General features: G+C 45.2%; 206 protein-coding genes, 11 pseudogenes and 2 riboswitches (1 of these 219 running past the window's edge). Of the genes and pseudogenes, 89 read left to right on the top strand and 128 right to left on the bottom strand.

What is annotated here, in order from left to right; genetic code table 11:
- Positions 1 to 234 precede the first annotated feature (234 nt).
- From QF049_RS06655 to QF049_RS06645, 3 genes are all read left to right on the top strand, one after another.
- Entirely contained in the window at positions 235 to 480 is a 246-nt protein-coding gene (locus QF049_RS06655; protein WP_307535855.1) for a hypothetical protein, read from the top strand.
- 146 nt (positions 481 to 626) lie between these two features.
- Entirely contained in the window at positions 627 to 1,022 is a 396-nt protein-coding gene (locus QF049_RS06650) for a VOC family protein (protein WP_307535853.1), read from the top strand.
- Between the two features lie 29 nt (positions 1,023 to 1,051).
- On the top strand, positions 1,052 to 1,585 hold the full coding sequence (locus tag QF049_RS06645) for a DinB family protein (RefSeq protein WP_307535851.1): 534 nt from the start codon (positions 1,052 to 1,054) through the stop codon (positions 1,583 to 1,585).
- 82 nt (positions 1,586 to 1,667) lie between these two features.
- Here the strand turns inward: QF049_RS06645 and QF049_RS06640 are convergent, their stop codons facing one another.
- A complete protein-coding gene (locus QF049_RS06640) occupies positions 1,668 to 2,267 on the bottom strand; it encodes an alpha-L-fucosidase (RefSeq protein ID WP_307535849.1) in 600 nt (199 codons plus the stop codon).
- Between the two features lie 499 nt (positions 2,268 to 2,766).
- Here QF049_RS06640 and QF049_RS06635 point away from each other — a divergent pair, with 499 nt between their 5' ends.
- Entirely contained in the window at positions 2,767 to 3,423 is a 657-nt protein-coding gene (locus QF049_RS06635; RefSeq protein WP_307535847.1) for a DJ-1/PfpI family protein, read from the top strand.
- A gap of 423 nt (positions 3,424 to 3,846) precedes the next feature.
- Here the strand turns inward: QF049_RS06635 and QF049_RS06630 are convergent, their stop codons facing one another.
- Positions 3,847 to 4,731, bottom strand: coding sequence for a LysR family transcriptional regulator (locus QF049_RS06630; RefSeq protein ID WP_124115050.1), 885 nt, complete (start codon positions 4,729 to 4,731; stop codon positions 3,847 to 3,849).
- A 142-nt stretch (positions 4,732 to 4,873) separates the two neighbouring features.
- On the opposite strand from QF049_RS06630, the gene QF049_RS06625 reads away from it, so the two are divergent.
- The 5 genes from QF049_RS06625 to QF049_RS06605 all read left to right on the top strand — a co-directional run bounded on the left by QF049_RS06625 (position 4,874) and on the right by QF049_RS06605 (position 9,033).
- Positions 4,874 to 5,413: a prolyl-tRNA synthetase associated domain-containing protein gene (locus QF049_RS06625; protein ID WP_124115051.1), complete on the top strand. Its 540-nt coding sequence runs from the start codon at positions 4,874 to 4,876 to the stop codon at positions 5,411 to 5,413.
- Positions 5,414 to 5,434: 21 nt separating this feature from the next.
- A complete protein-coding gene (locus QF049_RS06620; protein ID WP_124115052.1) occupies positions 5,435 to 6,355 on the top strand; it encodes a DMT family transporter in 921 nt (306 codons plus the stop codon).
- A gap of 260 nt (positions 6,356 to 6,615) precedes the next feature.
- Positions 6,616 to 7,107 (top strand): MarR family winged helix-turn-helix transcriptional regulator, encoded by a 492-nt coding sequence (locus QF049_RS06615; protein ID WP_307535844.1) that lies wholly within the window; start codon positions 6,616 to 6,618, stop codon positions 7,105 to 7,107.
- Between the two features lie 173 nt (positions 7,108 to 7,280).
- Positions 7,281 to 8,099: an SDR family oxidoreductase gene (locus QF049_RS06610; protein ID WP_307535842.1), complete on the top strand. Its 819-nt coding sequence runs from the start codon at positions 7,281 to 7,283 to the stop codon at positions 8,097 to 8,099.
- A gap of 445 nt (positions 8,100 to 8,544) precedes the next feature.
- Entirely contained in the window at positions 8,545 to 9,033 is a 489-nt protein-coding gene (locus QF049_RS06605) for an NUDIX hydrolase (RefSeq protein ID WP_307535841.1), read from the top strand.
- Positions 9,034 to 9,139: 106 nt separating this feature from the next.
- On the opposite strand, the gene QF049_RS06600 is transcribed toward QF049_RS06605, so the two are convergent.
- Positions 9,140 to 10,500, bottom strand: a protein-coding gene (locus tag QF049_RS06600; RefSeq protein WP_307535838.1) for an IS3 family transposase whose coding sequence is annotated in 2 segments (ribosomal slippage) — positions 9,140 to 10,044 and positions 10,044 to 10,500 — 1,362 coding nt in all. Because the reading frame shifts where the segments join, the coding sequence is not laid out codon by codon here.
- A gap of 193 nt (positions 10,501 to 10,693) precedes the next feature.
- On the opposite strand from QF049_RS06600, the gene QF049_RS06595 reads away from it, so the two are divergent.
- From QF049_RS06595 to QF049_RS06540, 12 genes are all read left to right on the top strand, one after another.
- Positions 10,694 to 11,230 (top strand): P-loop nucleotide/nucleoside kinase family protein, encoded by a 537-nt coding sequence (locus tag QF049_RS06595; RefSeq protein WP_307535836.1) that lies wholly within the window; start codon positions 10,694 to 10,696, stop codon positions 11,228 to 11,230.
- 182 nt (positions 11,231 to 11,412) lie between these two features.
- Positions 11,413 to 12,090: a hypothetical protein gene (locus QF049_RS06590; protein ID WP_223199714.1), complete on the top strand. Its 678-nt coding sequence runs from the start codon at positions 11,413 to 11,415 to the stop codon at positions 12,088 to 12,090.
- Positions 12,091 to 13,285: 1,195 nt separating this feature from the next.
- Positions 13,286 to 14,422 carry a GntR family transcriptional regulator gene (locus QF049_RS06585; protein WP_307535834.1) on the top strand — a complete coding sequence of 379 codons (1,137 nt, stop codon included), beginning with the start codon at positions 13,286 to 13,288 and terminating at the stop codon, positions 14,420 to 14,422.
- A gap of 171 nt (positions 14,423 to 14,593) precedes the next feature.
- On the top strand, positions 14,594 to 16,813 hold the full coding sequence (locus QF049_RS06580; protein WP_307535832.1) for a hypothetical protein: 2,220 nt from the start codon (positions 14,594 to 14,596) through the stop codon (positions 16,811 to 16,813).
- A 27-nt stretch (positions 16,814 to 16,840) separates the two neighbouring features.
- Complete coding sequence (locus QF049_RS06575) at positions 16,841 to 19,915, top strand: alpha-mannosidase (protein WP_307535830.1); 3,075 nt, start codon at positions 16,841 to 16,843, stop codon at positions 19,913 to 19,915.
- A 25-nt stretch (positions 19,916 to 19,940) separates the two neighbouring features.
- Complete coding sequence (locus QF049_RS06570; protein WP_307535829.1) at positions 19,941 to 20,372, top strand: hypothetical protein; 432 nt, start codon at positions 19,941 to 19,943, stop codon at positions 20,370 to 20,372.
- Positions 20,335 to 20,856, top strand: coding sequence for an ABC transporter permease subunit (locus QF049_RS06565; RefSeq protein ID WP_307535827.1), 522 nt, complete (start codon positions 20,335 to 20,337; stop codon positions 20,854 to 20,856). The genes QF049_RS06570 and QF049_RS06565 overlap by 38 nt, the downstream gene beginning before the upstream one ends.
- 12 nt (positions 20,857 to 20,868) lie before the next feature.
- Positions 20,869 to 21,765 (top strand): carbohydrate ABC transporter permease, encoded by an 897-nt coding sequence (locus QF049_RS06560; RefSeq protein ID WP_062326281.1) that lies wholly within the window; start codon positions 20,869 to 20,871, stop codon positions 21,763 to 21,765.
- An 80-nt stretch (positions 21,766 to 21,845) separates the two neighbouring features.
- Complete coding sequence (locus QF049_RS06555; protein WP_307535823.1) at positions 21,846 to 23,501, top strand: extracellular solute-binding protein; 1,656 nt, start codon at positions 21,846 to 21,848, stop codon at positions 23,499 to 23,501.
- A gap of 44 nt (positions 23,502 to 23,545) precedes the next feature.
- The gene (locus QF049_RS06550; RefSeq protein WP_307535820.1) at positions 23,546 to 25,552 is read left to right on the top strand and encodes a glutaminase family protein; all 2,007 of its coding nucleotides are present in this window, start codon (positions 23,546 to 23,548) and stop codon (positions 25,550 to 25,552) included.
- A gap of 24 nt (positions 25,553 to 25,576) precedes the next feature.
- Complete coding sequence (locus tag QF049_RS06545) at positions 25,577 to 28,858, top strand: glycosyl hydrolase (RefSeq protein ID WP_307535817.1); 3,282 nt, start codon at positions 25,577 to 25,579, stop codon at positions 28,856 to 28,858.
- Between the two features lie 212 nt (positions 28,859 to 29,070).
- On the top strand, positions 29,071 to 31,107 hold the full coding sequence (locus QF049_RS06540) for a GxGYxYP domain-containing protein (protein ID WP_307535815.1): 2,037 nt from the start codon (positions 29,071 to 29,073) through the stop codon (positions 31,105 to 31,107).
- 238 nt (positions 31,108 to 31,345) lie between these two features.
- Here QF049_RS06540 and QF049_RS06535 read toward each other — a convergent pair.
- A pseudogene (locus tag QF049_RS06535) lies at positions 31,346 to 31,435 on the bottom strand (putative holin-like toxin); the annotation flags it as partial.
- A gap of 25 nt (positions 31,436 to 31,460) precedes the next feature.
- Positions 31,461 to 32,420, bottom strand: coding sequence for a carotenoid biosynthesis protein (locus QF049_RS06530; RefSeq protein ID WP_307535813.1), 960 nt, complete (start codon positions 32,418 to 32,420; stop codon positions 31,461 to 31,463).
- A gap of 154 nt (positions 32,421 to 32,574) precedes the next feature.
- Here QF049_RS06530 and QF049_RS06525 point away from each other — a divergent pair, with 154 nt between their 5' ends.
- The 7 genes from QF049_RS06525 (at position 32,575) to QF049_RS06495 (ending at position 38,223) form a co-directional block, all read left to right on the top strand.
- Entirely contained in the window at positions 32,575 to 33,144 is a 570-nt protein-coding gene (locus QF049_RS06525) for a TetR/AcrR family transcriptional regulator (protein WP_307535811.1), read from the top strand.
- 44 nt (positions 33,145 to 33,188) lie between these two features.
- Positions 33,189 to 33,590 carry a hypothetical protein gene (locus tag QF049_RS06520; protein ID WP_307535809.1) on the top strand — a complete coding sequence of 134 codons (402 nt, stop codon included), beginning with the start codon at positions 33,189 to 33,191 and terminating at the stop codon, positions 33,588 to 33,590.
- A 64-nt stretch (positions 33,591 to 33,654) separates the two neighbouring features.
- Positions 33,655 to 34,437 carry an Ig-like domain-containing protein gene (locus QF049_RS06515; RefSeq protein ID WP_307535807.1) on the top strand — a complete coding sequence of 261 codons (783 nt, stop codon included), beginning with the start codon at positions 33,655 to 33,657 and terminating at the stop codon, positions 34,435 to 34,437.
- The gene (locus QF049_RS06510) at positions 34,416 to 34,622 is read left to right on the top strand and encodes a glycoside hydrolase family protein (protein ID WP_307535805.1); all 207 of its coding nucleotides are present in this window, start codon (positions 34,416 to 34,418) and stop codon (positions 34,620 to 34,622) included. The genes QF049_RS06515 and QF049_RS06510 overlap by 22 nt, the downstream gene beginning before the upstream one ends.
- Before the next feature lie 593 nt (positions 34,623 to 35,215).
- Entirely contained in the window at positions 35,216 to 36,436 is a 1,221-nt protein-coding gene (locus QF049_RS06505; RefSeq protein ID WP_307535803.1) for a stalk domain-containing protein, read from the top strand.
- A gap of 810 nt (positions 36,437 to 37,246) precedes the next feature.
- Positions 37,247 to 37,540 (top strand): RNA polymerase sigma factor, encoded by a 294-nt coding sequence (locus tag QF049_RS06500; RefSeq protein WP_307535801.1) that lies wholly within the window; start codon positions 37,247 to 37,249, stop codon positions 37,538 to 37,540.
- A complete protein-coding gene (locus QF049_RS06495; protein ID WP_307535799.1) occupies positions 37,537 to 38,223 on the top strand; it encodes a zf-HC2 domain-containing protein in 687 nt (228 codons plus the stop codon). The genes QF049_RS06500 and QF049_RS06495 overlap by 4 nt, the downstream gene beginning before the upstream one ends.
- 258 nt (positions 38,224 to 38,481) lie before the next feature.
- Here the strand turns inward: QF049_RS06495 and QF049_RS06490 are convergent, their stop codons facing one another.
- From QF049_RS06490 to QF049_RS06480, 3 genes and pseudogenes are all read right to left on the bottom strand, one after another.
- Positions 38,482 to 39,024, bottom strand: coding sequence for a hypothetical protein (locus QF049_RS06490; RefSeq protein WP_307535797.1), 543 nt, complete (start codon positions 39,022 to 39,024; stop codon positions 38,482 to 38,484).
- Between the two features lie 297 nt (positions 39,025 to 39,321).
- Positions 39,322 to 39,562 (bottom strand): annotated as a pseudogene (locus tag QF049_RS06485) (FAD-dependent oxidoreductase); the annotation flags it as partial.
- A 34-nt stretch (positions 39,563 to 39,596) separates the two neighbouring features.
- Positions 39,597 to 40,484 carry an NAD-dependent epimerase/dehydratase family protein gene (locus QF049_RS06480; RefSeq protein ID WP_307535795.1) on the bottom strand — a complete coding sequence of 296 codons (888 nt, stop codon included), beginning with the start codon at positions 40,482 to 40,484 and terminating at the stop codon, positions 39,597 to 39,599.
- Between the two features lie 1,085 nt (positions 40,485 to 41,569).
- On the opposite strand from QF049_RS06480, the gene QF049_RS06475 reads away from it, so the two are divergent.
- The 3 genes from QF049_RS06475 (at position 41,570) to QF049_RS06465 (ending at position 43,532) form a co-directional block, all read left to right on the top strand.
- Entirely contained in the window at positions 41,570 to 41,767 is a 198-nt protein-coding gene (locus QF049_RS06475) for a hypothetical protein (RefSeq protein WP_307535793.1), read from the top strand.
- Between the two features lie 344 nt (positions 41,768 to 42,111).
- Complete coding sequence (locus QF049_RS06470) at positions 42,112 to 42,996, top strand: aminoglycoside phosphotransferase family protein (protein WP_307535790.1); 885 nt, start codon at positions 42,112 to 42,114, stop codon at positions 42,994 to 42,996.
- A gap of 410 nt (positions 42,997 to 43,406) precedes the next feature.
- Positions 43,407 to 43,532 carry a YjcZ family sporulation protein gene (locus QF049_RS06465; protein WP_307535788.1) on the top strand — a complete coding sequence of 42 codons (126 nt, stop codon included), beginning with the start codon at positions 43,407 to 43,409 and terminating at the stop codon, positions 43,530 to 43,532.
- A 403-nt stretch (positions 43,533 to 43,935) separates the two neighbouring features.
- Here the strand turns inward: QF049_RS06465 and QF049_RS06460 are convergent, their stop codons facing one another.
- Complete coding sequence (locus tag QF049_RS06460; protein WP_210108339.1) at positions 43,936 to 44,481, bottom strand: TetR/AcrR family transcriptional regulator; 546 nt, start codon at positions 44,479 to 44,481, stop codon at positions 43,936 to 43,938.
- 179 nt (positions 44,482 to 44,660) lie between these two features.
- On the opposite strand from QF049_RS06460, the gene QF049_RS06455 reads away from it, so the two are divergent.
- The 19 genes and pseudogenes from QF049_RS06455 (at position 44,661) to QF049_RS06365 (ending at position 61,663) form a co-directional block, all read left to right on the top strand.
- A complete protein-coding gene (locus tag QF049_RS06455) occupies positions 44,661 to 45,572 on the top strand; it encodes an alpha/beta hydrolase (RefSeq protein ID WP_210108340.1) in 912 nt (303 codons plus the stop codon).
- Positions 45,573 to 46,337: 765 nt separating this feature from the next.
- Positions 46,338 to 46,682 (top strand): hypothetical protein, encoded by a 345-nt coding sequence (locus tag QF049_RS06450; protein ID WP_307535784.1) that lies wholly within the window; start codon positions 46,338 to 46,340, stop codon positions 46,680 to 46,682.
- Positions 46,654 to 46,878: a hypothetical protein gene (locus QF049_RS06445; RefSeq protein ID WP_307535782.1), complete on the top strand. Its 225-nt coding sequence runs from the start codon at positions 46,654 to 46,656 to the stop codon at positions 46,876 to 46,878. The genes QF049_RS06450 and QF049_RS06445 overlap by 29 nt, the downstream gene beginning before the upstream one ends.
- A gap of 81 nt (positions 46,879 to 46,959) precedes the next feature.
- Positions 46,960 to 47,796, top strand: a complete 837-nt coding sequence (locus QF049_RS06440; protein ID WP_307535780.1) for an RNA polymerase sigma factor — start codon at positions 46,960 to 46,962, stop codon at positions 47,794 to 47,796.
- Positions 47,797 to 47,821: 25 nt separating this feature from the next.
- Positions 47,822 to 48,937, top strand: a complete 1,116-nt coding sequence (locus tag QF049_RS06435) for a YcdB/YcdC domain-containing protein (protein ID WP_307535778.1) — start codon at positions 47,822 to 47,824, stop codon at positions 48,935 to 48,937.
- A gap of 37 nt (positions 48,938 to 48,974) precedes the next feature.
- Positions 48,975 to 49,192, top strand: a pseudogene (locus tag QF049_RS06430) (thioredoxin domain-containing protein); the annotation flags it as partial.
- Between the two features lie 164 nt (positions 49,193 to 49,356).
- Positions 49,357 to 49,818, top strand: a complete 462-nt coding sequence (locus QF049_RS06425; protein ID WP_307535776.1) for a hypothetical protein — start codon at positions 49,357 to 49,359, stop codon at positions 49,816 to 49,818.
- A 620-nt stretch (positions 49,819 to 50,438) separates the two neighbouring features.
- A pseudogene (locus QF049_RS06420) lies at positions 50,439 to 50,818 on the top strand (DUF3888 domain-containing protein).
- Between the two features lie 570 nt (positions 50,819 to 51,388).
- Entirely contained in the window at positions 51,389 to 52,147 is a 759-nt protein-coding gene (aiiA, locus tag QF049_RS06415; RefSeq protein ID WP_307535772.1) for a quorum-quenching N-acyl homoserine lactonase AiiA, read from the top strand.
- Between the two features lie 13 nt (positions 52,148 to 52,160).
- On the top strand, positions 52,161 to 53,483 hold the full coding sequence (locus QF049_RS06410; protein ID WP_307535770.1) for an MFS transporter: 1,323 nt from the start codon (positions 52,161 to 52,163) through the stop codon (positions 53,481 to 53,483).
- 45 nt (positions 53,484 to 53,528) lie between these two features.
- Positions 53,529 to 54,917, top strand: a complete 1,389-nt coding sequence (locus QF049_RS06405) for an amidase (protein ID WP_307535769.1) — start codon at positions 53,529 to 53,531, stop codon at positions 54,915 to 54,917.
- Between the two features lie 29 nt (positions 54,918 to 54,946).
- Complete coding sequence (locus tag QF049_RS06400; protein WP_307535766.1) at positions 54,947 to 55,138, top strand: hypothetical protein; 192 nt, start codon at positions 54,947 to 54,949, stop codon at positions 55,136 to 55,138.
- A 152-nt stretch (positions 55,139 to 55,290) separates the two neighbouring features.
- Positions 55,291 to 55,908 carry a TetR/AcrR family transcriptional regulator gene (locus QF049_RS06395; RefSeq protein WP_307535764.1) on the top strand — a complete coding sequence of 206 codons (618 nt, stop codon included), beginning with the start codon at positions 55,291 to 55,293 and terminating at the stop codon, positions 55,906 to 55,908.
- An 83-nt stretch (positions 55,909 to 55,991) separates the two neighbouring features.
- Positions 55,992 to 56,531 (top strand): annotated as a pseudogene (locus tag QF049_RS06390) (serine hydrolase); the annotation flags it as partial.
- A 720-nt stretch (positions 56,532 to 57,251) separates the two neighbouring features.
- Positions 57,252 to 58,208 (top strand): hypothetical protein, encoded by a 957-nt coding sequence (locus tag QF049_RS06385; RefSeq protein ID WP_373428218.1) that lies wholly within the window; start codon positions 57,252 to 57,254, stop codon positions 58,206 to 58,208.
- Positions 58,209 to 58,543: 335 nt separating this feature from the next.
- Positions 58,544 to 59,392, top strand: a pseudogene (locus QF049_RS06380) (AraC family transcriptional regulator).
- 170 nt (positions 59,393 to 59,562) lie between these two features.
- Positions 59,563 to 60,282: a VOC family protein gene (locus QF049_RS06375; RefSeq protein ID WP_307535762.1), complete on the top strand. Its 720-nt coding sequence runs from the start codon at positions 59,563 to 59,565 to the stop codon at positions 60,280 to 60,282.
- A gap of 486 nt (positions 60,283 to 60,768) precedes the next feature.
- Positions 60,769 to 61,242 (top strand): MerR family transcriptional regulator, encoded by a 474-nt coding sequence (locus tag QF049_RS06370; protein WP_307535760.1) that lies wholly within the window; start codon positions 60,769 to 60,771, stop codon positions 61,240 to 61,242.
- Positions 61,226 to 61,663, top strand: coding sequence for a hypothetical protein (locus QF049_RS06365; RefSeq protein WP_307535758.1), 438 nt, complete (start codon positions 61,226 to 61,228; stop codon positions 61,661 to 61,663). Before QF049_RS06370 ends, QF049_RS06365 begins: the two co-directional genes overlap by 17 nt.
- Before the next feature lie 1,021 nt (positions 61,664 to 62,684).
- Here QF049_RS06365 and QF049_RS06360 read toward each other — a convergent pair.
- From QF049_RS06360 to QF049_RS06335, 6 genes are all read right to left on the bottom strand, one after another.
- The gene (locus QF049_RS06360; protein WP_307535756.1) at positions 62,685 to 63,083 is read right to left on the bottom strand and encodes an RDD family protein; all 399 of its coding nucleotides are present in this window, start codon (positions 63,081 to 63,083) and stop codon (positions 62,685 to 62,687) included.
- 313 nt (positions 63,084 to 63,396) lie between these two features.
- The gene (locus QF049_RS06355; protein ID WP_307535754.1) at positions 63,397 to 63,834 is read right to left on the bottom strand and encodes a hypothetical protein; all 438 of its coding nucleotides are present in this window, start codon (positions 63,832 to 63,834) and stop codon (positions 63,397 to 63,399) included.
- A gap of 186 nt (positions 63,835 to 64,020) precedes the next feature.
- Positions 64,021 to 64,347, bottom strand: a complete 327-nt coding sequence (locus tag QF049_RS06350; protein ID WP_307535751.1) for a TroA family protein — start codon at positions 64,345 to 64,347, stop codon at positions 64,021 to 64,023.
- A gap of 80 nt (positions 64,348 to 64,427) precedes the next feature.
- The gene (locus tag QF049_RS06345) at positions 64,428 to 64,829 is read right to left on the bottom strand and encodes an ATP-binding cassette domain-containing protein (protein ID WP_307535749.1); all 402 of its coding nucleotides are present in this window, start codon (positions 64,827 to 64,829) and stop codon (positions 64,428 to 64,430) included.
- A gap of 5 nt (positions 64,830 to 64,834) precedes the next feature.
- The gene (locus QF049_RS06340; protein WP_307535747.1) at positions 64,835 to 65,368 is read right to left on the bottom strand and encodes an ABC transporter transmembrane domain-containing protein; all 534 of its coding nucleotides are present in this window, start codon (positions 65,366 to 65,368) and stop codon (positions 64,835 to 64,837) included.
- Positions 65,322 to 65,684: an ABC transporter transmembrane domain-containing protein gene (locus tag QF049_RS06335; RefSeq protein ID WP_307543121.1), complete on the bottom strand. Its 363-nt coding sequence runs from the start codon at positions 65,682 to 65,684 to the stop codon at positions 65,322 to 65,324. The genes QF049_RS06340 and QF049_RS06335 overlap by 47 nt, the downstream gene beginning before the upstream one ends.
- Before the next feature lie 295 nt (positions 65,685 to 65,979).
- Between QF049_RS06335 and QF049_RS06330 the strand changes: the two genes are divergently transcribed.
- Entirely contained in the window at positions 65,980 to 66,537 is a 558-nt protein-coding gene (locus QF049_RS06330) for a helix-turn-helix domain-containing protein (RefSeq protein WP_307535746.1), read from the top strand.
- 54 nt (positions 66,538 to 66,591) lie between these two features.
- The gene (locus QF049_RS06325; protein ID WP_307535744.1) at positions 66,592 to 67,065 is read left to right on the top strand and encodes a YbaK/EbsC family protein; all 474 of its coding nucleotides are present in this window, start codon (positions 66,592 to 66,594) and stop codon (positions 67,063 to 67,065) included.
- 152 nt (positions 67,066 to 67,217) lie between these two features.
- Here QF049_RS06325 and QF049_RS06320 read toward each other — a convergent pair whose 3' ends face one another.
- The 10 genes from QF049_RS06320 to QF049_RS06275 all read right to left on the bottom strand — a co-directional run bounded on the left by QF049_RS06320 (position 67,218) and on the right by QF049_RS06275 (position 83,931).
- Positions 67,218 to 69,725 (bottom strand): WG repeat-containing protein, encoded by a 2,508-nt coding sequence (locus tag QF049_RS06320; protein WP_307535742.1) that lies wholly within the window; start codon positions 69,723 to 69,725, stop codon positions 67,218 to 67,220.
- Between the two features lie 174 nt (positions 69,726 to 69,899).
- Entirely contained in the window at positions 69,900 to 71,315 is a 1,416-nt protein-coding gene (locus QF049_RS06315; protein WP_307535740.1) for a hypothetical protein, read from the bottom strand.
- 13 nt (positions 71,316 to 71,328) lie between these two features.
- The gene (locus QF049_RS06310) at positions 71,329 to 71,871 is read right to left on the bottom strand and encodes a sigma-70 family RNA polymerase sigma factor (protein WP_091019415.1); all 543 of its coding nucleotides are present in this window, start codon (positions 71,869 to 71,871) and stop codon (positions 71,329 to 71,331) included.
- 218 nt (positions 71,872 to 72,089) lie between these two features.
- Positions 72,090 to 72,368, bottom strand: coding sequence for a hypothetical protein (locus QF049_RS06305; protein WP_307535737.1), 279 nt, complete (start codon positions 72,366 to 72,368; stop codon positions 72,090 to 72,092).
- Positions 72,355 to 74,187 carry a hypothetical protein gene (locus QF049_RS06300; RefSeq protein ID WP_307535735.1) on the bottom strand — a complete coding sequence of 611 codons (1,833 nt, stop codon included), beginning with the start codon at positions 74,185 to 74,187 and terminating at the stop codon, positions 72,355 to 72,357. Before QF049_RS06300 ends, QF049_RS06305 begins: the two co-directional genes overlap by 14 nt.
- Before the next feature lie 4 nt (positions 74,188 to 74,191).
- Positions 74,192 to 77,749: a DUF4132 domain-containing protein gene (locus QF049_RS06295; protein ID WP_307535732.1), complete on the bottom strand. Its 3,558-nt coding sequence runs from the start codon at positions 77,747 to 77,749 to the stop codon at positions 74,192 to 74,194.
- A gap of 19 nt (positions 77,750 to 77,768) precedes the next feature.
- Positions 77,769 to 78,992, bottom strand: coding sequence for a VWA domain-containing protein (locus tag QF049_RS06290; protein ID WP_307535730.1), 1,224 nt, complete (start codon positions 78,990 to 78,992; stop codon positions 77,769 to 77,771).
- Positions 78,977 to 81,445: a DUF5682 family protein gene (locus QF049_RS06285; RefSeq protein WP_307535727.1), complete on the bottom strand. Its 2,469-nt coding sequence runs from the start codon at positions 81,443 to 81,445 to the stop codon at positions 78,977 to 78,979. The genes QF049_RS06290 and QF049_RS06285 overlap by 16 nt, the downstream gene beginning before the upstream one ends.
- Positions 81,433 to 82,533, bottom strand: a complete 1,101-nt coding sequence (locus tag QF049_RS06280) for an ATP-binding protein (RefSeq protein ID WP_307535724.1) — start codon at positions 82,531 to 82,533, stop codon at positions 81,433 to 81,435. Before QF049_RS06280 ends, QF049_RS06285 begins: the two co-directional genes overlap by 13 nt.
- Before the next feature lie 420 nt (positions 82,534 to 82,953).
- Positions 82,954 to 83,931, bottom strand: a complete 978-nt coding sequence (locus QF049_RS06275; protein ID WP_307535721.1) for an aldo/keto reductase — start codon at positions 83,929 to 83,931, stop codon at positions 82,954 to 82,956.
- 190 nt (positions 83,932 to 84,121) lie between these two features.
- Between QF049_RS06275 and QF049_RS06270 the strand changes: the two genes are divergently transcribed.
- The 4 genes from QF049_RS06270 to QF049_RS06255 all read left to right on the top strand — a co-directional run bounded on the left by QF049_RS06270 (position 84,122) and on the right by QF049_RS06255 (position 87,580).
- Positions 84,122 to 85,321, top strand: a complete 1,200-nt coding sequence (locus QF049_RS06270) for a cytochrome P450 family protein (RefSeq protein WP_307535719.1) — start codon at positions 84,122 to 84,124, stop codon at positions 85,319 to 85,321.
- Between the two features lie 40 nt (positions 85,322 to 85,361).
- Complete coding sequence (locus tag QF049_RS06265) at positions 85,362 to 85,709, top strand: ribosomal protein L7/L12 (RefSeq protein WP_307535717.1); 348 nt, start codon at positions 85,362 to 85,364, stop codon at positions 85,707 to 85,709.
- A gap of 170 nt (positions 85,710 to 85,879) precedes the next feature.
- The gene (locus tag QF049_RS06260) at positions 85,880 to 86,164 is read left to right on the top strand and encodes an ArsR/SmtB family transcription factor (RefSeq protein WP_036613842.1); all 285 of its coding nucleotides are present in this window, start codon (positions 85,880 to 85,882) and stop codon (positions 86,162 to 86,164) included.
- 231 nt (positions 86,165 to 86,395) lie between these two features.
- Positions 86,396 to 87,580, top strand: coding sequence for an MFS transporter (locus tag QF049_RS06255; protein ID WP_307535715.1), 1,185 nt, complete (start codon positions 86,396 to 86,398; stop codon positions 87,578 to 87,580).
- A gap of 109 nt (positions 87,581 to 87,689) precedes the next feature.
- Here the strand turns inward: QF049_RS06255 and QF049_RS06250 are convergent, their stop codons facing one another.
- The 9 genes from QF049_RS06250 to QF049_RS06210 form a co-directional block, all read right to left on the bottom strand.
- Positions 87,690 to 88,445 (bottom strand): SDR family NAD(P)-dependent oxidoreductase, encoded by a 756-nt coding sequence (locus tag QF049_RS06250; RefSeq protein WP_076250445.1) that lies wholly within the window; start codon positions 88,443 to 88,445, stop codon positions 87,690 to 87,692.
- 323 nt (positions 88,446 to 88,768) lie between these two features.
- Positions 88,769 to 90,496, bottom strand: coding sequence for a ubiquinone-dependent pyruvate dehydrogenase (gene poxB, locus QF049_RS06245; RefSeq protein ID WP_307535713.1), 1,728 nt, complete (start codon positions 90,494 to 90,496; stop codon positions 88,769 to 88,771).
- A 256-nt stretch (positions 90,497 to 90,752) separates the two neighbouring features.
- A complete protein-coding gene (locus tag QF049_RS06240) occupies positions 90,753 to 91,514 on the bottom strand; it encodes an SDR family NAD(P)-dependent oxidoreductase (protein ID WP_307535711.1) in 762 nt (253 codons plus the stop codon).
- A gap of 151 nt (positions 91,515 to 91,665) precedes the next feature.
- The gene (locus tag QF049_RS06235) at positions 91,666 to 91,971 is read right to left on the bottom strand and encodes a Dabb family protein (RefSeq protein ID WP_076317704.1); all 306 of its coding nucleotides are present in this window, start codon (positions 91,969 to 91,971) and stop codon (positions 91,666 to 91,668) included.
- A gap of 148 nt (positions 91,972 to 92,119) precedes the next feature.
- On the bottom strand, positions 92,120 to 92,371 hold the full coding sequence (locus QF049_RS06230) for a type B 50S ribosomal protein L31 (protein ID WP_062834756.1): 252 nt from the start codon (positions 92,369 to 92,371) through the stop codon (positions 92,120 to 92,122).
- Between the two features lie 144 nt (positions 92,372 to 92,515).
- Entirely contained in the window at positions 92,516 to 92,764 is a 249-nt protein-coding gene (locus QF049_RS06225; protein WP_017688214.1) for an HPr family phosphocarrier protein, read from the bottom strand.
- Between the two features lie 183 nt (positions 92,765 to 92,947).
- Entirely contained in the window at positions 92,948 to 94,015 is a 1,068-nt protein-coding gene (locus tag QF049_RS06220; RefSeq protein WP_307535707.1) for an NAD(P)-dependent alcohol dehydrogenase, read from the bottom strand.
- Between the two features lie 81 nt (positions 94,016 to 94,096).
- Positions 94,097 to 96,244 carry an alpha-glucuronidase family glycosyl hydrolase gene (locus QF049_RS06215; RefSeq protein WP_307535705.1) on the bottom strand — a complete coding sequence of 716 codons (2,148 nt, stop codon included), beginning with the start codon at positions 96,242 to 96,244 and terminating at the stop codon, positions 94,097 to 94,099.
- A complete protein-coding gene (locus tag QF049_RS06210; protein ID WP_307535703.1) occupies positions 96,241 to 98,430 on the bottom strand; it encodes a glycoside hydrolase family 52 protein in 2,190 nt (729 codons plus the stop codon). Before QF049_RS06210 ends, QF049_RS06215 begins: the two co-directional genes overlap by 4 nt.
- A 221-nt stretch (positions 98,431 to 98,651) precedes the next feature.
- On the opposite strand from QF049_RS06210, the gene QF049_RS06205 reads away from it, so the two are divergent.
- Complete coding sequence (locus QF049_RS06205) at positions 98,652 to 99,563, top strand: AraC family transcriptional regulator (protein ID WP_307535701.1); 912 nt, start codon at positions 98,652 to 98,654, stop codon at positions 99,561 to 99,563.
- A gap of 30 nt (positions 99,564 to 99,593) precedes the next feature.
- On the opposite strand, the gene QF049_RS06200 is transcribed toward QF049_RS06205, so the two are convergent.
- Positions 99,594 to 100,982, bottom strand: a complete 1,389-nt coding sequence (locus QF049_RS06200; protein WP_307535699.1) for an aldehyde dehydrogenase — start codon at positions 100,980 to 100,982, stop codon at positions 99,594 to 99,596.
- 90 nt (positions 100,983 to 101,072) lie between these two features.
- Positions 101,073 to 101,375 (bottom strand): ArsR/SmtB family transcription factor, encoded by a 303-nt coding sequence (locus tag QF049_RS06195; RefSeq protein ID WP_307535698.1) that lies wholly within the window; start codon positions 101,373 to 101,375, stop codon positions 101,073 to 101,075.
- Between the two features lie 273 nt (positions 101,376 to 101,648).
- Here QF049_RS06195 and QF049_RS06190 point away from each other — a divergent pair, with 273 nt between their 5' ends.
- The 5 genes from QF049_RS06190 (at position 101,649) to QF049_RS06170 (ending at position 105,725) form a co-directional block, all read left to right on the top strand.
- On the top strand, positions 101,649 to 102,326 hold the full coding sequence (locus tag QF049_RS06190) for a GntR family transcriptional regulator (protein ID WP_307543119.1): 678 nt from the start codon (positions 101,649 to 101,651) through the stop codon (positions 102,324 to 102,326).
- Positions 102,327 to 102,366: 40 nt separating this feature from the next.
- Entirely contained in the window at positions 102,367 to 103,434 is a 1,068-nt protein-coding gene (uxuA, locus tag QF049_RS06185) for a mannonate dehydratase (RefSeq protein ID WP_307535696.1), read from the top strand.
- A complete protein-coding gene (locus tag QF049_RS06180; RefSeq protein WP_124115137.1) occupies positions 103,431 to 104,294 on the top strand; it encodes an SDR family oxidoreductase in 864 nt (287 codons plus the stop codon). The genes uxuA and QF049_RS06180 overlap by 4 nt, the downstream gene beginning before the upstream one ends.
- A gap of 304 nt (positions 104,295 to 104,598) precedes the next feature.
- The gene (locus tag QF049_RS06175) at positions 104,599 to 105,327 is read left to right on the top strand and encodes a DUF421 domain-containing protein (RefSeq protein ID WP_307535691.1); all 729 of its coding nucleotides are present in this window, start codon (positions 104,599 to 104,601) and stop codon (positions 105,325 to 105,327) included.
- Positions 105,328 to 105,353: 26 nt separating this feature from the next.
- Positions 105,354 to 105,725 carry a DUF4363 family protein gene (locus QF049_RS06170; protein WP_307535689.1) on the top strand — a complete coding sequence of 124 codons (372 nt, stop codon included), beginning with the start codon at positions 105,354 to 105,356 and terminating at the stop codon, positions 105,723 to 105,725.
- 101 nt (positions 105,726 to 105,826) lie between these two features.
- Here QF049_RS06170 and QF049_RS06165 read toward each other — a convergent pair whose 3' ends face one another.
- The 7 genes from QF049_RS06165 to QF049_RS06135 form a co-directional block, all read right to left on the bottom strand.
- The gene (locus QF049_RS06165) at positions 105,827 to 106,528 is read right to left on the bottom strand and encodes a M50 family metallopeptidase (protein ID WP_307543117.1); all 702 of its coding nucleotides are present in this window, start codon (positions 106,526 to 106,528) and stop codon (positions 105,827 to 105,829) included.
- Between the two features lie 43 nt (positions 106,529 to 106,571).
- Positions 106,572 to 107,054: a hypothetical protein gene (locus QF049_RS06160; protein ID WP_091019451.1), complete on the bottom strand. Its 483-nt coding sequence runs from the start codon at positions 107,052 to 107,054 to the stop codon at positions 106,572 to 106,574.
- Between the two features lie 164 nt (positions 107,055 to 107,218).
- Positions 107,219 to 108,334, bottom strand: a complete 1,116-nt coding sequence (locus tag QF049_RS06155) for a metal ABC transporter solute-binding protein, Zn/Mn family (protein WP_307535687.1) — start codon at positions 108,332 to 108,334, stop codon at positions 107,219 to 107,221.
- Entirely contained in the window at positions 108,321 to 109,214 is an 894-nt protein-coding gene (locus QF049_RS06150; RefSeq protein WP_307535685.1) for a metal ABC transporter permease, read from the bottom strand. Before QF049_RS06150 ends, QF049_RS06155 begins: the two co-directional genes overlap by 14 nt.
- On the bottom strand, positions 109,160 to 109,867 hold the full coding sequence (locus QF049_RS06145; protein ID WP_307535683.1) for a metal ABC transporter ATP-binding protein: 708 nt from the start codon (positions 109,865 to 109,867) through the stop codon (positions 109,160 to 109,162). The genes QF049_RS06150 and QF049_RS06145 overlap by 55 nt, the downstream gene beginning before the upstream one ends.
- A gap of 50 nt (positions 109,868 to 109,917) precedes the next feature.
- Entirely contained in the window at positions 109,918 to 110,067 is a 150-nt protein-coding gene (gene rpmG / locus QF049_RS06140; RefSeq protein WP_036613813.1) for a 50S ribosomal protein L33, read from the bottom strand.
- A 70-nt stretch (positions 110,068 to 110,137) separates the two neighbouring features.
- A complete protein-coding gene (locus QF049_RS06135) occupies positions 110,138 to 111,337 on the bottom strand; it encodes a GTP-binding protein (RefSeq protein WP_307535680.1) in 1,200 nt (399 codons plus the stop codon).
- A gap of 223 nt (positions 111,338 to 111,560) precedes the next feature.
- Between QF049_RS06135 and QF049_RS06130 the strand changes: the two genes are divergently transcribed.
- Entirely contained in the window at positions 111,561 to 112,595 is a 1,035-nt protein-coding gene (locus QF049_RS06130; protein ID WP_307535678.1) for a permease, read from the top strand.
- An 82-nt stretch (positions 112,596 to 112,677) separates the two neighbouring features.
- Positions 112,678 to 113,661 carry a TIGR03943 family putative permease subunit gene (locus QF049_RS06125; RefSeq protein ID WP_307535676.1) on the top strand — a complete coding sequence of 328 codons (984 nt, stop codon included), beginning with the start codon at positions 112,678 to 112,680 and terminating at the stop codon, positions 113,659 to 113,661.
- A gap of 119 nt (positions 113,662 to 113,780) precedes the next feature.
- Here the strand turns inward: QF049_RS06125 and QF049_RS06120 are convergent, their stop codons facing one another.
- The 6 genes from QF049_RS06120 to QF049_RS06095 form a co-directional block, all read right to left on the bottom strand.
- Positions 113,781 to 115,082: a pyrimidine-nucleoside phosphorylase gene (locus tag QF049_RS06120; protein WP_036613808.1), complete on the bottom strand. Its 1,302-nt coding sequence runs from the start codon at positions 115,080 to 115,082 to the stop codon at positions 113,781 to 113,783.
- A gap of 244 nt (positions 115,083 to 115,326) precedes the next feature.
- Positions 115,327 to 116,034 carry a purine-nucleoside phosphorylase gene (deoD, locus tag QF049_RS06115; RefSeq protein WP_017688193.1) on the bottom strand — a complete coding sequence of 236 codons (708 nt, stop codon included), beginning with the start codon at positions 116,032 to 116,034 and terminating at the stop codon, positions 115,327 to 115,329.
- Between the two features lie 100 nt (positions 116,035 to 116,134).
- Entirely contained in the window at positions 116,135 to 117,313 is a 1,179-nt protein-coding gene (deoB, locus tag QF049_RS06110; RefSeq protein WP_124115150.1) for a phosphopentomutase, read from the bottom strand.
- 31 nt (positions 117,314 to 117,344) lie between these two features.
- Positions 117,345 to 118,532: a NupC/NupG family nucleoside CNT transporter gene (locus tag QF049_RS06105; protein ID WP_307535672.1), complete on the bottom strand. Its 1,188-nt coding sequence runs from the start codon at positions 118,530 to 118,532 to the stop codon at positions 117,345 to 117,347.
- A 229-nt stretch (positions 118,533 to 118,761) separates the two neighbouring features.
- Complete coding sequence (deoC, locus tag QF049_RS06100; protein ID WP_307543115.1) at positions 118,762 to 119,412, bottom strand: deoxyribose-phosphate aldolase; 651 nt, start codon at positions 119,410 to 119,412, stop codon at positions 118,762 to 118,764.
- 225 nt (positions 119,413 to 119,637) lie between these two features.
- Positions 119,638 to 120,576, bottom strand: a complete 939-nt coding sequence (locus QF049_RS06095) for a DNA-binding transcriptional repressor DeoR (protein WP_062836066.1) — start codon at positions 120,574 to 120,576, stop codon at positions 119,638 to 119,640.
- A 236-nt stretch (positions 120,577 to 120,812) separates the two neighbouring features.
- Here QF049_RS06095 and QF049_RS06090 point away from each other — a divergent pair, with 236 nt between their 5' ends.
- Complete coding sequence (locus tag QF049_RS06090; RefSeq protein ID WP_307535670.1) at positions 120,813 to 121,439, top strand: FMN-dependent NADH-azoreductase; 627 nt, start codon at positions 120,813 to 120,815, stop codon at positions 121,437 to 121,439.
- Between the two features lie 160 nt (positions 121,440 to 121,599).
- Here the strand turns inward: QF049_RS06090 and QF049_RS06085 are convergent, their stop codons facing one another.
- The 5 genes from QF049_RS06085 to QF049_RS06065 form a co-directional block, all read right to left on the bottom strand.
- Positions 121,600 to 121,950 (bottom strand): hypothetical protein, encoded by a 351-nt coding sequence (locus tag QF049_RS06085; RefSeq protein WP_036613800.1) that lies wholly within the window; start codon positions 121,948 to 121,950, stop codon positions 121,600 to 121,602.
- An 85-nt stretch (positions 121,951 to 122,035) separates the two neighbouring features.
- On the bottom strand, positions 122,036 to 122,239 hold the full coding sequence (locus QF049_RS06080) for a hypothetical protein (protein WP_307535668.1): 204 nt from the start codon (positions 122,237 to 122,239) through the stop codon (positions 122,036 to 122,038).
- 151 nt (positions 122,240 to 122,390) lie between these two features.
- Positions 122,391 to 123,053 carry a class II aldolase/adducin family protein gene (locus QF049_RS06075; protein WP_307535666.1) on the bottom strand — a complete coding sequence of 221 codons (663 nt, stop codon included), beginning with the start codon at positions 123,051 to 123,053 and terminating at the stop codon, positions 122,391 to 122,393.
- A 69-nt stretch (positions 123,054 to 123,122) separates the two neighbouring features.
- Entirely contained in the window at positions 123,123 to 124,613 is a 1,491-nt protein-coding gene (locus QF049_RS06070) for a rhamnulokinase (RefSeq protein WP_307535664.1), read from the bottom strand.
- Between the two features lie 124 nt (positions 124,614 to 124,737).
- Complete coding sequence (locus QF049_RS06065) at positions 124,738 to 126,528, bottom strand: L-fucose isomerase (RefSeq protein WP_307543112.1); 1,791 nt, start codon at positions 126,526 to 126,528, stop codon at positions 124,738 to 124,740.
- A gap of 413 nt (positions 126,529 to 126,941) precedes the next feature.
- Between QF049_RS06065 and QF049_RS06060 the strand changes: the two genes are divergently transcribed.
- Positions 126,942 to 127,958: a LacI family DNA-binding transcriptional regulator gene (locus QF049_RS06060; RefSeq protein WP_307535662.1), complete on the top strand. Its 1,017-nt coding sequence runs from the start codon at positions 126,942 to 126,944 to the stop codon at positions 127,956 to 127,958.
- Between the two features lie 229 nt (positions 127,959 to 128,187).
- On the opposite strand, the gene QF049_RS06055 is transcribed toward QF049_RS06060, so the two are convergent.
- Genes QF049_RS06055 through QF049_RS06045 form a run of 3 tightly spaced genes read right to left on the bottom strand, consistent with a single transcriptional unit; the run spans position 128,188 to position 130,875 of the window.
- A complete protein-coding gene (locus QF049_RS06055; protein ID WP_307535660.1) occupies positions 128,188 to 129,081 on the bottom strand; it encodes an NAD-dependent epimerase/dehydratase family protein in 894 nt (297 codons plus the stop codon).
- Positions 129,082 to 129,093: 12 nt separating this feature from the next.
- A complete protein-coding gene (locus QF049_RS06050; RefSeq protein WP_307535658.1) occupies positions 129,094 to 129,864 on the bottom strand; it encodes a class I SAM-dependent methyltransferase in 771 nt (256 codons plus the stop codon).
- A 30-nt stretch (positions 129,865 to 129,894) separates the two neighbouring features.
- On the bottom strand, positions 129,895 to 130,875 hold the full coding sequence (locus QF049_RS06045) for a Gfo/Idh/MocA family protein (RefSeq protein WP_124115168.1): 981 nt from the start codon (positions 130,873 to 130,875) through the stop codon (positions 129,895 to 129,897).
- Between the two features lie 189 nt (positions 130,876 to 131,064).
- Between QF049_RS06045 and QF049_RS06040 the strand changes: the two genes are divergently transcribed.
- A complete protein-coding gene (locus tag QF049_RS06040; protein WP_307535655.1) occupies positions 131,065 to 131,649 on the top strand; it encodes a bifunctional transcriptional activator/DNA repair enzyme AdaA in 585 nt (194 codons plus the stop codon).
- Complete coding sequence (locus QF049_RS06035; protein WP_307535653.1) at positions 131,646 to 132,464, top strand: SPL family radical SAM protein; 819 nt, start codon at positions 131,646 to 131,648, stop codon at positions 132,462 to 132,464. The genes QF049_RS06040 and QF049_RS06035 overlap by 4 nt, the downstream gene beginning before the upstream one ends.
- Before the next feature lie 167 nt (positions 132,465 to 132,631).
- On the opposite strand, the gene QF049_RS06030 is transcribed toward QF049_RS06035, so the two are convergent.
- The 6 genes from QF049_RS06030 to paiA form a co-directional block, all read right to left on the bottom strand.
- Complete coding sequence (locus QF049_RS06030) at positions 132,632 to 133,738, bottom strand: Gfo/Idh/MocA family protein (protein ID WP_307535651.1); 1,107 nt, start codon at positions 133,736 to 133,738, stop codon at positions 132,632 to 132,634.
- 96 nt (positions 133,739 to 133,834) lie between these two features.
- On the bottom strand, positions 133,835 to 134,560 hold the full coding sequence (locus QF049_RS06025; protein ID WP_307535649.1) for a ThuA domain-containing protein: 726 nt from the start codon (positions 134,558 to 134,560) through the stop codon (positions 133,835 to 133,837).
- A gap of 70 nt (positions 134,561 to 134,630) precedes the next feature.
- Positions 134,631 to 135,803, bottom strand: a complete 1,173-nt coding sequence (locus tag QF049_RS06020; RefSeq protein ID WP_036613779.1) for a Gfo/Idh/MocA family protein — start codon at positions 135,801 to 135,803, stop codon at positions 134,631 to 134,633.
- 54 nt (positions 135,804 to 135,857) lie between these two features.
- Positions 135,858 to 136,907 carry a LacI family DNA-binding transcriptional regulator gene (locus QF049_RS06015; RefSeq protein WP_307535646.1) on the bottom strand — a complete coding sequence of 350 codons (1,050 nt, stop codon included), beginning with the start codon at positions 136,905 to 136,907 and terminating at the stop codon, positions 135,858 to 135,860.
- A gap of 506 nt (positions 136,908 to 137,413) precedes the next feature.
- Positions 137,414 to 138,496 carry a class II fructose-bisphosphatase gene (gene glpX, locus QF049_RS06010; RefSeq protein ID WP_036613775.1) on the bottom strand — a complete coding sequence of 361 codons (1,083 nt, stop codon included), beginning with the start codon at positions 138,494 to 138,496 and terminating at the stop codon, positions 137,414 to 137,416.
- 690 nt (positions 138,497 to 139,186) lie between these two features.
- Positions 139,187 to 139,705, bottom strand: a complete 519-nt coding sequence (gene paiA / locus QF049_RS06005; protein ID WP_307535644.1) for a spermidine/spermine N(1)-acetyltransferase — start codon at positions 139,703 to 139,705, stop codon at positions 139,187 to 139,189.
- Between the two features lie 123 nt (positions 139,706 to 139,828).
- Here paiA and QF049_RS06000 point away from each other — a divergent pair, with 123 nt between their 5' ends.
- The gene (locus tag QF049_RS06000) at positions 139,829 to 140,473 is read left to right on the top strand and encodes a YczE/YyaS/YitT family protein (RefSeq protein ID WP_307535642.1); all 645 of its coding nucleotides are present in this window, start codon (positions 139,829 to 139,831) and stop codon (positions 140,471 to 140,473) included.
- 82 nt (positions 140,474 to 140,555) lie between these two features.
- Here QF049_RS06000 and QF049_RS05995 read toward each other — a convergent pair whose 3' ends face one another.
- The 20 genes from QF049_RS05995 to QF049_RS05900 all read right to left on the bottom strand — a co-directional run bounded on the left by QF049_RS05995 (position 140,556) and on the right by QF049_RS05900 (position 167,612).
- A complete protein-coding gene (locus QF049_RS05995; protein ID WP_307535640.1) occupies positions 140,556 to 143,135 on the bottom strand; it encodes a X2-like carbohydrate binding domain-containing protein in 2,580 nt (859 codons plus the stop codon).
- Positions 143,136 to 143,497: 362 nt separating this feature from the next.
- A complete protein-coding gene (locus QF049_RS05990) occupies positions 143,498 to 144,016 on the bottom strand; it encodes a (2Fe-2S)-binding protein (protein ID WP_124115177.1) in 519 nt (172 codons plus the stop codon).
- Complete coding sequence (locus QF049_RS05985) at positions 144,013 to 146,484, bottom strand: molybdopterin cofactor-binding domain-containing protein (protein WP_307535637.1); 2,472 nt, start codon at positions 146,482 to 146,484, stop codon at positions 144,013 to 144,015. The genes QF049_RS05990 and QF049_RS05985 overlap by 4 nt, the downstream gene beginning before the upstream one ends.
- 33 nt (positions 146,485 to 146,517) lie before the next feature.
- Complete coding sequence (locus QF049_RS05980) at positions 146,518 to 147,432, bottom strand: FAD binding domain-containing protein (protein ID WP_307535635.1); 915 nt, start codon at positions 147,430 to 147,432, stop codon at positions 146,518 to 146,520.
- A complete protein-coding gene (locus QF049_RS05975) occupies positions 147,380 to 147,592 on the bottom strand; it encodes a hypothetical protein (protein WP_307535633.1) in 213 nt (70 codons plus the stop codon). Before QF049_RS05975 ends, QF049_RS05980 begins: the two co-directional genes overlap by 53 nt.
- A 129-nt stretch (positions 147,593 to 147,721) precedes the next feature.
- A complete protein-coding gene (locus QF049_RS05970) occupies positions 147,722 to 148,363 on the bottom strand; it encodes a nucleotidyltransferase family protein (protein WP_307535631.1) in 642 nt (213 codons plus the stop codon).
- Positions 148,335 to 149,627 carry an XdhC family protein gene (locus QF049_RS05965; protein ID WP_307535629.1) on the bottom strand — a complete coding sequence of 431 codons (1,293 nt, stop codon included), beginning with the start codon at positions 149,625 to 149,627 and terminating at the stop codon, positions 148,335 to 148,337. The genes QF049_RS05970 and QF049_RS05965 overlap by 29 nt, the downstream gene beginning before the upstream one ends.
- A 30-nt stretch (positions 149,628 to 149,657) precedes the next feature.
- Positions 149,658 to 150,980: a 5'-deoxyadenosine deaminase gene (locus QF049_RS05960; RefSeq protein ID WP_307535627.1), complete on the bottom strand. Its 1,323-nt coding sequence runs from the start codon at positions 150,978 to 150,980 to the stop codon at positions 149,658 to 149,660.
- A 95-nt stretch (positions 150,981 to 151,075) separates the two neighbouring features.
- Positions 151,076 to 152,671: a gamma-glutamyltransferase gene (ggt, locus tag QF049_RS05955; RefSeq protein WP_307535624.1), complete on the bottom strand. Its 1,596-nt coding sequence runs from the start codon at positions 152,669 to 152,671 to the stop codon at positions 151,076 to 151,078.
- A complete protein-coding gene (locus QF049_RS05950) occupies positions 152,665 to 153,906 on the bottom strand; it encodes a pyridoxal-phosphate-dependent aminotransferase family protein (RefSeq protein WP_307535622.1) in 1,242 nt (413 codons plus the stop codon). The genes ggt and QF049_RS05950 overlap by 7 nt, the downstream gene beginning before the upstream one ends.
- Before the next feature lie 6 nt (positions 153,907 to 153,912).
- Complete coding sequence (locus QF049_RS05945; protein WP_307535620.1) at positions 153,913 to 155,220, bottom strand: Zn-dependent hydrolase; 1,308 nt, start codon at positions 155,218 to 155,220, stop codon at positions 153,913 to 153,915.
- Complete coding sequence (allB, locus tag QF049_RS05940; protein WP_307535618.1) at positions 155,217 to 156,620, bottom strand: allantoinase AllB; 1,404 nt, start codon at positions 156,618 to 156,620, stop codon at positions 155,217 to 155,219. Before allB ends, QF049_RS05945 begins: the two co-directional genes overlap by 4 nt.
- A gap of 43 nt (positions 156,621 to 156,663) precedes the next feature.
- Positions 156,664 to 157,041 carry a hydroxyisourate hydrolase gene (gene uraH, locus QF049_RS05935; protein ID WP_307535616.1) on the bottom strand — a complete coding sequence of 126 codons (378 nt, stop codon included), beginning with the start codon at positions 157,039 to 157,041 and terminating at the stop codon, positions 156,664 to 156,666.
- Entirely contained in the window at positions 157,041 to 158,546 is a 1,506-nt protein-coding gene (pucL, locus tag QF049_RS05930) for a factor-independent urate hydroxylase (protein WP_307535613.1), read from the bottom strand. Before pucL ends, uraH begins: the two co-directional genes overlap by 1 nt.
- 239 nt (positions 158,547 to 158,785) lie before the next feature.
- Positions 158,786 to 160,408, bottom strand: a complete 1,623-nt coding sequence (locus QF049_RS05925) for a PucR family transcriptional regulator (protein ID WP_307535611.1) — start codon at positions 160,406 to 160,408, stop codon at positions 158,786 to 158,788.
- A 309-nt stretch (positions 160,409 to 160,717) separates the two neighbouring features.
- Entirely contained in the window at positions 160,718 to 163,462 is a 2,745-nt protein-coding gene (locus tag QF049_RS05920) for a CHASE3 domain-containing protein (RefSeq protein ID WP_307535609.1), read from the bottom strand.
- 176 nt (positions 163,463 to 163,638) lie between these two features.
- Positions 163,639 to 165,027 carry a class II fumarate hydratase gene (gene fumC, locus QF049_RS05915; protein WP_307535607.1) on the bottom strand — a complete coding sequence of 463 codons (1,389 nt, stop codon included), beginning with the start codon at positions 165,025 to 165,027 and terminating at the stop codon, positions 163,639 to 163,641.
- A 132-nt stretch (positions 165,028 to 165,159) separates the two neighbouring features.
- Positions 165,160 to 166,170, bottom strand: coding sequence for an aldose 1-epimerase (locus QF049_RS05910; protein ID WP_307535605.1), 1,011 nt, complete (start codon positions 166,168 to 166,170; stop codon positions 165,160 to 165,162).
- Between the two features lie 179 nt (positions 166,171 to 166,349).
- On the bottom strand, positions 166,350 to 167,159 hold the full coding sequence (locus tag QF049_RS05905) for an MBL fold metallo-hydrolase (RefSeq protein ID WP_036673769.1): 810 nt from the start codon (positions 167,157 to 167,159) through the stop codon (positions 166,350 to 166,352).
- Positions 167,160 to 167,339: 180 nt separating this feature from the next.
- Positions 167,340 to 167,612, bottom strand: a complete 273-nt coding sequence (locus QF049_RS05900; protein ID WP_047843332.1) for a hypothetical protein — start codon at positions 167,610 to 167,612, stop codon at positions 167,340 to 167,342.
- Between the two features lie 210 nt (positions 167,613 to 167,822).
- Between QF049_RS05900 and QF049_RS05895 the strand changes: the two are divergent.
- The 4 genes and pseudogenes from QF049_RS05895 to QF049_RS05880 all read left to right on the top strand — a co-directional run bounded on the left by QF049_RS05895 (position 167,823) and on the right by QF049_RS05880 (position 172,148).
- Positions 167,823 to 169,056, top strand: a pseudogene (locus QF049_RS05895) (aminopeptidase).
- A 91-nt stretch (positions 169,057 to 169,147) separates the two neighbouring features.
- Positions 169,148 to 170,380, top strand: a complete 1,233-nt coding sequence (locus QF049_RS05890; RefSeq protein WP_307535601.1) for an aminopeptidase — start codon at positions 169,148 to 169,150, stop codon at positions 170,378 to 170,380.
- 246 nt (positions 170,381 to 170,626) lie between these two features.
- Positions 170,627 to 171,217 (top strand): RNA polymerase sigma factor, encoded by a 591-nt coding sequence (locus QF049_RS05885; protein ID WP_074095416.1) that lies wholly within the window; start codon positions 170,627 to 170,629, stop codon positions 171,215 to 171,217.
- Positions 171,195 to 172,148, top strand: coding sequence for a hypothetical protein (locus tag QF049_RS05880; RefSeq protein WP_307535599.1), 954 nt, complete (start codon positions 171,195 to 171,197; stop codon positions 172,146 to 172,148). Before QF049_RS05885 ends, QF049_RS05880 begins: the two co-directional genes overlap by 23 nt.
- A gap of 2 nt (positions 172,149 to 172,150) precedes the next feature.
- Here the strand turns inward: QF049_RS05880 and QF049_RS05875 are convergent, their stop codons facing one another.
- Positions 172,151 to 172,660 (bottom strand): hypothetical protein, encoded by a 510-nt coding sequence (locus QF049_RS05875; protein ID WP_307535598.1) that lies wholly within the window; start codon positions 172,658 to 172,660, stop codon positions 172,151 to 172,153.
- Positions 172,661 to 172,894: 234 nt separating this feature from the next.
- Here QF049_RS05875 and QF049_RS05870 point away from each other — a divergent pair, with 234 nt between their 5' ends.
- Positions 172,895 to 173,545 (top strand): hypothetical protein, encoded by a 651-nt coding sequence (locus QF049_RS05870; protein ID WP_307535596.1) that lies wholly within the window; start codon positions 172,895 to 172,897, stop codon positions 173,543 to 173,545.
- Positions 173,546 to 173,614: 69 nt separating this feature from the next.
- Here the strand turns inward: QF049_RS05870 and QF049_RS05865 are convergent, their stop codons facing one another.
- From QF049_RS05865 to QF049_RS05765, 21 genes and pseudogenes are all read right to left on the bottom strand, one after another.
- Positions 173,615 to 174,931, bottom strand: coding sequence for a hemolysin family protein (locus tag QF049_RS05865; RefSeq protein ID WP_076250316.1), 1,317 nt, complete (start codon positions 174,929 to 174,931; stop codon positions 173,615 to 173,617).
- Between the two features lie 370 nt (positions 174,932 to 175,301).
- On the bottom strand, positions 175,302 to 176,885 hold the full coding sequence (locus QF049_RS05860) for a sigma-70 family RNA polymerase sigma factor (RefSeq protein ID WP_307535593.1): 1,584 nt from the start codon (positions 176,883 to 176,885) through the stop codon (positions 175,302 to 175,304).
- A 221-nt stretch (positions 176,886 to 177,106) separates the two neighbouring features.
- Positions 177,107 to 177,565: a spore coat protein GerQ gene (gene gerQ / locus QF049_RS05855; RefSeq protein ID WP_036613981.1), complete on the bottom strand. Its 459-nt coding sequence runs from the start codon at positions 177,563 to 177,565 to the stop codon at positions 177,107 to 177,109.
- Positions 177,566 to 177,640: 75 nt separating this feature from the next.
- Entirely contained in the window at positions 177,641 to 178,063 is a 423-nt protein-coding gene (locus QF049_RS05850; RefSeq protein WP_307411605.1) for a cell wall hydrolase, read from the bottom strand.
- A 160-nt stretch (positions 178,064 to 178,223) separates the two neighbouring features.
- Positions 178,224 to 179,909 carry a hypothetical protein gene (locus QF049_RS05845; RefSeq protein WP_307535591.1) on the bottom strand — a complete coding sequence of 562 codons (1,686 nt, stop codon included), beginning with the start codon at positions 179,907 to 179,909 and terminating at the stop codon, positions 178,224 to 178,226.
- A 204-nt stretch (positions 179,910 to 180,113) separates the two neighbouring features.
- Positions 180,114 to 180,863 carry a glucose 1-dehydrogenase gene (locus QF049_RS05840; RefSeq protein WP_076250310.1) on the bottom strand — a complete coding sequence of 250 codons (750 nt, stop codon included), beginning with the start codon at positions 180,861 to 180,863 and terminating at the stop codon, positions 180,114 to 180,116.
- A 147-nt stretch (positions 180,864 to 181,010) separates the two neighbouring features.
- Entirely contained in the window at positions 181,011 to 181,403 is a 393-nt protein-coding gene (locus QF049_RS05835; protein ID WP_017688132.1) for a DUF2500 domain-containing protein, read from the bottom strand.
- Positions 181,404 to 181,610: 207 nt separating this feature from the next.
- Positions 181,611 to 182,123 (bottom strand): hypothetical protein, encoded by a 513-nt coding sequence (locus QF049_RS05830; protein ID WP_307535589.1) that lies wholly within the window; start codon positions 182,121 to 182,123, stop codon positions 181,611 to 181,613.
- A 308-nt stretch (positions 182,124 to 182,431) separates the two neighbouring features.
- The gene (locus tag QF049_RS05825; RefSeq protein WP_307535587.1) at positions 182,432 to 183,562 is read right to left on the bottom strand and encodes a collagen-like protein; all 1,131 of its coding nucleotides are present in this window, start codon (positions 183,560 to 183,562) and stop codon (positions 182,432 to 182,434) included.
- A gap of 316 nt (positions 183,563 to 183,878) precedes the next feature.
- Positions 183,879 to 184,472 (bottom strand): C39 family peptidase, encoded by a 594-nt coding sequence (locus QF049_RS05820; RefSeq protein ID WP_307535585.1) that lies wholly within the window; start codon positions 184,470 to 184,472, stop codon positions 183,879 to 183,881.
- Positions 184,473 to 184,515: 43 nt separating this feature from the next.
- Entirely contained in the window at positions 184,516 to 185,058 is a 543-nt protein-coding gene (locus QF049_RS05815; RefSeq protein ID WP_307535583.1) for a GNAT family N-acetyltransferase, read from the bottom strand.
- Positions 185,059 to 185,102: 44 nt separating this feature from the next.
- Complete coding sequence (locus QF049_RS05810) at positions 185,103 to 185,597, bottom strand: AAA family ATPase (protein WP_307535582.1); 495 nt, start codon at positions 185,595 to 185,597, stop codon at positions 185,103 to 185,105.
- A 141-nt stretch (positions 185,598 to 185,738) separates the two neighbouring features.
- Positions 185,739 to 186,484: pseudogene (locus QF049_RS05805) on the bottom strand (class I SAM-dependent methyltransferase).
- Between the two features lie 35 nt (positions 186,485 to 186,519).
- Positions 186,520 to 186,942, bottom strand: coding sequence for an NUDIX hydrolase (locus QF049_RS05800; protein WP_307535580.1), 423 nt, complete (start codon positions 186,940 to 186,942; stop codon positions 186,520 to 186,522).
- A gap of 84 nt (positions 186,943 to 187,026) precedes the next feature.
- Positions 187,027 to 188,097, bottom strand: a complete 1,071-nt coding sequence (locus QF049_RS05795; protein WP_307535579.1) for a CHAP domain-containing protein — start codon at positions 188,095 to 188,097, stop codon at positions 187,027 to 187,029.
- Between the two features lie 132 nt (positions 188,098 to 188,229).
- Positions 188,230 to 188,655 carry an NUDIX hydrolase gene (locus tag QF049_RS05790; RefSeq protein WP_307535577.1) on the bottom strand — a complete coding sequence of 142 codons (426 nt, stop codon included), beginning with the start codon at positions 188,653 to 188,655 and terminating at the stop codon, positions 188,230 to 188,232.
- A 58-nt stretch (positions 188,656 to 188,713) separates the two neighbouring features.
- Entirely contained in the window at positions 188,714 to 189,493 is a 780-nt protein-coding gene (locus QF049_RS05785; RefSeq protein WP_307535575.1) for a phosphotransferase family protein, read from the bottom strand.
- Positions 189,494 to 189,554: 61 nt separating this feature from the next.
- Entirely contained in the window at positions 189,555 to 191,348 is a 1,794-nt protein-coding gene (locus QF049_RS05780) for a serine hydrolase domain-containing protein (RefSeq protein WP_307535573.1), read from the bottom strand.
- A 20-nt stretch (positions 191,349 to 191,368) separates the two neighbouring features.
- A pseudogene (locus QF049_RS31340) lies at positions 191,369 to 191,668 on the bottom strand (class I SAM-dependent methyltransferase); the annotation flags it as partial.
- Positions 191,669 to 192,363: 695 nt separating this feature from the next.
- Complete coding sequence (locus QF049_RS05770) at positions 192,364 to 192,573, bottom strand: hypothetical protein (protein ID WP_124115211.1); 210 nt, start codon at positions 192,571 to 192,573, stop codon at positions 192,364 to 192,366.
- A 148-nt stretch (positions 192,574 to 192,721) separates the two neighbouring features.
- Positions 192,722 to 193,999, bottom strand: coding sequence for a WD40/YVTN/BNR-like repeat-containing protein (locus tag QF049_RS05765; RefSeq protein WP_307535569.1), 1,278 nt, complete (start codon positions 193,997 to 193,999; stop codon positions 192,722 to 192,724).
- Positions 194,000 to 194,287: 288 nt separating this feature from the next.
- Here QF049_RS05765 and QF049_RS05760 point away from each other — a divergent pair, with 288 nt between their 5' ends.
- Entirely contained in the window at positions 194,288 to 195,217 is a 930-nt protein-coding gene (locus QF049_RS05760; RefSeq protein ID WP_076217081.1) for an L-lactate dehydrogenase, read from the top strand.
- 278 nt (positions 195,218 to 195,495) lie between these two features.
- On the opposite strand, the pseudogene QF049_RS05755 reads toward QF049_RS05760, so the two are convergent.
- The 5 genes and pseudogenes from QF049_RS05755 to QF049_RS05735 all read right to left on the bottom strand — a co-directional run bounded on the left by QF049_RS05755 (position 195,496) and on the right by QF049_RS05735 (position 201,849).
- Positions 195,496 to 196,357, bottom strand: a pseudogene (locus QF049_RS05755) (tyrosine-type recombinase/integrase).
- A gap of 153 nt (positions 196,358 to 196,510) precedes the next feature.
- A complete protein-coding gene (locus tag QF049_RS05750) occupies positions 196,511 to 197,590 on the bottom strand; it encodes a hypothetical protein (protein ID WP_307535564.1) in 1,080 nt (359 codons plus the stop codon).
- A gap of 259 nt (positions 197,591 to 197,849) precedes the next feature.
- Positions 197,850 to 199,287, bottom strand: a pseudogene (gene bcaP, locus QF049_RS05745) (branched-chain amino acid transporter BcaP).
- Between the two features lie 523 nt (positions 199,288 to 199,810).
- Entirely contained in the window at positions 199,811 to 201,187 is a 1,377-nt protein-coding gene (locus QF049_RS05740; protein ID WP_307535562.1) for an amidohydrolase family protein, read from the bottom strand.
- Positions 201,188 to 201,297: 110 nt separating this feature from the next.
- The gene (locus tag QF049_RS05735; protein ID WP_124115216.1) at positions 201,298 to 201,849 is read right to left on the bottom strand and encodes a CGNR zinc finger domain-containing protein; all 552 of its coding nucleotides are present in this window, start codon (positions 201,847 to 201,849) and stop codon (positions 201,298 to 201,300) included.
- Positions 201,850 to 201,991: 142 nt separating this feature from the next.
- Between QF049_RS05735 and QF049_RS05730 the strand changes: the two genes are divergently transcribed.
- The 7 genes from QF049_RS05730 (at position 201,992) to QF049_RS05700 (ending at position 207,913) form a co-directional block, all read left to right on the top strand.
- Positions 201,992 to 202,492: a DinB family protein gene (locus QF049_RS05730; protein ID WP_307535560.1), complete on the top strand. Its 501-nt coding sequence runs from the start codon at positions 201,992 to 201,994 to the stop codon at positions 202,490 to 202,492.
- Positions 202,493 to 202,575: 83 nt separating this feature from the next.
- Positions 202,576 to 202,729: riboswitch (FMN riboswitch) on the top strand.
- Between the two features lie 144 nt (positions 202,730 to 202,873).
- Positions 202,874 to 203,854, top strand: a complete 981-nt coding sequence (locus tag QF049_RS05725; RefSeq protein ID WP_307535558.1) for a DMT family transporter — start codon at positions 202,874 to 202,876, stop codon at positions 203,852 to 203,854.
- A gap of 199 nt (positions 203,855 to 204,053) precedes the next feature.
- Complete coding sequence (locus QF049_RS05720) at positions 204,054 to 205,550, top strand: amidase (RefSeq protein WP_307543109.1); 1,497 nt, start codon at positions 204,054 to 204,056, stop codon at positions 205,548 to 205,550.
- A gap of 213 nt (positions 205,551 to 205,763) precedes the next feature.
- Complete coding sequence (locus QF049_RS05715; RefSeq protein WP_307535556.1) at positions 205,764 to 206,276, top strand: DUF3231 family protein; 513 nt, start codon at positions 205,764 to 205,766, stop codon at positions 206,274 to 206,276.
- A 174-nt stretch (positions 206,277 to 206,450) separates the two neighbouring features.
- Complete coding sequence (locus QF049_RS05710) at positions 206,451 to 207,290, top strand: manganese catalase (RefSeq protein WP_307535554.1); 840 nt, start codon at positions 206,451 to 206,453, stop codon at positions 207,288 to 207,290.
- A 106-nt stretch (positions 207,291 to 207,396) separates the two neighbouring features.
- Positions 207,397 to 207,588, top strand: a complete 192-nt coding sequence (locus QF049_RS05705; protein ID WP_124115221.1) for a spore coat protein — start codon at positions 207,397 to 207,399, stop codon at positions 207,586 to 207,588.
- A gap of 13 nt (positions 207,589 to 207,601) precedes the next feature.
- On the top strand, positions 207,602 to 207,913 hold the full coding sequence (locus QF049_RS05700; RefSeq protein ID WP_307535551.1) for a spore coat protein: 312 nt from the start codon (positions 207,602 to 207,604) through the stop codon (positions 207,911 to 207,913).
- Between the two features lie 78 nt (positions 207,914 to 207,991).
- On the opposite strand, the gene QF049_RS05695 is transcribed toward QF049_RS05700, so the two are convergent.
- From QF049_RS05695 to QF049_RS05685, 3 genes are read right to left on the bottom strand one after another with little or no spacing between them, the layout of a single operon-like run.
- The gene (locus QF049_RS05695; protein ID WP_307535548.1) at positions 207,992 to 209,098 is read right to left on the bottom strand and encodes a GerAB/ArcD/ProY family transporter; all 1,107 of its coding nucleotides are present in this window, start codon (positions 209,096 to 209,098) and stop codon (positions 207,992 to 207,994) included.
- Positions 209,099 to 209,118: 20 nt separating this feature from the next.
- The gene (locus QF049_RS05690; protein ID WP_307535546.1) at positions 209,119 to 210,327 is read right to left on the bottom strand and encodes a Ger(x)C family spore germination protein; all 1,209 of its coding nucleotides are present in this window, start codon (positions 210,325 to 210,327) and stop codon (positions 209,119 to 209,121) included.
- Positions 210,328 to 210,339: 12 nt separating this feature from the next.
- Positions 210,340 to 211,938 carry a spore germination protein gene (locus tag QF049_RS05685; RefSeq protein ID WP_373428217.1) on the bottom strand — a complete coding sequence of 533 codons (1,599 nt, stop codon included), beginning with the start codon at positions 211,936 to 211,938 and terminating at the stop codon, positions 210,340 to 210,342.
- Between the two features lie 132 nt (positions 211,939 to 212,070).
- Between QF049_RS05685 and QF049_RS05680 the strand changes: the two genes are divergently transcribed.
- Complete coding sequence (locus QF049_RS05680; RefSeq protein WP_307543105.1) at positions 212,071 to 212,703, top strand: LysE family transporter; 633 nt, start codon at positions 212,071 to 212,073, stop codon at positions 212,701 to 212,703.
- Here QF049_RS05680 and QF049_RS05675 read toward each other — a convergent pair.
- Positions 212,696 to 214,144 carry an amino acid permease gene (locus QF049_RS05675; RefSeq protein ID WP_307535544.1) on the bottom strand — a complete coding sequence of 483 codons (1,449 nt, stop codon included), beginning with the start codon at positions 214,142 to 214,144 and terminating at the stop codon, positions 212,696 to 212,698. The genes QF049_RS05680 and QF049_RS05675 overlap by 8 nt on opposite strands.
- Positions 214,145 to 214,318: 174 nt before the next feature.
- Here QF049_RS05675 and QF049_RS05670 point away from each other — a divergent pair, with 174 nt between their 5' ends.
- Positions 214,319 to 214,672 carry an AMP-dependent synthetase and ligase gene (locus QF049_RS05670; RefSeq protein ID WP_307535542.1) on the top strand — a complete coding sequence of 118 codons (354 nt, stop codon included), beginning with the start codon at positions 214,319 to 214,321 and terminating at the stop codon, positions 214,670 to 214,672.
- 144 nt (positions 214,673 to 214,816) lie between these two features.
- On the opposite strand, the gene QF049_RS05665 is transcribed toward QF049_RS05670, so the two are convergent.
- On the bottom strand, positions 214,817 to 215,671 hold the full coding sequence (locus QF049_RS05665) for a manganese catalase family protein (protein WP_307535540.1): 855 nt from the start codon (positions 215,669 to 215,671) through the stop codon (positions 214,817 to 214,819).
- Positions 215,672 to 215,853: 182 nt separating this feature from the next.
- Between QF049_RS05665 and QF049_RS05660 the strand changes: the two genes are divergently transcribed.
- Entirely contained in the window at positions 215,854 to 216,603 is a 750-nt protein-coding gene (locus tag QF049_RS05660) for a YqcI/YcgG family protein (RefSeq protein ID WP_307535538.1), read from the top strand.
- Positions 216,604 to 216,757: 154 nt separating this feature from the next.
- Positions 216,758 to 217,402: a LysE family transporter gene (locus tag QF049_RS05655; protein WP_307535536.1), complete on the top strand. Its 645-nt coding sequence runs from the start codon at positions 216,758 to 216,760 to the stop codon at positions 217,400 to 217,402.
- Between the two features lie 473 nt (positions 217,403 to 217,875).
- Here QF049_RS05655 and QF049_RS05650 read toward each other — a convergent pair whose 3' ends face one another.
- The 3 genes from QF049_RS05650 to QF049_RS05640 all read right to left on the bottom strand — a co-directional run bounded on the left by QF049_RS05650 (position 217,876) and on the right by QF049_RS05640 (position 220,468).
- Positions 217,876 to 218,769, bottom strand: coding sequence for an aldo/keto reductase (locus QF049_RS05650; protein WP_307535533.1), 894 nt, complete (start codon positions 218,767 to 218,769; stop codon positions 217,876 to 217,878).
- Positions 218,770 to 218,910: 141 nt separating this feature from the next.
- Positions 218,911 to 219,684: an SDR family NAD(P)-dependent oxidoreductase gene (locus QF049_RS05645; protein ID WP_307535531.1), complete on the bottom strand. Its 774-nt coding sequence runs from the start codon at positions 219,682 to 219,684 to the stop codon at positions 218,911 to 218,913.
- A 295-nt stretch (positions 219,685 to 219,979) separates the two neighbouring features.
- A complete protein-coding gene (locus QF049_RS05640; protein ID WP_307535529.1) occupies positions 219,980 to 220,468 on the bottom strand; it encodes a GNAT family N-acetyltransferase in 489 nt (162 codons plus the stop codon).
- A gap of 193 nt (positions 220,469 to 220,661) precedes the next feature.
- Here QF049_RS05640 and xerS point away from each other — a divergent pair, with 193 nt between their 5' ends.
- Positions 220,662 to 221,753, top strand: a complete 1,092-nt coding sequence (gene xerS / locus QF049_RS05635) for a tyrosine recombinase XerS (RefSeq protein ID WP_256704194.1) — start codon at positions 220,662 to 220,664, stop codon at positions 221,751 to 221,753.
- Between the two features lie 218 nt (positions 221,754 to 221,971).
- Here xerS and mobB read toward each other — a convergent pair whose 3' ends face one another.
- Positions 221,972 to 222,532 (bottom strand): molybdopterin-guanine dinucleotide biosynthesis protein B, encoded by a 561-nt coding sequence (gene mobB, locus QF049_RS05630; RefSeq protein WP_307535526.1) that lies wholly within the window; start codon positions 222,530 to 222,532, stop codon positions 221,972 to 221,974.
- Positions 222,533 to 222,538: 6 nt separating this feature from the next.
- Positions 222,539 to 223,828: a molybdopterin molybdotransferase MoeA gene (locus QF049_RS05625; protein WP_307543103.1), complete on the bottom strand. Its 1,290-nt coding sequence runs from the start codon at positions 223,826 to 223,828 to the stop codon at positions 222,539 to 222,541.
- A 199-nt stretch (positions 223,829 to 224,027) separates the two neighbouring features.
- On the opposite strand from QF049_RS05625, the gene QF049_RS05620 reads away from it, so the two are divergent.
- A complete protein-coding gene (locus tag QF049_RS05620) occupies positions 224,028 to 224,318 on the top strand; it encodes an HNH endonuclease (RefSeq protein ID WP_307535524.1) in 291 nt (96 codons plus the stop codon).
- A gap of 112 nt (positions 224,319 to 224,430) precedes the next feature.
- Here QF049_RS05620 and QF049_RS05615 read toward each other — a convergent pair whose 3' ends face one another.
- The 5 genes from QF049_RS05615 to lpdD all read right to left on the bottom strand — a co-directional run bounded on the left by QF049_RS05615 (position 224,431) and on the right by lpdD (position 227,332).
- Positions 224,431 to 225,168 carry a DUF4247 domain-containing protein gene (locus QF049_RS05615; RefSeq protein ID WP_091029419.1) on the bottom strand — a complete coding sequence of 246 codons (738 nt, stop codon included), beginning with the start codon at positions 225,166 to 225,168 and terminating at the stop codon, positions 224,431 to 224,433.
- 12 nt (positions 225,169 to 225,180) lie between these two features.
- Positions 225,181 to 225,687 carry a DUF4178 domain-containing protein gene (locus tag QF049_RS05610; RefSeq protein ID WP_076210134.1) on the bottom strand — a complete coding sequence of 169 codons (507 nt, stop codon included), beginning with the start codon at positions 225,685 to 225,687 and terminating at the stop codon, positions 225,181 to 225,183.
- A 23-nt stretch (positions 225,688 to 225,710) separates the two neighbouring features.
- A complete protein-coding gene (locus tag QF049_RS05605) occupies positions 225,711 to 226,112 on the bottom strand; it encodes a DUF350 domain-containing protein (RefSeq protein ID WP_036613690.1) in 402 nt (133 codons plus the stop codon).
- 95 nt (positions 226,113 to 226,207) lie between these two features.
- Entirely contained in the window at positions 226,208 to 226,879 is a 672-nt protein-coding gene (locus QF049_RS05600; RefSeq protein ID WP_076210133.1) for a PspA/IM30 family protein, read from the bottom strand.
- Between the two features lie 111 nt (positions 226,880 to 226,990).
- The gene (lpdD, locus tag QF049_RS05595; protein WP_051447323.1) at positions 226,991 to 227,332 is read right to left on the bottom strand and encodes a prenylated flavin chaperone LpdD; all 342 of its coding nucleotides are present in this window, start codon (positions 227,330 to 227,332) and stop codon (positions 226,991 to 226,993) included.
- Positions 227,333 to 227,486: 154 nt separating this feature from the next.
- Here lpdD and QF049_RS05590 point away from each other — a divergent pair, with 154 nt between their 5' ends.
- The gene (locus QF049_RS05590; RefSeq protein WP_307535521.1) at positions 227,487 to 228,278 is read left to right on the top strand and encodes a polysaccharide deacetylase family protein; all 792 of its coding nucleotides are present in this window, start codon (positions 227,487 to 227,489) and stop codon (positions 228,276 to 228,278) included.
- Positions 228,279 to 228,386: 108 nt separating this feature from the next.
- On the opposite strand, the gene QF049_RS05585 is transcribed toward QF049_RS05590, so the two are convergent.
- From QF049_RS05585 to QF049_RS05575, 3 genes are all read right to left on the bottom strand, one after another.
- A complete protein-coding gene (locus QF049_RS05585) occupies positions 228,387 to 229,058 on the bottom strand; it encodes a 3D domain-containing protein (protein ID WP_307535519.1) in 672 nt (223 codons plus the stop codon).
- Positions 229,059 to 229,060: 2 nt separating this feature from the next.
- Positions 229,061 to 229,257: riboswitch (cyclic di-AMP (ydaO/yuaA leader) on the bottom strand.
- A 218-nt stretch (positions 229,258 to 229,475) separates the two neighbouring features.
- Complete coding sequence (locus QF049_RS05580; protein WP_307535516.1) at positions 229,476 to 230,198, bottom strand: amino acid ABC transporter ATP-binding protein; 723 nt, start codon at positions 230,196 to 230,198, stop codon at positions 229,476 to 229,478.
- Positions 230,185 to 230,686, bottom strand: partial view of an ABC transporter substrate-binding protein/permease gene (locus QF049_RS05575; protein ID WP_307535514.1) — the final stretch only. It continues 962 nt past the right edge of the window; 502 of the gene's 1,464 nt are visible here — the last part of the coding sequence; its start codon lies off the right edge, out of view — the gene reads right to left on this strand; its stop codon occupies positions 230,185 to 230,187. The genes QF049_RS05580 and QF049_RS05575 overlap by 14 nt, the downstream gene beginning before the upstream one ends.

Here is a 230,686-nt window from a genome sequence, read left to right as displayed (position 1 = left end):
GAAATTAAATATTTTGATCCAATAGAATCTATTCAGCAAGATTATTTTTTTCAAACTTGTTTCGAAAAGAACAGCAAAAAATTTGCTCAAGTGCGTTTCAAATAGTAGAAGAAAGATTATTCCAAGAATTCCTTGGGAACCATCAGGACTGCATCACTCAATTAATGGAGCTAAGAAAAGAGGATGCATGTCTGATTTCCCAGCAATTCGCCCCTATGCATATGCCTATGTTTTTTGGAGAAAATCATTATTGATGGAAGAATTATATTGCTGGTTCTTGAAAAATTAGTCACACAATTTAGTGAAAATTTCTTCAGTGCATGGTTTGATATAGCAGGGAAGGGATGTGAAGAAATCAGTGTTCCTCCCTGGAAAGAAGTCATTAAAATGAGAGATCGAGAGTTTCCGATTATTGCCCTCAAGTGTAGTATTGATGATAAGCAAAGAACTTACGTCGATTACCATCATGAGGCAGGTTAGTTGAATAAGAACGTCGAAACACATATTGCATACAGAAAGTTCCAACCAAGCGAAATTGAGTTACTGGATGTAGAGTAGAAGGAACGAACAAGCAAACGACCGGAATGATTCGAGAGTTTTCTAATAAATGATAGGAGCGGATGTAGATGGGGATAACTGGCTGGGTGAATAAAATTACCGAAATCACATTATTTGTGGAAGATCTGCAGCGGTCGAAGACGTTTTACCAAGAGTCGTTTCAACTATTAATCCAATACGAAGACGAAAACTGTGCAGTATTTGATTACGGAAATACATGCATAAACCTCTTAAATCAATCAAATGCACGAGAATTGATTGATCCGGCTCAGTTTGGTCGTGTCGAGGATGGTGCAAGGTTCCTGTTTACAATCCAAGTGCCCGACGTTGACCGGGTATGCAACGAGTTGGAAATACGGGGCGTTACATTGTTAAATGGGCCAATAACGCGTCCTTGGGGGCGGCGGACGGCTTGTTTTGCCGACCCTGACGGGCATATTTGGGAGATAGCGCAGGTGCTTTAACGACTACTATGTGATGGGGTGAAAACCTTATGTTAAAAAATGATTCCGTGGCTATTATCGAGCAATATAAGCGAAACCTGGCTGGATATACGATAGACCAGTTGCGATATAAATTCCAGGAAGACGTTTGGTCGATTGGACAAATGTATATTCACGTGATCGATGTGGCAGAAGAGTACATCGATCATATTCAAACTTGTACGATGGAGACTCAAGAAAAACATGGAGGCAAGACTGAAGTCGGAACGAAGGCGTTTATCGAAAAAGTGTGGCCCGATGTCCGTGTGAAACTTGAGGAACCAGTCAACAGGACCCGTAACCCCAATAGTAAGGAAGAGATCATAGCTGGTCTAGAGCAGGTGTTAAAAAAAATGAGATACTGGGAGGAACACGTTCGCGGAACGAATCAGGCTTGCAAGGTGCGTCATGGCTGGTTTGGCTGGCTTAACGCGTGTGATTGGTTTGAGATGATTGGCATGCACAGCAGGCATCATTTGCGCCAAAAGGCAAGACTGGACGAGAAGCTTGTGGAGGCAGGCTTATGTAATAATTCACGAAATTAACGGGAAACGATAGCTCATAAAACCAACAAAGCAGCTGACCAATGTCATCGGCTGCTTTTGTTCAACTAACGGGCAGGTTAGTTTATAGCTCAATCGCCAGGCAGTTGACGTAAGGCGTTGGACGTCTGTCTGGCAGCGAAACGACCAGTGCTCCGTACAACTGTTCGAATGGAACTTCGCCCGCTCCAAGCAGCCGGACGGACTTCACTTGATCTGCCGGAGTCAAGGAACGAATGACGGCACGATGATCCTCCGGCCACCGCATTTGGAAAGCGTACAGCGTATTTCCCTTTTGTGTGAAACGGAAGTCGCTGGCATTCCAAGCTACCCTATCCTCCGTGAAATGGTCAATGACGACGCGGGAAAGGCCTTCGCCCGACACGCGGAAAGGCCTTGTGCCGTATACGCCTTCCTCGCAAACCCGAATCCATTTGGCCATCTCTTGCAGGATATACTTGCATTCGTCATCAATCGTAACGTCCGACTTCTGCGGAATATTGAGGAGCAGGTTGCCGTTCTTGGCGATGATATCGATCAGAATCTCGATGACGTGCCCTGGTTTCTTGTATTCAGTTTTTACATGGTAGAACCAATCCCCGACACAAGTATCGGTCTGCCACGGCTCAAGCTTGATGTCAGACTCCTGGCTGCGCTCAATGTCGAGGATCCCGATACGGTACATATCCTGCCTGCGGTCTTTCTGGTTATTTCAAGGAGATGATTTTGTGTACGAAATTCTATTCCAGGATGAAATCAACAGAGTCTATGATGTTAGTAAAGTGTTTCTGAAGTTTCTAGGTGAAGATGTAACATTGGCTGAGCAAGGTTAATAAGCAGGGCGTTTAAGCATCAACTGTTTCAGATATTTTAAAACGAGTAGTTTTATCTTCCGCTGCTAAACTCTCCAAGGAGGGTCATATGGAAGCTGCTAAAGATTTGGCAAAGCTACTAGAAGAAGCATTAGTTATGGATATAAACGAGAAAGCTATCTTGTGTAATAGATTATACGTATGGTTCTTTGGAGGGTGAGAATGTAATAGAGGGGCTCAATTATGGTTGTAAGCGATACCGTTCATGACCAGAATGCCGAGAAGTGATTTCACAACATATACATACCCATACCCCGTATAGGTATGTTATAGTTTGTAAGAATAAAATTCTACTCCAAAGGAGAGATCCTCTTGAAAATCGCAATTATGCTTTTCGATGGAATCACAGCATTAGATGCAATAGGTCCATACGATGTTTTTGCTGCTACACTGAGATGTGAAGTAAAGTTTGTCGCTAAGAAAAAAGGGTTAATCAAACTGGATTCAAATATGGGTTATTTGCATGCCGATTATAGTTTTTCTGAAGTTACTTCAGCTGATATTCTCGTTGTTCCAGGTTGCAGTCCGCCAAATTATAAAACTCCAATGAATGACCAAGAAACGTTAAATTGGATTCGCCAAATGCATGAAACTACGAAATGGACCACGTCGGTTTGTAACGGCTCTCTGATTTTGAGCGCCGCAAGCTTGTTAAAAGGAACTGTAGCCACCAGTCATTGGGGATCCTTCGACCTGCTTCAATCTCTTGGAACAATTCCAACAGATGAAAGAGTGGTTCGTCAGGGCAAAATCGTTACAGCAGCCGGTGTTTCCTCTGGTATCGATATGGCACTTCAATTAATAGCATGGGAATTGGGAGAAGATATGAGTAAAGGAGTCCAGCTGATTTTGGAATACGATCCTCAGCCTCCGTTTGACACGGGTTCCCCAAAGAAAGCTCCTGCTTTATTGGTAGAACAAATAAGAGGGATGTTACAAGAGTTTGCAAAACGGGAACCCAACTTATAAATCACAAATAATTCAGTTATTCTCAATAGTGTTTTTGGGGAAGGTTGATTAACGCGGCTTAAACGTTCAATATTATGTTTAAACCAACTCAGGATAATTTGAATGGAAAAGAGGAAAGTGAACGATAATCGGTACAGGTTCTTGTCCTTTAACGGTACTATAAGTATGCAATAATGTCGAGGGACAAGAACATGTTCCCATTGAAGTCGCTATTTTAGCGGCTTTTTTATGTTATCGGTACAAGTTCTTGTCGCGACCCAAGGACAAAAACTTATACCGATTACCGTATTGGACAAGAATATAGTCCTATTGCCGATTAGGCGTATATCTAATCGTTATTTTTAATTCATTAAGCTAACGGGCAGGTTAGATTAATGTTGCTTTATAAAAAATCCTTCTTTTCTACTCAAAAAACCTAAGTAATTAGGAGTTTTCAGTAATATTTCTATATTGTAGATAATTTAAAAACCGTTTGAGAGCAAGAGAGGTAGAGTTTTTATCTTTCATTGCTAGGCCAATTTTACGGTAGGCTGGGAATTCAAGTTCTTTTACAACAATTCGATAGGGGGTACGTTTTAAAATAAGTTCAGGAAGAATACTGATCCCTAACCCACTTTCCACCATCGACATGATGGCATAATCGTCCCATGTCGTAAAATGAACTTTTGGTGTAATATTACATCGCTCAAAAATTTCTGAAATTTCAGCTTTTGCACCCTTCTCTAAGAGCATAAACGGATCTTCACCTAATGCTTTGACAGGAAAACGATCACAGCTCGCCAGGGAGTGGTTTTCCGGTATGATCACAAGCAACTTGTCTTCCTCTAAAAATGTCGTGTCAAGTTTGGTTTGTGTGGGGAGCCTTAGAAAGCCACAATCCACACGACCTTCCGAAATCCAGCTTTCAATCTCCGTATAATCACCCAGTAAAAGTTCATAGTCAATGTTCGGATATTCTTTTTGAAATGCTTTGATTATATTGGGAAGCCAATGCGTAGCCACGCTTGAAAATGTTCCAATCCGTATAATCCCAGATTGGAGTCCATGTAGTTCGTCAATTTGGGATTGTAGTTTCTCATATTCATTGCATACACTCTTCGCATAAGGAAGTACTTTAAGACCCTCGGAAGTCAGACGTACGCCAGAGCGATCGCGTTCTAGAAGGGATATTTTCCATTCTGATTCTAAATCGTTGATCATCCGGCTGATACCCGACTGTGAATAATTCAACATTTCGGCTGCTTTGGTAAAGCTTCCGTATTCAACAGTTTTAATTAAGGCTAAATATTTCTGAATATTCTTATCCATATCCTTTGTTCTCCTCTCTCTATCTGGTTTTGTCATGATAAACATGATAAACAGTCGCTTTTGTAATAGCGAAAACGATGATACACTTTTATTCAAACAAACACAAATATAAAAAAATCTACAGTATGAAAGGATCTTATACATGTTTTTTATAAGTGATATTTTAACCTCAACGCCGGAGAAGTACCTGACACAACTACAAGAAAAAACTTATGAAACATTAGAAAATCTACAAATATCTTTTGAGCGCGTAAATACAGATGAAGCAATCTCTATGGAGGACTGTATTGAAATTAATGAAAAACTAAATGTAAATATGGTAAAGACACTTTTTCTTTGTAATAGACAACAAACCCAATTCTATTTACTTATTACTACAGCTGGTAAGCAATTTAAAGCTAAAGACTTTAGCAATCAACTTGGTATTTCTCGTGTGTCATTTGCTTCGGCTGATCAATTGGAACATTTGATAGGTGTGAAAGTAGGTGCTGCAACTATTTTTGGTGTCTTATTGGATAAAGATCAAGTTGTTCAAGTTGTACTTGACGAAGACATAGTGGCCCAAGAATGGTATGGATGTAGCGACGGGACAACGACAGGCTATATGAAAATTAGAACATCGGATGTAACCCATAAATTCTTACCTTACACTGACCATTTACCAAAAGTGATACAAATTTAAGAAAGTGAAGCGATACAAAAAATGAAAGAAAAAATTTATTTCCTTATATCGATGATTATCTTTGGTGCAGTTGGCGTGTTCGCAAAATATATAGATTTGTCTTCAAGTAAGATTGCACTATTTTTAAGCTTAGTTGGTGCCCTGTTCCTTTTAATCATTTTCGTTTCTTCAAAGCAAAAAATGCCGTGGCAACAAGTGAAAAAAAATGCTGTTGCTTTAATCTTTGCAAGTATGGCCCTGAGTGGAAACTGGATTTTTCTTTTCCAAGCATATAAGGAGACTACCATTGCTAATGCGGCATTAAGTTACTATTTTGCACCTGTTTTAGTTGTAATACTCTCCCCTCTGGTGTTAAAAGAAAAGATGTCTTACAAAAAGGCAGTATGTATTATCGTTGCTCTGCTCGGGCTTTTCCTCATTTTGCATAATGGTAGGATGCAGACAAATGGACATCATCTCATCGGTATCGGTTATGGATTAGTGGCTGCCGGTTTCTATACCGGATTGACCCTGATTAACAAGTTTATTCGTGGTCTAGATGGATTAGCAAATACGCTCTTGCAGCTGGGACTATCCGTTATTATGTTAATTCCATTTGTATTGATTACAGAGGGTAGCACTGTTTATTCGGTTGACAGCACCACAGTAATATTGATGCTTGTTTTAGGTATCTTTCATGGTGGTATTGGTTTTTATCTTTTCTTCGCAGGAATGAAGGGACTTAATGGCCAGAGCATCGCTGTATTGAGTTACGTTGATCCCTTAACCTCTCTTTTTATTTCAATCTTGATTATTGGTGAGAAGATGACTTTTCAACAACTTATTGGCGCTGTCTTGCTATTGTGTGCGATTTGGATAGGAGAAGCAGGTAAAAGAAGGAGAAAAACAATTACCAAATTGATTGTGAATGATTCTGTGACTGACGATGGTGCATTAAACTAACGGGAAACGATAGCGTAATAAAACAAAGAAAGCAGCAGGTCAAAGTGATCAGCTGCTTTTGTTAAACTAACGGGCAGGTTAGTTACATTAAAGAATAGGAATATCATAATAAAGGAATAAAACGGCTACCTTTAATCGACGAAGTCCAGCATGCGAGCGTTTTGATTTTCATAGAAAAGAAATGATTTGACATTTTCTATGGGGTAAGTTATCTTTGCCTATATAGTTAAGCTATTAACTAAATGGAGATGACAGAACACATGGATAATCTGCAAGAAGAGAACTTACTGCCAATTGATCCTAAACAAGATACGCTGCAAGAATATTTGCTTAGTCTGCCGCTGCCCAATGAAGCTTTTTTTACGATGGTTGAGGCGACTGCCAATCTGGTGGCCGTGTCGGAGAAATACTGGCAATCCCAAGGGCTGAATGGAGCAAGAATTCGCATACTTGTAGAGATTGCAAAAGATGGGGGAACGATGCTGCCTTCAGTCCTTGCCGAAAAAATCGGTGTCACCAAGGCCAACATTAGCTTGCTGCTGACTCCGCTGGAGCGTGATGGATACATTGCGAGGGCTGAACATGCCCGAGATGGTCGCAAGACGGTGATTTCCATTACCGATGCAGGACGGACATTATTGAGGGAGCATCTGCCGGGTAACCGTGAAACTGTCGCTTTACAAATGGGCAAGTTGGATGAACAGGAGCAGCATCAGTTGATTGTTCTGTTACAGAAGCTGAACAGGTCTTGATCCTTAATACACTTTAAAACGATACTAAGCCAGTCGATTCTGAGGCAGGACATGTTTGGAAAGGGATGGGATTGGTTCAGCGAGGAATGTGTTGTAGTTCAGTGAATCACTCTGTTCATTTAGTTAATAACTTAACTACTTGATGCAATTCATTTACAGGAGGGAAAAGCAGGATGACGATCATGATTACAGGAGCCACAGGACAATTAGGCAATCTGATTATTGCAAATCTGGTAGTCCGGGTCCCCGCTACAGAAATTATCGCAGGTGTCCGTAATGGGGGGATGTCCGCAACCTTAAAAGCTTTAAATGATCAGGGTGGGGAGGTTCGCTGTATTGACTATGATAGGCCGGAAACGCTACAGAAAGCCTTTGCCGGTGTGAATAAATTGCTGCTGATTTCCAGCTCACATACCGATGATACAGTCCGGCTAACTCAACATACAAGTGTAATCAATGCGGCGAAGAACGCTGGAGTTGAACATATCCTTTATACCAGTTTTGCTTTCCCACAGACGAGTCTTAAAGGTTCGAGTAGCGTGCATAGACTTACCGAGCAGGTCATATTTGATTCGGGGATGAAGTATACGATTTTGCGCAATGGGCTGTATATTGATTTTGTGAATGTCCTTGGACTACAGGAGGCGATACAAAGTGGCGTGCTAACAACTTCAGCCGGAGATTGGCGGTTTAATGCGGTTACACGCAGTGATCTTGCACGAGCCATTGCGAACGTGCTTGCAGAGAAAGGGCATGAGCAGAGGATATATGAGTTGGCCGCGCCAAAGACTTGGAACTTTGCTGATCTGGCTGAGGTGCTCACAGCATTGGCGGATAAACCTGTCATGCACATCGAGGATGTGTCGGTACAGCATTGGATCTATCCTTTTTTAAGCAGTATTGATACCGGATCTACGTCTAAGGACCTTGAGCAATTGATGGGCAAACCCATAACTTCGTTGGAGGAGAGCATTGCACCTTTTCTGAATTAATCAATTTACATTGGAGTGACGTTAAGCCCGTCGCTTAGCCTGAAGTGGATTGGATCAGTGCCAATGGTTGTGTAGTCATTAATAATCCTCTTATGGATATGCAGCATTTAATTTTTTACGTGAATGATGAACGATAACGGGATTACTTCATGCCCGTTTACTTTTCCATTATCTCAGCTTCGTCCGAAAAGGTAGGGTAGAATTGAAAGTTTGTAAGCGTTTTTTGAAGTTGATGTCTTCACAATCATGTATTTTGGCGTACAAGAGGGCAGCAAGTTATTCAGCGCGGCTGGACGCAGCGAAATCGGGGGCAACCATATGGGTCATAACCATGGTAAGTTAGTTCGTTCATATCGACAGTATCTTTTAGAAATTCACAAAGGCAGGAAAATGTAGGAATTGTGCGGAATAAATATACAACTTTATCTTATTTGGAGGTTGTAAAATGGCGTTCCCGACACATATTGTATCTGCAGGCGGAATTGTAGAAGATGGAACTGGAAATATCCTTTTAGTAAAAGCTCATGACGATGGTTGGGTGTATCCTGGTGGGATAACTGAAGTAGGAGAAAACCTAATTGATGGCGTCATTCGTGAAATCAAAGAGGAAAGTGGAATAGATGCCACGGTTAGCCATTTGATTAGTGTTGTTTCGAATACAGCAATCCATAAGTGGTATGACGGTGTGACTGATGTCCCTACGAAGGTCATGTTTGATTTCGTGTGTAAAGCTGTGGGTGGGGAGTTAGCGACTTCTAATGAAACGAGCGAATGTAGGTGGGTACCAAAGGAAAGTGTTCTGGATTTGATTACTTTACCGGGAATCCGCATGCGTTATGAAGCTTATTTGAACTTTAATGGATCTGTGAATTATATGGAGTATGTAACTGCGTCAACGACAGAATTTGATGTCAAGCTTCAAAGGAGTGTTTAGTTGTACTAGGGTAAAGTGTATTAAGCAAACGGGGAACGATAGTTCAATAAAAAAACAAGGAAGCAGCTGACCATTGAACTGACCCCTTAAAGTTAGACAAATATTTTTATGATACATGTTTGGCATGAACTCGGTATTGTACCGGGCTCATGCCTTTTAATTTTGACTTGATACGTTTGTGATTGTAGTAATCCATATATCGTGCTAGTTCTTTCTTGAAGTGTTCTACACTTTCAAACTCATTAAGATAAAGAAACTCTGACTTCATAATGCCAAAGAAGTTCTCCATTACTGCGTTATCGTAACAATTTCCTTTGCGTGACATGCTCTGGGTAATCGCTTGTTCCTTTAAAGCATGTCGATACTGCTTCATCTGGTAGTGCCAGCCTTGATCCGAATGCAGGAGAAGCTCATCCTTGTTGGATAAGCGTTTAAAGGCTTTATTTAGCATCTCGGAGACTAATGAATACGTAGGGCGAGGCCCTATGGTGTAAGTGATAATTTCACCGTTAAATAAGTCCAAAACGGGTGATACATACAGCTTTTCACCAAACAACTTAAACTCTGTAATATCGGTAACCCATTTCTCATTTGGTTTTTCCGCTTGAAATTTACGATTAAGTACATTAGGTGCGGTTTTACCCACTGTCCCTTTATAAGAACGGTATTTTTTCATGCGTACCACAGATTTTAAGCCTAATTCTTTCATGATACGCTGTACCTTTTTATGGTTAACTTGGTGTCCACGATTAAATAGTTCATCACGGATACGGCGATAGCCATAACGCCCCTGATGTTCCTCGTAAATGGATTGAACAAGGAGTTTCAGGTCTGTGTCTAGATCGGGCTTGTCAAATTGCTTCACCCAGTAATAGAAGGTACTCCGCGGGACTTCAGCGAACGCTAGCAATGCAACCACCGGGAATTCAAGCCTTAATTCATAGACTACTTGTGCTTTGTCTTGTTTGGTGATTTTTCCTTGTTTTGAACTAAGGCATTCAACTTTTTTAAGTAGGCGTTTTCCATACGCAAACGTTCTAATTCAGCTTGTAGAGCTTCAACGGATCCCTGAGCAGGCTCTTTCTTTTTAAGCCCTTTTTTATTCTTATCAGTCATACGACGGCGCCCCTTTACCTTTTGTTTTAGGGCGTCGATCCCATTTTCATTGAACTGACTACGCCACCTTCGAATAACCCCTGGAGAAGAGATATTGAAAATGACAGCTGCTTCATTTGGAGACGTCCCATTTTCATTCATATAGTTGAGTACGTCTAGTTTATATGGACGGGAGTAAGCTGTATAGGTTTTTTCAAAAGCTTTTATACCGTGATATTCGTATTGCTTGATCCACATACGCAGGACTTCATGATTAATTCCTAAGGATTTCGCAATGCTTTTAATCCCTTCATTTCCTGATAAGTATTGATGAATAGCTTCTATTTTCAAGTCTAAATTAAATTTCGACAAAAAAAACTGCACCTCCAATTGCTAGTTGGTGTCTAACAATTGGGGTGCAGTTCACCATGTGATCGGCTGCTTTTATTCAACTAACAGGCAGTAGAACGTAATAAATGAATATATCTATAATCGACCTTTTTTCGATTTTTCTTATCAACTATTATGTTTATATAATAACTTAAAGGATGGTGGTTTTACGTTAGTGGAAAATCCAAGCATCTTACTCATTACAGGAATAATGGCCAGTGGAAAATCTACCGTAGCACAATTACTGTCTGAACAATTTGATAAATCGGTGCATTTACGAGGTGACATTTTTCGAAGAATGATTGTAAATAACCGCAAAGAGGTTCGTCCAGATTCAGAAAGTGACGAGTTTAATCAATTGAGGTTACGATACAAGCTCGCCGCCCAATCAGCGGAGATGTATTATAAGGCGGGATATACAGTCGTTGTTCAAGATGTTGTCATCGGACCATTACTTACTGATTTCATCTCGTTTATTAAGAGCCGCCCATTTTACTTAGTCGTGCTTTGTCCAAACTCTACAGTGGTTGCAACGAGAGAGGCTATGCGGGCAAAGAAGGGTTATGGGATTTGGAGCGTAGATGAGTTGGATCGCGTATTGCGAAATGAAACTCCACGCTCGGGGCTTTGGTTGGATTCATCCGATTTGTCCCCTGAAGAGACGGTTAAAGAAATAATCATGCGACTACAAAACGAGGCGTTGATAACATAAACGATTACGCTGAAGGGAAACGTTAGCCCAATAAAACCAATGAAGCAGCTGACCAATGAAATATCTTCGTGGGTTAATGAAAAGCGCTGATGAACTAATAAGGACCAGCACAATAAAGTGGTAGTTTTATGGATATGCAATAGTCGCCGAATGGAACTTGGTACTATAAGGAGGCAGAACACATGCTAGAAGAACAGGAAATATTCGCGGGCGAAGGATATAACAGGTCGTACGCAATTGCTACGGGTATGCCGATTTTGAATCTTAGGGGTAGCATACCGCGTGAAGGTAACGGCCAACTATCATTTCCGTGGGTGACAACGGGCATCAGGATTGATAAAGAACAGATGTTGGAAACCGTTATGAAGCAAAAGACACTCGAGTATTTGTTTAACATGCAATTCAGTAAGGAGGAGATGACCGACCGCAATTTGGTTGTAGGCTGTTATGAATACAGGAATCCGAATGACAAGGAACAAATATTGCTATATGCGCTGGTTTCGTTGAAGGAATTTCTCGCGAGATACGGCGATGAACGGGCATCAGAGATTCTGATGCGAGTTGGCTGCACATACGAGAAGATTATGGAGGAATGCGATGAAGCCATTGAAGAACACTTTGCAGTGTTGCGCCGGTCACTTCATTTAAAGAATTTGAGGGACAAATATGATGTCGTTTACGAGTGGAGTGAAGAGGAAGGGGTAAAGACGTACATTATCAGATACACCAAATCGAGTTATACGAAGATTAAAGCTAAATCATTCGAAGAGTTGACTAAACTCTATGATGAGCAACGGAAGAAGGATGCAAAGAAGACGTTCGCGATTCTGGAACCGTTAGAAGCATTTATGCAAGCCTAAGAAAACCGCCCCTTTACGGGGCGGTTATTCAACATTTCATCGAAAGAAGATTCGAGGATGTCGCGGGACAAGAACTTGGTTCCTATGCCAAAATGGACACGAACTTGTTCCCATTTCCGATTAGACAAAAACCTGAATAATGAGTAGATACAACTAAGAAATGCACCGCTGAAGCAGCTAGCCAGCACAGTCCCTACACCTATAGGTCCATTAAGAGATTATGTGTCGGCAGGTGGTAGCCGCAGCTACCGCTTCGGCGAGCACCTGCGTGCTGAAGACCTGTTGGCAAATGCCCAGTAAAGCTTTGGGTCTTCACGGTTCCGACGATAGCGACGCCAAGGGCGCTGCCGAATTCCCGGGTTGTAGACTCTTTTCCAATGGCTAGAGTACCGGTGCCAGTTCGCAACCTAGGTTTTTTACACTCTCAAGCAAGAACTTAAATCAAGTAAACACATCTCTGAATATGATTTAACATTATTCTGGGTTAAGAAGAATTACCTTTTTTCGTATGACAACCATTTTTGCCAACCGAAAACATAACGCCCCAACTAAAATACCACCTAATTATAAGGTTGATCCGTCGTATAAACGAATCGAACCAATTGAGCAATTAATCCGGTTTGGTTGTGCATCTCCGGGCGTTGAATAGAAGTTTGGAATAGAGCGAAGAAAATATAAGAGATTATCAATCCGCTACATAATGCAATTAATGTTTGAAAATAGACCATTCTGTTCCGGAATGCAAGAGCAATCAATACCCCCGTGATGAAAGGATACCAAATTAAATAGGTGACGATAAAGCCTGGGATAAAGGGAATTGGAACGTCCAAGTTTGTCTGAAGACTAAACACTCGATCTCCCGCCCGGTTCAAGACCCCATAAAAAATATTTAGAATGGGGACTGCTAAAGCCATAGCAGTGACAACCATTCTGATCTATAGGAGGGTTTTAGATTAGTCATGAAATCAACTTCCCTAAGGGATCACCAAGCACGATTAGTTTATGGCGCACACGAGAGTAGGGGATCAACACCTGATGATCCTGCGCCCAGAAAAATTGTTTGCCTCCCAAATAAAGAAGGTGAGTCAAGGAATGAAGGATTGACACGCATTATACGGTTGTTTATTGTACTTATATGTGTAAAAATATATTTTATATATAAAAATATAATGAATGAATTGGTGATGTGATTATCATGAGTACGAATGATCGAATACCGTTGTACCAACAAATTCAAGACTACATCCGCAAATTTATTGCTTCGGAAAATATGAAGCCGGGTGATCGAATACCGACAGAGAAGGAACTCATGGATCGATTTAACGTTAGCAAAATTACGGTAGTTAATGCCCTGACAGGCTTGGCTAACGAGAAATTGATTGCACGCGTCCCGGGGAAAGGAAGCTTTGTCGCGGAAGGCACAGATGCAGCAGACACCGCATTTTCTGAATCTCCGGCAGTAAATGGAGGCAGATCGAGTACAAGAATGATTGGGGTGATCATGCCTACGATTCACGACTACTTTGCGATTCGACTCATCGAAGGGATCGAGCAGTCACTCAATCAGGAAGGCTATCGCAGCATGATCATGCTAACGCATGGCAACATCGAGAAAGAAAAGGATGCGATCAGGGAGTTAAAGGCACTTGGAGCTGAGGGGCTGTTAATCTTTCCTGTGGATGAAGGTAACTATAACGAGGAGATTCTCGGCATGAAGTTATCCGGTTTCCCTTTTTTGCTGATTGACCGATATTTGCCTGGTGTCGAAACCCATTACATTGCTGCTGATGGAAGGTTGGGCGTGAGGCTGGCCGTTGAACATCTATGGGAGCTTGGACATCGTGATATAGCGATCTGCTCGGATTCTCCATTGCAAACCGTCACGGTCCAGGAGCGGATTGATGGTTATATTGAAGCACTGAAGGATAAAGAAGCATTGATTAACCCTGCACATATGATTACAGATTTCAAACCGCTGTCTGTTCTGAAGGATGCAGAAGCCCATCCATTGTACCGATATATCAGCAACAAGATGGTGACTGCTTATATATCGCTTAACGGAAGGCTGGGGGTTCAGATCTATCAAATGGCTAAGCAAGCCGGTCTTCGCATTCCCGAAGATGTATCGATTGTAAGCTTTGATGACCCCACTTCCATCGTGGAGGAATTCAGTATTTTTACGCATGTAAAACAATTTGAGAGAGACATGGGAATCCGCGCAGCCAACCAGCTTCTCGAAGTCATTCGGAATAGCCGCGAGATTACGGGCTTCAGCAAAATTCTGATTGAACCTGAACTTGTCGTTCGTCAAACGACTGGAAGCTGTCCCTAATCATCATTTCAATGCTTAAATTCAAGTCTTTTCCGTAGATGTACGGAAAGGGCTTTTTTTATTTTTCTCAAAAAAACATATTGAATATATTCTTAATGTATATTATATTTTGTAAAATGGTGAATATTTACAACGAAAGACCAATCCAACATGGGCAGGGAGGTCATAGCTGTGGTTAGAGATCGGAAAGAAGAACGAACCGGATTCCAGGAATCAGCACCCTATCATCCTGATTATGATCTGCAAACGGATTTTGTCATGGTCTATGGAATGAACGATACGATGCCGCAACGTATTCAGGAATGGAAGGATAAAGGGTACGTGGTTCATTTAATGACAGGAGTAGCATGGGGGACCTATAACGACTATCTGGACGGGGAAGTAGACGGGGAAACGCACTGGGATGAAGCCCAGATGAATCGCGATGGCGAGATGATTGTCCATGGGAAGGAACCTATTATTCCTTACATGGTCCCAACGGTTTCCTTTGGTAAATATATCGCTGAACGCATACGTGCAGCTGTTGATTCTGGCGTGGAGGCGATCCATCTGGAGGAGCCTGAATTCTGGGTAAACGGGGGGTACTCGGAATCGTTTAAGAGAGAATGGCAGTTGTATTACAAAGAACCCTGGAGTCCGCCTCACTCCTCACCCGATGCACAGTTTCGGGCTTCCAAATTGAAAGCGTATTTATACACACGTGTGTTAGACCGATTATGTACCGAGATGAAAGATTACGCTCTGAAACGTTACAATCGCATCTTGCGATTCTACGTTCCGACCCACAGCCTGATCAATTATACGCAGTGGCGAATTGTTAGCCCGCAGTCTCGATTGATAGAGCTTCCCTCCGTAGATGGATATATTGCACAAATCTGGACCGGGACATCACGAACACCGAACGTGTATGAAGGAGTGCGCAAAGAACGCACTTTTGAAACCGCTTACTTGGAATATGGTGTCATGCAAGAGCTTGTGCGGGGTACAGACAGACGAATGTGGTTTCTGCATGACCCTATCGAGGACAATCCGAATTATACATGGGCCGACTATAAACAGAACTACCTGAAGACCGTTGCTGCTTCCCTGCTTCATCCCGGGGTTTCCCATTACGAGGTCGCACCTTGGCCGCGAAGAATTTTCAAAGGAACTTATCCTTCCGATGAAGGCACGCATAAAGAGCGGATTCCACCTGACTATGCAACGACATTGCTGCATGTCATGCACACGCTTGGCAACATGGATCAGGACCGGATTGAAATGGATGGTGAATCTCCCCGCATTGGTGCATTGATCGCCGACTCGGCCATGTTTCAACGCATGAAGCCTGAGCCGGAGGCACCGAATGCTGGAAAATATGACGGTACAGATCCGGAAGGATTCCAAGCGGATGGCGACACGGAGCTGCTGGATTTCTCTTCATTCTATGGTCTTGCTCTGCCATTGCTTAAACACGGAATACCTGTGAGACCCGTCCAGCTTGATAATGTGAGGCGCTATCCACATTACCTGGCTCCATATCGTGTCCTGCTGTTGAGTTATGAGTACATGAAGCCGGAGCACTCCGATATCCATTATGCACTGGCCCAATGGGTACAGGACGGTGGTGCGTTGATCTATGTGGGAGACGACAGCGACCCCTATCACAACATCCGGGCATGGTGGAATGATGACCAGCGCAGGGAAAGCACGAATACCATATATACCTCACCACGCGAGCACTTGTTTGAACAGCTAGGGCTTAAGGTAGAACAGGAAGGGATTCATCCTGTGGGCAAAGGGGCGGTGCATTGGCTTCCTGTACATCCGGCTGCATGTACGTCAAGTAAAGCGAGTGCAGATCAACTTCGCCAGACTGTGAAAGAAACATGGGAGAGACTACAGGATTCCAACTTCCGTTGGGAAGCCAAGCATTATTTTAAAATTAAACGTGGGCCCTACATCATAGCCTCTGTCCTGGAAGAGTCCATATCCGAAGAACCACTGGTTATCCCAGGTCCGGTGGTGGACTTGTTCGATCCTGACCTGCATGTTCGGCAAGAAGTAAGGTTGACTCCTGGTGAGCAAGCACTGTTATACGACATTACGGCCGGAAGGCCACAGCAAGACAAGGTGAGCCTGATCTCTGCCTCTTCCAGAATTGAAGATCTGACGATAACGAATACAGGTTTTCAATGTATAGCCAAGGGTCCGACCAACATGCAGGCCACCGCCAGATTCTATTGCCCATTTGAACCCATATCCGTTTGCAGTATAGATCAACACCAGACTGTACCTGCCGAATGGAAATGGGATTCAAAATCGAAAACCGTACTGCTGAAATATGAGCATGGCAGCAAGAACAAGGTGGAGATTCAAGTAAGGTGGGATCGTGAGAATGCAAAAGTTTGATGAACGAGAGGAGAGAACAAAACAATTATGCCATATGAACCGATTAGACTCGGACATTTGAATCAAATGCTGTCCAAACTCCGTGAAGCCATATATGAGCCGATTGCCAAGTTGAATGTGACAGCATGGGTTACCCCGGAGCCCGTTTCGTTCGAGGAAAGAATGTCAGGTCAGAAAATCACCCTTTCACAGGGCGAGCGTTGGGGGAAGTTATGGGATTGTGCCTGGTTTTGTTTTACAGGGAGCATTCCACCGTCCGGTAGTGACGCCAAGGCTGTTCTCCTGCTGGACGTGAACGGAGAACTCTGTCTGGTAGATCAGGAAGGAACACCTGTACAGGGTTTGACAACCATCAACTCGGAGTTTGAATTCACATTGGGTCTGCCCGGGAAAAGAGTGGTTGAACTGGACCATGCGTCGATAACAGTGACAGACGGGGCATTCGAACTGTGGGCTGATGCTGGCAATAACGACTTATTTGGCAAATACCAAGGCGGTACGGTAAAAGAAGCGATTTTGGCACATTGTCGTGAAGATATACGAAGCTTGTATTACGACACCGAAGTGCTTCTGGAGACGGCAGAACACCTTCCTGTCAACACGGCTCGCAGAGAAAGGATTCTTCAATCCCTGTATGACGCCTCCATAGTATTGACGGAATTAACGCCTGACCGCATACATCGCGCCAAGCTATTATTGAACGAACAATTATCACGTCGTGGCGGCGATCCTGTGCTGAACATAAGTGCGGTTGGGCATGCTCATATTGATTTGGCCTGGTTATGGCCGATCCGTGAGACGATCCGAAAGGGCGCAAGAACATTCTCCACGGTGCTTCGCATGATGGAGCGTTATCCCGATTATGTATTCGGAGCGAGTCAGCCTCAGCTATACGATTGGATGAAGCAGCACTATCCCAAGCTGTATGACCAGATCAAGGAACGGGTGCAGGAAGGCAGATGGGAACCGCAAGGGGCCATGTGGGTGGAATCGGATACCAATGTGCCGGGTGGCGAATCTCTTGTACGCCAGATTCTGTACGGCAAACGTTATTTCCAACAGGAATTTGGAATGGAGATGAAGTCGCTGTGGATGCCAGATGTATTTGGCTACTCCGCAAGCTTGCCGCAGTTGTTGAAGAAATCCGGTGTAGATTACATGATGACCCAGAAGCTCTCCTGGAGTGAGTACAACCGCCATCCTCACCATTCCTTTCTGTGGGAAGGGATCGACGGTTCCTCGGTGTTAACACATATGCCACCTGAGGATACGTACAACAGTCCGGCCGCCCCACGTTCCATTGCCAAAGCAGAGCGGGAGTATCTGGACAAAAATGTTTCCAGCCACGCATTGATGCTCTTCGGCATTGGAGACGGCGGCGGCGGGCCGGGAGGAGAGCATTTGGAACGGTTGGAGCGGGAGAAGAACCTGCTCGGTCTGGCGCCTGTTGTGCAGGAACCTTCCTGGAAATTTTTTGAACGATTGAATGAAGAAAGAGAGCGATTCCAGACCTGGCGTGGGGAGTTGTATCTCGAAAAGCACCAAGGAACCCTGACCAGTCAGGCACGGAGCAAGTGGTATAACCGCAAGATGGAGAAAGCTCTGCGCGAGCTGGAATTTGCTGCTGTACTGGCTGCCCGCATGGGCAAGTCTTATCCGGTAGAAACATTGGAGACGATCTGGAAGGAAGTGCTTCTGTATCAGTTCCATGATATCCTCCCCGGATCTTCGATTAAGCGAGTATATGATGAGTCGTTAATACGGTATGAAGCATTGCTCCAGCAGACGGAAGGCATGATCACCGAAACCTACAGCTATATTACAGATTATATCTCTTCCCAAGAGGAAAGCTCCAATTCAACTGTGGTATTCAACTCACTACCGTGGGAACGTCAGGAGTGGCTGCACTTCCATGGACGATGGCATAAGGTGCAGGTTCCATCCATGGGCTACACCGTGGTATCTGATCATGAAGATCAGGAGGTCATGGGGGAGATCGCAACTGGTATTGAAACGGATGTTGCTGCGCTGGAAACAGATTTCCGTGACACAGCCAAGGAGTACAGTATGGAGAATGACATTCTCATCGTGAAATTTGACCCCAATGGCGGCATTACCTCGATCCTGGATAAACTGGAGTCCCGTGAAATCATCCTGCAAGGACAGCGGGGGAACGATCTTCGTGTATATCATGACGAAGGCGATGCCTGGGATTTCCGCCATGATTATTCAGCGCAAGTGGGGATGCCATTAATTCTGAATGATATCCATGAGTTTCGGGATGGTCCAAGAGTTGGGTTGGTTTTTGATTACAGCTACGGCGAGTCGTCTCTAACCCAAACCGTTATTTTAACGGAGGGCAGTCGGCGTATTGATTTTGAAACGGTCGTGGATTGGCAGGAATACGGTAAAATGTTACGCACTTCGTTCCCGGTGCAGATTCGTACCGATCAGGTTCACTGTGAAATCCAGTTTGGCAGCCTGAGCAGGCCGACTCACCGCAATACGATGTGGGACTTTGCCAAGGATGAGATTTGCGCTCACCAATGGGTGGATATATCAGAACCGGATTACGGCGTCGCCTTACTCAACGATTGCAAATACGGGCATCGAGCCATTAACAATGTGCTTGACCTTCATTTGCTGCGCAGCAGTTCCTACCCGGATCCGGTGGCGGATCGTGCAGAGCACCAATTCACCTATTCGTTATATCCGCATCAGGGGAACCATGTTCAGGCTGAAATCTATCGAAGAGGCAATGAGCTCAATATTCCGCTGCGCCTGAGTTCCTTGTCTGCACCTTCAATGGATGTAGAAGAGGAAAAGCTACCTTACACGAAAGCATTCCTGCAGCCGGATCATCCGCACATCATGGTGGAATCAATCAAAAAAGCCGAGGACAGCAATGACATTATCGTCCGTCTGTATGAGACCTCGGGAACTCGGGTCAAAACGAAACTGTCAATCGGTTGGAATGCTGAAGAAGTCTGGGAAGTGGATCTCATGGAGAATAACATTTCATCGCTGGAGCTTCAGGATCAATCCGACGTAGTTTTGTCATTTACACCATTCGAGATCATCTCGCTGCGATTGAAAGGTTAGGTTAAGGGAAAGGAGCGTTGGGAATGTGATTAAGAACAGTGTGTTAATGAAGCGAATCTGGAAGCATAAGCTCTTTTACTTGTTCATGTTACCTGGCATCATCTGGTTCTTCCTATTCTCTTATGTTCCCTTATATGGAATTCAGGTTGCCTTCAGGGACTATACCTTCGTTGGCGGTTTTACCGGAAGTCCGTGGGCAGGCTTCAAGTATTTTCAACAGTTCTTTAACTATTATCAGTCCGGTGATATCATCCGCAACACGGTGATTATCAGTCTGATGAAGCTGTTAATCGGTTTTCCGATGCCAATCATTCTTGCCATTCTTTTAAACGAAATACGCATGATCAGATTCAAGAAAACCGTTCAAACGCTCTCCCTATTTACCCTATTTTGTATCCTGGATTGTGGTTGTCACCCTGATGCAGAGATTGCTCACGCCATACGGCGGGCCAGTTAATGATTTGCTGGGGTCGTTCGGAACTGATCCAATCCAATTCCTGAACAATCCCACCTGGTTCTATCAGATGATTGTTGGATCGGATATTTGGAAGAACATCGGCTGGAACTCCATCATATTCATGGCTGCGATTGCCGGAATTGACCAGCAGCAATATGAAGCTGCCAAGATCGATGGTGCAGGGCGTTTCCAACAGATGTGGCATGTGACCCTGCCGGGTATCCGTAATGTCGCCATTATATTATTTATTCTCGCCGTGGGTAACTTGATGAGCGCGGGTTATGAGCAGCTGCTTCTCCTGAATGGACCTGCGACCGCTGGCATGGGCAGTGTACTCGACGTGCACGCCATTAACTCGGGTATCCGGGAAGGGCGTCTGAGTTACGCGGCAGCTGTGGGGCTGTTCCAGAGTGTAATTGGGCTGATTTTGGTGCTAACGGTCAACCGGATTGCCCGCAAAGTCAGTGATGTATCCCTGTTCTAAGGAGGTGATGTGATGACACGTAAATGGTCCTTATTTTCCGTTATAAACTATACCATTCTCGCTTTGGTCGGATTCTCCATGATCTACCCGTTTATTTACATCCTGGCGTACTCGCTGAATGACGGCAAGGATTCCATGCAGGGCGCGATCTATTTCCTTCCACGACAATTTACACTGGAGAACTATGCCCAGGTATTTGATAACGCGCGCATCTGGAAGGCGTATCAGATCACCATCATGCGAACCGTGCTGGGTACGTTCCTTCATGTGATTCTGTGTACACTGATGGCTTACGCGCTCTCGAAGAAATCATTGCCGGGCCGTTCATTTTTCACCTTTTACATCTTTTTGCCTACGATTTTCAGTGCCGGATTCATCCCGTTCTTTATTACGCTTCAGAAGCTGCATCTGATCAATACGTTCTGGGTGTACGTCTTGCCGCTGTTATTCAACTTCATGCATATCATCATTATCCGGACCTTTCTGCAAGGAATTCCGGAAGAGCTGGAGGAATCAGCCCACATTGACGGGTATGGGGATTTTCAAATCTTCATTCGCATCATTCTGCCTCTCTCGGGACCCGTACTGGCAACGATCTCCCTCTTCATTGGGGTCGCCCACTGGAATGACTGGTTCTCGGGTGCCTACTATGTGTCCAACAAGGATCTGATTCCGGTGCAAACCCTCTTGCAGGAGATGCTGACCGAAGCGGAGTCGCTGTCCAATTCGATGCAGCGCGCAGCACAACAGGGAGGACAGACAGTTGGTGGTTCAGGCGGAGCGGGTGCGACACCCGAATCCCTGCGTATGGCTTTGCTCGTCATTACGGTCTTCCCGATCCTGTGTATCTACCCGTTCCTGCAACGATATTTCGTAAAAGGAGTGATGATCGGTTCGGTGAAAGGTTAGGTGATCCTAACCTGGAATTTGCTGAGTTTTATCAGGCTTGACCCAGATCATTCATCATCATATTTCAGGAGGCGATTGGTTTGAACCGAATTTGGTCGAAAGGCGTATCCGTATTACTCGTGTCCATCTTGGTTGGAGGATCGTTGAGCGGATGCACGGATTCATCAGGAAACGGGAATAGCGGAGAAGCAGCTGATGGTTCATACAAACTCAAAATATTGCACAACTGGAACGGTTCGGGTGGTTCGGATAACGGAATAACGCCTGTGGAAGAAGTCATCAAGGAGAAGACTGGCGTCACGCTGGATTGGGAGTATACCAAAGGCAGTGAGACCGAGAAGGTAAACCAGATATTTGCTACGCAGGATCTGCCGGATATCTATACCGGACCCGCATGGGGGGGCGAGTTGGATGGCATTATCAAGGCGGCCAAAGAAGGGCAGCTCGTCGATATTTCCGACAAATTGGGGGACTATCCTAACCTCGCGAAATCCATTGCTGAAGAAAATGTACCCCCAGCGCTTTACGAAAAAGCGATAAATGCATATGACGGCAAAAAATATTTGCTTCTGCAAAACCAGCCTTCCCAGAATGAAGATGGCATGGATTGGCTGTACGGCTTTTACGTTCGTAAAGATATCGCGGATAAGGTGGGTATAGATCCTCAATCGGTCGTAACGAAGGAGGAATTCTATAACTTCCTCAAAGCCATCAAGGATGCCAATCTGCAAGAGAACGGGCAGCCGGTCTTTCCACTGGGTGGCTTCAGCAATGGCTGGTCCGTCGGCATCGGCAATACCATGTTCAATTCGGGTGGCAGTTATGTTGACAAAGGTGACGGAACGGTAGAGCATAACTTTTTCACGAAAGGCTATGAAGAGTACACGTTATTCTATCGGAAGTTGGTTCAGGAAGGGTTAATGGACCCGGAAGCATTTACCCAGACTGACCCGATCGCCAAGGAGAAAATCAATCAGGGCCGCATCGCCATTCTGGCCGCACACTATCCAGCCATTCTGGATGCCTCCAAAGAATATGTTACTTCACACCCTGGAAGCGATTACATCCCGATCGGCCCTTTGGAGCGTGCAGATGTTGAACCGAATCGCCCTGCGGATCTGGGCATTCAGGGCAACAACGTGACAGCGATCACCAAAAACTGCAAGGGCGCATGTGTAGATGCGGCGCTAAAGTTCCTCGATTACATGGCTTCCGATGAAGGATTTATGCTGGCAAGATACGGAGTGCAGGGCGTTCATTGGGATTTGAAGGAGGGTAAACCTGTTGCCAATAAGGAGTGGTTCGATAAATTTAAGGCAGATCAATCGGGTAAAGTTCGCAAGAACGAAGGCATTTCCATTGGTCTGGAATCCATCACGGGGCCTGATCGAATCAATTCGGTCGCAGGCGGAGATATCTGGGCCGATCAGAAACGGCTTGATGCCATGGAACAAGCCAGAAAAATTCTGCGTCCTAATGGCATTCATGTCATTACAGCCTATAACCCGGGCGATGTGATTACCAAAGCACCGGAATGGGAGATGCTGAAGCCTTCCATGGACCGGATGGGTGATGCCTGGAAGGAAGCAATCTTTGCGAAATCGGATGAAGCGGCGTTGGGCATTATCAACGAGCTTCGCGAGCAGCTTCGAAAGACCGGATATGATCAAGCCATGCAGTTTACGAACGAAAATCTAAAAGGGAAAGATGTAGTTACCGTTCAGATGCCGAACTGATCACCTCCATATTCTTACTTTTAATTTGAAGGAGTTGCATTCATATGACGACTGAGTTCAGACCGCCTTCCGTACCTCTGGTTACTGTGGACCCTTATTTTAGCGTATGGTCGGCCGCAAACCATCTGTATGAAGATCATACCCGGCATTGGACGAACAAAACGAATGGCATAGTGGGCTTGGCGGTGATCGATGGAAAGCTTCGACGATTTATGGGGAAAGTGGGATCGGAGGAGCGTACAGCTGTCCAGGAACCTGAAGTGCTGGTGCAGACCAACCTGACTGTCCAGCCCGTAACGACTCGATATACCTTTCAAGGCGAAGGAATAGAGCTTCATGTTCAGTTCACCACACCTTTATTGCTGGATGATTTGGACCTGTTATCCAGGCCGGTGACCTATTTGAATTTTCAGGTCAAATCGATCGATGGGGCCTCCCACCAAGTCAAAATTTACGTCGATGTAACAGGCGAATGGTGTGTAAACACATCCGACCAACACATTACATGGGAACGCCATGTGATTGAGGGGCAATGGAATGTCATGTCAATGGGCACTGTGGAACAGCTCGTATTACAGCTTGCCGGTGATGATACACGAATTGATTGGGGATATATGGTTCTGGCAGTTCCCCAATCTTCCGATATCCAGACGGCCATTCATTCAGTAACAGGCCGTGAGCAGTATGCACGCACTGGACAATTGCCAATCGAAGATGATCATCCTCAGCCGCGAGCTGTATCGGACAACATGCCGGTTATGGCCGCCGAGATCGATCTGGGGGCTGTCCGGGACGAACCGATATCCGAATATCTAATGCTTGCGTATGACGATATTCATGCGATTGAATATTTTCAACAACCGCTGACTGCGTATTGGAAAAGAAATGGATTAACGTTTCAGGTGATGCTGTTACTGGCAGGTCAACAATACGAAGAGATTCAGCAGCGCTGTGACAGCTTTAATCTTGAACTCATGGCAGAGAGTCAGGCCGCAGGCGGTGAGAAATACCGGGATATTGTGGCGCTAACCTACAGACAGGCGATTGCAGCGCATAAGCTGGTTGCTGATGAGGAGGGGAATGTTCTATTTTTCTCCAAAGAGAATTTCAGCAATGGATGTATCGCTACGGTGGATGTCAGCTACCCTTCGATCCCACTTTTCCTCAGGTACAACCCTGAACTGATCAAGGGCATGATGCGTCCGATTTACAGGTATGCGATGAGCCATGATTGGACGTTTGATTTTGCACCTCATGATGTAGGAACATACCCTAGGGCCAACGGTCAGGTGTATGGAGAGAATAAGCTGGAATACCAGATGCCGATTGAGGAATGCGGCAATATGCTGCTGATGGCTGCGGCGGTCAGCAAATATGAGGGAGATATCGAATTTGCTCGGCAGCATTGGGAACCTCTTACGCGATGGGCAGATTATTTGCTGCACAATGGACTCGATCCTGTAAACCAGCTGTGCACGGATGACTTCGCCGGGCATCTGGCGCACAATACCAATTTATCGATCAAGGCCATATTGGGTATCGCTGCGTATTCCTACCTGTGTGAAAAGCTCGGTTTGCAGGAAGGGGCGAAGTACCTGGAGGAAGCTCGGAACATGGCTCAGGAGTGGGTGTCCATGGCAGATGCCGGGGACCATTATAAGCTGACGTTTGACAGTCCAACCGAGTCATGGAGCATGAAGTACAATCTGGTGTGGGATCATCTGCTCGACCTGCACCTGTTCCCGAAAGAGATCGCCGCCAAGGAACTTGAATATTACATGAACAAACAAAACCGCTATGGCCTGCCGCTGGATAGCCGTGAAACGTATACCAAATCCGATTGGATGGTATGGTGTGCCTCCATGAGTTCAACGAAAGCGCAGTTTGAGTCATTCATTTCACCGCTGTGGGATTTCATGAATGAAACTTCGTCTCGTGTTCCCGTAACGGATTGGTATGACACGATCACCGCTAAGCAGATGAATTTTCAGAATCGTTCTGTGGTCGGTGGCTTCTTTATCCAATTACTCATGCAACAGTCTACAGACTAATGGGTGTGAAGGCAGGTGGTGAATATGAAGGCAGGCGCAGAGGAAGTCTATGATCATTTACAGCAGCTCAAGCAGCAATTTGCGAATCCGGATGCAACGTATCGTCCGCAGCCTTTCTGGTTTCTGAATCATGCGCTGGAGAAGACCGAACTGGAGAGTCAGATTCAATCCATGTATGAAGCGGGTGTCGGCGGTGTGGTTCTGCATGCCCGGCACGGAATGCTAATCCCATATCTCTCGCCGGAATTTATGGATGTGCTGGAGTTTTGCACAGCAGAATGCAAGAAACGGAATATGGTCGTCTGGCTGTACGATGAGGAGAATTGGCCGAGCGGAACCTTGGGCGGCAGACTGACACGGGAACAACCGGAATATCGCATGCGTTATTTGAGAATAGAGGAAAAGCGATATGTGCGAGATGTGCCGCAGGAAAGCTTGAAGCTGGATTTTGCCTCCCATGATCACAATGAGCTGATCGCCATCCTGGCCTATCGCGCGGTTAACCTCGATGGAAAGTGGTTGCTTCATGATGAACCGGAAAATATCACACATTGTTGGGGAGAGGAGTGGAGTCCGGGTCACGCCCATGATTCTTATATTGTTCTCGCTTGCTGGTCATGTGAGATTGCCGAGGGAATCACCTTCGCTAAAGGGTATTACCTGGATACATTGAATCCGGAAGCGGTTCAGTCTTTCATTCGGATGTCTTATGAACCGTTTCTGGCATTAAAGCCCTATTACGGATCAACCATTCAAGGGGTGTTTACTGACGAGCCGGGTCTTATGATTCACGATGGCTTCTTCGGGGTGGAGGCCATCCGAACCGCCGTTCATGATGTGGAGGCTACTTTGCCGGGGCTCGTCTTCGCTTGGACTGAGGGGATGGTCGAACGATATCAGCAAGAGAACGGGTATGATTTAATCCCGCGGTTGGGGGCATTGTTGTATCCCATGACAGACGGCAGCCGATCCACAAGGCAGCAATATTATGATACGATCACCCGTTGGTATGTGGAGGGATATCATGCCGCGATTCGTTCATGGTGTGAACAATCCGGTCTGCTCTATATCGGTCATACGCTGGAGGAGCCTGTCTGGGGGCAGGCTCGATCTCAAGGCAATCAAACCCGGGTATTGCAGCAATTCCACTATGCAGGCGTGGATTATCTCACTCCCGGCATCGGGTCAAAGGCGAATCCGCATCGTATTGTGTCCGTCAAGACGGCGGCTTCTGTCGCGCAGCTGAACAGGAAGGAACGGGTGATCTGTGAAGCCTTTGGTGCAAGTGGTCATGGTTATTCCATGCGCCAGCGGCGACTTGATGCCAATTTTATGGCCTTTTTGGGAGTTAATCTGTTTATTCCGCATGCATTCTATTATTCGTTTGCCGGGTATCGGAAGACCGACTTTCCACCGACTGAATTCAAACATGCACCCCAGTGGCTGCATTATCGTGCTTTTACCGATTATATAGGGCGATTGAGTCTGCTTGGAGCAAAAGGAAAACGAACGCCGGAAGTTCTGCTGTTATCGCCTATCCATACGGTATATGAAAACATGTTCACATCAGGCGAAGCGGATATGCATCCTTCATCAGATGTGCTGTTCTCGCTTTTGTCAGATCGCTTGCTGCGATCATCTATCGACTACGACTATGTGGATGAATGCCAGCTTCGCGAAGCGCTCCTTGTTGAAGGAGAGGGTTTGCAATTTGATGGCCATGGATATTCGATCCTCGTTATGCCGGAAATAGAGGTGATGTCAAGGGATGTTGCAGCCAGGCTTATATCCTTTGTTAACCAAGGCGGCACGTTAATTGCGATAGGTACGATTCCGCAGCATAGTGAATCTTTGCGGCATGATCCGGTGTTGTTGAAGGATATCCAGCAGCTGTTTGGTACCGATCCGCCGCACGGAAAATTACGTACTGTTGGCAAGGGGCACAGCCTCTTTTATTCCATGGATGACGCTGTTCATCAAGGCGGCCAGAGTCAGCGTCTGGATCAACTCGAAGCGTTTTGTATTCAATTAGGGGAGTTGATCAGGGAACCACCGGTAATACGATGGGATTGGATTGAAGGTCAGTCTGACGATTTGATTAGCGTCGAACGCAGAATTGGAAATTTGGTGTATGTATGGTTGATGAATTGGTCAGAGCACTCCGTGACCATTAAGCTCATTTGCGATGAAAAGAAAGGTCACTTGGAAGAGTGGGAGTTGGAGAATGGAAGAGTATGCAGCATTGACGCTGAATCGTTCCTTTCGTTCGTACCCGGAGAGCTGCGTGTGCTGTCGGTAAGTCCCCAAGAGAGCTCCTCTTTTCCGCAAGAACGTACGGATCATGCGGAGTATACAGAGCAAGCGTGCCTGAGAGATAAATCTTTTTCCACGAATGTGGTAGAGATTATTCTGGATGAGCAGTGGGGGTTCAGGACCGCAGGCCCCAACGTTCTTCTGCTAGATCAATGGCATGTCACGTTGAATGACCGACATTCCAGGATGAACGCGACCATGCCCGGGCAAGTAAATACGTATCGCACGACGTTTGGCATGACGCCAAAATTGATTGAACGGCTTCAATCCCGGTGTGGTTCGGATCGTTCCGGTAAGGCGGGAGAAGAATCATGGGGCAGGATGGAATTGCTTCTGGATGATGTAGATCAGAACATTCCATCCCATATCGGATTTTTGCAGCGTAGGCGTAATCTGGAAATATTCGTCAATGGGGTACGTCAGGAAGCGTTAAGACGCTCTTCGTGGCAGGATGGTGATTATGACAGTGTAGATCTCACTCCACATTTGTTGGCTGGCGAGAATGAGCTGGAAATTCTGACGGTTTCGTTATTGGAGCCGATGCCTGCTATTTCATTCCCAGCATTTCTGATTGGTCCGTTCGCGATAGAAAACGATACGACGTTAAATACCGATGTGGAACAATGGGGTGGATGTTGGAATACTGCTGGCTATCCTTATTATTCAGGTACGGGTGTCTACTCGCAGCAGGTGGATCTGTCTAACGTAAACTTAGCTGCAAATGAGGAGCTATGGCTGGTAGCCGAAGATATAAGGGAGACAGCAAGCCTATATGTAAATGATATTGAAGTAGGTATTCGTTTATGGCCGCCTTACCAATGGAACATAACGCCATATATTCAAGAAGGATTGAATGAAATGAACTTACATGCCGCAAATACACTGGAGAATTTGTATGGAAAGTCAGCGCTGACATCAGGAATTAATGGACAGGTGAGGTTAATCCGACGAACGCGAAGAACATCACAGACGCAACATCACAACAAATCATAAAAAAACATTAAAAGTGCGTGCTCAAAAAGTCAGGTTTTCAGCACCGAGAAGCTTGGATGAAGCTAGGGACGGAGTAGCGGAGCGTAGGCAAACCTACGTGAGCAACGGAAGGCCCGGCTGAATTCAAGATTCGATGTCGAAATTGCTTCTCGAGTTACCTCGTGATCAAAAGTTGACTTTTTGAATTACCTCTAAAAGGAGATATGAACTTTATGATTCGTAAATTAACCGTTTTGTGTGTTGCCCTGGTCTGTACAACCGTGTTATCGGCTAGTGCATTTGCTGCCACAGATGAGTTGAAGCATACAAACTCTTTGAAGTGGCCTCAAAATCAAGCGCTTCCAACTTTCAATAAAGTAGAACGTTTGGATGTGGCGAATGTATATGAGGAATCTGGCGATATCAAATTGCTTTTGACGACGCTTGAAGGGGTAATCAATCGAGAAAAGCCGCGAATCTACATTCAACAGAATAAAGTAGACCCTTGGCTGCAGGACTTGAACGTCCCTTATAAGCAGCATGACAACGTAATGGATGTTCTCAAGAAATATGCGAAAGAGATCAAAGGCATTATCGTATATGATCCGCAGCTGCCGGACTCCATTAATGTGGCAACGACACTTGCCGGACTCAAAAATGCGGTTGTTGCCAGTCCTGAACTGGCTCAACAATTGACTGCTGCACCGTATCACCTGTCGGTAATCGAAGACTTGCAGGACAAGTTCAAGAATCGTATGGATGCATACAACTGGCAGTATGAGCATCTCTGGAGCCAGACGACTCAACGAATGTTGGTCGGATTGAGTCCAGACACCTCCATCCCGATTCCGTCCGGAAATTTTGATTCATTCCAAACGGTTGGAATCGAGAAGGAACAGATTCGTGATGCAAGCAACAGGAAGACCTATGACTATGACTTGTCATCCTATTTGGGAAAAGAAGCGGTCTACCTCCGCTTTAATGATGCCTTTCCTCAGGATGGCTGGGGACCTGCCGTTCATCAAGTGACGGTGAAAGCAGATGGACAGATTATTGCGGATTTCAAAACGGGTTCTTCTGAGGAAGAAGCGTTTCTCTATGACCGACATAACTCCAAATTTTTGCCTGGAAGCGATCACCGCTTCGCAGATAATGGAAACTACTTTGTATACGAATTTAAGCCTGCAGCGGACATAAAGCAGCTAACCGTATCGATCGAGATGTGGAACCAATACAAGGTATCTGCGAGCAATGTTCAACCACTCTCGTCTGAAGAAAAGGAACCTTATGGCTATCTCCGCGATTATGCTGTAGCGAACAAAGCCATGGTGTTCTGGTTGTCTACCAGTGTGCCAGAGGAAAAGGCGCTGTTCGAGAAGATCCTGTCTGATGTAAAGCCAGGGACACCTTATCTGGGTTGGTTCGACAATGATTTTGAAGGCGAAGTTGCTGGTATAGAACTCACATCTCGTCATGGTGTCTATGTTGTTCCTTCCGACTGGTTCCATAACATGACCGTATTTTCAGGAACAAACGTAAAACAACAGCCTGCTCCCAAACCGGTAAAGTCCAAGCTGGAGAACAAAATCTATGTAACCTATACCTTTGGCGAAGGTGACAACCTGCAATACGATCAGAATCATATGCGCAACCTGTGGGCTGATCCCGCTCGGGGTAAAGTGCCTATCAACTGGACTTCCAGTCCGTTACTCTACGATGCAGCGCCTGCCATTCTAAACTATTACCGTTCAACGGCGACGCCAAATGATCAGCTAGTTGCAGGCCCATCTGGAGTGGGTTACTTCAATCCGCATGTTTGGCCGACAGGCACATTCCCGGAGTATCTGAAACAAACCTTCTCTTATCTGAAGAAAACTAACATGTCGTACCCTTTTGTGCTCAATCGTGAACTTGGAAAAGACGTTCCGCTGAGTGATTCGATTGCAGCTGCGTATGAGAAAAACTATAAACTTCCAGGCCTGTTCCTCGCAGGCGAGGACAAAGCCAATGTTCAAATCATGAATGGCAGCTTTCCGGTTTCCATTCTGCGAGGCATCTCAACGGTGCAGGATGGTAAAGATATTTTGAATCGTACCAAGACCGAATGGGATGGCAAATCTCCAACGTTTATTTCGGTTGGGATTAATGCATGGAGCATGACCCCATCGGATGTGCTGGCGATTACGGAATCTCTTGGAGCCGAGTTCCAGGTGGTTAAGGCGGACGAATATTTCTCGCTGATCCGAAAAGCGTACGGCTTGTCCAAGTAAGATGTCAAAGTGAGCTTAAGGACCTTGGGGCCGTCTTCAAAGCAATCGGAAGCTCGAATCTCGCAAAGCGATTTATAGATATTCAAATATCATTCGGCCAATAAAAGACCTGCCGGATCCTTGCGGATCAGGCGGGTCTTTAGCTTGTTAATACGTTTATTATGGTAGAAACAGGAAATTATACAATTGAAACTACATAAAGAGCAGTCGGCCGCTAGGTGGTGGTCAGAATAGACTGTTACCTTAGGGTGGGCGGTCTATTTCTTTTCATGTAAGCAAGAAGCACCAAAATAAAAATGCCGAAAAGGAATATTAATGAAAGTGTGTCTTTGCCTCAATGCTTGGGTTTATGGTTATTTCTTGATTGGACTTGCTTTTTTACCCATAATGTAAATTCCAATCCAGCCTAGCAATAATAAGATCTGAGCCAGAGCGACCAGCCACAACACTTCCGTGTAACCTCCTATAATGCAAAATATAGTATTGACTAGGGGGAACCCCACGAAAGTAAACATGATAGGAAAATCTTTTTTGGGAGTGATTGAATAATTAACCTTCCGGTCCCAAAACTTTATAAAAGCTAATGCTAAAATTCCGATTGTAATTACAGAAAGTGTAATCAACATCACCCATTGCATATTAGAGGTTCTTTCGAAGAACGGCCCCATATAATTAAAGAAGTTAGATAAAGGTGAGAACATACACGCTAATGACAGAATGGCCGCCAGAAACGGATAGATATAACCAATTGATTTACTGTAGCCTTTCTTTTTATGCCACCATTCACCAATTAGAATAAAGATGGTCCAATATCCCGCTATATAAATCCATCCTGTAAAATTCATCACAGGTTCCCCATAGATTTGAGGTTCACCGGCCAGCGGATAATAAGTCCATCTTGCCATGAGTCCATCTGTAGTCTGAAATATCTGTTTAACAGCCACCGGGTCCAATGAAAAGTCAAAAACCATAGCACTCAATCCCGTAATAAATGGTTTAGTCCAGGACGGTATATTTACAGACTTTAGAACACGCAAAGTTGAATAAATGATCAGAAACTCAATAATAGGGACAGTCATCGGTATATTAAATAACATTAAAATACTCCGCCCATAGGCGTAAAAACCCTCCCCAAGCGATGAAGCAGTAATTTCAAAAACGGCTGCGTAAAAAAACACAAAACCTATAAACTGCAGTAGAACCGTTTTGGGATGTGTTTCCTTATCAAGGATATAGAAAACCATTAGAACAGCAGCAATTAAAACTATAATATCTTGAATTATCCATACAGGCACTACAGTTATATCACCCATATTTTACCTCCATTTAAGTTTAAAAGTAGAATTGAACGTTCAAATAAATTATAATTTCACTGTGTTACTTAAACAACAGGCTGTTCGATTGAGATATGTTAGTTATCATACAAACCACCTTAGATTTGTTCATTATTTTAAATGGGAGGATATTATGGCAGACAAAAAAACAGATCACAGAGTGAGATATACAAAAATGGTTATAAAAGAAAGCCTGTTGAAGCTTTTGACAGAACGGTCTATCAATAAAGTTACAGTGACCGACATTTGCAGAGAAGCAGGGATTAATCGCAACACCTTTTATACACACTATGCTAATCAGTTTGAGCTTCTTTCAACGATTGAAAATGATCTTTACGAAGACATTAAGCAAGTTGGGATGAGTTCTTCAAACCCTCAAACGCTATCTTATGAATTATGTAAGTATATAAAAGCGAATAAAACGATATGTGAGGTTCTGTTCTCAGAGCATGGCGATAAAGAATTATTAGAACGAATCCTTTATATCAGTCACGATTTAACTATTGAACGATGGAAGACGGAATTAAAATATTTTGATCCACAATTATTTGAGTCCTGGTATATGTTCACCGCTCATGGCAGTATAGCTATTATTAAAAAGTGGGTGAGTAGTGGTCTGAAGGAAAGCCCCAGTAAAATTGCAGCTTTTATTGATAAAGCTACGGAATCCGTATCTAAAGCTTTTTATTCTGAAGAATTGTAGACTTCCCCGCTTCTCACCAAAAAGCCCAGCAGCTTCTACGCAGTATGAGTATTGAAACTCACGCCGGCAAGGTGTGCGGTATTGTATTCGTAGGTCATATCAAAGGAATTATCCCTATCGACGAAACTGAGTTTGAAAACGGGGCACAATTGAGAGATGCTGTCGGTACGACAATCTATTATAAAGTTCTTCAACTTGACCGTAACTCAGCAATTTTTGGTGCATCAAGCAAACAAGCTATTGACCATCTTCAAGGACTGACTTGGGATCGGCTTCGAGAGAATATGGTCATTGAAGCTAAAATTACTCGTGTCAATAATCGCTCTTTGCATCTGGATGTTGGTGCCATTAAAACATACCTGCAAGCGGACGAGGTATCCTATGAGTGGATCGACAACATGCATTATCGTTATAAAATGTTGCGCTTACGAGCGCGGGTGCATTAATATATCCGACCATTGTTACACTGAAAAATGAAGGTACGCCGCCGCTGATCGAACTTTTGGTGTAGTGGCCGTTCGTATCAACGCTGATGGCAGTTCTCTGAACCTGTTCCGGGAAGGGATGTTAGCACATGATATGGTTCGGACGGATATAGAAGGCGCAGTGGAGGCAAACGTGATCGAGGTGGAGGGTGATTTCGGCAGAAATTTACTCCATCGACGGTCGCCGTTGATGAATGAAGCTATTGGAGTTCCGGAAACGGCAGTAATTAAAACGATAGATGACATTCACGCCGTTACGGCAACCGCGATATATACCGATGGCTCGAAGGCAGTCAAGCAGGTGAAATGGAAGACGGATGATATCAACTTCCATCAGTCGGGAAGTTATGAGATCACCGGGACGGTCATACAGCCGTTCTATCCTTTTCCCGTCGCGGTCGGCCGGGCAGATCCTCACATATTGAGATGGCAGGATAAGTACTATTTTATCGCAACGAATGATGATAATGACAATATCGGACTGTATGTACGTGAAGCCGATATCATTCAAGGCCTGTTTGCGCCCGATATCATTGAGCATGTCGTTTTGGATAAAGTTGATTCCAGAGGGTATACCCAGACCTTCTGGGCACCCGAGTTTCATGTGGTAGGCAACGACCTATACATTTTCTTTGCGGTCAGCAGTTCGGTATGGGGGCCGCAGGCTCACATTATGAAGCTGAAGAATCAAGGACGAATCCTCAATGCATCTGACTGGGAACTTCCCATTCGCATGGTTAATAAGGATGGTGTGTATCTGGGTCGGTTCGCGAGGACGGCGAGGCATTGGATATTACACTCGATATGACGTACTTGGAAGTCGATGGAGGGTCTTATGTCATTTGGTCCTGGCGCCGCTGGTCACCGGAAGACTCAGGTTCCATGCTGTTTATCGCTACGATCGATCCAGCAAGACCCTGGCAATTGACCAGTGATCCGGTGTTAATAACACGGCCGCTTTATGGTTGGGAAAATAACACGAGTACACTTTAACCGGGACAGGTTGCCTGTTTTCGATCTGTCTCCTGACCGTGATCTGAACCAAGAACTGACTCAAGTAAAGCTCAGGGTCATCATAGAACCGTGAAAGAGAATCGATATTGACATGGGTGACATGGAAATGCAGATCCATTTTTAAACACACGAAAGGTCATTGTAGAAGGAATGAATTTCCTGCTGTCATGGTTATGGATTGATTACGTATGTTTGTTCAAAAATGTAGAACGACATAAAGTCACCAACCGAGGAATCAATTATAATAGAAGGTTTTTTAATTTTTGGTAGGGAACTTTGTGTCAATTTGTCGAGGGACAAGAACATAGTCCCATTGAAGTCGCTAATTTAGCGGCTTTTTTATGTTATCGGTACAAGTTCGTGTCCCGAGCCAAGAACAAGAACTTGTACCGATTGCCGGAAAGGACAAGAACATGGTCCGATTACCGATTAGGCATATAACTAAACGTTTCTTTTCCTCTTAAATAAATAATACTTACAATGATCACATTACTCTTCAATACAACTTTTCTTTGCAAATTGCGTTTAAACTATTGGCTAGTTTATACAGTGATTAGAGAGGAGTGGTCAGAATGAAAAAATACCTTGCTGGATTATTAATTATTTTTATCCTATGTTTGGGCTTACCAGGACAGGCTTACATGGAGGCGTCTAACCAACAGCCTTTGGCCTTTGAGGATCTCAATCTAGAACAAGCGATTAGGTCATTATTGAATAAAAACGACGATGAATCACTAACAAAAGAGGATTTAGAATCACTGACCGAGGTCAATTTATCGAATAAAGGAATTAAGAGTTTGCAGGGTTTGGAATATGCAGTCAATGTGACGAAGCTCTCTTTAAGTGGAAATCAAATTAGTGATATTTCACCTCTATCCGATTCTGTGAATTTGACGACTTTGGATTTGAGTGGTAATCAAATTGAGGATATTAAGCCCCTTGGGAAGTTAACGAAGTTGACAGATTTATCGTTATCTAGAAACCAATTCAATGATCTTTCACCGCTAGCGGGACTAGTTAATCTGAATACGTTGTCCATTAATTCCGATAAGATCACAGATATAAAGCCACTAGCAGGATTGGTTAGTCTTTGGAGGCTCGATGCTGCGAATAATAAAATCAAAGATCTTGCTCCTTTGTCTAAATTAACTAACTTACTTACTCTGGATTTATCATCTAACCAGATCTATGATTTGGAACCATTGAGGAATTTGCAAAGTTTGGGTTACCTCTATTTGAGCAACAATCGAGTGTGGGATTTAGAGCCGATCCAACAACGTAATTTTTTTCCGTATTATGATACGGGTGCATTCATTGAACCACTTGCGCTGCAAAATAACTATTTGGATTTAAGCAAGGGATCGAAAACATATAAATTATTCGTGAAACTGGCAGGAAATGAGTTGCCTGGCGGTCAGCGTAAGACACAGCGCTTGGTGATCGGCAGCACAACAGCTTATGTGGGAGACAGTGCTTATCGTATCTCCGCAGCGCCATTTATTCAGACGGGACGTACCTATGTGCCGATCCGTTTCATCTCCGAGAAGCTTGGGGCAACCGTGAATTGGAATCAGAGCACCAAAGAGGTAACGATTCAGAAGGATGGTAAAACGATTCGTTGGGCTGTAGGGAATAGGCAGGTAAAAGTAAACCAGCAAACGGTGATGCAAGATGCTCCTTTACTTCTGAAGAACGGCAGTGCGTTCGTTCCTGTTCGTTTTGTGGCGGAGCAGTTAAATACTTCCGTTGAATATATGGGAAGCAAGCATATGGTCGTGATTTTCAAAAATTAAGCAGCATAATGGAATTACAGAATAATATTTGAAGATAAGGACTCAGTGACCATGCTTCAATACAAGAGTAAAATATGTAGACCGTCATTAAACTCCCTCGAAATGATTCAGTTTCCTCACTCAGGCTCATGAATTCGCAGGATTTCATCCTGTAATTAGTACGAAGAAGAGGATGTGGGCGGAGCCGGTGGCGGACAGACGTAAAAATAGGCATGCGGGAATAAAGGTGAGTACGGTTTCACCCATATTGTTCCATTATGCGCACGTCTCCACATCGCCCTAGCGATTCTCGCTCGCTAAATTATTCGTTTTACAGGAATTCTAACGGGAAACATTAGCTCAATAAAACTAAGAAGGCATCAAAGTGATCAGCTACTGTTTTCAACTAGCGGACCGACAATAGGGATCGTTGCACAAATGCTGACGATCCTTTTTTGTATACCTTTACAGACGGTAGAGACAGAAAAATGTTCAAAAAATAAATATTACTATGATGGCTCATTAAGCTAACGGCAGATTAGTTTAATGACAAAATAGAATTATAGTCTTATGAATCTCTTTGTAAGGAGAGTATATGACACTCTGATGAATAAGAGACAGTTTGGAACGATAAGTTGTAAAATTATCAAGACAAGAAAGAATGCTTTTACTCCTAAAACAATGACCAATAGTAGTACAATCACTATGAACATGAAAGTCAGCTTAAGAGGACCCGTCCGCGGTCCTTTTTTAGTATGACTTAAGAAATATATGAACTAATTTGTAACGAATTGTTTGTATGGCAGTCTTATTACTGAAGGTGGTGAACAATTGACGGATTTGAGAAGGATTTATGATCAGTACTTTCAAGAAGTGTATTGTTTTGCATTATCTTTGAGTCGGAATAAGCAAATTGCCGAGGAAATTACACAAGAAACTTTTTTTAAAGCGTTGAAAAATATAAATCAGTTTAGAGGGGAGTGCAGTATCAAAGTCTGGCTGTGTCAAATTGCTAAAAACAGCTACTTTACGTATTTACACAAGCAAGAACGGTTACAGACAGAGGGATTGCTCGCAAAAACTAATGATATTGATATTGAAAAGTTGAAGGAGGAAGAGAATTGAGTAAACTACAATGTGATGTTGTAAGAGATTTATTGCCACTTTATTATGATAATGTATGCAGCACAGCCACAAAAAGAGAAATAGAAGCGCACATTGCTACATGTTCAGGCTGCAAGATGATGCTGGAAAAATTAAAAGATCAAGAGTATCTTTCCATTGAAATAATAGAAAAAAATAAGTTGGAAGGAAACGAACTTAAAAGTATAGCGGCTTTTTGGAACCAATCAAAGGCAAGGGCATTTGATAAGGGATTATTAGTTGCTGCTTCTGTATTTTCACTGTTGATCTTGGTTTATTTAGGCCTTACTCAATGGAATATTGTTAATGTACCTACTGAGGTAATACGTATAACGGATATAAGTCAGTTGAGGGACGGGAAAATTGTATATCAAGTAAAAATGACGGACGGGTTCAATGTAAACCAAATCAATTATAAAGTGAATAGTGATGGGGATGTATATATGGTACCCGTCCGTCCTCTTATTAAATCTAAGCAATATTATCATATAGGACTAGCCAATATGTATGACTTTGTTGATCTTGATCAAATAAAAGCCAATCAAGGTGTGGGAATTCGAGCCGTATATTATGGGTCACCTGAGAAACCTATCCTCATTTGGAAAAAGGGCACCGAGTTGCCCATAGCAAGTGATACGGTAGAAGCCCTATTTCAATTCGACTAAAGGAGCATAAGATGAAGAAAACAAAAGAATGTAGCCAATCAACATGATTAGCTACATTTGTTATACTAACGGGAAGCGTTAGTTGAAAAGATATGAGCAGTCTGCAGATCAGCAGGCTGCTCGTTTTTTGTTGAGCTATCGGTGGCATAAATAAGTTACGTGAATATGTTCGTTAAGGAAGTGAGATCAACGTGGTTTTGACGTATTGGAAGCATAAGTATGCATTTCGACAACGACAAACTGATTAGTTTGATGACACTAATCAATTGTATAGATGTCCCAATCACCTTGTTCATTCTGCCGGATCGCATACATCATTTTCACTTTTTCAACCGAATGGTTTGCTGTATCCAGACGTTCACCAAGAACAGTAATATGCACCTGTTTTGTAATAGACGCATTTTTCTCAATGCTTTCGATGCTTGAAAACGTATATTGGAACTGCTCACCATAATAAAAATCCATGGCATCGGCCAGTTGATCATCGACAAAACCGGATCGGTAGAGTTTGTGATCATGCTGTACGAGAGCGGTCAGGTTCTTTTCGAGTACATCCAGCGCGGGGCGCTCGTTTTCTTTCAACGAATCTTTAGCTGATTCTATATCAATTGCCAATTCAGCTTTAAAGCTAGTATTCGGCGATGATTTAGCACTCTTATCTTGCGATTTTGTTGTAACGGGAGCTGCTTTCTGAGTCGGTGTATTTGTCGATGTGCTTGGTTCATCTTTTGGCAGACTTTCTCCACAACATGCCGTCAAAAAAATTAGAGAGGCTAATAAGGTAGTCATTGCTTTTATCACTATACCCCACCTTTTCAAATATTTGTAGATAAGACGCTACAAAGTATGAAAAAGTTACATTATTAGATATTACAGCTATGGACAGTAAGATGAGGATCAAGACCAAGTTGAAGCAGTCATACGTGGAGAAAGGTATTAAAGTAACGGGAAACGATAGCTTTAATAAAAACAAGAAGACAGCTGATCTCAACATAATTAGCTGTCTTTGTTCAACTAACGGGCAGGTTAACTCAATGCCATCTTTCGAATTACAGGTGTAACTTTTATTAATTGAAAGCGTTGTTAATACCCAGATTGGAATACGACCGAAGGGTACTTCAATATCTGTTCCCTTGCAATCCGCTGAAATTCAGATGGCGTAATCCCATCACGTGTCAAGAAGCCATGAGATTCTTTTGTCACATGATTTCTTGGCATCTCCTTTATCGATTACCAGTACCCGACTGCGTGAACGAGCCAGCACCAAGGCGGCATTCAGTCCAGCAGGGCCACCGCCAACAATCGCAACATCATATATTTCGGCCTTAATCTTGGTCATCTTCCTTCTACCTTCCTGATCAACATCACAATCTTCAAAAGCTATTGGCAAGCCAAGTTTGGACGGATTCGGCTTCAGGCTTCCAGCCAAGCAAGTTTCGAGCATGTACAGAGCGAATTCGGCAATTCGTCGCAAGTGTATATTGAGCCAGAAGGCCAAATTCAGCAACCGCTTCTTCCAGAGACCAGCTCAACGTGCGTCCCTCATATCCAAGCGCCTCACTTACGTAACGGCTTAGATCACGGAATGATTCTTCGCCATTTTCTGCGAAAAAGTATGAGGAGGATGGCGCTTTGTCTAGCGCAAGAAGATACAATTGGGCCAAGTCACGAATATGGACGTTCGACCATCTGTTCAGACCTTTGCCAATATAGACTCCGGCCTTCATTTCTTTCGATTTCTGTACAATCATTGGAAGCTGAATGCTGTCTCTTGGAAGTCCGAGAGACGTTCCATATACCATGGAAGGTACGATGACAATGCCTCGCACTCCTTGATCGACCCCTGCTTTACGCACCAGCTCATTGACTCGAATCGATTCCAAGTCCCTTGTTACAGGTGTTTCTTCGTTATAGATTTGCTCGCTCTGGAATTCGCCCTTGGCATCATCCCCAACGTTGCCTGAACCGGATGTGTGAATCAACGGCTTTCCTGTACCGCGCAAAACGCTAATAAAAGTCTCAATAGCCTTGCGGTGAGCAACGTCAGCTGTATGAATCACTCCATCGCTCCGTTTTGCGTAATCAGCCAGTATTTCCGTATCTCCAAGTGTGCCCACGACAGGCTCCACTCCAAGCTCTTTCAGCTCGTTTATTTGGCTGGTGCTCCGGGTCAGACCATAGATAGAATGCCCTGCATCGAGCAATACTTTAGCCACAGAACTTCCAATATATCCGGTAACGCCTGTCATAAATATTTTCATCGTTCGTCATCTCCCTAATCTAAGTTCTTAAAAGTAAAGTGATACGATCTGTCACTGCCTCCTATACTTACATTAATAATAAGATATCATAGATATTTTATATCTACAATATGGGCAAAAAAAGGGGCGTGATTCAGCTTGCATTCATACAAAGAACCAGTTCCTTTGATCGCATGGATATGAAGTGCATAGTCGAGTTAAGAATAATTCATTTTCGCTCCTATTATCGACTCATCGAGTCCATAATCGACTGACTTAGCTCATTTTAGGGCTACGGATTACATATGTCAAGTACTTGGCTCGCCTAAACCCACATAAAACATTGTAATCTTAAACTTGTTCTCTTAGCATCCCGTATTAGACGGATTGTATAGCAACGTATTCCACATGCTAGAACTGCCAAGCATACCAGAAGACTGAAAATATCTGGTCTTTTAAAAACAATTATTCAAAGCAGTTCGCAATTTCTTTGTTAGCTTTATATCGTTCTCGTGCCAAATGTTTTTAACAACGAGCATCCGGTTTTTCGTTCTGCAATTATCTCAGTTCGGCCGATGAAGCTATCAACATTAGGATATCTTCTGCATATTATTTCAATAAATTTCTACTTCGGTTTCCTTTTGAAAAAATGAAGTGATTGCTGACCTCCTAGCAGTAAGGTTATTGAACTAACGAAGAAATGATAGCTCAATATAACTAAGAAAGCAGCTGATCCATGTGATCGGTTGCTTTTGTTAAGCTAACGGGCAGGTTAACGTAGCTGATGCAAGAAAAAATTAGCATTATGGGAGAAGGAGTAGCAGTATATTTCCGGAATATATTATTATTGGGAATTACTGAAATGGGATGTATATAAGATGGACAAGCATTAAATATGAAGATACTTTTCCTATCAGTGCTATTATCGTTGATGCAGATGGTTCAGGAGCTCCAAATCGGAACCAATAAGCTGAATGAACAAAAACTATCTGGACAAATTAGTGAGAAAGATTTCTTGAGAATGGCAAAAGGCATAGCTAAACTTGAAAAATGATCCGCCCATAATAGTGTGAAACTTTTACGTACTTTAAGGAGGGTATCTTCACATGAAACATATGTCAATTTCTGAATTGAATGAAATTTTAGTAAAAGCAACACTCTCGGCCAGACAAGAGGCCAAAAGCAATGGTGTGCCCATTGTATATGAAGAAAATGAAAAAATGATCAAGGAATATCCGGATGGCAGAAAAACAGAGATCATATATGAAAAAAATGGTAACAAAAAGGAAATTGAATACCCATGAGCTGAAATAATAAAAGAGCTGATGTCGAGGGACAAGAACATAGTCCTATTGAAGTCGCTATTTTAGCGGCTTTTTTATTTTATCGGTACAAGTTCTTGTCCCAAGCCAAGGACAAGAACTTGTACCGATTGCCGATTAGACGTATATCTAATCATTGTTTTGCCCGTTAGTCCATTCAACTAACGGGCAGGATAGTGGAATAAGAAGTTCTTGTACTAGTAAGTATATGGTACATTAAATGTAATCAAGTTAAAGGGGTTGATAAGGTTGAGTTTATCAAATAAATTTGTGTCTGTATCTGGGTTTTGGGTGATGAATAAATAAGATTAAAGGGAGAATTATAAATGATAAAAATTGATGTAGAATTAGTTTCAAAGTTAATAAATAGCCAATTTCCAGAGTGGACTAATTTTGAAGTTAAGCCTGTTAAAAAAAGTGGAAATGATAATAAAACTTTTCACTTAGGCAACAGCATGAGCGTTAGGTTACCAAGTGATGAAGCCTATGTACCCCAAGTTGAAAAAGAACAAAAATGGTTACCCATTTTAGCCAGGCATCTTTCTACACAAATATCTGAACCATTAGCTAAAGGAGAACCAAGTGAGGATTACCCGCACCCTTGGTCAGTCAACAAATGGTTGGATGGAGAGACGTTAACTTTAGAAAATATAGATGATTCAAATCAATTTGCAAATGATTTGGGGGAATTCTTAGTTGAATTACAATCTATTGACGCCAGTGAAGGTCCCTTAGCTGGCGAACATAATTTTTATAGAGGCGGAGATATTGTTGTATACGATTATGAGTGTAGAGATGCCATTAATAATAATGTGAATACTTTTAATAAACACCTATTGGAAGAAATCTGGGAATTGGCATTAACTTCAAAGTGGGCTGGTGGACCAGTTTGGGTCCACGGTGACATAGCCCCAGGAAATATATTAATTAAAAATGGTAAATTGTGTGCGGTTATCGATTTTGGAATATTGGGGGTGGGAGACCCTTCTTGTGATGCTGCAATGGCATGGACTTTTTTTGATGATGGTAGCAGAAAGACATTTAAGAATGCATTGGATTTTGATGCAGAAACTTGGAACAGAGCAAGAGGTTGGGCTTTATGGAAGGCTTTAATAACCTACAACTATAATAAACAATCTAACAAAGCATTTGCAGATGAACAATGTAATATTATAGAAGTAATCATTAATGATTACGAAAGTGAGAGATAAAGGCATTAAAATAGAATTTTTAATTGCACTGAAGGGTGCGTTAGCGGTGCTGTCTTTAAAGCGGCTTTTTCTTATACAACTATCGGAGCAGGATAGTTAAACCGATGTTATAATGTAAGTAAATAAAGTAATAAGGGTCAATATCTTTTACAAGCGAGTAGATGTGGAATCGGTGTTCAAAAGTTTCGTGCAATTTGTAAACATTATGAAAAAAGGCAATTGTCAGTCATATAACAATAGTGTGTTTAGATGGGATGGGTCGGTTTGAAGAATATTTTTTTGTGCTTGCGGGTATGATAAAGGGACTCTCATCCTCAGCTGAATGGTTGGGGGCCTTTTTTTTATAAAGCCTTGTCAAAATAGATGCACCTGAATAATCTATCTCATACCACAAAGAAGGAGATGGGAGCATGAGTGAAGTAGGTTATGGTAATGTAGGAGGAGTAAGTGGAGGATATGGTAGTTTTACGTCCATTGGTGCAATACTCGTACTCTTTATTTTATTGGTTATTATCTCTAAAGCTTTCTTAGTGTAATAGCTCACTTCTTACTTTTCCCGCCAGCTTTGCTGGCGTTTTTTTTATTTGCTCACCAAGTTCTTGTCCCAAGCTGAGGACAAGAACTTGGTGTCGGAGTACAAGAACATAGTCCCATTAGAGCCCGCGCCCAGCGCGGATTTTCTGTTTTATGGGATCAAATTCTTGTCCTTTTCTCGGGACAAGAACTTGATCCCATTGCCGAAAATGGACAAGAACATGGTACTATTGACGATTAGATAAATATCTAATAATGCCTTTCTTCGATGGGGAGGATTCGAACAAGGAGAGATTCGAGGAATCCTGTAAAAGGTATATTCACTCGCGGGGTTAGTTCAAATTAAACGTGACACTTTAACATCTCTCAGAGTGGTTGGCAAGCTGCTAAATTGTCAGATATCGATTATAAGTTTCTCTCTAACAATATCCCGAGTTGCTTTGCCAAGACCTGATGCGGGATTGGTCTTTCATTCGTAAACCACCATTCCACGACTCCTACTTGAGCTGATGCAACAAATAGTACAACAACATCTTCATTTAATCCTAGGTTTTTGCCTCTGGTTACGTCTGCTTCTTTCTTCAACTCTTCGATCAGGAAATCAAGAAATCGATTACGAAAATATGGGGCTCCTTTACTCGTTAACATCAACGAAAAAAATGAATAATTATTTTCAAAGTATTCGGTCCAGATTAAAGTCGCTTCTACAAAATCCAAATCAAATGCGGATTCGCAGAGTTCCCTTAGTTCATTAAAATGTTTTTCAGTAAGTTTATCTAGTAGATCATATTTATCCAAGTAATGATGGTAAAAAGTTCTTCGACCAACATTTGCTCTGTCAGAGATTTCTTGTATGGTAATTTGATCAAAATTCTTTTCGGACATTAGTTCAATAAAAGCCTTTTTTATTGCTTCTAGTGATTTGAATATTCTTCTATCCACTATAGACATTGTGAGAGAGTCACCAAACTTTCTTAAGAATAATTGCACAATTTTAATTAACTTGTGCAATAGAGCACAAACGGTGTTCATCTGATTATTGCAGACATCCTAGTTTAATTTTATATTATACACGAAGTGCGATATCGCATAAATGTGCACTTATAATAAAATCAAAAAGGGGAAAAATCATGAAAAAATCAGTAACATTTAAAAACGGTAATTTAACAATGGCAGGAGATCTATATTTGCCAGACGGATTTGATGAACATAAAAATTATCCTGCGATTGTCAGCGTTCATCCTGGCGGAGGAGTAAAGGAACAGACTTCCGGGTTGTATGCACAGAAACTCTCCATCCAGGGATTTGTTGCATTATCCTTTGATGCCTCGCATCAGGGAGAGAGTGAAGGTGAGCCGCGTTTACTCGAAGATCCGGTTGCAAGAGTGGAAGATGTGCGTTGTGCAGTAGATTATCTGTCTACTCTTCCATTTGTCGATGAAGAAAAGATTGGAGCCCTTGGTATTTGTGCCGGTGGTGGTTATGCAATAACTGCAGCACAAGCCGAACGTCGCATCAAAGCAGTAGGAGGAGTCAGTGCAATTGATATAGGTGCTATGTTCCGAGGAGAAAATACAGGAGGTACCGTTTCAACACAATTGCAAACACTTGAGGCGGTTGCTAAGCAGCGTACAGCAGAAGCAAATGGAGCAGAGGCTATGTTCCTTACTTATGTACCTGATTCTCCTGAAGAATTTGATGAAAATACACCTGCGCTTATGCGTGAAGGCTATGAATACTATAGAACTCCTAGAGCACAGCATCCAAATTCTACTAATCGATTCCTATTTAGAAGCGTTGACAGAATCATGGCATTTTCGGCATTAAGCCAATTAAGTACCTATCTAACTCAACCTCTTTTAATGATTGCAGGAACCGAAGCCAACACACGTGGTTTCAGCGAACAAGTTTATGCATTGTCGAATGGACCAAAAGAATTGTTTTGGGTTGATGGTGCAACGCATATCGCCATGTATGACATACCGGAATATGTAGCCCAAGCAGTAACCAAGTTAACAGAATTCTTTGAGAAGAATCTTTAAAATAAATTTGTGCAAATTAACAGAATTTCGTCCAGAAACTTTATATAACAAGTAAATAACGAGATTTTAAGACGCTAAAACTAAAAAAAGAAATTTTGAAAATTAAATTTTAAAACCGTTAACCTGTACAACATGGATAACGGTTTTTTACGATAACGAGGCAATGGAACTAATTACAATGAGTATTTATCAGAAGTTGGAGATACGATAATATTTCAGGATGAACAACATGAATCATTGACTATTTTAGTGGCTTTTTTTATTTGGACAATGTAACTTGATATAACGCAAATTATTCAGACATTATCATCACATGAGCTTGTGAACATCTGTCGAGGGACAAGAACATATTCCCATTGAAGTCGCTATTTTAGCGGCTTTTTTATTTTATCGGTACAAGTTCTTGTCCCGAGCAAAAGACAAGAACTTGTACCGATTGCCGATTAGGTGTATATCTAAATAATCAGCATATGTACTTCTTTGGGAAAAACTACAAACAAGAGATATATTCGGGCGGACAACCAACTAACAGTATTGAGCCTAATCCGTTAAAAAAAATTATTCAGAATACCTGATAAAAATAATTGAATAAATTTTGTTAACCGTATTCTGAAGTAATTATTATATAATTACTTCAAGGAATCTGAAAAATTTTAACATAAAAAGAAGTTTTTTTATGCAGTATAAAACAGTCCCGACTTGGGGCTCTATCGGCAATTCGTGCACATTGGGTAACATCATCAAATAACAGTTATTGCATTAGGCATGATTGCACTACTTATTGGATCGATCTTTGAAGGGAATCTCATTGAACAAGAACAGGCTGCCGCGAAGCAGCAGCCTGTCAATCCGGAGAAACGGCCCGTTCGGCACTACACCCCGAATGAACAAGCAGCAGAAGAGAAGCAGGCCGAAGAGGTAGAAGTGCCAACGGAAGAAATGCAGACGGAGATTCAGAAAGTGATTCCGGAGTTTCTGAAGGTGTACGTACCGTTCAATGCTAAAGATGATTTTTTGAAGAATTCAAAGCCGTTCAGGAAGGCCAAATTAGTGGATGGACAATGGAAGATTGATGATTTGGGTGTACGTTCAAGGGCGTGGAACCCATGAGGATATTGCGAAAGAAATCCATGTCGCTCGCGCCATCGACTACCGGGGGATCGAACGGGGAAAGGACTGTGAGTTCTCCAATACCCTTACCGGGCTGGAAGAACTGCTTCAGTGGATGAAGGAGCTTCAGCAGGAACACGCCAAGAGCGACGTACTCTTTGGCACCCGTGCTTGCCGCATGCGGGTGGTCACTTGATCGGTCAGTTCCAGAATAATGTTACATTAATTAAATCCAAACCCCCGAGTTAGCTGTCTATATAACAGGAGGTAAACGACAATGATCGATGCACAGCAACAAATCAACGCCGCACAAAACGGAGATCACGATGCCTTCGTTTCTCTTATAAAGGATCGAACGGATAAGCTGCACCGAGTGGCTCGCCATTATGTACGGGAGTCCAAAGATGCGGAGGATATCGTTCAGGATGCCCTGGTTAAGGCTTATGAGTCACTGCAAACGCTGCAGCAAGCCGAAGCGTTTGAGAGCTGGCTTACCAGAATTGTGGTGAACCGGGCGCTCAATCATTTGGAGAAATCCAAGCGTGTTCACCTGAGCGAAGACCCGCAGGCGCAAGAGCCATTAGTCGTTAATGATATCGATCAAACCCTGGATCTGGAGCGTGCATTGGCCAGTCTGAATCCGAAGCTGCGTCAGCTCCTGTTCTTAAAATATAAGAAGGACCTGACCCAGCAGCAAATCGCCCATCTCCTGGATATGCCATTAGGTACTGTAAAAACACAATTACGGAAGGGGCTGGAACATTTGCGCAACGAAATGGCTCAAGATTTTCTCAAACGAGACCTGGATACATTACGCCTGCAGTTAAGACAACAAGCAGAGCACCAGTTTGCCGTTTCACCGGATTATGATCTGATCGTCAATGACTATCAAGAGAACACCATGAGGGGAACAGGGAAGGGAGAAGCGGGATTCTTATGGGTTAAAACGGGGAGTGATGACGCCGTTTCTGCCACGCTCTCCAGGGACGGCAACTTGCTAGACTATGCCATTTCCTGGGCCTCATTGGACAACGAGACACGGCTATCTGAGGAGAAGCTCAAACAGCAGGCAGAGCAATTCCTGGAAGATCATTATCCCGGCGCACTGCGCTGATTTTCCGTATTGTGAGATGGAGTGGATGGAAGGGATGTTTGGGTACACACGACAGCAGAAGGCGATGGGGCTACCGCTTCCTGAGACGGGATGCCTGATTATGGTTCACCCCAGCGGTCGCGTGGTCGGATTTAGGTATTACGGAACCGTTCGAGGGCCAGCACTCCCAACCATGATCACACCAGAAGAGGAACAGATGGCGTGTATGAAGGCGAATTTTTTGCTACATGTGGAATATTGCGTATTGGACAAAGCCGTGTACACGGATGGTGACGATCAGGTCCATCTTGTTTACGCCCCCCGAAGTAGAGGACTAATCTATACTGCATCATCACAGGAGGAAGTTCCGACAGCCTATAGGGCAGAAGCTGTCCCCTCTGACCCAAGAACTTTGGACGAGTGGCCAGGTGAGTTCCCGCCCGCACGAAGCCTAGAAGGGTGGATTGGCGTAGACAACGACCAATTTCAGTTAGTACAAGACGACAATATTGGCTCGAACACCAAGTTGATGGTGTGGAAGCAACAGAATGAAGAGCGTCCAGCCAAGAATGACCGGTCTTGGAAGGCCTATTGGGCTGATCAGATGGAGGGAGCGGTCAAGGCGCGAGTAGACAGCCAAACCGGACAACTGATTGACTTTGTTTCGCACGGTAAGCCAGATCAACTTGCTCCATTAACCTGGGATCGAGACGCATGTATAGAAGTAGCTATGGACTATGTCCGAGGACTAGCAGCCGAAATGTTGCCGTATCTCAAGCTTCTAACTGAAGAGACCGACGACGAAGATCGTTTGGAGATCATTCGCTTTGGTGTATATGTTCAAGACGTATCTGTCAGGGATGAATGCTATCAACTAGCTGTTGACCGCTCTAATGGGAGGGTCAAAAGTTTGATGTCCCCCTCCATAAGGCCAGAACAGTTAAAGAAGCTGGAGACCGTGCCTTCATTTGATTACCAGACAGCCATCCTCCGATGGACGGCACAGGCCAAGCTGCGTCTGCAATGGGAACGGATGCACAATGCTAGGGCGGAAGAGGCCCCGTACGAACTAGTGTATCGAATGATTGGTAGCGAGCACGAGCGGACGCCCGAAGTGCTTGATGCGCATACGGGGAAGTTATACGAAAATACTTTTTACTGACAAACAAAAACATCTAGCCCGAAACTAAGGGCTGGAAGGCATTCAAAAGCCTGCGGACGTAGAACAGCATTGGAAGGAGGTTGGTGTCCATTCCAGAATGCCCATCGATGGTTCCTTATGGAAGGACGATCCCATCCTTTCTTCCTATCCACCGTCCCGTGTATACAAGGTCATCGAGCGAGATCATGCAGGAAGAGCGATGGAGTTTTTGAGAAAGCCAGAGAAGCGGTCTTTGCGTTCAACCGTAATATTGCGCGGGGACAGCATGCTGCGAAAGTATTTGTTTCTGGCGGTACTCCAGCTTGCGCGTCACCAACCGGACTTCAAGCGCTGGCATAAGCAGAATGTGAAAAAGGGGGGATGGGCAAGATGCAACCTATGTTAAACTTATTGGAAAGCTAGCTCGTATTCTCATTGGTATGGACTTTGCAGACCAAATCATTAGTCATCAAACGAGAAGTGCAGGGGGGATCAATCAGAACGCATTATTCTGGGTATTAGAAAAGATAGTAGCTCAATTTAGTGCAAATTTTTTTATTGATTGGTTGAAAGTTGCAGGAGAAAGAAGTGTTGAAGCAAGTGTACCTCAGTGGAACGAAATTGAACAAATAAGAGATAACAGTTTCCCAAACATAGCAATAAAATATATTAAATGTGAAAATTCTTCATCAAGCTCAATTGAGTTTTATCATCTAGATGAAATTCAATCGGGATCTAAATGGAAATGTCCGCATCAGGATGGGCGTAACAAAGAAGCGATACAATCCATGAAATCTTTTACACCTCAGAAAATCGCAATGCTCGTTATGAGTAACCCTGATGAAGAGAACTTAAAGCTACAAAAGTCAGTTGATAAATATGTGAAAAGATTAAGTTTTTAAAAACCGTTAATTTTCAAATGATGAAAATTAACGGTTTTTGTCGCGGGACAAGAACATTGTGTCATCTCGGATTAGGTGACTATCTAAATAGTATCATGATGGAACTCATGTGGCGAGATAAAACCACATTAATATAAGACTTCACTTAAATAACGATTTTTTTGATAAGGAATTCTGACCTAAGGCAAGTATCATGCAGTTTAGTGAGAATTTCTTGTCGAGGGACAAGAGCATATTCCCATTGAAGTCGCTGTTAAGCACATGCACTTAAATGAATAACTGGAAGCCTATTGTTTAAAAGATAACTCTATCCTATATGAAATTCCTCAGAAACCAAGTATTCACATCTTTTATGCAGGCGATTGTCCTCAATATTTTGGCCAAACATAACGCAGAGACTGGATATAATTGATGAAGTAAATTCTGAGACATCTTTGCACAAAATCTGGAACCATCCCACCGCGAATGCGAGTGCTGGGGTATTGGAGGAAGGATGGTACGAAACTTAGCCCGCTTGGGCAAGGTTTTGGGGGTGGTATTACTTTAATGATTTTGAAGAAACAATATTTAGAATAAGATTAAACATACTTAGGGATACTTAACTAAAAAAGAGTGAGTACATGAAAAAAGTATTAAGTATTATCATAATAAGTGTTATGACATTGAGTCTGAGCACTTTAGCGCATGCACAGCCTGATACAGTGAATGAGAAAGATTTTAAACCCCTTTCTTTAACACTGTTAAACCCGTCTATAGACCAAGTGATAAGCCAATATTATCAAAAAAATCAGAAACCAACTCCCAGTTATGGCTTATATGATGTTAAGGTTTTAGAACTGAAAAGAAAATCCCCTGGGGAGTATGCGTTCCGTGTGGTTTTGAAGTAAGTACTTATTACGGTCCACACAATCCTCCCAATGCCAAAGAAACCATTACATTTGACGTAGATCCTGCCAAAATTACGTTAGTTAATTTCATTCATAAGAATGTCAATCCTTAACTCCTTTCTTTGGCTTCTGAAGTAAACATAAAAAGATGGATTACAGGTTATAATCGTAGTAACATTCAACTAATATAGTAAGTATCCTGTAGGGAAAGTATTTCTCTATCAAAGTAGTTTAATTAGTAGGGAACTTCCTCAATATAAACAACTACAATGATTTATTGTCGAGGGGCTGTATCTAAAGTAAACCGGTTCTTATAGTGGGACAAGAACATTGTTTCATACAAAGTCGCTATTATAGCGGCTTTTCGTATTATCAGGTTAGCCAGTAATTACTGGTTGGCCTTTTTTTATGGTCGTTTTACGATGGGGGAAGCCGGGAGAACGTGGCGGCTTTAGGGGATTGACCCCGTAACAAAAACAGTTCTCCCACGACCTCCAAAAAACCATGTTTGAGCTGGTAGGGGCGGTAGACCTCGTATAACAAGCGAAGATAAGTTTTAGGTAATTAATACTGTTATGATCGGCCTTATTTTCTGATGATGATTGACATCGGACAACTTGTCCGTTACAATAAATCCACACCGGACAAGTTGTCCGAATTTATAATATGAAGGGTGAAACTGGATGTATGTCAAGAAGCTGTATTTTTTACCTGTAGGTGAATGTTTCCTAGATCAATCGGCTGTTAATCGAACCCTTGTCCCCGGGAAGTTAGTCGGAATGCCTGTGTGGTCTTTTCTGTTGGAAACGACCAGCGGTCCGATACTCATCGATACGGGAATGCCCGACTCTTTTATCAATAATCCCGATTACTACAAGGGGACTAGACGTGAAGGGCGCGTCGTCCCCAACATGTCGGACGGCGACTCGATCGTGAATGTGTTAAAGCGTGTCGGTTATCGACCTGACGATATTCAGATGGTCATTAGCTCCCATTTACACTTGGATCATTCTGGGGGAAACGGACATTTCCGCAATACACCTATCCTTATTCAAAGGGCAGAGTATGATGCAGCCATAGGCAACGAGGATTACTCTCCATTAGAGTGCAGGCTACCCGATTTACAATATCAAATCATTGAGGGTGACCATGAATTGATTCCGGGGGTTCAAATTTTCTTCACTCCGGGTCATTCCCCTGGGCATCAATCAGTCCTCGTCACAACAGAAAAGTCGGGTCCAGTGCTTCTGACGATTGATGTTGCTTATACTCGGGATAACTTCGAGAGTAGCATACCGTTCTTGACATTCGATCAAGAGATGGCTGACAAATCGATTATTCGCATGCAGGAGTTGATTCAGGATGTTCGGCCGTCCTATGTTTTCTTGGGACACGATAGAGATCAAGCGCAAACATGCCGCACCTTTCCTGACTTCCTGTAATGGAGTAGTAGGTATGGATACTCAATCAATGGCTTTATCTGGAAATGAGCGGAAATTAATGGGGACACTTTGCTTGCTCATTATTTTCGGAAACATCAATATGACTATGTTTAACTTGGCTATACCGTCGATTTCCGCTGACTTTGCCCTGACCTCCTCGCAGGTGAGCTGGGTCATGGTCGGTTACAGCATTTTGATGGCTATCGGCGCCGGTACTTACGGCAAGTTAACGGAGTCCTTTTCCTTCCGTCAGCTGTATGTCATTGGTTTAATCCTTTTTGCTTTCGGCTCTATGATCGGTTTCTTTGCAGCTTCATACTTGCAAGTCATCATTGGGAGACTGCTGCAAGCAGTAGGGGCCTCATCCATCTCTCCCCTGTCTTATGCGGCAGTAACCCTATATTTTAAGCCTGCCGTCAAGGGACGGGTACTGGGAACGTTATCCGCCACAATTGCCTTTGCTTCCGGCTTCGGGCCTGTGTTCGGCGGTTTCGTAGAGCAATACTTTGGCTGGCGTGCTTTGTTCATCGTGTCCAGTCTAAGCCTATTTGTTATCCCTTTGGTATTCAAATATGTTCCAAGCAAGAAACACGACCGAGGTTCATTCGATTATCTCGGAGCTGTTTTGTTCTCCGCCGGACTGGCGTTGGTATTGCTAGGGGTTACGAACTATTGGTTTATGCTCATTGCAGGAGCAGCAGTTCTTCTATGGTTCGGTATTCATATTCAGAAAAAAGAACATCCATTTATCGATGCATCTTTCATGAAAAATGTTCCTTACCGACGAATTCTAGGGATTGGATTTCTTACCTTCGTATGTAACACGGGGTTAACCTTTACTCTTCCTGTCATGATGAAGAACGCCTTTCATTTACCGACTAGCAAAATCGGTCTGCTGATGCTTCCCGGTGCCGCCTGCGCAGCCTTGCTCGGATCCCGGATCGGAGGCTGGACGGATCGTTTCGGAAGCTCCCGCGTGCTTGTCATATCGCAAAGTCTCGTCATCGGCGGATTTATACTACTGGGTGTATCCGTACATTTGCCGCCATGGATTGATGCTTTATTGATCATTATCCTTATGATTGGATTCAACGGTGTCCTCACCTCTAGCAGCAATTTAGTTTCGACGACACTCCGTTCGGCTGAGCTGGGTGTGGGGATGGGTATTTTCACACTGGCCTATCTGCTAGGCGGAGCATTCGGCCCTGCGCTGGTCGGACGACTGATTGATCTAAAGATGCCTTTTTCTGTTGTTTATTTTACCATTGCCCTGTTGGCAATCCTGACATACTTATTTGCGAGAAAAACAAATCCTAGCGGAAGCTATGGTAATTAGTTTGGTAGACGGACGACTTGTCCAAAAGATAGGGAGGATGACGAGATGAGTAAATTAAATTCCCAACTGTCCTTTGCTGCTATTCATGAGCTGGCCGAAGGGATCCGAACAAGGGAAATATCCCCGGTAGAGATTACAGAACATGCGCTTCATCGCATCGAACGTTTGAATCCGAAACTGAACGTTTTCGTTACCCAAACGTCCGAGCTGGCGGTTGAACAAGCGAAGCAAGCGGAACGCGATATTATGCATGGTCGGTATAAAGGGCTCCTTCACGGGATTCCCATCGTTCATAAGGATCTATATTACACTAAAGGAATCCGAACTACTGCCGGTTCAAAAATATTGAACAGCTTCGTCCCCGATTACGATTCGACGGTTGCAGCTAAGCTACATGAGGCTGGAACAGTTCTGCTAGGCAAAGTACAGACTCACGAGTTCGCTGCGGGATTGACAACAACTAGCCCGCACTTCGGTCCTTGCCTCAATCCGTGGAACACTGAACTTGTAACGGGAGGTTCAAGCGGCGGCTCGGCTTCTGCTTTAGCGGCTGGACTTGCTTATCTGGGTACAGGCTCGGATACCGGAGGTTCGATCCGCATACCCGCTGCCTTGTGCGGCGTCGTAGGGATGAAGCCGACGTACGGTCGGGTCAGTCGGTATGGTATCATTCCAATGGCCTGGTCGTTAGACCACTCGGGTCCATTGACCCGAAGCGTCATGGATGCGTCCCTGTGCTTGGATGTGATGTCAGGCTTCGATCCGAAGGATGAATCGACGGTCGATCTGCCTGCGCCAGGTATCAAGATGTATCCGAATGGTCTCAGGGGTGTACGTATCGGATTGCCGACAAGCTACTATTACGAGGATTTGATGCCGGAAGTGGAAGCTGCGATGAAGGCTGCTATCAATAAATTCCGAGAACTGGGAGCGGAAATCATCGAAGTTAGCCTGCCCATGATCAAACATGTTAAAAGCACGACGATGGCCATTATGATGACGGAAATGTACTCGAACCACGAGAAGTGGCTTGAGACAGAATTGGAACAGTATGGACCGGACGTCCGAATGTTTCTTGAAAGCAGCAGAGATATTCCGGCTTCCATTTACCTCCAGTCTCAGCGGGCCCGGCAGCTAATTGTCAATGATTTTTTGAATGCTTTGTCCGGAATCGACATCTTGTTGACCCCAGCAACACCGATCACTGCGCCGCGTGCAGATGATAGTGCTAGTGTATTCAGATTGAACTCACTTACGGTTCCGACCAATTTGACTGGCTTGCCTAGCCTGAGCATGCCTTGCGGTTTCTCACCTTCCGGTCTGCCGATTAATATGCAATTGATTGGCCGCCCCTTCGAGGAAGCGACAGTACTAGGTATCGGCAATACTTATGAAATGAATACCGAATGGCACAAGAGACATCCGGATTTGTAAACCTGACTAAATTTGATGGAGGGTAATCTATGGAACAGAAGCAACTTAACTCTGAAGTTAACAGAAAAGCATCAACCGAAACCGGAACAGATACGACGAGCGGCAACAAAAAAGCGTACGAGCAGTTTATTCCCACGATCGCAAGTTTGAAGGAACTGGACCTGACGGGCATTGAACCGCATTTGCCTCCAATTCACAAAAAGTACTATACCAAGAAATAAAAAAGTTCATCGTTCTCCCAAATGAATGTATTTTTAATTTTTCACGAAATGTATTATAATATGAACTAACGGACAACATGTCCCATACACAAAAACGGACATATTGTCCGTTTTTCGTTTTAAATAACAGTTAAAATTAATGATATAGGGAGATGTTTATAGTGAATTCAGAATCGCAATCTGCCTTGCTGAAAATTCCCAGAGAGGAGTTAAACCGAAGACGAATTTTGGCGTCAGCTAGAGAACTTTTTATCAAAAATGGTGTTGACAATGTCAATATGCATCAGATTGCGAAGACTGCTGGAGTAGGACAAGCAAGCCTATACCGCCGATACTCGGATAAGGGCGACATATGTCAGGAGATCGCGTATGAAGAATACCAACCCTTGTTTGATGAAGTTCAAGCATTTCTTGATCAACCCCCAGAAACCGCTCCCTTGGACCGGCTTTACCATGTAATCGTAAGATATGTTTCTTTTTTAGAGGCGAAAGTTCCTTGGCTCTGTGAGGTCAGTCGGGCCTCAACCGGGCATCGTCCGTTACAATCTCCGTTATGTCAATGGATGCGCAATATAAGCAGAAATCTGCTAAATGAGGCCGTTGAACGGGGAGACGTATCCGGGGTGGACATTCCATATACCATTGAAGCCCTGCTGGCCGTGCTTCACAATATCGATTACCATCTCCAAGATGAAGGCTTTACGAGCCAACGAGTTCTTGATGGATTACAACGCATATTTATTGAAGGTTTAAAAGCTCATAGACGTTAATTGAGGGGCTGGCCCAAAGCCACATAACCTTGATGAGGGATAGTCCTGCCGAGACATTCAGTCTCCGCACTAGAACTTATTTTGTTAATGTGATTGCTAGCGGGGGGATTCATTCCACAGCAGAAGATATGGTACGATTCTCGCAAATATTTATGGGCCAGACAAACAATATTCTTTCAGACAAGTCGGTTCGGGCGATGGAACAGGAGGAATACAAGAAAGGCATTTGGCCAGAGCTTCCTGAGAAAAATATGGCAGCTGCTGTGTTAACTTCCGGCGGTAATAGTGGAACAAATCAACTGTTGGCAAGCGAATTGTTGCTGCAAGCACTCAAGGAAAAGGACGAAATCAAGAGCTTCAAGCCGGACAAATCATTTGCTAAGCCCGTAAAGACTAGGGTACCGCAAGCTGTATTGAAGCAAGCAGGCTATTACGCCAGCAGTGATTCACAGTTCCGAGAGCGAGGACGGAGAGCTGACCATTCCTGTCGATAAGGAGACGAACACTTCGGATGAAGCTTTATCAACGAGAATGGAACCTCCGAGGTCAAATTCGTCACCGAGAAGAATGGACGCACATATTTGTGGAAGAGAAGCTATGAGTCGTTGCCGGGATTGGGGCGCTAGCTGCGTCAGAATTGACACATCATATATGTCTAATGACACGCCCCCATTACGAAAAGTACTAAAGCCTGATTCTCTGGGCTTTTTTTTATTTTATGGGGTTTGATTTGTGTCATTAAAAAGAGGATACTATCGGGGGACAAGAACATAGTCCCATTGAAGTCGCTATTTTAGCGGCTTTTTTATGTTATCGGTACAAGTTCGTGTCCCGAGCCAAGGACAAGAACATAGTCCGACTGCCGATTAGATAAATATTTAACTGAAGTTTACAGCTATTTAATTAAGCTAACGGGCAGTTTAGCGCAACTCCCACCTTCTGGAAGCGTAGTAAATACAAGAATTAAAAATGACTTTATGGAGGTGGTATCACTTGTCTTACAGCATAACTAAACGTATTTGTTTTTCTTAATTGCAATCGGAGTGTTGTTGATTATCTTTGATACATGCCGAAGTCATTTTCATCTCAAACGCCAGATAGTGTGATTATGTCAAAGTTTGATATTAACCGTTTATTGGCTACGCGTTTTTGAAATTTGTTCGAGAAATTGAAGAAGAGATTCAATTACTTAGAGATGAGCTAAGTCGGTTAATTAAGGTGGTCGAAGCGCAAGGGAAAGATACAAAATAACATTATTCATTCGATACCACTCGATCCGCATACATGTATTTTCATGTTGGTTTTACAATTGACGAAGTTACAAGAAAGCAGGTGATGACGACATGAAAGCAATGACAGAGCCGCCGGCCTCACGATTAGGGAAGATGCGTAAAATCTGCGGATATGGCGCCGCCATAGCGGTGACACCATATCTGCTTATAAAAATTGTCTGGACTTTTGGTCTCTTTCTTCCGACCGAGCAAATGGGCGACTCCAGTTGGCGAGCGATCAACGCAGCAACCGCGGTGATCGCTGCGGTGGGTATCCTGCTGGCGATGGCGTTCTGCAAGCCGTGGGGCGAACGGCTGCCAGCGGGGCTGGTTGCTTTTCCCGTATGGATGGGCACCGGTCTGCTCGTACCCATGCTGTTGTTGGCACCAGTGCTCGGCCCGGCCGCTATGACCCGGGATAAGGAGGCTGGCGCCGCCGACTTCTGGGCATACGAGCAGATCTTCGTCATGATCTCGCTGGCCGGGGTCGGCATTTGCCTGCCACTTGCCTTGGCAGGCTACGCCAAGGCGCGGTGGCCCGAGGCGATGGGCGGACCGATCGACTACGCGGAGCTGCCGGGACACACCCGACAGCTGCAAGTTTCCTCGGCTAGGCTCGTCGCTGCCGGCTGTATCCTGCTCGGCGTCATCAAGGTGTTCTGGGCGGCGGGTGGCACCCTCGGCATCGACCCGGCCATGCTGAATCACCGTGATCTATGGTGGCACCTCCTGACTTTGAGTACTGGCGTGTGGGCCATCGCGGGGGCGTTGGGCCTGATGGTGATAACCTCCCGCCGTGGCACTCGGAGATTTCTACCCCCTATGGTGGCGGTATGGATTTCGTCGGGAATGCTGTTCTCTTATAACCTCTTTTCCGCCATTCGCCCCGATTCACAGTACTCCCCGGAGTACCCTTTGGCACGAATTTTGACTACAGAGGCCGGCATCGTCTTGGGTGTGATGATGGGAATGATCATCCTGCTAGTGCTGCATGACCGCCGGCGCGCTCTGCGCGACATTTCGGATTGAGGCGTATACGCTAACTAGAATGAGGGAGCTGCCGCGGTAGCTCCTTTTACATCTTCATAAAATAAAGGATTTTGTACATCTGCACTGGCAGGCGTTAAGCTAACGGAAAACGTTAATTCACAAAAGCATGGAGCAGTTTGCCGGGGGGCAGCTGCTCTTTTTTCGTTAAGCTAATGAACAGTTATGCTGAGAGAAGAGGTTTTTAATGGTATTTGTGCGAATGCTATAAAGAGTAAAGCAGAAGCGAAGGAACTTGAACCGACTGAATCGAGTAGAAAAAGTCGGGAATCCGTCGGTTGACCCTGATATATTACTGAAGGAAGGAAGAATCAATCATGGATATGCTAAAAGGTATGAATGAAGCATTAATTTATATTGAAGATCATTTGGAGAGTAGGATTGATCTTAGAGAAGTTGCGAAGAGAGCTTTTTGCTCCGAATACCATTTTAAACGACTTTTTTCTCTCCTCTCTGGAATTACGATATCAGAGTATATTCGCAGACGGAGACTGACGGTTGCAGCATTAAAGCTGAAAGATCCTTACGTAAAAGTTATTGATATTGCAATGAAATACGGGTATCATTCTCCGGATTCCTTTTCCCGGGCTTTTCAAAATTATCATGGGATTAAACCTTCATTGGTTAGATATTCGAACCATAGTCTAAAAGCATTTCCAAGAATGACCTTCCAATTAACGATTAAAGGAGGGATAGAAATGGATTATCGAATTGTAAAAAAAAGAAGCGTTCAAAATTGTAGGGGTAAAATATGAAGTCGAAATGGTGAACGAAATACTGACACCTGCTTATGCAGATATGATGGAAGCCATTAGTGATTCCACCTTAACAGAGCTTGAGACAATCTCTAATCATAAGCCTTTAAGTCTTGTACATGCATCGGTAAATTATTCGGAGAGCGCGGAAGGCAGAGCGGCATTTGATCAGTATATAGGTGCGATTACAACTAAAGAAAAACCAATCGGTTTTTCAGAACTGCAGGTTCCTCCGTTATTATGGGTAATCTTCGAAGTAAATGGTGATTGGACGAATGTGGAGGGAACATGGCAACGCATATATTCTGAATGGTTGCCTTCCTCTTCCTATGAGCTTGTAGATGGTCCCGAAATCTTAGCAAGTCAGGAAGAGCAATCGGAATTTGGATTTCAATCCAGGAGAAGAATTAAAGATGAAGAAGAAAGGTTTCTAGATGACAATAATTCATATCAATTTAACAGTTGAGGATGGGGAACTTTTTTCTAGAGAACTATTTTGGGATGAAATGCGTGAATAAGCAAGTAAAAGGCTTTGCGGTTATTCGTATGCCTATGAATCTCGAAAAGGAGGAATGAAGGGAATGGAGCCATCTTCTATTAATATAGAACCGATGCTACCCAGCGAAAACGTGGACGAAAGTGTCGCTTTCTACAGATCAGTTGGTTTTGAGGTTGTCCGCGATGAGACGTTTCCATACCGATTCGCAGAAGTTCGGGATGGGGATCTTTGGATTATGACATCTAACTACGCCCAGTATGGTGGAAAAAAAGCGTTTGGAGCCCTCATCGTTAACGTGACGGATTTGGGGAAGTTTCATAATCGTTTTGCGGATAATTTTAAAAACAACCTCGGTACTGTACCGCTAAGTGGTCTACCCCGTCTCACGCGTCGCTCTCGGGATGGGAGTCAGTTTAGGCTCTTCGACCCTTTCGGCAACATGTTCGTGTACATGGACAAGCATTACACACCTCCTTTGTACCTTGAAGCCCAAGACCGTGCGGAGGAAATACTTAATCAAGTATGGTTTTTGCGCGATATTTATGCCAATGATCGTGCGGCAGCAAAAACACTCGACCGTGCATTGGAGGAAATAAAGGAAGATTCCAGCATTGAGTATGCAAGAATGCTGGCAGCCCGTGGTGAGATAGCTGTCGCAATGGGAGAATTGGATCTTGCCTCCAAATTGGAGGAGATGGTCTCTTGTATTTCTCTGGAAGATACGGAGTATAGAAGATTTGAAGAGGAACTAACAGCATCTCAATACCTTCGTAAATGGGCTGGAATTGAGTCAGGCAAATAGTGAGGAAAAGAATATATAAGTATATTTTTGTCGGCCGTCAAGGAGATGTCAGCGACAAAACATAGCTACATTGAAAGTCTAATTAGCGGCTTTTTTATTTTATCGAATAGATAAAACAACTAAATTTACTGTGTAATTCATTAAGCTAACGGGAAACGATAGTTCAAAACAACACGACAGTAGCCGTCAATAAGTAAGCGGCTGCTGTTTTTTGTTGTGTTGATTTAAAGGTACATTGCACTGCAACTGAGCCTCAGTCAGTAATATATTCTTGGGACCAATGAATACAATTTAATAGAGTGTTAAGAAGGTATTGAGCATGAATAAGAACATTAATTATTTTTTCGGGTTAATTGGTGGAGTAGGACTAATTATTCCTCTATTTTTTGTAAGCAGGTTAATTTCACTACAACCATGTAAGAACAACGGATACCAAGATAAAAAATGACTTGACATTGGAGGGCACTCAAATGTTAATTTGAATTCATGGAAAAAATTTATTCTATACAAGAGGTTTCGCGGATGCTTGGGATCCCGAAGGATACGCTTCGGTATTATGATCGGATTGGCATCGTATCGCCGTTCCGGGAGGAAAATCAGTACCGCAGGTATTCGAAGAACGACCTCATCGATTTAATGAATATTCAAATCATGCAGTATGCGGACTTTTCTCTTGACGAAATCAAGGGGAAATTTGGGTTCCACAGGATGGAGAATGTAGACCCTGCTTATTGCCAGGAGGTTGCTGCGTTCCTCGATGAAAAGAATGTAGAGACACGCAAGAAGATTGCCCACCTACAAAAGGTTAGTCAACTGCTCGACGTAGCATCCGAAACGCTAAGAGACTTTAATCCTGAAAGAGACCAGCGACTGGCAGAGATCGTTCACGAGATTTATCATACTATTCGAAAGAAGGAGACGGAAATATTCAAGGAGGGATGTCATGGACATCAAAGTTAGGAATTTTCACTATTTTATTGCAGGCATTCTTGCGATACTGTTTGCCGTTACGCACGCATGGAACGGGCAATCCGCTGTGCTGCCCACACTCCACGTGAGTGCGATAGCTATGGATACCCGGACAGTATTCACGTATGTCTGGCATATCATCACGGCGGAAAATCTGGTCTTCGGCATCGTATTCATTTTCATGTCATTCCAAAGCGAGCGATCGAAGATCTGGTCTGCCGCATGGACGATCGTGTCGCTTCTGATCGTACGATTGATGGTCATTCTTGGCATAACGGCATTTCATGACGTTTCGGCACTTACGGATACGTTAATCGATTCAATTGCTATCGTAATTTATATCGCCTTCATCATACTGGGCATAAGAATGAAGAAAAAAGAGACCATAGGTCAGTATCCACCAGTCAAATAGGTGGGAGTGAATCAATGAAGCTTTACTATGTTCAACAACATAGTAATCATTAGGCTAACGGGAGACGATAGTTGAACAAACATGGAGTATTTTGCTGCGTCAGCTGCTCCCTTTCTTTGTTAAGCTAACGGGCAGGTTAGTGTAATCACCTCAATTAATTAGTTGAGAAGGGAATCCTATACCTAAATAGATGCGAATGAAACACGGGGCCGAACAACACGGCATTAGACTGTGGATTTCCTTTTCAAGCCTTTCTTAATATATAAATTAAATCATTACATAAAATTAAGTGGGGAGTTGTGAAGTAGATGAACAAGTATAGCATTTAATTTCTTCTAAATTGATTAAGATGTGCCTGCTTGAGCCGAACCGTTAAAGGATACAGGGCCTAGAATAGTTACAGGAGTTTCTGCAGCACTTGCAACATACATGGTATAGCGAATCTGGCCTGTTTCAACATTAGATACTGGTGGGAAGTCGCCAGCGGTAAAACTAAAGAGTCTAGTGCCTGGGCCAGAGGTTATCAGGGAGCTTCTGGAGTATTTCTCTGATCAGGTCGTCAATTATCAAATGAAAATCCGTAGACGTATTGATATAGGGGGGCTTTCCTGGATTCTTGAAAAACTGGTATTACAGTTCTGTGAGAATTTCTTCTTTGCTTGGATGGAGACTGCAGAGAAGAGAAGTAAAGAAATTAGTGTTCCTTCTTGGAGGGAAATTGAGAAATAGCAGCATTGAATATTATCATTTGCAAAACAGAGAACCGTTGTTGACTAACAAATGCAATTGCCCAAATCAATATGAAACCGCTAAACAAGATATTCAATCAATGATATTATCGTATACACCACAAAAAGTTGCGATGCTGAACATGAGTAATCCAAGTTGTGTCAATGTACAACAAAGCTATAACCAAAGTGATACAAATCACTGTGCAGCTTTTAAATCACTAGTACTGTTTCACAAAACTCGTATTTTGTACATATGTATAAATCTCCGCGCGCATTTTATATTCTTCGAGTTAATCCCAAACTACTTCTGTTCCTGCTACAAAGTCATGAATCGCACGTCGATCTTCACGCATACCGACCATAAAAGCACTCACAATAACTCCGATACCCAAAGTTAATACGTACACAAGTCCAGCCACAACAACTCGCATCAGCATCGTACCAATTTTTGGCGGTTCGTGTGTATCGTATTGGCGGATTCGAATTCCATATATACGTTTGCCTATGGTTCGACCATACCAGTATACTGGTACTAAAATTGAATATAACGCACTAAGTAGTTTGGCAATCGGCTCATCCGCATCAAAGTTACCTGTAAGCACACCTGCAATAATCACTAACGGAATTGAAATAATAAGACTATCCAACACACTTGCTCCTAATCTAATCCAAAAACCTGCTTTATACAAAATGCTTTCCTCCAAACTACAATTTTAAACTAAAAAGCTAATTTACTTCGTGAACTCCCTTCATTAAAATACCTAACTTTATGTACACAACTCAAATAGTATAACAGAAAATTTTACCTTTTTACGATAAAACTCCTATTTCATTTTACTTGCATCCTTTGTGAATTTTATAACAAACTATCGAATTAACTTGACTGCTGTTCATGTTCACTACTTACTCTTACATAATCCTTTCTAATATTGTATTTAGCTTCTGAGTCTTCATGAAAACACCATAATAATTATGTAAACCAAGAAAGCTACTCAACATTTGTTAAGTAGCCTTCTGTTCGTTCTGCATCTGCCCTCTTCGCCAAATCTTATTCTCCACAAGGGCATAGACTAAACCGGCGATGGCAAATATCCATACCGATGTCATTCGGTTCAGATGGTATCCATTCACGAAATATGGATTGTACATGAGATCAAAAACCCACAGCCCGCCCCATCCAAACCCAATCATATAGATGAAAGTTCTCATCATAGGAAAGCATACATATTTCCGCAGCAGCCATGAGATCGGGATAAGAATAACAACATAAAAAGCGACTAAATAGTGACCGAATCCCAGGATAAGCGACAAAATATATATCAAGCCCCCTAGATTACGTAAGCCGTAATACTCTGTCGTTGTAATATGGTACCCTTCAATCCTCTCAAGAACGATGAGTGCTGTAAAGAAGATCCCGATAAATATCAGTCCTAATACCATGTAACGTTGAACCGCGTTTACCAACATCAAATCACCCCAATGTCTAAACGCAGCCAGAACCGTTCAAGTTACATGATTTCGAACAAATTACACAATTACACATAGGCGTTATTAGGTTCTGTTAAATGTTAAAGTTAATCCATCGTAAATTGTTATAACTCAACGACTACTTCTGACCTTCCAGAATCATCGTACCCAGGCGGTCCATAAGCTACATTCTCCCCATAGCTGTGTACGAATAATTGTAATTATCGACATTAGAGATTTTAGGCCCCATTCACCGTATAACATCTCAGCTGCACCTTTATTGGAATAGATGACCAGGTTGTTTGGATATGTCTCAATTACGGCAAAGGATTCACCATGTACAGCCGCCTCCAGCTTTTGTTTCCACTCTGCAGATTTCGCATCATACTTGGCCAGATATTCATCTTTCTTGCTTTCTTCTCCAAACGTATATGCCAAGAATGTCAGGCGTTCTCTCCAATCATAGTGTTGCTTGTGACAATTCATTAATGGCTTGCTGCACCGCGGCTTCGTTCTCGGGATCAAGTGAAGCGGTGGCTTCGTCTAGCAAAACGATCGATGCATTTTCAACAAATCACGTGCATGGAGATACGTTGCTTCTCCCCACCTGATAACGTCGATCCACCCTCGCCAACGAGCGTATCGTACCCTTGAGGCAGACCGGAGATAAACTCATGACAACAAGCTCTACATGCTGCTTCCTCAATCTCGAATTGCGAAGCGTCTTTCTTTCCTACACGAATGTTGTTGCCAATTGTATCCTGGAACAGATATACGTCTTGGAAGACCACAGAGATATGCTTCAATAGCTTATCCGGGTCCATCTGATCAACGGGTCTGCCACCAATGCGAATAGTTCCTTGCTGAACATCCCAGAAGCGGGCAATGAGGCGTGTGACGGTACTTGTACCACTACCGGATGGCCCAACCAAGGCAGTAATAGTATGCGGCTCAATCGTAAACGACAAGTCTTTCAACACACCGGCTGCTGGTCATCATATCCAAAGGTCACTTGGTCAAATGAAATCGCCTGATTGGGCTGTACATCTTCCTTTCCTGCCATTGGTGCCTCCTGCTGCACATCCATAATACGTCTTGCACTATACTTGGAGTATCCCATCTCCCCATAACGCATCAGTACAACCGTTAACGGTTCGAATACCTTTGTCCCTACCAGCAAAAATAACAGAAATAACGGTAGGGAGAACTCACCGCCAGCAAGCAAATAACTGCCCACCAGAATCATCCATGTCATTCCTGAGCGTGCAAGTAACGTCGCGCCCATGATCATCGGTCCCATGATGCCTTCCAACCCAATGGAAGCTGACTTCAATTCATCAAAAGAACGACGCAGCCGTTCAAAACGTTGGCCCCCCATATTGTGAGCCTTAATCTCACGAATACCGCTCAGGTATTCCTGCAGCCGGCTGGCGGCTTCGTTTTTGGCTCGAACATGGTTCTCACTCAGTCGTGCCTGATTCGAATCCGTAAGCCATAACAGAGCCACACCTAAGGGAACCGCAATTCATAGCTGCGGCCATTCTCCAATCCACCAACAGAAGTCCGACAAAAGCGAGTACCGGAAGCACAATTGCACTGATTAGCTGCGACAGATTGTGAGAGATCGTATGCTCGACCTGACCATAATCACTCAAGATCAGATTCGTCAGATCCCCGGGATCATGTTTTCCGAAAAATCTTAACGACAGATGACGAATATGTTCGGCCAACTTCAACCTTCCTGAGGCCGCGAGGCTGTATGGTGCCCGATAGGTCTTGTCATAGAGCGAGGCATAAGCCGCATACTCCACCAGAAGCCACACAAACAAGATTATAAGCTCTATTGGACATATGACCTCGTCGCTTAACTTGAGAATGAATGGTGAAGTATTTACATTCTCGCCAAGCAAAAGAAGTGTTGTTGGAGAAAGTTTTCGTTTTTTCTTGTATAGACAAATATGACTTATTTGATCTGTCACTCCCGTAATATTTTCCATTTAGTATGGATAAATATGTGAAGGAGTTACTTACATCATTAAACTGTCGCCTATTGAATCCAACTGCTAGTATGTTATATTATATTTTAAAATGCTATAACATACAAAAAGGAGTGATGCAATGCAATCGCCAGTATTAACCATTGGAGAACGGTTAAAAGAAATACGAGCAACTAGAAATCTTACACTTGAAGATGTTTCTAAACTTACTGATGTAAGTAAGCCTATGCTTGGACAAATTGAAAGAGGACAGTCTTCACCAACGATTACAACTCTTTGGAAAATCGCAGTGGGCTTAAAAGTCCCTTTATCTTTATTATTGGAAGAGCTAGAAGATGAGTGCAGTGTGGTTGATACACGGTCCAAAGACGCTATCATTGAAAATGATGGAAAAATGAGAGCATTTCCTGTTTTTCCTTTTGACCCTACCCGTAACGTTGAAATATTTTATATCGAATTTGATCCTGGATGTCACCATCCATCTGAAAGACACCTCGATGGTGTGGAAGAATATGTTTTTGTGGTACAAGGTATGTTAGAAATGGTAGTCAACACAAAAAAAATTGTTTTAAAAGAAAATCAAGCACTCCGCTTTCGTGCTAATGTTTTTCATTCCTATAATAATCTCTATCAAGAACCATGTATCATTTACAACATGATTTTTTACCCAAGAACATAGGCAAGTTTCATCTATAATCTTCTAGAAAATATTTTAAAATGAGGTGTGCTGATTATGGCAATTGAAAAAGTAAAAGATTTTTTTAAACAATATGGTATGGATTCTCAAATTATCGAATTTGAAGTATCTAGTGCAACCGTGGATTTGGCTGCAACTGCATTAGGTTGTAAGCCAGAGAGAATCGCAAAAACACTTTCTTTTATAGTGAATGGACAAGCTGTTTTAGTAGTTGCTGCCGGGGATGCAAAAGTGGATAACAAAAAATTCAAAGAGTATTTCAAAACAAAAGCAAAAATGCTTTCTCCTGATGAAGCCATTGATATGGTTGGTCATGCCATTGGAGGTGTTTGTCCATTTGCTATCAAAAATGATGTTTCTGTTTATCTAGACATATCTCTAAAACGTTTCGATACAATCTATCCAGCTTGCGGGAGTAGCAATAGTGCTATTGAACTTACAATAAAACAATTAGAAAAATACTCTGGTTATTCAGAGTGGATTGATGTATGTAAAGGATGGAATGATTGATTTATAGTAGTTCTATATGGGGTAGCGCCAACATTTTGACTGTTTTATACGCTAAATATTAGCGGACAGTTGCTTAAAGCAGGAAAAATCCGCTGTCTTTGTGCCTTAACGTCCTTAGCGTATATTTACGTTAAAATGTTGGCTGTACTCAATCAACTATGAAAAGCTCTCCAGAACGAACCTTCTGTATTAATGATATCCTTGATCTGAACAAACGGAATTGTAAACGTTGGAAACCCTGCTGCATAGGGTGCGATATCATATGGGTTGAAGTAGAGATGCAGAGCATCCGCTGTGACAAAAAACGGCTGATCCGCACTAATCCCCGTATAGGTGTCCGGAAACACATACGAGTATTGAGGATCATTTTTGATCTGATCCCCCACAATCTGGCTTAACACTTTTACGTAGTCACTATTCGGCTTAAATAAATCCTTCAACTCATACAACTGACCATTCGTCAGATTAATGATCGCATAGATCATCGTAGGCATGCCATGCGCTGCACCCGCCGGGTAGTTATAACCTGTGAGTTGCAGTTGCAACAATTGCTGCTGATAAAACGTAATATCAAAATCCCCTGTATACGTATAATCCAGCTGCTGATCCGCAGGGATCGGTTTAACCTGGGAGAGTTGCTTCAACCTGGCATTCAGCGCAAGCTGCTCCGCTTGGTTCGTTAATCCCTCCACCTGCGGATAATATACGAGGTAGTCCCTGTTTGGTTTGTACTTCTCTTCGCGTACACGGTACGGCGGATGAAGCGGAACGATTGTATTTTGCCGCCAGATGATCTGTCCGGCCCGATTCACATACGATAAGCGCTGGTCTACATAGGCCTTAATCAGATCTGGTGCCACGACCTCCAGCGTACCCGAACCTTCTACATGCGGATACCCAGCGGCAGGTCTTCCACTCAGATCCAGCAGATAGGTTTGTCTTCCATCCGATGCGGAAGCAAGGCCGTTTTTGTAATTACCTACTTCGCGATATAGGAACTCCGTAAGTCTTCTGCCATTGGTATCTGCAATCGCGTATACAGAGCCAATGTAAGGCTGCTCCGGATTAATTGCTTGCCCCAGCGCATAACGATGCTCGCCTAGTTCGCGGATGTCATTATAGGCGGGTTGAATGATAAACGATCCCTCCGTATTAATGACACCATAGTTCGATTTGTAATCCTCTGCTGTATTAACAATCGCTTGCCCGCCGCTAAAAGGAAATGCCGATGAAAACTTGGGCTGAATGCGAATATTACCCCGTTCGTCGATGTACCCATATTTGCCCGAGGTTTCTTTTTGAAAAGCAAGCAGTCCATCCCCCAGTGGTCCCACATAGGCATATGGATATGTTGCGAGCCGATGTCCATTGCGATTAATGAGCGCATATTCATTGTCCTTAATCTGCACAACCGCTTTGCCATCTTGAAAATCATTCGCCGAAGCGAACTGTGCAGGTATCACCTCATTGCCCGACGCATCCAGATAACCATACCGACTCACCGAACCATCTGCCTGACCAGGGTTTGAATCGTAAAATAAAGCTCGACCGTCGTTCATATTCGAGATATACGGGTACGCCCGTTTGGTCAGGACTGTACCTTGTTCATTAATCATCTTAAATCCTTGAGAATCAATTGTTATCGCCCGTTCTTCGGAAAAGGAATTGATGGAATCGTATACAGGTTGAACGACATACTGCCCCTGAAGGTTAATCACACCGGCTCGACCATCCTTCACAACCACAGCCAACCCATTGGGCTGAAACTCTTGCGCGTCATTCAATACCGGCTCAAGCCGAATGTGGCCTTGTGCATCCATATACCCCCAACGCGTCCCACTCGTAGTTCGAACGGAGATTGGATATAACCACGTCGTTACCCGGGCATGGCTTACAGGGACCATCGCCTGCTTAATTTTCTTTTCCAGCTCTTGTAGTACTTCTCTGGAAGGATAAGCTTCCGGGAAACTGAGTGCCTTCTGAACGGAAGCGAGTGCTGCCGGATACTGGCCGGCATGGTACTGAGCATCTGCAAGGTAATACCAGTAAAAGATATAATCAGGATATTGCTGGGTTAGTTGCTCGTAATATTCCACCACTTTTGGATAATAGGTTGCATATACATCCGGTGCAGGAACCCATTTCCCATTCTGCCATCGGATAATCTCCACACGATAGGCTTCCCCTGTATCATGAATCCAGAGTGCAATCTCCACCTTGCCATCTCGACCATGTGGACCAGGCATATCTATAATTTCTGCATAGCTATAGTATAGATCGTCAGGCGCCAGATCTTTAAGCCCTGATTCCGTCCACTCATATACGGCAAGCTTAGACCAAATAGAACCAATCCGCCAACCGATAATGAGATTGTTCCTTGCCGTTGAAGTTACAGGGGCTGCAGTCATTAAAGTCACCCCATACCCCAATCCCTTAATTAGTGCCATCTTGATCCAATGTCCTTGAACAAATTTCAGAATGAGCAAATACAGCTCACCATTCAACTGATAGACTGCAGCAATCTCCGGCATACCGTCACCGGTAAGATCTGCCGCATAAATCGCTGGATGTTGAACAGGTTTATCAATAGTGACGACCGTTGCACCAGCCGGAATATGTTGATTCACAATTTGCGTTAACAGCGGTTCGCTCATGGACATCTCAGTTTCCTCCCTTATGACCGCATTCGCCTAATGGTATGCGTCATAAATCGGGATATGACATGTAATTCATTTTATATAAGTTGAACTAAAGAATATTCACACGTACCACTCCGATGACAGAACAACCTTCTGATTGCACTTATCCCCCGATTCTTTGATTCACTTTTCATATTATCTATCTTGCAAAGTTACTTTCTCCCCATTGAGTAGCAGATAGCTCACATCGTTCACCGGAATGGTCTTAGGGGATATCCACTTGATGAGATCCTGATCCAGCTGAAGGAAACCGGATGCGCCAGACAACTTTGTACCATCCTTCAGGTGAACTTCAATACTCAAGTCCTCCACCCGAATCTTGCTAAGTGCCTCACCTGTAAGTGTGACTCCAACCGAGGAAAGAGTTACATTTGCCTGTAAGCCTCCATTTGCATCAAGCTGAATGTTTCCTGTTTTACTCAAAGCATTTTGACTCAAGTTAAACGTCGTTTTCCAATTCCCCTTTACAACTTCACTAATACTCGTAAAGCTGCCTTGAAGTCTCAGCTTATCTAATTCGTCAACAGCAGACAGATCATACACAAACTCCTCATAATCTCCTCCATACCCGACCCCATCTTTCATATAATGTCCATAGCTAACGGAATATTCAGGTATATCGAGCTTTCGACCTTGCTCATCCGTGAAGTAGAAATATCCATGATTATACTCGCCAATCTCATTATCCGGATTAATCTGAATGTGTAACTTGCCATCCACAAAACCCATATTGGAAATATGCATCCAATCAATACCCTCAACAGGGATATTCGTTACATCCTGATGCAGTACCGGAATTGGATCGGTTTCCAATTGAATATCGGTTTTACCTCCCAAGCCACTTATACGATCTCGCTCCAGGATTTCATAACTATTGTTTTGCTTTTCTTGTAGCAACTTCTCCCAGTCCACTTGTACGTTGTAACCATCTTGAAGAGATGTACCTGACATCAGCGTATTAATCTGAACAGTAATTCGATTTTTGCTGACTTTTCCTTGAATGAGGAATCGAACAATAGCCGTTTTATTAGCTTCATCATAATGAATAATTTGAGCGTTGTTTGCATTACCTCCGGTGACCCTGTAATCATATACATCCAGCGTCTCGTCAATACGTTGACCCGTCAGATCTGACAAAGAAACATAGATTTCCGTTGTATCTCCGTCCCTGACAGCACCTATAACCTCCATTCGAATCCCTTGATCTTCACTCACCTGATGAACAGGCTGAAGAATGCCAATCCGATCTGCACCTAGAAAATGAAGAATAGAAGGCAGGTCAATGATGCCCACCGATGCAGCTGCACCTGTAACAAGACATAACGATAAGGCAGCGGTTACAGGAATATAGATGGCTTTGCGATACCTTTTTCTTTTATTCATGGACTTCTTGGTCTGTGCGGATGGAGCGGATGGATATAATACAGGTGGATAAAATGATGAATCTGATCTCGTAATGGTCGGTGGTTCATTCATCGCCAATTTATCATAGAACAACTTTTTAATATTAAAGAGGTTCTGCTCAGTGAATTCTTTCTCGGATTTTCGCATTTGATCGCCTCCTTTATTTCCTGTTCATCCACCATGTCCTCAATCGTTGCCTGGAGCGATAAAGCTTGTTATGGACTTGCCTAACGTGTAGGGACAACGCTTCCGATATCTCATGGGGTCTCTGTCCTTCGTAAAACCGACGTTTCATAATCTCCCGTTCCGGTTCTGGAAAAGAGTCAATCATTTGATTAAGTTCCGTATATGTCTCTTTACTGATCATCTGAACCAACAAATCATCCGTTTGCACCGAATGAATCTCCTCTTCATATGTAAGCTCAGTTCTTCGATTAAGTTTCCGGTAGCGATCAATCGCTTTATGTTTTGTGATTGTTGCAAGGTAATTTTTCAAGCTACTTCGCCCAGATTGGAATGCATCCGGATTCTGCCAAAAAGCAAAAAATGTATCTGCTACGCATTCTTCAATCTCTTCTGCCGATGCATGATGTAGGATGGAATAAGCAATCTTCCATAACAAACCTGCGTAGTGGTTCATCACCCATTCCATGGCTTCAGGATCACGATTCACTACTGCCTTCCGTATTTGTTCTTCTTCCACGATTATGTATCCCTCCCTTCCATGCTCATATCACGAATGCTCGTGTTGATCCGTGCTTCCTACCTATATTCGTTTGGCAAATGACTTTTGCTTACTCCACGATAAAAAAAGATTTGCAGTGACCTAGAGGCCTTCTGCAAATCTTCTATATTCTATACTATATCTTATTTATTACATCATATCGCTTCATGTGCCTTCGCTTGGAATACTAACCAATATTACGCCTCTTCTTGCACACTGAGCTGTACATATTGGGTGAGACGACAATACTGAAATAACAGCAACTCTTCATTACCTTGTCCAAGAGCCACGCTACGCCCTTCCTTGATGAGGTGATTCAACAACTCATGCAGGAAACTCATCTGCAACCGCGAGGATTCCGCTGCGAGCTGCTCAAGCACATCGATATCCCGGATCGCAAACTGGGATAACCCGCGCAGCAGCAACTCTTCTGACCAGCCGTTAATTCTCTGCATGAACTGATTATATTCTTCCAAGTCTGCCCATCCTCCCATTACCGATATCCAGTTTCAGACTGAGCACCGTTTGACCCTTCAGGAAACTGATTGGGCTAATCCGTTTGAGTTCCACACGTACAAAGGCATAGAAGTGTTCAAGCGATTGGGAACCATATCCTGACTCCAGTCTTTGGATCATCGCCTGCCAGTCAGATGAATACGGGAGAGTGAGCGCCAGTCTTTCCCCTTCGGTATTCTCAACCGTCAGGACAAGCTCCTGCGTTTGTTTGACAAAGCTATGGTCCACAATTCGAGCCACTTTAATCACAGCCAATCGTTCTTTGGGAGTAGCAAACAAGTCGAACGATCGCGATTCCTCTTGAAGTACAGAGTTTACATCTTGCATGGTTTTGCCCATATTCAACGTTTCCACACCTGTTCGTGGCAAAATAGCAAGTTTGGCACCTTCCCCGGAAGATATCCGGCGTTCTTCATTCACTTTAACTGAATGGAATTGAACTTCTTCACCCACAAACTGGCGAAAGGTCAGATTAGGCAGCCATGGTGTGAATGCACCATAATGCTCTGTATATGAGAACTGCTGATCATCATAATATACAGCACGTACATCGCTATAGGTGTAGATTTCCTCATCATCGAAGCAATAGAAATAATAGGTGATTCCACGGAAACCGGATCGTGTCTCCCACGCATCAGCTCCCAGTCCATACAGGTGAAGTGAAGGCACCGTAAAGTATTTACTTCGAAAACTGCTAATGAGCTGACTCTGCTGAATGACAGATACCTTTTCTTCTTCAAGAACCCGGAGTGCAAGATACAGCTTACTTATCCGATCCAACATGGATTGCATGGAGAAACGTATATGTCTGTTAAAAAACAACTGTAGTTCCCCTTGAATCCCTCGCAAACTGCGTTCTATGTCAGGCAGGTTGCCACTATGAGCAGCGATTGCCAAAGTCTCCAGTTGTGCCATATAGGACTGAGGAAGGCGGGCCAGTCCCGTCTTCAACAATCCTGCCAGCATAACCCGACATTCCTGCACCGTCTGCAAAGAGAACTTGGCTTCGTACACCCGTCCACTTAATGCATCCGTATCATCCAGCCCTTTTAGGTTCCGATATCGTAGCAAAGCTTCAAGCTTGGCCATTTTCCCAGCAGTCTGCTGCACCTTACATAGTGCTTTTGCAAGGTTCGGTTCCTCCGTAAAAGACACCTCGATATTCTGGGTGGTCAGATGAACCGTAAGAAGTGAATCTTCAATGATCTTAATTTCCTCTGGGTACCTCAGTCGGAAAACAACTTCCTCAATCATGGAAGAACTATACGATTTAATTAACACAGTAAGGTCAGACTCCGTCATCCAGCGGAAGCGAGACTCGATCTCACGTGATACCGTATGCGGAATTTCGCTTGGATCATCCACGTTTGATACTAAGTTTGATGCTGATTCTGTTACGGATACGTCTTTTGGTACGTCCAACGGATCATTATCCGATATCCCTGAATCCTTATCCAGCGCATGCTTCTCGTCTGCATTCATTGAATCCTCTGCCTTATATTCCCGTTGATCATATAGTATGGCAATCAGCACATGCTTGCAGATATGATCGGCCGGGCAGGAGCATTCCCAACGATCCAGCGTATTTTCAAGCGTACATTCTGTCCCTTCACTGAGCTGACAACTCACAGATGATTCATTCCATGTGTACGTTACACTTACACCATTGTCCAACTCTTTCAAAGACCTTTTGTACAACCCTTTGTTGGCATACCGAATCAGATAATCCTCTGTACACAGCTTCGAAAAACTTCGGAATTTCTCTTTGAATCCACTCACGTCATCAACGCCCCGTTGCTCTCAGAATATCGTAGATCGTTTCACTGAACACGCGACCTGGAACGTTGCCTAGAGCAATGGGTTTGTTGTCACCATAGTAATAATATTGCTTGTTATTCGGTTTGAAGAAATGTAGGGATTCCAGGGTAATGTCATCCAGTCCCTCGTAATACGTAATACTCGTACCACTGAATTGCAATTCCGCAACAAGATCTCCGTATTCTTTATAAAATTCATGATACCAGCCGCCGTCCTGTGCAGGCCCTTTGATCCAACCGTATTTCTCCAGTGCTTTGGGGAAAGCCGTTGGTGAAAAATCAGACTCGGGCAGATGATCGTATTCATTCTTCGTTTTATCCTCATCTTCCGGCTGGTGAATCTCACGATTCAGTTGCTCAAATGGCTGCTTGATCTCATAATCCTCCAACTGCGTTGTCCAACCTTCAAGCGTTGCCTGATCCAGTTCCAACGGGTGTAAAAGTCCCACTTGTGCACCTGAAGGCAGATCAACCTCGTCTTCATCCACGGAATTGAAGGTGCCGTCCTCCATATAACGGAAGGTGCTGATTAGTGCGCCATCCTCATATGTTCCCCAGATCAGACCAACAGCAAATTTTTGCATGATTACATTTTGTACAAACAGTGCTTTCCACTCATCGGCAGACCACAGACGTTGCTTGGACAATGACTCTTCCAGACGCTGCGCCTGAATGTTAACCATGGATTTGAGATCTTTTTTCAGCTGCGTGAAACGTGCCTTGGACTGGGCTGCCAATTCAGGATCATCTTTCTGTGCAGGAGCAGGCAGACTCTTCACGGATTTGCCCGTTTCTTCATTTAAGACAACGACTTGTAAGGCTCCATTGACCTTAACAAGGAAGGAACGCTCTCCGTAACTCAGCTGCATGGTTCCTTTTTCATCAAAACCAAGTGTAGTGACCAGCCGATCCTCCAGTTGTTCCGAGGTAAGTCCCATATTATCGGCTGCAAGCTGCAATGCTTCTTCTGCTGCACCTTTCACCTGACGGTTCTTCACGCCACGTTTGATTTTATCAATCGCCATAAGAGCGGATGGATCTTTCAGATAAGCGAGCACTTTTACAGCGTCTGCTGCAATCGCGCCACGACTGTTTTCTGTCCATTCCTTAATTTGCGGAGCCAGAATATTCACAATCTGAATATCGCCAAAGAGTGCTGAAACATACATCACCCACTTTTCTTTCGCGGGGGCACCTTCTTGAATCCAGACCTGAAGCAATTCACTTGCAAAACGAGCGAGTGATGCCTCACTTACGTAATCCCGTAATTCATTTAATCTTTCATTGGGTCCAGACGTGTGATCCAGCGATTGCACCAAAATATAAAGCTTAATTCGGTCATCTAACGGCTGATTGTCCTCTGTTCGCATCAGGGAAGGAAGGTCTTTCAGGGACAACCAGCTTAATCTGGACAGCTTTTTGTTATCTGCCTGATCAGCGAGCGCAGCATGAGCATACTCCGGGCTCAGATCTGCGGTATCCAGCAGAATTTGAATCAGGTTCTTCCAATCCTCTGCCTTCTCTGTCTTCAAAAGCTCACCGTACAGCTCCTTGCTGTTTTCCAGACTGCGGATTGCGGTAAGAGCCATCTCTTTGATTCCCACTTTTTTCTCCGAGAGGTAGACGAGCGTATACAAGTCCTGATCAGGAATTCGGTTGAATTCCGCTAACGCCGCGCCGTTGGCCTTTTTGGAAGAATCCTGCAATCCGGCACGAATCGCTTCGGCCAATATTTTCTTCGATAACTCATCACGCTGTTCAAAGGTAATCTCCAGAATTAAAATGCGCGTATCCGTTGGCAGTTTCTTGTACTGTGTCAGTGCATAGTCCAGATTCTGCTGAATGATTCGGCGGTATTCGTCATGAGGCATGGATTTGTATCTATAGTCGGTCATGCCATTGAGTGAGATCAGGCTGGTTAGCAATTTCTCACGTTGCACCTCAGGATCTTGCCCATAACGTTGAAGCAGCTGCTCTCCACTAAACGCGTATGAATTGTACATGTCCGAGATAATATCCAGTGCCCAATCGGGATGAGTGGTCAGGATTGCGAACCTGCGCATCGCCTCCGAGTCCAAGGGCAGAAAACTAATACTAATGAGGTTGTGAACACGCTTCTTATCCCGATTCAGTTGATTAAACAACCCGCGACTATTCGGGTCCTCCCAATATTCCTCAAGGGTGTTTTCCCCACTTAAGTATCTTGCAATCGCAAGTCCTTGACGTCCCCCATCCAATGGATGCCGAAGAGCGTTGAATACCGCTTGCTCCAAGGACCCCTCCGCATTGGGCAGCTCCAATCCCTGATCCTCCATGAATTTCTGAATGCAGAGTTTGAGGAATGGCGGTTTCATAATCTCGTATGCTCGAATCGCTTGTTCAGGACGATTCGCGATCGCAGATTGTAGCATGTTCCAAGATACCGTGTACGAATTAAGCTCGTCCCGCAACATTTCAACCAACTGATAAGGCTCATGCAGAGGCACAAGTCCAGCAAGCAGATCATTTGGACTTTTTGCTCTAGGGTCCATACTCAGCAAGTAACGGCGAACTTCAAGTGGATAAATCTCATGTAATTGATGTATTGTGTGAAGCAAAACATGCCCAATCTCACTATTTGTATCAAGGAACCGTTGTTTACCTCCACTAATGTTAATCAGGTACAACAAGGCACCACTCACAAGCATCATAGTTTGATGGAATACAGTGTGTGAACATTGCTCTTTTGAAGAGAAAGACGTATTGGGATACAGCTCAGCTATGAGCTGACTACGCTTCTCCTTGAGGAATTCATCCTTCAATTCTTGGGAAGATCCGTTATGCTTTCCTTGAATATTACTGACCACTACAGGTTCAATCAACGTATGTAGCTCGCCCCGCAACTTATCTGCATCATTAGCCATTACATGTTGGAACAACACTGGTAACGATTGAACAGAAGATTGAACCTCTGCAAGATGAGAAGCCGTGTCACTGAGTCTTGAATATAGTTGCAGCAGCATTAATGCATTAATTACATCCCGGTAATCCCCTTGACTGTCTGCTTTTTTGGAATCAAAAAGCCACTGGGCACGCTTTAATTTACTCTTTAATTCAGTCAGAATTTCGTTCTCGCCTGCAAACTGTTTGATCTTCTCCAACCGGGACAACAATCCATCCATGCGATCAGCGCTTTTGCTCTTCCCGCTCAATCCGTAGGCTTCGGAGTCATTTCCCATACAGACAGTAAAGGCATCCGTTCTCCATGAATTTCTTTTGGAATAATTGGATTCCAGATATATCACAATAGCCCCGGCACGGTAAAAGATATCTCCATCGTCTTTTTTAGCGAGCTTCATGAGCAGATCAATCGTTTGATACACATAATGACTCGAATTTCCCATCATATCCGGGAACTTGTCAGTCGTTCCCAAGACGTAATCGATAATTTCGGTGCTGCGATCTGTTTTTAATGAATACTCGTTTGAACAAGTTACTGCGAATTTCTCCACCAAAGTTTCAACTGCGCGGTCTGCGGTAAGCATTACACATTCCTCCTTGAATTTAAATGATGATCTCGCCAATCCAATCCGCGAGTTCGTTAGGCGTAATTGCTGCTACATGAGCCCCCATATTGGTTAATGTCTGGGCGGCATGTTTGTTATAGACTGAATCCCCGTTAAAATCGAGCGCGGTGAGAACCAGCAATTTGCATCCTGCATCGATGATATCTTTACAGGCTTTGTACATTTGCGCGATCGGGTACCCTTCCTCCAGATCACTGACCAGAATAAAGATGGTTTTGCCTGGATTATCGATTAACGTCTCGCCATAACGCAACGCTTTCGTAATATGTGTCCCCCCGCCGAGCTGTACATTCATGAGCACGTCTACGGGGTCTTCCAGTCTGTCGCTCAGATCAACAACCTGCGTATCAAATATGAATAATTGGGTGCGCAACGCATTCAAACGGTAGAAAATACTGGCCATCACCGAACTGTAGATGACTGAATCCAGCATACTGCCACTCTCGTCCACACCAATGATGATGTTCCACTTGTTATGAGGCTGTATATTTCCGTCGAAATAGAGGCGATCAATCACAAATCTGCGCTTGTTTTTATCGTAATTCTTCAAATTCTTGGTGATGGTTCGCTTGAAATTCAGATTGCGCAAGGATCGTACTGAACTCGAGGTATAGCGACTGCGCTTGCCCGTGATACTGGCTCGGGTCTGAGATTCCAGCTTGCTGCGGAGCTCTTCAACCACGGTTCGAACGATATCCTTGGCGCTCTTTAACACCTCACCTTTCATCCGCCCTTTGAACTGCATAATGTTCTTGAGCAGATTCATGTTTGGTTCAAGGGATTCAAGCAGCTTTTTGTCTGTTAACAATTCTGTCAGCCCATAACGATCGAGCGCCTGTTTCTCCAATATTTCTACCGTTGGTTTGGGGAATAGGTCCCTGACTTTGTGTAACCATTTTGGTACAGTCAGGTTAGACGCACCGCGTCCTCCCTCTTTTCGGTAACCTTGTTCTTCACCGTATTCACGGTTATACAGATACCCCAGAATCTCATCGATTTCCGTATATTGAAATTCAGCCGAAGTATATTGGTCTGTATTACTCAACCCTTCTTCAGCGGATTCACCGAGAATCAGACGCCATCGATTCAAGGTTTCAGCAGAATGTTGATCCCCTCGGTTGCTTCCATCCGGATTGGAACTTTCATTGATTTCTCTGGTTTCGTCCGTTCTCCGATTCGCTTCATTCATATTAGCTTCCATGCGGCAAACTCCTTTCGAAGCGCTTCGTCCCATGCTTTGGACTGGATCAGCATCTGCTCATCCACCGCAGGCCTCAACATCTCCTCTGGTTCAACCTGATGCAGACTCGCCACCCGTTCAGCAATCAAGCCCGTCTCCATTGGTGTAAAGTAGGTGAATGCCAGCCGCAATTCCGGTACCATACTGATGAAGTCGTCGTATGACAGCTGTTCAATCAGATAATTCAACTCAGATAAGAGCTGATCCTCATATAAAAAAGCGTCACGTGCTACAGTGAATACTCCCTGTAAAAAAAGTGCCGTTTGACGGGTCTGATCCGGTGTACCATGGATATACCCGCGAGCACGATCAACAATCTCATCCCTGGGCCTGTCACCGAGCCCTGAGGAAATAGCCACACACACACCCTCCAGCTGAGCCGGAAGCTGGTGATCCGACAGAAGCTCATTCAGATGTATTCGGAATGTCTCATCCTGAAAATGCTCCTCTGATGACTCTGCGAGCATGGCTAGCAGCTTCAAACCCTGAATAATGGCTTCATGTTCATCCGGGTTAGCTCTGGAGAGCTGTAACAGCTTGTCTACGGCATTCCTGTAAGCTTCGGAGACCAAGTCTGGGAGATGTTGCTCATCAGATAATCCCAGCAATCTGCGGTGTTGATGAATTCGGTTCAAGACATGCAGACTGTTACATAAGGATAGAAAATTCCCGTCGGTTCTCAGCGCCGAGCGAACCTGTTCATAAAGTTTCATCGCTGTGTTCTGAAGTCCCATGAGCAACGCTTGAAGCATGAGTCGGGCAAGTTCACCGCTATGATGATCCGGTATTTCTTGCATCTGTTCTTCCATTTTGCGTGTAGCCGCCCCGGCAAGCGTTCCACCATAGAGAGAGTTCTCTATCAATCTGGCTTCAATACGGGATGAATACATATAAACCCAGGTTTCGCGCACAAGATTCATATCACGCTCTGCGATCCAGTCCGGCCCCGATTGCCGTTTCGCGAATTCCGGAACCAGATAGGTGATGCATTGAATCAATTGGCTTATCTGACGATGCTCCGGTTTTGCATACAGATCCAGCACTTTCTTGTGTTGACCTGTTGTGCGAATCTGCAGTTTGTACTCTGTACAACGCGCCTTGAAGTCCTCCACGATGGGAATACTGAATGAATTGGGAGCCACGCTTCCAATGACGTCTCCTGTCAATAACTGCTGCAGCTCTTGCAGCGGTTTATCGGTCGCCAAGGTAAGCTCCCCCTTCACAAAGGAAGAGAGTGCTGCATCCATCAACTCATAGACGCCGCCTTCCCTTTTACCCCGAAGCCCGGCAAGACCCTGAATCATGCTGTATGCCTCAATTGCATCACTGGTTGATACATGTTCGTGACCATCCCGTAATTGGCGCATCAGCCGGGATAACAAGTCCAGAGCCGTTAGATTATACGGTGTACTCTTTTTGCGAAGCAGCTGGTTCCAGATCTGATCGTAATAATTTACATAAGGCATACCGCTCGCATATCCATTGAGCCGATCCGCTTCAGCAAAGGTATAGACCATCGGGTACATTTGTTGGTGAACCGTATCTGGATCAACCGCACTTTGTTGAGACGTAATTGGTTTACCTTGCCCATCCGAACGTTGGTCTGCATGCTGTTTATCCATTTCTGGCTGTTCCAATTCAGATTCATGTTTCTCTGACATCAACAGTCCATACGTATGAAATCCACCGGTAATGACAAGCACACGGTCATGCTCCTGCACCGCTTGTTTAATATTTTGTTTCATATGTGCTTCTCTTGCCAGATCACCTGAAGACTGTAATCGTTCCGTGGAATAACACATTCGGGATAAAGTACAATACGTGAATACATCCTGCACGAATGCCTCAGTAGATTTCTCCAGGCCACCAATCTCAAACACCTTTTCCCACAATTCATCAAAACTGCGACAGTTTGTTTTTTGGCATAATCGGTTAATGAAATCAGACCCCGCAAGCAAGGTTTCATCCTGAATGGAGATCTCCTTTTGTTCTGTCTGGCCGGATTTGGATGCACGAGTGGAGAAGTGTTGATAGTCCAGGTCAATAAACTTCGCCGGAATATCCAGCCGTTTTGCTTCTTTCAAAGCCACATATTCAGGCGAATACCGAAGCATCGGATAATAGCAGGCTTCTCTCTCCAATTCACTCTCATAGGTATAGTACAGACTGACAGGAGGTATCGTTGCCTCATCACTCAGAACCGAAATTAATGGATTACCACTCTCTGGTCCTTCGATCAGAATAATATCCGGCTTGTACTCCCCAATTAATCGTAACAAGTGATATGAACATGCAGGGCTATGGTGTCGTATTGGATAATAGACCGTATGATTACTCAGGTTATATACTTGGGACTCGAACAAGTATTGTAACTGATCAACATCAGGGTCCAGTGCTGCTGTTAACCGATCCATTTTCTCTCCTCATAATAGTCCTTCCACATTCCCTCTTCTCTGGAACGCTCTTTTACGATCTTAGAGAAATAGGTTTTGAGAATGGACAGATCCTTGTCGTTTTCCTTTGCAATGGTCCCCAGCATGTTCTGTACCAACCGATCCAGTGCAATAGCTTTATCTTCGTAATAATAGGAAGTCATTGCACTCTGAACATAGACAGACACCGCTTCCGCCGTACTCATGGATGCTTGAGGGGTATCGAGCTTGTATCCTTCCCGTGTCATGCCGGTGCGCAGTTCCATAAATGTTGTAGCCAGCAATTCAACCACATCCGGGTTAATTTCAATATCAATTCCACTATGTAATAACAGGCTTCGTGCCTGGGATTCAATGATTTTGGCTTCCATCTTTACGTTATGAATGGGCTTGATCGTTTCAAAATTGAACCGACGTTTCAATGCACCACTCATTTCGTTAACACCTTTATCCCGAATATTGGCTGTAGCAATGACGTTAAATCCAGGTTGGGCAAACAGTACACCACCATCCAGTTCAGGAATGCTCATGACCTTGTCACTGAGAATACTGATCAGACTATCCTGCGCTTCAGCGGGACAACGTGTAATCTCTTCAAAACGGGTAAGAATGCCTTTCTTCATGCCGTTATATAACGGTGATGGCACAAGTGCGGCTTCCGAAGGGCCTTTATCAAGCAACATGGCGTAATTCCAGGAATACTTGATCATATCTTCCGTCGTGCCTGCCGTACCCTGAATCGTATTCAGACTGGTTCCGGAGATTGCTGCGGTCAGCAGTTCGCTAAGCATGGTCTTGGCTGTCCCGGGTTCTCCCACGAGCATTAATCCTCGATTGCCTGCCAGAGTAACCACTGCACGTTCAATTAACACGTCATTGCCATAGAATTTGCGGGTAATCGGGATCTCTTCTCCATTCAATAATGCAGGCTTATCCCTGCCTATAATAAAATCGCGCACATAGGCGGGAGATAACAGCCAGTTCGGGGGGCGTTTCCCCTGATCTTCCTCTCGCAGCGCGCGTAATTCAACCTCGTATAATGTCTCGGCGGGTGGCTTAAGCATCTCCATCGTCAAGGTGTCTCCTCTCACATAAACAGATCGTATGTTCTTATTCCTATCATTTTATCACAGCCCTCGAACAACTACCCCGTAAAACGATAAAAATGGTTGAAACGTCCTTCTTATCAGCCTCTCCCTAAGTCCATGGACATAGCCTCTAGCGCAAATATGCAGGTGAAATATCCTTACAACCGTGCCAACACACTGGTTTCGGATCGGAATCAGCATGCTTATTACCCATGTAAACGCATTGTAGGCCATATGACCTCAGGATTCATTACACTTTCGATAATGTGTTTCAACCAAATGAAGCCGATTATTACAAAGAGGACACAGGCCATCAGCAGCCTGTGTCTTCTTATATGTTCAAATTTCATCCAACCTCTATGAATTTTAATCGAAACTAACCAATCTCTCAGAAGTCTCTACTTACAATCTACGTCCGCATGACGCGGAATACAGCTCGTACCACTCATAACGGGTAAGCTCAATATTCGTTGCATCACGGCAGGCCAGAATCCGTTCTGGTCGAATCGAACCAATGACAGGTTGTATCCCTGCTGGATGCTTCATTAACCAAGCCAGTACAATAGACTCCGGTGTCACCCCATACTCCTTGGCCATTCGATCAACCAGTTGAGCCGTATGCTCAATCTCCGCGCGCTGTCCCTCAACTACCCTGCCAGTAAATCGCCCCTGAGCAAGGGGACCCCAAGCTTGCAGTTGAATATGCTCTGCCTGACAATATTCCATCGTGCCAAAGGGAAACACGTTGTCTCTGGCTTGGGGCCGATTAACTGTCACACCGGCTTCTACGAATCCGATTTTATCCAGACTCATCTCCAGCTGGTTCACAATCAGGGGTACTTTACTATGAAGCTGAAGAAGGCGAATCTGTTCAGAACCCATATTGGACACACCAAAATGGCGCACTTTACCGGAATGATGCAGCTCAGCCAGTGCGTCTCCAATTTCTTGCGGATGGGCGAGCGGATCAGGACGGTGTAACAGCAAAATATCCAGATAATCGATCCCGAGCCGTTCCAGGATACCGTCCACACTCGCCAGAATATGTGCACCTGAGGTGTCATAACGCTGCGGTCCTTCATCATCACCTACAAGACGTATACCACACTTCGACTGTATAATGATCTGCTCACGCAAGCCGGGAGTTTCGGATAAAACTCGCCCCAAGACATGCTCTGCCTTACCACGTGTGTAAATATCCGCCAGATCAAAGTGATTAATGCCGATTTCGATAGCTGCTTCTACCGCTCGATGACCTTCTACGACAAGATCTGAAGTAATGGGGAGCCCATCCCATTCACCTCCAAACCGCATACAGCCAAGAACCATTCGACTTGCCGGAATCTGGTGGTGATGCAAAGGAAGTTGTGCGTAAGACATGTCAGCGTTCACCTCATTTTCATTTTTACCAAGCATAATAAACGATTCTCTCTACTCATGTCTTCTTCCATCTTCCTCTATTTTCCTGCTCTATCATCCATATGAAGAAAAAACAAGGTTTCAAAAGCTTGTGTATTGAATATATAGAAGGTGCAGGTATTATGCAGGAATATGAGAGGAGATTTTGCATTTGAACCCGAATGAACCCAACGAGTCCTCAAAGCCAGCGTTTTTCACGAAAGAATTCACGCATAACCCTTACCCGGTATATGAAAAGTTAAGAAAAGAAGAGCCCGTTTTCCGAGTCATGTTTCCTCAAGGAGAATTCGGCTGGATGATTACTCGATACGAGGATGCAGTACAGATTCTGAAAGATCCTCGCTTCAGCAAAGACATGGTCCGACGTTACGGTGCTGACAATCAAAGCATTTTCTCGAATAATATGTTGTTCTCCGATCCGCCAGATCATAAACGTCTTCGCGGACTGGTGCAGAAAGCGTTCACGCCCAAACTGGTCGCAAACATGCGAAGCCATATTCAGGACATTGCTGATGATCTGCTGGACAACCTCCCGTCACAGGAAAAAATGAATCTGATCGATGACTTTGCCTTCCCGCTTCCCATCATTGTTATTAGTGAAATTCTGGGGGTCCCTGCCCAGGATCGTGATCAATTCCGCATATGGTCCAATACGGTAATTGATGCTTCCACAGCCGAGAGCGCTGAGCTGTTTGAGCAGCATTCCAAGGAGTTTACGGATTACCTTACGGCCTGGTTCGCAAAAGTACGTCAAGACCCGGGCACAGATCTGATCAGCCAGCTCGTCATTGCAGAAGAATCCGGGCAGCAGTTAACTGAACAAGAACTGCTTGGCGTGGTCTCTTTATTAATCATTGCCGGTCATGAAACAACCGTTAATCTCATCGGCAACGGCATTCTCGCCCTGCTGGAGCATCCGGAGCAACGCGAACTTCTTATCAAGCAACCCGAGCTTATTCACAATGCCATTGAAGAGATGCTGCGTTATAACGGACCGGTGGAGTTCAGCACATCCCGGTGGGCTCTGGAAGATATTGAATTCCGTGGACAGCATATTGCTCAAGGTGAACTTGTCATCGTTGCGCTTGATTCCGCCAACCGGGACGAACAGCAGTTTAAGGATGCTGATATCTTCGACATTACCCGCGAGAATAGTTCACACCTGGCTTTTGGCAAAGGCATTCATCTTTGCCTCGGAGCCCCGCTTGCTCGTCTGGAAGGTGAGATTGCAGTCAGCACACTTCTGAATCGTTTTCCAAATATACAGCTTCAGGCAGATGTGAATGAACTGGAATGGAGACCTGGCATGATTGTTCGTGGTGTCAAGGAAATCCCGGTTCAACTTAAATAATGGCCAAATATGACCAAATGAGAGCGAGGCACATGACATCATGGAAATGAACACCTTGGTATGGATCGTTCTGTCGCTTCTGATCCTTGTATTGTTGGTCCGAGTCACCAGCCTGCAACGCCAATTAAATGAATTGAAAAGAGATGTGGAGCGTCTGGAGAATGGTTCCACCGCAATTGCTAGCCCACGCTCCAATTTCAATTACACCTTGTCGCCGAAGGAAGCATCTCCTTCCCAATCAAGCCCACCGGGTCAAACGGATCTGGATCAGGAACTGCTTACACTTATACAACAAGGGAAAAAAATTATGGCGATCAAACGACTTCGTGAAGCCAGAGGTCTTTCGTTGAAGGAAGCCAAAGACTATGTTGATTCCCTGGATCGGTAATATACAACTCACATAACTCTCGGGGGAAGTTACTCCAGACTTTCGGCTGTTAACACAGACGCAGTAGAAATTATGGAATCTTCGTCCGAGAGTTTACTTTTCAAATGACATATGCTACTGTATTTCTATATTACTAGAAATAAGAAATAAAGACGAAAGGACGGATCATTATGCAATCAAACTCGAATGAGATTGAACAAGTCGTCAAAATTCATAAAGCACTGGGCGAGCAAACACGGTACAAAATCATTCAGATCTTATCGGGCGAAAGCAACCTGTGTCCTGCCGATCTGGAGAGCCGCCTTGTTACGGTTGCCCTATCGACTCTGTCTCATCATCTGAAACAGCTGTCCGATTGCGGCCTGCTTACATCGCAGAAGAAAGGTACTTATATCTACTACAGCCTGAACACGGAGACCGCACAAAAGTTTGTTCCCTATCTGCTAAATAAATAAAAAAAATTTGAGTTATATTTCTATATAATTAGAAATATCGAAACAACGCACGATATTTATTAGTAGAACTAGGTCACTTAAGTTTACACTTATACCATTATTCATTATCTAGGTTGTAACATCACCGTTCGTAGATCGGTTGCATTCAGAGCATTCATGTCTTGTTCTATCGTCTTTATTTCTATATTTCTAAAAATATAATAATTATAATCAGAAAGAGGTTATGTTTCCATGTCTTCTACGCTCAAAATCTATGTTCTTGCCTTGGTCAGTTTCCTTGTAGGAACGTCCGAATATGTCATTGCCGGCATTTTGGATCGCATTGCAGATACCATGAATATCTCTTTAATTGCTGCCGGACAGCTCATTACGATTTTTTCACTCGTATATGCGCTAGGTACACCTGTCATTATTGCACTGACTTCGCGCTGGGACCGTCGCAAGCTGTTGCTATACTTCCTCGGTCTATTCGTTGCGGCTAATGTTCTTGCCTATCTGTTGCCGGGTTATGGACTGTTCGTCACAGCACGCGTGTTGATGGCTTTGGGCGCGGGCGTTGTTGTTGTCACGGCATTAACGGTCGCTTCCCAAATAGCGGCTGAGGGCAAACAAGCTAGTGCAATCGCCACAGTAATCACTGGATTTACGGCTTCTCTGATTGTTGGTGTTCCGCTCGGAAGGCTCGTTGCTGCATCTTGGGATTGGAAACTCGTTTTTGCCGGCATAGCCGTTCTTGGAGTCCTCGCCATGCTGGTAATTGCGGCCGCCATTCCGCCTTCCAAAGCAGAAGCCCCTGTTCCACTGAAGAAACAACTGTCTTTGCTCAAACAGCCACGAATTGTACTGGCACTGCTGGTGACCTTTTTCTGGTTAGGTGGTTATTCCATTGCCTACACGTACATTTCACCTTATCTTGTATCCGTTTCAGGAATGAGCGAAGCACTACTCAGTTCAGCTTTACTCGCATTTGGCATAGCTAGTCTGATCGGTTCAAAAGCAGGAGGATTCGGTGCTGACCGTTTGGGTGTCAAACGAACGCTGATCACAGGCATGACATTGCATATCGTGAGTCTGGTCCTGTTGAATATAACAGCAAGCTCTCATCTCGCTGTCTTCCTTGTTCTGATTTTGTGGTCTTTTGCCGCATGGTCCTCAGGTCCAACTCAGCAATATAACCTGGTCACCATGGCTCCGGAATCCTCTGGCATTATGCTAAGCCTGAACAGTTCGGTGATGCAACTGGCGATGGCTGCCGGCGCAGGTATTGGTGGAATTGCTGTCAGCAGCGTTTCATTGTCATCCATCACCTGGATTGGCGCTGTCGGGGTTGCTGTTGCCATCATCATCGTTATAAGCTCGTATCGTTCAGCGCCTTTCAAAAGTACACAAACCAATACATCGCACAACAGTGCATGATATGAATTCGTAGTACAACAGACAAACCAAAAAGAGAGGTCACTGTATGCATACAGAGGCCTCTCTTTAAACATTTTAACGACTATTCTATTAAGGATAAGCAGAACTCTTATTGGGCCGTAACTGCACCATCGATCGGATATACTGCACCATTGATATACGGCGCTTCATCTCCAAGCAGGAAGGAAACCAGGTTAGCAATCTCTTCCGGTCTTCCCAGACGTCCGGATGGAATGCTATCAACGGTTGCCTTGAACACTTCAGGGTTGTCTTTACCGAACTGAATGACCATCGGCGTCTCAATTGTACCTGGAGCAATCGCATTTACACGAATGTTGTCCTTGCCATATTCAATTGCAGCAGTACGCGTCAAGCCAACCACGCCATGTTTGGTTGCTGCGTAAGGTGCAACTGCAGGTACACCAACAATACCGGCTGTAGAGGCCGTGTTCAGAATGGAACCTCCACCTGTTTTGAGCATTTCAGTAATTACATACTTCAACCCGTAGAATACACTTCTCAGGTTAATATCAATGATCTGGTCAAACTGCTCAATCGTATGTTCGATCAACTTGATCCCAGGACCTGCAATACCTGCATTATTAAAGAACATGTCGATTCGTCCGAACTCTTCGACTGTTTTTTTCACATAATTCTCAACTTCAGGTGCTTTACTCACATCTGCTTGTACAAAAATTGCTTTACTTCCCAGCTTCTCAATCTGCTTAACCGTTTCAAGACCTGTCTCTTCGACAAGATCCACAACGACAATGGATGCACCCTTCTCAGCCAGCTTTAGTGCTGCTGCTTGGCCCAATCCACTTCCTGCTCCAGTAATAATGGCTACTTTTCCTGCGTGACTCATGTTGATCTCCTCCATGTGTGTGTGTCATCTTGTGATTGGATCGATGAATACGATATGAAACGTACTTACATGCAATGATGCAATATGTAGGTCAAAAATGGCTTAAAACCTTCTTGACTTTACCTATTCTAATAGACTTTCGACATAAAAACAAATCATATAATATGCATTCATACTATATTCCCTGTCACATTTTCAGCATTTATATTGAAGGAGCACACAACTATAACGTCTTGTTGCATGCTCCTCTTTTACATATACAACACTTTTTAAGTCGGTATCTCTACAACTTCAAACGGTGCATATCCGCTTATCAAAACACTTTAACGTAGCAAATTCGTTTTTGCCAATTCAATAATTTCGTCACCGCGTCCGTTGAGCACGGCTTTCATCATCCATAAGGTGAATCCTTCCGCCTGTTTAATATCAATCTTCGGAGGTAAGGACAATTCCTGACGATTAACCACCACGTCAATCAACACAGGACCATCATGCTGAAGCGCACGCTGTACAGCTCCTTCCAGTTCATCCGGATCCTCAACCCGAATGCCTTCCATGCCCATGGCTTGAGCAACCATCGCAAAGTTGGGATTGACAAGCTCTGTTCCCGATTCCAGGAATCCGGCAGCTTTCATCTCCAGCTCAACAAAACCGAGTGCTCCATTATTAAACACCACAACTTTGATCGGCAGATTATGCTGGTTCAGTGTCAACAGATCACCCATCAGCATCGTAATACCACCATCACCCGACAAAGAGATGACTTGTCTGCCCGGATCAGCGACCTGAGCGCCAATTGCCTGTGGCAAAGCGTTTGCCATCGTACCATGACTGAATGAACCGAGCAGCCTGCGGTTGCGGCTCATCTCGATATAACGGGCTGCCCATACTGTCGGAGTACCGACATCACAGGTGAAGATGGCATTTTCAGCTGCGGCATCACTAATGACCTTGGTCAGGTACTGCGGATGGATGGGCTTTTTACCCGGTTTTCCAACGGCCAGCTCGTCCAGATCTTTACGTACTTTCACATAACGATCCATACTTTTACGCAGATGTTTGTCACTGTGTTCTTCTGTTAGATAAGGAAGCAAAGTTTCAATGGTCGCTTTTACGTCCCCACATACGCCGTAATCCAGCTTCGTGCGCCGACCCAGATGGGAAGATTGAATGTCGACCTGAAGGACTTTTGCATCTTCGGGATAGAATTGACGATATGGGAAATCCGTTCCCAGCATTAATAGTACATCACAGTCCATCATGGCATGATAACCGGATGAATATCCAATTAGACCCGTAAGACCTACGGAATAGGGGTTGTCATACTCCAAATATTCCTTGCCTCGTAGCGCAATAACCATCGGGGATTTCAAGCGATCACAGAGCTGCATAAGGGGTTCCCGAGCGCCCGCGCAGCCTGCACCGCACAATAACGTAATTTTTTTGCCTTGATTCAGATACTCCGCCAGTTTCACGAGTTCCGGCTCAGAAGGATGTACCACGGGATTGGTCGCATGATACACGTGCTCAGGCACAGGCAGATCCGCTGCTTCAAGTCCTGCTACATCCCCCGGCAATACAACGACGGACACACCTGAACGTGCCACTGCTGTCTGAATGGCCATCGTCAGAGAACGCGGCATCTGTTTTGCTGTTGTAATGACTTCACAATAATCGCTACATTCCTGGAACAGATACTCCGGATGCGTCGCCTGAAAATATTCACTGCCAATCTCGTCACTTGGGATATGTGCAGCGATAGCGAGTACAGGAACACGATTGCGGTGACAGTCGTACAGACCATTAATCAGATGCATATTACCAGGACCGCTGCTACCTGCGCAGACAGCGATACTTCCACTGACCTGAGCGTCCGCCCCAGCAGCAAATGCAGCTACTTCTTCATGACGTACATGAATCCATTCGATCTTGCCCGAACGACGAATGGAGTCGAGTACTGCATTCAAGGAGTCTCCAACAATGCCATATATGCGTTTGATGCCAGCGTTCAATAAGGATTCAACCAGAACGTCCGCGACTGTTTTTTTCATAAGTGATGGGTCTCCTTTAATTGCTCATTTTGATTATGTTTCCACTCTGTTAATATACCTATTCTTATACCCCAATCTTTCGAAAACCGAACCAACTCATATGTATGTCTGGATATATGAAACAAAAACCTGCCCCTTGAACCGTTATTTCATTGTTAGCAAAATGCAAAAAAATCCGCTTGTCGAATGACAAACGGATTACGGTTAAACTAGGTTTATTGTTATTTCATGTGAATTCCCAAATCCAAATCAGACACTAGATAGCAGGCATCACATTGCCTCCACTTACCGGGATATAGGCACCCGTGATAAATGAGGACAGATCCGAAGCGAGAAAAGCTACCGCATTGGCGATCTCCTGATCCTCACCCCTGCGCTTCAGCGGCACAGTACGCGTATATGCCTCATCATGTCCAGGCTCACTGGAACGATCACGTTCACTAATTGTCCATCCAGGTGCAACCTGGTTTACGGTAATCTGATACTCGCCAACTTCCTTGGCCAGCACGCGATATACGCCATCCATTCCACGTTTACCAGCGGTGTAGGCCGATTGGTGAGCGAAGTTTTGCATCGCACATTCGGTATTAATGCCAATGAACCGCCCGGCTCTGATATCTTGCATATGTGGAATGAAAGCTTTGGCCAGATACACACTCTGCATGACACAGGATTCAAACTGGCTCAAGTAATCTTCAGGAGACTGTTCCAACACCGTTGTCCATTCATATTGAATGACTGCATTGGCAACAACGATATCCACTCCGCCGAGGACAGGCTGAATTTCATCACGCATCCGAAATGCTGTATCCTGTCTGGTAATATCCCCCTGTACAATTACAGCCTTACGACCAAGTGCTTCAATCTCACCTTGAAGCTCCCGAGCCTTGGTATCATTATTTATGTAATGTAGAGCCAGATTGGCGCCACAGGCTGCCAATGTGCGGGCGATTACTCTACCCAGTTGTCCGGTTGCGCCTGTAACCAGAGCCGTTTTTCCTGAGAGATCCAATTGCATAACAGCGAAAACCTCCTTGAATTTCATTCTATCGAAAACGATTTCGGAAATATGTTATTTTTGTTCATTAATTACGATTATTCAGAGAGATATACAGCATTGTTCAATGCTGTATATGGTAATTCAACTTTTTTCCTCTATGTGGAGACTATTAATTATGATGTTGAATAAGATCAATTTCCTGGAAGCGACTGACTTCCTTTTCCCAACGCTCTTCTACATATTGACGGTGAACCGGGTGATTGTTGTATGCATCATACGCAGCCTGATCTGCAAAGACCATCGAGAAGCTGTAGTCAAACTCATTCTTCTCACTTACCTGTTTCAGAACCTGAAATTGCTCTACGCCAGGAATGACAGCCAGTGCATCCGAACTTTCCTTCAAAAAGGCTTCGGCCTCCGGTGTATCTTTACCCGCGTAAAGTGTAAACGTTACCATATGTGTGATGCTGCTCATCTCTATTTCCTCCTCCAATATGTTCGTACTCGTTTCCTAGTGTACATCCGAATGTGTTGTAAGCGCAATAATTGGTTGAATTAATTTTTAATGTACACAAAAAAACCTCAGGACAAATCCCGAGGTTTTTTGTAATGTATGGACAAACTTATTTGTTGATGTTGTATTTACGGTTAAATTTATCAACACGACCACCGATATCCACGTTTCTTTGTTTACCAGTGAAGAACGGGTGGGATGCGGAACTAGTGTCCACACGGATTACAGGGTAAGAGTTACCGTCTTCCCATTCCATAGTTTCGTTAGAGAACTTCGTGGAAGAACTCAGGAATTTGAAATCAGCACTTGCATCGTAAAAAATTACGAGTTGTGTCTTTGGATGGATGTCAACTTTTGGCATAATCTATTTACACTCCTTTAATATGGGTACTTCTTTAGAATCAAACTAAATTTTATTATACTCTTTTTTTGGACAAAGTACCAGCAGGTTTTGAGGAATAGCTAAAAAAATTATGACATCTGTGATTTTTCACCTAATCAGGTGTCAAGCCGTCCCTTTCTCCAGTACATTCAACATGTACTCCAAAGCCTCCAGTTCATCCCTGCCTCTTGTCTGTAATCTGACAACACTACCATATCGAATGGGTAGTAACGCCATTCCAAGCAGGCTTTTGACATCTACACGATGCTCATGCTCAGACTCCATATACGACAAAATAATATCCGAGGAAAAACGTGACGCTTGAGAAGATACCGACATCAGATCATCCCGATGAAAATCAGCGTGTATCATAAATTCATGTACTCTCACAACCTTCAGTTCCTTTCGCTAAGTACTTATTCACCAATATGGTGTGTATCCATTTATATATTAAAATCTTCATGAATTATACCATGTTATGGGAGCTTGACCCATACTTTTTTGAAAAAAAAAACAAAAAAGAGTCCTGAACCGCAGGACTCTTCCAGGTTGTTCTTACATACCGTTCGGATATACCATGACCTTTAGACTGCCGCTTTTATTGTGTAATGCGCGCTCCATCGCTTGCTGTGTCTCTTCGAGTGAATAACGATCTGTAATCAGGGACATCACGTCATGCTGGCCGGAGCTCAGAAATTCAATTCCTGCCGGATACGTATTGGCATAACGGAATATGCCATAGATATCAACTTCATTGTCTGCGATAAAGGGAACATTGAGTGCGATCTCGTCCTGTGCAGGCAGGCCCACAATCGCAAGTTTCCCTCCACGTCGAAGTGAATACAGAGCAGATTGTAGCGCCTTTGGATTCCCCGCTGTTTCCCATGCGGTATCCACACCCACACCACCTGTTAACTCGCGAATCACAGCCAGCGCATCTTCATTCCGCACATTAATGGTATGCGTGGCACCCATGCGGCGAGCTGCTTCCAGCCTAACTTCCTCCAGATCCGTTACTATGATCTTCTCTACACCGAAAGATTTGGCAGCAGCCACGGCCATGAGTCCAACGGGACCCATGCCCATAATCGCCAGGGTTGTACCCGGAGCCAGTTTGCTGCGGCGTGCAGCGTGAATACCAACGGAGAATGGCTCGTTCATAGCTGCTTCCTCATAAGATAGATGATCCGGGATCGGGAATACCATATCTTCACGTATCACCATGTATTGTACAAATGCCCCATCCACCGGAGGGGTCGCCAGAAATTGTACATCCGGACACAGGTTATAACGACCTTCCTTACATGCCGTGCAGCGTCCGCAAGTCACCCCAGGCTCAATAGCAACCCGATCCCCTGTTTTCAGACGTGATACGTTCGAGCCAATAGCAGCAATGATCCCCGCACACTCATGTCCCAAAATGATCGGTTTCTCAACCACAAATCTGCCAATGCGTCCATGTTCAAAATAATGCACATCCGAGCCACACACCCCGACAGCCATCACCTGGATTAACACCTCATCCGCTGCCGGTTGCGGGACGGGGTGTTCCTCAATAATAATGTGTCCTGGCTCTGTCATGACAGCGGCCTTCATGGTCTCGGGCAGTTGATGTTGTCCCATACGTATCTCCTCCTCATGTATGTCCATGCTGTCTATTGTACATCAAAGCTAACAAGGTATCTTCTTTCTTCACATCACCAATCAATAGATTGTTCGACCTTGTTCATCCGCAATGCCGCTCTTGCGATAAAAGTACGTATTGATCATGTCCCGCCATTCCTTCGCATGTTCGGCCTGGTTGTCCTGTAATGAAGCAACTTTACTGAAAATGACCGGGTCGATTTTGCCCTCCAGCCCTCTCCATGTCTCGGCTAACGCCTCCGCCTGCGCAACACCTTCAAAGTGTGTATCATAAATATGCTGAATGACCGTTTTACCCGAATGCAGAACATGGGTGTACGGCACGTGATGGAAAAATAAGATCAACTCATCCGGACAGGTGTCTACGGACTCATAACGATCAGCGTTCTCAGGGTGATACTGTGAAGTGTATCCTGTACCGCTGTTCACGGTTCGATCTACACCAATGCCATGACAATCGGCAAAGTGATACGTCCCCCATTTGGAATACTCATATCCATCTACATTTGGCCCGTAATGATGTTCCGGGTTAACCATCCAACCCACACCGAGAGGCGCCGTATAATTCTCATAGATATCTAGTGAAGTCAAAAGCATGCCCGTAATCTGCCGCACAACTTCGTCTTCATGTCCAAATGTGAGTCTCACCCACTCATCGGCAATCTCTTCCGCTGACAGCTCCGGGTTCCACGCAAGTCTTCCGTATCCATATAGATTCGCCTGCGCGAGTGGATGCCCTGTCCAACAGGCATCTGCACCAATATTGGATACTGCGGCGAAGCCACTGTATGGTCTTTTATACAGAGAACCGTCCGCAATTCGCTTGATCTCTGAACCTTCGCCTTTGGCGTATGTGTCAAAGTCCAATACTTCTTTCCACTGGGGAACCAGATAACAGAGATGACGTTGTTGCCCGGTATACTCCTGTGTAATCTGAAATTCAATCACCTGATTTGTATTTTCCATGGCGCCGAACAGCGGGGATACCGCCTCTCTCACCTGAAAGTCCATCGGCCCGTTTTTGATCTGCAAAATGACATTTTCGGCAAAACGCCCGTCCAGCGGCGTAAAGTGGTCATAGGCTGCACGTGCACGGTCAGTGGAACGGTCCCGCCAGTCCTGCTTGCAGTTATAGACAAAGCAACGCCAGATGACCAATCCACCGAAAGGCCGAAGGGCTTCAGCCAGCATGTTCGCACCATCGGCATGATCACGGTTATACGTGAACGGTCCCGGACGATTCTCTGAGTCTGCCTTGATCAGGTAACCGCCAAAATCCGGAATCGCTGCGTACACCTTGGCCGTTTGCATGTTCCACCATTCCCGTACCTGCGCATCCAGCGGATCAGCCGTACGTAATCCACCAATCTCAATTGGACTCGCGTAGTTGGCGCTCAGGAACAATCGAATACCATACGCTCTGAATTCAGCGGCAACCTTCGCCACATCACTAAGATAACGTTCAGTCAGAAACAGACTCTCACGGCGGTGTACATTGACGTTATTGATCGATATAGCATTGATCCCTGTGGAAGCGAGCAAACGTGCGTAATCCCGGATGCGTCCCAAGTCCAGCGTGAATTCCCCGTTATCATAGAAAATGGATTCTCCTGCGTAACCACGCTCAATGCTGCCGTCCACGTTATCCCACTGATTAATCATCCGTAGCGCATTGGTTGGCTGCTCTGTAATGAAGCTCCACCTATTCACAGCGCCATCCGCCTCATGTGCACTTCCTTGATCCATTGTCAGCTCTCGAAGCAGATGGAATGCACCATACAGCACACCTTGGGGAGTCTCTGATCCAATGACCAGTACACCCTCGGTCTCGGTCTCACGAATGATGTATCCTTCTCCTTGAACAGTTGAACGCTCTGTCTCGCTGAACAACCCAGCCACGGAATCGCTCCCTGTCCAAGTGCCGATTCGTATTGCGGGAGCGGAAGCATGACTGTCCCGTTCACTTTCCTGAGCATCAGACAGATGACTGACCGACGGTTTCACGCCATATAACCTCTCCAGTCCCCGTGAAAGTTCGGTCAGCGCTGTTGTGATTACTCCATGGTTCTCTTCAGCCAGTATCAGTTTGCTCCATGCAGGAGCCGTATTTTGGGCAAGGCCATTCGCTTTAGGCAATTCGGAGTGATACCCCAGCCACGCATCATACTGTGGACCTGACAAGGCAGATTGAACGACGGATTGGTTCATTGTACCGCCTCCTTAGTAGCATAGATCTGGGCAAGGCGATTCCCTTTTCCTTCGAGTAGCCATAGAATCGACGTTACACCACGCGGATAGTACTTGCTGCCAACCGCTACACCAGACAGGATCTGGTCACTCCAGCACCAGTACGATTCCTCTGGATGCAGCAGCCAGTTGACATGAGCCGCGTCTGCAGCTTTGCCTGTCTCATTCCATTCCACACCCAGCAGCTCTCTAGCGATAAACTGGGACAGGTAGATTTTGCTCAACCACGAGTTATTGCTAGTTGAGGACAGTTTCCAGCCTCCATCTTCAAACAGACATGTTCCCGGTACAAGAACCGTCTTCAGATGAGTTTGGAGTGCTTTCAGATAAGGTCCAAAGCGACCATTGACATCCAGTGCTGCTTCACAGCCTGTAAAGTACGGGAACACCAAACCTTCAATCGCCGGAATGATTCGAGAATCATTATTTTCTGCAATAACAGCTGGAATGTAGCCGCCATCAGTCAACTGTGCAGCAATACTGGCAGCGCAGCGATCCGCTTGAAGCCCTGCTTGATGGGACAGATCCGCCAACTTCTCAGTTGCAAAAAGCTTCTCCAATGCAACATAAACCGCCCAACATTTACCCGCCAGATAGATATTATTGCGAGACTGTCCAAGTGACACATCCAGGCTGTCGTAGGTTGTAATCTCCGCTCCACCTTGGGTACGGCTGCTATCCAGACCCATCAGACCGTTACGCTGCTCTGCGTCGGGATGATCACGATTAAGCATGCTTTCGAAGCAATCCTGGATAACAGGCAACATGTTTTTCACAAAAGCCTGATCCTGTGTCTGTTCAATGTATACGGTCGCGCAGCAGAGCCAGTTCACCAGCTCCTCGTGGCTCATCTGTGAGAAACAGTCGTCAATGCCAACCAGCTCATATGCCGAATGTCCCGGGCGTGAGAACACATTGGCAACACCAATATCATGGGTAAAGGTAATTCCGCCCGGATATAACTTCTCTTCCCCCGGGAAACGAACCTGATCCGTATAACTGTATCGTTTCACAAACCACTCCAGCTCATTACGCACCGTCCATGGATTCAAGGCAAGCTCGAAGTACAACTGATCAGCCGTTAGATCAAGTGTGTTCATCATCCGATACTCCCCTTCGTTCACCACCCATAGTGGCTCACCATCGGCATCCAGCAGTTGAGTACTGGCATAATAGCTGTGAATGGAATGAGCAAGCATGAATGATTGATCTTCGGTCAAAGCAGCCGATCCGAGGCGCTGTTCAACCTCTCCACAGGATGCGGTCAACTCACTGAAGCGTTGTAGTGCATACTCTCCTGCTGCCTGAATATCGGAGAAGTACCGCGTATACCAATACGTTGTGTCCATGCCGGTCGTCACAATGCCCCCGCGATAGAAACATACTGCAAATTGATACGTACGTTTCTCTCCAGCCGGCACCTCCATAAGTAGTGCAGCGGTTGAGCCAAGTCCAAATGCCAGATTCTCCCGATGTTTCTCCTGCAACAGTTTCTCCAGCGTAAATCCGCGTGCGGGCCACAGTCCGTCATCTGCCGACATAATTGCTGTAAGTCGACCTTGTCCCACACCTGTGATGGAGCCACCTTCCGGTCCCCCAATCAGACGCATCGCAGAGTACGGATCATTGCCCTGATAGCCAAAGTAGGCTTTGCGGGGTTGTGGAACTTTCGTATTGTCAATCGTCATCTCAACCAATACGGCAGGTACGAGTGCATCCATTAATTCTTCACGATCCCCATTCGTTGGATCAGGTACTGGACGTACAGGCGAGTAGATACGGAACGTCAGATCTCCAGCAGTCCACGTATCCGTACCTGAGGTGAATTCACGGGTAATCTCTTCATCGCGAAAAGCCGTAATAAGAGGTTGTGGAACTTTGGTCCCGTTTGTCGACGCCGGGTCCCCATTCTCCAACTTCTCTACATCATAGCGGCTGCTCTCATCCTCAGAAGCTTCATAAAAAGGAAGCGCCTGATAATTGTCGCCATCGCGAGATTGTAATCCAATATATACATTCTGGTCAGCCGGCTTGCCGAGTTCAAGACCCAGCCCGCCTTTGGCTCCTTTATAACCCAGTGTAAAACTCGCAAAAGCACCAATCGGTGCGTGATGTGCATTATAAAAGATGGATTTCGATGTGCTCACGAATCATAACCCCTCTCAAAATAGTTTGCATACGTTTTCATTAGCCCCATCCTAACACGTGGTTCCACCTCAGACCATGATCAAATCAATCGGATATTTACCCAAATCAAGCTGATAGACTATAATGGATTAAAGCGGTTACAAAAAATCATTCCATTTGAGATAAGCGCATGTTCAAAATCTTATTTTTTGAACAACCTCTAAATAAAGGGGGATCTTCCATGTCTTCAACGTATTTACCTCCTACTTTGGGAGAAAGTGTCCATGAAGTTTTTTATCCAGATGTGCAAACAACAGTCAATCTGTTCGCCATTCATTTACGAAGTGTTGGTCTTGACTGGGATTATCCGGCGCATGAGCACCCTCAATATGAACTGAATTATGTTACCGAAGGCGAGCAACGCATGATGGTGAACGGTACCCTATATATTCAAAAGGCTGGCGAGCTGCTCCTGATTCCCCCGGGGAGCATTCATTCCAGCCAGAGCCATAACGGCAAGGGATTCACGTATTTTTGTATGCACTTTGACATTGATGATCAGTTGTTCTTATCACTGCTGGCGCGTATCAAACAAGTGCGATTCAGTGCAGACAGTCCGGTTACACAGCAGATCGAGCCTGTTTTGCGCAAATTGATGTCATCTGCGGATGATGAAACAGCAAATACGATGGTACAGCGTATGCAGTTGCAATCTGCGGTATTTGAACTATTTGGCCATCTGTGGGAGGCCGTCTCGCAAGAGGCAGCGCAATGGTTTACCGACGGACACGAGAAGATCGAACTCGCCCACCAGATTCGTAATCGGTTGCAAGGCCTGATGAGTCAGCAATTCAAACAGGGTCACGAGTCCCACGGTCACTATGGCATTGATGATATTGCAGCAGAGCTGGGCATCAGTTCTTCTCACTGTAATCGCGTGTTTAAGCAGGTGTTTGGTCAGTCTCCACGTACTGTATTGTCCCAGTTGGTTTTGCATGAAGCGAAGCTTCTTCTGGGCAATCCGAAGCTGTCCGTTCAAAATATTGCCGTCATGCTTGGTTATAAGGATATTGCCCATTTCAGTCGTCAATTCAAACGCTGGTCCGGCATGTCACCATCCCGTTATCGACAGGAACAGCCTGCTCTGGAATGAAGTCCAGTAGCAGGCTTTCGTCTTTCTTATTTATTTCAACAAACGTTTAATCAGCTTCAGCTTGTTATCATACGGTGGATATAGAATTGGCAGATTCAATTTGGTGCTTTTTTTCAGTACACTTTTGAGGTGGGAGAAGGTTTCGAAGCTGTACTGCCCATGATACGAGCCAACACCAGAATGACCAACTCCGCCAAACGGCAGACGTGGATTCGCTACATGCGTGATGGTATCGTTGATGCAGCCGCCTCCAAAAGAAACTTCGCGCAGCACTTTATCCTGAACCCGGGTGTCGGAAGTAAACAGATACAATGCGAGTGGTTTCGGCCGCTTTACGATTTCTACAATGGCTTCATCGAGGTTACGGTAGCTGATGATCGGCAGAATCGGTCCAAAAATCTCATCTTCCATCGTCGCTGCATCCCAGGATTCTGCATCAATCAGCGTCGGTTCTATAAAGCGATCTTCCTCATCCGAAGCTCCCCCATATATTACTTTGGCCTGATCCCGCTCAATCAAAGTCGTCAGACGTTTAAAATGTCCCTTGTTCACGATTCGCCCATAGTCCTTGTTGTGCTGGATATCCGAACCAAAGAAGGACACAATCGCTGCCTTCATCTCCGTAATTAACGGTTCCTTCACGCGCTCATGCACAAGTAAATAATCGGGTGCAATACAGGTCTGTCCTGTATTGAGCAGTTTGCCCCATATAATGCGCTCAGCTGCTACTTTGATATCCGCCTGTTCATCCACGATGACCGGGCTCTTACCACCCAGTTCCAATGTGACGGGAACCAGATTTTTCGCAGCTGCCTCCATCACAATCTTGCCTACCGGTACACTGCCTGTAAAAAAGATATAGTCGAATGGCGCGTTAATCAGCGCTGTCGTTGTATCTTTTGCACCATCAAGCACTTGTACGTATGCCGGTTCGAACACGCTCGCAATCATTTCACGTACAACAGCGGACACCGCAGGTGTATTCTCTGACGCTTTGAGCACGGCTGTGTTACCTGCTGCAATAGCACCTACCAATGGTTCGATTAAGAGTTGAAAAGGATAATTAAACGGTCCGATAATCAGAACCGCCCCGTAGGGTTCGGCTATGATATAACTTTTCGAACCCAGGAGCGCCATTTGCGTTTTCACTTTCACGGGTTTCACCCATTTACTCACTTTACGAATGGTGTGTGTGATGCTATCCATCATAAATCCGATCTCGGTTGTGTAGGATTCGAACTCACTTTTGCCCAAATCCCGATAGAGAGCTTCTGTCAGTCTGGATTCGTACTTTTGAATGGCCTGCTTCAGTTGGGTCAGACGGGCAATTCGAGCTTCTGCCGATCTTGTGGCCCCGGAACGAAAGAACTGTCGTTGCTGCTCCAAAATCTGTTCAACTTCCTGTATAGTCGTTGTCATATATACATACTCCTCTACTTATTATTGATCAAGCGTTTAAACTTACGAACCTATAAGACACATGCAAAAGCATGTTTTATCACTATTAATCTACAGACACTCTTCTTCCAAAGCAGTTACCAGTTCCTTCAGCAGTTCCACAGATGCATTCAATGAAGCCGAATAATAACGCTGTGTGCCCTTCTGTTCCACAGATATAAGCCCTTTCTCTAACAACAGCTTGAGATGATGAGATATGGCTGGCCGGGATAGGCTGGATTGTTCGGTAATTTCATTCACCGTCATTCTGCCCTTCTCGGTAAGTGTCAGCAAAATGGATTGACGATGGTTGTCACTTAACACCTGAAATAACGGAATACAGGTTTGAAAAACGCTAATTGCTTTTTGTCCCATAGTTTCACCTCTATACTACTTCTTCTTCATTATTTCTACGTATATTTTCTCTGTTTGATGTCTGTTAGTTTAAACATTCGAACCTAATAAACTGAATTCTACTCTCCATTACCTTGAACTGCAAGTGAATCATCAACTAAATTTAACATAATGCCGATAAAGCGCTTCCATACTACCATACAAGTATGGTAGTATGTCATTGAAGGAGTTGAAGTTGTGGAATATACCCCAAAGTTATCATCCAAAGCCGGTTTGTTGCCTGTTGCGAGCAATATGTCTTTCATGAATAATAAGCAATCTTACTCAACGCGAGATGTCGTTTACTTCACGCTGAAACAACTCATTTTGAGTCTGAAAATGCCTCCGGGAACAGCTATTTCTGAGAAGGAAATTTCGCTGGAGTTCCAGGTCAGCCGGACACCTGTTCGAGAAAGTTTTGTAAGGCTTGCTCAGGAAGGTCTGCTGGAAGTGTATCCACAGCGTGGCACATACGTCTCTCTGATTCAGGTCGATCTCGTTGAGGAAGCACGATTCATGCGTGAACAGCTCGAACGAGCCGTAATCAGGCTCGCCTGCGAGAACTTTCCGAACGAACAGATGATGGCACTTGAACAGAACCTTGCGTGGCAACAGGAATGCAGGGTCAAACCGGATGATGAACGAATGTTCCAATTGGATGAGGAATTCCATAGCACTCTTTTTGCAGGCTGCAACAAAAGCAACACTTGGACTGTTATCCAGCAGATGAATGTACATTTGAATCGAAGTCGCATGTTACGCCTGTCCTCGGACCACCAGTGGGATCACCTGATTGAACAGCACCGGTCTATGGTCAAGGCCATTCAGCAGCATGATGCCGACACAGCAGAGCGACTGATGCAGGAACACTTGCATTTAACTGTCACCGATTTGGCTGTCCTGCAGGATACATATCCGTCCTATTTTCAATGACTGAATTTTTCTTCCTACTATTCATGATGAGGTGAACGTGATGAAAATGGTTTTTCGCTGGTTCGGCGAAGGCAATGATACGGTAACGCTGGATCATATCCGGCAGATTCCGGGTGTTGAAGGTATTGTGTGGGCACTGCACGATGTTCCTGCTGGCGAGGAATGGCCAATGGACAAAATACTCGCTGTCAAAACAGCAGCGGACAAGGCCGGGTTACATCTGGATGTCGTTGAGAGTGTGAACATCCATGAGGATATCAAGTTGGGCCTGCCATCAAGGGATAAATACATTGCGAAATATATTAAAACAATGGAGAAACTGGCTCAAGTTGGTGTGAAGGTCATCTGTTACAACTTTATGCCGATCTTCGACTGGCTTCGCACGGATATGCACAAGGAAATGGAGGATGGCTCAACTGCCCTCTTCTATGAGCACAGTAAACTCGCAGATATAGAACCTCTAGAACTCGTTCGACGCATTACCGAAAACTCCGCACTCACCATGCCAGGTTGGGAACCGGAACGATTGCAGTATTTAACAGGTCTGTTCGAAGCCTACAAGGATGTAACCGAGGATCATATGTGGGAGCACGCACGTTATTTCCTGCAAGAGATTATGCCTACAGCCGAACGGCTGGGGATTCGAATGGCCATCCATCCGGATGACCCGCCATGGCCAATTTTTGGATTACCAAAGATTATTACAAGTCAGGAGAATGTTCGCAAATATTTGAATCTTTATGATAGCCCTTACAACAGCGTGACACTATGCAGTGGCTCTTTGGGAGCGAATGCTGATAATGACATTATCGGGATGATACACGAGTTCAAGGATCGGATTCCATTTGCCCACATTCGTAATGTCAAAATCTACGATAATGGCGACTTTATCGAAACCTCACATCGCAGTCAGGATGGCAGTGTTGATATTGCGGGGGTTGTTGAGGCTTATCACGATATCGGTTATGAAGGTTATGCAAGACCCGACCACGGTCGTCATCTCTGGGGAGAACAGTGCCGACCTGGTTATGGACTCTATGACCGGGCTTTGGGGATCATGTATCTCTGGGGTGTCTGGGATTCCCTGCAAAGGAGGGCAAAAGCATGAGTGAACACCAATATGAACGCTCATCTCGTCTCAATGGCAGAACGGCTGTAATCACTGGAGGTGCCGGAGTGCTATGCCGCTCCATGGCGGAAGAACTCGCTCGGCACGGTGCAAGTGTAGCCATCTTGAACCGTACTGTGTCCAAGGGGCAGGAAGTTGTAGCTGCGATTGAAGCTGCCGGTGGCAGAGCGATTGCTATTGCCTGTGACGTAACCCAGGCCGATAGTGTGCAAGCGGCGGCAGATGCTGTGCTGGAACAGCTTGGGCCATGCGACATTCTTATCAATGGCGCGGGTGGCAATAACGCCAGTGCCAACACCACGAATGAAATTTTCAGATTGGAAGATCTGGAAAAGAGCGATGTCACTACATTTTTCGATGTAAGTGTAGAGGGATTTCGTCAGGTGATGGATCTGAATTTTGTCGGTTCTCTCATCCCCACTCAGATCTTTGCAAAACATATGATAGAGCGCGATGTTCCCGCTACTGTCATAAACATTTCTTCCATGAGCGCCCCATCGCCCATGACGAAAGTTCCAGCGTACAGCGCTGCGAAGGCAGCCATTAACAACTTCACGCAGTGGCTCGCCGTTCATCTGGCCGAATCGGGTATTCGTGTCAATGCTATTGCACCCGGGTTCTTCCTGACTGAGCAAAACCGTAATCTATTACTGCAACCAGACGGCTCACCAACGGAACGTTCCAGTAAAATTATTGCTCATACACCCATGCGCCGCTTTGGCAAACCGGAAGACCTGCTTGGCACGTTGATGTGGCTTGCGGATGAAAGACAATCCGGCTTTGTCACTGGCACAGTCATTCCGGTAGATGGCGGATTTATGGCGTATTCCGGTGTTTAACGATGTCTTACACAGACACTCCGATAAAAGAACAACCTTCCAATCGCTGTTATCCCCAGATTTTATCGATTCACTTTTCAGAAGGAGAAATCCGGGGATAAAGGCGAGCGCTTCGCTTTTTCAGGTTTTTTCTTTCCTCTCCGTTACGTGTAAATGAATCAGTTCAACTAATATAGGTAGTTATTGAAACCGAAGCCTGGGATACATACCCAGGTTTCGGTTTTTTGCGTTCAAGCATAAGATCCTCCAGCATAGGAAAAGCTTGTAACAGAGCTATGGTGAAATAAAGGAAGGTGATACATACATGATGGAAGAAACATGGGTTGTTGCCGTACGGTCTATTATTGCCTTTCTGACCCTGATCATCTATACAAGGGTGCTAGGCAAGCAGCAGATGGGTAACTTGACGTATTTTGATTACATTAACGGCATTACAATTGGTTCCATTGCGGGTACGTTTGCAACCGATCTCTCGTCCAAGGCATGGATTCATTTTGTCGCCTTGACCATTTTCACACTGATCACGATCATTTTTCAGTTCATTACGATGAAAAGTCGCACCCTCTCCAAATTGATGGATTCCGATCCTACCCTAGTGATTCAGAACGGCAAAATTTTGGAACAGAATCTGCATAAAATGCGTGTGAAATTTGACGAACTGACCGTCATGTTGCGGCAAAAGGATGTATTTGATATCACTACACTCGACTATGCAATCATGGAGCCCGATGGCAGTCTCTCCGTTGTGTTAAAACCTGAGCATCAGCCTGTTACCGCCAAAGATATGCATATGCATCCCCCGAAAAGCAAGCTGATGACCGAACTGATCATTGATGGTGTTCTGATCAAACAGAACCTTTATGAGAGACATAAGGATATCCAGTGGCTTACCGAACAACTGAAAAAGAAAAAAGTGACGATTCAGGACATTGCATTTGCTGCCATTCTACCCAATGACAAATTGTACATTGATCTCTTCGATGATCGTTTTAACGAAAAAGTGGATATGGGTGACTATGAAGGACCATTCTAAATGTTCACATTGCGGGAGGTGGTTGAATGAAAACACGTTTCTGGTTGCTATATGTACTTCCGATCTTCCTCATTCTTGTGTTCGTTGCAATTATGGCTAGCGGATCTTTTCTCAAAAAGCCCTTTGGCACCGATGATCGCTTGCTTGAATCTATACAAACATTAGAGAAACAGGTTGAGGGTAAAAAATGGACTGAAGCCAAGTCTCAAGTCGATTACGCAATGCAGGCCTGGGAAAAAATCGTCGACCGCATTCAGTTCAGTGTGGAGCGTGAAACAATATATGATATTCTGGGCACCCTTGCTCGGATCAAGGGCGGCGTTGCGGCAGAGGATGATAAGGCGATTATGGAAGAGATTTATTACTTTTATGTGTTATGGGATAATCTTGGAGATTAGGTTCAATATCTTTAATATCAGATGTAAGTCCATAAACAAAAGGCACTATCCTTTTATGAAGAAAGGAAGTGCCTTCTTTGCTTTTATATAACTTATATCCGTTACGCTCTTCGTAATCCCCGAGACCGTGTCGATCGCGAAGTGCCTTCTTTGCGGAAAAAGAGACCGAGTGCTCCCTTGGCACACCACAGTGCAAACAAAGCGAACAACGTGCCCCAGAATAGCGCCGGAAGGAATGTCTGCTGAGCGAGATTCGCTGCATCCCCTGCCCGTGAAGGTTGAGTCCAGGACATCAGTCCAACGTATACAGCACTAACAACCGACTCTTCCAGCGTAAGAAACGCCAGTAACAGATAATAGAACTTCACGATCTTGGCGCCAAAAATCATAATGACAACGTTCAGTACGATGAACCCGGTCAGCCATAACATGCCGAACTCCCCTCTTACATATAACAGGAGTGACACCAGAGCGACAGCCGTCATAATACCGAGTCCCCACATGTGCAAGCCTTTGCGGTATAAGTAAAACAACAGTAAGGCGAACAGTGATGCACTGATATATCCCGCCAGAGAAACCAGGATCGATCTGCCTGGCGTCAGCATGGAAGAGTAAGTTACACCACTATGATCAGCGTATAATTCAATGCGCAGCACTTTACCGGACAATACTAGTGTCATTAGTGCATGACCGAATTCGTGAATCATCGTATCCAGGTTACGGAACAAGGACGAAAATGGGATGAATCGTGTAAGAAAGACGGAGCCTAGTAGAAAAAGTATCGTTTTGACCCACTTATTCAATCGTGCCATACCTCCTTCACCTTCAAATAAACAAGCCTATCCTTTATACTACGCTTTTTTCACTCGATTCGTTTCGGCTTCCAAACTGTAGGGCACAGTGCTCCATCCACCAGCAGAAGCTCCGATTGTGTCCAATGAAAAAAGAAGACAGATCATAGCGGCCCTTTTCGGCCTCTAGCGTAACGAGCAGTCGATTCCGCATCCGACGGAGAGCATAGTGTACGAATTGATCTGCAACCTCACTTTGTATCAGGGTAACATAAGCATAAAGGGAATGATCGACAGGTTCATCAAGCGGGCTCACCCCTGCACATGAAAATTCCGTCCTCACGCCCGCACTCTGAAGTATGGACAATGCCTTCACGAGTTCGGCATCAACTTCAACACCGTTCCAAATCTCTATTTTCTTCGCGGATACTGTATGTTTGTCACGTTCCGTCCAGTGCATCAGCTCCAGCTTCCGCCGTCTCCACAGATGGGCAGGCTGTTCACTTAACAGCACTTCATGTTCCTCATTTAAATTCATGCAATGCGTCCTCCTGTTCTCCTCGATCCGGTCACCTTATTCAACAAAGAGAGAGCACATCCCTGTGCTCTCTGCTTTGCAAAAAGGCAAGGAATGGCGATCCATTCCTCAGCATGTTGTATTATTGTACCTTTTTCGGTGATAGGCATCAAATCGATCTTTTATTATTCGTTCAGCGCCAGTTTCAGAGCCTCCAAATTTTGTCTCATCACGCTGATGTAGTCCATTCCCTCCGCTATCTCTTCCTCGGTAAGTCCCTCAATCGGGTTCAATACAGCCGTTTTGGCTCCCACTTCACTCGCGATCGTCTCAGACACTTTGGATGAAACCAGTGTTTCGAAGAAAATGGTCTTCACCTGATGCTCTTTTGCAAAATCAATGACAGATGCCATCTGCGCTGCTGAAGGTTCTTGCTCAGGAGACAACCCTGCGATGGGCACCTGTTGCAATCCATATTCCTTGGCAAGGTAGCCAAATGCAGCGTGTTGTGTGATGAAATCCTTGCGTTTGCTATCCGTCACAGCCGCCTTGAAGTCCTGATCCAGTGACTCCAGTTGAGCAATGTAAGCATCTGCATTCTGCTTGAACTGTTCAGCATGTTCCGGGGAAGCCTGCGCCAGTCCTGCTTCAATATTGCGCACTTCTTTTACAGCCAATGCAGGTGACAGCCATACGTGGGGATCAAGTCCACCGTGATCGTGATCATGTCCTTCTTCTGCCTCGGCGTCATGATCGTGGTCGTGTTCTTCAGCAGTTGCTTCATCTGCATGATCGTGGTCGTGTTGTTCTGTAGTCGCTTCATTCGCATGGTCATGATCGTGGTCATGTTCTGTTGCCTCTGAATCTTCATGATGGTGATCATGCTCTCCACCTTCAAGCAGGTTGATGCCCTTGCTTGCTTCCACCTGAATGAGCGAAGCGTTGCTTAGACTTCCGGTGACCTGATCCATCCATGATTCCATACCCGCACCGTTGTATACAAGCAAATCCGCTTTTTCAATGCTGGCAATATCTTGTGGTGTGGGCTCCCAATCATGAGGCTCCATTCCTGCTGGAACGAGGGTATGCACCTCTGCCAGATCACCTGCCACATTTTTGGTGAACTCGTACATCGGGTAGAAGCTGACCTGCACGTTTAATTTTGCGGTTTCCGTCTCGACTGGAACGGAAGTGCCTGTCGAAGCTGTATTTGCATCAGAAGCGGATTTTTGTCCGCAGCCTGCGACGATAAGTGTAAGACTAAACAACAATCCGAGCGTAGCTTTTTTACTGAATTTCATGTGGTGTATTCCTCCTAGAATGGTTGACCAGAATGACGTGCTGTGATTTCGTTTGTTTTCGGTGACGCTTGCGGTTATATCGTGCAATCAGCTTTTGCGCTGATATTCCAGTCAATAGGATGACCAACAGGATGAGTGCAATTGTTCCTCCCGGTGGTGTATTTAGATGGTAAGATGTTGTGAGCCCGCTAAAAATACCGATTAATCCTGTAATTACCGCGACAATAATCGCTGCTGTAAAACTGCGAGACACTCTCAGTGCCAAGGCAGCAGGTAATACAATGAGAGCAGACACCAGCAACACACCGACAATCGGCATCGCTGAAGCTACAGTCATTCCTGTCAGAATGGCAAATGCAAACGATAAACCTCTCACTTGAACGCCTCCAATGGAAGCTGTCTCTTCATCAAACGTAAAGCTATAGAGCGGTCTTCGGAGTATGATGAAAAAAAGCAAACCCGTGACACATACACCTGCCATCAACCACAACTGCATATCGCTAACCGCGACAATTGATCCAAATAAGTATGAGCTGAATGTTTTGGACAGATTCGTTTTCAGACTCATCAATACCACCGCAAGGGCTAGCCCCGAGGTCATAATGATTGCAACAGGAACCTCGCTATAGGTTCGGTAACTTCGACGCAGTTGTTCAACCAGTAATGCACCGATAATGGCAATGGCGAATCCGCAGATGACCGGGTTAAGATTCATGACCGAACCTAGCGCCACCCCTGCGAGTGAGACATGGGATAACGTGTCTGCCATAAGGACTTGCCTTCTGAGCATCAGATAGACACCCAGAATCGGAGCTATGACCCCAATCAGTCCACCTGCCCAGAAGGCACGTTGCATGAATTCGTACTCAAACACTGCCATTCCTCACTTTCTTGCCGCTCCAGGGTAATGGTGCGGTCCAATCGATCTCCCATTTCTTCCAGCCCGTGAGTAACCATAATAATCGTTAATCCATGAACATCCGCATAATGGCGCATCAGATCGTAGAAGCCCTCTCGGCTGCGTCGGTCCATTCCCGTTGTCGGCTCATCCAGTACCAGAACCTGCGGTTGCCCAGCCATGGCTCTGGCAATACAGATCCGCTGTTTCTGTCCACCGGACAGCTCACCAACACGTGTTTTCCGATATTCCCACATGCCGACCTCACGCAAACTGCGTTCAACGATGGCATCCTGCTCCAATGTAAATCTGCGGAATAGTCCTAGTCTGGTATAACATCCCGATCGTACCAGCTCATTCACCGTGCTGGGAAATCCACTATTAAACGATGCCACCTGCTGAGGCACATAACCGATATTGGACTTGTTCCCACGTTTCAACTGCGGACTCATATGTATCGTGCCGCTCCAGGGCTTCAATAGCCCCAGCAGCAGCTTTAACAGGGTTGTTTTGGCAGAACCATTGGGACCTGTGATGCCTATGAACTCTCCCACATGGATATCCAGCGACAGTTGATCAATGACCGGCTCTTTGCCATATCCAAATACAACATCACGCATGGAGGATAGTATCATGCCTTTCCCTCTTTTCGTAAGTATTACGATTTAAAAACAACAAAAAAATTTTATCTGGTTTCCCGGTGGATCGTCATTTTCTTCAAACGTGGGGAATACTTCTTCATCTCAAGTCTCTCTGGATGGTTACGTTTGTTCTTGGTTGTTGTATAGTTACGGTCCCCGCACTCGGTGCAGGCTAAAGTTACAATGACTCTCATGGTTGTTGCCTCCTCTTATTTAATCGTAATTATTACTATTTAATGATATTAGCCTATGCTTTTTCGTTTGTCAACTCCACGCTGGAAAAGGATCTTTCAGTTCACGCCAGTTCATCCCCATTTCCTCCTCCGTAAGAAGGGTCTCATCCAATGTACGTTCAATCTCTACCCGATCCATATCAATGCCGATAAATACTAATTTGGTTACCCGGTCACCCCACTTATCATCCCAGTCTGGTATGCTTGGCAGCGTGTCGCCAAAATGAAGTTGCCTTTCCTCCTCACTCATCGCACCTACCCATATTCCTGCTGGCGCAAGCTGCTTCGATGTGCCTGCATGACTGAAAGAGATCGCCATATGGTTCCTTGTTGCCAGCCACATCAGGCCTTTGGATCGCACGATATTATCTGGCCATTTCGCAATCCAACGCAGCAATCGTTCCGGGTGGAATGGACGTTTACGATGATAGACAAATGAATGAATTCCATATTCTTCAGTCTCCGGGGTATGTTCCTCTTTCATTAATTCGCGGATCCAACCCGCGGACTGGCTTGCTTTTTCGAAATCAAAACGTCCCGTATTCATTATCTCTCTCGGATCAATCTGCCCATGTGTCGTGCGAATGAGCTTGGCCTCCGGTTGCATGGCGTGTAACGCCTTCTCAAGCTTCGTCAGTTCTTCTTCTGACACCAGATCACATTTGTTCAGAATCAGCACATCACAGAATTCCACCTGATCCGTCAGCAGATGAACGATTCCGCGAACATCGTCTTCCCCCGCTTGCTGTCCACGGTCCTTCAATGTTTCTTTGGAATAAAAATCACGCCAGAACTGGGCAGCATCAACAACCGTAACCATAGTGTCCAGACGAGTGAATTTCGTCAAATCAATGCCAAGTTCCTCGTCGATATACGTAAACGTCTGCGCGACAGGTACCGGTTCACCAATCCCAGTGGATTCGATCAATATGTAGTCAAAAGAACCATCAAGCGCCAGCCGCTCAACTTCTTTCAGCAGATCCTCCCGCAATGTGCAGCAGATGCAACCATTGGACATCTCTACAAGCTTCTCATCAATGCGCGATAACCCTCCACCATCTCGTATTAAACCTGCATCGATGTTAACCTCACTGAGATCATTGACGATAACAGCAACCCGCATCCCCTCGCGGTTATGAAGCACATGATTGAGAAGTGTCGTTTTGCCTGCACCCAAATATCCACTAAGTACGGTTACTGGAACCCGCTGTTGAACCTGTTGATCTGACATTTCTGCTTCCTCCACTCTGTTTAAGTCGTGACTTTAATCGTAATTATTACTATTAAGGCTGATCAATCCGAACTATACCGCAATTTTCTTTAGGTTGTCAACTCTAATATGATGAAGAATCTTGATTAATCGTAAAAATGTTGATTAGAACATAGGAATGATGTATGTTGCCGCACGTACAAGCATATATTTTAGCAAAGTCCTAGTTATGGAGGTCTGTTTCATGAAAATGGCAGCCAATTTGAAGCTCCTGTCCTTGCTAATTCCTTGTGCATTTCTTGTTCCCGTGTTGATCACAATGGCTCCAGACCTGAAGGAAGCATGGAACAGTGAAGCTTTGCAAAATATGAAAACCGTATTCATAGGTATCTTTCTTGAAGCTGCACCTTTTCTGCTCATGGGTGTGTTATTGTCTTCGCTCATGCAGTGGTTTGTATCCGAAGAAATGGTCCGCAAACTCACGCCCAAGAATCCGATCGGCGGTGTGCTGGTCGCAGGGTTGCTCGGTATTATTTTTCCCATCTGCGAATGTGGCATGATCCCTGTGGTGAGAAGGTTGATGCACAAAGGCATGCCAGCCTATATCGCAGTTACGTTCATCTTGAGTGGTCCCGTAGTCAATCCCATCGTATTTACCGCAACCTTGCTCGCCTTTCCCTCCCATCCTGAGATTACCATTGCCCGCATGGGACTGGCCTTTGCCGTAGCAGCTTCCATAGGCATGCTTGTGTATGTGTTTGTTCGTCGAAATCCCCTTCGGTTGCCAAAAGTCGCAGTGACAGAGGTCAAGACACATCCTGGGTTTAAAATGGCGCAACCTCACGCGCACGCAAATGCACATGATCATAAACATGTAAAAAACTGGCGCAGCTTCTTCATTCACGCCGGAGACGAATTCGTCGATATGAGCAAATATCTGGTGATCGGTGCCCTGATTACAGCCTGCATCCAGACATTCATTAGCCGCAGCGATCTCATCTCACTTGGCAATGGTCCTGTTGCCTCCTATGTGTTCATGATGGGATTTGCATATGTATTGTCTCTCTGCTCCACGTCTGATGCGTTTGTGGCTTCTGCGTTCTCACATACGTTTGCACTTGGGCCGCTGGTATCCTTCCTTGTGCTTGGTCCAATGCTGGATTTCAAAAGCACCCTGATGCTGCTCTCGACCTTCCGTACCCGGTTTGTTATTGGTCTAAGTCTAGCCATTATCACGCTCGTCTTCGCCGGCTCGTGGTTGATTAATCTGCTGGTCTAAAGGTTGAGCAACATACTTCATGACCTAAATGATTAATCTCATAAACTTTCATCCTGACGATTAATAGAAATGAGGTGATGTTATGAACCACACGATCTATACGATGACCAAACCTCCTGTTCCAAGGTCACACGTCATCCAATGGCACAACTTGATCCGTGCGGTCTGGATCGGCGGTCTTGCGGTATACATTATACATTTGAATTCAAGTGACTCGCTTCATTATTATTTGGCTCCTACCATGCAAAAACTGCTATTATGCTGCCCTGTTCCCTTAATGTTTATTGCAGTTATCATGGCCTGGCATGGACTGTTCAGTAGTAACGAAGTTCATTGCGATTGTGAACATCCACCTCCTTCTGGTTTCCTACGCAGCTCGTTGGTATATGGTCTGATTGCTATCCCCTTGTTGCTGGGGTTTCTGTTACCTGATCGGGCGCTCGGCAGCTCCATGGCCAGTCAGAAAGGAATGTCTCTCACCTATGCCCCTCCCGAGATTCGTCGAAAAGAGCCTTTACCTGATCCAGCAACGCAATTGAATGTACAAGATCACACACAAAAACCAACGACCGTTCAGCCTGCATCGGCTACCAAAGTACAATTCATTCCCCCAGACGAGTATAGCCGCGAATTCGCTGAACTGGCGGAGAAGTTGTATGCAGAACAGGTCATCCGAGTCTATCCCGAGATCTTCTCTGAAACCCTCGGCACGATTGATATGTTCCAGCGACAATTTGCAGGCAAAGATATCTCCTTAACCGGATTCGTTTATCGGGACAAAAGCATGGATCATGAATCACATTTTGCGCTGGGACGATTTCTCGTCATGTGTTGCCCCGCGGATGCAGCTCCCTTTGGCGTGATGATCCACATCCCAGAAGCGGATAGCTTCCCTACAGACAGCTGGGTGCAAATCGATGGCAGCATCGGTTCAGCACAGGTGAACGGTAAGGATACGATTGAGATTCGGGCAATAAAGGTGACACCTGTATCCGAGCCATCCACGCCTTATATTTATACCAACGCAGATTCAGTGATGGCGTATGAGAAAATAAAAAAACAATAATTGCTAATATTAACAGTGCACGCCTTAATGAAAAAAAGCCCCAAAGCTATGGATTACATCGCTTTGGGGCTTTCATGTTTAGTCAGATACGAGATTACATCTCGTCTGCTCTGATTGTATTATTCCGTTACGATATCATGAACCAATACAGGAGCATCAGCATGATCCGCAATTGTAATGTTTTCTTTGATCTTCGCAATGACGTCAGCTACGTCTTCACGATTGGCATGGATCGTTACGAGGGACTCACCAGCTTTGACTGGGTCACCGACTTTTTTGTTCAGCATCAGACCAACTGCGAGATCGATCTCGGACTCTTTCGTTGCACGGCCTGCGCCGAGCAGCATTGCTGCAGTTCCGATCTCGTCAGCTACGATTCCGGCAACATAGCCGTCTTTGTCTGCTGGGACTTCAACCAGATATTGTGCTTGTGGCAAACGATCTGGATGATCCACAACCGAAGCGTCTCCGCCTTGGTTTGCCAAGAAATCTTTGAATTTCTCCAATGCTTTACCGTTCTGGATCACTTCTTTCAATTTCTCCTCAGCGTGCTCCAAGGAATCTGCCTTGCCAGCAAGGAATACCATCTGACGTCCAAGAGCCAGACACAGTTCTTCCAGATCTTTTGGCCCTTTACCTTGCAGGGTGAGGATGGCTTCTTTTACTTCAAGCGCGTTACCAATCGCCAAGCCCAGTGGTTGGGACATATCGGAGATAACAGCCATCGTTTTGCGTCCAACATTGTTACCGATGCTTACCATGGCATGTGCCAATTCTTTAGCATCTTCCGTTGTTTTCATGAATGCACCAGCACCTGTTTTAACATCCAATACGATTGCATCAGCACCTGCTGCAATTTTCTTACTCATGATGGAGCTGGCGATTAATGGAATGGAGTTAACGGTAGCTGTTACGTCACGCAGTGCATAGAGCTTTTTGTCTGCAGGCGTAAGGTTACCACTTTGTCCAATAACTGCAACCTTATGTTCGTTTACGAGACGAATGAATTCTTCTTTTTCAAGCTCTACGTGGAAACCAGCAACGGATTCCAGCTTGTCTGTTGTACCACCCGTGTGACCAAGTCCACGTCCGGACATTTTGGCAACAGGAACATCCAGCGCAGCAACAAGCGGAGCGAGTACCAGTGTTGTTGTATCGCCCACACCGCCTGTGGAGTGCTTATCTACTTTGATACCTTCGATAGCGGACAGGTCGATCGTTTCACCTGAATTCACCATCGACATCGTCAGGTCGGCACGTTCTTTGTCTGTCATATCTTTGAAAAATACTGCCATCGCCCAAGCGCTGACTTGATAGTCTGGGATTTCTCCTTGTGTGTATCCTTGAACAACAAAATCAATCTCAGCTGTTGTCAGTTCTTTTCCGTCGCGTTTCTTGGCAATAATGTCTACCATTCTCATGATGATCTCTCCTTGTATGTGTATTGATTGTATAGAACACTTTGTTGTTTGTCCGTTCCGGCTCCGGATCGTTCCTTCGATCGCTGTTGTCTCCAAGTTTTTTTGATTCCATTTGCAATGGAGAAAACTCGGAGACAAAGGCGAACGCTTTGCTTCTTCAGAATCGATTCCGGTTCCTTCACTCCGTGCTTAAAACAAAAGTTTCGATTAAAATCAAATGATGTTTGAATATAAAATACAACAATTACAGTGTGATTGCTGTGTCCAGGGCAACTACCATCATGTCGTTAAACGTTTTTTGACGCTCTTCGGCAGATGTTTCTTCGCCTGTCAGCAAGTGGTCACTTACCGTCAGGATGGTCAGTGCGTTAACACCAAACTTGGCAGCGATAGTGTACAATGCTGTTGTTTCCATCTCCACGCCGAGTACGCCGTGTTTCATCAACTTCTCGGTTACGGAACGGTCATCGCGGTAGAAAGAATCGGAGCTGAACACGTTACCGACGTGAATTTTCATACCTTTAGCTGTTGCACGGTCATATGCTTCTTTCAGCAGGGAGAACGTAGCGATTGGTGAGAAGTCATATCCACCAAATACATGTTTGTTCATGCTGGAATCTGTACATGCTGCTTGTGCAAGGATAACGTCACGTACACGTACATGCTCCTGCATACCGCCACAAGTTCCTACACGAATCAGGTTTTTTACGCCATATTCGCTGATCAATTCGTTAGCATAGATTGCAAAGGACGGAATTCCCATCCCTGAACCTTGCACCGAAATCCGGTGTCCTTGATATGTACCTGTGTAACCGAGCATTCCACGAACTTCGTTGTAACATACAACATCTTCAAGGTACGTATCTGCAATATATTTCGCGCGCAAAGGGTCTCCTGGCAATAGGATCGTTTCTGCGATATCCCCGGGTTTTGCTCCAATATGTGTACTCATGAATGAATCTCCTCCAGTTATACAATTAGTAGTCTATTATGATGGCAGGACCGGAGCAGCCCAAGCTACTCCGACCTCCCCTATCCAGTTTTTGAAAAACTTATTTCAAATCCTTCAGGAAGCTGGTACCGTGTTCCGGCATTTTCACTCCAAAGTTCTCGGCTACGGTTGCGCCAAGGTCAGCAAATGTGCTGCGCAGGTCAAGCTTTTTGCCCTCGCTGAAGCGCGGAGAGTAGGCAAGCAGTGGTACATATTCACGTGTATGGTCTGTACCACGGTATGTTGGATCGTTACCATGGTCAGCTGTGATCAGCAGCAGATCATCGTTGGTCATTTTGGCAAAAATCTCTGGCAGCCGTGCATCATAGTCTTCAAGTGCCTGAGCATATCCTTGCGGATCACGACGGTGACCGTACAGGGCATCAAAATCAACCAGGTTCAGGAAGCTGAGTCCAGTGAACTCTTCATCCATCGTTTCAGACAACTTGTCCATGCCATCCATGTTAGAAACGGTACGAACAGCCTTGGTTACACCTTCGCCATCATAGATATCTGCGATTTTACCCAAAGCAATCACATCAAATCCGCTATCTTGCAGTTCATTCATAACCGTACGACCAAAAGGTTTGAGCGCATAGTCATGACGATTCGCAGTACGTTTCCAGTTACCCGCTTCACCTACAAATGGACGTGCAATAATGCGGCCGAGCATATACGGATCTTCAAGTGTAATCTCACGGCAGAACTCACAGATCTCATACAGTTCTTTCAACGGAACAACGTCCTCATGTGCTGCAATTTGCAGAACCGAATCCGCGGATGTGTAGACGATGAGCGCGCCAGTTTCAACATGCTCTGCACCCAGTTCATCCAGAATTTCAGTGCCACTTGCCGGTTTGTTGCCAATTACTTTGCGGCCCGTTTTCTCTTCAATACGCTGAATCAACTCATCGGGAAAACCATTCTCGAACACACGGAAAGGTGTATCAATGTAAAGACCCATCAGCTCCCAGTGACCTGTCATTGTGTCTTTGCCTCTGGATGCTTCCTGCATCTTGGTGTAATACGCTTTAGGTGCATCCGCTACAGGGACACCCTCGATTTCTTTGATGTTGGACAGTCCGAGACTGGCCATGTGAGGCATTTTCAGACCTCCGCGTTCACGTGCAATGTGACCAAAGGTATCTACATCAAAATCATCAAATTCTGCTGCATCCGGCGCTTCGCCGATCCCTACAGAATCCATAACGATCAGATGTACTCTTTTGAATGTTGACATAACTTTAAGCACTCCTTCCAAATAATCCAGCTTACAAGAACAGTCCAGTAATAATCGCTGACAGCACGCTGACGAGCGATGCACCGTAAAGCAGCTTCAGACCGAAGCGGGCGACCACATTACCTTGCTTCTCATGGAGTCCCTTCACCGCACCAGCAATGATACCGATGGAGGAGAAGTTGGCGAACGACACGAGGAAGACGGATACGATACCCGTTGTTCTGGCAGACATTGCAGTCTCCTTCAGATTAAGCATAGCGACGAATTCGTTGGATACCATTTTGGTTGCCATAATACTTCCTGCCTGAATCGCTTCTTTCCATGGAACACCCATGATGAAGGCAAATGGTGCAAACACATAACCGAGTAGCTCTTGGAACGAAATGCCAAGCACCGAGCTGAAAACTCCGTTAACAAGTGCAATCAAGGCAACAAAACCGATTAACATCGCAGCTACGATGATAGCAACTTTGAATCCATCCAGGATGTACTCGCCGAGCATTTCGAAGAACGATTGTTTCTCTTCATCCTGCACTTCCAATATATCTTCTTCTTCCGTCACCCGATAAGGGTTAACGATCGAAGCAATGATAAAACCGCCAAACAGGTTCAGTACAAGAGCTGTAACCACATATTTCGGCTCGATCATGGTCATATAAGCACCAACAATGGACATCGAGACCGTGGACATCGCCGAGGCACACAAGGTGTACAGCCGATGTTTTGGCAACAACCCAATTTGTTTTTTCACAGAAATGAACACTTCAGATTGCCCCAATACAGCCGAAGCAACCGCGTTATATGATTCCAGTTTGCCCATTCCGTTGATTTTGCTTAATACCAGACCAATATATTTTATAACAAAAGGTAAGATTCGGATATACTGCAATATGCCAATTAGGGCAGAGATGACAACAATCGGCATCAATACGCTGAGGAAAAACGGCGCCCCCCCGCTCTCTGCACCTACGGTAGTTAAACCCCCAAATACAAATGCGATACCTTCATTCGCATAGTCGAGTAAACTTTTAAATACGGTCGCGAAACCGCCAATTAAAAAAGTACCCACTCCTGTATTCAACAGAGCATAAGCTAGTATAATTTGTAAAACAATCATGATAGCCAGCGGCCGGTAACGTATCTGTTTTTTGCCGTTGCTTGCGATATAAGCCAGTCCAAAAACAACGAGTAAGCCGATAATGGCAATTAGAAATTTCATTTGATCTCTCCTTTGAAGGTAGTTAAGCCGGATGTGGAAATTCAGCTCAAAGGGCTCTTAAGCATTCTTATCAGTAATCTTTCAGAAAACTTATGAAGCGCTTACAACAAGTTCCGTTAATTAAAATATAAGTGTAATTTGTATTCCCTGTACCTGAGTCGAACGCCCAAGTACAGAGAATATAATATTACTTTTATTTATTAAGCTTTTTCTTGATAAGATCTTTTGCTTAATAAGACGATGAAGACTGACCACCCTGCATAATCTTCACGCCAGAACTAGCACCGATACGAGTTGCACCCGCTTCGATCATTTTCTGCATATCTTCCAGGCTACGTACGCCACCGGAAGCTTTAACGCCAACGTCAGGACCTACAGTACGACGCATCAAAGCGATATCTTCTGGTGTTGCTCCACCTGTGGAGAAACCTGTAGAAGTTTTAACAAAATCAGCTCCAGCTCGCACAGCTGCCTGACAAGCACGTACTTTCTCTTCATCCGTCAACAGACAAGTTTCAATAATAACTTTCACCAAAGCTTTACCCGCAGCCGCTTCAACAACAGCACGAATATCTTGTTCAACGAAATCATCTTTGCCATCTTTCAAAGCACTGATGTTGATGACCATATCGACTTCAGTTGCACCTTTAGCAATCGCATCTTTCGTTTCGAAAGCTTTTGTCTCCGATGTAGATGCTCCCAGTGGGAAACCAATAACGGTGCAGATATCTACGCCAGAACCGTGCAACTGCTCAGCAGCATAAGCAACCCAGCCTGGGTTAACACATACGGAAGCAAACTGATATTGCTTTGCTTCTTCAGTTAACTTGGCCATTTCACTTTGCGTTGCGTCCGCACGAAGCAACGTATGGTCGATCATTTTAGCTAATTGTGGTGTAGTCAATTGAATCTCTCCCTTATCTGAACTAGTTATTTTCTATACACTTACACTAACATGAACATATGTAAAAATCAACTTGAACTTTTGTTCACAGTTACACTTGTATTTCTTCTTCGTTATATTTTCTTCCTAAAAAAGCAAAACATCCGCCCTTTTTGCGTGGCAGATGTTGTCATCCATATCCAATTGAAATTAAATTTGAAATTAAAATCGAAGTAATGCCTGCGCTGTGTACTGGTCCGTGACCAGAATATTTGCGTAATGACCTTTGAGCGCGGCGTGAATGGCTTCAATTTTGCGTTGTCCCCCGGCAACAAGAATTGATTTTTCCTTATTTCTCAACTCGGCTAGATCAATTCCAACGGTTCTGCTGTTAATCTCTTCACTGATCAACTGACCTTCCGCGTCGAAAAAGCGTGAACAAATGTCACCTGCACCGGAGTTCATCAGCAATTGTTGCTCTTCTTCATTGAAGTAACCGAGCCTGAACAATAATGCATCTTCTTTCACAGTACCCACGGTAAACAAGGCAATGTTGGCCTGTCTGCCAAGTTCCACGATTCTACCTATATGCCGATCCGCTTCCACCATGTTTTTCACTTCAATGTTGTCGAAAATAACAGGCAGCGGCAGATACCTTGGTACCGTATGGAATGCCTCAGCGAATAAATGAACAATCTCAGCGGCATACGTATTGACATGGGAGTGGCTTACGCCCCCCTTCAATTGCACGACTTCGACACCCTTGACCTGCTTGGGACGAAGTTGGCGTGCTACAGCATGCATGGTTGTTCCCCAAGTCACCCCGATAATATCTGCATCCTGAACCGTCTCTTGAAGATAATCCGCTGCTCGTTTGCTGATATGCTTCTGTATTTCCTCATCACTCTTCAACGGGGCAAAACACACAAGTGCCGTATCCAGATCATATTTTGACTTAAGTTCTCCGGCAATGATGTCGATATCCTCCAGCGGGTCCATAATTTCAATCCGGACATATCCACGATCTTTGGCGTACTGAAGTAACCTTGATACGGTTGGACGCGACACACCCAACCTTGCGGCAATATCCTGCTGGCTATAATCGGACTGATAATACAATTTCGCTGCTTCAATGCTTAATCGTTGCTTCTCCAGGTCCATTCCCATGTGCGCTCATCTCACTCATCCTATTGTCTTTGGAAAATAAATACTCGTCCTGTATATTATACATGGATTGAGTATCTGGTCACTACATAGCATCCAATTCAGTATCATGATCAATCCATTCATATCCCTTTCTGACGTATAAAACAGGGGAAACGATGCATACTACTGCGGTCGCTTCATCATTGCCAATCGCTTCACCCCATTAATCGCACAGAGAGAGGAAGAACTACATGTCTACCTTATTGTATATTACTGCCCATCCTCATGATCATGAAACCTCCTTCAGCATGGCTACGGGCAAAGCATTTATTGATGCGTATCGTGAAAGTCACCCTTCTGATGAGGTTGTTCACCTCGATCTGTATCGTTCGGATATCCCCCATATCGATGCGGATGTCTTCAGTGGTTGGGGCAAACTGCAATCGGGTAGTGATCTGACTGCCGAAGAGCAGAACAAAGTAAGTCGTTTGAATGAACTGTCGGATCAATTTGCCTCAGCAGATAAATATGTTTTTGTAACCCCGATGTGGAACTTCTCGTTCCCTCCAATTCTGAAGGCTTATGTGGACTCGATCTGCGTAGCTGGCAAAACATTTCGTTATACCGAACAAGGTCCTGTTGGACTGTTGTCTGACAAAAAAGCGTTGCATATTCAGGCTCGCGGTGGTATTTATTCCGAAGGTCCCGCGGCTCAGATGGAATCCGGTCATCGTTACTTAAGCATTATCATGTCATTCCTCGGCGTGCCGAAGCTTGATGGCATTTTTGTTGAGGGGCACAATCAATATAAAGACCGTGCAGATGAGATTAAGCAACAAGCTATAGAGCAAGCACGCACTTTCGCAAAACAGTTTTAAAGAGAGGTAGCTTCATCCCATCTTCTCGGTACTGAAAACCGACCTTTTTGAACACTCACTTAAAGTGTAGTAAACAATTAAAACAAAAATAAAACCCACGTGCGTCCCAGGGATATTCCCAGGAAACACGCGGGTTTTCAATGTATAATCAACCTAGAGCTTATTGATGTCCAGCGCTGGCACGGCTCATGGTTTCAAGTTTACGTGTAATCGCATGACGGTCTACTTTCAATCCCCAGATCATTTCAATAATCTGCTCTTTCTCCTCAGGACTGTCGGCATGCTTCAGTTGCATTAACAAGTCATGCATTTGTTCATTAATGCCTTCAAATTGAATCCATAAATCCTGTCTTACCTCTTTTGAATCCAGATGATGATTCGCATCGACTTCTTCCTTCAATGCTTGCAGAATAGCATCTTTCCATTCGTCATCACCTAGCTGTTTCGCAATGTTCAGGAGATCCAGATAATCGTCAACAAGAAGTGAGTTCAATTCAGCATGTGTTTTCATCGTTTATTGCATCCCCTTTTCGTCTATTTACCAAGTATTATACTCGGTATTTCAGGATATGCAATAGCTGTCGGAAAAAGTTGATTTATGTAGCCTGTCCCTTCAACCTGTGAACAAGCAAATTACACAAGACAAAACCGATCAAAACATACACACCGATCAAACCCACAATGCCTATCCATCCAAGATGACTGTAAAGCAGTCCACCTCCTGTTCCACTTACGCTTGAACCAAGATAGTAGAAAAATAAATACAACGCATTGGCCTGGGATTTGTGCTGATTGGCCACGAGTCCAACCTTCGACGCTTTCTTTCTATTTCAACATGAAAAAAGAGCATTTCACATCCTTTATTCCAACGTTTATCTGGAGGATGCAAACTGCCCTTAAGGTAGTAATATTTTGAATCATGAACACAATCACGAATGAACAAATAAGGTCTCAGGACTTGAGTTGTTGCAGCAACTGCACACGGTATGCTTCACTTTCAAGGGATTGGATTTCCTTGTATTCTTCGGCAGTGAGCACTTTAGGTTCCCCGGCTGCCTTGGCAATCATATACACCTTCGCACTTTCTTCCACTACCTGGGTGCGATAATAGGCTTCGCGGAGGTTTTTACCGGTCGTAACCAATCCGTGATTGACGAGAATGAGTGCCGTATGTTCTTCTACCTTTGCTGAGACTGCATCGGCAAGTTGTTTCGTCGTTGGCAGAACATATGGAACAAATCCGATATCACCTACCAAAGCGGACTGATCAGGGAACAAGTGAGGCAATTCATCAAAAACGAGACTAAGTGCGATCGTATATGCCGGATGCGTATGCACAATGGCTTGAATATCAGGATTCACACGATAGCTGTACAGATGCATCAATACTTCAGAGGAAGGGCGTGTTGCTCCGGCCCGAGTCTCTCCTGTCTCAATATCAATTGCAATCCATTCTTCAGGCTCCAGATCTTCAAGCGCGTAACCACTCGGAGACAACAACATCGTCCCCTCCGAACGGGCGCTCAGATTACCACCTGGGCCTACGACCAGTCCTTGGGCAACTGCTCTGCGGGCATATTTCGTCAACTCTTCCCTTATTTGCTGTTCAGACATGTTTTCTCCACTCCTCATACTTTTCTTTTTAGCATTTTGCGTCAATGCTCATTGCATTAAATCTGTTCATTACCTTTTGATTTGATTCAGACTTTGGTAGTTTTCATAAGCTTCCTGCCACAGCTCTGTATCCTCAGGCTCATAGGTCTCGGGGGAAAAGGAAGCAGCCATGACCTCCCGTACCTCGGCCAAGCTACTCACTTCTCCATGCGCAAGGAATTGCAGCATGCAATTCCCGGCTGAAGTCGCCTCTGCCGGGCCTGCCACCATCGGGACACCGGCTGCATTGGCTGTAAACTGGCATAATAGGCGATTGTGTACACCACCACCAACCATATGAATGACACGAGGTCTTGTACCTGTAATCAACTGCAGTTCATCCAGCGTCTGTCTGAATTCCAGTGCAAGACTTTCCAGAATGCAGCGTACAATCGCTCCAGTCGTTTCGGGCACTGTCTGTCCGGTGAGACTGCATTGTTGCCGTATTCGTTCAGCCATATTCCCTGGCGCCAAATACACGCCATCTCCCGGCGATACATAACTTTGATGCGGCGTTGCCAAGGTAGCCAATTGAATCAGTTCTTCATGTGTAAAAAGTTGATTCTCCCGCTCCCATTGCCGTTTGCATTCCTGTAGCAGCCACAAGCCTGAACGATTTTTCAGGGTGCGTACTTTTCCACTTACCGTCCCTTCATTGGTGAATCCCAATGCACGACTTCGGTCATCCAATACAGGTGTATCACGCTCCACCCCCATCAGAGACCAGGTGCCACAGCTGATAAAAGCGAAATCTGAATCATTCACAGGGATTGCTGCCAAGGCAGATGCCGTATCATGTGAGCCCACAGAGACTACCTGCATCGGTCCAGTCCGTAACTCGGCGCACAACTCATTTGTTAAATCACCCAGCACGGTACCCGGTTGAACGAGTTTTGGAAATAATGTTTCCGGTATACCGAGACGCCCGATCAGATGTTCATTCCAACGCGCCTCGCCTGCATGCAACAGCCCGCTGGTACTTGCAATCGTATACTCACAAGCTTGCTGACCAGATAGATAATAGTGAAATAAATCTGGCATAAACAACATGCGCACATCCGGACGCAAACCTTCGGCCTGCTCTCGTACACTGCCTAGCAATTGGAATACCGTATTGATTTGCTGCGGCAGAACGCCGGACATGGCGTACAGGTCTTCTTCTTTCACAAGGTGCAGAACTTCTTCCATCCACTGCTCATTGCGTGCTTCCCGGTAGTGCCGCGGATTCGAGCATAATCTTCCCGCCCCATCCACCAGTCCATAGTCCACTCCCCACGTATCCACTGCTATAGAACGGACCGATGGAGAGACGCCTTGCGTCCCTTTCACAATGCCTTGTTTTAATTCATGAAAAAGTCGTAAGAAATCCCAATACAATCCGTCCCTCAGCTGCACGGGTTCGTTGTTAAATCGATGCACTTCTTGTAACGAGAGTCTGCTTCCATCAAAAGAACCCCGGACTACGCGTCCACTCCCAGCGCCGTAATCGGCAGCAAGCACATGTGTTGCTTGATCGCCCATTCTTTCAAGCCTCCTTAACTCTACGCGATAAGCCGTATTCGAGTTCTGAACACAGCTTTCAAGAGAACGCCATGTTACCTCATTTCACAAGGAACATGGCGTTTGACAGGAATGGAACTTTATTTTAACGATACAACGGACCAAATACACTGCAAGCACGGTAGTCTGCGCTCTCCGGCTCACTTGTGCCGAACAATCCCCATGCACGCGGACGGAAAATTTCCGTTTCAGGTACATTATGCATATTTACCGGAATGCGAAGCATGGAAGCGAGTGTAATCAGATCAGCACCGATATGTCCATACGAGATGGAGCCATGGTTGGCGCCCCATTGATTCATGACTTCGTAAACGGAAGTAAACGCTCCCGACCCAGTTAGAACAGGTGCAAACCAGGTGGACGGCCAGGTTGGATCTGTCCGCTGATCCAGCGTATCATGCACATCTTCAGGCAGATCGACCGTGTAACCCTGAGCGATTTGCAACACTGGTCCCAGTCCCTTGACCAGATTCAGACGTGTCATCGTTACAGGCATGCCACCTTTGGTCAGAAAATCCGCTGAATAGCCGCCCCCGCGGAAATATTCTACGGATGCCGGTCTCCAGGATGTTGCTTTTAGGCAGTCCTGTACTTCCTCATCTGTAATTTCCCAGAATGGCTTGAGTACAGGCTTACCATCTCTGGACTGTTGTCCAGTGCCATCCAAAGCTGCGGAACCGGAGTTAATCAGATGCAGGATGCCATCCTTCGCGTTTCCTTCCAACTGGTGCCCCGTCACACGCTGTACTGAATCTGGACTCCAATACGTACGCACATCAGCAAAGATCTGTGCCGTATGTGTCAGCAGCGAACCGAATAACATCGATACCCCGTTCAGGCTGTCATTCTCCGTTGCAACCAGATAAGGCGCACGTTTGCCATTCCAGTCAAAGGAAGAATTTAATATCGACTCCAGAAAATCTCCGTTCGGAGAATGATCCGTCCACTGCCGTTGTCCCTGGAAGCCGGATACAATCGCGTGGTGACCCATCGATTCCTCTGTAAAACCAAGCTCTGCCAATCTTGGATTGCCCGCCATCAAGTCACGCACAATTTGGGTCATTTTCACAACGGTCTCCCATTCGTACTCTTTGCGTTTGCGATCCGATTGCAGATGGGCAGCGTTGTTGTCCGGACCTTCGTTACAATTCTCCTTCACCCAGGCCAGTGCGAGCTTATACTCCTCAGGATCGTAGATTTCTTCTTCAATACGACGAGTGAGCTCGCTCATATCCACATATTCGTTGCGCATGCCCAGATACTCTTGGAAAAATGAATCGTTCACAATTGAGCCTGCAATCCCCATGGATACCGATCCAATGGACAGATACGCTTGCCCTTTCAAGGTCGCGGCTGCCAGACCCGCACGGCTGAACCGGAGTAATTTGTCACGCACGTCATCGGGAATTGTTGTATCCCCGCCGTCCTGAACATCCTCTCCATAGATCCCAAAGGCCGGAATCCCCTTCTGAGCATGGGCAGAGAGAACTGCCGCCAGATATACAGCACCCGGACGTTCAGTTCCGTTAAAACCCCAGATAGCTGTTGGAGTGGATGGTGACATATCCATCGTTTCCGTACCATAACACCAGCACGGTGTCACGGTGATCGTTACGCCCACGTTGGAACGGCTGAATAGTTCTGATGCTGCGGCCGCTTCGGCCACTCCGCCAATACAAGTCTCGGCCACAACACATTCCACCGCGGACCCGTCAGGATAACGCAGTTCGGCTGCAAGCAGTTCCGCAACAGATGTCGCCATCCGCATCGTTTGCTCTTCCAGTGACTCCCGAACACCCTTGCGTCTTCCATCAATCGTGGGACGAATACCAATCTTGGGGAAAGCCTGCTTATAACGATAATCCTGATGTGTCATACTGGAATGTCCTCCTTCAATTCGTTTCATAGAATTTGGGTTGAATTGAGAAACCTTCTGTCTGATCCATATGCATTGATTGGAATGGGATAATGACGGAAATACAACCGATACCCGAGTGGCACACAAGAGCTGCATACACAGATTATCAAGAGCACTACTTGAGTGTTGAATGCGTTTACATATTTTAAAAAATAACAATAAACCACTTCATTAATTAGCTATGTATGTAGTTCCTCTATTCAAGAAAATGGAACGTGCATGAGCGAATTCAACGAAATAGTTTATGTAGTAAAAACGTTCAGAACCCTTTAGGGTTATCGGTAACCCTAACATAGCATGAGCCTATCTTGCTGTCAATTGGCATTATCCTATAGAATGGTAAGACTATGTTGCGGAAAGGTTAGATTCTAATGATTACCATTTACGATATTGCCAAAAAAGCCAACGTCTCCGCCATGACGGTCTCCAAGGTCATTAATCATACAGGCCGCATAAGTTCCGCGACACGCGAACGTGTTCAACAGGTGATCGACGAACTGGGTTACATCCCGAACTCCAATGCACGCAGCCTTGTGCTTCAGCGAACCCAGATGCTCTCGCTGCTTATTACGGATATTACCAACCCTTTTTATACAACACTCGCCCGTGGCGCTGAAGATGCAGCCCATCTTCGTGGGTACCGTCTTTTATTCGGCAATAGTGACGAGGATTACCATAAGGAAAAGGACTACGTAGATGCAATTCTGTCAACTCGCGTCGATGGTGTACTCTTTGCCCCGGCAGGAGATCGTTCTCTAACTCATCTGAAACAGTTGCAGGAACGTCACATTCCTTTTGTCTTTCTGGACCGAACCGTCCCTGGCATTACGTCAGATATCATTGCCGGAGATAGCCGGGAAGGTGCAATTGAGCTAACCCGTTATCTGGTGCAATTGGGGCACCGGCGCATTGCTCTGGTCAATGGTTCTTCCGAAGTCTCTACCGCCAGACTGCGGGAGGAAGGTTATATAGAGGGTATGCGTGAGGCCGGAGCTGAGATCGATCCCGAGCTTGTGCTTCGAACCGGGTACCGGAATTTCACCGATGAAGAGGGACTGGATCGACTACTCTCACAACCGGAGCAACCAACAGCCATTTTTGCAGCCAACAACATGCTGGCGATTGGGGTCATCCGGCTTTTGCGCAAACGAGGACTACGTGTGCCAGAAGACATTTCTGTTGTGTGTTTCGACGATCTGGATCTGGCTTCTGCTTTCGATCCTTTTCTGACTGTAGCTGCACAGCCAGCATATGACTTTGGGTTTCAGGGTGTACAGATGCTGATTGACCGGATTGAAGGCAAGGCTCCTTCCGAAGCCCAAACCATTATTCTACCGTCAGAACTGCGCATACGGGCTTCAGCTACTGCTCCACGTGAGCAAAAATAGAGTTAAGCACCAGAGTTGACTAAATATTATCGTGTAAATGATTAGTCCCACTTATCTAGATTAGGTCTCGTTCAAATTCGAAAAATGTACAACATAAACAGGGTGCACCGGAGATTACACTCTGGTTGCACCCTGTTTGATGTTCATTCGTTAGAATGACCCGCTCGTCCGAACCGGTTGGTTCGTCAGGTTCATTCAGTTTCATTTTGGTTCCATCCGAGCCGATATTCTACCGCTCCGACTGTAATGCAAGAGCGACCTCACGAACGAGTCCCGGGAACCATTCCATCAAAGGTTCGAACGTATATCCCGCTTGTTCAGCCTTGGTCGTCTCCATCGTCCATGATTGCTCAATTCCGAAGGGTGACATGTCCTCTTTCACCGTTTCCGTGAGGATCTGGGACTGCATGCCCGTGACCGTCTCGATCAGATGTATCATGGCTGACAGCGTAATTGCACCCTTGGAAGCTGCATTCACCGGACCCGTAATGGACGAGTGTCCAAGCCAAGCAAGAAATCTTGCCGCTTCGGTGGAATTGATAAATCCAATCTCCGCATCCGGATTTGGCATGCCGATCGGTTTTCCTTTTTGCACATGTTCAATATGAAAATGGAGTCTTCTCGTATAATCATCTATTCCGAGTACAATTGGAATGCGCATCGCCACAACCGGGAAATCCGCTTCCTGGAAAAATACAGCCTCCGCAAGCCGTTTGCCTTCTCCATACGAAAAATCCGCCGCACTCCCATACTGTAATGGATATGTATACGGGTCAAAATCCGTTTCCTTGAATCCAGGTCTGGGATCACCGTACACCGAGAGTGTGGATGTCAGGACGTATCTTTTGGTGCGTCCTGCAAAAGCTTCACATGCCGCTTTCGCCGCATCTGGGGAATAACAGATATTGTCGTACACAATATCCCACATGTCTGTCTGCGCAACCTCTGCCAGAGATTCCGGGTCTTCACGATCCATCTTGATTCGGTTTACTTCGGGTCCGAAGTCAACATCCGTTTTACCACGAGTTGCGACTGTGATCTGAGACTTCCCTTCCCACAGCAAGTGATCCACCAGACGTTTACCAAAAAAACGTGTACCCCCAAGTATAAGTACTTTATTCATCCAAAAAACCTCCTATCTTGTTCGATTATGTTTAACAATTTGAAGCATGGTGTGAGCGTTCCGTTGAAACTCATATGAAGTTGGTACTTCGGATACCGTGCACCCACGCTCTTCGAGTATTAATTTTAACTCATCCATGTGCTTGTAACGTTGGCCAGACAGATCCACTGTTGGAAAAATGCGAACCTCTCGTTTGGTCACACGCAGCAGCTCCATTACGGTTGCAACATGAAAATCAACATCCAATCGATCCGCATACGTAAACAGGAAATGGGCGGATAACGTCAGATCGAATTGTTCATCCGCAAAGGGTAGATCCGGGAGCACAGACGCCACATAACGGTCAGGAAACATTCTCATATCTGCGATGCAATCTGTGATGGCACGAGTTCGTTCTTCCTTTAACCCCTGGATTGATCCAAATTGATCCCACACATATATGCTTTGCACCGATTCCATCTGTTTCATCGTATGCTCAATGTCCTGAAATCCCTTTACTTCAAGCTCGTCGATCTCATATTCGTAGGCAATATCCACGGCCATGGGGTCTGCACCCAACTTGCGCGCCTGGCTACTGAATGAACACGCTCCACCTGGACAATCCAGAATGGACTTGCCATTAATCTCCTCCACATTCAGGTTGAACATCTTCATATATTCATCGAAGGTTCTTCCTATGAAAACGATCTGTGTCAGTTCCAAACCAACAGATTCATTGGACTGCTGATCTTCTCGGCTGTTCTTCTGATCATCTCTAATGTTGCTCTGCTCATCTCTGCTCATCTCGTCTCAGCTACCTTTCCTGTTTTTGAATCAATCGTTAGGGAACACAAGCCCAATCTGCTTCCGAATCTGATCCATGACCTGCATCGTAACATAAGAACGTTCATACGTGTTCATGTCGGATTCCTTTTTGCCTTCCTGAACCAGATTCACGAACTCCTCCACTTCATAATACATCGCCGGATGGTTTTGTTCGACTGTGAGCTGCTCCACCGTACCGTCATTGTAACGTATCTCTGCATGTTCCGGTGAGCCAATCTTATCAATGATGATGCTGCCCAGTTCCCCCATAATTTCGCTTGGTACATGAGAATTGGAGATTTTGGAGTATGTAACAACCGCATCCATCCCATCATAATCCAGTAGCACACTGCCTTGTCCATCCACACCAGATTCCAGCATCATCGCTTGGGATTGAACCCGATTAGGTGCACCGAACAACGTAATCAATGGATAGAGACAATACACACCGAGATCCATTAACGCCCCATTAGCGAGTTCAGGCTTGAACGCGTTCAGGACAATCCCCTCTTTGTACTTGTCATAACGCGAAGAATACTGAGAGTATCCTGCTACATACTTGCGGACAGGACCGATTTTATGCAGGCTCTTCTGCACCATTTTGAACTGGGGAACAAGGGTCGATTTCATCGCTTCCATGAGCAGAACCTCGTGTTCTCGTGCTGTATCGATTATGCTCCGAACTTCGGCGCTATTTGCAGCCAGAGGTTTCTCGCACAATACATGTTTACCGTTTCTCAGAAAAAGCTCAGCCTGCTCTGCATGAACCGTATTCGGTGTTGCAATGTAGACTGCATCAATCACATCACTTGCCGCCAACTCTTCCAGATCGGTGAAACGGTGTTCAACATCATATTTATCTGCGAATGCATTAGCCTTATCTTCAGTTCTTGAATACACGGCGGTTAATTTGAAACCTTCAACCTGTGCTGCGGCTTCAAGAAGCCTTTCTGTAATCCAGTTGGTACCCACTACTCCAAAACGAACCATGCTTACCTACCTCTTTCATCTATAAATTTCATTTGAGATATAAACCACTTCCATCCTATATATTGTAGCTCATATTTCGTTCAGATTGAAGGAAGGTACTTTATCCCAGATATTGATATCTTGCTTTTTAAGTTGAAACTTCGTCAATCCCTTGGAATTAGGGGTATAATTGGAGATGAGGTGATCACCGTGGAAAGTCCAGATCAAGATCGCATACTGCCCGAATCTATAGATGAAAAATACTGGCATGCCGTCATCAACAACGATAATTCTTATGATGGAACGTTCTTTTACGGTGTGCAAACAACGGGCATTTTCTGCCGACCTTCCTGTAAGTCCAGAGCACCCAAAGCTGAAAATGTGCTGATATTTCAACATGTCGAAGAAGCGTTGGCACGAAAGTTCAGACCCTGCAAACGTTGTAAACCAACAGGCGAGCGTGTACCTGATCAGGAGTGGATATACGGGATCACGGATTACATCGAACATCATTACGCCGAACCTCTAACCTTGGATGTCCTTGCCACTGTAAGTCATGGCAGTCCTTATCATCTGCATCGTGTGTTCAAGCGGATTACAGGCCGCACACCGGTTCAATATATTCAGGATAAACGAATTACCGAAGCCCGGAAGTTGCTTGAACATACCGGACTTACCGTCACCGATATTGGCCGCCATGTCGGTATACCTAACTCAGCTTATTTCATCACTGTATTTCGCAAACACACAGGTCTCACACCTGCATACTACCGCGAAAGGCATGAGAACTTATGAAGACAAATCTTACTTACAAAGTACCCAAAACGTTACTCAACAAGGGGACAGGGTTCCTTAATGGATATACACATACGCTGAATCCTTACACAGGCTGCGCCTTCGGTTGTTCCTATTGTTATGTCAGACAGATGCCTGTCTCCTTATTTCGCAAAGAGGATTGGGGGAGCTGGGTGGATGTGAAACAGGAGGCTTCTCGAGTGTTCGCCAAAGAATTGCAGCGTGCCTTACAGAAAGGGAAGGTCACTCTGTTCATGTCCTCCAGTACCGACCCGTATCAACCCGCCGAATACAAGGAGTGTATCACGCGTTCATTGCTTGAAACGATGGTACAGCATCCGCCCGATTTTGTATTAGTCCAAACCCGAAGTCCACTCGTTACCCGGGATATAGATCTGCTACAGCAGTTAGGTGACCGGGTTCGGGTCAGCATGACGGTGGAGACGGATCTGGACGATATGCGCAAGCATTTCAGTCCTTCCGCTCCCCCAATTGCAGGCCGATTACGTGCACTGGAACAGTTGCGGGATGCCGGAATACCGACACAGGTTGCGATTGCTCCCGTATTACCCAGCAGTGAACAGTTTGCAGCCATCTTGAGACCTCTGGTTCAGCGTGTATGCATTGACGATTATTTCATGGGCGATGGTAGTGAGGGCAAGCGCACCCGTCGACTCGGTATGGAGTCGCTCTATCAAGAAGTGGGGATGGAGCACTGGTATCATCCAGATGCGTATCAGACTGTTGTGCAGCGGATGAAAAACGTTTTTGCCGAGGATGAGATTTGGATCAGTCAGGCGGGATTTGAGCCCTAAATGGCTATATAAGTTGAATTAAAGAATATTTACACTGGACACTCCAATGACCGAACAACCTTCCGATCGCTGTTATCTCCAATTTTTTTGATTTAATTAAAAATAGCCCCTTTCCTTGTTTGAAGGAACAGGGGCTATTCATTATGACATAAGCCTTAATGGCTATCTTATTTATCCAATGTATACAATGGCAGATCCACCGGCAATGCAGCCGGGCGCTGACACGAGCTTTTCATCTGGTAGAACGTCTGCTCATCTGATGAATCGTGGAATGCCCACATGGCCTCAAGTACGTGGTATGCCAGTTCCCCGCTCGCACGGTGTGCACGTCCACTTTGGGCTGCATAGGCCATATCTGCCACACCGATGCCGCGTGTATTTTCCTGATATCCTGGGAGAAGCGGAACTTCCGTCCATTCATGTTCACCCAGCAAGCGGTAACGAACGGGACCGCCGAAGGTATTGGGGTCAGGTACCTGCAATGTACCGTGTGTGCCATATATCTCAATCGGTGGCAATGCACTCCCGCCAAATACGTCAAAACTTGTAATCAGTGTGCCAATGGCTCCCTGTTCAAACTGTAACAGACCGGTAACGTGTGTTGGAATTTCAACGGGAACCGTTTGGCCTCTCTTTTTCTCACTCGTAATCGTCCGCTCTTCCATGGCTTTACCCGTCATGCCTGCAATCGATTTGATCGGTCCCATCAGTTGGATCAATGCCGTGAGGTAGTACGGACCCATGTCAAACATTGGCCCACCGCCTGAGGCATAATAAAACTCCGGATCGGGATGCCAGTGCTCATGACCACGGCTCATCATAAATGCGGTCGCCGCAACCGGCTTGCCGATTACCCCTTCTTCCACCAATTGAAGTGAAGTCTGGATACCTGAACCGAAGAAAGTCTCTGGCGCGCAGCCCACGAGCAATCCTTTACGCTTCGCTGTTTCGAGCACGGCCTGCCCTTCCTCACGGGTAACAGCGAGCGGTTTTTCTACATAAACATGTTTGCCTGATTCGAGCGCCCGCAAGCATACATCCGCATGAACGGAAGGAATCGTCAGGTTGATAATCAGCTCAATCTCGGGATCAGCCAAGATTTCGTCGACGCTGTATACGTTAGGCACGTTATAGGCTGCTGCCTGCTCCTCGGCACGTTTCCGGTCGAGATCCGCAACAGCAACAAGTTCCAGCACCTCGAACCGGTGACAGTTTTCCATATAAATTCCGCTGATTTTACCGCAGCCAATAATGCCTACTTTCATTGTTTTCATACCTGGGGCTCCCTTCGCCGTGGATCAGAAATGGTTTATCCATTGAAAATGAATGGTTAACACTGAAGTTACGTTTGCAATCAAACTACAATCTCATTAGTTCTGGTTGTCCGCCATACCTGTGTACACTTCGGTTGATGAACTTACTCGACTCTTGGCAAGCTCTTTGCCTGCTGCTGTCCATTTGAATCCACTGCGCATCATTTCAGTAACGGGTTTCATGTCTACAATGTCTGCATGGTGTCCCAGTGAGTTGTAGAATACCCGCCCTGCGCCCCAGCGTTTCGTCCAGACAACAGGCATATCTACCGGTCCATTCGCCGCATGCGGACCAGTCACCACTGGGAACCGAGTTGTTGCCAGCACTTCCACTGCCGGGTCTACGTGCAGGTAGTACTGTTCGCTTTTTACCTGAAAATCTTCAATATGATCCAGTAACGGGCTAGAGCCACGCTTCATGTTCACCATATACTCCACACCATCGTTACCTGGATGAGCAACCCATTGTCCACCCGTCATAAACTGCCAGTCTACGTTATTTCGGAAGGCATCACACATCCCGCCATGAAGACCAGCCAAGCCCACACCGCTCTGAACAGCCGCTGATACGTTATTGACCAGTTCCTGCTCAATCTGTCCCATCGTCCACAAGGGCACGATCAGATCCAGACCCATCAGCTTCTCTGCATCCGCATAAGACTCCAACGTATTCGAGACTTCAACCTCAAACTGCTCTTCCTTCAAAATACGTTCAAAAATCGCTGCTACCTGCTCCGGTTCATGTCCATCCCAGCCGCCCCATACAATCAGTGCTTTTCTCATCGTTTATTCACTCGCTTTCGCCTAGTTTAGTTGTGTTCAACCTTATTTCTGACGTCACTGTCTTACTTGCTCACATCTCTTCAAGCGTCACCCAGCGTCGCTCCGTCACCGAACGTTCTACCGCTTCCAGTACAGCCTGACAGGCGACCCCATCGTGGAAACTCGGTGATGGTTGTCGTCCTTCAGAGATCGCAGTTACCAACTCCAGCATTTCATGCGTAAACGTGTGCTCGAATCCAATCGTATGTCCGGCAGGCCACCAGGCTTCAGCATATTTATGTGCCGGATCGGTTGCCAGTACACGGCGGAATCCCTGTACGTCCTCTTCATCCTTTGTAAAATACACTTCCAGTTCATTCATCCGTTCAAAATCAAATCGTACGCTGCCGAGACTACCGTTAATCTCAAACGAGTTTGTACTCCGATGCCCCGCTGCAAAACGTGTAGCCTCGAAGCTGCCCAGCGCCCCTCCTGCGAATCGTGCCAGGAACAACGTAGCGTCGTCGACGGTCACTTCTCCTTTCGGTGCATCCGCATTCGAACTGCCCTTTGCACTCAGCCCGGTCATCTCTGCTGCAAGTGGTCTTTCTTTGATGAATGTTTCGCTCATGCCGATGACTTCCTGGAATTCACCAACAAGGAAACGAGCCAGATCGATTAAGTGCGCACCCAGATCCCCATGGGAACCAGAGCCAGCCACTTCTTTTTGCAAACGCCATACCAGCGGGAACGAAGGGTCCATAATCCAGTCCTGCAAGAAAAAAGCGCGGAAATGATAGATCTTACCCAGTCGTCCGCTCTCCACCAGATCCTTCGCTAATTGCACCGCTGGTGAGAAACGGTAGTTGAACCCGACCATATGTGCGACTCCAGCATCCTCTGCTGCCTGAAGCATCTCACGCGAATCCGCAAGGGACAGAGCCAGTGGTTTCTCACAAAACAGATGTTTGCCCTGACGAGCTGCTTCCAACGCAATTTCTTTATGGGCATCACTTGGTGCGTTAATATCAATCAGATCGATATCATCCCGCTTCACCAGTTCGCGCCAATCCGTTACACTTTCGGACCAGCCGAACTGATTCGCTGCCTCCTGCACTCCCTGCTCGTTACGTCCACAGATCACAGACATCTCAGGCTGCAGCGGAGCAGACGGGAAAAACATCGGCAGACTGCGATAGGCATTACTGTGGGCCTTCCCCATAAACTTGTATCCAACCATTCCGACACGAAGACGATTTGACATGATCATTTCCTCCTTTGGAATAATAAAAAGTCTTTCCATATGTGTACCAATAAACTATTGACGGATAGAAGAAGCACGGATGATCAGTTCGGTAGGCAACAACGCTCTCGCTGATTCGTTTACCGCTGGAACTGGGTTATTTGCTTGATGTGTGTCACCCACAGACCCATGCATAACCTTCGATGCTGCAAGTTCACCCATTTCAAAAAATGGAACCCTGACGCTACTCAGCGGCGGAACCGCCATCTCGGCGGCATCGGAGTCGTCATAACCCACAAATGCCGGAAAATCCGCAGGCCCTATTCCCCGCTCACGCAAACCATGCATGACACCAATTGCCATCCGGTCATTAGCCGCAAATACAGCATCAATCTCATGTAGGCGATCTGCTACAATCGCTGCCGCCTCAATGCCACTTCGTCTACTATAATTCCCCTCAAGCAATAGACTCGGGTCTAGCTCCATACCTGCTTCTTGCAGGCCAAGACGGACACCTTCCATTCGCTCCTGGCTGTTGGAGTAGCTGTCCGGACCATTGAGAAAAGCGATTTTGCGATACCCCTGATCCGTAAGATGACGTATGGCAAGCCTGCTTCCTTCCACATGATCCGCATCCACTTCCGTGAATGATTGGCCCTCAAAATGCTGATTCATGACACAGAATGGGTGTCCTTCCTGGTGAAGCTGCTGCATGGCCGCCAGTTCTTCATGATCGTCTCTGGCACCTAGGATAATGCAAGCGTCCACTTTCTGACGCCGGAACAGATCCGTATAATTCATTACTTCACCGGGTGTCCGGAACATAACCAACAGGTCCATGCCATTGTCTCTGGCTTTGCTTCCAATCCCACTCAGCATTTCCGAGAAAAAATACGCCGAGAACAGATGCGCCTTCGGAACATAAGGTAATACCACGCCAAGGTTCCCGCTTTTACTTCTGGCAAAACTGCGAGCAAGAGCGCTGGGCACATAGCCTAACTGTTCAGAAGCTTCAAGAACCTTGCGGCGTGTCTCTTCTTTAATAGGACCTACCCCATTAAGCACCCGGGAGACCGTTGCCTCGGAAACACCCGCAAGATCAGCCACTTCTTTACGAGATGCCATGAATTTCACCCCCTTTTATATAAGTTGAACTAAAGGTTATTTACACTGACACTACGATGACAGAATAACCTTCCAATCGCTGTTATCCCCAGATTTTTTTGATTCCCTTTTCTTAAGGGAAAATCCGGGGATAGCGTATGCTTCCGATGCAGCTTTCTTTCAGAAAGCTTTTAGGCGAACGCTTCGCTTTTCCAGTTTTTTTCTGTCCTCTCCGTTATCGTGTGATTAGTTCAACTTATATAGCTCATCATTAAATCATATAATGGTTAAAAATAAATATTTATGTACGCGCGTACATTTTCTCATGCCATGTAACCGTTGTCAATGCTTTTAACACAAAAAAATAACGAGAGCTTGGGTTAATCCAAGCCCTCATTATTATCTTGCCAGAGATGGTACTTTCATTGAATCCGAGCACCCTGTAACCTTAGGGGTCCAAGTTACTTATCAAACTCAATACAACGATTTCAGTTGATCCTATTTGTACAATTAATGGGGAGTGCAGCTCACAACGTCGTTGTAACGCCAAGATCAACGGAGGATTGACTAAACTCAGCCTGCTCCATTGTTTTCGCATGACTCGGAATGCGATCCGAGGGTTCTGGCGTGGATTGGAGCTGTCTTACTTTGTGCAGCACTTCTTTGTTAGGCAGGAAGTGTTGGGAACGAATAAACCGAATTGTTTTGGTTTTGGCACGCATGACAATTGAATCCGTCTCGGCGCGATCATCCGCAAGATACCGTACCCCTCCCAGAATCTCACCTGGCGTCACACCTGTTGCTGCAAAAATGACATCCTCCGTGCCGATCATATCCTGCATCGTTAACACTTTGTATGGATTATCAATTCCCATCTGCAAGCAGCGCTGGAATTCGTCTGCGTTGGCAGGCATCAGACGACCTTGAATCTCACCCCCAAGGCAAGATAGCGCTGCGGCAGCCAGCACACCTTCTGGCGCTCCTCCAGATCCGACATAGAGATCGATACCCGCCTCCGGGAAGGCCGGTGCCATCGCCCCAGCAACATCACCGTCACTGAGGAACTTAATCCGCACGCCGACCTTGCGTAGGGTCTTAATCGTGCTCTCATGTCGTACACGATCCAGAATCATCACCGTCAGATCCGAGATGTTTTTGTTCAATGCGGCAGCGGCTTTCTCCAGTGTGACTTCAACCGGGTCTTCAATGCTGACCTTGCCTACAAGCGCAGGCCCTACCGCAAGTTTCTCCATATACATGTCCGGTGCGTGGAGCAGGTTACCTTTTCCCGCCACTGCAATAACCGATAGAGCGTTGTTTAGTCCTTTGGCTACGATTTCTGTACCTTCGAGCGGGTCTACAGCCACGTCAACCTCAGGCCCCTCAGCGTTGCCCACTTCCTCGCCGATGTACAACATGGGGGCTTCATCCATTTCTCCTTCACCGATTACCACCGTGCCGCGAATGGACACGGAATCGAACATGGCGCGCATGGCCAAAGTAGCCGCTTCATCTGCACTGTTCTTGTCGCCTCGTCCCATCCAGGGTGCTGAAGCTAACGCAGCCAATTCTGTTACTCTGACAATTTCCAACGCCAGTTCGCGTTCCATTTTTCCCACTTCCTTTCCAATTTCCAAAAGCATAACGTGAAAGCGGTACTAAATCCATCGCAAATCCATATGAAATTGATCTATAAAAGGCGTAGTAGCGCCTTTCGAACGATTTATACCTTATTTATCCAATTAATATTTTGATTGATTCTGCTCCTTTTTTCGGCTGGTTTTAAGAGTCCAATCCTCCTGATTTCTTACTTGAAATATTAATTTTATTTTCCATTTTCCGCTCTAAAACTAAATAATTCAACATGGTGGATTAACACGTCCGTTTCATGTGCAAAAAGTTCTTTTAACATGAGGTATATACAACTTATATTCTGATTATTAAGACTTAACCTTATCTAACAGACTACAAACGAAAACGATTTTCGGCTGACTGTCCAAACGTAGAAATAAACTAATAAATTATATTGACGATCCTTGAGATCAGCCTATTACCTTCACGATTATTGAGCAAAATTATACTGCCAGTTATGTATTAATCAGGCCTTTAACTTTTACTAAAGCCATAGATGCAGCTTATGAAGGTCATCGAAAATAATAAGTTTACATAATATTTATTATGTATTAATATTCGTCAATTTCTTCATTTTATGATTCAACGGTTCTGGCAAAACATAAAAAAGCCCGAAAGAATTCTGCTCAATAGCATTTTTCTCCCAAGCTTTTCCCTCGATGATCCAGTTACAGTAGCGTTTTGGTCATTATAAAATCAATCTGTTCCTCATCTCCCATGTAAAAAGCATGAGCTCCTGTCTGTACAAACCCCATCTTTTCATAAAAGGCGATAGCATTTTCATTTTTCTCCCACACACCTAACCAAATATTCGTTTTGTGATGTTCTTTTGCCATCTCTATGGCTTTATGGAGCAGCACTTTACCAAGGCCATGTTTTTGGAACTCTTTTTTGATGTACACTCGCTCGATCTCAAGGGATTCCAAGCCCATCTTCTCAGACTGCGCATCATTGATATTCACCTTCATGTACCCAGCAACTTGATTGTTGACATAAATAAAAAGAAATTGCGAATCCGCCATGGACAGTTCCGTTTCCAATTGCTCCCGATTAAACGCCTTTTCCAGATAAGCTTTCATATTTTCGGGTGAATTTTGCGCTTTAAACGTTTCATTAAACGTCTCATAACTAATCTCCTGCAGTTCACATACATGTTCAATGGTACATCTCTCTATACGAATCGTCATCTATATTCACATTCCTTTAACAAGTTAATCGTTTGTTGCAAATGCACTAAAAAAGGGTTACATTGAATTTAGCTCAATTTTGTTGTATTTGCAACATAATATTAAAAAAGAGGTTGAATGAATTTGAAATATGTACTTTTTGTCGCAGGTATTCTCATCTTAACACTTGGCATTTCCCTTACCATCCAATCTGAATTGGGTACCTCACCGTTTGATGCACTTCTGGTAGGGCTGTCACATCATGTAGGGCTAAGTGTAGGTAGCTGGGAGGTCATCATTGCTTTCCTATTAATTGGATGTAATTCGCTTATGCAGCAGCAAAAACCCGAGTTTTTGGGACTCGTCACCGCATTCATTACTGGTGTCGGGATTGATATCTGGCTTTATGTATCTGATTCCTTGATCACACCCGAAGTTTGGTACAGCAAATTAATGACTTTTGTCATTGGTTTAGTGATCATAAGTATCGGCACGGCAATTTATTTACAGACCAATTTTGCACCCATTCCGATTGACCGCTTAACATTAATCTTGCATGAAATCACTCGAACTCCCTTATTTGTATCGAGAACATTCATTTACCTTGTATTTTTAATTCTGGCGTTTCTGCTCAGTGGACCGATCGGGCTTGGAACGTTGATAACCGTATGTTGTGCAGGTGTACTTCTTCAGTTCATTATGGGTCATACGAAAAAGATAATAGATCGCATATTAACAGACATGGATACATCGTCACATACTAGAAGTGATAAAGAACATTCCGTCTAATCGGTGTACACCTTCTACACCATAAAAAGGCTGAATCAGAGGTTCAACCCCTGATCCAGCCCATTAAACGTGCTACCTACCTTTACGGCTCAATTCCCCATACCAGCTGACCGTTCACATACCCGGTAACCTTATCATGGTTTGCGAACTGACTATCGGTTGCCTTGAACGAGTAATCATTAGTCTGTGTGTAATTCGTCCAATTGTTTTTGGAAAAGCGTGCTTGAACCTCTGCGCTCTGGCCCGCATTCAGTGATCCCGCTGCACTTGTAAAGCCCACCTCAAGATAATGATCCGCTCCGGCAACTGGAGTCACCAGTTTAACGAATTGGCTCGTTACATTTGTGCTGCCCATACTGGCCCAGTCGGACCAGAAACTCTGAGCTTCCTCCCCGTCAATTGTATAGTAATACCGGAGTTTTACATCACTTAACGGAATAGCTGAATTGCCTGAGTTGACCAATTTGAATTTGGGTGAAACTCCGTTGGTGGATGCACTTGTATTGCCGTTAAAAGCTTGAATCGTCAAATCCCCTGCTGGCACAGTAACGGTGCTATCTACGACGTTCACCGTTAGCACAGCGTCATTTCCTCCATTGAAGTGAAAGGTCAATACGTTCTGGCCCAGCGGAAGCGTGACAAGATAGGATTTGTTCAGAACAACAGCAGAGCTGGATGCTGTATAATTCTGACCCGCTACAAGCGTAGCATTCCCCTTCGTGATGCTTGTGAGCTGACGGCCGTTTAAGGTGAGAGATACGGAAATATCCTGTGCGGGATTCGTCGCTTTATCAAATGTTGCATTCACAGGAGAAATCACAGCATTTGTACCCGGTGTTGAATCCACAATTTTGACTTTTAACACAGGGTCCTGGCCTTGATTAAAATCCAGAACAATCGAATGCTCACCAACTGGCAGGGTTGCCAGATAAGCTTTTTTCAGCAGCAATGTGCTTCCGTTCAAGGTATAGTCTGTCGTTGCGGTCAACGCATTGTTGCCTGCCCGGAGAGCAGTAAGCGTATTGCCGTTTGCATTCACGGTTACGGTTTTATCGCTTTGATTGGGTGTGTATTTGTCAAATTCAACGTTTCCAGGTGTGATGGATGCACTGGGGTTGGGATTGTTAACCTTTAGATTTGGCAGCTCATCCAACGTAATGACATAATCACTTTGATAAAGCGTTTTCAATGTTGCCGGGTAATTAAAAGCAGAACTCATCAGATGCTCGCCATACCAAGGACAGAAGTACAGCCATCCTGATTTCTCCTCGGTCAGATTTTTTACGCTTGGAATCGTGTCGTTCTCCGTCATGGCTACCATTTTCGTACCGTTTGTCAACTCAACAAGCTTATAGAAAATCGAGGTAATTGCATCCTCATTCGGTACGCCGGACAAACCGTCATAACGATTGTAGATCGTATTGTATTTATCATATCCGACAAGATCTACCTGATCATCGCCCGGATACCAGGCAGGAGAAGTGCTGTATACATAGCTGTTGTAGGTCCAGATCAGATTGTGCAAGCCATACGTCTCGGTCAATTCGGTATAAAGCAGATCCCATAGCTCTTTGTACACTTCTGCGCCTGCCGAAGCCCACCAGAACCATGCCCCTTCCCCGTTCAGCCCGCCGTTGCCTTCTGCTTCATGATACGGACGGAAAAGCACTGGCACATCGTTATCTTGCAAAATCAGCAATTGTTCGGCCAGATCCTCGATGGTCATCATCACGTATTGATACTCTTTCGTACCGGGAATTACCGCATTTGCTGTATTAAAATTCGTTTCGGTTGGCTTGTACGTAGCTTCTTTCCAATCCACAAAGTCCCCAAGCTCATACGTATTGAAATTACGAGGCACATTGATATGCCAGGAAGCTGTTGCAATACCTTCACGGTTATTCACCCAATCAATCATGCGATCGGTTGTGCCGTCCTCCCAACCATACAACGGATTATAGTTCATCAAATCAAAGCCACGGATAGCCGGATACTTTCCGGTCAAATCATGAATCCACTCGAATTCAAGCTCTGTATCTCCGTCATTCCCTCCTCCGTAGATCTCTTGCTGACCAGAAATAATGTTGTTTCCGTATACCTCCGTTAAATAATTCATCAAAATTTGAGTTTCCGGTGTAGCTTCAGGATCAGTGAGAACTGGCTGCACATTCAGGGGATCCAGATCAGCATGATCCACTGTAAAAGTATCAAAATACGCGAAGCCCCAGCCAGCCTTCAGCTCAATCGTGTTGGCACCCTGATTCAGCTTGTGAAAGCCAAAATCGAAATCTGACCATGTTGTCGTGTAAGGCAGCATGTACGCACCTTTCGTAACACCATTCACGATTAAATTTTGTGACCTGCCATCTGCACTGAGCTCCTGCATATATCGTGTGGAGATTGCGTACATGCCGGTTTCCGGGACAGTAACTGTGAAGGTTAATGTGCCAGAGTTCTGCATCCAGACAAATCCGGCCCCTGAGAATCCGGGCTTGGGTTGTCCATAGATTGAAGTAACCACTTGAAGATCCGGGGTGAGCTGCGCATTTTCGCTTTCGATGGTGAACAATGGTGTGTCTGCATGAACGGGCGCTGTCATTAATCCAAGCAGTAGGACCAATGCCAGCATCATTGCGGTTGCCTTTTTGAGCAAATTTTTCATCAATTCCATCTTCCTTCCCAAGTGAAATATGATAATGAAATGTCAATGAACCCATTCATGATGGCGCTTTCATTTTAAACATAGCACGCACACCAATATTTGTAAATATATGGTGAATCAGAATGTTTGAAATTCTTTTGTACCAGTACTTTGAACAACATTACTACATCGTCTCACCAATATTGATGAAAATCGAAAACGGTTCATTATTTAACCAGATTTGGGCCTAGAACTTCATCTCACATTAGATGATTGTACTTGGCAGAAAACCTATAAAAAAAAAAAGCATTCCTGGATCGGATGCTTTTTCAAAGAACGTTTCTTCAAATGCCCTTGCTTATATCTACGTCCTGCGTCCCGGCTCAACTAACGGTTTCCTCGGCAGACGTTTCCTTTACCACACAGCGTTCCCCTGCCTTGCGTACCGCCCGAATAATGCCACCGTAGCCGGTACAACGACACAGATTCCCGCACAATCCCGTTTCAATCTGTTCTTGAGAAGGCTCAGGATGTGCATCCAGTAATGCCTTGGTTGAGATCACCATGCCCGGAGTGCAGTAGCCGCACTGGAAGCCACCTTCCTCCACAAAAGCCTGTTGAATCGGATGCAGAGTGCCTTTCTCATCCCCTTGCAGACCTTCAATCGTCATAATGTCACTTCCCTCACATTGATAAGCCATGACAAGACAGGAGTTCACGGGCTCTCCATCCATCAGAACCATACATGCGCCGCATCGACCGACTTCGCAGGATACTTTGGTACCCGTTAGTTGCAAATGAGTCCGTAGCACATCGACAAGTCGGGTCGTTTGCGCGATCTCCAGATGTTTCTGTTCGCCGTTCACAACGGCTGTCCAGTGACTCTCAAGTGGTTTACTCATGACGGGCTCACTCCTTCCTGCAAAGGTACATTTAAAGGTCTGACCAGTTGTTCCCTCGGTACAGGAAGACGGTTAACCCATACGCCTGTTGCCTGATGAATTGCAGCTGTTATGGCTGGCGCAAGCGCAACGGAGCCAATCTCACCGATCCCCCTAGGGCCAAACGCATCACCTTCTGGTAAGTCTTCAATAGCCTCAACCTCCAGGTTGGTATGAATATCCTGAATGGTTGGGATCAGATACGTGTCGAGGTTAGTGGTTACATAACGGCTGTCCTGCATGACCGCATCCTCGGTCAACGTGAATCCAAGCGCCATGACACTCCCACCTTCAATCTGTCCGATATAGCCCATAGGGTTGATCACCGGGCCTGCCGCTACAACATGGCGCGTATCCAGCAGCTTGGTTTCTCCGGTCAATGTATTTACTTCCACCTCTGCCGCAACCGCCGCATACGTATACAAATAATGCCCGCCTACCACGTTGTCTGGCGTAGTTGGGTAATCAAACTTTGTATCGAAAATCCATTCATCGGCTTCGCCCTGCGTTGCGAGTTCAGCATACGAAACCACAAAGCCTGATGAAACACTCTCTTTCACCAGGTGTTGAGATAAACCTAAATAACTTTCAGCAGTTTGATCACTTTCATTCCCTATAGCAGACGTTTGTTTTACGCCTTCCAGGGCCAATGTTACTTCCTTCTCACTCTTTCCTGTCCCTTGCACATCTGTTTCTACTTCTGAAGTTTCGGCAGGAAGCTGGCCTTTGCGCCATATTCCCCCAGGCCCTGTCACCAGTTCATCTGCCGGAACGCCGGTCATTTCAGACGCGACAGCGAGAACACGGGAACGAAATGGAGTCTGCAAGCGTTGAAGGGCCATCCAGGCCATCGTTGTTGAACGTGAAGCTGTGCTTGATCCGCTGTGTGGCACACGATCCGTATCTCCAATGATGATACTGAGATCCGATGTACTGCATTGGAATAGATCACATAACATAATTTCCAGCGTTGCAACGAGCCCCTGACCAAATTCCTCGTAGCTGAACGCCACCTCAATCTTGCCTTCGTTATTCAGGGACAGACGGCCTCCTGCAGGATCTGGAATACCATAACCCAGCCCTGCACCGTGCATGGCGATGGCCGCTCCGACACCTCGTTTGATCCACGGCGGCAGAGTAGGATCTGCGGGGGGACTCTGATGTTTTTGCCACAGTTCGGAGCGATCCAATGCCTCCCATACTTGGGACAGTCCATCCGTGACCAGAATGCGTTGATTCAGTGGTCCAGGATCATTTTTTCCCCTCATATTACGCCTGCGGAACTCCCAAGGGTCCATGTTCATGATTGCTGCAAGCCGATCCATCTGGCCTTCCATGGCAAAAATCGCCTGGTTCCCGCCAAATCCACGAAACTCACCTGACAGCCCGTTATTCGTATACACAGACACACCTTCCACATCCACGTTTGGAATGGCGTATGGTCCAAGGCAATGCTCGGTACAGAAGTTCAGCACCGGTGCGCCAAGTGTGGCGTAGGCTCCCGTATCCGCTGTAATGCGGACACGATGCGCCTGGATGATGCCTTCTCGACTCATGCCAGTTTGCATTTCAATCTTCATTGGGTGACGTTTCAGCCCTGCACGTACGGATTCTTTACGAGAATTATGCATTTTCACAGGACGTCCGCATTTCAAGGCCAGTAGTGCACCATAAGGCTGTACATTTAGTTCATCTTTTCCGCCAAATGAACCACCAATCGGTGAAGACACCACCCGAATATCTTCTTCAGGACAGCCAATAATGCGCGCAAGCTGCATCCGGTCTTTATAACCATGTTGCGTTGCCGCGTATACATTCAGCCTTCCCTCTTCATCCGGGACAAACAGGCCACCTTCTGTCTCCATGTACGCATGCATCTGACGAGGCGTATAATACGTCTCTTTCACGATATGATCACAAGTGGTAAAAGCTTGCTGGGCATCTCCACGTTTGATTTCCGTCCGATGCAGCACATTACCTGGTCCATGCTCATGCAGCTCTGGTGCTCCGGGAGCCAAGGCAGCGTCTGTACTATTCAGCGGAGTGAGTTCCTCATACTCTACGCGAATCGCGTCCAGCGCAAGTGCCGCACGTTCCGGAGAATCCGCAGCAACCGCTGCAATGGCGTCACCGACATAACGTACAATATCCTCGCAGAACACAGGCTGATCCGGGGTCGCTATGCCAAAACGATTCAGACCAGGCACATCTTTGGAGGTCAAAACCGCATAGACACCTTCCAACGCCTCAGCTTCCGAAGTATCTACAGACAATATGCGAGCATAAGGATATTCGCTTCGCAATACTCTGCCATGAATCATATCAGGTAGCGTCATATCCGTAAGATATTGAAGCTGGCCAGTTACTTTGGGTGCCCCATCTGGCCGCAGGTGCCAGCGTTTCCCGCTCTGTTTCCGATTCAGCAGCATGATCCCTCTCCCCCTTTGTTTGATCCCATTCATCTATTCGTGAAGTGCCTGCCATAGCCCGGCGCCCAGCATGTTGCCTGCGGTCTGCTTACGATAATGTTCCGTTGCAAATGCATCGCCATACGTCGTAAATTCGTCAGCCACAGCAGTTGCGAGAGTCGCCGCTTGCATGACAGAAGCTTCGCTACCAAGAAGCTGTTGTTCCGACTCTAGAAGTCGCATCGCCATGCCTGAGCCTCCACCAGCCGCAATCGCAATCTTAGTCCAGCGGTTATCCAAATCAATCTCACCGTATAACGCAACAGTCACCAGCGAAGCACTGAACATCTCCCGTCGACCCAGCTTGCGGTAAAAGGAAACTTCTCGTGCTGCAAATCTCTGCTCACTGTCCACATCAAAAATAGATGGAGGTCTCATCCGGATATGAATCGAGATTAATACATCCCCTGGATTACGGCTGCCATCCCGTCCACCCTGAAGCCAGGAAGACACACTGAGGGTCTCGATTCCGCTATCCGTCAACCAGTGCAGCTTTGCATCATATACAAGCAAAGCAGTCAGTGTATCACCCACTCCGGACACAATGTTCCCGCCAATGGTTGCCACATTTCGAATGGAAGGGGCAGCAATTGCATTCACCGCTTCTTGCAGAATCGGCAGTTGACGCAGCAACGTTTGTGCAGCACATTCCTTTAATCGGGTCATTGCGCCAATGACGATCTCATCTCCACGAGTAGATATACCACTCATTTCAGGAATACGAGCCAGGCTAATCATGTGTTCAGGCGCTGGAACCAAGCCGCCCTCCCACTGGGTTCGCAGCAATGTTCCGCCTGCCGTGAAACAACAAATTCCCTTCAGTCTACTTCTTAACGTTTGCAGTTCTTGCAGATTCTCAGGCTGCCATACCGATGGAATGGCTCCAGAACCGTATGCCGGTGTTACCATCGCTGCATCCCCTTTCTCTCTCTTCCTTGGGCAGGAAATTCAACCGTCTGATCAGATAATTCTTCAAATCATATGAGAGTTCAGCAGCAACGTCAATTACCTTCACATCGTTTTGGATAAATGTATAAAACCTGCGTTCCATTTGTGCTTGATGCATCATGATCTATCGAAAACTAACATAAACTCTCTTTCCCCATGCATGAAAAGAAGACAAACAGGCCAACCAGACTGCCTGGCTGACCTGACCATGTAATTAAATTATTCATAGTCATTAATCTTCTCCTGTTATTTAGTCTGTCTGCTGCGATTCATATACATGACTCAGAATACGTTCCAATTCCGGTTCTGTATCCGCATCCCAGAAACTAGTCTCAGACAGAGGTACATGTACACCTGAATAGTTAGCGCTGCGCATAATTTTGCGTGCCCCCTCATCTCCATGCAGAGACAACAGAGGACCGAACATATGGGAGCGAAAAGCAACGGGCGGCTTGCCTCCCTCAACGTCGGTAGCTGCGACATAGTCACTCAGCTTGTGGGTAGCCAGTGCTGTGGTCACCCGATTGATATCCTTCGCTTTTAATAAAGGCTGATCACCCAGTAACATGAGAATGCCTTCCGGTTTGTACTCCATGGCGGACAATACGCCAGAATGAAGAGAATTGGCCATGCCGCAGGCATAGTCAGCACAGACCACAATTCGAAGTCTCGCTGTGGGATGATAAGCATACGTGGCTGAATCAATCCATTTTACAGGCAGCCATGCCAACGAATCTTCCGGTTTGACCACACAGATCACTTGATCCAGATCCGAATTCAGCGCAGCTTCCAGTGACCATGCAGCCAGTGACCTCCCGTCTGGCATGACAACCGAGAGTTTATCCCGACCAAGGCGACAACTCTTACCTGCTGCCAGAACTATGCCCGTCATTCGCATGTGCAACGCTCCCCTTCTGCACCTCGGAACTCAAGGAAGAGACCTTATGTTTACATGCGATCAATTCCGCTGCAATGCTGATGGCGATCTGTTCGGGACCGTCTGCTCCGATGCTCAAACCAACGGGAGAATGCACATGTTTCAACGGTGATAAGCCATCCAGCAGACGGGCTGTTCGTGTTTTGGAACCCATGATGCCAAGATACGCGTACTCACAATCCACTACCATCTCCAACAGTTCACGTTCGCGGGGAAAATTGTGACTCATCAAAATCAAATAATCTCCGTTGTTTACGTTTAACAGAGGCATAATCTCACGTGGGAAACCCAATACTAGTTCAGCTTCAGGGAACCTTTCCGAGGTGCATAAGGACTCTCGCCAATCGGCTACAACTACTCGGAATCCTGCGGATTGGGCGAGTCTGGCAACAGGAATAACATCATTCCCGGCTCCGATGATAATCAGGCGAGGTTTAGGCGTGTACAGCGAAGTGAGTTGTTGCGGAAGGCCCCAGGGATTCGTTGAAACCGTGTTGTTTGTCGCTATTTCAGCATCAACATCAGAGATATGTTGTGAATCACCGGATAGATCGGAGTCGTGAGATCCGTTTGACGTAGCAGATACCATTTCAGGCACAAGCGTAAGGCGAGGTATATCGGGAGAATGTTGTGTTGATGCCGTATGTTCATGCTTGAGATTACCACTGCTGTGTTGTACATCAACCTGAAATGAAGCTGGATTATTGTTCGTCACGCGATCATGAGGTGGGACGAGCGAAGGACGCAAGATTGGCTGGCGCCGGGTACCCGTTGGTTCAATCCGTCTCCAGCCATATTGAACCCTTGTGTAATCATCTTGGAACGTTCGGGTTAACGCTGTTGCAGCGCCGGATTGAAAACACTCTTGCATCTTCTGCAACGTATATCGGAGTTCACCACACACAGGTTCAAGCAACACAACAACGAGTCCGCCGCAGCCAATCGTCTCACCCCAGGACAGATCATCCTCGGGACGCATGTCGTATTCCGCGAATTCCATCTGCTTCGTATCCAGCACATGGCTCACCCGGGCCTGAAGATCACTCTCCAGACATCCCGGACTGATACTGCCATACATTTTGCCATCCTCGGTCAACAGCATAGAGACTCCCTGCTTACGGTAAGCATGACCCTCTACCTTGATCGCTGTTGCGAGCACACAGCGCGTTTCACGGGCTGTAATTGCACACAGATCATGCATTTCCATATCGGTCTCCATCCTTTCTGGAATCGCATAAACTGCCTTCGATCAGATGCGTTTCATCAATCTTGCAATGCTCTTATCCGACTCACGCAGCACAATACCACGATCAATTGTCTGAATCTTGCGATTCTTGAGTACAATGCTGCCATCGATAATAACGGTATCCACACAGCTACGTGTTGCAGAATAGACTACGCGAGAATAGACATCTGTCTCATATGAAGGGTAGGTGTGGAAATCATCCAGATCCAGCAGCAGCATATCTGCCTTTTTGCCCACTTCGAGACTGCCGATTTCCTTCGACAAGCCAAGCACCTCTGCACCACCCATGGTAGCCATACGCAATACAGTCCGGGCATCCATCACTGTTGGACCATGAGGAATCTTCTGCATCAGCGCTGTGAGGCGCATCTCCTGAAACATATCCAGATTGTTGTTACACGCCGCACCATCAGCCCCGATCCCAACCGCGATCTGACGATTCAGCAGATCCGGAATATCTGCTACTCCGGAGGAAAGCTTCATATTCGATCCAGGACAGTGAGTGACTTTGACACCGCGCTTGCGGATGATCTCCTTCTCTTCCTCACTCAGCCATACACAGTGGGCCAGCACCAATCTTGGGGTCGCCAGACCGATATGATCGAGGTATACGATGTTACGCATTCCGCGTTCGTGTTCTACCAGTTCGATCTCTCCGCGATTCTCGGAGGCATGGGTGTGGACTTTGACATGATATTTATTGGACAGATCACGTACCTCTACCAGCAACTCCTCGGTACACGATACAACAAAGCGTGGACAGAAAGCATATTGAATGCGACCTCCGCCAAACCCGTTCCATTTCTCCAACAGATCCACACTCTGTTGCAGCGAAGTTGCTGTATCCTCACGCAGGGGTTCCGGAACCTCGTCCCCATGATCCATCATCACTTTGCCCGAAATGACCCGGATGCCGCTCTGTGCCATCGCCTGAAACGCCGAGTCCGTGTGATGTACCGTCTCCATATCCAGAATGGTCGTGGTTCCGCTGGAGATCAATTCGCCCAATCCGAGCATTGCTGAATAATAGACGGACTCCTCATCATGCGCTGCTTCCAGCGGCCAGATACGTTGACGGAGCCAATCCATCAGTTCCAGATCGTCCGCACGTCCACGGAACAAGGTCTGACACAGATGAATATGCGTCTGGATGAAACCTGGCAACAGCACTTTGCCACGAGCATCAATGATTTGGTCAGCTTGCACGTCGATGTGATCTGAAATCTTCTTGATTTTATTATCCTCGATCAACAGATCTCCGATGAACACTTCCTCTTCTGCATTCATCGTCACAAGCTGTGCGCCTTTCAGCAGGATCGTTCCCATGCCAATCTCCCCTATCTGTGTCTATCTATATAGTAACAACTCATACATATTTACACTTGCACTCCGATGACAGACTAACCTTCGATCGCTGTCTGTTACCATCCAATAGCCATACCATCGCCTCTAGGGTCTGCTGCGCCACTAATCATGCCGTCCTCACGAATGACAATACCTTGCGACTGTCCCATAATACCATCCCATGGCGCTCTGGCTTCAACGTTATGTCCCCACTGGGCAAGGGTTGCACATACGTCATCATGATATCGGTTCTCCACACGCATCGTATCGCCCTCTTCGCCCCAGGTACGTCCGTACACCCAACGCGGCAGGCTGATTGCTTCCTGAATGTTCAGCCCGTAATCAAGCACTCCGGTGAGCACCGATAATTGTGTCTGCGGCTGGCCTTCTCCTCCCTGTGTACCCACGAGCATATAAGGTTTGCCATCTCGTGTAACAAGGCCCGGCATGAGGGTATGGAATGAGCGTTTGTTCGGTTCCAGTACGTTGGCATCACTCGGATCTAGGGAGAAAAACGACCCCCGGTTCTGCATGATAACCCCCGTATCCCCTGGGACATACGCTGCACCGAAGTCAAAATACAGGCTTTGAATGAACGAAACGGCATTGCCTTCGCTATCAACAACCGCTGCATACGCCGTGTCCTGACCTATCGTTTTGGACAAAAAAGGCTGTGCCACAGGTGGAGCAGCCTGAATTTCATTCCACAATTGGTCTCCGTAACTCTTGGATAACAAGTGATCCAGCGGAATGTCCCTGAAATCCGGGTCTGTCAGATAACGATCACGATCCCGAAACGCCTTTTTCACCACTTCCGCCATCAGATGATAGAATTCCGGTGATGTGCGCGCTACCGAGGACAGATCAATATTCTCCAGCATATTTAACATCATTAGCATGGAGAAACCCTGCGAATTGGGCGGCATCTGATGAACTTCGTAGCCACGATAACCCGTGCTGACCGGTTTCACCCAATCTCCCTGATGACCCGCAAAGTCCGCTGGTGCGAGCATGCCCCCGTCCTCACGAATAGCCGAAGTCAGACGATCCGCAAGTTCTCCTGTATAAAAAGTATCTCGCCCTTCCGTCTGAATCAGACGAATGGAGGCAGCAAGATCAGGCTGGATCAGCAGCTCACCTTCCTGCAAAAGTGTACCCAAAGGCGCAAATACCGCTCGCAGCGGTGTATGCCCCATAATGAAATCTTCATCCCTTTCCATCCACAGGCGGAGATTCCGGGATACAGGGCATCCTTTTTCCGCATACTGCGCGGCAGGTTCAAGCAATTGCTCCCAAGGTAACTTTCCGTACCGGGACCAGACTTCCCACCAGGCATCCACCATTCCCGGAACTGTGATAGCACTAAGTACACCGCGCTGAGGGATGGCATTCATACCCATCGCTTTGAACGTTTCCGCATGAATGCCCGCGGCTGAGCGGCCACTTCCGTTATAGGCGGTAATCTCACCGCTGGCTCCGTCATGAATCAGGAAGAAGGCATCCCCTCCAAGTCCGGTCATATGCGGATATACCACACCCAGTGCTGCACTGACCGCAACAGCAGCGTCATAAGCATTCCCACCCTGCTGGAGGATGGAGCTTCCCACTGCACTCGCCAGATAATGAGGAGTAGTAACCATGACCTCTCTGGAGATTGGCATCTGATTTAACATAAAGCGCCCTCCTTCCCTGCATACACATCCAATGCCGCCTGCACTGCTTCACCGGCAGGTAATACGTGACGATGACGGAGAAGAACAGCTTCCAGCGCTCCCAGCACATGAAGTACATTTTTGCGTTGGCAGCTAAATCCCATTGTACCGATCCGCCAGATCTGCCCTTTCAACGGTCCAAATGAACTGGCAATCTCAATGCTGAAATCGTTCAGCAACATGCTGCGCACCGACTCACCATCAATTCCTTCCGGGATAGTAATACAGGTGACCACCGGAAGTTTACTGGACATATCCCCGTACAGTTGCAGTCCCATTCCCTGAATTCCGGCGACCAACGCACGTTCATTCACCAGATGTCTCTGGAACCTGGCCTCCAATCCTTCTTGCAGCAGAATACGTAATCCTTCATGAAGACCGTAAAGCATGGAGGTGGCTTCTGTATGGTGGTTCAGCCTGGCCGAACTCCAGTAATCCTGCAATTGGCTCAGGTCAAAATAATTGCTGGCAATGGTGCGGCCTTCTGCCCGCGCACTGGTTGCGTCTCGGAGTCCGCGTTCAACGGTTTTGCGGCTCATCAGCTTCTGTTCCACACGATTGTTGTACGTGAGAGGTGCCATCCCTGAAGGAACGGACAGGCATTTCTGCGTCCCGCCCATCACCGCATCCAGATACCAGGCATCCGTCTCCACCGGCGTCCCGCCAATGGTTGCTACAGCATCCACGACGAGTAAAATATCAAGGTCGCGACAGGCTTTGCCAATCTCGGCAAGGGGCTGCATCTGACCGGTGGAAGTCTCACCGTGAACCATCGCAACCAGACTCGGTTTATGGGTATGGATTGCCTTGATCACCTCTTCCGGATCAAATACCGTTCCCCATTCCGTTTCAAAAAAAACAACCTCGGCACCACAACGTTCCGAGATTTCAACCAGCAGATGTCCGAATCGTCCGTAGATCGGGATGAGAACTTTGTCACCGGGCTGGATCAGACTGACCAACACAGCTTCAATCCCTGAACGGGATGTGCCATCGACTGGATAACACCACTCGTTATCTGTCATATATAACTCTCGCAGCATTGCCATTGTCTCGTTCATCAAGGATGTGAACTCCGGGTCAAACTGCCCCAGGATCGGAAAGGATAATGCTCTAAGTACACGTGGATCAACTTCAACCGGTCCCGGGGTCATAATGGTCCGCAAGGACGGAGATAACTCTTTATAGTTGGACATCTGCATTCAACTCCCGTAACCGTATTTATAGAGTAGCCGGACCAGAACCCGAAAACCGTGCAGCAGGTCTGCCTCAGCTGTATATTCAAGTGGATTATGACTGATACCGTCCTGACTCGGCACAAAGATCATGGCCGTTGGACAAGCCGGCTGAAAAATCTGCGAATCATGTCCCGCACCGCTTGGCATTAGCCAATAGGACAACTGCTCCTGCTCACAGGTATCTTGGATGTCTGAGATCATCTGCGCGTTCATGGGAATGGGTGTGACGGATAGATGCTCTTCCCAATCCAATCCGAGCTGCTGCTCGGCTGCGATACGACTAAATGCCCGGAGCATATCCTGCCAGCAGCGATCAATACTCTCCTGCCGGATATGGCGGATATCCAGTGAAAACACCGCCCGTGCTGCAACCACATTCCCAACACCCGGATCAGCTGTGATTCGTCCAACTGTGGCTACCAGCGGTTCTCCTGCTTCCAATGCGACATTCCTTACCGCAGCAATCATCTCGGCTGCTCCGGCAAGTGCGTCCTTGCGCCAGGACATCGGCGTCGTCCCCGCGTGATTCGCTTCTCCGCTTACCGTAATACTGAACCGCTTCTGACCTACAATGTCGGATACAACTCCAATCGATTGTCCAAGACGTTCCAGAACCTGACCTTGCTCAATGTGAAGCTCAATAAAGGCACCGTAATTTTTCGCGGCAGGTCTATATGCACTATCAGTTCCAAAACCCGCATCCCGGATCGCTTGTGCAAATGTAACGCCGTGTTGATCCTTCAGATGCTCTACATCTTCCAGAGACGTTATTCCTGTTATACTGCGTGAACCCCAATATGCAAAAGGGAATCGACTTCCCTCTTCTTCGCATAACGATACCACTTGAAGTGTGCGCTTCGGTGCTCCAAAATGCTTCTGCAAATACTCCAAAGCAAGGACACCCGCCACCACACCGTAAGCACCATCATATTTGCCGCCATACACCACAGTATCAATATGTGATCCGGTCACAATCGGTAATTCTTCAGCACCAACCGCTGATTCCTTACCCTCGCTCTTGAGTGTGCCATACAGATTACCGGACTGGTCAAATTCGGGAGACAGCCCTTTCTCCTGCATCTTGGCTGCGAGGGCGTGTTGTGCTTCACACCAAGCCGAGTCATACAAAAGTCGTGTGACGCCACCTTGTGTATCCGCACCATATGTCGACAGCCAGTCAAGCATGGCTTGCAGCTCCACCTGTTCCACATCTGGCAAAGGAAGAGGTGCATTATTTGTACCGGATGACCGGTATACTCCAGACTCCGTCATGGCGTCTCCCCCGTTCCCGCTTCGATGGGACTAGAAGAATAAGCCGCAATGTGTTGCCCGAAAGGCACAGGAGATAACCCGGATTCCGAGTTGTAGACGCGCTGCCCACGACAGAATACGTCTGCAATCTGACAGTTAAATGTACGTCCCACATAAGGGCTCTGTTTATGCGTATAGAGCAGATCCTCCGTGTTCAGGCTTGTGCTTCTCTCCCAGTCAATCAGGACCAGATCTGCATCCTTGCCGATCGCAATCTCTCCTTTGTGCTCCAGACCCAGCCTTCTGGCAGGCTGCAGGGAGAGCACTCTTCCGAGCAACGGGAGGTCGATATTGCGCTGAAGATGTCCGTCCTCCAGCATGATTAGCAGTGTGCTTTGTGCCCCGGATATACCGCCCCAGATTTCAAAAAAGTTATCAGATTGTTTCATGGATGGCGGACATGGAGAATGGTCTGAGGCAATAACATCAATCAATCCCGAAGTCAGTGCATCCCATAACTGCTCCTGTTCGGAAGAGCTGCGAAGCGGTGGAGCACATTTTGCTACAGCACCCAATCGAACCACATCCTGATCGGTCAGCGTCAGATAATGAGGGCATGTCTCCGAAGTGACATCCTGCCCACGCCGTTTAGCCGCTGCAATTAAGTCCAGTGCTTCCCGGGTGCTAATATGCACAAAATGCAGCGCACATCCGGTCTGTTCACCATATTTCAACGCTCGGGCAACCGCGACGACTTCAGCTTCCACAGGACGGGACCGGATATAATCCATCGCTTCAGTCTTTCCCTCAGCGATGCTTCTCGTAGCAAGTTCAGCAACGATGCCTTCGTCCTCTGCATGAAGTGCCAACACACAGTTTAATTTGGCAAGCTCATGCATTCCGTCCAGCAATGTATGGTCATCAGCTCTGGCAAAGATGTCTTCCCCATCTCCACCCGGCTCGGACATAAATGCCTTGAATCCGGCAGCCCCCAGCCGTGACAGTGGAGCAAGTTCATCACGGTTGCCGGGAACCAAACCTCCCCAAAAGGCATAATCAACATACGATTGGTCTGCCGCTGCTTTCTTTTTCATCTCCCATGCTTCCGGCTTTGTGGTTGGAGGTACGCCGTTAAGCGGCATATCGACGTAGGTCGTGATTCCCCCAGCGGCAAGAGATGCCGATCCAGACCTAAATCCCTCCCAACTGGCGAGTCCAGGTTCATTGAAGTGTACATGAATGTCCACGACACCCGGCATCACTGTAAGGCCCTCAGCTTCTATGACCCAAGTCGCTTCGCCAGCGGTCAGCCGTGTGGATATATCTGTTATTTTTTCACCAGTTATGCCAATATCCAGTTGTTCTACCCGATCTCTCAGCACCACCCGGGCCCCCCGGATGATGGTATCAAATATTGTCATGTGGATGACCCTCCCCCTGAATCAGAACCGGATGTGTGCATGTTCAGCTTCCCCGGTATGTACTATAACCTCCTGGAGCAATCAATAACGGAATATGGTAATGGCTTGAGGCATCAGATACAGCAAAACGAATCGGAACAATCGTCCATAATGCCTGCCCCAACTCCTCCAACGAACGCTGTGCGTAATAACTCTCGACATGGAATTGAAGCTCATATATGGCTGGCTCCAACTTGCCTCCATCCAGCAGCGGTGCATCCAAACGCCCATCCGTATTGGTCACCGACTCAGCCACTTTTGTCTTGCTTTCCTGTTCTCCATCCCTCTTCAGGGTATACAGCTCGATCCGAACACCCGTAGCAGGCACGCCTTTGGATGTATCCAGCACATGTGTTGTAATTCGTCCACCAGATATCGACATCAGACGTCACCATCTTTCCCGGAGTCATGGCCGTCTGTTCCCAGATCATCCCTTGTCATCGAGAAACCCTGGAATCCATATGGTGGCCTCGGCTCGGTAAACACTTTGCCTTCTCCCTCTTTCACTTCCTCCAGCACTGTCTCCCATGTCCGATTGTTGGATTCAAATGAAACCTCACTCAGTTGCTCAAATCGACTTAACAACCTTCGTCCAATCTGGTAAATCAGATGTTGAATGGAAGCGGATCGACACTCATGAAATACCGCAGCAGCCAAATCTCTGACCTGTTCCGCCGCTACATACCGTCCACGCTGATCGTCCATGCCATCTCTCGGATCTTCATAACGCCAATTGATGTTCAGGAAAATAAATAACGGTCGATCCCATGTCTCTGGAAGAGTGGTATATTCATCCTGCATAAATCCGGCAAATTCACTGCCTTTGACCTTGATCAGTCTCAGATCGGCTACACCACTGAAATGGTTGCTGAGTTTAATCGAGTCTCCTGTTCGTTCTGCTTCCACGGCAGCTGTCGCACGATCATTCTGCGAATAACGAAATACGAGCGCACTCGGTCGATAACTTCCTTCTAATCCAATGGGTATATCTTCAAAAGGAATCTGATCTGCTGTCATCTGAACCTTGCTCATCTGCGGATACGTCTCCAGGAAACGCCGACTTACCAGCGCAAGAAATCCTTCCACCGTTGCCCCTGTGTAATCCGCTGCATGTGTGAGAATGAAATTTTTCATTGAATCGGTTGCGACCACAAGCGAATTGTCCCCTTCTGCAAAAGAAGGCAAGAATTCATCCCCCTGCACAGCCACCTTGATGTTCAATCCAAACAGAATATTGCTACGTCCCATGAACGGAGATTCCGGAATGGACTGTATACCCGTCAACGGTTTGGCGTAGGAACGGTACATCCACACATCACCTTTGCCGTAATACATGGTCCGCTGCTGCACTGCGGTTGGCTTGCTCACGAACTCATGCTCATGACCGATCTGTGCAAGCCACTGCTCCAAACGAATGCCCGCGATCTTGAATACTTCCTTCAATGCAGTCTCGAATTCTCCTTCCCTGCCTCGGCGATGACGTTGCCTCATGGATTCGAGGATGGAGCTTGCGGTATGGCCTTTTACGGCCAATATGAAAGGAAAGCCAAATTGGCTTGTATATGCTTTGTTTAATTGTTGAAGTTCGTTGTATTGCTCTTGTGAGAGTGAATCAAGCCCTGCACCAGCTTGCTCCTGAACGGAGTTGCTGCTCATGCTGATTCGCGCTCCAAGATCCGGGTGATTTCGAAGCAACTGCAACTTCACCTGGTCATCCGATGCCTGAACCACGTTTTTCATCACTTTCATCATCTGTTCAAATGAATCGAAAGGTCGTAAAAGCCCGGCACGCTCAGCTACCCATGGTGATTCCTCAAATAAGCCGCCAAACGTATGCACAAACTGTGTGATAGACCAGTTGTTAACAAGTTTAATTAAGTCGCTCATGTTAGAACCTCCGGTCTGTTGTGGATTATTGTTCTTCATTCTAAGTGTCGTTCAGTGTCGCGACAACAATATTTACGCAATTTTGTAATATAACATAACATCAGAGTTGTGATTTGTTTGCTGTGCACGGGAAGATCAGCTTTTGTTGCCCTTAAACATGAAAGAACCGCATTCCATCAAGGGAATGCGGTCCTCGGGGGTCTGACCGGGTAGCATTGTCATGTTGCACAATGTGCGGTCTAGAGTTGGACATTGTGTGGTCTTGCAGCTGCTTTGTCCCGCACGAACTTGCGGAAGGTAAATACCAGCTTTAATTTAAGCAGATCATTCGTTTTCTTAAAGTCCATTTGCAGCAAGCTACCGACTTTCTCCATCCGATAAGTGACCGTGTTGCGATGAACAAACAGCTGCTTGGCAGCTTCATTGATCAGCCCATCATTCTCGATAAAGGACTCCAATGTATTCATCAGCACTTGATTGGGATCACCATCCCTGGCAAGTAATGGTTCAAGTACTTTATTGCAGTAATTCTCCATAATGTTATCCGGTACGTGTTGGAACACATAGGCAAATTCGAGCATTTCAAATTGTAACGCACGGTCTTTCATTCCGAACCGACGAGCCAGTTGTCGTGTATCCAGACACTCTTGGTATGCTTCACGGAGCGATTTGGGTTCATGTTTCATTTTGCTGATCCAGAAACGCGGAGCCGGTGCTCCTTTCGCTTCTTGCGCTGCCAGAACATCACCGAAACGGCTCAAGAGAAAACTTGACAGCTCCTCTCCATAATCTCGCCCTGTTGGACAGGTGTAGATGGACAGAATGCCATCCTCAATCTGAAAATGCTGTGAGGCCGTGAATTGCATCAGCGGATTGTATTGTAATTCACGATGAATCTGTTTAAGCAGCTTTCCCTCGGCAAACAGAGTCGGCTCAAGTGTAATCAATACGCACTGATAGGTACCCTGGAACAGATGTACACCTTTGTTTTCACTCAAAGTGGTCAATTCTTGGATGGTCATTTTGTTATCCAGATACTGTGAAAGCAGTGTACGCATCTCATCTTGCACAGTTGGATTAATATGCTCGCGATAAGTCATATCCATATAAAATGCCAGTACATCCGCAGCCTGTTGGAACAGCTCTTCCTCCGCTCTAAGTGATAAGGCTGAATCGGTAAACACAAGCAACGATCCGTATTCTTCATCATTTTGCTTGATGGGTACGCGATGACAACTTCCCTGATTCCATTTCACTCGGTGCATGACGGATTTCCAAGGCCAGCCTTGGGTTACAGCATCCCCTGCAATGCTTTCACTACCATACAGTACATGCCCACGTGAACCAATTACGGCAAGCGGATAGTTCAGCACCGTGGCAAGTTCGGCAAACACATTCCGATGTGGCTGCTGTTGCAGTGCAAACTGCATTAATTTTTTCTGTTTTTGCACAACCTCATGCAGCAATCGGTTGCTACGTTCATGTTCAGCTTTGAACAAGGCATTCATCTGGTCCGAGAAGGTGAATTGAAAGGGGAGCTCAAGCAGCGGCAAACGAAGCCGATCAGCTTCCTCGACAATACCTTGGGGAATGGACTGCCAGAAACGTCCCAGCTTGATGCCGAGTCCTGCACAGCCGCGTTCATTCAAACGTCGCATCAAACGTAGTGCATCCGTCTCACTGTCTTTCATAATAAAAGCGGTGGTGAACAACATTTCTCCGGATTTGATCCAATCCGCGATATCAGGAGCGTCCATGACGTTAACGGATTTCATCATCCGTGAAGTCCCTTCTCCACCCGCAACCAGTTTGGCCTCTGACAACGGGTACACCTGTAAAGCCTCTTTAACCGTAAGTTGCATGGACAATACCTCCCATATATATAACACAATGTTATGTCATTCTGGTTAACGAAACTAAATTTCGCATTATTTTTCTAATTAAATCCATATTTATGCGTTCAACTTTTATTTATTGTTAAGTATTATAACATCATTTTTCTGAATAAAGCTTACACGACAAAAAAAATAAAACCTATGACCTAATTACAGCGCACTTTCCTGTAATCGGCATAGGTTTTATTTTAATGTTTACTACGATCCACATACAACAATTGGAGGGTTGTTCTGTCATCGTAGTGTCAGTGTAAATAACTTTTAGTTCAACTACGATCAGATTTCCATGGTTTCGTGATTCATCCATAATTTCATACGGGATAACACATCTTTGATATTCAGCGGTTTGCTGAGATAGTCCGAAGCGCCTGCTGCAATACATTTCTCCCGATCCTCTTTCATGGCCTTGGCTGTCAGAGCAATAATCGGAAGCTGGGTCATGCCAAGCCGTTCACGGATCTGGCGAGTCGTCTCATAACCATCCAGTTCCGGCATCATAATATCCATCATGATGATATCAGGCTTGACTCCTCCACGCTCCAACAATTCCAGACATTCGTACCCATTCTGAGCTGAGATGACATTCATGCCGTATTGCTCAAGAGCGTTAGCCAGCGCATATACATTTCGTATATCATCATCAACGACAAGTACTTGACGACCACTGAGCAAAGATTCTTCCAGAGGTGTCAATAAAACATCAGATTGTTCGGAAGTTATGGAAGGAAGCTTATTGACCTCAGGTGTAGTGGTAGCCACCTCATTCAGGAACAACCGCGATGCATTCATAGTCTCAGGTTCATCTCTTCGCAGTGGCAGGAACAGCGTGAACACACTGCCATGTCCTTCACGACTTGTTGCCGAGATTGAACCACCCAGCAAAGTCGCAAGCGATTGAGAGATCGACAGGCCAAGTCCTGTTCCGCCATATTTACGTGCCGTAGCCCCATCCGCCTGTTTGAATGCATCAAAGATCTGAAGAAGTTTGTTTTCCGCAATGCCAATCCCTGTATCACTGACGGAGAAAGCAATCACGTCGGTCTCTTGGTCTTTCAATTCAGGATGAGTCAGACTCATTTTGGAGATGGTTAAGGCAACTTCACCCTCACTCGTGAACTTGAATGCGTTCGAGAGCAGATTTCGGAGAATCTGGTGCAATCTCATCTCATCCGTCACGATGGTTTCCGGTAAAGGACTTTGGAGCTGAATTCGGAAATCTATTCTTTTCTGCTCCGCTGTTTTCAAGAAATACTGATTCATGACTTCTGGCAGACTACCCAGATAGACATCATCGAAATCCACTTCCATCTGTCCGGCTTCCACCTTGGATAGATCCAGAATATCATTGATCAGATTCAGCAGGTCTTTACCTGATTTGTGAATGACTGAAGCATAGTTCTGCTCTTCACTATTCAAGTGTTGATTTTTATTTTCAGACAAGATTTCGGATAAAATCAACATGCTGTTAAGAGGTGTCCGCAGTTCATGGGACATGTTCGCCAAGAATTCGGATTTGTACCCCGAGCTTGTTCGTAACTGATCTGCCACAACTGCAAGTTCATTAGCTGATGTCTCAGCAGCACTCTTCTGTATTTCCAGGCGATCATTAAGCATATGAAGCTCTTCGGTCTGCATTTGCAGTTCCTCCGTCTGAGACAGCATCTCTTCGGTCTGAGCCTGAAGTTTCTCCGATTGTGCCTGTAATTCTTCATTCAGAACTTGTGACTCATCATATAATTGCTGTAATTCCATACGAGTGACGGTCGAGTGTAGTGAAACACTAAAAATATCCGTCAGTTCTTTCATCAGCTTCATATCATTCTCTTGCAACGGCTTCATTGAAGCAAGCTCGATTACCGCAATCGTTCTGCCTTCGAACAGGACCGGGACTACAGTAATTGATGTGGCAGATGTATACCCGAGACCCGAAGAGATTCGGATATAGTTCTGGGGCAGATCATTCATGCGTAAAATTCGCTTCTCCACAGCACTTTGACCTACAAGTCCCTCACCCGGGGCAAGCGACACTTTACCGAGCGAACGTTCTTTCTCTCCATCCCCAGCATATGCAGCCACGCGCAGCAGTCGATTGTCTTTCCAATAATATAAGACGCTATAGGGAACTTCAAACAACACGGCTAGCTCGTTCAGGAACAAGCGGGACAATCCTTCCATATTGGTCGGGTTCTGTAAGAGTGTGGCAATCCCTGTGATCTGGTCCTTGACCCGATTCTGTTCCTGTACTTCATCCAGTAATTTGTTGGTTTCGTGGCCCAGGTCTCCCACTTCATCATGTGTGCGCACCTGAATTCGCTGCTTCAGGTTTCCACCTTTGGAGATATCACTGATGGTTTGCATAACATCTCGCAACGTTTTGACGATATTTCCTGATATCACAATCGCAGCTGCAATGGATAATGCTGCAATAATACCCCACAGCGTGTACATAATCGTCAGCAGTGTGGAACTGCGTCTGGCAAGTTCAGTAACCCTTGCCTCGGTCAGAGCGATCTCTGTGTTACGGAAGGTTGTAAGTTGAGAGCGCAGTAGATCAATTTCAGTTTTACCCGGATCAGATTCGAAGAACGCAACTACTTTCGCTTGATCCCCTTGCTTTTTCAAGTCCACCGACGGCTCCCCAGCAATCTCAATCCAGCGTGTAATATGAGCTTTGATGCTTTGCAGACTCTGCTGCTGTGAAGGATTATCGCTAATGAGAGCATTCAATTGATCATAGTTGGAACTCCACTGGGATAGGCCTTGGGAATAAGGCTCCAAGTAACTTTCATTGCCTGTAATCATGAATCCACGCTGTCCTGTCTCCATGTTCAAGACATTTTTTTCAATCGCGTTGGTCAGATTATGTACTTCCAGATCATGATGGGAGATAAAATCATTTTCCTTCTGTAACACATTAATTTGGGCCGTAAGCACTAGCAGAACAGCTCCAAACAAAAGCACAACCACAAGATAGCCCAATAAAATTTTGGAGCGTATCGTAAATCTTCTCGTTTTTGACAACGCGGAAACCTCCAAATATATACGAATCCCATAATTAAATTAAAACTGGTGCATATGTAGTTTATATGTATACGTATAGTCTGACAAGCTTTAAGTTCATCGGTAATCATAAGAAAAACGACCTGCTTGTGCAGGTCGTCCTCTTCAGTGATCTATATTGCTCATTATGGCTGATTTTAGGCCTTTGGAGCGATCATTTTGGCTGGATCGACATATTGATCAAATTGCTCTTCGGTAAGCAGGCCCGTTTGTAACGTCGCCTGTTTCAAAGACAAGCCTTCTTTATGTGCGAGCTTCGCAATTTTGGCTGCATTCTCATAACCAATATGCGGATTGAGCGCTGTAACCAGCATAAGCGAGTTGTTCAGATTATGTTCAATCTGATCCAGATTAGGCTCAATGCCTACGGCACACTTGTCATTAAACGCAATAATGGAGTCCGCCAGGAGTTGCACGGATTGCAAGAAGTTATAGATGATAACCGGTTTGAATACATTGAGTTCAAAATTACCCTGACTTGCCGCGAAACCAATCGCTGCATCATTACCCATGACCTGCGTAACCACCATAGTAATGGCCTCGCTCTGAGTTGGGTTGACTTTACCTGGCATAATGGAGCTGCCTGGCTCATTCTCAGGAATACGGATCTCGCCCAATCCACTACGAGGACCACTGGCCAACCAGCGGACATCATTGGCAATTTTCATCAAATCAGCTGCAAGCGCTTTAACCGCACCGTGCGCATACACAACTTCATCATGACTTGTAAGTGCGTGGAATTTGTTTAGTGCAGATACAAAATCTTTCCCGGTATGTTTGCCAATCTCCTTGGCAGTGAAGTCCCCAAAGTCCGGATGTGCATTAATGCCCGTTCCGACAGCTGTACCGCCGATTGCAAGCTCCTTCAGATACTGTACGCTTTCACGGATCATACGCTCACTCTTGCCCAGCATGGCTTCCCAACCACTAATCTCCTGGCCAAGGGTAATTGGTGTTGCATCCTGGAGGTGGGTACGTCCAATCTTGATAATATCCTTGAATGCCTCCGACTTGTCTGCAAAAGTGGCTTTTAATACCGCAATGGCCGGCAAGAGTTGATCCTCAACAGCCAGAACACCTGCGACATGCAGAGCCGTTGGGAATGTATCGTTGGAGCTCTGGGACATATTCACGTCATCATTTGGATGCAGACGCTCTTCCTTGCCCTTTTGCTCCAGCAGTTGGTTCCCCAGATTGGCAATCACTTCGTTCACGTTCATATTGGATTGCGTTCCGCTTCCCGTCTGCCATACTACCAGTGGGAAATGGTCATCAATTCGGCCTGCAATGATCTCGTCTGCTGCATAAGCAATAGCATCGGACTTAGCCGCAGATAATTTACCTAATTTATGGTTACTGGCCGCAGCACTTTTTTTCAAAATGGCAAGGGCACGGATAACTTCCATCGGCATATGTTCACTGCCAATCGGGAAGTTCTCCTTGCTGCGCTGCGTCTGAGCTCCCCACAGCCTGTCGGCTGGTACTTTCATTTCGCCTAACGTATCTCTCTCAATGCGGTATTCCACTTGCTTGTCCTCCTCCAAAAAGATGGTTTGGGTCTCTACAAAGCTTGTGTATCTCGTCATATTATACATGATTTACGAGCAGGTTTTCACCTTTTCGACAAAATTGTAAGCGTAGCGCAAAATGAGCGTGAATTATTTTTGTGACGCAATTGGATACAGTCGGCTGCTCTGTTCGAATAGTTCACCTGGTTCCAGACCGATCAATCCGATTTCTTCTGCCGGAATGCCTTCAACATTGGGAGCATTAACCAGGTTCATCTGTGGTTCAGGGCAGAAGAATTCGCCACCCATGTTATTATTCCAGATCATCCAGTGCTTGTACGATGTACCCACATCATATACCAGTTTGTCTCCAGTACGGTGATCCGTAAGTTCCATATAGTTACGTCCATTCTGCGGCTCCGCAGTGTAATGATTATCCATGGCAGCAAAGAACGGACTAACCCCGTCTTTTTTCAATTGTTCTTCCTCAGGTGTAAGCGGTTGAAATTGTCCTGTTGGCAGAGAACGCTCATTCAATTCACGACGTTGTCCAATTGTAACTTTGGCCGTGTAATCCGAGGCCTGACTGTCCGGTGCAAAAGGTACAGCAATCGCCGTGTGGAATGCAAACAAATTCGGCATATATTCAGTCCCGTTGTTGCGGACGATCAATTGTTGTTGAAGTCCTTGGCTACTCAAAGAATAACGGAGTGTCACTGTGAACGTAAACGGCAGGTACTGATGGAATGTATGCCCTTCTTTCACGTCCTGGCTAAGCAACACATAGCTCTCCAGCTGATCAGAACCATATCCCTCAACCTTCCACTCGGTATCATGCAAAAATCCATGCAAATGGTTACCTGTAGCCGGTTCGTTCACAGGCAACTGATAAACTTTACCATTCCAGGGGAAACGTCCATCCTCATAACGGTTCGGTGGAGAAAGAATTGGAATTCCATAGACCGCAGGTGCAGCCATAAACTCATCCATTTGATCCTGATCCGGCTCTCTCAAGAAACGGAATCCCTTTTCTGTATCACGGAAAGCGACGAGGTTGGCACCCACGCTTGGAATAACCGCCGCTTCAAATTGATTAAAACGAAGCCAAACGGCCGGAATCCCTCCAAATTGTTCTTCAAATGCTGCATTTTGTTGTGTCATCGTTATATGTACCTCCTGCATACTAAGGTTATATTATACGGCTCGACTATATCATGCCCGAGCGCAAAATACCAATCTATGATAGAGAACAAATTCATGATAGAAACACAAAAAAGGCAGAAAAAAGACAGCTGTAATACGTTACGGCTGTCTCTGCTGTCTTTCATATGATGGTTCAATTAATCCACATATTTGCCATGATCCGGCACAGTGCTCTCTTCAAAGTCCAGATCAAGCCGCTTCAGGGATTCACTCAGCATATCTCCGCTCAAGGCATGCCCATGCCCGGTAATCGCAAGTTTCGGCTCCAGATGCCTTATATGCTGGACAGATTGATGAGCAGCCTGCCAATCTGTTGTGAAATAAGATGGTGGGCCATGCAACTGTTTGTCCTGAAGCAACACACTCCACAGCGACTCCTGCTTCACTGTGATGATTGCGTCTCCCGCAATTAACAAACGGTCTGCTTCCCGAAACAGCGACACATGTCCAGGCGTATGACCTGGCGTGTGCACCCACTCCCATCCTGATAGACCTGGAACGGAATGATCTTTGGGTAAACTGAATATCCGATCATCCAGATTGATTGCCTCATTAGGATAAGCGAATGACAACCTGGACATTAAACCTCCACCTACAGAAGGGTCCGCTGGCGGGTAATCTTTTAATCCCGTTAAATACGGAATTTCAAGCGGATGAGCATACACTGGCACACCCCAGAATTGTTCCAGCTCAATAACGGTTCCTACATGGTCGAAGTGACCATGCGTCAATATGATCGCAGACGGCGGACCTTGAAATCGTTCTGTTGCAACCTGAACAATATGATCTGTGAACCTCGCCATTCCGGTGTCCACGAGGACCCAGTTCCTGCTTCCTGGCTCTCCGATGAACACGACATTAACGAATAGTGTACGTAGACTGAGAATATCGGGCGCGACTTCTTCAAGTCCCGTCAACCCTTCTGTAATCAGATTGTCAGATGCCATTCACGGTTACCTCCCATTAGGCGGATTGTCTCTCTGGTTCCATTCATCTCGTAGACTTCCCTTTTCTGGATTATCTATTCAACATTTCCAATAAAATAGACGGTATACACCCTGTTTCGGGCATACACCGTCTAGTATAGTCATCGACACAACACAATAGAACAAGAACATCTCGGCTAGTTAAGCCGGAAATGCCTCCAAAGCAGCATCGAGCAATTGATTGTACAGATCGTCATCATTTTCAAGCAACTCGTCCATACGCAGTAACTCTTCTTCATCACCAGATTGCTCCGTGAAATGCAAGCTATAGTCCCAATCTTTTCCGTTCTTGCTCATGAAGGTAATCTCATATACTGACTTTTCGCCTTCTGTGCGGTAAACGGTATTTCCCACGTATCCTTTTTCACCTTCACGGCGCATTTCAGCACTTATAATTTCAATATTCACAATCATTCTCTCCTTTAATCTTTCATCTACAGTCGGTCTCCAACATTTCTGGTAAACCTAGTTTGGTAATTATTATTGGTTAATTGTACAATATATAACGTAGCAACGTATACCTTATTCAATGAAGGAACCATTCTGAGTCCTTACATAGTTGTAATGAGGACTATAATAGCCAACAAGCTACGATATTATTATCACATTGGAGGAAAAAATAGCATGAATACTTTTGAAACGAATCTGCAGCAATATGCTGAACTGGCTGTACAAGTCGGTGTCAATGTCCATCCTGGACAGACACTCGTGGTTAACGCTCCAATCTCGGCAGCACATTTTGTACGACTGATTGTCAAAGCAGCTTACGGTAAAGGTGCGAAATTGGTCAAAGTAAACTGGAGCGATGAAACCGTTACACGTCTTCATTACGATCTTGCACCTGATGAAGCCTTCTCCATTGAACCGAAATGGTTTGCAGCTGAAATGACTGAACTGGTTGAAGAAGGTGCTGCTATTCTGCACGTCATCGCTGAAAATCCGGATCTGCTGAACGGTGTAGCCCAGGAACGCATTATTACTAGCCAAAAAGTGCGCGGCAAAGCGCTCGAAAAATATCGTTCTTATCAAATGGCTGACAAATTCAGCTGGTCTATCGTGGCCGTTCCTTCTCCTGAATGGGCAGCTAAAGTGTTTCCCGGATCTGCCGGAAGCGCAACAAGTGGACCGCCTGTGGGATGTCATTTTCAAAACAGTACGGATCGGTGAACAGGATGCTGTTGCCGAATGGAAAACCCATTTGCAAAACCTGGATTCCCGCGCTGATCTGCTGAACAACAAGAAATACAAGAAGCTTCACTATACTGCTCCAGGCACAGACTTGACCATTGAACTTCCAGAAGGCCATATCTGGGTATCCGGTGGAAGTGTGAATGAGCAAGGACATGTCTTTATTGCCAATATGCCTACCGAAGAAGTATTCACGGCTCCGCTGAAAACGGGTGTTAACGGTACAGTGCGCAGCACGAAACCACTGAGCTACGGCGGCAACCTGATTGACGGTTTCTCACTAACATTCGAGAACGGCCGAATTGTTGACTATACCGCCGATCAAGGTCTCGATGCACTCAAAAACCTGATCGAGATAGATGATGGCGCACACTATCTGGGTGAAGTAGCCCTCGTTCCACATCAGTCCCCAATTTCCGATACCAATATTTTGTTCTACAATACTTTGTTTGATGAAAATGCCTCCAACCATTTGGCGATTGGTAATGCCTATGCCTTCTGTCTGGAAGGTGGTAAAACGATGTCCAAAGAAGAGCTGATTGAACGTGGCATGAACTCCAGTCTCACTCATGTAGACTTCATGATTGGATCTGGAGAAATGAACATCCACGGCGTGACCTCCGAAGGCGCGGAAGAGCCGATCTTCCTGCAAGGAAACTGGGCGTTTTAATAACCGTTTGATGTGATTTAGGAGAGAGGAGATTACTCCTCTCTTTTCCTGCGTCATCAGGTCAAAAATTCAACAATTGGAGGGAACTCATATGTTAAGTTTTGAACAAAAACTGGATCGTTACGCTGAACTGGCTGTAAGAGTAGGTGCTAACGTGCAACCAGGACAAGTATTTGTCATCTCTGCGATGATTGATACCGCTGAATTCGTACGTTTGCTGGTACGCAAGGGATATGAAGCTGGCGCCAAGCAGGTGATTGTAAAATACGGAGATGAAACCGTCAATCGATTGCGGTTTGAGATGGCCCCTGAGGAATCCTTCCAAGAGCCGCCGAAATGGCAGGCAGCGGAGCTTGAAGAACTGGCGGCCAATAATGCAGCCTTTCTGACCGTATTGTCATCCAGCCCAGACCTGATGAAAGGTATTGACCCGGAGCGGATCTCGACCCATCAGCGTACATTTGGTCAGGCTATGGCCAAGTACCGTCAGTATCAACAGGCGGATAAAATGAGCTGGACGGGTGTGGCTTGTCCTTCCCCCGATTGGGCAGCCAAAGTATTCCCGGATCTCCCGGCAGCCGAGCAGGTTAGCCAGCTGTGGGAAGCCATTTTTGCTGCGGTGAGAGCCGATCTGGAGGACCCTGTAGCGGCTTGGGAACAGCATATTGAACGACTGGAGACCAAAGCCGTTGCCCTGAACAACAAGAAGTATCAAGCATTGCACTTCCTCTCCCCAGGGACGGATCTTACTGTCGAGCTTCCAGAAGGTCATATCTGGGCGCAGGCTGGTAGCGTGAATGAGCAAGGCACCCCTTTTGTCGCCAATATCCCGACAGAGGAAGTATTCACTGCTCCAGCCAAGCACGGTGTTAACGGCAAGGTGTCCAGCACCAAACCACTCAGTTATGGCGGCAGTATCATTGATCGTTTTTCACTCACATTTGAGAACGGACGTATCATTGATTTTCATGCTGAAGAAGGTCAGGATATGCTGGAAAGACTCATTTCCATGGATGAAGGATCTCATTACCTCGGCGAAGTCGCTTTGGTTCCCTTCCATTCACCGATCTCTGAGAGTGGTATCCTGTATTACACTACATTGTATGATGAGAATGCGTCTTGCCATCTTGCGATTGGCAGTTCCTATGCATTTAATATCGAAGGTGGCAAAACGATGTCTCCGGAAGAACTTGCAGCCCGTGGCATGAACACCAGTATCACTCATGTGGACTTCATGATGGGCTCACCCGAGATGGACATCTACGGTATCACAGCAAACGGCGAACGTGAAGCCATCTTCCTTAAGGGAGACTGGGCATTCTAACAGATTACGGAGAGTTATCTCTCTTAATGTATTTTTCTGAATAGTCGAAAAGGCTGTCTTGCAACCATGTTTTCATGGTTGGCGAGACGGCCTTTTATTAATTTTCAGCAAACTTTCCCGCATGTTATATACACTTCCCTCATCTGGTTTTCCCCGGAGCAACCTCCCATTGTATCGTTTCCATATTATGTTGTAAAATGTAATGATACCAATGTTTGTGGATTGTTCACCAGAAAGGAGAACATCATGGCCAATCGGCTTCAGTTATTACTAGCCTCAGATTTCCATAATTTAGGCTCTGCACTTCAAGAAGAAGTGTATTATGAATATTATAATATGGTACATGGTCTTATCGTTTATATCATCAAGGAGCGTGCTGCAGCAGAAGATATTATTCAGGAAGCTTTTATCAAAATCATTAAAAACAAACCCATCTTTGAAGACGAGGTCAAACTGAAAGCCTGGCTCAAGGTTGTCACACGGAACACAGCTATTAATTATCTGAGAAAAAATAAAAATAACCGTAACCAATTGGATACGGATAGTGTTTTTATAGATATGGAGACGATGAATCAGACGGCAGCTTCCGTGGAAAGCATGGTAGAAACGCAGATGATGGAAGAGTCCATTGAATATTATCTCGGACAGCTCAAACCGGAATATCGTGTACTGGTGGAGTTACGGTGGAAAAAAGGTCTCTCTTACCGAGAGATGGCCGAACTGCTGGATACCTCCGAAGACATTGTGAAGCAACGTTTGTTCAGAGCCCGTGGCAGTATCAAGAAGAAATTACATAAGGAATGGGGTGGAAGCATTGAGCAAAGGCAAGTCCGATAAGCACGTGGAGCGATTCGATTCAGAGCTGGAAGACGAATATTTCGACGCTGCGTTTGACCTGGCTTTTGATGAAGCTTTCCATCAGGCCGTCTCTGCTCCTTCCGCCTCCCATACCGAATCCATGCAGCAATCCTGGCAGAAGGTACACAGGGAAATTAACAGAATCGGTTTACGTAAAAAAAGAATACGTACCTTACGACTTTCAGTTGTCGTAGCTGCGTCCGTGACCATCGGAGCCGTTATTTTCAGCCTGCCGTCCGGTACGCAAGCGGTATCCCCTTTTGTGCAATCCATCAAGGATTGGGGCAATGGCATGAAATCCATTATCATTGAGGATCGCACGACCCAACTGGGGGCTCATCCGTCAACAGCCAAAACGCCTCCACCACCGGAAACCAGCTTAGACGACATTCTTAAAGTACAAGAAGAAGAAGCTCTTAATACACCTTCGTATGAGTTATCGAGCCATCTGTTTCGTCCAGTACTTGTTACGGAAGAGATTGCACGCGAAGGGTTCATGGGTGACTTTCTGTTATCCAATGCCATTCCCGAGAGATTCAACAAGGTCAAATTCGAACTCGTGCTTGATACTGAAAACCCTGTGAATCCAGACGATTATTATGAGTCCACACAAATGAGAGTTCAATATACCAGTGAAGGCAAGAGCATAGAGGATGAGATTATCCAGTTTGATTATGTCTATGTCATGCCTGGGGAGAAAATTGAAGGGGCCATGCTTCGTGATATGAGCACCGTTAAGCTGGCGGATGGCTCGGAAGCACTGATGTATATCGGCCCACCCTATAACTCCTTTCAGTGGATGATGGGTTCCAACAATATGAGTCTGTTTGGCACCCTTTCGGAAGAAGAAATGACTGCTATCGCCAACGATTTTCAAGAGCAGAAGTTTCCGGGCAGCACCCGTCGATAAGATCAGAATAACACGGTGCCAGAGACATGTTTGCTTGTTTCCGTGGTACTTCCATCATACGCTGTATGAATACTGGTAACGCGATAATAATATCCTGGCATAACGGTCCAATCCGATGCGGCATTCAGTAAGTTTGTATTCGTTGCATTGTTGGAACTCGTTTTAAAAGTTACCCATGCTGTTCCTGTCCAGCGCTCAAATCGATAATCTACGGAAAGTGTCTTCATTGCTGTATATGTCATGGTCTTGGTATTGACGATAGCCGATAGCCCACCCCCAGGAATGACTGCACCGACCGCTTGATAGATATGTCCAAGCTCTCGAGTGTTAGCAAGCGAATGGATGGATGGTTCCGGCGGCGGTGGTGTAAGGGCACCAGAGGACACGTTGATCATCGGGCTTGCAACGGCTGGTTCGGACGTAGGTATAGCCAGGATTGTTGGCACCATTAACAAGGCAACAAGGGTTATTTTTAGTATAGATGCTGCACTCTTCGTTTTCATTTTCCGCATATTGATCCATCCTCCGCTTCCATATTTGATTTTGTGTAAGGGTATAAACGGACGGATCGGGTGACAGGTTTCAAAAAAAAAATTAGACGCTCCGATGTTTCTGTCGGCAGCGTCTTTTGTCTTTGCATGCATCTCCAGCATGGTTGAAACCTAAATTATTCCAGCCCGTATGTATTGGGTAACGGATACACGAAACCATATGAACCAACAAGATTTGCAAATGAGGTGTATAACTTGAGTAAATTTCAATCCAAATCCAGGAGGCATCGTCACAGCTCCAATCCGAATGAACTACATATCGAAGTTTCCGGCTCGTTCAAACGTTGGCTTGTTATCTTGGTGAGTGCGCTTACCGCAGGGACCTTAATATATTTCTTGGCTACAGCCCGGGAAAGCTGGATAAGCATGGGGATTGACCGCTATGTATTGCCCTTTATGATCTGGGGACTTCTACTGTCCCCCATCCTTGCTTTTCTTTTCCTCAAGCAGAGCGGACGAACCATTTCCCATGTCAAATTTTTACGTGTTTTCGGGATCGCTTTCTGCCTTCTGCCTCTGGTACTTCTGTTTTATGTGTTACCCGTAACACTTGGCATGGTGAATGATCACCTGACCCAGTTTAAGCAAAATCCCGTGTTATCCACCACTAAGGTGGGGGACTACAATTCTTACGAGGTTACTTTTGTCGATACGCCTATGTACGCCATCATCACCATTAAGACACCGACAACAACCCAATCCACTCGAAAAAAGCTGAATATCCAGCATGATCTGGCTCCGGGAGAGAATGTTTACGTCACTTATAAGCGAATTTCTATCAAAAATAGTTTGGTCACGGAGAACCGTTATGCCGATATTGTCATTCATGCACCCAAAGAATCATGAGCATGCAAAAAAGCTGTACGATGACCATTACGTCACCATACAGCTTCATTTGTTACAATTTCGATCTGGCTACGCGCCTTCTTCTTCAACCAATAGTTCCAGCTTAATCACATTTACTCGGGAAATCCGCTTATGCTCTGTCTCTTGAATGACAAATACATAACCCCCATACTCAACCGATTGACCGACCTCAGGTGGAATGGCATCTACTCTGGAGTATAACCAGCCCCCGATGGTATCGTAATCGGCACGATCCATCTCCAGTCCGAATCGTTCGCTGACTTCTTCAATCAGCATCAATCCATCAATAGAGTATTCCATCTCATCCACTTGTTCAATGACAGGACGCTCATGGTCGAATTCATCCTGAATCTCGCCTACGATCTCTTCCATGATATCTTCAAGTGTGACAAGCCCGGAGGTTCCCCCGTATTCATCAATCAGAATCGCAATCTGTGTCTTGCTACGCTGCATACGCTTGAGCAGATCACTGATTAGCGTGGTATCTGGCACAGCCAGGATGGGCCGGATCACGGAGATGGTATCCGTGAGTTGGGATCGCATTAGATCCTTAATGTGAATAAAGCCGATAATATGATCCTTGTCTCCGTTATATACCGGATACCTTGTTCGCATACTTTCACTGGCAATCTCCAGATTTTCCAGCATGGACTCATTAGCGTTCAGACAGATCATTTCCGTCCGCGGAATCATAATTTCACGAGCGGTTGTATCCGTAAAATCAAATATATTATCAACAAGTGCTAATTCAGTGTTATCAATTAAACCGCTCTTATTGCTTTCTTTCATCAGAATGCGTATTTCATCTTCGCTATGTGCGGAGTCCATCTCCGAAGCTGGTGCCATTCGGAACAGTCTCAACAAGCCGTTAGCCATACCGTTCAGTGCCCATATGAATGGATACATTAACTTGTAGAAGAACGTTAGCAAAGCCGCAGACCACAACGTGATCGTCTCAGACTTTCGAATCGCCATCGTTTTGGGAGCAAGTTCTCCCAGTACAATGTGCAAGATCGTAATAATCACAAATGCAATGGCAATAGAGATTCCATGAACGTAGACTGGTCCCAGTCCAAATGCGGTAAACACGGGCTCTAACAAGTGTGCAATTGCCGGTTCTCCCAGCCACCCGAGTCCCAGTGAAGCCAAAGTTATACCTAGTTGGCAAGCTGACAGATATGCATCCAGATTACGTACGATATTGGAAGCATAGATGGCATTTTTGTTGCCTGTTTCCACCAAAGCCTCAATCCGACTTCCACGAACCTTCACCATCGCGAATTCCGCCGACACAAAGAAACCATTCATTAATACAAGTAAACCAATTATTACTAAATTTAAAATACTCGGTAAGGGGTCACTCAAATTTTCATCCTATTCGCCGTCATTCTTCGGCAAATAGGTCCACCTCCTTCGAAAATGTAGGATATTTGCCATTCTGCCGCTCATATGCAATTTCAACTTCCCAATGCTTCCACCTCCACCTTGTTCTGTCGAATAACAAAGATATGCTTCTTTTATTATATAATTCTACACTACACAGTCAATCCGTGTCCTATGACAACGAAATGGCACAAACGCCTTTTTTCTTTAACAAAAGTCTCGATTACGCTGTTTTTTAACATTTCTTAAACAATGATCTAACCAAACTAAAGAGAGTACCCTCGCTCATGCTTCGCATGGCTGGATACTCTCTTTTTGTAATACTGTTATTTTCTCAGATTCTATTCGCCGATTACGATGTGGACTCAATCTCCACTACGGTTTCCGAAGCGGGGTTCCAGCGCCACTTGGCTTGTTTCCCGCTTGGGTTATGCAATCCACCGATCCAGAATTCATCCTGCTTCAGCAGTGCCCAATCGACTTCACCATTCAACACCTGAATTCCGAGTTCCGTTAGCGACAGGACTCCGTCACGGAATTTTTCATCATGCTGCTTGAAATTAGGGAAAGTGGTTGCACCGCTCATCTGAAGAAGGGCATGAGGTCCTTCTGTCATCCGCCTCAGATGTGCCCAGTATTCAAGATCACCCATCCCGAGAATATGCAGCTTGTCCCCTACCTCGCGAAATAATGGATACGGATGCTCCACACCTGCTCTAATGGTCTCCAGTGTTGTCTGCTCAATGAGCCCCAGACCATTCGATACAGATGGCAGACGGGACAAATGTGCCTTAAAGGCAGCTTTCGCAAAGGGTAGCGCAGAAGTGTCTGCCTGCAAGTAATCCAGATGATGCCGGAAATCAGTCGACGTATAAGCTTCCCAGAACTGTGCACCGGCTTGTAACTCGTTTTTCTCAATCACATGCCAACTGCCTGACAGCCGTTCAATCTGTGTGGAGGTAAGCTGTCCCAGTCCTCTAAAATGCTCGATCTCTGGATACGAGTCAATACAGAGCAGATTCAGTTTCGTATTCTGGAGTGCTTGTCCTTTGAAATAATGCAATAGATAAGATAACATCGTCTGATCATAGAGATCGTATTCGAACCATAAGACAATTTCCTTGTATTGTTGAAACGAATGTAACTTGCGTTCAAGCTCCTCAATTTTCAAGTATTCTGCCTGTGGAATGCCCAACTGCTGTTCTAACACGGATGCCCGATTCTGCCGCTCCTTCGTATCTCCCATTTCTTTGGCTACCGGGCCGAACGTATACAACTCTCTCCATACCAGGATGTCTCCCTGAATTCCACTCTCTCTTAAACGATTAGCAGCGTGATCCCCATTCATAATGTGTAACAATCCTTTTCCCCCTTCATACAAGTCACTGAATACAGAGGCCAGATCCCTTACAGGCATAGAGCGCTTGAGTTTGGATCGGGCATCGAACAATCTTTTCTTTAATGCAGGTACCTTGATCCCGAGGAAATCCGATATTTCCTCGAGCGAGTATCCTTCCAAATAAAACAGTTCAACAGCAATCCGCATCGATGATGGCAGTATTGCAATGGAATCACGAAGCGTACGATGCATTTCATTTTGCACCGCTTGTTTTTCCGGATTATACGCCTGATCCTCTTCATGGAATACATGCTCCAGCTCCTGAACTGGAATCATGGTATGCTGCTTGCGTCTAAGCCAGCGATAACACTGTCTCTCCACGATTACCTTGAACCACCCGGGAAAAGCCTCAGGAGCTTCCAGCTTGGACAGATTACCAAAGGCTTCAGTAAACGCCTCCTGCACGACATCTTCTGCCCAAAATGTATCCCCCAGTCGGTGGTAGGCAACAGCAAGTGCCATCCCGCGATATTGAGACATCAGTTGTGCGTAAGCTTCGGGTTCGCCCTTCATCGCTCCTTCAATCCATGAATTCAATGCTATGGACTCCCTTCATATAAGCATGCTGCTTGTTCTATTCATGTATAAGTGCCATGTTATCGCCAAAAGGTTACGTATGACTCTAAACCTATAGTAACCTCCGTATATATGTTTATGTAAAAAGCTGTCCTGTCTGCGGATTACCTCCACATTCAGGACAGCGAAGTAAATCAGTATGTGTTAGACATGTCAGTTACAAAATGATGAGGTGAAAATGATTATCTGCTTGGAGCTTGCGGGTAATTTCCTACCACTCCCGGATATTGATACAACAACGGTTCATCAAATGTAGCATAGTCGAAGTTGACCATCAACAGCATGATCCGTCTTCCTGTCTTCGGGTCACTGATGATAATATGGTCACGGCCAGCTGCTTCAATAATACCTTGGAATATGCGAGCGTTCCATTCTTTATTGCCTTCATATGTCATGTAGAACGTACCGAATTTACCAAGGTTCAGACGTAAAATATTCTCAATGTATGACTGCTCAAACTGTGGAGCCGTTGTTGTAATCACTGCACCCGTTGGTGTCATTGGGCTTCCACTGGATACGAGTGGAGGTACACTTGTGGAGCTTGGTGATACCATCCCTGGCGTTGGTGACATGGCAGGCATTCCGTTACCAATTTTGTAAGACGTACCTTGAACCTGAGAATTGGCTTGTTGACCCAACACAGAATTCGCTTGCTGACCCAGTGTTTGAGTTGTTGGTTGATAAGGCTGATTAATCATGATGATTCCTCCCAAAATTTAATATACTTCCGGACAGTCATCGCCTGTCGGACTGAAGAAACAATGCGCTTTGAAACGTCCTGTATTTGGCTGGTCATACCACGTTGGTGGGCAGTCGCCCACAGGTCGGAAAAACCACAATGAATTGCTCGCTGGCCAGATGCGCTCTCCATTGATCACCCGTTGTGCGAGACGAATCTCGGACTGTCTTGCCCGTTGGTAAAAGTACCCCTTCTGTGTTGACTCGTAGCCTCCTGGATTCTGGAATACCATACGATTAATATCGCGAATATCCTTAAAGTCCAGACAATCCACCAACACCCGGTTCACACCTACATTGCCCACAAGCAACATACCCTGTTCGCCGTCACCTTCAGCCTCTGCCCTCATGAGCCTAGCCAGCAGCTTGACGTCCTCTGAGTTGGCTTTAATAACAGCCATAGTCTGTTTCCTCCCTTGTTTCAGCTGTTCATCACCGTACATCGTATTGTGCAGGAGCCCATTCGGTGACACGATTCCATCTTTTTTCCATAAAAAAAAGCCCGGAACCTCACCCAAGGTGAAGTTCCGAAGCAACTCGTTTCTTATAATACTCGCCTGTTTAAGGCTTGGCCTCAATCCAATAATCATAGGCATGAACAATGTTGCCTTGGTAAGCCTGATGTTCGGCCAGCAGATCCGGAAGCTTGGCAAGCTGAAGTTCCATCTCCGCTGCCCCTTTCTCATAAAAAGAAATATGAGGACCTTCATGGTTCTGCTTCATTTCTACCGAGATCATCAACCTTTTACCCAAACGATCCGCAATCTCCATCTCCTGACTCACAATAGCAGCAATCCCATTGGAACCTTCGGCGTTGTTACGGAAAGCCATCAGCGACACATGATCGAGTGTACGGATCATAAATTCAGTCACAGATGTATCCTTTCCTGGCAACGCGAAGCTATCCAGCCATACAGCAAGGTCTGCGCTTGTTTCGAGATCACTGTCCTTCTTTGTTTCTTCCTGGAAAAATGTAATATTGGCAGCCCATTCGGTCAATAAGGTGTCCCGACTATTCTCCCACTCTGGCAATGTGTAAGGCTCAATATCCAGATGGATGCCTTCAAATCGTTCATCCGGTTCGGATTCAGCATTATAGTTTTTTACATAATCAATCAAGCGCTTAATGCGTGGACGATTCTCCTTCTTGCCCCAGATCGGGTGTCCACCCATCGCATGGATCTCAATGCCCTGCGCTTTTGCCCGTTTCACAAAACTGCGGTAACTGGAATAGGGTTGATCCAGATCTAACCGCACATACAACCAGTTAATATTCTGCTCTCTAGCAAACGCTAGTATGTGCTCTCCCCCGTCATTCGTCACCTGAGAAGCCTCCCAGATATACGTTCCCCGAATCTCTGGCTGATTGGATGGAATCTCCGGTGATGGCAGTTCTGACGGCTCGAGTTGTCCCCAGTATACGATGTCATGTACAGCAGAACCTGCGTAGGAACTATGCTCGCTGAATGCGGAGGCAACTTCTTCGATAACGGTTTCCAGTTGTGCTGCACCTTTCCCGGCAAAAGTCGTGAACTCCTCGCCAGGCATGGGCTTGGTGTTCAACCCAACCGTGACGCTCACATTGCTGGCATCTGCCCAGTTCATTTCCTGTTCAATTAAACGTATAATACCATTGTTCCCTTGCGCGTTATCACGGTAAGCGAGTAAAGTGACATGCTCCACTCGTTCAATGAACCAACGTGACAATGGTTCGTTATCTGCATCCTCAGAAACTCTATTTCCTGTGACGGTATAGGAATCCAGCCAAAATGGCAGGTCAATATTCACTGCAACTGCGCCATCCTGTCTCACTTGTTCAAATAACAGATTCATATTGGCTACCCATGATTGTACCAGTGGCTTGGCATCTTCTTTCCAGGCTGGTAACACATAGGGCTTGATATCCAGATGTATGGCATCAAATTGCTCGTTGGGCTCAGCAGCTTGATTGTAATCACTTACCCACGACGCTAATCTGAGCATGGGACCTTCACGGCCACTGAGCGCCCAGGATGGATCGCCTCCCAGCGCTTCAACCGCAATACCCGCACGGCTTGCTTTGGCTATAAACGTCTGGTATACCTCCTTTGACACCGTCATGTCTACATTCACGTACAGCCTGTTTATCTTATGTTTAGCTGCATTGGCCAACAGCTCATCTCCGTTGCTAACAGACTGTGCCTGCCATACCCAGGCCGCCCGTATATCTGCGCCGTCAGCTTCAGCAGGTGACTCATTCCCTATCATTATCATCCCTCCGATCAGCAGTAACAGCCAAAATACCTTCCGGGATTGTTTCCCGAACATATACTCCCTCCATTCTTCTACTGTTGTAAAATCACATTTATTATAGCAACCGAGTTATTAAAAACAAATAAGCCCAAGTGCTTAACTTGGGCTTATTACTCTTAAGTTGGGACAGCTTAGGGCTCGCCCGGCTCAATCCCGGTTCTAGTCCTCATATATCATTTTTCGGGTCATGCCTCCATCAATAACGAGGTTGGTCCCTGTGACAAAGGTATTGCTTGGATCAGACAAATATAGACAAGCACGGGAGATATCAGAAGGAACACCCACACGACCGGATGGATGCTGTTCATGATCCTCCTTTTTCAATTTCTCCACGTCACCTGTCTCAATCCATCCCGGACTGATACAATTGACCCGAATTTGGTCCTTGCCCAGTGAGACCGCCAGCGCATGTGTCAGAGCTACAATCGCCCCTTTGGATGCGGCATAAGCTTCGGTATCCGGCTCAGACATCAGCGCACGGGTAGAAGCCATGTTGATAATGGCACCACCGTGTTCATTGCTTTTCATATGTTTGGCTGCTTCCCGACTCGCCAAAAAGCAACTTCTCACATTGGTATTGAGTACATCGTCCCATTCTTCCAGCGTCAGCTCATAGGGTGACTTCCACTTGGCGAGTCCCGCATTATTCACCAAAACATCAATTTGCTTGAATTCTTCCACGGTTGTACGAAAAAGATTCGTAATATCCTGCTCGCTCCGAACATCACATTGAACAAAGATGGCTTCTCCGCCTTCATTACGAATGGAAGCTGCGGCTGCCGCACCCTCGGCTTCCTTGTGATCGGCAAGTACAACTTTGGCTCCAGCGACCGCATAAGCCTCGGCCACACTTCGTCCTATCCCTTGAGCGGCACCGGTTACAACAACGACCTGATCTGTAAATGACATATTGTTTGCCTCCTCTATGGTAATGATCCTTCGATCATAATCTGATTAAGCCTCTTCTTATATAAAAACACGTTAGGCCCATTAAGAAACGCTTGTCCAGCAATTAATCAAAAAAAGCTCACGCCATCCTGGCGCAAGCTGCTCAGTTTAACCACGTAGGCGTTCAGAATATACGCGATTATATCGCTCGAAGCCTACATAACGCGTTCCTTTGAACGAGAGCCGTCCTTCATCCCCCTCAGCGCACAAACCATACTCTTCGCCATTGACTTTGAATTCAAGCCGATCTCCACTTTCTACTTCAAAGGTGACGTAGTATAGCGTTCGTGCTGTACTACCCGGTTCAGATTGCGACTGACTCATCTTCATCCGTCTGCTGGTGATTCGTGAAGGCACGGTCAATAGTGGCTCCGAGTTGTTGCGTCCCCACCTCCATACCTCCTTTCCCATCGACAGAAGGACTATACCTATAATCAGAACAAATACAACCGGAAAGACGGTTCCAAACAAATCAAACATCCAGGATGATTCAATGCCCATGTCTCTCCCTCCGTTCATACAACTTAGGACAGCCGGAGTCTTGACCCGTCTCCTGTAATGTATATGCACGTAAACAAAGAACTTGTTATCCGGATTGAAATCAAACGGTGTGAGGGGAAAAACCTCCGGCAGAATACCGAAGGGTTGCTTCATACGAAAATAAGTACTATTTCATTATCTAATACCCCGCTGCCTAGCAGCCCTATTTTACTTAAAGGTTGTTGCGAATCGATGATCCAACAATATAACCTGATTGACCTGTCCCTCTTTTGTGAGCATAAACGATGCACGATAGATAGCCAGATCATCTTTCTCCGCTTGCAGCGACTTCTCATCCAGGAATGTTTCCTTCTGAATATGATAGGCATAATCGATATTACGTTCAGATTCGACCAAAACATGTACATTGCCATACAGATCAAGAATCTCTTGATGAGTAATCCCCGCCTCTGCCCCGCGAGCCGTCTTAAAGTACCCTTTCGAGTCCTTATTCAAGATGATACTGACGACTTTGGCATCCCTGTAGCCAATCGTGATCCCGTTATTGTATTGATAGGATTGACCCACACCGGTTGATGTTCCCTCACCAAGGATTTTCTCAGCCTCTTCCTGACTCATTCCATATGTAATCTTATCCTCACTGTCGGTCTTCGTCACAGCCAGATCCTGTTCTGAGAATTCGTTTGGATTGAATTTGCTATTGCTGCAAGCCGTGATCATGATTAATAATAATGCCGCAACAACCCATGTAATTTTTCTCCAGTGTCCATCTTCATGTACTCACCTCTGATGTTTTTCCAATATTTTATCATATTAACTACTGAAAAAATAATTAGTAGTGACTTTTCACCATTCCTCACAAAACAAAAAGAGTATCCGATATGTAGTTACATCTGTACCATTATCCGCTCCAACTGAGATAGCAGCCTCAGGTAAAGCACTGCTATCTCAGTTCAAGCAAACCCATGTTACCGTTGTGGATGCATATTTAATAAAGTTGAGGAAAGTTTGCTAGCCTGTTAACGGACTCATGCTAATTGTGTGATCACAAGATGTGCGGATACAGGTCTAGTTCCACCCGCAAGTGGCGTGATTGTTAATGCTGTAGCATTACCAGCCGGGTTCCGCACGGTCAGAATAGAATTAATCACGGTTGTCTGCACCAAAGCCATACCAACAATCTGAGACGTTCCCGTTGCTCGCCCAACTACAGTAGGAGCCAAGTCTGCCCCATTGAGAGTTAAGATTAATTGACCTGCTTCATTGATACTCACCTGGAACAAAATCTGATACGTACCAATGGCTGCCAGATTGAATGAACTAGGCCCCGTGCGGGCGATAGTTGTTCCACTTGTCGGCCCATTCTGAGGAAAGCTTACATCTGTACCGGGAGCAACCGTTGCAGCATTATCAGGTGGCATCAGCGCGAAAAAGTCAGCAAATCCCAGCACGCTTCCGGCTGCTCCTGTCGCACCTGTAGATCCTGTTGCCCCAGCGGGACCCGCTACTCCCGTTGCACCTGTCGGACCTGCTGCTCCAGCAGGACCCACTGCTCCTGTTGCACCAGCTGGGCCTGCAAGGCCTACTGCTCCAGCAGGACCTACCGCTCCTGTTGCACCAGCTGGGCCTGCCGGGCCTACTGCTCCAGCAGGACCTACCGCTCCTGCTGGACCGGCTGGGCCTGCTGGGCCTGTCGCACCCGTCGGCCCAACAGCCCCAGGAAAACCTTGAGGTCCAATTGCTCCGGCAGGTCCGGGATTACCTTGCGGACCTTGTGGCCCTACAGCCCCCGCTTCTCCCGGAATCCCCTGTGCTCCCATGGGTCCAGCAGGTCCGACCGGACCTTGAGAGCCTACCGCTCCAGCAGGACCAGGCTGTCCCTGAGGTCCTTGTGGTCCAGGTGGCCCCCCCGCTGGTCCTTGAGCTCCAGGTGGCCCTTCTGCCCCTTGTTTACCTGGAATACCCTGTACGCCTTGTATACCTTGTGGTCCTGTTGGGCCAACGACAGTAGGGGTAGATATGTTCACCTCTGGAGGCGGACATTTTACTTGAACGAACTTTTTAACCACTTTCAATCGGCGGTCTTTTCTTTTAACTTTACATGGATGTAATGTTGCCTTTTTTCTCTTCATACGTTTCTTCACTTCTGAATGACTCACAGTATGGACACCTCCCTATAGACATAGTTTAACGTACGTATGTAGATGAATAGATGCGTGGACGAACAACCAATTTAATTAAAAACTCCGCTGATTACTAGGTAAAACAATAAAATCAGTAGCAACTGCCTATACGTTTGATCTATTTTGTTCATAACCATCGATTAAAGCGAACTGGTTTACGAGAGGAGATTTGCTCACCAAAAAACTCAAGCCATTTGGGCATGAGTTGCATGATTTAACCTGCAGACGTTCCGAATAATACCGATTAGTTCGTTCAAAGCAAATATATCCTGTCCCTTAAAAGAGGGCCGTCTTAAATCTGCATCGGGTGTACGACGATATAGGAGTTTTGAGAAAAAGGTAACCACGACCTCCATAACATGTTGAGTTCACTTATGCTGATTTTTCGATTGTAATATTCTTCATCACAATTAATCTTGTGGTCTAACGATTCTGCCAAGTAAAAATGTGTTTCATCATAGCCAACGACGGGAACAAAATGCAAATAACGTTGTTTAGCATGTACTCTAATAAATAATATAACAGGCACACCCTGGCTGATCTGTTTCTTCAACGTATTCACATTTCCTCGTAAGTACATTGCCTGATATCCTAGTTTTCTGAAAAAAACAACGACCGCTTTGGGATATACCGTCCCATCCAGTAATTTGCGAGGATAGGTTTCATAAAGCTTTGTTCCGTTGGACTCCAAACCGAAATGTCTCAAGACGAACGCACTGGAAAATGCAGCGCATTCGTAGTTTTTCTGAATATCCAACCGATTTAAAGATTGAATGTAATATGTGCGTGGCACATTAACCGTGTACATGCGATCTTTCTTAGGAAAACTGAAATAAAGGGAGATCACCCAGAGGATAATCAACCAAAGTAATACATTGAGAAACAATACGTGACCTCCTTCGTCTCATCATGCTGATATACTCTACCTTTTAAGTATGCCATTCACTAGACAACAAACTATAAGTCACAATATTCTCAAAATGATCGTAAACCCATTGAGCTTCTCTGGATGTGCCCTCATTTGAAAATCCGATTTTCTCAGGTATAGCCCTGCTTTTAAAATTGTTTTCTGCACATTGAATAATGACACGATTTAACTTCAACTCGTTAAAGAGATATTTAAGCAATTGTTCTATTGATTTAGTAATGATTCCTTTGCCCTGTGCTGACTCAGCTAAAAAATATCCAATGCTCGTTGTTCGATTATTCCAATCAATATAATGCAATCCTAACATCCCGACCAATTGTTCATTGAACCATATTCCGGAATCAAAACCGTTCCTCTCTTCATAATTATGTGTCCATAATTCTATTACAGAATCTAAATCGCTGGGCGATTGTCGTTTATCAACCCAGAGTAACCACGCTCTCAAGTACTTTCTATTCTCATCAATCATTGCATACAACTCATCTTTATCTTGAGATTGGATCAGTTTTAATACAATAGATTCATTCACTTGAAAAGGCAGCATCCTGTTCCTCCCACTCAATCTAACTATGAGGTTATTTTAGGTGTTCATTCCTCGCACCAGCTCTTTAAAACCCATTCTTTAATTTGTTCAGCTACTCCCACTGCTGTAAGCTCTGTCGTATCAATTGTTTGCATTGGCGGGTCAAACGCATTTTCCGAATTCTGTAGTAACCAATTTGCAAAATTCTTGTGATCTTCGATCGAGTTCTCGTCCCACCCACGAGCTCTTAAACGCGTCTCGCGAGTAACATCGTCACAATGCAAATTCATATATAGAATTCGATCAAATCGATCTATGTAATCGGACGATGCAATGTTTTCCGGCACCATCGTTCCGCATAAAACAGTCCCTCGTCCACTTAGCGATATGTTATACGCAATCCTCAACCAATTCTCTTTGGCAATCTGCCAATCCACGTTATCGATGATATCCATATCAAAGACGTCAAATTCGGGTAGCTGCTTCCGAACAAGCGAAGAGATCGTTGTTTTTCCTGTTCCACTCGCGCCTGTCACTACAAAAAGCGGTAATCTTCTCATAACTAGCTCCTTTAGTTAAAATAAATTTGATTTATTACGTTCTCCATTGATCTGCTTTCAACCCATAAATATAGCGATATATAGGTAGCAGTATCCATTTGATATTTAAACATAGTCCACTCCCCGATTCATTGCATTTAATCATCGTTTTCTTGCTTTGATCACAAAAGTTACAGGTAACATCTTCGCTCTTTTAAGGAGATTATCGCTATTATCATGTAATTGCATGATATCCTCATCAGATTCTTCAATCATTTGTTCAATGACAAAACCCGCTTTCGCCAACGCATTGACATAGGTTGATATTTCCGATCCGCTAAAGTTAATTCGCCCTGACAAGAATTAGGAGATACCGCATACCACGATTCATCAGAATATGGCTTATTGAAGACAAATCTATCGTTTTCTTCAACGATACATCTATGAATTGGATGAGACCAGCTGAAAATAAAAATGCCATCTTTCTTTAAATAAGAAGCGATTCGACTGAAAGTACCTTGAAGATCAGTGGTCCAACCTATGGCATAAATTGAATACACAACGTCAAAATAATTAATAGGGATACCACATTCCTCTTCCATGGGTGAACATATCAATTTTGCCGAAATACCATATGTCCTCAAGTGTTGTTGTGTCTTTTCTATCTGTTTCTGTGATATATCCATACCCCACAGCTCACCAGCGTTGTGATCCCCATGATACCGCAAGGATTGACCATCTCCACAGCCCACCTCTAACATCTTTAATCCTGAGACATTCCCAAATAGTTGGTGTTTTTCTTCTGATATGAATGCTCCATAATGTGGAAGCACGATTGCTCTCAAAAAGTCCTTCCCTCTTGTATCCCAATAGAAGCTGTTTGTTTCATAAACACTGTTCTTGTTCATCTGTTAGCCTCCTTTATACGCCTACGTCCAGAACATCACTTGTTACCCTCGTTGAAATATGTAATCTCATTTCCATAAAGTAAGCTTTTAAAGCCGTTCTTGTAGTAAGGCATGAGTTCATCTGCCTGTGTTATATCCAACCATGCAATCTCAGAGATTTCATCTGGTCTTGATATCTCTTCTCTCCCTCCGACGATTTCCGCTCTGAATGTGATCAAAATAGCATGTTCCTTAATTTCTTCAAATTTACACTCGTTGATTGCTACAATACCGTGCACGCTAACATCAAGTCCTGTTTCTTCTTGGGCTTCCCTGATTGCAGCTTGTTCCCATGATTCATCAGCTTCAACAGCTCCACCAGGCAGCGACCAGTTTGAACGTCCTACATTTCTAACTGCAAGCACTTTAGTCTTGGATGGATTGGTTAGTAGTGTATATACTACATCGACTCGTTTCATTGATTGAACTTCCTTTCTGATATTGATCTTCCTATGTTTTTGATAACCTCAAGATACATAAACTAGCACACCCATGTATATCAGCTAAGTTGGTCTATACTCTCCTTGAAAATTAAATTGATAGCTGTCACTTACACGGATATATCCGAGAATACAATATCCTCTTTCTCTGTATAAAACGCTAGAGTAGTTTTTATTGTCTGTGTTCCCCTCTGCAACCAATAATTGATCACCGTCACAGGTCAAAACAATTCCAATGTGATCGTGAGAATTATCCGTTAAGAGCTTCTCATAAATGACTATATCACCACGCTCTGGTTCAAAACCTTCTTGCATATCCCGATAAAAGAATCCTGTTTCAGCTAGCTTAGCCCAGTCCAACCAAGCACCCACCCCAGCTAATCGATACATTCGATTAGGATATCGAATAGGGAGTTTTATTCCAACTTCCATACAACAATGATATACAAATGCGGCACACCAATTGGCTTCAAGTACTTTATAGATATCAGAATCCGGCCAATACCTGCAAATTTCCTGATATCGTTGATCCCCTGGAGTACCAATAATATTTTGCCTTGCCAGCGTTTCTGCTAGATCAGCTAACTTGGAACGCCGGTCTTCAGTATTTATGTTAACTGTTTGCACATTAACATTAACGTCTGCTTTTATTTCCTCCTTCGATATCCCCAATTCAGTAAATACATTCTCTAATCTACTTATCTCTATCTTTGATAAGCTTCTACCTGGATTCTGGAAGTACATCTGAAACAGTATGGCATCTTTTATAATTTCTTCATATGGGCCATGAACTAGATGTGTATCTTCCTGATAAAAGATTGATTTAAGAATGATAGATAGTTCATCTGTCGTAAAGATTTCAGCACTGCGTAATATCGGTCTAACAGCATCCGCACTATTAGAACCAGGAAAGTCTTCGATTCCTGTTTTGTAGAAATAAAAACCGTGGAGTAACCCTGCAATCGCAGTAATTTCCGAATCCTGTACTCTTTTCATAGCAAGCATGGAAGCTAAATTAGAAACCCCATAAAGATGGACCAACATACCTTCCTTGTTAATACTTTCCTCAAGAAGCATTTCATGAACGAGACTACGAACAGTGTCCAGCCGTTTAGATTTCTTTCCCGAACTCAAACTTTGGCCTCCCTACCTTTCTTGACTGGGTCATATTCGGCTTTATTCCTAGACCCATATCTATGGTGAATCTGCAATTAAAGGTAATATTAGAGAATACACTGTAATATGTACCACGCTTCTGGGAAACTTTTAAATATTATTCTTATCACTGAACTCAATGCAAAAAGGTTGCATCTCAGGTTTTAAGCAATACTCTATTCTTTCTCTGAAGTTTTTCCATTCGACTTTTAAAATCGCTTCTTCAATTGGAAAGAAACCAGAGACTAAACTCTCAGATGATGTCGTTAATTCCCCACCTATCGGTCTTGCTAGAAATAATGTGTTACATATTGAATTTTCGATATTCTGAAATATTCCACAAAACTTGATGATTTCAATGTCGATGCCAGATTCTTCTTTCGTCTCTCTAATTGCAGCTTGACTAAGAGATTCTCCTTCTTCTACTTGACCACCTGGCATTTCCCATCCTCTTCGCGGTCCTCTAATAAGTAATAATTCATTTTTGTCGTTTATCACGATTGCAGCGGCAGATAAGATGTGTTTTGGAGGGCTCATTTTTTCGACTCCTTCTAAAGAGATTGGATATGCATTTGAAGAACAATTTATAGCCAGACTAAAAGAAGTTATATATCCCATCTTCAAAGTAATTGTATTCTTCATCCGTTATTCTTAACTTTCCATATCCGTTATAAAATATTTCTCTATCTCTTTCATTATCAAACGCATTAGGTTTTGGTCTAATGGCTAATGCTACATCATATCTTGGATCGCCATAAGCGGCACCTGCCCAGTCAATAACTCCAACAATATTGCAATCATTAACTAGCACATTATCTATAGTAAAATCTCCATGAATGAAAGTGTTCTCTATTGGTTTTGGTCTTGCTTCTTTCAACTGTTGAAGTAGTTCTGCTGATCCGTCTACAGCAAAGTGAGTTAGATTATATTCTGCTTTATTAAGCATTGTATCTAACCAAGGACTGTCATTGTTCAATAATTCAACAGGACAAGAGCATTCATGTATTTTCTTTAGACAAAGCCCAAAGTTAAAAATCGTTTTTTCTTTACTTTGGAGGTCAGGCATCTTAGAGAGAAATTCTCTTAAACTTATTCCATCAATATAATCCATCAGAAGCCATCTCGATGTGTCCTCCGTATGAAATGAATATACCTTTGGAACAGGGAGTCCCGTATGGTAAAGGTATTGGAGCACCTTATATTCATCGGATAACCATTCATTATAAAGATCGTTTTCTGTCTTCTTGATGATGTACTTTTGATCAAACGTATCCAGTATAGCCACAGTAGAAGTATGACCCTGCTTAGGAAAAGTGATTTTCTGGACTTCCCCTATATGTTCTTTTATTTCAATTGGGAGATCTTGAATGTTCATAGTTTTATCCTTTCTACTATCTCATGCTCTTTCTGATCATGTTCTCGTCGATAATTCCGCTCTAAAAGTACAAATCCCATCCCATAATAAAAGCAGCAAATAGGAAAGCCGACATGCCAGACATGATGTATACCGCCTTTTGCTTGTTACTGTAACTTCTCTTCAGCAGTTTGTAGAACATCAAGATAAGGTACGCCACAGCTAGAATTACATAAAGCAGGTTTAAAATGAGATGTATGCGTAACGAAGAATAAGGGGCAAAGCCTAAGGCGCGCATGAACAATAGGATCGTATTCAAAATGAATGCCAGACTGGCAATATTAATGGCAATATGATATTTATCAAATCCTGTGCCGGGTCTTTCCCAGTTTTTTAATTTGTATTTGGATAACCGAATAAAATAGCCAATTATAGCTCTCAAACTGAGCAGGATGGCTACTGCAAGAGCAATAAAAGATGCTTTGATCAAGTTTATCGTTAAATTGGATATGGGCAAAAAGTCATTATAAGGAATGGAGACCTTCTCAATAGTCCCGTTACGCTCAACAATATTTGCAAAGTTACTAAGGTCAAATGTTGTATACTTCTGCAGACTTAACATCGAATATGCCTTCGTAAAACCGGAAACGACCCGTCGCGCAGGCAGATAATATCCCCCACTCTCAGATGTAACCGAATTTGTACTGAAGCTACTTCCAAACACCTTCTGGACAAGACCAACGCTATAAGCCATTTCATTTGACTGGTTTGTCATGACCACTAACCCAAAATTAGACTCCGGGTCAATAACAAATTTACTTGTAAATCCCGCCGTACTTCCAGCGTGTTCCAGTGCAGGCACCCAGTACTCCACTTCAAAGAAGCCATGTGCAATTCGAGGATTAGAAGTTCCATCATAATATAGACTTGGTGACAGCATCTCGTCTAACGTTTCCTTGTTAGCAAATAATAAATTGCTATGATCCACAGGCATTAAGGCTGCAAGGAATTTAGCTGCATCCTCTGCTGTGCCAATGGCGCCCCCCGCAGGGTATAAGCTTATGTATGCTCTGTTCTTAGGAATTAGTTTCAGATTCGTAGTGTAACCCTGAATCTCATTTCTTCGTTTCAAGACGTTTAGATTATCGTATTGTGATGGGTGAATCGATGTGTCTTTCATGTTCAGTGGTTTAAATATATGTTCGTTGACATATTTGTAAAAGGGTTTTCCGCTTTGCACTTCAACGATGTAAGCAGCCATAGCCGTACCATAGTTTGAATAAGCAACAACACTCCCAGGTTTATCGATCTGCCTTGGTTCAAATTTTTGTAATGCTTCACCTAATTCCACAATATCACTCTCAGATGAGTACCATAAATCGATCAATCTATCCTCCCATCCTGCGTTATGATGCATAAGGTTCATTAGGGTAATGGGAGCATCGTATTCAAGCTTCTTTAGAAATCCTTCCGGCAAATAGTCCTGAATATCGGTATCCAAATCAAGCTTTCCCTGTTCTACAAGCTGCATAACACTCGTCCAGACCAATAGTTTAGAAGTTGAACCCCATTCAAATACAGTAGAGGTGTCTGCCTTTCTCTGTTGCTCAAGATCTGCGTATCCATAGGCCTTATTCACAATGGTCTCACCGTTCTTGATAGCTACAACCGAAACGGCAGCGGTATTCTTCTGATTAGTGGCCACGTATGAATCAATCGTTTCCTCTAACGATGACAACGCAATTCTGGAGGGCGTAGTCTCCACATTCTCTACCTCAGCGTTTACAGGTACCGCACATGTCATAATGATTAAAGCGAATGACAGAAAACAAGTAATTGCTTTATAAACATAGTAATATCTTTGATTAATCTTCATTGGCTACTCCCCTTATCGTTCTAATATAGTTTTCGTGCCTTTATCACAAAGGTTACAGGGAGCATCTTTGCTTTATTGGCAAAATCATCGTTTTGCAGTTGCCTTAATTCTTCATCAGATTCCTCAATCAATTGCTCAATGGCAAATCCAGCTTTGGCCAACGCATTCACATAGGTTGATAGTTTACGATCCAATAATGCTAACTTACTTTCGCAAAGAGTTACCGAATACTAAGATTCATCAACCTAACATTTAAAAAAAACAAGTCTATCCTCTTCTGTAGCAACACATTTGTGGATAGGGCGAGACCAACTAAAGATAATACCCATCCTTTCTTGGAACCAATAAATCAATTCCACATTTTGAGAAAATTACCTTAATTATTTCTATAATAACCCATGCTGCAATATTTGCGAAGTACATTTAAAAGCGCATACATTTCACTCCAAATCAAAAAGAACCCTCCCGCAGGAGCGTTCTCCGTGAATCATAGGCTTAGCGTATATCAGATCCATCTTACTATACTTTTCGCTCACATACGTTTGTAGTTGTACAAGCTGATTTATTGCTTCCCATCTGAGTTTAAATTATAGAATGTATCATTTATACATTACAAAAAATCATATTATGCTTCCTCCCTGCCTTGGGCAGCGGGAGGAAGCATCGAGCAGTTAGAGAGAGGTGTCCTATAAACAATATGTGTTGTTGTTGTGTGTGTTGCATCTGACCATCTATTTAATGATCAAGTTTAAGTTTATCCATTACACCTACTAATTATTCTTGGATGCACAGCCTTGTGGCCATGGACATCTTAACACAAAACAAAAAAAGGCACTACCAGCGTTCTGCCAGCAGTGCCTTTCTAATATTCCCATTTAAATGATTCGTGAGAATCATTCCAATCCGCTTTTACTAACGCAGCAACACCTATGCTCAAACCATTTCATTAGTCACTGCGGTCTCTGAATATTGGCAAAACGTTGATATATCAGCTTTTTTTGATTAGTTTCGATTACTATGCGTACATCAAGTCCATAAACCCGCGAGTTACATCTCCACCTTCAGCTGGTTCGGGTTGGTCTGCCTGTGCGTGTTCTGCCATGCAAGCCTTTACTGCATCCTCTGTTGTACAACGATTGGCATCGTCACATGTGTAGCATAATTGAAGCATGTATCTGGTTAATTCATCCGCCTGCGTGAATTGAGTTTGACCGTTGGTTCTCATCTTCATCACTCCTTCTCTTGTTGAGTTAAATATATCACCTTCTAGTGGATTTATTTGTGATTTATTTCACAAACTAAACAAAAAAAGAAAAGGATCCCTTAGGCTCCTCTTCTTTCTCCTATCTATTCACATCGATAACACTCTACGTTTATAGTACTTTCCAATGTACACCGCCATCTACCGTTTGCAATAACAACGATCTTTTGGCATCTGTATTTTCAACCAATATCCAGCCAAGCTTGGGGTTAACCATCTGAATCTTCACAATCTCCGGATAGTCTTCGAGAATTTTCTCCAGTACACTGCTTGCAGGAAGAGCGCTCCACGTTTTGCCCGCATCCTTGGTGTGATAGGTTATGCCCTTTTGCATCGCCCAACCTTCCGATGCGTTTAGAAATACCGGTGAAAGGTTACGATTCGGACCCGTTTGTTTGTTTAAAGTGAAATTGGACAGCTTCCAGCTCTTCCCGCCATCGGTGGTAAAGAATCCATTAAATGTCGTGCTCTCCCCTTGGGAACAGGACATTGACATCCAGGCTGACTGTACTTCACGTCCAAAAAATTGTGGTGAACTGACACTGAAATTACTACACCCGTTGAATTTGTTTCGATCAAAGAAAGATGGTCCAGTGTCCCAGTTCTCTCCACCGTCGGAAGTTACATACAACTTCGGTGTGCCGAACTCAAGCGCTGTTAAGAAACCATGCTTTGGATCCGAGAATGTCATCCCTGTTGTGTATCCACGTTTGGAAATCTCTTCTGCTTCCTGTTTGCCGTCTTCATCACTAGATGACATCCGATTCCAGGTGATTCCACCATCCTCGGTAAAGTAAAGTTTCTTCTCCTGTTTACCAATAGCGGTATCCACGGTGGTAAGAATCCAGCCTTTTTCAGGAGATACAAATGAGATCGCAGTCACTTTATCCGTTTTGGACAGAGAAGACAGACTCCAACTTACGCCTCCATTGTTGGTACGAAGCACCATGGTATCTGTTCCACCCATGCCTTCACGAACAATCCAACCGTGTGCACGATCTACAAAATAAATGCTTTGTCCATATTTAGGGTTAGCCGGAAACTGTACATTTTCCGAAGGTGAAATATTGATCCAGGTCTTTCCCTGATCCTGCGTGTAGTACAGACGCAACGCATTTCGTGTTACCCCCCATGCCAATCCTCCGTTGTCATTGAGCAACTGAAAATCGGTCAAACGGGTCTGTATTTGGTACTTGGCCATATCCGCAGATTCTGTACTGTTCACCGGGGGAACGACGGTTAACGTCTGTCCTGTATTCCCAGCGTCCTCCTGCTGTTGTGGAGGTTCTGCTTCTGGCAGTTGATCTGAGTCGGTGCAGGCAGCCAATAAGGCTACTATACCTATAGACAGCAATGCTGTCTGCGCGATTTTAATCCATTGCGAACGCAAGTGGGTTCCACCTCTCTCATCCAATATACAGGCGCGCATGCCTGTCCTATGGCGTTTTATTTACGATTCATTAGAATCCACTGCTCCTATTCTACCACAAACCTTGTGTAAAAGGCTCATCGCACACTCATAGCCTGCGCTTCAGCCCTTTTCATCCTAATATGTTTTTCGACGGAATAATGGGTAAAAAGACATGAAATGTGAACTGTTTTATAGACAACACTCGCTTTATGTTCTCTAATCCCTTAACATGGATGGGAGTATAACCCAAAAGGAGAGGATATGAAAATGACAAACAGTGCAGCTCTGAAACCAAGTCGTGTCGTGATTGTAGGCATGGGTGCGGTGGGAACAACAACGGGATACACGCTAATGTTGAGACAGCGTTCGTCCGAGTTGGTATTTGTGGATGTGAATCATGATAAGGCAACCGGCGAAATGCTGGATATGAACCACGGTCTTCCATTTACGGGAGGCGTGAAAGTATGGGCTGGCGATTATTCCGACTGCAAAGATGCAGATATCATTATTATTACAGCGGGTGCTTCCCAGAAACCGGGCGAAACCCGGATTGATCTGCTGAAGAAAAATGCAAGCATTTTCAAAGATATTATCGAGCGCATTACTGAAGTGAATTCTCATGGAATTTTACTGATTGCAACCAATCCTGTAGATATTTTGTCCTATACTTCGTGGAAACAAAGCGGATGGCCTGCTTCCCGCGTCATCGGTTCAGGTACATTGCTCGATAGCGCACGTTTCCGTTACCTGATTGGTAAGAATAAAGGGATCGACCCGCGTAGTATTCACGCACACATTATTGGTGAGCATGGAGATTCCGAAGTACCGGTATGGAGCCTGGCTAACGTTGCAGGAACAGATCTGGAACTGGATGAAGAAACACAACAGGATATCTTCGACCGTACCAAAAATGCAGCGTATGAGATTATTAATGCCAAAGGCGCGACTTCCTATGCAATCGCCCTTGCTCTGGACCGCATTGTAGCTGCAATTCTCGGCAACGAAGGCTCCGTTCTGAACGTATCCACTTACCTTGAAGACTACAATGGTGTATCGGATGTTTATCTGGGTGTTCCATGTGTTGTCGATCGCAACGGTGTGCGCGAGATTCTGCCTCTACCGCTGAATGAATCCGAGAAAGTGGCTTTCCAGGCATCTGCTAACAAATTAAAAGAACAGATCGCTGGATTGGAATAATCCTGCCACAAAACACGCAACCATTCATGGTGTGAACGATTTAGCATGTTAAACGTTGTGAATTAAGATATCCGTGCTAGCCAAAAGGACCATTTGTTCTTTCAGAGAGAAGAAGCGAATGGTTCTTTGGTTTGGCTTCTATTTATATGCCTATTTAGTTATCAGATAATCAGTTTACATAATATTAATTATGTTCAAATCTCCACCATCAAATCAATAACAAAAAAGCCTGTCACTTGGACAGACTCCTTTTCGGATTAAATATTAGCTTTTCACTTCTAATATGACGGAAGTTTAACGTCCAGCAGAGCCATAGCCTCTTCTTTCTCCCTACTGGTGACGTGTGTGTACACGGTTGTTGTTTGAATCGACGCGTGACCAAGCAGTTCCTGAACCGTACGCAAGTCGGCTCCACGCCGTAACATCATGGTCGCGAAGGAGTGACGCAGCTTATGACTGGAGTAGTTTTGACGTTGATTAGCTGGTGATTCCTGCTGGAAGCGTTCAAACGTTTCCGTAGATATGAGCTGGATACTGCGAATAGACAGTCTTTTTCCTTTTTGCGAGACAAATAAAAGCTTCCTCTTTTGGCCTCCAAGGATCGAGACGCTCAGCCATCGCTTGAGATAATACTTTTGCCACGGTCTCCGGTACAGGGAGCGAGCGCCATTTACGACCTTTACCAAATACATCCAATGTACGCCGCTCCGCATTATAGTCTTTGCAATCCAACGCATGCACTTCTCCGACCCGTAATCCCATATATCCCATCAGTAGAAAAACAGCCAGATTACGTGTGCGATACTTCCCATCTACCGACTCCAGAAAACGTGTCAGCCCACTTTCATCAAGGAAAACGGGCGCACGGTTTTTCTCGGTTTTGGATTTTTTGATCCCAAACGCCGGATTATTGGTTAACAATTCGAGTTCAATGAGGGACTTGTAAAAACAGTTCACCGCCGCATGTTTGCGATTTCTCGTGGCATCACTAACCCCACGCTCCCGCGCACGGGACAGAAAAGACAATACATGCAGCTTTTTGACCTGCTCCAGTGACTTTCCTTGAATGGAGACCAGGAATTCCACCACGTCACCCGTGTATGATTTTACCGTATGGCCTGTATATCCGGCGTCCTTCATCCATATGTGAAAAGCTTCTAGCTCGTCCGCATATTGCTCCTGAATCTCCTCGGTCATCATCTGTCTACGTCACCTCGATTCGGTTAAAATTGACTATGATTATTTACACGGGCACTGCGATGACAGAACAACCTTCCTAAGTTGAACAGTGCTCTATGCTTCATCCACAATGACAATGTCAATCAGCGGAATGATCGTTTCGGGTTTGCCTTGACTGCGAGTAAGTACAAACGATGGCAATGGATTCTCGTGCAGCCCATTCACGGATTCACAGATCTGAGTATATAAATCCATGTGCAAAGTCTCGCCTTCACCCGCCACATCAATGACTGGCCAATCGTTCTGAATGCAGGCAGGCCAGTAAGCCAGCTCATTCGCAGGTACGATACTTAATTGTTGAATGGACGGATCAATACGGTAGATCCCTTGCCGTTCAGGTTCATCGCCCAACTTGTCCACGGCAAGTATTTGAGCAGACTGCTCATCTGGTGCAGAATAGAGTGAATAACACCACGGAGTCACGCCCCAGGCAATCGCCATCAGCCCCTCTTCCAGCAAAGTATCCGACAGGTTTCCTTCTGCAAATTGTTCGATCAGATTATGGTTACCCGGTCCCATCAGTTCCTCTACACGTTCAGCGAGTCGAGGCAGGTCAGCGAGGATGAATCCTCCTCTGCCGTAGGAGTCAAATACATGATGGTTTCTGCTCCACACAGCTTGAGATGGCGAACTCAACGACGCTTCTTCTGCCGGGAAAAGCGATATAAATGCGGTAATCACCTGCGCGTACTTAACCATTGCAATCTGCTCAGGTTCGAGTGCACCTTCAGCAATACGTGGTGTTTTCATATGCAGGGAGATTCGAAGTTCGTATTCCCCTTCTATAAATTCTGACCAACCAAAATCAACAGAATGTTCAACGCCTTCAATAGAAGCAATGGAGATCGAGCTATCCGGTTTCAGGTTAACAGCATACTGCACGTATGCTAACTCCTGACCGTAGATGATATTGGCATCCTGACGATTGACGGGCGAATCCAACTGTTGTGCAATGACAGATACTTTACGTCCATCCTTCAGAAGGCGCTGCGGATCAATATCCAACTGTAAGGTTTGTGAATCCTCTAATTGTGAAACAATTAACTGCGCCTCTGCAAGTACGGATGAGTCAGCTAGTGCAAATCCAAAAGCTGCATTTTGATGATCTGAATTCGTATGTAATGGTGTGTTCATGATACATCCCCTCTCTTATGTCTGATGGCATGTCACATCCCCAAATATATTTCATATTTGGCTTAGCCGCAACCCCGCCCCTGTGATTAAGTTGGTTACGTCCCTTATTACTTACCCATATATGAAGAAAATTCCAACCTTCCCCTGCTGTTATCATCCTTTATTTTTCTATCTAAAAAAATCCCCATCCCGCTTCGCCTAAGCGATACGAAATGAGGAAAAATGAAGATGTTCTCGGTTAAAGACGTTCTCAACTAATCTATTTATCCTTCGCTCTGAAAACACTGGAGATCCGGCGTGCCGGATTCAGATGACTATAATGGCGTCCATACGCAAAGTAGATAATCAATCCGATGATCAACCAAGCAAAAAACGTAATCCATGTCAGCGCTGCAAGGCGTGTCATCAAGTATACACAACCCAAGGCACTCAGAATCGGAATCAGTGGCACAAGTGGAACGCGAAATCCGCGTTTGAGATCAGGGATATTTTTACGCAACACAATAATGCCCAGACTTACGACTGCAAAAGCAAACAATGTTCCGATGTTCGTAAGCTCCGCCAAATGTCCCAACGAGATGAACCCGGAGAACAGAGCCACGATAATGCCTGCAACCCATGTCCCTACCGCTGGTGTCTGACTTTTACCACTAACCTTGGAGAAGACAGGTGACAGTAGTCCGTCACGAGACATGGAATAGAGCCAAACGTGTCTGACCATACATCATGACCAGCAATACCGTCGTAATCCCCGCAATCGCTCCAAGAGATACAATCCAGGATAATCCCTTTAATTGAACAAATTCAAATGCAAACGCAACTGGATCACTTACATTCAACATGTTATACGGCACGATCCCTGTGAGAATCAATGATACAACAATGTAGAGAACGGTACAGATCGCTAGTGACGCAATAATTCCAATCGGCAAATCCCGTTGAGGCCGCTTGACCTCTTCTGCCGCTGTGGAGACCGCATCAAATCCGATGTAAGCAAAGAATACGGTTGCTGCTCCAGCTGTTACACCTGAGATACCAAAAGGCAAAAATGGCTGCCAGTTGGTTGGCTCTACATAGAAAACACCTACACCAATGAAGATCAGCACCACGATAATTTTAATCGCTACCATGATGCCGTTCGCACGAGCAGCTTCCTTCACCCCTCGGGTAAGGAGGAAAGTGATAATTAACGTAATGACCGCAGCTGTGATGTCAAAATAGGTTCCCTTTTCCGGGCTGAACGCACTCGTAAGCGCATGGGGTAACTCCAATCCGAATCCGGACAATAACGTCTGGAAATATCCCGACCACCCGCTGGCTACCGCCGCACTTGCGAATCCATACTCCAATATCAGATCCCATCCCAGAATCCATGCAATCACTTCGCCAAAAGCCGTATAACTATACGTGTACGCACTACCCGATGCCGGTATGCTTGAGGCAAATTCCGAGTAACATAATGCTGCGAATGCACATATGATACCTGCCAGCAAAAATGACAGTACAAGGCCCGGGCCAGCATACGTTGCGGCAGCTACACCGGTCAGCACAAAAATCCCGGTACCAATAATAGCTCCTACGCCAAGTGTGGTTAAGTCCAACGGACCGAGCGCCCTTTTCAATGCACTGCTGTTATCACCCGCTGAGGCAATTGGTTTTTTACGAAATAATGAAGATCGATGTTCGTTCTCACGCATAGTCATGTTCCTCTCATCATAAATCTTGAAATGTGCTATGGATGTAGCAGAGATTGGATGGCTTCTCATCTGTTCTATGAAAAAGTCATTTGTTCTATCTTATCGATCACCTATAAAAACCTATCGAATTCTACACGTTATCGCGTTGCTTGGTTAAATTTATTTTTGGAGATCACATATTTTGTTCTTTTTCCGCGAAAATTATCATGATATGTTGCACGTGGATGAATATGAAAATGGATTTAAAACAAAACTGCGTATAATTTATATTATGCGCAGTTTTTACAAGCCCTAATTTCATAAATTATGCACTTTAATACTTTGTTATCTGAAGTTGCAAGAATGAGAGCTTTTTTCGTCTTTTTCCGCTGTCCCTTCCTCCGTTATCCTGTCTAATTCGACGATATGCTAGCATGTAAAAGAGCCACATCACATGATATGGCTCTTCCTTTCCTCTTTATACAGCTTGAGGTGTATATGAAAATACGAGTTAAATATTTCTTAGCTTATATGAAAAAGCGAATCAGGAAAAAGCAATTCTCTCCGCGTCCGACATCCGGTATTGGGATAACAAATATTCTTGACTTTGCATCGCTGCATGACGAATCGCATCCAAATCAACATGCAACAGCTTACCCTCTCGCTTCACGAGTCTACCTGCCACAAAGACCGTATCCACATTGGATGGATTGGCAAATTGCACGACAGCGCCGATTGGATCATGGACGGGGAACAGATTCAGATCAGTAGTACGAATCATGATCAGATCTGCTTCCTTTCCCGGGGTCAACGTACCGACCTTCTGCTCTAATCCCAATGCTTGTGCACCAGCCGAAGTTGCAAATCTAAGTACTTGGCTGGACTGCAAGTTTAATTCACCTGGCATCTCACCCTGCTGCAGAAGTTCTTCGTTGGCTCTGGATCGCTCAGCCTGAAGTGCAAACTTCATCTGCGAGAACATATCTCCGCCTGTGGACGTTACAACATCTACACCAAGTGTAGGGGTTCCACCATGTTCAAGAAAATAGCCGGTGGCCGGGTATCCATGCCCCATCATCATTTCAACCTCAGGTGTGACCGACAGGGAAGCACCGCTATCCGCCAACATTTTATATTCATCCATCCCCATGGTGTTACCATGAACAATATTTACTCGAGGACTTAACAACCCCGCTTCATACATGTGACTAATTGAGCGATCTACCGATCCCCAGCTGCCAAATCCGGCGTGCATGGAACAGATGGCATCCAGTTCTTGGGCCAGCTCGATCTCTTTTACGGTTGTATCCCAATGACTGAACTCTGGACCACGAATGGCAAGCCCATAAGTAAGCAATTGATCCCGTGATGAAAAATAACGTTCTTTGACTCTTCGCACATCATTTGAATATGTCAGTTGACTATCCCGGTTCCAGTAGTTCGTCTCACCAGGCACTCCGTGAGCAAATACTGCCCGAATCCCCGCATCCTGAAGACCACGAATCAGTTCATCCGTATGGTCAGGGGAATATGGCATACTCCAATCCAACACTGTCGTAACACCTGCATTAAGCGCTTCCAAGGAACCGAGCAGGTTAGCAATATAACTATCCTGTGGGCGGAGCTTACTTCCCATCGCACCATAATAGAGATTCTGCAAATAAACAGGCAATGACCAATTGGTTCCCGCTGTTTTGACCAGTGATTCCCACATATGCCGATGTGTATCCACCAGCCCAGGCATAATAATCATGGATGAAGCATCGATGACCTCCACATCCGGAATATCCAGGTCGGGCTGGACCGCCGTGATCAGTGAATCCTGGATCAGGACGTCCGCCCTTTTATACTGTCCAATTCGAGCATCCATCGACAACACGCAGCCATTTTTCAACAGATAACTTGTCCGCACAAGACACATCTCCCATCTTATTGGTTTGAAAGACGAACATATCCTGCATACGAATCCGAACGGCTTCTGACTGTTTTTTCGCTAGTATATATACATTATATAGTTAATGTTAATATTTATCAATTTTGGGTTTTTCGTTTCGCTCGAAATCTTCTGACTTTCATCAAGTTCCCGCACATCTTATCATCACAGTACTTCTGTGTTCTGCTTCGGGTATCATCATAGAACATCCAGCGACAATCCGAATTATCACAGATCCGAATCCTTCCCCCTTCTCCCTCCACCAGAGTCAAAGCAAAATCAGCAGCTACCTCAGCCATAACCTGTTGCCAGTGAGCTTCTACAGCTATTAGTTGGAGTTTCAATCCCTGATCAATTATAGTCAATGTTCTTCTCACATGTCCTGCTTCCATAACACCATTCAACCATTGTTTTTCTTTATCCGTTAATGATGCTCCAGAAGACAAGCGGGCTCCAAGGGCCAACAAATCATTCCTGAAATTTCTCATCGATAACTCATCTTCTGGAGATGCAGGTACAGAAGCCTGGAGTTGCCATCGATCCAAAAATTCTTGCTGCCAGTTCGCCTTACCGAGCCTGTCCTCCGATCGATCTCCCCCACGCCAATCATGATAATCGCTGTTTACAAAATCGGTCCAAAGTCTGTCCATATATACCTCCGTTCATGTAACCATCTAAGTAAATAAAGAAGGTTACAATTTATCTTTGATGTGTTATATTAAGTGTAATCTCAATAATAAGTTTTAGCTAGTTACATCACAAATCACAATTATACGCAAGGAGGAAAAGGCAATGACAAAAACAACAGCACTAGATGTGTTACTTATTCAAAAGGATGATACGTGGGATCAATGTAATTGGATTGTACCTTTGTCGAAATCCTTGGAGGGTCTTACAGCAGAACAAGCAGCCTGGATTCCACCCTCAGGGGGATTAAGCATCTGGCAGTTGGTTAACCATATGTATTATTACAACCATCGCTTATTATGTCGCATGCAAGGTAAGGAGCCTACGCTTCCTGCTGTAGACTCCAATGAATACACATTTGGGAATCCTGGAGATGCAACGGACGCAACTGGATGGAATACACTGCTACAGGGTACAAATCGATTAGCCCAGCAGTTGCGAGATCAATTGGCTGCGCTACAAGAGTCAGATCTTGAAGCCGCATATATGGAATCCGAAGAGAAATGGGCACACGAACTAGCTCGCTGGGTACTCCATGATGCGTATCACGCAGGTCAGATCGTGCTTCTTCGCAGACAACAAGGAAGCTGGAAAATCGTTTTCTAAAAAAATGCTTGAACTGCTAGCGCTTACAGGAATAAGATGAAATTATTAATGTTACAGCTTGTTCAACCCACTATATAATTGAATAGGATCTTCGGGGTAGGGTGCAATTCCCAACCGGCGGTGATGTTCTTCGGAACCAGCCCGCGACTCGCTATTTGTTCTTAACAAAGGACATTTAGCGACTGACTTGGTGTGAATCCAAGGCCGACGGTACAGTCCGGATGAGAGAAGATCAACACATTGACATGCCGTTCACGGGAAGGCCTCTTTCCTGACGCATGTCCTTGGATGAGCCCCCGTTTATTTGGTATATACCAAAACGGGGGCTTTTGTCGATTTTGCCAACTGAAGATTCCGTGTTCTGACGAAGGAGTCCTGAATATGGAAAAGGCATCAGCAGCATCACCTGTTTACCGCAAGGAACGAAGTAATACCGGATTCTGGCTTGTAGTTCTCGGCGCCGCCTTATGGGGTGTCGACCCACTCTTCCGCATTATTTTGCTAAACACGATGACATCCACGCAGATTGTACTGGTGGAACATATCATCGTCAGTCTTATTGCCATTCCCGTGCTGTGGAAATTCCGGTCTGACCTGAAGAACCTGCGCGCTCGCCACTGGATAGCCGTGATTTTTATTTCATGGGGAGGATCAGCACTCGCAACGGTATTGTTCACCATGGCGCTTACACATAACGATCCGAATACGGTGCTTTTATTGCAAAAAATGCAACCGCTCTTCGCTATCGTGCTGGCTAAACTGTTATTGAAAGAAACGTTACCACGGCGCTTCGGTGGATTGTTCTTCATTGCATTAGCAGGAACCTACCTGCTTACATTTGGCTTCACAATGCCATTAGGTAACTGGGACAACTGGATTCATGCTGGAAGCTTGTTATCCCTTGGGGCTGCTGCCTTATGGGGAGGTTCAACCGTTATGGGCCGATTGATGCTGGGGCAGGCGCGTTATGAAACGGTCACCTCCCTGCGCTTTGTCGTTGCTCTCCCGCTCCTGATCTTTATGACGTGGAACGAAGGTGCAGCATGGACGTTTCCATCCGGAACGGGTGAACAGACTGCTGTTATCCTCAATATTCTCGGTCAGGCATTGTTACCAGGTTTGCTAAGTCTTCTGTTGTATTACAAAGGTCTGTCGTCAACCAAAGCCTCTGTTGCAACACTCGCGGAACTTAGCTTCCCGATGGCGGGTGTGTTGGTGAACTGGATTGCTTTCCGTACACTGATTACATGGGAACAGCTGCTTGGTTTTATCCTGATCTGGGTAGCCCTCTTCGCCATTTCCAGACAGCAGGAAAGATCATCAACTGCGGCCGATGCGGCACCGAAGCTGCGTACAGAGTAAGTGGATATATCCGAGGTTCTCATATAAACAAATAGTCAAATATAAAAATAAAACCATTGCACATCAAATTAGATGAGCAGTGGTTTTTTTATTTCCATTACTCGATAAGTCTCTTCTATGTTTTGTCTTTTATCCAATCCGGTGGTACGATGACATATGGAATAAACAGATGAATTATATTCAGAGAGGAACGATCATGATGTCTTCATTCTCATATACCTCCTACGACGCCGTAGGTTTGGCTGAACTGATCCGATCCCGGGAAGTATCCCCGGTTGAAATGCTGGAAGCGGCGTTTGCACGCCTTGAAGAAGTGAATCCGCAACTTAATGCGGTTATTCGTACATATGAAAATCGCGCACGTGAGGAAGCCGGTTTTGTTCGCCCTGGAGAACAACCTTTTGCCGGTGTTCCCCTGCTCCTGAAAGATATCTCGCAATCCTTGGAAGGTGAATTTCTGACTTCAGGCTCTCGTCTGTTCAGCGAGCATCGGGCATTACGCAATTCCAATTTTGTCACTCGACTTCGTGATGCGGGTTTTATCATCATAGGACATACGAATACGCCCGAGTTTGGCTTGAAAAATATTACGGAGCCCCGGCTTCATGGTCCAACTCGCAATCCATGGAATATCAATCACTCCCCAGGTGGTTCAAGTGGTGGTGCCGCTGCCGCTGTAGCTTCGGGTATTGTTCCTCTTGCCGGAGCCAGTGACGGAGGAGGTTCGATTCGTATCCCAGCTTCCTTTAGCGGATTGTTTGGATTAAAGCCAACCCGCGGGCGCACACCTGTAGGACCGGGAGTTGGTCGTCAATGGCAAGGCGCATCCATTGATTTTGCCCTATCCCGCTCGGTTCGGGACAGTGCCGCCCTGCTCGATACATTGCAAGTCATTCAGCCTGAAGCTGCGTTTCATGCACCACTATTCCCAGGCAGTTACTTGGCAGATATGAGCTACCCTCATCAACGCAAATTGAAAATCGCATACACAACAGATTCACCTGTAGGTACACCCGTCAGTGCAGAAGCCAAAGAATCTGTACACAAACTCGTTCGCTGGTTGGAAGACCAAGGGCATCATGTTGAAGAAAAACTGAGTCCAGTCAACGGAGTCAGATTGATGGAGAACTATTACATGATGAACAGTGGAGAGATGGCCGCGATGATCTCTTCCATGGAACGTTCCATGGGCCGGGCTCTGACCTCCGATGATATGGAGATTGAATCCTGGGTTCTGGCTGAAGCTGGCAAAAAGGTGTCCGCCGCGGAATTTGTACATAGCTTAGCTGAATGGGATGTAGCTGCAGCTCAGATGTCTACCTTGTTTGAGCGTTATGACTTCTACGTCACACCCGTTAATGCTTTTCCTGCGCCTAAGATTGGAGAATTAACACCTCATGATGAACAGATCCGTAATCTGATGCGAATTAGTGAGTTGGACAAGACCCAGCAGCAACAACTCATCTATGAAATGTTTGAGCCAAGTCTTACGTATACTCCGTTCACCCAGCTTGCGAATTTAACAGGCCAGCCTGCGATAAGTGTGCCTTTGCATATGACACCAGAAGGTTTGCCAATGGGTGTTCAGGTGATGGCAACCAAGGGACGCGAAGATTGGTTATTACATCTGGCTGGACAGCTTGAAAAGTCAGAATTATGGATCGGGATGAATGGGAACCCACTTTTTCCAGTCTAAAAATACACGTTGCAACCCTACCAGCAGACCTGTTCTGCTGGTTTTTTCCTTTTTGAATAACAAGATAAAATAGTTTATATTTGTCTTGGTTTACATAATAATTATGATGTTAATTTATATAGCATCCTCCATTCCCTGTTCAGTGCATAATTTTATAGAATACAGGTGATCATAAGTTGGTGGTAAATTAACATACTGGAGGGAAATCAAATCATGGGTATTCTAAGTGGCAACCCCAAGAACGAGCCGATGCATTATGGTGAAATCTTTAGTGTATGGCAATGTTCCACAATAGCCAAAGGCGCTGTATCTTGCTATCAAGCTTATATGAGTCATGCAGGAGATAAAGATTTAAAGAAAATCTTGGAAGATCTGCTGGACCAAGCCAAACTGGAAATTAAAGAATGCGATACACTATTGACTGAAAATGGTATTGCCCCTGCACCAACACTGCCGGAAAGACCACATGTAGAGTTTGAGGATATCCCGGCTGGCGCAAGATTCACAGATCCCGAGATTGCTGCAAAAATAACAGCCGATACATCCATGGGTCTGGTTGCTGCAAGCCAAACGATTGGGCAATCGATCAGAGAAGATATTGGCGCGTTATTTGCTAAATATCATGCGACCAAAACAGCTCTAGGCCTCCGAATTCTACAAATGAACAAAGAAAAAGGTTGGCTTATTCCCCCACCGCTTCAAGTTAAAAGACCGGATTCAGAATAGAGTTCAGAAGACGTCTAACAATATGTTGTAGTGAATCGAAAAGACAAAGCAGAAGAAGCCCCCAATCTTCTGCTTTGTCTTTTTTGTTATTTAACTGTTTACTTTCCAATGATCAGGTTAATAAAATTTTGAATTCATTCAGAAATTTAAAACATCTTTATTGGAGGGAATCATATGTTTCGACATCAGAAAGAGTTACAATTTGAAGTTAAAGTAGATCGTCCCGATCCCATGCTTGCACGTCAGGTTCAAGAAGTGTTGGGAGGACAATTTGGCGAAATGACCGTCATGATGCAGTACCTTTTTCAGGGATTCAATTGCCGAGGTGAAGAGAAATATAAAGATATGCTCATGGATATTGGCACCGAAGAAATTGGACATGTTGAGATGCTATGCTCATTAATCAGTCAGTTGCTGGATGGTGCTACTCCTCAGGCACAACAACAAGCCGCAGAGGATCCTGTGACAGCTGCAATTATGGGCGGTATCAATCCCCAACATCTGCTCGTCAGTGGTCTGGGTGGCTTACCAACCAACTCAAACGGTGTTCCGTGGAATGGTTCTTATATCGTGGCAAGCGGTAACTTGCTTGCGGACATGCGTTCTAATTTGCATGCCGAGAGTCAGGGTCGCCTTCAGGTAGCAAGACTGTACCATATGACAACAGATGAAGGCGTACGGGCTACTTTCCGTAAAATGTTAGCACGTGACCGTTATCACCAGTATCAATGGATGGCAGCTATTCAGGAACTGGAGGAAAAAAACGGAGTCGTTGTTCCAGCTTCTTTCCCTCCAGAAGCCGAGCAAGAATCACAGCCGCAAGCCTATGAATTCTGGAATCTCTCCGAGGGAACTGAATCCGCCGAAGGTTTATGGGCTGCAGGAAGTGCACCTGATGGAAGCGGAGACTATGTATATATCTCCAACCCTGTTCCAAAGGGACAGATACATGAGCCCGTTATCCCTGCCACAGAACTTCACCATGACCTGGATATGAAATCAACAGACAAATAAAGTTTAAATTTCTATTTTTTTAAAATATTTCGAATTAATCCTGTTTATACGCTTTATAGCAGGGTACTAACATAATAGAATAATCAATTCTTGGAGGTGCTTAATAATGGCAACTAAGGAACTTGCATTACATGAGAAACTCGAAGTACATGAACTGCTAACCCTCAAAACTTCGTGTGCCACCAAAGCCGTAACGATGCTGGAACTCGTAAAAGACGACACACTAAAATCCTTAATCGAAGAAGATTTGAATAACTCTTCCAAAGCTATTGAAGATTTAAAATCCCTATTAAAATAAGGAGGTTGCTCTTATGACTACAACCAAAACGAAAGAAATGCTCGTTAAAGCCGTTGCTCCCATGGATGATTTGTCCATTGCCACCGATATGCTCCTCTCCGCTAAGTCAGCGGTACGTACCTATGCAATAGCTCTTACCGAAACTGCAACCCCCCGAGTTCGGAAAGTCCTTAAGGCTCAATTGGATACTGCAATCGAAACCCACCAAAAGATCGCAGACTATATGATCAAAAATGAGATGTATCATCCCTATAGTATAGAAGAACAAGTTGAACACGATTTGCAGAAGTCAGACATAGCGTTAAAATTGTTGGATGATAATTAATGATTAACGCTTAAAAACGACTCAGTTTACGACTGAGTCGTTTTTTGATTCCAGAGCATATTGCACTCATATTTCCCACTAGTTTTTTTCGTTTTTCTGCATACCTTTCTTTCTCAATAGGATGACAACCAATAGTAACACGGGTAAAAAAATCTGAAATACAGGAGAACTATAATTCAACGTGAATCCTCGCCCTATCTCAATATGTTCTGTAAATGTCGGTGATAAAAAAGACAACCCATATAGCATAAGCGCTACTGGAAACACCCATTTCCTATAGTTAGCTCCAGTTATTCTTTCGAGTCCAATCACGGCTCCATGGAAAAATGCAGCCATTTTAATACCCAATCCGAGGAATAGGAGTAAAGTGAACAAGGCATCCATCCGTTCAAACACTTCAGTCAAATTGATTAATTGTACTGTCTCCAAAAGCGGGAGTGTACTATAGGCAGCAATCTGAGAACCCAAGACAAAAATGACAAGTTGATTGATAAATGTTAAAGCGAGAGCCGTTAGGATATAGGCGATGATCACCGCTCTATTAAGATTCCTGCCTTTCCGAGCATAGGGATAAAAGACCAGGAATAAGACAACCTGCCCAAATGGAAAGGATACGATCTCCGGAAAAGCAGCTTGAAAAATCGGCTTCCACCCATTCTCCATCACAGGCAAGGCCAGATCGGAGTGAAAAAGACCTGTCGTTGGGATTAAAAAGCTGATTAATGTATAGCCTAGTGCCATGAGTGGAAACAGAATCATACACATGAGAAACAGTACACGATATCCATATCGTACGGTGTTGGATACAACGATAATGGTGATCATGCTGATGATCCACATCGACGTTCTGTTTAGTAGGGTCAATTCAGTGACTTCACTGATGTCACGTAGATTTCGTGAAGCTTCATAAGCAAAATAACCTACAAATGAAAGGCTTACGATTGTCCCTAATATTTTCCCCATATAGCGGTGACACAGTAGAAACAAATCCAATTCAGGTTCTTGATGATGAATAGCCAGATGCAGGAGTAGTAACACCAAACCACCAGCAGCCCCGGCGAGCATGGCTAACCATGCATCCTGTTTGGCATCTCCACCTATCAGAAACAAGGTTGTACTGCCAACTTCAAATAAGGAAAGACAAACAGCCAATTCGGATACGCGAAGCTCCCTAGCCAATTTCATGATTGAACCTCTCCTTGGTGTTAGTCTTTCTGTTCGCCAAGCATCTTGCTGAAAGAATCTTGAAGCAGACCTACTCGTTCCAAAGTTACGTTTACATTTATGTTAATATCCATCTGTGCCAATTCACTAGACCAGTTGTCTTTTAGAACTTTCCACTCTTTGGGATGTCTTTGATGTATTTTGTTCGCGATCCCCAACATATCGACATGAAGCCGTTGGTTCCCTCGCCACCCGGCCAAAATCTGTGCTTTAATGACTTGTTCAGCCTGTCGCTGCAATTCATGGATGGTATGTTTACTTATTATATCCTCTCCTGATGTGCTCTCATCCAACTCAGCGTCGACCTTTGCATCTACCTGGACAGCGTAATGAAGGCCCTTTTTCACAGGAAAGACCTTAACTTTTGCTTTACGCACAAGAAAAGAGTTAACCTCCCCCTTTGCGCCTGTATAGGTCAAGTTAGTCCAGTTCACCCTGTCTGTCAGCCAGGTGATACCCATACTTTCTTTTTGGTTCAACATCCCGATCTTTTTATCTTTGAGAAATACACTTAACCCTTGAAGTCTTAAATTCCCGGGTATTGATGTCTCCTTAAAAATATCAATTGAACTTTGTTTGTTATCGCCCAGTGTATCTGTTGTAACACCAGGAATCCCGGCAGATCCACTGTCTGAAGTGATCTTCAGACCAACCTCGTGTATGTTCATCACGGGATAGTACGACCCTTTCTCATTATTCCGTTCCAAAATCTCAGATAAAGCACGGCCAGGCTGTTTCTCTGGAGGAATCAATTTTTCGAGATATTCTCTTGCCTGACCATCTGCAATAATAAGCTTGGCAGATTCCCTGGAACCAATATTTCGATAATAGTGATCCATGATCTCAGCAATCCCATATCTTGCCGCTTCTTCACCAATCAGAACGACATTGGTATGTGCAAAATATAATCTTTTGGGATTCTTGACGCTGCTTTGGGCAACAGCTTCCCGAATCGTTTTGCCTTCTGATGAAAATGTGTTCACGGGGGATTGAGATCCACCAGACGACGACCCAATTGAACTGCTCGCTGGTGGTACAATAATCTGATAGGTAATGATCCACTTTCCGTTTTTCCGGTCAAATCCTGTTGCTGTTGCGATGCCCAGATCATTTAATTCTGTGCGATTTCCACAACCAGCAGTAATCAGTCCAACCATGAGAAAGATTAATATGGACTGCAAACGAATCATATAAATCGCTCCTTATTCGTTCTCAGCTTCATTAATACGGTCTACAATGTTATCCGATCCTGACGGGTATTGATGAGGGGCTTGTCTCGTCTTATTCGTATTCGACTTTTCATCAGGTCTAGTCTTCATAGCCCACCAGGGTACTCTCAACCATAGATCCTTCATATTTGACTTAAAAAACGGACTGTATGGCATCAGGTAGTCAACACCAAATGACTTCAGCGATACCAGGTGTGCAAGTAATGGCACTGCTCCGGCCAATATGCCATATAATCCTAGCGTACCTGCCAGTAACATAAACGGAAAACGCAATAGCCTTACTGCTGTGGCCATACTGAAATAGGGTATAGCAAAATTCGCTATTGCTGTAAAAGAAACCACAATGACCATCGCGCCTGAGACCAATCCCGCCTCTACCGCAGCTTGACCGATGACCAATGCACCAACAATAGAGATTGCAGGTCCAATGGCTCGCGGCATTCGCACTCCAGCTTCACGAATGACCTCGAACGTAATTTCCATAAGCAGAGCTTCAAGTAATGCCGGGAAAGGGACCCCTTCCCGTTGTGCAGCCAGGGTGACCAATAACGTTGTAGGTATCATCTCCTGCTGAAAGGTGGTTAGTGCGATGAAAGTCGAAGGCAGCAACAAAGATACGAGGAAACAGATTAACCGTATAATCCGCAGAAAGGTAGAGATATCATAACGCTGATAATAATCCTCGGGCGTTTGAAAGAAATTAAAAAAAGTAACAGGTGCTATTAAGGCAAATGGCGTACCATCTACCATAATGGCTACTTGACCATCCAGTAGACTGCCTGCAACCGTATCTGGACGCTCCGTATTGATCATGGTCGGGAAAGGCGTAAGTGGTGCATCCTGAATAAATTCTTCTATGTAACCACTTTCGAGTATACTATCTGCGTTGATGGCATTTAGACGCTTGGTAACTTCTTCAATGACATCTCGCTTGGCAATGCCCTGGATGTAAGCCAGTGCAACTACAGTTTGGGTGTACTCTCCAATGGTATGCATCTGGAATTTCAAATCAGGAGTCCGTATTTTCCGTCGAACAAGAGTAATGTTGGTCGTTAGTTCCTCTGTGAATCCTTCCTTTGGCCCTCTGACCACCGTTTGGGACGTGGGTTCCTCCACTGATCTTCTGGCTCCTCCGGCGATCGGCACTGCAAGAACATTCTTTACACCATCAATAAGTATAACGACGTGGCCTGTTAATAAAGCTTCATAGATAAGTTGCGACGAATCCAAATTTCGGATATTCCCGGAGGGTAGTATTCTTTTCACTAACACATCTCTAGGCTGATCTCCCGGAAGCAGATCCGTATTCATCCATTGAATGATATTGTCCATAAGTTCAACCAACAGCGTAGAATCTGTCAATCCTTCCATGTAACATACAGCTAGAGTAGTGCCCTTCCCCTCTAACATAGGGAACTCCCGAACTACAAAATCAGGACTATATTCAAATGCCTTGATAATACTGTTAAGTTTATCTTCTAGCGAAATATCCAAACTTTGTGAATGTTGTATTCGTTTATTGGATATTTCTCCTTTTTTTTGTGATGTAAATACCTCCTTTATCCAACGCATAAGCACAAAATCACCCCCTATTTTCGACTAATATGGATTAATCGTGCACAAAGTATACATCGCCCTCAATAATCTTGTCCTACAAAAACAACTTGAAGAATATGCTGTACTGTATGGAAAGGAGGACATCTTATTTATATCATGTTAGGTTATGTGATTCTGGGATTATCACTTTCAGCCCCTATTGGACCCATTAATGCTGCGCAATTGGACAAGGGTATTCGAGGTGGGTTCATGCCAGCCTGGTTTGTTGGGCTAGGAGCCATCGCAGCGGATATTATCTACATGCTGCTTGTGTATTTTGGTATCGTACATCTGCTTGAACTTCCGTTTGTAAAGGTATTCCTCTGGATGTTTGGTTGTTTTGTACTGATCTATACGGGTGTGGAAAGTATTAAAAATGCAGGAACCCTTGCCCCTTCTCAAATGAGAGGAGATGATTCGGAGCTTACCAAGTCATTTCTTCAAGGATTCCTGATGTCTCTGTTTAACCCTCTTTCCATCATGTTCTGGCTAGGCATTTACGGCTCTGTTCTGGCGAAGGCTGTAAATGATTCTCCTATGGATCAATTGTTGATTTATAGTGGAGCTATCATCTTTGGCGTACTTTTATGGGATCTATTCATGGCGACTGCCGTAAGTTTTTTTCGCAAATACCTCACTTCTACTGTGCTTAAAGGAATTGCTCTCATTTCCGGACTGTCTTTAGTCGGTTTTGGCTGTTACTTTGGATATAAAGCCATACAATTTCTCTTCTTTATTTGAGTTTGTTTTTTTTGCGTAGCCGAATACCCGTGATGTGATAACTGCTTACACCCGTAGAACGCTGCTCATTTTCTTCACTTTCATCCTTCTCGTCATTTGATGATGTATTGGTCGCAGGCTTCTTCTTGCGAATCCGTTGTACAATAACGTCACTAATGGCAATGAGAGAGACAAGCAATAAGCTAATATAGAACCCTGGTCTGCTGAGTGCATGAAAAAGCGTTCCTGTGACTGCAGTAGCGATCAACAATAGGCCAATCCAGCGTTTGATCACATCGAACTTGCCTGATTTCAACAATTTACCGGAGGATAACAAAATAAACGACCAGTTGTACAGAAGCATCAGACCAGCTGCAGTCGTGATGTATTCATATACTTTGCCTGGGAGTAAGAGAGACATGATGATCGTACCAACTAACCCACAACCAATGAGGGACAAGGCAAATAACGGATACTTCGTTTTCCACTTTCGAGAAAATAACTGCGGGGCGTCTCCCTCCTGAGCTAGGGTAATAATCATAGACGTCACCGCATAGAGCGAAGCAGTCATCGTTGAAAATCCGGCTACAATGAGTACCCCGTTGAACAAATGTGGGACAAAAGCAAGGTGATCACTACTGAGTGCCAGTACAAATGGACTCTCCTTGGGATTGAATGCATTTAAGGGAACCATAATTAAAGCGAGTCCAATGGATACAACATATACGGTGGATAGTGCAATGAGCATGACTTTTCCTGCCTTTGGGGCATCTTCCGGTTTTTGAAGCCGATATGACATAATGCCAAGCACTTCAATACCTCCATAAGCATAGAACGCAAAAAGAAACGCAGACCACAATCCGATGCCACCCTTTGGAAAAATCGCTGCCATATCCAGCGGTACTTTGTGTTCATACTTGGTTCCCCCAATCCATCCTGCGAGAAGAGCGATGGCAAGCACCAAGAACATGATGATCGCTGCAATTTTAATGATAGCCAGTACATTTTCAACCCGATCAAATCCTTTATTACCGAAGAATACAATACAAAGACCCAAAATTCCAAACCCTGCAGCAAATATCCAGAGCGGAACAGCCGGAAACCAAAACCTGGAGAAAATGGACAATGCGGTTAGCTGACTCCCCATAATGAGCAACTCCGAAAACCAATAGAACCATCCGCTCGCAAAGCCTGCCCAACTTCCAAAGGCTTTCTTAGCATATGAACGAAAAGATCCTTGTTCCGGATGGTCCGCTGTCATTCTCGCGAGCGCGTCAAAAACTACATATGTACCTAAAGCGGCCAAGATATAGGCCAGCAGCACAGCTGGACCACCAATCGATATCGCAAGGCTGGAACCCAGGAAATACCCTGTACCAATTGTTCCTGCCACACCTAGCAGACTCAATTGCCACCATTTCAGTTTCTTTTCTTCTGTAGTGTTAGTCGATGCTTTACTCATGTTGTCATTCCTTTTCTGTATCATTTTAGGTCACTAAAGGTAGCCTTCCCAATCCACAGCGAATCATGTTCATCAAATAATCCTCATTTGAATGGAACAGGATAGATTGAATATTTCTCAGAACCGTATTACATAATACACAGGTAGATCAAAACATACAGGAGGGTTTTACACATGAATCAATTCTCTCAATCACAGCAAATTACACAATTGGCTCAGCAACTTACGCAACAAACACAACAGGCCTCAATGCAATACCAACAATTACTTAGACAAGAACAAAGCAACGCTCAACAACTGGAGCAATTGGCACAACGCGAGCAACAAGCTGCACATATGATCCAGACCGCACTGCAAGGACATCAAACCGCCATCCAGCAATTACAACAAATCTCCAGTCTTGCACAACAACTTGCACACTCATCTTCACAACATGTATCTTACCTGGAGCAGCCATATAACACTCCTAATATCTCAACTAATGGTCAATCTTATGGCACGTATTCGAATCAACAACGCCCGCAGTAACATCTTCATGAAACACATAAAGGAACCCAGCATTGGGTTCCTTTTTTTGTGTTCGGTGTAAAAAAAGAGACCGCAGTTGTCTCTTTATAGGTTCTACCTTAAGTTTCAAATCTGGTCCTATACTATAGGAGGCTTGTTCATACTTTAGGCATTAAGATCATGTATTCCTGGGCTATGCTCATTTGGAAGTTCAGGCATATAAGGAAGCGGATATCCTTGTGGAGGATCGATCACTTGCAGTTCGCCACCATTACGACTTGGTGATTGACCACTGAAAATCTCAGCGATGCGCGTATTGTCTAAACGGAAATTAAACTGCGCATTGTGGAAGCCCATATCTACGTATTTCCGACATTCGGGATATTTATTAATATCATAGTTGGGAATCGGGAATATTTTGCCCCAATTCACACCCAGGGTCTCCAGTGCTTTGGCAAATGCATTTTGATGCGCATTATCACGAACAATCAGGAAACCCAGCGTTTCACGAAATGCTTTGTTGGTACTCATTTCATATATTCTTGATTTTTGTAACACACCCGTAGACTCCAACACAATATTATCAAGTAAGTTGCTTACCAAATTCCCATGATCGTACACATAATTCCCAAGCCATGGATTACCTGCAGCATCAACGGGCAATGAGCTCTGAGCCCCCATGATGTAATGATGAGGGTTGGCATGTTTAATCGCTTCATCCAATGGAGCACCGTCGATCCCTGCATCTCCCGCGCCCTCTGCACCGGCCCCCGTTAATAACTGATTAATGGTTTGTTGCACCAGTTCAATATGGCTTAATTCCTCAAGAAATACACCACGGATCAGATCTCTATACTGCGTGGCGTTGCCCCGAAAATTACTGCTTTGAAAGAAAAATTGCATCATCGTCCGCATTTCACCAAATTGCCCGCCAAGCGTCTCTTGTAATACTTTTGCTGCCGCGGGATCAGGCTTGTCTGGTACGATCATATTGATTAGATCTTCACGATAAAAAAACATGGTTGTCCTCCATTCTGAATTAACATACTATTCTAGTTTTAACGTTCTTCCTGTTATTATGTAATCGCTTGGCTGTCAAACCTTGGTTAGAACTATTTCTGCTTATCTCCTTAACAAAAATAAGTTGGACTGTCACCATTTTTTCCTTGGGTTATATCCTATAGGTAAAAGGAGGACTGTTCATGTCGTTGTTGTTTTCATCTTCTGAGATTGAGAATGAGGAGATCCCTCTCGAAACCTGGAAAAGAGATGCTTACCGTTTATTCTCTTTCAAAATGAGTGACCGGGAGGCTCGATTCCCCTGTATTCCGGCTACACAGGCCTTTGCCCTGGGTCACCTCCGATACGGCTTTGTTTCTAATTTCGGAGACGAGTCTGCAGAACGTAATGTATCAGACATACTCAAGGAATATGGAGAATGCTCTCGTTCATTCGGAGAATATTCTTCATTGATTTTATTTTTTGAAAAGGAAAAAGAGATACGGGATGTATTGGCCTATGAAAAAGCCTTCTGGGATTTATTAAGCCAGATTAGGCACTTGGATAACAAGCCTTGGCCAAAAGATATTCCAGAAGACCCGGAGCATCCCATGTGGGAGTTTTGTTACAATGACGAACGGTATTTTGTCTATTGCGGGACGCCAGCTCATATGTCACGACAAAGTCGCAACTTTCCTTATTTCATGTTAGCTCTAACACCGCGATGGGTGCTCGATACGTGGAACGCACAACCTCTGAAAGCTGCAGCGATTGCTCCAAGAATCCGCGCACGCTTGGCTGCCTACGACACCATACCGGCACATCCTGAATTAAAGCAATACGGATCACAAGGCAATCTGGAGTATAAACAATATTTTTTGCGCGATGACGATACCACTCCTTCCAAATGCCCGTTTCTTCGATCCCTTCAGCAGGACAAAGTAAAGGAATAGCTTAAGTCGATTCTAAAAATACTCTCCTCCGAATAAACTCTATACCACCCGTTAATAGGAGGAGAGCCCTGTGCTCTATACTCGCTACAACTACATAAGCAACGGACAAGCCCTATCGAAAAAAGAATTCATTAGAGACGGAAAGGAAATGACAATGGAAATCTATATTAAATTCGTCCTGATTGGTCTCGCTATTGCCATGCCAGTAGGAGCAATTACGGTAGAGATGACCAAGCAGGGATTGAGAAATGGGTTTATCCATGGCTGGGCCGTGGGTCTTGGAGGCATGACAATTGATGCTGGTTTGATCCTGGCCATGTACTTCGGGTTTGCTTCCGTCTTATCTCTTCCTTATGTACAAATTCCACTATGGCTTGCGGGAGCTGGATTTCTGGCCTTTCTGGGATACGATTCGATCCGGAACTCAGATCTGGATATGGCAACATCAGATCATACGAACGGAAAAATCAAAAAATCGTTCTGGAGGACATACCGCAATGGCTTATTGGTTGCTGTCTCCCCTGGTAATCTTATTTTTTGGATATCTGTTTTTGGTGTTGTATTGTCCGATTCATACCAATCTACCGGTAAGCTGAGTTTTATCATTGCAGCATTTGGCGTACTGTGTGGAATTCTCATTCATGACCTGGGTCTGATCTCCATTGTATCTGTGACACGAAAAGTAATGAGCAAAAAAATGATACAAGCAGTCTCTGCCATGGCTGGAGTCCTTTTGCTGGGTTTCTCGTTCTACTTTTTATATAAATTTGTATTGGCCCTGTGGCTTCTATTTCAGTAGATTTTTTCGAGAAATTAAGGTTGTTCCTTCTGAAAAAGGGACAACCTTTTCTTTGATTCCATTCACATACGGTGCTGCAGGTACTTTCCTGGAATATCTAATTTTTTTTGTTAATCAGAAATCATTTGACTTTCACAGTGAAGGATGGCAGTTCATTTAGTCGCGGGGCGTGCTGAATTGTATCTAAAAGGTAGGTAGTAACAGCGGTGTGTGTTCTTTTCTATTGTGAATTTTTCATATGTTGAAATATTATATCGGTGACGAATTAGCTTTTAGTGCCAACACAGTTATCGTTTATCGTTGTCTCAAAATTAAAGTAGTATGCTTAAGATGATTTGGACATTTTACAAAATAGTTAGAATGTTTAGTTATTGTGAATTTTTCATATGTTGAAAATATAAGGTTGATGACAAAAAGAAAGCTGCCTATAGGCAGCTTCGCAAAATTAAAATCCATTTGGCAAATGCAAAGAATCAGGTCCGGCCAGTCCAGTCTGGTCCGGCGATTTCTTTCCATCGAGCTCTAATCTCATCATACAATTCCTGTGGAAGTGCGCCTTTAGCAATAAGGTCGGCATTTTGCTGCCAGCGATCTGGCTTGGCTGTTCCTACAATAGCGGTGTCTACACCTTCAGTACTTAACGTAAATCGCAGTGCTGTTTCCACCGCTGCCTGGGCATCTTCACCCAGAAAACCATAGTTAAGTTCATTTAAGCGCTTCCAGTATATAAATGGATAAGCCTCTTCCGAAAGTGTTTCATATGTCCAGGCCGCATTGGCAATAGGTCTTTTGGCGATTACACCCATGTTTCGCTTTCTCGCCTCAGGCAAAGTCAGTTCAATCGCTTCCTGATCTGCGATATTTAGTGACGTCTCCAGACTGTCAAATACTCCGGTCTGAATCGCATATAGCGCATCCGTTGTATCCCCACTGTATCCGATAAACCTGGTCTTTCCTGCTTCCTTGGCACGTTGCAGTACTTCGATTACTGCTCCTTGTCGAAGTACTTCTTCAGAGCAGCTATGCAAATGGATAACATCCACATAGTCCGTTTTCAGCCTTTTCAAACTACGGTCAATCGTTTGCTCCAGTACTTTGGCATCCCAATCCGGACCTTCGATCCCGGCAGCATGTCCACATTTGGTGAACAAATAGTAGTCATCACGCCGATGTGACAGCACCTCACCGATTAATTCCTCGCTGTCACCGTAACATTCAGCCGTGTCAATCACGTTTAATCCAGCATCGAGGGCACTATTCAACAATGTCGCTACATCCGTTTTGGATACATCTTTGCCTATTTCCGCTCCGCCAAATCCAAGTGTACTTACATTCATACCAGTATTACCGTACTTGCGCGTTTCCATGGTTATCTTCCTCCAAGTTCAGTGAATTGGGTACAGATAAATAGAAATACAGATAACTTCCCATATGTTATTACCCATGCGTTATTACCCATGCGTTGGTTATGCCACCCACTTTTCCAGATTGCTATCAACTCTACTCATCTAGAATCCGTAGATCGACATCCCACCGTCAACCAACAACGTTTGACCCGTTATATATCCCGCTGCATCTGATGCCAGGAATACAACTGGCCCTACCACTTCTTCCAGTTCTCCCACTCGCTGTAGCGGTGTACGGTTCACAATTTCCTGCAAATACTGGGGATCATCTAGCAGCTTTTCGGTCAAAGGTGTTCGGAAATACCATGGTCCTACTGAATTGACACGGATTCCATACTTTCCCCATTCCAGTGCGAGCACTTTGGTCATATGAATTAACGCAGCTTTGATCGCACCATATACAACCCCTGTCCGCAAAGCCGTATGCCCACCTACCGAAGAGATGTTAATGATCTTCCCAGTCCCACGTTCTTTCATATGCTGACCCGCTAATTGCGAAGCGAAGAAAGCCGATTTTAAGTTTGTCTGCATGATGGTCTCCCACTGCTCGTCCGTGACTTCAAGTGCTGGAGTCCGTATGTTCATACCTGCGTTATTCACCAAAATGTCCAAACTGCCCATCTCCGAGATTGCCTCTCGAAACGTCTCTTCCAGTTGTTCTCTTGATGTCACATCCGCAGTTAGAGCGAGCGCTTTACGCCCTGTCTGTTCATAGATGTAGGCGGCTGTCTCCTCAATTTCTTTCATTGTTCGGGATACAAGTACAACGTCACTGCCTGACTGGGCAAGTCCAATCGCAATTGCTTTTCCGATCCCTCTCCCCGCGCCTGTCACCAGTGCTGTCTGTCCATCAAGATGGAATGTGGGTACATTCATGTCACTCACTCCTTCATCAGATTTATAAGTTGAACTAAAGATTATTTACACTGACACTACGATGACAGAATAACCTTCCAATCGCTGTTATCCCCAGATTTTTTGATTCCCTTTTCCGAAGGGGAAAATCCGGGGATAGCTTATGCTTCCGATGCAGCTTTCTTTCTGAAAGCTTTTAGGCGAACGCTTCGCTTTTTCAGGTTTTTTCTGTCCTCTCCGTTATCGTGTAAATGATTAGTTCCACTTATATCGCATTCATGCAAATAATTGATATGTAGGTAAACCCCGATGGGAATCAGGTTACAAAATACTGGCTTGGATTACCCAGTTCCGGATGGAACTTCTCTCGAAAACGGCCTCCCGTATAATCCCCTATAATTTTTCGCCAGAACGCCTGCGCAATGACATTGTTACGAACCTGGGTCACTTTCCATCTTCCTGGAAAACGTTTGAACAGCTCATAGGCTGCCCGAGTACCCACTCCACTGCGCCGATATTTTTGCATCACAAAAAACTCAGTCAAATAGTAGTCGTTATCCTTACTTCCAGGTTCCAATTTCTCCACCAGAGCAAACCCTGCAGGTGCCCCGTCACTTGTAATCAAAAAAGGAAACTTGCGGTCCTTTTCTTCCCAGAATGCCTCCAGACCCGGATATTCCGGAAAAATGCCGTTACTGTCTACATCAATATTCAGATATTTGGTAAAATCATATAGATAAAATTGCATTAAATGCCGAATCACCTGACTGCGCTCCCGGGGAACCAGTTCTATTTTCATATTCATCCGGTTCACCTCCTCTGCTTTACGTATACTAATTACTTTAAAGGTTTACGCGCCGAAGGGCAAGGAAGCATCCCCTACTTACTGCCTGCTTTAGTGAACAAGCTGTGAGCATGTAAATTATGGTACACTAGAGCATAGAATACTAGCACATTGAATATTCATTTTATATGTTTTTCACATGGAGGTGTCGAACTTGACCAACGTGCAAAAAGAGATTGATCGACGCAAGCTGGATGACAAACTACCTTCCATGCCTTGGTTCGTTCAGCAATTCATGGACTACAAGCTGCCTGACCTGTCCCCCTCTACCCTGCTCGAATATCTGAGAGATTACGAAGCTTTCTTCGGATGGTTGCGAGCAGAAGGGCTGTCCGAAGCAAGCTCTAATAAAGAAGTAACGTTGACTGAACTGGAAGTCCTTCGCATGGATTCGGTTACCGCCTATCGGTTATTTCTCACAACCAAACGGGAAGGAACCAATTCCAGAATTACCGTCTCTCGCAAACTCTCTTCCCTCCGCTCCCTTTTTCATTACCTGAGCCAGATTGCGGAAGATGAAGACTTTTATCCTTTGCTGAAGCGGAATATTATGGCCAAAATCGAGATCAAGCGTACCCATAAACCCAAGGACACCGCTGCCAAACTCAAAGGTAAAATTCTGGAGGAAGAGGAACTGCTGGAATTTATCGGCTATATCCTTGAAGGTTACGCTGTAGATATGGAAAAGAACAAACAGGCACTGTATTCCCATGAGCTCAACAAAGAACGAGACGCCTGCATTGCCAGCCTGATCCTCAATTCAGGTTTACGGGTGTCGGAGGTCGTGAACCTGAACGTCGATGATCTCGATCTGAACAACAAACTCCTGTATGTTTATCGCAAAGGTAACAATGATGAGACGTACAAAACACCCGTTTATTTCAGGGAACAGGCCAAGGATGAACTCGCGACTTATATGAACCTGCGGCAATCACGTTACCGTACGCCCAAGCGGGAGAAAGGTCTGTTCATTGCTTTGCGTAACGGAGATTCAGAAGGAAGTCGAATGACCAAAAGAGCGATCCAGGCCATGATTATGAAATACGCCAAGCGTTTTGGCAAACCATACTTGACCGTGCACAAATTACGCCATTCATTCGCAACGGACTATTATTTGCAAAATGATATTTACAAAACGAAGGAGCAGCTCGGACACGCTTCTACGGAAACGACCGAGATCTATGCTCACCTTACCGACAAAACGATGTCCGAAGCCATCGAACGCCGTACTGACGACGGGATGTAACATCCCAAACATAATAAAAGCAGCAAACCGCATCAAGGATTCTGATCCGAGAAAGGTCTGCTGCTTTTTTTATTTTTTTGCATCATTCAAGGAGAAAGCACATGTAGAAACAATTTAGTTTACATAATAAATGTTACGTTATATCCAAAGGCGATTAATCACGCTCTCTGTACATTCAATCATATCCAGCGATTATAATTTCCCACTTCTTGACGTTTCTACGATTCGACTTCACCATTCTGCTTACACTCGCTCTCAACCATCGCTAACAACGCTTTGGCTATATCCTCCGTTTCATGAACCGAGTAACATGTTATATTTCTGCTAAAAGTGCTCCGCTCTATAAACTGCTCTGAAGGTAGCCATGAGATCATCCCCAGTACCCCTTCAAGTTGATCAACCAAGGTCAGATCTTTCTCTTCTCGAACCATCACGAATTTGGGATAAGAAGCATCCTTGAATCCTTCAATGACAATCCAATCATACTCCGATAGATGACTTAACATGTCCTCTAACTTGGTTGCTTCTCGCTTCATAATCGCAGTGCGTTTCTCTGACATAACAACCACCGCCGAGGCCCCTGCCTCCCCAAATTGATACGAATCCGTTCCTTCTTGATCCATCTCGAAATGGTCATGTCCATCATGCTTAATCGCCGCTACCTTAAGTCCCATGGAAGAAAAGTGCCCGATCAGCGCGGCTGTCAGGGTTGTCTTGCCCGTGTTTTTGTATCCAACAATCTGTATGATATGTGGCTTTGTATCACTCATTGTAGTCATCTACCACTACCTCACATGACCTGAGGGCAGTTTGAGAATGCGTACCTGCTCACCCGCAGGAATGCCTTTTTTCTCAGGTGGAACAACAATCAGGCAATCACTGTCCTTAATGGTGATCATCACGCTGGATTCATCTACACGGGCAGCAGCCGGCATCGCGTACACCATGCCGTTGCGGATCTCTGTGCGTCCACGTACGAACCGTGTAAAATTATTAACTTTGGTGTACTCTTCTCCCAAGATCGCAGTCCATTCTTCCATATAAGGATGAGCATCAGCCTGCATGGAACGTATGGTTGGACGAACAAACAAACCAAATCCTACAAAACAAGCCCCCGGGTTACCCGAAAGCGCAAAAAGCAATTTGTCTTTATACACAGCAGCTGTGGTCACACTGCCTGGTCGCATTGTCACTTTGTTAAATAACATCTCCACATGTTCTTCCAGCACAAGTTCGCCCATAATATCATAATCCCCGACGGATACACCGCCTGTAGTCACCACGATATCATTGTCTTGAATGGCTTCTTCCAGTTTGGCCCTTGCCGTATTCACATCGTCTGCAATGGAACCATACATCACCGGCTCTCCTCCCGCTTCAACGACCAGAGAACGCAGCATGTAGCTGTTACTGTTTCGAATCCGGCCCGGTTGCAGGGGCTCATCTACATCAAGCAATTCCGTGCCAGTTGCGAATATCGCCACCTTTGGACGTTGAAATACGGGAACCTCTGCTATGCCAAAAGTAGCTAACACGGACTGCTCTCCTGCCCTGATGATCGTTCCTGCTTCGAGCAGTTGCTGTCCCTCTTGGACTTCCAGTCCGATTGGGGTGATGTTAGCACCCGATAATATGTGCCGTTTCGATGCAATCCACTGTGCTCCGTCCTCTACCTTGCTCTCGGTCATCTCCATCATGACTACCGCATCCGCACCTTCCGGAACCTGTGCACCGGTCATGATGCGAGCCGTCGTACCTGAAACAATGGTGTGGTCCGAAGTGGAGCCGCAAGGAATTTCATCAATTACTCGAAACCAAACTTGATGATCACTCGATGCATCTATGGTATCTGTACTTATAATCGCGAATCCATCCATACCCGATCTCCGGAAGAATGGATACGGATGAGGTGCCTGAATCGTCTCTGCAAGTGTGCGGCCATGAGCAGATTCAAGGTGAACTTTCTCTATTGAGCCTACAGTAACTCTTGCAGCTATTTTGGCTTGGGCATCCGGTACCTGTACAGCTGTACGATTGAATTTGGCAGTTGTCATATCATGTGAATGTGAGTTCATTTTCAAAAGTATTCTTACCTCCTAAAGACTATCATCCTTTAAGAAAGTGTAGCCTGAATACTTTAAGATAACAAGTACATCACTTATTGATCCTGTGACAAAATTTTATTTCTTACAGTTGTAACATTCCTTGACCTTTGTTCAACATGAAAGGCATCTTGTCTGCCCATAATATAATTGACAAAGGGAGGCGATGATCATGAGTAATCGATGTGAATTATGCGGAAGAGAACCTGTGAATACGACCGTTCATCATCTGACACCGAAAGAAATGGGAGGAACATTTCTGCCAACAGCCAACGTGTGTATCCCCTGTCACAAACAGATTCATTCGCTATACACGAATCGCGACATTGTAACCCTTGGTCTCACGGACCTGCAATCCCTGAGACAGGATGAACGAATGATTCCATTTATCCGCTGGATTCGCAAACAGCCTGCTACAGCAATTCCCCGTGTACGCAAATCCAATCATGTTCGCAAATCGTAAACCAAAAAGAACAGCTCCAAGGTCATGTGCCGGCGAGGTGAATCCGCCTTCCCTTTTCACTGTTCTTAAATGAATTATGCGATTGGCAGCCATCCTTATGATTAGATGTTTATTATCTTCGCCTCTTAATTCGGCCGCCGCCCACTCTGGTTTTTGGTTTTTTGTAGGATTTCTTAGGTGAATCAAACAACCCACCACTGCTCTTGTTGCGATCAATGGTTCCCTTGCTCTGATCTTTGTTGCGGTTGAATAATCCTCCGCCAGATCCCACGCTTGAATCTTTATCGCTTCCGCGCCTTGTAATCGTACCTTTCCGATCAACAGTAATAGGTGGAGCAAGCTTCTTGTCATTACTTGTTGGTGCACGATAAGATCCTGCACTCGGTTTATACGTATCTTTATTGGTATATCCTCGATAGTTGCCATAACCTCGCCCGCCAAAAGAATCGAACAGATTACCAATTAATGTAGCGGTGAGGTACCCTTGTAAAAAAGATGAATCGTAGTTCTGCCGAACATATTCCTTGGAGTCCACCTCAACCAAGGTATCCTCCGGCTTGTTCGGGTCTTGTTGCAGATGATAATACTCGTCCTGATACACGAGGAACATACGCTCTGTGTTCTCTGCCGAGATCTGATCCGGTTGCCTTTGGTCAGACAATTCCTGAGCCACTTCCGGAACGGTACGGTCTGAAGCCCGGTACACATAGGACGTTGAGTTACCACTGCCGTTAACCGATTCAAGCGGATATGTGTCCTGAACAGAAGGTGCTCCGCACGCGGACAACAGAGACATCACAAGGCTGAGGACCAGCATTAATTTTAATCCATGTGCCAAGCGTTTTTTCATTGGGAACCTCTCCTAGCTCGAACGAATTACTTTGATATCCGCAGGAAGAATGGACTCACCCTCATACAGTGTAAATCTTCTGTCTTGCCACTCCACCCGAAGAAGCATATTATCATCCGACTGATACTGCCATACCAATTGTTCTCCAGCCTGACCATATGGAGTTCTACCTGCCGTTGATACCATGCCTCCATACTCTTCCTCCAGATGAAATGCGCGTCCATCCAGGTCCAGCAATGTGGGCACCTCATCAGGTGCATCAAGCCTGCCATCAATTGGTGTATATAGAGCGTAACGTGTGAGTTCCCGTTCTTCGATATGCAAATATCGAAATGCGGTACCATCCTGCAGCGTGAGCACAACTGCATTTCGAGCGCGATTTTGTACCCGACCAACGACTTCATAAGTGACCAGAGAAACCTCACAGATATCACCAGGTGCAAGCTGAAGCATCGTTTTCTCTGCCTGCGGTGGTTCAGGTTTTGTTAGTATTCCTTTAATTCGTTTCCATACACTCATGAGAATTACTCCTGTTCCTTATCTTATAAACAAGCTGCAATAATCAGTGCGCCCACGATATGTAAAGCGCCAGAGAACAACCCGTATCCTGTCTTCCCTTGCTGAATTCCTGTATCCAGATCCAGATTGGCCCATTTGCGAATCATAAAGTGTACAACACTCTCCAGAATCAACAAAATGATAAAGGATACAACGGAGACCAACAATGCTTCTCCAAGATGACCAGCCGTAGAAATGGACGTAGCGAGTACATACCCTTGTGCAAATAATTTCATAACCATCCGTGTAGTAACGGCCATATTGCCAGCCTTAACTTCAGCAAAATCCTTATATTTCGTGAACAGTGAATCTACATACATCAAGACAAACAGCAAAACCGAACCAGATCCGGTCCAGACCAGCATCGCCAAAATATTCAAATCCATTTACACAGCCCCCACATATCAACATGAACCGCATTTAAAAGCGAAGGAGAAATACTCTTCTCCTCCGCTGGTTAACCCTGCTGACAACCAAGGTATTAGTTCTTATTATCGTACTGTTTCATCAATGCTGCGAGTTCGTCTTCAACAGCCTGATCTTTACCCAACTTCTCGAACTCTTCATCCAAAGACTTGCCTTTGGATGACATTTCGTTACTTGCTTCCGCCTGTGCTTCCATCTGCATCATTTTCTCTTCCATACGCTTCATGCCAGCACTTGCAGTATCAGAACCAAACCCATTCAACGCTTTGTTGATTTCCGTTTGGGCTTTTGCTGCATTGTAACGGGCTACCAGTGTTTCACGTTTGTTCTTCATTTGAGTCAACTGCTTACGCATCTCGTCGAGCTTGCCACGCAGGTTATCTGCAGAAGCCTTGTTTTGGTCATAGCTGGTTTTGTACTCAGCCATCTTCTCTTCAGCAGCCTTTTTCTCTTCCAGGGCACGACGAGCCAAATCTAGATTCTGAGCACGTGCCGCCGTATGCGCCTGCTCTTCACGTTTCTTCACAAGAGCTTCCTGCTCTTCGAACAATTGCTTGAATTTCTTCTCAATGGCAATCTGTTGAGCTACTGCTTTCTCCGCATCTTCCAGATCCTCTTGCATGTCACGGATATATTGGTCCGTCATCTTGATTGGATCTTCCGCCTTGTCAATAATGGCGTTGATGTTAGACATGGTTAAATCACGCAAACGTTTGAAAATGGACATTATGTTATTCCTCCTAGTCGATATTACATCGTATATAACCATACATACGTAACAATCTACAACTCGTTTCAATTTTAGCAAATAAAATCAAAACATTCGATGGCTCTTATGTCAGGAAGACCGCTTATCTTTGTTCAGATGATCCTCCATCAACCTCTCTGCAGTCTGCACGATTTCGTCGATCTGCATCCGCGTGATGGAATCAAAATGAATACCCATGATCACCGTAACGGTTACTTTCAGCTGCAGGGCAGCCTTTCGGGCAAGCCGCTCACACAGCTCTTGTTCCTTATGCCCCGGAATATGTACCGTCGTCCCGCTGACGCGCTCATGATCCACGTAGAACGTGGCTACGGCACCAATATGCGCCTTTCCTCCGGTAACGAGAAAAACCTTATCCTCTCCTGCTTCAATCACCTGTAAACGTATGGATTTCAAATCATATGTACTCATATCCTATCCACCTATCCTTTTCTATATGTTTTATATGGAGGAATTATGGCTGTCATAAGCTAAATCCGCAATGAAACTTCTCACACTACGCATATTTTATGAGACCCCCGGGCATACCAAGGAGAACGTCATTTTGGAAAAGGAGGCCGTTATTATGCGTGTACGCCTCATTATGCTGATGGTTATCGTTATTTTTCTCGGGGGATATCATGCTCCAGTTTCATCACGGGATGGTTCAAGCCCGCCAAGTGAATCAGTATCAGGTTCGGATTCTACGGAAGAAAAACAACTGACATTGGGACAGTTACGTCAAAAATATGCCGATACGTTCAAAACCAATGGTCCTTCAACCAAGAAGGTTGCACTGACTTTTGATGATGTACCTGATCCACGATTTACTCCCCAAGTGCTGGATGTATTGAAGAAATACAATGTCAGAGCTACATTCTTCATCGTGGGTAGTCGTGCTGAGAAACATCCGGATCTGGTGAAACGCATCGTTAAGGAAGGGCACATGGTTGGTAATCACAGCTACAATCATCCTGAATTCAGTAAGCTGTCGATGAATGCCTTTCGTAAACAAATTCTACATACCGGAGATATTATTCAACGTTTGGCGGGATATACGCCCAAGATGATTCGGCCGCCTTATGGAGACATTAATGAAGAACAGCTGAGATGGGCTGCCAAACAACACTATAGCATTGTGAACTGGAACGTAGACTCCCTGGACTGGAAAGGCCTTTCAAAGGAACAGGTGAAAGATAACATCCTGTCTGCCGTGAAGCCTGGCTCCATCGTTCTACAACATGCTGGAGGCGGTGTAGGATCAAATCTGAACGGTACGATTGAGGCTTTGCCTGAAATCATTGAGGAATTGCGTAATCGGGGATATGAACTGGTCACCTTGGACGAAATGCTGGGATTGCCAAAGGCCAAAGATTAGAATGACCGTGATAGCAAATAAATGAGAATATTAAAAGGGTGCTGTTCAATCGCGAATTAGCGACTGGCAGACACCCTGTTTGAATTCATTTTAAATTTTATTTTCTCTCTACTTCAGAATGTACAGCTCGATATCCTGAAAACCAAATGAGCTTACAGACTGTTTGCTACCCGGGATAAAGATATCAATCCGGTGACCCTTGATTGCACCGCCCACATCACGTGCTGTGGCTACAAAAGCTTTTTTTGGCAATCCTGGATGGCTGTGACCAGTTACCAGTACTTTGGTTCCGAGTGGAATTACACTTGGATCAACTGCAATCGTACCCAGTTCAAGGTCATTTCCGAAATAATCGACTGCACCCCAGCCTCCATTTTCAGACGGATCTGCAGAGTATGCCGTTGCTTTTACGTTCACAGCTTTGCTGTAATCGAATGTTTTACCCCAGGCCTGAACCACTTTGTTATCTGCATTAACGTCCAAGCTCGCTGTGGTAACTGTTTTGGCTTGGGTCTTGCTCTCCGTCGCCGCGGCAGCTACATTGTTTGCCTTACCGGGAATCGTAATTTTCAAACCACCATAAATGTTGTAAGGTGAAATGTCGTTGTTTGCTTTAACCAACGTGTTCATTGCTACTCCATATTGTTTTGATAAGGTGTAGAAGGTATCCCCTTCTTTGGCCACATGAACTGAATCGGCGTGAGCCGGAACGGCTTGAATGAGCATTGCTGTTGTCAATAATGCTACTGCTGTTTTGGCTATACGTTTCTTGTTAATCATGGTCTTCCTCCCTCATTATGCCTGCGAAGTTAGTTGTCGGATTCGGATGAGGAGCCCACCCTATAGGTTCTTCATTACATTTGAAACGTTATGTACCCCTAATTCACCCCAAGCAGTGTGCTGTAGTTCTTCCCCCTGCACAATCTGCATCGTTACATCCCCCGCACTCCCTGTCCGGTAGTTTCGGCAGAGTTCAATATATCACAATTTTGTAACCTGAACTTGTAGTAATTCTTGCCAAATGGTTTTTAGCATGTCATCAACTGTAAGAATACTGGATAATTCAGAAAATTTGGGCGAACCGACTTCTTTATATTTGGTAACAGAAAAGTTACATTTCGAATCTTTAAGTGATTAATGCGCATAAAAAATAGCGTTACCGACTCGAAGTCAGTAACGCTATTTGAATTACTTCATTTAGAGTACTTTGGCAAGAAAATCACGTGTACGTGAATTTTTCGGTGCTCCAAACACCTCATCTGGTGTTCCCTCTTCTACAATAACCCCGCCATCCATGAACAGGATCCGGTCTCCCACTTCACGTGCAAAACCCATCTCATGCGTTACGATGACCATGGTCATCCCGCCTTCTGCAAGACGTTTCATGACATCCAGCACTTCACCGACCATCTCGGGGTCCAGTGCCGAAGTAGGCTCGTCAAACAGCATCACATGCGGCTGCATGGCCAATGCTCTTGCAATGGCGATCCGCTGCTTCTGTCCACCGGACAGCTGATTCGGGAATGTATCTTTTTTATCGTACAAGCCCACGGTGTTAAGCAGATCAGCGGCAATTTTCTCCGCTTCCTGAGTGGATTGTTTCTTCACTTTAATCGGAGCAATCGTGATGTTTTGCTCTACCGTTTTGTGTGGGAACAGGTTGAAGTGCTGAAACACCATGCCCATTTTCTCACGAGTTGCGTTAATATTGTGTTTGGGGTCCGTGATTGACACGCCTTCAAAATCAATCTCTCCCGAGGTAGGCTTTTCCAGCAGGTTCAAACAACGCAAGAATGTACTTTTACCTGAACCGGAAGGGCCGATGACCACAACAACCTCACCTTTGCCAATCGTCACGTTAATGCCCTTAAGCACATCGTTATTACCATAAGATTTGTGTAATTGTCTAACGTCTATCACTTGCACTCAACTTCCTTTCCAGTCGTCCCAGCAGCTTGGACAAAATGAACGTCATTACAAAGTAGATGGCTGCTGCAATCAAAAATGGACTCAATCCTTGGTACGTAATGTTTTTGACTACACTTGCCTGATACATAATATCCACCATACCGATAACGGAGATAATGGAGGATTCTTTAATGATAGTTATGAATTCATTACCGATCGCTGGTAATACAGCTTTGAAGGCTTGTGGCAATATGATATAACGCATCGCGGCGCCTCTGCCCATACCTAATGAACGCGCTGCCTCCAACTGACCACGATCCACACCTTGGATACCCGCACGGAAAATCTCCGCCAGATAGGCACCACTATTGATTGAAAGTGTAATGATACCTGCCTGAAGTGCAGTGAAGTTAATGCCAAAGCTCAGGGAAAAACCATAGTAAATAATCATCAATTGTACCAGCATCGGTGTGCCACGGATCACTTCAACGTAAGCAGTA

Origin of the sequence: Paenibacillus sp. W4I10 (genome assembly GCF_030816325.1) — a bacterium.
Taxonomy (GTDB): Bacteria; Bacillota; Bacilli; order Paenibacillales; family Paenibacillaceae; genus Paenibacillus; species Paenibacillus amylolyticus_B.
Note: the sequence above shows the minus strand (reverse complement) of the source record. Positions and strands in the feature narration are given on the sequence as shown.

Coding starts and splice junctions, on each gene's coding strand:
- QF049_RS06650 (WP_307535853.1), top strand. CDS start 627: ATGGGGATAACTGGCTGGGTGAATAAAATTACCGAAATCACATTATTT.
- QF049_RS06645 (WP_307535851.1), top strand. CDS start 1,052: ATGTTAAAAAATGATTCCGTGGCTATTATCGAGCAATATAAGCGAAAC.
- QF049_RS06640 (WP_307535849.1), bottom strand. CDS start 2,267: ATGTACCGTATCGGGATCCTCGACATTGAGCGCAGCCAGGAGTCTGAC.
- QF049_RS06630 (WP_124115050.1), bottom strand. CDS start 4,731: ATGGATAAGAATATTCAGAAATATTTAGCCTTAATTAAAACTGTTGAA.
- QF049_RS06625 (WP_124115051.1), top strand. CDS start 4,874: ATGTTTTTTATAAGTGATATTTTAACCTCAACGCCGGAGAAGTACCTG.
- QF049_RS06620 (WP_124115052.1), top strand. CDS start 5,435: ATGAAAGAAAAAATTTATTTCCTTATATCGATGATTATCTTTGGTGCA.
- QF049_RS06615 (WP_307535844.1), top strand. CDS start 6,616: ATGGATAATCTGCAAGAAGAGAACTTACTGCCAATTGATCCTAAACAA.
- QF049_RS06610 (WP_307535842.1), top strand. CDS start 7,281: ATGACGATCATGATTACAGGAGCCACAGGACAATTAGGCAATCTGATT.
- QF049_RS06605 (WP_307535841.1), top strand. CDS start 8,545: ATGGCGTTCCCGACACATATTGTATCTGCAGGCGGAATTGTAGAAGAT.
- QF049_RS06590 (WP_223199714.1), top strand. CDS start 11,413: ATGCTAGAAGAACAGGAAATATTCGCGGGCGAAGGATATAACAGGTCG.
- QF049_RS06585 (WP_307535834.1), top strand. CDS start 13,286: ATGAGTACGAATGATCGAATACCGTTGTACCAACAAATTCAAGACTAC.
- QF049_RS06575 (WP_307535830.1), top strand. CDS start 16,841: ATGCCATATGAACCGATTAGACTCGGACATTTGAATCAAATGCTGTCC.
- QF049_RS06565 (WP_307535827.1), top strand. CDS start 20,335: ATGCAGAGATTGCTCACGCCATACGGCGGGCCAGTTAATGATTTGCTG.
- QF049_RS06560 (WP_062326281.1), top strand. CDS start 20,869: ATGACACGTAAATGGTCCTTATTTTCCGTTATAAACTATACCATTCTC.
- QF049_RS06550 (WP_307535820.1), top strand. CDS start 23,546: ATGACGACTGAGTTCAGACCGCCTTCCGTACCTCTGGTTACTGTGGAC.
- QF049_RS06545 (WP_307535817.1), top strand. CDS start 25,577: ATGAAGGCAGGCGCAGAGGAAGTCTATGATCATTTACAGCAGCTCAAG.
- QF049_RS06540 (WP_307535815.1), top strand. CDS start 29,071: ATGATTCGTAAATTAACCGTTTTGTGTGTTGCCCTGGTCTGTACAACC.
- QF049_RS06530 (WP_307535813.1), bottom strand. CDS start 32,420: ATGGGTGATATAACTGTAGTGCCTGTATGGATAATTCAAGATATTATA.
- QF049_RS06525 (WP_307535811.1), top strand. CDS start 32,575: ATGGCAGACAAAAAAACAGATCACAGAGTGAGATATACAAAAATGGTT.
- QF049_RS06520 (WP_307535809.1), top strand. CDS start 33,189: ATGAGTATTGAAACTCACGCCGGCAAGGTGTGCGGTATTGTATTCGTA.
- QF049_RS06505 (WP_307535803.1), top strand. CDS start 35,216: ATGAAAAAATACCTTGCTGGATTATTAATTATTTTTATCCTATGTTTG.
- QF049_RS06480 (WP_307535795.1), bottom strand. CDS start 40,484: ATGAAAATATTTATGACAGGCGTTACCGGATATATTGGAAGTTCTGTG.
- QF049_RS06475 (WP_307535793.1), top strand. CDS start 41,570: ATGAAACATATGTCAATTTCTGAATTGAATGAAATTTTAGTAAAAGCA.
- QF049_RS06470 (WP_307535790.1), top strand. CDS start 42,112: ATGATAAAAATTGATGTAGAATTAGTTTCAAAGTTAATAAATAGCCAA.
- QF049_RS06465 (WP_307535788.1), top strand. CDS start 43,407: ATGAGTGAAGTAGGTTATGGTAATGTAGGAGGAGTAAGTGGAGGATAT.
- QF049_RS06460 (WP_210108339.1), bottom strand. CDS start 44,481: ATGTCTATAGTGGATAGAAGAATATTCAAATCACTAGAAGCAATAAAA.
- QF049_RS06455 (WP_210108340.1), top strand. CDS start 44,661: ATGAAAAAATCAGTAACATTTAAAAACGGTAATTTAACAATGGCAGGA.
- QF049_RS06450 (WP_307535784.1), top strand. CDS start 46,338: ATGATTGCACTACTTATTGGATCGATCTTTGAAGGGAATCTCATTGAA.
- QF049_RS06440 (WP_307535780.1), top strand. CDS start 46,960: ATGATCGATGCACAGCAACAAATCAACGCCGCACAAAACGGAGATCAC.
- QF049_RS06435 (WP_307535778.1), top strand. CDS start 47,822: ATGGAAGGGATGTTTGGGTACACACGACAGCAGAAGGCGATGGGGCTA.
- QF049_RS06425 (WP_307535776.1), top strand. CDS start 49,357: ATGGACTTTGCAGACCAAATCATTAGTCATCAAACGAGAAGTGCAGGG.
- aiiA (WP_307535772.1), top strand. CDS start 51,389: ATGTATGTCAAGAAGCTGTATTTTTTACCTGTAGGTGAATGTTTCCTA.
- QF049_RS06410 (WP_307535770.1), top strand. CDS start 52,161: ATGGATACTCAATCAATGGCTTTATCTGGAAATGAGCGGAAATTAATG.
- QF049_RS06405 (WP_307535769.1), top strand. CDS start 53,529: ATGAGTAAATTAAATTCCCAACTGTCCTTTGCTGCTATTCATGAGCTG.
- QF049_RS06400 (WP_307535766.1), top strand. CDS start 54,947: ATGGAACAGAAGCAACTTAACTCTGAAGTTAACAGAAAAGCATCAACC.
- QF049_RS06395 (WP_307535764.1), top strand. CDS start 55,291: ATGTTTATAGTGAATTCAGAATCGCAATCTGCCTTGCTGAAAATTCCC.
- QF049_RS06385 (WP_373428218.1), top strand. CDS start 57,252: ATGAAAGCAATGACAGAGCCGCCGGCCTCACGATTAGGGAAGATGCGT.
- QF049_RS06375 (WP_307535762.1), top strand. CDS start 59,563: ATGGAGCCATCTTCTATTAATATAGAACCGATGCTACCCAGCGAAAAC.
- QF049_RS06370 (WP_307535760.1), top strand. CDS start 60,769: ATGGAAAAAATTTATTCTATACAAGAGGTTTCGCGGATGCTTGGGATC.
- QF049_RS06365 (WP_307535758.1), top strand. CDS start 61,226: ATGGACATCAAAGTTAGGAATTTTCACTATTTTATTGCAGGCATTCTT.
- QF049_RS06355 (WP_307535754.1), bottom strand. CDS start 63,834: ATGGTATTAGGACTGATATTTATCGGGATCTTCTTTACAGCACTCATC.
- QF049_RS06350 (WP_307535751.1), bottom strand. CDS start 64,347: ATGAATTGTCACAAGCAACACTATGATTGGAGAGAACGCCTGACATTC.
- QF049_RS06330 (WP_307535746.1), top strand. CDS start 65,980: ATGCAATCGCCAGTATTAACCATTGGAGAACGGTTAAAAGAAATACGA.
- QF049_RS06325 (WP_307535744.1), top strand. CDS start 66,592: ATGGCAATTGAAAAAGTAAAAGATTTTTTTAAACAATATGGTATGGAT.
- QF049_RS06320 (WP_307535742.1), bottom strand. CDS start 69,725: ATGTCCATGAGCGAACCGCTGTTAACGCAAATTGTGAATCAACATATT.
- QF049_RS06315 (WP_307535740.1), bottom strand. CDS start 71,315: ATGCGAAAATCCGAGAAAGAATTCACTGAGCAGAACCTCTTTAATATT.
- QF049_RS06295 (WP_307535732.1), bottom strand. CDS start 77,749: ATGCTTACCGCAGACCGCGCAGTTGAAACTTTGGTGGAGAAATTCGCA.
- QF049_RS06290 (WP_307535730.1), bottom strand. CDS start 78,992: ATGGAAGCTAATATGAATGAAGCGAATCGGAGAACGGACGAAACCAGA.
- QF049_RS06285 (WP_307535727.1), bottom strand. CDS start 81,445: ATGGATCGGTTAACAGCAGCACTGGACCCTGATGTTGATCAGTTACAA.
- QF049_RS06280 (WP_307535724.1), bottom strand. CDS start 82,533: ATGGAGATGCTTAAGCCACCCGCCGAGACATTATACGAGGTTGAATTA.
- QF049_RS06275 (WP_307535721.1), bottom strand. CDS start 83,931: ATGTCTTACGCACAACTTCCTTTGCATCACCACCAGATTCCGGCAAGT.
- QF049_RS06265 (WP_307535717.1), top strand. CDS start 85,362: ATGGAAATGAACACCTTGGTATGGATCGTTCTGTCGCTTCTGATCCTT.
- QF049_RS06260 (WP_036613842.1), top strand. CDS start 85,880: ATGCAATCAAACTCGAATGAGATTGAACAAGTCGTCAAAATTCATAAA.
- QF049_RS06255 (WP_307535715.1), top strand. CDS start 86,396: ATGTCTTCTACGCTCAAAATCTATGTTCTTGCCTTGGTCAGTTTCCTT.
- QF049_RS06250 (WP_076250445.1), bottom strand. CDS start 88,445: ATGAGTCACGCAGGAAAAGTAGCCATTATTACTGGAGCAGGAAGTGGA.
- poxB (WP_307535713.1), bottom strand. CDS start 90,496: ATGAAAAAAACAGTCGCGGACGTTCTGGTTGAATCCTTATTGAACGCT.
- QF049_RS06240 (WP_307535711.1), bottom strand. CDS start 91,514: ATGCAATTGGATCTCTCAGGAAAAACGGCTCTGGTTACAGGCGCAACC.
- QF049_RS06235 (WP_076317704.1), bottom strand. CDS start 91,971: ATGAGCAGCATCACACATATGGTAACGTTTACACTTTACGCGGGTAAA.
- QF049_RS06230 (WP_062834756.1), bottom strand. CDS start 92,371: ATGCCAAAAGTTGACATCCATCCAAAGACACAACTCGTAATTTTTTAC.
- QF049_RS06225 (WP_017688214.1), bottom strand. CDS start 92,764: ATGATACACGCTGATTTTCATCGGGATGATCTGATGTCGGTATCTTCT.
- QF049_RS06220 (WP_307535707.1), bottom strand. CDS start 94,015: ATGGGACAACATCAACTGCCCGAGACCATGAAGGCCGCTGTCATGACA.
- QF049_RS06215 (WP_307535705.1), bottom strand. CDS start 96,244: ATGAACCAATCCGTCGTTCAATCTGCCTTGTCAGGTCCACAGTATGAT.
- QF049_RS06205 (WP_307535701.1), top strand. CDS start 98,652: ATGTCTTCAACGTATTTACCTCCTACTTTGGGAGAAAGTGTCCATGAA.
- QF049_RS06200 (WP_307535699.1), bottom strand. CDS start 100,982: ATGACAACGACTATACAGGAAGTTGAACAGATTTTGGAGCAGCAACGA.
- QF049_RS06195 (WP_307535698.1), bottom strand. CDS start 101,375: ATGGGACAAAAAGCAATTAGCGTTTTTCAAACCTGTATTCCGTTATTT.
- QF049_RS06190 (WP_307543119.1), top strand. CDS start 101,649: ATGTCTTTCATGAATAATAAGCAATCTTACTCAACGCGAGATGTCGTT.
- uxuA (WP_307535696.1), top strand. CDS start 102,367: ATGAAAATGGTTTTTCGCTGGTTCGGCGAAGGCAATGATACGGTAACG.
- QF049_RS06180 (WP_124115137.1), top strand. CDS start 103,431: ATGAGTGAACACCAATATGAACGCTCATCTCGTCTCAATGGCAGAACG.
- QF049_RS06175 (WP_307535691.1), top strand. CDS start 104,599: ATGATGGAAGAAACATGGGTTGTTGCCGTACGGTCTATTATTGCCTTT.
- QF049_RS06170 (WP_307535689.1), top strand. CDS start 105,354: ATGAAAACACGTTTCTGGTTGCTATATGTACTTCCGATCTTCCTCATT.
- QF049_RS06160 (WP_091019451.1), bottom strand. CDS start 107,054: ATGAATTTAAATGAGGAACATGAAGTGCTGTTAAGTGAACAGCCTGCC.
- QF049_RS06155 (WP_307535687.1), bottom strand. CDS start 108,334: ATGAAATTCAGTAAAAAAGCTACGCTCGGATTGTTGTTTAGTCTTACA.
- QF049_RS06150 (WP_307535685.1), bottom strand. CDS start 109,214: ATGGCAGTGTTTGAGTACGAATTCATGCAACGTGCCTTCTGGGCAGGT.
- QF049_RS06145 (WP_307535683.1), bottom strand. CDS start 109,867: ATGATACTATCCTCCATGCGTGATGTTGTATTTGGATATGGCAAAGAG.
- rpmG (WP_036613813.1), bottom strand. CDS start 110,067: ATGAGAGTCATTGTAACTTTAGCCTGCACCGAGTGCGGGGACCGTAAC.
- QF049_RS06135 (WP_307535680.1), bottom strand. CDS start 111,337: ATGTCAGATCAACAGGTTCAACAGCGGGTTCCAGTAACCGTACTTAGT.
- QF049_RS06130 (WP_307535678.1), top strand. CDS start 111,561: ATGAAAATGGCAGCCAATTTGAAGCTCCTGTCCTTGCTAATTCCTTGT.
- QF049_RS06125 (WP_307535676.1), top strand. CDS start 112,678: ATGAACCACACGATCTATACGATGACCAAACCTCCTGTTCCAAGGTCA.
- QF049_RS06120 (WP_036613808.1), bottom strand. CDS start 115,082: ATGAGAATGGTAGACATTATTGCCAAGAAACGCGACGGAAAAGAACTG.
- deoD (WP_017688193.1), bottom strand. CDS start 116,034: ATGAGTACACATATTGGAGCAAAACCCGGGGATATCGCAGAAACGATC.
- deoB (WP_124115150.1), bottom strand. CDS start 117,313: ATGTCAACATTCAAAAGAGTACATCTGATCGTTATGGATTCTGTAGGG.
- QF049_RS06105 (WP_307535672.1), bottom strand. CDS start 118,532: ATGAAATTTCTAATTGCCATTATCGGCTTACTCGTTGTTTTTGGACTG.
- deoC (WP_307543115.1), bottom strand. CDS start 119,412: ATGATCGACCATACGTTGCTTCGTGCGGACGCAACGCAAAGTGAAATG.
- QF049_RS06095 (WP_062836066.1), bottom strand. CDS start 120,576: ATGGACCTGGAGAAGCAACGATTAAGCATTGAAGCAGCGAAATTGTAT.
- QF049_RS06090 (WP_307535670.1), top strand. CDS start 120,813: ATGTCTACCTTATTGTATATTACTGCCCATCCTCATGATCATGAAACC.
- QF049_RS06085 (WP_036613800.1), bottom strand. CDS start 121,950: ATGAAAACACATGCTGAATTGAACTCACTTCTTGTTGACGATTATCTG.
- QF049_RS06075 (WP_307535666.1), bottom strand. CDS start 123,053: ATGTCTGAACAGCAAATAAGGGAAGAGTTGACGAAATATGCCCGCAGA.
- QF049_RS06070 (WP_307535664.1), bottom strand. CDS start 124,613: ATGGGCGATCAAGCAACACATGTGCTTGCTGCCGATTACGGCGCTGGG.
- QF049_RS06065 (WP_307543112.1), bottom strand. CDS start 126,528: ATGACACATCAGGATTATCGTTATAAGCAGGCTTTCCCCAAGATTGGT.
- QF049_RS06060 (WP_307535662.1), top strand. CDS start 126,942: ATGATTACCATTTACGATATTGCCAAAAAAGCCAACGTCTCCGCCATG.
- QF049_RS06055 (WP_307535660.1), bottom strand. CDS start 129,081: ATGAATAAAGTACTTATACTTGGGGGTACACGTTTTTTTGGTAAACGT.
- QF049_RS06050 (WP_307535658.1), bottom strand. CDS start 129,864: ATGAGCAGAGATGAGCAGAGCAACATTAGAGATGATCAGAAGAACAGC.
- QF049_RS06045 (WP_124115168.1), bottom strand. CDS start 130,875: ATGGTTCGTTTTGGAGTAGTGGGTACCAACTGGATTACAGAAAGGCTT.
- QF049_RS06035 (WP_307535653.1), top strand. CDS start 131,646: ATGAAGACAAATCTTACTTACAAAGTACCCAAAACGTTACTCAACAAG.
- QF049_RS06030 (WP_307535651.1), bottom strand. CDS start 133,738: ATGAAAACAATGAAAGTAGGCATTATTGGCTGCGGTAAAATCAGCGGA.
- QF049_RS06025 (WP_307535649.1), bottom strand. CDS start 134,560: ATGAGAAAAGCACTGATTGTATGGGGCGGCTGGGATGGACATGAACCG.
- QF049_RS06020 (WP_036613779.1), bottom strand. CDS start 135,803: ATGTCAAATCGTCTTCGTGTCGGAATGGTTGGATACAAGTTTATGGGG.
- QF049_RS06015 (WP_307535646.1), bottom strand. CDS start 136,907: ATGGCATCTCGTAAAGAAGTGGCTGATCTTGCGGGTGTTTCCGAGGCA.
- glpX (WP_036613775.1), bottom strand. CDS start 138,496: ATGGAACGCGAACTGGCGTTGGAAATTGTCAGAGTAACAGAATTGGCT.
- paiA (WP_307535644.1), bottom strand. CDS start 139,705: ATGACGATTCGTATAGAGAGATGTACCATTGAACATGTATGTGAACTG.
- QF049_RS05995 (WP_307535640.1), bottom strand. CDS start 143,135: ATGAAAAATTTGCTCAAAAAGGCAACCGCAATGATGCTGGCATTGGTC.
- QF049_RS05990 (WP_124115177.1), bottom strand. CDS start 144,016: ATGAGTAAACCACTTGAGAGTCACTGGACAGCCGTTGTGAACGGCGAA.
- QF049_RS05985 (WP_307535637.1), bottom strand. CDS start 146,484: ATGCTGCTGAATCGGAAACAGAGCGGGAAACGCTGGCACCTGCGGCCA.
- QF049_RS05980 (WP_307535635.1), bottom strand. CDS start 147,432: ATGGTAACACCGGCATACGGTTCTGGAGCCATTCCATCGGTATGGCAG.
- QF049_RS05975 (WP_307535633.1), bottom strand. CDS start 147,592: ATGATGCATCAAGCACAAATGGAACGCAGGTTTTATACATTTATCCAA.
- QF049_RS05970 (WP_307535631.1), bottom strand. CDS start 148,363: ATGACGGGCATAGTTCTGGCAGCAGGTAAGAGTTGTCGCCTTGGTCGG.
- QF049_RS05965 (WP_307535629.1), bottom strand. CDS start 149,627: ATGGAGACCGATATGGAAATGCATGATCTGTGTGCAATTACAGCCCGT.
- QF049_RS05960 (WP_307535627.1), bottom strand. CDS start 150,980: ATGGGAACGATCCTGCTGAAAGGCGCACAGCTTGTGACGATGAATGCA.
- ggt (WP_307535624.1), bottom strand. CDS start 152,671: ATGTTAAATCAGATGCCAATCTCCAGAGAGGTCATGGTTACTACTCCT.
- QF049_RS05950 (WP_307535622.1), bottom strand. CDS start 153,906: ATGTCCAACTATAAAGAGTTATCTCCGTCCTTGCGGACCATTATGACC.
- QF049_RS05945 (WP_307535620.1), bottom strand. CDS start 155,220: ATGACGGAGTCTGGAGTATACCGGTCATCCGGTACAAATAATGCACCT.
- allB (WP_307535618.1), bottom strand. CDS start 156,620: ATGACAATATTTGATACCATCATCCGGGGGGCCCGGGTGGTGCTGAGA.
- uraH (WP_307535616.1), bottom strand. CDS start 157,041: ATGTCGATATCTGGTGGACGAATTACAACACATGTGCTGGATACATCC.
- pucL (WP_307535613.1), bottom strand. CDS start 158,546: ATGAGCGACTTAATTAAACTTGTTAACAACTGGTCTATCACACAGTTT.
- QF049_RS05925 (WP_307535611.1), bottom strand. CDS start 160,408: ATGCAACTTACGGTTAAAGAGGCTTTACAGGTGTACCCGTTGTCAGAG.
- QF049_RS05910 (WP_307535605.1), bottom strand. CDS start 166,170: ATGACACAACAAAATGCAGCATTTGAAGAACAATTTGGAGGGATTCCG.
- QF049_RS05905 (WP_036673769.1), bottom strand. CDS start 167,159: ATGGCATCTGACAATCTGATTACAGAAGGGTTGACGGGACTTGAAGAA.
- QF049_RS05900 (WP_047843332.1), bottom strand. CDS start 167,612: ATGATTGTGAATATTGAAATTATAAGTGCTGAAATGCGCCGTGAAGGT.
- QF049_RS05890 (WP_307535601.1), top strand. CDS start 169,148: ATGTTAAGTTTTGAACAAAAACTGGATCGTTACGCTGAACTGGCTGTA.
- QF049_RS05885 (WP_074095416.1), top strand. CDS start 170,627: ATGGCCAATCGGCTTCAGTTATTACTAGCCTCAGATTTCCATAATTTA.
- QF049_RS05875 (WP_307535598.1), bottom strand. CDS start 172,660: ATGCGGAAAATGAAAACGAAGAGTGCAGCATCTATACTAAAAATAACC.
- QF049_RS05850 (WP_307411605.1), bottom strand. CDS start 178,063: ATGGCTGTTATTAAAGCCAACTCAGAGGACGTCAAGCTGCTGGCTAGG.
- QF049_RS05845 (WP_307535591.1), bottom strand. CDS start 179,909: ATGATAGGGAATGAGTCACCTGCTGAAGCTGACGGCGCAGATATACGG.
- QF049_RS05840 (WP_076250310.1), bottom strand. CDS start 180,863: ATGTCATTTACAGATCAGGTCGTTGTTGTAACCGGTGCCGCTCAAGGG.
- QF049_RS05835 (WP_017688132.1), bottom strand. CDS start 181,403: ATGGGCATTGAATCATCCTGGATGTTTGATTTGTTTGGAACCGTCTTT.
- QF049_RS05830 (WP_307535589.1), bottom strand. CDS start 182,123: ATGATCACGGCTTGCAGCAATAGCAAATTCAATCCAAACGAATTCTCA.
- QF049_RS05815 (WP_307535583.1), bottom strand. CDS start 185,058: ATGCTGCCTTTTCAAGTGAATGAATCTATTGTATTAAAACTGATCCAA.
- QF049_RS05810 (WP_307535582.1), bottom strand. CDS start 185,597: ATGAGAAGATTACCGCTTTTTGTAGTGACAGGCGCGAGTGGAACAGGA.
- QF049_RS05800 (WP_307535580.1), bottom strand. CDS start 186,942: ATGAAACGAGTCGATGTAGTATATACACTACTAACCAATCCATCCAAG.
- QF049_RS05790 (WP_307535577.1), bottom strand. CDS start 188,655: ATGAGCCCTCCAAAACACATCTTATCTGCCGCTGCAATCGTGATAAAC.
- QF049_RS05785 (WP_307535575.1), bottom strand. CDS start 189,493: ATGAACATTCAAGATCTCCCAATTGAAATAAAAGAACATATAGGGGAA.
- QF049_RS05780 (WP_307535573.1), bottom strand. CDS start 191,348: ATGAAGATTAATCAAAGATATTACTATGTTTATAAAGCAATTACTTGT.
- QF049_RS05770 (WP_124115211.1), bottom strand. CDS start 192,573: ATGAGAACCAACGGTCAAACTCAATTCACGCAGGCGGATGAATTAACC.
- QF049_RS05760 (WP_076217081.1), top strand. CDS start 194,288: ATGACAAACAGTGCAGCTCTGAAACCAAGTCGTGTCGTGATTGTAGGC.
- QF049_RS05750 (WP_307535564.1), bottom strand. CDS start 197,590: ATGAACACACCATTACATACGAATTCAGATCATCAAAATGCAGCTTTT.
- QF049_RS05740 (WP_307535562.1), bottom strand. CDS start 201,187: ATGTGTCTTGTGCGGACAAGTTATCTGTTGAAAAATGGCTGCGTGTTG.
- QF049_RS05735 (WP_124115216.1), bottom strand. CDS start 201,849: ATGGACAGACTTTGGACCGATTTTGTAAACAGCGATTATCATGATTGG.
- QF049_RS05730 (WP_307535560.1), top strand. CDS start 201,992: ATGACAAAAACAACAGCACTAGATGTGTTACTTATTCAAAAGGATGAT.
- QF049_RS05725 (WP_307535558.1), top strand. CDS start 202,874: ATGGAAAAGGCATCAGCAGCATCACCTGTTTACCGCAAGGAACGAAGT.
- QF049_RS05720 (WP_307543109.1), top strand. CDS start 204,054: ATGTCTTCATTCTCATATACCTCCTACGACGCCGTAGGTTTGGCTGAA.
- QF049_RS05715 (WP_307535556.1), top strand. CDS start 205,764: ATGGGTATTCTAAGTGGCAACCCCAAGAACGAGCCGATGCATTATGGT.
- QF049_RS05710 (WP_307535554.1), top strand. CDS start 206,451: ATGTTTCGACATCAGAAAGAGTTACAATTTGAAGTTAAAGTAGATCGT.
- QF049_RS05705 (WP_124115221.1), top strand. CDS start 207,397: ATGGCAACTAAGGAACTTGCATTACATGAGAAACTCGAAGTACATGAA.
- QF049_RS05700 (WP_307535551.1), top strand. CDS start 207,602: ATGACTACAACCAAAACGAAAGAAATGCTCGTTAAAGCCGTTGCTCCC.
- QF049_RS05695 (WP_307535548.1), bottom strand. CDS start 209,098: ATGAAATTGGCTAGGGAGCTTCGCGTATCCGAATTGGCTGTTTGTCTT.
- QF049_RS05690 (WP_307535546.1), bottom strand. CDS start 210,327: ATGATTCGTTTGCAGTCCATATTAATCTTTCTCATGGTTGGACTGATT.
- QF049_RS05685 (WP_373428217.1), bottom strand. CDS start 211,938: ATGCGTTGGATAAAGGAGGTATTTACATCACAAAAAAAAGGAGAAATA.
- QF049_RS05675 (WP_307535544.1), bottom strand. CDS start 214,144: ATGAGTAAAGCATCGACTAACACTACAGAAGAAAAGAAACTGAAATGG.
- QF049_RS05670 (WP_307535542.1), top strand. CDS start 214,319: ATGAATCAATTCTCTCAATCACAGCAAATTACACAATTGGCTCAGCAA.
- QF049_RS05665 (WP_307535540.1), bottom strand. CDS start 215,671: ATGTTTTTTTATCGTGAAGATCTAATCAATATGATCGTACCAGACAAG.
- QF049_RS05660 (WP_307535538.1), top strand. CDS start 215,854: ATGTCGTTGTTGTTTTCATCTTCTGAGATTGAGAATGAGGAGATCCCT.
- QF049_RS05655 (WP_307535536.1), top strand. CDS start 216,758: ATGGAAATCTATATTAAATTCGTCCTGATTGGTCTCGCTATTGCCATG.
- QF049_RS05650 (WP_307535533.1), bottom strand. CDS start 218,769: ATGGAAACGCGCAAGTACGGTAATACTGGTATGAATGTAAGTACACTT.
- QF049_RS05645 (WP_307535531.1), bottom strand. CDS start 219,684: ATGAATGTACCCACATTCCATCTTGATGGACAGACAGCACTGGTGACA.
- QF049_RS05640 (WP_307535529.1), bottom strand. CDS start 220,468: ATGAATATGAAAATAGAACTGGTTCCCCGGGAGCGCAGTCAGGTGATT.
- mobB (WP_307535526.1), bottom strand. CDS start 222,532: ATGACTACAATGAGTGATACAAAGCCACATATCATACAGATTGTTGGA.
- QF049_RS05625 (WP_307543103.1), bottom strand. CDS start 223,828: ATGAACTCACATTCACATGATATGACAACTGCCAAATTCAATCGTACA.
- QF049_RS05620 (WP_307535524.1), top strand. CDS start 224,028: ATGAGTAATCGATGTGAATTATGCGGAAGAGAACCTGTGAATACGACC.
- QF049_RS05615 (WP_091029419.1), bottom strand. CDS start 225,168: ATGAAAAAACGCTTGGCACATGGATTAAAATTAATGCTGGTCCTCAGC.
- QF049_RS05610 (WP_076210134.1), bottom strand. CDS start 225,687: ATGAGTGTATGGAAACGAATTAAAGGAATACTAACAAAACCTGAACCA.
- QF049_RS05605 (WP_036613690.1), bottom strand. CDS start 226,112: ATGGATTTGAATATTTTGGCGATGCTGGTCTGGACCGGATCTGGTTCG.
- QF049_RS05600 (WP_076210133.1), bottom strand. CDS start 226,879: ATGTCCATTTTCAAACGTTTGCGTGATTTAACCATGTCTAACATCAAC.
- lpdD (WP_051447323.1), bottom strand. CDS start 227,332: ATGAGTACATATGATTTGAAATCCATACGTTTACAGGTGATTGAAGCA.
- QF049_RS05590 (WP_307535521.1), top strand. CDS start 227,487: ATGCGTGTACGCCTCATTATGCTGATGGTTATCGTTATTTTTCTCGGG.
- QF049_RS05585 (WP_307535519.1), bottom strand. CDS start 229,058: ATGATTAACAAGAAACGTATAGCCAAAACAGCAGTAGCATTATTGACA.